The sequence below is a fragment of the Candidatus Filomicrobium marinum genome (assembly GCF_000981545.1).
GTDB lineage: Bacteria > Pseudomonadota > Alphaproteobacteria > Rhizobiales > Hyphomicrobiaceae > Filomicrobium > Filomicrobium insigne.
In genome coordinates this window covers 401,606-627,162 of record NZ_LN829119.1, presented here as the reverse complement: position 1 = coordinate 627,162, position 225,557 = coordinate 401,606, and the positions used below count along the sequence as shown (strand labels likewise).

Annotated in this window: 234 protein-coding genes, 7 tRNA genes and 2 pseudogenes (2 of these 243 running past the window's edge); 108 read left to right on the top strand and 135 right to left on the bottom strand. The window is 56.6% G+C overall.

Translation table 11 applies throughout. The annotated features are described in order from the left end of the window. A protein-coding gene (locus YBN1229_RS03085; RefSeq protein WP_244464996.1) for a sulfatase-like hydrolase/transferase crosses the window boundary here: on the top strand, positions 1-733 show its 3' portion. It extends 1,160 nt beyond the left edge of the window; only the last 733 of its 1,893 coding nucleotides appear in the window; its start codon lies beyond the left edge, outside the window; it ends in the stop codon at positions 731-733. A 62-nt stretch (positions 734-795) separates the two neighbouring features. Here YBN1229_RS03085 and YBN1229_RS03080 read toward each other — a convergent pair whose 3' ends face one another. The 4 genes from YBN1229_RS03080 to YBN1229_RS03065 all read right to left on the bottom strand — a co-directional run bounded on the left by YBN1229_RS03080 (position 796) and on the right by YBN1229_RS03065 (position 12,181). Beyond that, complete coding sequence (locus YBN1229_RS03080; protein ID WP_046476569.1) at positions 796-3,393, bottom strand: DUF7483 domain-containing protein; 2,598 nt, start codon at positions 3,391-3,393, stop codon at positions 796-798. A gap of 2 nt (positions 3,394-3,395) precedes the next feature. Beyond that, the gene (locus tag YBN1229_RS03075; protein ID WP_152024944.1) at positions 3,396-10,385 is read right to left on the bottom strand and encodes a tail fiber domain-containing protein; all 6,990 of its coding nucleotides are present in this window, start codon (positions 10,383-10,385) and stop codon (positions 3,396-3,398) included. Positions 10,386-10,626: 241 nt separating this feature from the next. Beyond that, entirely contained in the window at positions 10,627-11,751 is a 1,125-nt protein-coding gene (locus tag YBN1229_RS03070; RefSeq protein WP_244464995.1) for a PQQ-dependent sugar dehydrogenase, read from the bottom strand. A gap of 19 nt (positions 11,752-11,770) precedes the next feature. Beyond that, the gene (locus YBN1229_RS03065; RefSeq protein WP_244464994.1) at positions 11,771-12,181 is read right to left on the bottom strand and encodes a CBS domain-containing protein; all 411 of its coding nucleotides are present in this window, start codon (positions 12,179-12,181) and stop codon (positions 11,771-11,773) included. Positions 12,182-12,361: 180 nt separating this feature from the next. On the opposite strand from YBN1229_RS03065, the gene YBN1229_RS03060 reads away from it, so the two are divergent. The 15 genes and pseudogenes from YBN1229_RS03060 (at position 12,362) to YBN1229_RS18835 (ending at position 27,634) form a co-directional block, all read left to right on the top strand. Next, positions 12,362-13,285: a diacylglycerol/lipid kinase family protein gene (locus YBN1229_RS03060; protein WP_046476563.1), complete on the top strand. Its 924-nt coding sequence runs from the start codon at positions 12,362-12,364 to the stop codon at positions 13,283-13,285. Further along, positions 13,285-13,584, top strand: coding sequence for an inositol monophosphatase family protein (locus tag YBN1229_RS03055; protein ID WP_046476561.1), 300 nt, complete (start codon positions 13,285-13,287; stop codon positions 13,582-13,584). The genes YBN1229_RS03060 and YBN1229_RS03055 overlap by 1 nt, the downstream gene beginning before the upstream one ends. Positions 13,585-13,733: 149 nt before the next feature. Further along, positions 13,734-14,375, top strand: coding sequence for a UdgX family uracil-DNA binding protein (locus YBN1229_RS03050; RefSeq protein WP_348270696.1), 642 nt, complete (start codon positions 13,734-13,736; stop codon positions 14,373-14,375). Between the two features lie 555 nt (positions 14,376-14,930). Further along, positions 14,931-15,503: an exopolysaccharide biosynthesis protein gene (locus tag YBN1229_RS03045; RefSeq protein WP_052743651.1), complete on the top strand. Its 573-nt coding sequence runs from the start codon at positions 14,931-14,933 to the stop codon at positions 15,501-15,503. A gap of 381 nt (positions 15,504-15,884) precedes the next feature. After that, a complete protein-coding gene (locus YBN1229_RS19320) occupies positions 15,885-16,601 on the top strand; it encodes a cytochrome c oxidase assembly protein (RefSeq protein WP_052743650.1) in 717 nt (238 codons plus the stop codon). Continuing rightward, on the top strand, positions 16,598-17,734 hold the full coding sequence (locus tag YBN1229_RS03035; RefSeq protein ID WP_052743649.1) for a c-type cytochrome: 1,137 nt from the start codon (positions 16,598-16,600) through the stop codon (positions 17,732-17,734). Before YBN1229_RS19320 ends, YBN1229_RS03035 begins: the two co-directional genes overlap by 4 nt. Beyond that, positions 17,731-18,732, top strand: a complete 1,002-nt coding sequence (gene coxB, locus YBN1229_RS03030) for a cytochrome c oxidase subunit II (RefSeq protein WP_046476559.1) — start codon at positions 17,731-17,733, stop codon at positions 18,730-18,732. The genes YBN1229_RS03035 and coxB overlap by 4 nt, the downstream gene beginning before the upstream one ends. Positions 18,733-18,736: 4 nt before the next feature. Continuing rightward, positions 18,737-19,789 carry a sodium:calcium antiporter gene (locus YBN1229_RS03025; protein WP_046476558.1) on the top strand — a complete coding sequence of 351 codons (1,053 nt, stop codon included), beginning with the start codon at positions 18,737-18,739 and terminating at the stop codon, positions 19,787-19,789. An 8-nt stretch (positions 19,790-19,797) separates the two neighbouring features. Further along, positions 19,798-22,335 carry a cytochrome c oxidase subunit I gene (gene ctaD, locus YBN1229_RS03020; protein WP_046476556.1) on the top strand — a complete coding sequence of 846 codons (2,538 nt, stop codon included), beginning with the start codon at positions 19,798-19,800 and terminating at the stop codon, positions 22,333-22,335. Between the two features lie 73 nt (positions 22,336-22,408). Next, on the top strand, positions 22,409-22,774 hold the full coding sequence (locus YBN1229_RS18950; RefSeq protein ID WP_162488585.1) for a hypothetical protein: 366 nt from the start codon (positions 22,409-22,411) through the stop codon (positions 22,772-22,774). Positions 22,775-22,791: 17 nt separating this feature from the next. After that, positions 22,792-23,520, top strand: coding sequence for a ZIP family metal transporter (locus YBN1229_RS03010; RefSeq protein ID WP_197540873.1), 729 nt, complete (start codon positions 22,792-22,794; stop codon positions 23,518-23,520). Between the two features lie 601 nt (positions 23,521-24,121). Next, positions 24,122-25,003 carry an SDR family oxidoreductase gene (locus tag YBN1229_RS03000; protein ID WP_046476550.1) on the top strand — a complete coding sequence of 294 codons (882 nt, stop codon included), beginning with the start codon at positions 24,122-24,124 and terminating at the stop codon, positions 25,001-25,003. A 174-nt stretch (positions 25,004-25,177) separates the two neighbouring features. Continuing rightward, a pseudogene (locus tag YBN1229_RS19100) lies at positions 25,178-25,546 on the top strand (DUF2231 domain-containing protein); the annotation flags it as partial. A gap of 72 nt (positions 25,547-25,618) precedes the next feature. Beyond that, positions 25,619-27,175: a PQQ-dependent sugar dehydrogenase gene (locus tag YBN1229_RS02990; RefSeq protein ID WP_172655253.1), complete on the top strand. Its 1,557-nt coding sequence runs from the start codon at positions 25,619-25,621 to the stop codon at positions 27,173-27,175. 219 nt (positions 27,176-27,394) lie between these two features. Then, on the top strand, positions 27,395-27,634 hold the full coding sequence (locus tag YBN1229_RS18835; protein WP_160298677.1) for a hypothetical protein: 240 nt from the start codon (positions 27,395-27,397) through the stop codon (positions 27,632-27,634). Positions 27,635-28,090: 456 nt separating this feature from the next. Here the strand turns inward: YBN1229_RS18835 and YBN1229_RS02985 are convergent, their stop codons facing one another. The 3 genes from YBN1229_RS02985 to YBN1229_RS18830 all read right to left on the bottom strand — a co-directional run bounded on the left by YBN1229_RS02985 (position 28,091) and on the right by YBN1229_RS18830 (position 30,947). Beyond that, a complete protein-coding gene (locus YBN1229_RS02985; RefSeq protein WP_052743648.1) occupies positions 28,091-29,017 on the bottom strand; it encodes a DUF4142 domain-containing protein in 927 nt (308 codons plus the stop codon). Positions 29,018-29,116: 99 nt separating this feature from the next. Beyond that, on the bottom strand, positions 29,117-29,887 hold the full coding sequence (locus YBN1229_RS02980; RefSeq protein ID WP_244464993.1) for a BON domain-containing protein: 771 nt from the start codon (positions 29,885-29,887) through the stop codon (positions 29,117-29,119). A gap of 349 nt (positions 29,888-30,236) precedes the next feature. Beyond that, positions 30,237-30,947: a Crp/Fnr family transcriptional regulator gene (locus tag YBN1229_RS18830; protein ID WP_046479875.1), complete on the bottom strand. Its 711-nt coding sequence runs from the start codon at positions 30,945-30,947 to the stop codon at positions 30,237-30,239. 472 nt (positions 30,948-31,419) lie between these two features. On the opposite strand from YBN1229_RS18830, the gene YBN1229_RS18825 reads away from it, so the two are divergent. Continuing rightward, positions 31,420-31,653 carry a hypothetical protein gene (locus YBN1229_RS18825; RefSeq protein WP_046476546.1) on the top strand — a complete coding sequence of 78 codons (234 nt, stop codon included), beginning with the start codon at positions 31,420-31,422 and terminating at the stop codon, positions 31,651-31,653. Positions 31,654-31,908: 255 nt separating this feature from the next. Further along, a complete protein-coding gene (locus YBN1229_RS02965; RefSeq protein WP_152024943.1) occupies positions 31,909-33,864 on the top strand; it encodes a sensor histidine kinase in 1,956 nt (651 codons plus the stop codon). 10 nt (positions 33,865-33,874) lie between these two features. Here YBN1229_RS02965 and YBN1229_RS18820 read toward each other — a convergent pair whose 3' ends face one another. The 4 genes from YBN1229_RS18820 to YBN1229_RS02945 form a co-directional block, all read right to left on the bottom strand. After that, on the bottom strand, positions 33,875-34,045 hold the full coding sequence (locus tag YBN1229_RS18820) for a hypothetical protein (protein ID WP_160298676.1): 171 nt from the start codon (positions 34,043-34,045) through the stop codon (positions 33,875-33,877). Between the two features lie 177 nt (positions 34,046-34,222). Further along, complete coding sequence (locus YBN1229_RS02960; protein WP_046476543.1) at positions 34,223-34,780, bottom strand: sigma-70 family RNA polymerase sigma factor; 558 nt, start codon at positions 34,778-34,780, stop codon at positions 34,223-34,225. Between the two features lie 938 nt (positions 34,781-35,718). After that, on the bottom strand, positions 35,719-36,975 hold the full coding sequence (locus YBN1229_RS02950) for a cytochrome P450 (protein ID WP_046476537.1): 1,257 nt from the start codon (positions 36,973-36,975) through the stop codon (positions 35,719-35,721). An 11-nt stretch (positions 36,976-36,986) separates the two neighbouring features. Beyond that, positions 36,987-38,468, bottom strand: a complete 1,482-nt coding sequence (locus tag YBN1229_RS02945; protein ID WP_046476533.1) for an FAD-dependent oxidoreductase — start codon at positions 38,466-38,468, stop codon at positions 36,987-36,989. 154 nt (positions 38,469-38,622) lie between these two features. Between YBN1229_RS02945 and YBN1229_RS02940 the strand changes: the two genes are divergently transcribed. The 6 genes from YBN1229_RS02940 (at position 38,623) to YBN1229_RS02915 (ending at position 44,141) form a co-directional block, all read left to right on the top strand. Continuing rightward, the gene (locus YBN1229_RS02940; RefSeq protein ID WP_046476529.1) at positions 38,623-39,087 is read left to right on the top strand and encodes a hypothetical protein; all 465 of its coding nucleotides are present in this window, start codon (positions 38,623-38,625) and stop codon (positions 39,085-39,087) included. A 124-nt stretch (positions 39,088-39,211) separates the two neighbouring features. Then, positions 39,212-40,387 (top strand): zinc-dependent alcohol dehydrogenase, encoded by a 1,176-nt coding sequence (locus tag YBN1229_RS02935; RefSeq protein WP_046476526.1) that lies wholly within the window; start codon positions 39,212-39,214, stop codon positions 40,385-40,387. A gap of 156 nt (positions 40,388-40,543) precedes the next feature. Then, on the top strand, positions 40,544-41,995 hold the full coding sequence (locus tag YBN1229_RS02930; RefSeq protein WP_076605272.1) for an alpha,alpha-trehalose-phosphate synthase (UDP-forming): 1,452 nt from the start codon (positions 40,544-40,546) through the stop codon (positions 41,993-41,995). Between the two features lie 74 nt (positions 41,996-42,069). Further along, on the top strand, positions 42,070-42,642 hold the full coding sequence (locus tag YBN1229_RS02925) for a BON domain-containing protein (protein ID WP_052743645.1): 573 nt from the start codon (positions 42,070-42,072) through the stop codon (positions 42,640-42,642). An 83-nt stretch (positions 42,643-42,725) separates the two neighbouring features. Continuing rightward, a complete protein-coding gene (locus YBN1229_RS02920) occupies positions 42,726-42,914 on the top strand; it encodes a DUF3008 family protein (RefSeq protein WP_046476523.1) in 189 nt (62 codons plus the stop codon). A gap of 318 nt (positions 42,915-43,232) precedes the next feature. Continuing rightward, positions 43,233-44,141, top strand: coding sequence for a complex I NDUFA9 subunit family protein (locus YBN1229_RS02915; protein WP_046476521.1), 909 nt, complete (start codon positions 43,233-43,235; stop codon positions 44,139-44,141). A gap of 4 nt (positions 44,142-44,145) precedes the next feature. Here YBN1229_RS02915 and YBN1229_RS02910 read toward each other — a convergent pair whose 3' ends face one another. Further along, on the bottom strand, positions 44,146-44,601 hold the full coding sequence (locus tag YBN1229_RS02910) for a host attachment protein (protein WP_076605370.1): 456 nt from the start codon (positions 44,599-44,601) through the stop codon (positions 44,146-44,148). Between the two features lie 21 nt (positions 44,602-44,622). Between YBN1229_RS02910 and YBN1229_RS02905 the strand changes: the two genes are divergently transcribed. From YBN1229_RS02905 to YBN1229_RS02825, 16 genes are all read left to right on the top strand, one after another. Next, positions 44,623-45,369, top strand: a complete 747-nt coding sequence (locus tag YBN1229_RS02905) for a superoxide dismutase family protein (protein WP_152024942.1) — start codon at positions 44,623-44,625, stop codon at positions 45,367-45,369. 409 nt (positions 45,370-45,778) lie between these two features. Then, entirely contained in the window at positions 45,779-46,270 is a 492-nt protein-coding gene (locus tag YBN1229_RS02900) for a ferritin-like domain-containing protein (RefSeq protein WP_046476519.1), read from the top strand. Beyond that, positions 46,267-46,809 (top strand): CinA family protein, encoded by a 543-nt coding sequence (locus tag YBN1229_RS02895; RefSeq protein WP_046476516.1) that lies wholly within the window; start codon positions 46,267-46,269, stop codon positions 46,807-46,809. The genes YBN1229_RS02900 and YBN1229_RS02895 overlap by 4 nt, the downstream gene beginning before the upstream one ends. After that, entirely contained in the window at positions 46,790-47,179 is a 390-nt protein-coding gene (locus tag YBN1229_RS02890) for a DUF6766 family protein (protein WP_052743642.1), read from the top strand. The genes YBN1229_RS02895 and YBN1229_RS02890 overlap by 20 nt, the downstream gene beginning before the upstream one ends. A 585-nt stretch (positions 47,180-47,764) precedes the next feature. Beyond that, positions 47,765-48,001, top strand: coding sequence for a hypothetical protein (locus YBN1229_RS02885; RefSeq protein ID WP_046476515.1), 237 nt, complete (start codon positions 47,765-47,767; stop codon positions 47,999-48,001). Then, on the top strand, positions 48,001-48,183 hold the full coding sequence (locus YBN1229_RS02880; RefSeq protein ID WP_046476513.1) for a hypothetical protein: 183 nt from the start codon (positions 48,001-48,003) through the stop codon (positions 48,181-48,183). Before YBN1229_RS02885 ends, YBN1229_RS02880 begins: the two co-directional genes overlap by 1 nt. After that, a complete protein-coding gene (locus tag YBN1229_RS02875; RefSeq protein ID WP_152024941.1) occupies positions 48,161-48,415 on the top strand; it encodes a hypothetical protein in 255 nt (84 codons plus the stop codon). Before YBN1229_RS02880 ends, YBN1229_RS02875 begins: the two co-directional genes overlap by 23 nt. Continuing rightward, complete coding sequence (locus YBN1229_RS02870; protein WP_046476508.1) at positions 48,408-48,731, top strand: hypothetical protein; 324 nt, start codon at positions 48,408-48,410, stop codon at positions 48,729-48,731. Before YBN1229_RS02875 ends, YBN1229_RS02870 begins: the two co-directional genes overlap by 8 nt. Beyond that, entirely contained in the window at positions 48,728-48,973 is a 246-nt protein-coding gene (locus YBN1229_RS02865; protein WP_046476505.1) for a hypothetical protein, read from the top strand. Before YBN1229_RS02870 ends, YBN1229_RS02865 begins: the two co-directional genes overlap by 4 nt. 4 nt (positions 48,974-48,977) lie before the next feature. After that, positions 48,978-49,199: a hypothetical protein gene (locus YBN1229_RS02860; RefSeq protein ID WP_046476500.1), complete on the top strand. Its 222-nt coding sequence runs from the start codon at positions 48,978-48,980 to the stop codon at positions 49,197-49,199. Between the two features lie 14 nt (positions 49,200-49,213). Continuing rightward, positions 49,214-49,903 (top strand): hypothetical protein, encoded by a 690-nt coding sequence (locus tag YBN1229_RS19025; protein ID WP_052743641.1) that lies wholly within the window; start codon positions 49,214-49,216, stop codon positions 49,901-49,903. A 484-nt stretch (positions 49,904-50,387) separates the two neighbouring features. Then, entirely contained in the window at positions 50,388-51,122 is a 735-nt protein-coding gene (locus YBN1229_RS02845) for a ParA family protein (protein ID WP_046476494.1), read from the top strand. Positions 51,123-51,190: 68 nt separating this feature from the next. Continuing rightward, positions 51,191-51,538: a hypothetical protein gene (locus tag YBN1229_RS02840; protein ID WP_152024940.1), complete on the top strand. Its 348-nt coding sequence runs from the start codon at positions 51,191-51,193 to the stop codon at positions 51,536-51,538. 90 nt (positions 51,539-51,628) lie between these two features. Further along, positions 51,629-52,678 (top strand): replication protein RepA, encoded by a 1,050-nt coding sequence (locus YBN1229_RS02835; RefSeq protein WP_046476488.1) that lies wholly within the window; start codon positions 51,629-51,631, stop codon positions 52,676-52,678. Positions 52,679-53,545: 867 nt separating this feature from the next. After that, positions 53,546-53,965, top strand: coding sequence for a nucleotidyltransferase family protein (locus tag YBN1229_RS02830; RefSeq protein ID WP_244464992.1), 420 nt, complete (start codon positions 53,546-53,548; stop codon positions 53,963-53,965). A 1-nt stretch (position 53,966) separates the two neighbouring features. Continuing rightward, positions 53,967-54,383 carry a HepT-like ribonuclease domain-containing protein gene (locus YBN1229_RS02825; protein WP_052743640.1) on the top strand — a complete coding sequence of 139 codons (417 nt, stop codon included), beginning with the start codon at positions 53,967-53,969 and terminating at the stop codon, positions 54,381-54,383. A gap of 39 nt (positions 54,384-54,422) precedes the next feature. Here YBN1229_RS02825 and YBN1229_RS02820 read toward each other — a convergent pair whose 3' ends face one another. The 7 genes from YBN1229_RS02820 to YBN1229_RS02790 all read right to left on the bottom strand — a co-directional run bounded on the left by YBN1229_RS02820 (position 54,423) and on the right by YBN1229_RS02790 (position 57,854). Further along, on the bottom strand, positions 54,423-55,499 hold the full coding sequence (locus tag YBN1229_RS02820) for a hypothetical protein (RefSeq protein ID WP_046476483.1): 1,077 nt from the start codon (positions 55,497-55,499) through the stop codon (positions 54,423-54,425). Further along, positions 55,492-55,797: a hypothetical protein gene (locus tag YBN1229_RS02815; protein WP_046476480.1), complete on the bottom strand. Its 306-nt coding sequence runs from the start codon at positions 55,795-55,797 to the stop codon at positions 55,492-55,494. The genes YBN1229_RS02820 and YBN1229_RS02815 overlap by 8 nt, the downstream gene beginning before the upstream one ends. 196 nt (positions 55,798-55,993) lie before the next feature. Next, positions 55,994-56,070, bottom strand: a tRNA-Arg gene (locus YBN1229_RS02810). 48 nt (positions 56,071-56,118) lie between these two features. After that, positions 56,119-56,424: an ETC complex I subunit gene (locus YBN1229_RS02805; RefSeq protein ID WP_046479865.1), complete on the bottom strand. Its 306-nt coding sequence runs from the start codon at positions 56,422-56,424 to the stop codon at positions 56,119-56,121. Between the two features lie 106 nt (positions 56,425-56,530). Continuing rightward, a tRNA-Pro gene (locus tag YBN1229_RS02800) sits at positions 56,531-56,607 on the bottom strand. A gap of 115 nt (positions 56,608-56,722) precedes the next feature. After that, positions 56,723-57,286: a DUF192 domain-containing protein gene (locus tag YBN1229_RS02795; protein WP_082100993.1), complete on the bottom strand. Its 564-nt coding sequence runs from the start codon at positions 57,284-57,286 to the stop codon at positions 56,723-56,725. Continuing rightward, on the bottom strand, positions 57,249-57,854 hold the full coding sequence (locus YBN1229_RS02790; RefSeq protein ID WP_046476478.1) for a cold-shock protein: 606 nt from the start codon (positions 57,852-57,854) through the stop codon (positions 57,249-57,251). Before YBN1229_RS02790 ends, YBN1229_RS02795 begins: the two co-directional genes overlap by 38 nt. Before the next feature lie 542 nt (positions 57,855-58,396). Here YBN1229_RS02790 and gloA point away from each other — a divergent pair. The 8 genes from gloA (at position 58,397) to YBN1229_RS02750 (ending at position 64,554) form a co-directional block, all read left to right on the top strand. Further along, positions 58,397-58,837, top strand: a complete 441-nt coding sequence (gene gloA, locus YBN1229_RS02785; RefSeq protein ID WP_046476475.1) for a lactoylglutathione lyase — start codon at positions 58,397-58,399, stop codon at positions 58,835-58,837. Beyond that, positions 58,834-60,129, top strand: coding sequence for a TIGR03862 family flavoprotein (locus YBN1229_RS02780; protein WP_244464990.1), 1,296 nt, complete (start codon positions 58,834-58,836; stop codon positions 60,127-60,129). The genes gloA and YBN1229_RS02780 overlap by 4 nt, the downstream gene beginning before the upstream one ends. A 293-nt stretch (positions 60,130-60,422) precedes the next feature. Further along, positions 60,423-60,512, top strand: coding sequence for a pyrroloquinoline quinone precursor peptide PqqA (gene pqqA, locus YBN1229_RS02775; protein WP_046476472.1), 90 nt, complete (start codon positions 60,423-60,425; stop codon positions 60,510-60,512). A gap of 283 nt (positions 60,513-60,795) precedes the next feature. Beyond that, positions 60,796-61,728 (top strand): pyrroloquinoline quinone biosynthesis protein PqqB, encoded by a 933-nt coding sequence (gene pqqB / locus YBN1229_RS02770; protein ID WP_046476467.1) that lies wholly within the window; start codon positions 60,796-60,798, stop codon positions 61,726-61,728. Further along, positions 61,725-62,495 (top strand): pyrroloquinoline-quinone synthase PqqC, encoded by a 771-nt coding sequence (gene pqqC, locus YBN1229_RS02765; RefSeq protein ID WP_046476464.1) that lies wholly within the window; start codon positions 61,725-61,727, stop codon positions 62,493-62,495. Before pqqB ends, pqqC begins: the two co-directional genes overlap by 4 nt. Then, complete coding sequence (gene pqqD / locus YBN1229_RS18945) at positions 62,488-62,790, top strand: pyrroloquinoline quinone biosynthesis peptide chaperone PqqD (RefSeq protein WP_046476461.1); 303 nt, start codon at positions 62,488-62,490, stop codon at positions 62,788-62,790. The genes pqqC and pqqD overlap by 8 nt, the downstream gene beginning before the upstream one ends. Then, positions 62,787-63,953, top strand: a complete 1,167-nt coding sequence (gene pqqE / locus YBN1229_RS02755; protein WP_046476458.1) for a pyrroloquinoline quinone biosynthesis protein PqqE — start codon at positions 62,787-62,789, stop codon at positions 63,951-63,953. The genes pqqD and pqqE overlap by 4 nt, the downstream gene beginning before the upstream one ends. A gap of 214 nt (positions 63,954-64,167) precedes the next feature. Beyond that, a complete protein-coding gene (locus YBN1229_RS02750; protein WP_046476455.1) occupies positions 64,168-64,554 on the top strand; it encodes a c-type cytochrome in 387 nt (128 codons plus the stop codon). 105 nt (positions 64,555-64,659) lie between these two features. Here the strand turns inward: YBN1229_RS02750 and folK are convergent, their stop codons facing one another. After that, positions 64,660-65,163 (bottom strand): 2-amino-4-hydroxy-6-hydroxymethyldihydropteridine diphosphokinase, encoded by a 504-nt coding sequence (folK, locus tag YBN1229_RS02745; protein ID WP_046476452.1) that lies wholly within the window; start codon positions 65,161-65,163, stop codon positions 64,660-64,662. Between the two features lie 130 nt (positions 65,164-65,293). After that, a complete protein-coding gene (locus YBN1229_RS02740; protein WP_046476450.1) occupies positions 65,294-65,668 on the bottom strand; it encodes a 4a-hydroxytetrahydrobiopterin dehydratase in 375 nt (124 codons plus the stop codon). A 74-nt stretch (positions 65,669-65,742) separates the two neighbouring features. On the opposite strand from YBN1229_RS02740, the gene YBN1229_RS02735 reads away from it, so the two are divergent. The 7 genes from YBN1229_RS02735 to fae all read left to right on the top strand — a co-directional run bounded on the left by YBN1229_RS02735 (position 65,743) and on the right by fae (position 72,299). Then, entirely contained in the window at positions 65,743-66,741 is a 999-nt protein-coding gene (locus YBN1229_RS02735) for a beta-ribofuranosylaminobenzene 5'-phosphate synthase family protein (protein ID WP_082100992.1), read from the top strand. 36 nt (positions 66,742-66,777) lie between these two features. Then, complete coding sequence (locus YBN1229_RS02730) at positions 66,778-67,680, top strand: NAD(P)-dependent methylenetetrahydromethanopterin dehydrogenase (protein WP_046476447.1); 903 nt, start codon at positions 66,778-66,780, stop codon at positions 67,678-67,680. Further along, complete coding sequence (locus tag YBN1229_RS02725; protein WP_052743639.1) at positions 67,677-68,849, top strand: ATP-grasp domain-containing protein; 1,173 nt, start codon at positions 67,677-67,679, stop codon at positions 68,847-68,849. The genes YBN1229_RS02730 and YBN1229_RS02725 overlap by 4 nt, the downstream gene beginning before the upstream one ends. Further along, the gene (gene mch / locus YBN1229_RS02720; protein ID WP_046476445.1) at positions 68,836-69,807 is read left to right on the top strand and encodes a methenyltetrahydromethanopterin cyclohydrolase; all 972 of its coding nucleotides are present in this window, start codon (positions 68,836-68,838) and stop codon (positions 69,805-69,807) included. The genes YBN1229_RS02725 and mch overlap by 14 nt, the downstream gene beginning before the upstream one ends. Further along, entirely contained in the window at positions 69,761-70,723 is a 963-nt protein-coding gene (locus tag YBN1229_RS02715) for an ATP-grasp domain-containing protein (RefSeq protein WP_082100991.1), read from the top strand. The genes mch and YBN1229_RS02715 overlap by 47 nt, the downstream gene beginning before the upstream one ends. Then, positions 70,720-71,586, top strand: a complete 867-nt coding sequence (locus tag YBN1229_RS02710; RefSeq protein WP_046476443.1) for a triphosphoribosyl-dephospho-CoA synthase — start codon at positions 70,720-70,722, stop codon at positions 71,584-71,586. The genes YBN1229_RS02715 and YBN1229_RS02710 overlap by 4 nt, the downstream gene beginning before the upstream one ends. Positions 71,587-71,789: 203 nt before the next feature. Further along, positions 71,790-72,299, top strand: a complete 510-nt coding sequence (gene fae, locus YBN1229_RS02705) for a formaldehyde-activating enzyme (RefSeq protein WP_046476441.1) — start codon at positions 71,790-71,792, stop codon at positions 72,297-72,299. 201 nt (positions 72,300-72,500) lie between these two features. On the opposite strand, the gene YBN1229_RS02700 is transcribed toward fae, so the two are convergent. Continuing rightward, complete coding sequence (locus YBN1229_RS02700) at positions 72,501-73,232, bottom strand: HisA/HisF-related TIM barrel protein (RefSeq protein ID WP_046476439.1); 732 nt, start codon at positions 73,230-73,232, stop codon at positions 72,501-72,503. Positions 73,233-73,291: 59 nt separating this feature from the next. Here YBN1229_RS02700 and YBN1229_RS02695 point away from each other — a divergent pair, with 59 nt between their 5' ends. Next, positions 73,292-74,326 (top strand): hydantoinase/oxoprolinase family protein, encoded by a 1,035-nt coding sequence (locus YBN1229_RS02695; protein WP_046476437.1) that lies wholly within the window; start codon positions 73,292-73,294, stop codon positions 74,324-74,326. Positions 74,327-74,708: 382 nt separating this feature from the next. Here the strand turns inward: YBN1229_RS02695 and YBN1229_RS02690 are convergent, their stop codons facing one another. Genes YBN1229_RS02690 through YBN1229_RS02645 form a run of 10 tightly spaced genes read right to left on the bottom strand, consistent with a single transcriptional unit; the run spans position 74,709 to position 82,114 of the window. Continuing rightward, positions 74,709-75,281 (bottom strand): DUF447 domain-containing protein, encoded by a 573-nt coding sequence (locus YBN1229_RS02690; RefSeq protein ID WP_046476435.1) that lies wholly within the window; start codon positions 75,279-75,281, stop codon positions 74,709-74,711. Then, positions 75,232-76,719, bottom strand: a complete 1,488-nt coding sequence (locus YBN1229_RS02685) for a DUF6513 domain-containing protein (protein ID WP_046476432.1) — start codon at positions 76,717-76,719, stop codon at positions 75,232-75,234. The genes YBN1229_RS02690 and YBN1229_RS02685 overlap by 50 nt, the downstream gene beginning before the upstream one ends. Further along, positions 76,695-77,255, bottom strand: coding sequence for a flavoprotein (locus tag YBN1229_RS02680; RefSeq protein ID WP_046476430.1), 561 nt, complete (start codon positions 77,253-77,255; stop codon positions 76,695-76,697). The genes YBN1229_RS02685 and YBN1229_RS02680 overlap by 25 nt, the downstream gene beginning before the upstream one ends. 10 nt (positions 77,256-77,265) lie before the next feature. Next, entirely contained in the window at positions 77,266-77,889 is a 624-nt protein-coding gene (locus YBN1229_RS02675; protein ID WP_052743638.1) for a hypothetical protein, read from the bottom strand. 12 nt (positions 77,890-77,901) lie between these two features. Further along, positions 77,902-78,318: a dihydroneopterin aldolase gene (locus YBN1229_RS02670; RefSeq protein WP_052743637.1), complete on the bottom strand. Its 417-nt coding sequence runs from the start codon at positions 78,316-78,318 to the stop codon at positions 77,902-77,904. Beyond that, a complete protein-coding gene (locus tag YBN1229_RS02665) occupies positions 78,315-79,106 on the bottom strand; it encodes a (5-formylfuran-3-yl)methyl phosphate synthase (RefSeq protein WP_052743636.1) in 792 nt (263 codons plus the stop codon). Before YBN1229_RS02665 ends, YBN1229_RS02670 begins: the two co-directional genes overlap by 4 nt. Beyond that, entirely contained in the window at positions 79,107-79,835 is a 729-nt protein-coding gene (locus YBN1229_RS02660) for an ABC transporter ATP-binding protein (protein ID WP_046476428.1), read from the bottom strand. Then, complete coding sequence (locus tag YBN1229_RS02655) at positions 79,823-80,629, bottom strand: ABC transporter permease (RefSeq protein ID WP_082100990.1); 807 nt, start codon at positions 80,627-80,629, stop codon at positions 79,823-79,825. Before YBN1229_RS02655 ends, YBN1229_RS02660 begins: the two co-directional genes overlap by 13 nt. After that, positions 80,619-81,596, bottom strand: a complete 978-nt coding sequence (locus YBN1229_RS02650; RefSeq protein ID WP_046476426.1) for an ABC transporter substrate-binding protein — start codon at positions 81,594-81,596, stop codon at positions 80,619-80,621. The genes YBN1229_RS02655 and YBN1229_RS02650 overlap by 11 nt, the downstream gene beginning before the upstream one ends. Next, positions 81,593-82,114, bottom strand: a complete 522-nt coding sequence (locus YBN1229_RS02645) for a DUF3280 domain-containing protein (RefSeq protein ID WP_046476423.1) — start codon at positions 82,112-82,114, stop codon at positions 81,593-81,595. The genes YBN1229_RS02650 and YBN1229_RS02645 overlap by 4 nt, the downstream gene beginning before the upstream one ends. 352 nt (positions 82,115-82,466) lie before the next feature. Between YBN1229_RS02645 and YBN1229_RS02640 the strand changes: the two genes are divergently transcribed. From YBN1229_RS02640 to YBN1229_RS02620, 5 genes are all read left to right on the top strand, one after another. Next, positions 82,467-83,768, top strand: coding sequence for an ABC transporter substrate-binding protein (locus tag YBN1229_RS02640; RefSeq protein ID WP_052743635.1), 1,302 nt, complete (start codon positions 82,467-82,469; stop codon positions 83,766-83,768). A 67-nt stretch (positions 83,769-83,835) separates the two neighbouring features. Beyond that, entirely contained in the window at positions 83,836-84,819 is a 984-nt protein-coding gene (locus YBN1229_RS02635; protein ID WP_046476420.1) for a YVTN family beta-propeller repeat protein, read from the top strand. A 198-nt stretch (positions 84,820-85,017) separates the two neighbouring features. Further along, complete coding sequence (locus tag YBN1229_RS02630; protein WP_046479854.1) at positions 85,018-85,800, top strand: ABC transporter ATP-binding protein; 783 nt, start codon at positions 85,018-85,020, stop codon at positions 85,798-85,800. Positions 85,801-85,847: 47 nt separating this feature from the next. Continuing rightward, entirely contained in the window at positions 85,848-86,738 is an 891-nt protein-coding gene (locus YBN1229_RS02625; protein WP_046479853.1) for an ABC transporter permease, read from the top strand. Positions 86,739-86,824: 86 nt separating this feature from the next. Next, positions 86,825-87,526 (top strand): hypothetical protein, encoded by a 702-nt coding sequence (locus tag YBN1229_RS02620; RefSeq protein WP_052743634.1) that lies wholly within the window; start codon positions 86,825-86,827, stop codon positions 87,524-87,526. 26 nt (positions 87,527-87,552) lie between these two features. Here YBN1229_RS02620 and YBN1229_RS02615 read toward each other — a convergent pair whose 3' ends face one another. From YBN1229_RS02615 to YBN1229_RS02600, 4 genes are all read right to left on the bottom strand, one after another. Further along, complete coding sequence (locus tag YBN1229_RS02615; protein WP_052744089.1) at positions 87,553-88,098, bottom strand: PQQ-dependent catabolism-associated CXXCW motif protein; 546 nt, start codon at positions 88,096-88,098, stop codon at positions 87,553-87,555. Positions 88,099-88,331: 233 nt separating this feature from the next. Further along, positions 88,332-89,192 (bottom strand): substrate-binding domain-containing protein, encoded by an 861-nt coding sequence (locus YBN1229_RS02610; protein WP_046476417.1) that lies wholly within the window; start codon positions 89,190-89,192, stop codon positions 88,332-88,334. Next, complete coding sequence (locus tag YBN1229_RS02605) at positions 89,173-89,745, bottom strand: c-type cytochrome, methanol metabolism-related (RefSeq protein ID WP_244466790.1); 573 nt, start codon at positions 89,743-89,745, stop codon at positions 89,173-89,175. Before YBN1229_RS02605 ends, YBN1229_RS02610 begins: the two co-directional genes overlap by 20 nt. Before the next feature lie 234 nt (positions 89,746-89,979). Beyond that, on the bottom strand, positions 89,980-91,779 hold the full coding sequence (locus YBN1229_RS02600; protein ID WP_046476414.1) for a methanol/ethanol family PQQ-dependent dehydrogenase: 1,800 nt from the start codon (positions 91,777-91,779) through the stop codon (positions 89,980-89,982). 399 nt (positions 91,780-92,178) lie between these two features. On the opposite strand from YBN1229_RS02600, the gene YBN1229_RS02595 reads away from it, so the two are divergent. Both YBN1229_RS02595 and YBN1229_RS02590 read left to right on the top strand, forming a co-directional pair. After that, entirely contained in the window at positions 92,179-93,249 is a 1,071-nt protein-coding gene (locus YBN1229_RS02595) for a quinoprotein relay system zinc metallohydrolase 2 (protein WP_076605367.1), read from the top strand. A gap of 61 nt (positions 93,250-93,310) precedes the next feature. Continuing rightward, on the top strand, positions 93,311-94,129 hold the full coding sequence (locus YBN1229_RS02590) for a quinoprotein dehydrogenase-associated SoxYZ-like carrier (RefSeq protein WP_052743633.1): 819 nt from the start codon (positions 93,311-93,313) through the stop codon (positions 94,127-94,129). Positions 94,130-94,231: 102 nt separating this feature from the next. Here YBN1229_RS02590 and YBN1229_RS02585 read toward each other — a convergent pair whose 3' ends face one another. From YBN1229_RS02585 to YBN1229_RS02570, 4 genes are all read right to left on the bottom strand, one after another. Then, complete coding sequence (locus YBN1229_RS02585) at positions 94,232-94,600, bottom strand: hypothetical protein (RefSeq protein WP_244464988.1); 369 nt, start codon at positions 94,598-94,600, stop codon at positions 94,232-94,234. Next, entirely contained in the window at positions 94,597-95,322 is a 726-nt protein-coding gene (locus YBN1229_RS02580; RefSeq protein ID WP_152024938.1) for a hypothetical protein, read from the bottom strand. Before YBN1229_RS02580 ends, YBN1229_RS02585 begins: the two co-directional genes overlap by 4 nt. A gap of 141 nt (positions 95,323-95,463) precedes the next feature. Beyond that, complete coding sequence (locus YBN1229_RS02575) at positions 95,464-96,408, bottom strand: cytochrome D1 domain-containing protein (protein ID WP_052744088.1); 945 nt, start codon at positions 96,406-96,408, stop codon at positions 95,464-95,466. A gap of 128 nt (positions 96,409-96,536) precedes the next feature. Continuing rightward, a complete protein-coding gene (locus YBN1229_RS02570; protein ID WP_046476402.1) occupies positions 96,537-97,073 on the bottom strand; it encodes an SRPBCC family protein in 537 nt (178 codons plus the stop codon). Positions 97,074-97,484: 411 nt separating this feature from the next. Between YBN1229_RS02570 and fhcD the strand changes: the two genes are divergently transcribed. Further along, positions 97,485-98,384, top strand: coding sequence for a formylmethanofuran--tetrahydromethanopterin N-formyltransferase (fhcD, locus tag YBN1229_RS02565; RefSeq protein ID WP_046476398.1), 900 nt, complete (start codon positions 97,485-97,487; stop codon positions 98,382-98,384). Continuing rightward, positions 98,381-99,193, top strand: a complete 813-nt coding sequence (locus tag YBN1229_RS02560) for a formylmethanofuran dehydrogenase subunit C (RefSeq protein WP_046476394.1) — start codon at positions 98,381-98,383, stop codon at positions 99,191-99,193. The genes fhcD and YBN1229_RS02560 overlap by 4 nt, the downstream gene beginning before the upstream one ends. A 26-nt stretch (positions 99,194-99,219) precedes the next feature. Here YBN1229_RS02560 and YBN1229_RS02555 read toward each other — a convergent pair whose 3' ends face one another. Next, positions 99,220-100,029, bottom strand: coding sequence for a DUF1194 domain-containing protein (locus YBN1229_RS02555; protein ID WP_244464986.1), 810 nt, complete (start codon positions 100,027-100,029; stop codon positions 99,220-99,222). Next, positions 100,026-100,856 (bottom strand): pentapeptide repeat-containing protein, encoded by an 831-nt coding sequence (locus YBN1229_RS02550; RefSeq protein WP_082100982.1) that lies wholly within the window; start codon positions 100,854-100,856, stop codon positions 100,026-100,028. Before YBN1229_RS02550 ends, YBN1229_RS02555 begins: the two co-directional genes overlap by 4 nt. A 199-nt stretch (positions 100,857-101,055) precedes the next feature. Between YBN1229_RS02550 and YBN1229_RS02545 the strand changes: the two genes are divergently transcribed. Continuing rightward, on the top strand, positions 101,056-102,462 hold the full coding sequence (locus YBN1229_RS02545) for a Glu/Leu/Phe/Val family dehydrogenase (protein WP_046476392.1): 1,407 nt from the start codon (positions 101,056-101,058) through the stop codon (positions 102,460-102,462). A gap of 144 nt (positions 102,463-102,606) precedes the next feature. Next, a complete protein-coding gene (locus YBN1229_RS02540) occupies positions 102,607-103,020 on the top strand; it encodes a Fur family transcriptional regulator (RefSeq protein WP_046476389.1) in 414 nt (137 codons plus the stop codon). 28 nt (positions 103,021-103,048) lie between these two features. On the opposite strand, the gene soxA is transcribed toward YBN1229_RS02540, so the two are convergent. The 7 genes from soxA to YBN1229_RS02505 all read right to left on the bottom strand — a co-directional run bounded on the left by soxA (position 103,049) and on the right by YBN1229_RS02505 (position 109,916). Further along, positions 103,049-103,783: a sulfur oxidation c-type cytochrome SoxA gene (gene soxA, locus YBN1229_RS02535; RefSeq protein WP_046479844.1), complete on the bottom strand. Its 735-nt coding sequence runs from the start codon at positions 103,781-103,783 to the stop codon at positions 103,049-103,051. A gap of 50 nt (positions 103,784-103,833) precedes the next feature. Then, positions 103,834-104,160: a thiosulfate oxidation carrier complex protein SoxZ gene (soxZ, locus tag YBN1229_RS02530; RefSeq protein ID WP_046476387.1), complete on the bottom strand. Its 327-nt coding sequence runs from the start codon at positions 104,158-104,160 to the stop codon at positions 103,834-103,836. Between the two features lie 9 nt (positions 104,161-104,169). Continuing rightward, a complete protein-coding gene (locus YBN1229_RS02525) occupies positions 104,170-104,622 on the bottom strand; it encodes a thiosulfate oxidation carrier protein SoxY (RefSeq protein WP_046476386.1) in 453 nt (150 codons plus the stop codon). Then, complete coding sequence (gene soxX / locus YBN1229_RS02520) at positions 104,619-105,077, bottom strand: sulfur oxidation c-type cytochrome SoxX (RefSeq protein ID WP_244464985.1); 459 nt, start codon at positions 105,075-105,077, stop codon at positions 104,619-104,621. The genes YBN1229_RS02525 and soxX overlap by 4 nt, the downstream gene beginning before the upstream one ends. A gap of 10 nt (positions 105,078-105,087) precedes the next feature. After that, on the bottom strand, positions 105,088-107,262 hold the full coding sequence (locus tag YBN1229_RS02515) for a xanthine dehydrogenase family protein molybdopterin-binding subunit (protein WP_046476383.1): 2,175 nt from the start codon (positions 107,260-107,262) through the stop codon (positions 105,088-105,090). Between the two features lie 11 nt (positions 107,263-107,273). Then, positions 107,274-107,729, bottom strand: a complete 456-nt coding sequence (locus YBN1229_RS02510) for a (2Fe-2S)-binding protein (RefSeq protein ID WP_046476382.1) — start codon at positions 107,727-107,729, stop codon at positions 107,274-107,276. A gap of 309 nt (positions 107,730-108,038) precedes the next feature. Then, positions 108,039-109,916, bottom strand: a complete 1,878-nt coding sequence (locus YBN1229_RS02505; protein WP_160298675.1) for an HWE histidine kinase domain-containing protein — start codon at positions 109,914-109,916, stop codon at positions 108,039-108,041. A gap of 266 nt (positions 109,917-110,182) precedes the next feature. On the opposite strand from YBN1229_RS02505, the gene YBN1229_RS02500 reads away from it, so the two are divergent. Then, entirely contained in the window at positions 110,183-110,776 is a 594-nt protein-coding gene (locus YBN1229_RS02500) for a hypothetical protein (protein ID WP_046476380.1), read from the top strand. A 522-nt stretch (positions 110,777-111,298) separates the two neighbouring features. Then, on the top strand, positions 111,299-114,223 hold the full coding sequence (locus tag YBN1229_RS02495; protein WP_046476378.1) for a beta strand repeat-containing protein: 2,925 nt from the start codon (positions 111,299-111,301) through the stop codon (positions 114,221-114,223). 84 nt (positions 114,224-114,307) lie between these two features. Here the strand turns inward: YBN1229_RS02495 and YBN1229_RS02490 are convergent, their stop codons facing one another. Next, positions 114,308-114,616 (bottom strand): DUF3175 domain-containing protein, encoded by a 309-nt coding sequence (locus YBN1229_RS02490; RefSeq protein WP_046476376.1) that lies wholly within the window; start codon positions 114,614-114,616, stop codon positions 114,308-114,310. A gap of 125 nt (positions 114,617-114,741) precedes the next feature. On the opposite strand from YBN1229_RS02490, the gene YBN1229_RS02485 reads away from it, so the two are divergent. Further along, entirely contained in the window at positions 114,742-115,656 is a 915-nt protein-coding gene (locus YBN1229_RS02485; protein WP_152024937.1) for a hypothetical protein, read from the top strand. A 45-nt stretch (positions 115,657-115,701) separates the two neighbouring features. Here the strand turns inward: YBN1229_RS02485 and YBN1229_RS02480 are convergent, their stop codons facing one another. From YBN1229_RS02480 to YBN1229_RS02450, 7 genes are all read right to left on the bottom strand, one after another. After that, positions 115,702-116,271 carry a DUF421 domain-containing protein gene (locus YBN1229_RS02480; RefSeq protein ID WP_052743629.1) on the bottom strand — a complete coding sequence of 190 codons (570 nt, stop codon included), beginning with the start codon at positions 116,269-116,271 and terminating at the stop codon, positions 115,702-115,704. Positions 116,272-116,383: 112 nt separating this feature from the next. Beyond that, entirely contained in the window at positions 116,384-116,824 is a 441-nt protein-coding gene (locus tag YBN1229_RS02475; protein WP_046476373.1) for a cyclic nucleotide-binding domain-containing protein, read from the bottom strand. A gap of 296 nt (positions 116,825-117,120) precedes the next feature. Beyond that, positions 117,121-119,022, bottom strand: coding sequence for a potassium transporter Kup (locus YBN1229_RS02470; protein WP_244464984.1), 1,902 nt, complete (start codon positions 119,020-119,022; stop codon positions 117,121-117,123). A gap of 69 nt (positions 119,023-119,091) precedes the next feature. Then, complete coding sequence (locus YBN1229_RS19315) at positions 119,092-119,265, bottom strand: DUF1345 domain-containing protein (RefSeq protein ID WP_432264126.1); 174 nt, start codon at positions 119,263-119,265, stop codon at positions 119,092-119,094. Further along, entirely contained in the window at positions 119,189-119,599 is a 411-nt protein-coding gene (locus YBN1229_RS02465; RefSeq protein WP_082100974.1) for a DUF1345 domain-containing protein, read from the bottom strand. Before YBN1229_RS02465 ends, YBN1229_RS19315 begins: the two co-directional genes overlap by 77 nt. A gap of 386 nt (positions 119,600-119,985) precedes the next feature. Next, positions 119,986-120,534, bottom strand: a complete 549-nt coding sequence (locus tag YBN1229_RS02455; protein ID WP_046476367.1) for a hypothetical protein — start codon at positions 120,532-120,534, stop codon at positions 119,986-119,988. A gap of 84 nt (positions 120,535-120,618) precedes the next feature. Next, positions 120,619-122,379, bottom strand: coding sequence for a DEAD/DEAH box helicase (locus YBN1229_RS02450; RefSeq protein ID WP_082100972.1), 1,761 nt, complete (start codon positions 122,377-122,379; stop codon positions 120,619-120,621). A gap of 417 nt (positions 122,380-122,796) precedes the next feature. Between YBN1229_RS02450 and YBN1229_RS02445 the strand changes: the two genes are divergently transcribed. Continuing rightward, entirely contained in the window at positions 122,797-124,149 is a 1,353-nt protein-coding gene (locus tag YBN1229_RS02445) for an MFS transporter (RefSeq protein ID WP_046476363.1), read from the top strand. Between the two features lie 233 nt (positions 124,150-124,382). Here YBN1229_RS02445 and YBN1229_RS02440 read toward each other — a convergent pair whose 3' ends face one another. From YBN1229_RS02440 to YBN1229_RS02430, 3 genes are all read right to left on the bottom strand, one after another. Continuing rightward, a complete protein-coding gene (locus YBN1229_RS02440; RefSeq protein WP_046476360.1) occupies positions 124,383-125,240 on the bottom strand; it encodes a universal stress protein in 858 nt (285 codons plus the stop codon). Positions 125,241-125,251: 11 nt separating this feature from the next. Further along, the gene (locus YBN1229_RS02435; protein WP_244466789.1) at positions 125,252-126,742 is read right to left on the bottom strand and encodes a SulP family inorganic anion transporter; all 1,491 of its coding nucleotides are present in this window, start codon (positions 126,740-126,742) and stop codon (positions 125,252-125,254) included. A gap of 459 nt (positions 126,743-127,201) precedes the next feature. Continuing rightward, on the bottom strand, positions 127,202-127,897 hold the full coding sequence (locus tag YBN1229_RS02430; protein ID WP_046476354.1) for a TetR/AcrR family transcriptional regulator: 696 nt from the start codon (positions 127,895-127,897) through the stop codon (positions 127,202-127,204). Positions 127,898-128,592: 695 nt separating this feature from the next. Here YBN1229_RS02430 and ftcD point away from each other — a divergent pair. The 3 genes from ftcD (at position 128,593) to YBN1229_RS02415 (ending at position 132,079) form a co-directional block, all read left to right on the top strand. Further along, on the top strand, positions 128,593-129,534 hold the full coding sequence (ftcD, locus tag YBN1229_RS02425; RefSeq protein WP_046479837.1) for a glutamate formimidoyltransferase: 942 nt from the start codon (positions 128,593-128,595) through the stop codon (positions 129,532-129,534). Between the two features lie 188 nt (positions 129,535-129,722). After that, positions 129,723-131,273 carry an APC family permease gene (locus tag YBN1229_RS02420; RefSeq protein ID WP_046476352.1) on the top strand — a complete coding sequence of 517 codons (1,551 nt, stop codon included), beginning with the start codon at positions 129,723-129,725 and terminating at the stop codon, positions 131,271-131,273. A gap of 182 nt (positions 131,274-131,455) precedes the next feature. Beyond that, positions 131,456-132,079: a cyclodeaminase/cyclohydrolase family protein gene (locus tag YBN1229_RS02415; RefSeq protein WP_046476349.1), complete on the top strand. Its 624-nt coding sequence runs from the start codon at positions 131,456-131,458 to the stop codon at positions 132,077-132,079. A gap of 161 nt (positions 132,080-132,240) precedes the next feature. Here YBN1229_RS02415 and YBN1229_RS02410 read toward each other — a convergent pair whose 3' ends face one another. From YBN1229_RS02410 to YBN1229_RS02380, 7 genes are all read right to left on the bottom strand, one after another. After that, on the bottom strand, positions 132,241-132,513 hold the full coding sequence (locus tag YBN1229_RS02410) for a hypothetical protein (protein WP_046476347.1): 273 nt from the start codon (positions 132,511-132,513) through the stop codon (positions 132,241-132,243). Between the two features lie 89 nt (positions 132,514-132,602). Continuing rightward, positions 132,603-132,677, bottom strand: a tRNA-Glu gene (locus tag YBN1229_RS02405). A gap of 69 nt (positions 132,678-132,746) precedes the next feature. Next, positions 132,747-134,603 (bottom strand): single-stranded-DNA-specific exonuclease RecJ, encoded by a 1,857-nt coding sequence (gene recJ, locus YBN1229_RS02400; RefSeq protein WP_046476344.1) that lies wholly within the window; start codon positions 134,601-134,603, stop codon positions 132,747-132,749. Between the two features lie 104 nt (positions 134,604-134,707). Then, positions 134,708-135,679 carry a class II fructose-bisphosphatase gene (gene glpX / locus YBN1229_RS02395; protein ID WP_046476341.1) on the bottom strand — a complete coding sequence of 324 codons (972 nt, stop codon included), beginning with the start codon at positions 135,677-135,679 and terminating at the stop codon, positions 134,708-134,710. A 48-nt stretch (positions 135,680-135,727) separates the two neighbouring features. Next, positions 135,728-137,053 (bottom strand): homoserine dehydrogenase, encoded by a 1,326-nt coding sequence (locus tag YBN1229_RS02390; protein ID WP_046476339.1) that lies wholly within the window; start codon positions 137,051-137,053, stop codon positions 135,728-135,730. A gap of 16 nt (positions 137,054-137,069) precedes the next feature. Next, complete coding sequence (locus YBN1229_RS02385) at positions 137,070-138,296, bottom strand: LL-diaminopimelate aminotransferase (protein ID WP_170832480.1); 1,227 nt, start codon at positions 138,294-138,296, stop codon at positions 137,070-137,072. A gap of 172 nt (positions 138,297-138,468) precedes the next feature. Next, complete coding sequence (locus tag YBN1229_RS02380) at positions 138,469-138,741, bottom strand: hypothetical protein (RefSeq protein WP_046476336.1); 273 nt, start codon at positions 138,739-138,741, stop codon at positions 138,469-138,471. A gap of 149 nt (positions 138,742-138,890) precedes the next feature. Between YBN1229_RS02380 and YBN1229_RS02375 the strand changes: the two genes are divergently transcribed. Together YBN1229_RS02375 and YBN1229_RS02370 are read left to right on the top strand one after the other, a co-directional pair. Beyond that, on the top strand, positions 138,891-140,708 hold the full coding sequence (locus YBN1229_RS02375; protein WP_046476335.1) for a PHA/PHB synthase family protein: 1,818 nt from the start codon (positions 138,891-138,893) through the stop codon (positions 140,706-140,708). A gap of 39 nt (positions 140,709-140,747) precedes the next feature. Next, a complete protein-coding gene (locus tag YBN1229_RS02370) occupies positions 140,748-141,428 on the top strand; it encodes a glutathione S-transferase family protein (protein WP_046476333.1) in 681 nt (226 codons plus the stop codon). 102 nt (positions 141,429-141,530) lie between these two features. Here the strand turns inward: YBN1229_RS02370 and YBN1229_RS02365 are convergent, their stop codons facing one another. From YBN1229_RS02365 to coaD, 3 genes are all read right to left on the bottom strand, one after another. Next, complete coding sequence (locus YBN1229_RS02365; RefSeq protein ID WP_170832479.1) at positions 141,531-142,007, bottom strand: peptidylprolyl isomerase; 477 nt, start codon at positions 142,005-142,007, stop codon at positions 141,531-141,533. Between the two features lie 139 nt (positions 142,008-142,146). Beyond that, positions 142,147-142,683, bottom strand: coding sequence for a peptidylprolyl isomerase (locus YBN1229_RS02360; protein WP_425284173.1), 537 nt, complete (start codon positions 142,681-142,683; stop codon positions 142,147-142,149). A gap of 137 nt (positions 142,684-142,820) precedes the next feature. Continuing rightward, positions 142,821-143,321: a pantetheine-phosphate adenylyltransferase gene (gene coaD / locus YBN1229_RS02355; RefSeq protein WP_046476328.1), complete on the bottom strand. Its 501-nt coding sequence runs from the start codon at positions 143,319-143,321 to the stop codon at positions 142,821-142,823. Between the two features lie 159 nt (positions 143,322-143,480). Here coaD and YBN1229_RS02350 point away from each other — a divergent pair, with 159 nt between their 5' ends. Next, entirely contained in the window at positions 143,481-144,107 is a 627-nt protein-coding gene (locus YBN1229_RS02350; protein WP_046476326.1) for a thioredoxin family protein, read from the top strand. 26 nt (positions 144,108-144,133) lie between these two features. Here the strand turns inward: YBN1229_RS02350 and gyrA are convergent, their stop codons facing one another. After that, entirely contained in the window at positions 144,134-147,001 is a 2,868-nt protein-coding gene (gene gyrA, locus YBN1229_RS02345) for a DNA gyrase subunit A (RefSeq protein WP_046476324.1), read from the bottom strand. 514 nt (positions 147,002-147,515) lie between these two features. Here gyrA and YBN1229_RS02340 point away from each other — a divergent pair. Further along, the gene (locus YBN1229_RS02340) at positions 147,516-148,217 is read left to right on the top strand and encodes a PRC-barrel domain-containing protein (RefSeq protein ID WP_052743625.1); all 702 of its coding nucleotides are present in this window, start codon (positions 147,516-147,518) and stop codon (positions 148,215-148,217) included. 107 nt (positions 148,218-148,324) lie between these two features. On the opposite strand, the gene YBN1229_RS02335 is transcribed toward YBN1229_RS02340, so the two are convergent. Both YBN1229_RS02335 and YBN1229_RS02330 read right to left on the bottom strand, forming a co-directional pair. Further along, positions 148,325-148,831, bottom strand: coding sequence for a single-stranded DNA-binding protein (locus tag YBN1229_RS02335; protein ID WP_046476322.1), 507 nt, complete (start codon positions 148,829-148,831; stop codon positions 148,325-148,327). 333 nt (positions 148,832-149,164) lie between these two features. Continuing rightward, a complete protein-coding gene (locus YBN1229_RS02330; RefSeq protein ID WP_046476320.1) occupies positions 149,165-151,276 on the bottom strand; it encodes a pentapeptide repeat-containing protein in 2,112 nt (703 codons plus the stop codon). Between the two features lie 410 nt (positions 151,277-151,686). On the opposite strand from YBN1229_RS02330, the gene YBN1229_RS02325 reads away from it, so the two are divergent. Further along, on the top strand, positions 151,687-152,055 hold the full coding sequence (locus tag YBN1229_RS02325) for a YkgJ family cysteine cluster protein (protein WP_046476317.1): 369 nt from the start codon (positions 151,687-151,689) through the stop codon (positions 152,053-152,055). Here YBN1229_RS02325 and YBN1229_RS02320 read toward each other — a convergent pair. Continuing rightward, the gene (locus YBN1229_RS02320) at positions 152,052-153,710 is read right to left on the bottom strand and encodes a bifunctional GNAT family N-acetyltransferase/carbon-nitrogen hydrolase family protein (RefSeq protein ID WP_244466788.1); all 1,659 of its coding nucleotides are present in this window, start codon (positions 153,708-153,710) and stop codon (positions 152,052-152,054) included. The two genes, YBN1229_RS02325 and YBN1229_RS02320, sit on opposite strands and share 4 nt — an antisense overlap. A 312-nt stretch (positions 153,711-154,022) precedes the next feature. Between YBN1229_RS02320 and YBN1229_RS02315 the strand changes: the two genes are divergently transcribed. Next, a complete protein-coding gene (locus YBN1229_RS02315; protein WP_052743624.1) occupies positions 154,023-154,634 on the top strand; it encodes a DUF4846 domain-containing protein in 612 nt (203 codons plus the stop codon). Between the two features lie 6 nt (positions 154,635-154,640). On the opposite strand, the gene YBN1229_RS02310 is transcribed toward YBN1229_RS02315, so the two are convergent. The 3 genes from YBN1229_RS02310 to YBN1229_RS02300 are packed head-to-tail and all read right to left on the bottom strand — an operon-like array spanning position 154,641 to position 156,728. Continuing rightward, positions 154,641-155,750: a pyridoxal phosphate-dependent aminotransferase gene (locus YBN1229_RS02310; RefSeq protein WP_046476314.1), complete on the bottom strand. Its 1,110-nt coding sequence runs from the start codon at positions 155,748-155,750 to the stop codon at positions 154,641-154,643. 51 nt (positions 155,751-155,801) lie between these two features. After that, positions 155,802-156,242 carry a DUF1489 family protein gene (locus tag YBN1229_RS02305; RefSeq protein WP_046476310.1) on the bottom strand — a complete coding sequence of 147 codons (441 nt, stop codon included), beginning with the start codon at positions 156,240-156,242 and terminating at the stop codon, positions 155,802-155,804. Between the two features lie 39 nt (positions 156,243-156,281). Beyond that, entirely contained in the window at positions 156,282-156,728 is a 447-nt protein-coding gene (locus YBN1229_RS02300) for a hypothetical protein (RefSeq protein WP_046479832.1), read from the bottom strand. A 148-nt stretch (positions 156,729-156,876) separates the two neighbouring features. Between YBN1229_RS02300 and YBN1229_RS02295 the strand changes: the two genes are divergently transcribed. Beyond that, positions 156,877-157,305 carry a hypothetical protein gene (locus YBN1229_RS02295; RefSeq protein ID WP_046476307.1) on the top strand — a complete coding sequence of 143 codons (429 nt, stop codon included), beginning with the start codon at positions 156,877-156,879 and terminating at the stop codon, positions 157,303-157,305. 29 nt (positions 157,306-157,334) lie between these two features. On the opposite strand, the gene YBN1229_RS02290 is transcribed toward YBN1229_RS02295, so the two are convergent. After that, positions 157,335-158,138, bottom strand: a complete 804-nt coding sequence (locus YBN1229_RS02290) for a YdcF family protein (protein WP_046476303.1) — start codon at positions 158,136-158,138, stop codon at positions 157,335-157,337. 46 nt (positions 158,139-158,184) lie between these two features. Then, entirely contained in the window at positions 158,185-158,502 is a 318-nt protein-coding gene (locus tag YBN1229_RS02285) for an SH3 domain-containing protein (RefSeq protein ID WP_046476300.1), read from the bottom strand. A gap of 141 nt (positions 158,503-158,643) precedes the next feature. On the opposite strand from YBN1229_RS02285, the gene YBN1229_RS02280 reads away from it, so the two are divergent. The 3 genes from YBN1229_RS02280 (at position 158,644) to YBN1229_RS02270 (ending at position 161,471) form a co-directional block, all read left to right on the top strand. Further along, the gene (locus tag YBN1229_RS02280; protein ID WP_046476297.1) at positions 158,644-159,129 is read left to right on the top strand and encodes a methyltransferase family protein; all 486 of its coding nucleotides are present in this window, start codon (positions 158,644-158,646) and stop codon (positions 159,127-159,129) included. Between the two features lie 18 nt (positions 159,130-159,147). Beyond that, complete coding sequence (locus YBN1229_RS19020) at positions 159,148-159,990, top strand: DUF5655 domain-containing protein (RefSeq protein ID WP_046476295.1); 843 nt, start codon at positions 159,148-159,150, stop codon at positions 159,988-159,990. Between the two features lie 146 nt (positions 159,991-160,136). Next, on the top strand, positions 160,137-161,471 hold the full coding sequence (locus YBN1229_RS02270; RefSeq protein WP_244464980.1) for a hypothetical protein: 1,335 nt from the start codon (positions 160,137-160,139) through the stop codon (positions 161,469-161,471). 18 nt (positions 161,472-161,489) lie between these two features. Here YBN1229_RS02270 and mgtE read toward each other — a convergent pair whose 3' ends face one another. Continuing rightward, entirely contained in the window at positions 161,490-162,863 is a 1,374-nt protein-coding gene (mgtE, locus tag YBN1229_RS02265; protein WP_046476293.1) for a magnesium transporter, read from the bottom strand. A gap of 334 nt (positions 162,864-163,197) precedes the next feature. On the opposite strand from mgtE, the gene YBN1229_RS02260 reads away from it, so the two are divergent. From YBN1229_RS02260 to YBN1229_RS02250, 3 genes are all read left to right on the top strand, one after another. Next, positions 163,198-164,322: a polysaccharide deacetylase family protein gene (locus YBN1229_RS02260; RefSeq protein WP_052743623.1), complete on the top strand. Its 1,125-nt coding sequence runs from the start codon at positions 163,198-163,200 to the stop codon at positions 164,320-164,322. A gap of 219 nt (positions 164,323-164,541) precedes the next feature. Next, positions 164,542-165,642 carry a polysaccharide deacetylase family protein gene (locus YBN1229_RS02255; RefSeq protein WP_052743622.1) on the top strand — a complete coding sequence of 367 codons (1,101 nt, stop codon included), beginning with the start codon at positions 164,542-164,544 and terminating at the stop codon, positions 165,640-165,642. 57 nt (positions 165,643-165,699) lie between these two features. After that, positions 165,700-166,428: a 4'-phosphopantetheinyl transferase family protein gene (locus tag YBN1229_RS02250; RefSeq protein ID WP_046476290.1), complete on the top strand. Its 729-nt coding sequence runs from the start codon at positions 165,700-165,702 to the stop codon at positions 166,426-166,428. A gap of 282 nt (positions 166,429-166,710) precedes the next feature. On the opposite strand, the gene ycaC is transcribed toward YBN1229_RS02250, so the two are convergent. Both ycaC and YBN1229_RS02240 read right to left on the bottom strand, forming a co-directional pair. Beyond that, positions 166,711-167,337, bottom strand: coding sequence for an isochorismate family cysteine hydrolase YcaC (gene ycaC, locus YBN1229_RS02245; protein WP_046476288.1), 627 nt, complete (start codon positions 167,335-167,337; stop codon positions 166,711-166,713). A gap of 101 nt (positions 167,338-167,438) precedes the next feature. Then, the gene (locus YBN1229_RS02240; protein ID WP_046476286.1) at positions 167,439-168,317 is read right to left on the bottom strand and encodes a pirin family protein; all 879 of its coding nucleotides are present in this window, start codon (positions 168,315-168,317) and stop codon (positions 167,439-167,441) included. 122 nt (positions 168,318-168,439) lie between these two features. On the opposite strand from YBN1229_RS02240, the gene YBN1229_RS02235 reads away from it, so the two are divergent. Continuing rightward, entirely contained in the window at positions 168,440-169,360 is a 921-nt protein-coding gene (locus YBN1229_RS02235; RefSeq protein WP_046476284.1) for a LysR substrate-binding domain-containing protein, read from the top strand. Positions 169,361-169,608: 248 nt separating this feature from the next. Here YBN1229_RS02235 and YBN1229_RS02230 read toward each other — a convergent pair. Continuing rightward, positions 169,609-169,693, bottom strand: a tRNA-Leu gene (locus YBN1229_RS02230). Positions 169,694-169,949: 256 nt separating this feature from the next. Here YBN1229_RS02230 and lipB point away from each other — a divergent pair. Then, a complete protein-coding gene (gene lipB, locus YBN1229_RS02225; RefSeq protein ID WP_046476282.1) occupies positions 169,950-170,693 on the top strand; it encodes a lipoyl(octanoyl) transferase LipB in 744 nt (247 codons plus the stop codon). Positions 170,694-170,913: 220 nt separating this feature from the next. Here the strand turns inward: lipB and YBN1229_RS02220 are convergent, their stop codons facing one another. Both YBN1229_RS02220 and YBN1229_RS02215 read right to left on the bottom strand, forming a co-directional pair. After that, positions 170,914-171,255 carry a hypothetical protein gene (locus YBN1229_RS02220; RefSeq protein WP_046476279.1) on the bottom strand — a complete coding sequence of 114 codons (342 nt, stop codon included), beginning with the start codon at positions 171,253-171,255 and terminating at the stop codon, positions 170,914-170,916. Between the two features lie 15 nt (positions 171,256-171,270). Further along, positions 171,271-171,558: a hypothetical protein gene (locus YBN1229_RS02215; RefSeq protein WP_046479828.1), complete on the bottom strand. Its 288-nt coding sequence runs from the start codon at positions 171,556-171,558 to the stop codon at positions 171,271-171,273. 183 nt (positions 171,559-171,741) lie between these two features. Between YBN1229_RS02215 and YBN1229_RS02210 the strand changes: the two genes are divergently transcribed. Further along, complete coding sequence (locus YBN1229_RS02210) at positions 171,742-172,590, top strand: LysR family transcriptional regulator (protein WP_046476276.1); 849 nt, start codon at positions 171,742-171,744, stop codon at positions 172,588-172,590. A 23-nt stretch (positions 172,591-172,613) separates the two neighbouring features. On the opposite strand, the gene YBN1229_RS02205 is transcribed toward YBN1229_RS02210, so the two are convergent. From YBN1229_RS02205 to YBN1229_RS02190, 4 genes are all read right to left on the bottom strand, one after another. Beyond that, positions 172,614-173,123: a gamma-glutamylcyclotransferase family protein gene (locus YBN1229_RS02205; protein WP_052744686.1), complete on the bottom strand. Its 510-nt coding sequence runs from the start codon at positions 173,121-173,123 to the stop codon at positions 172,614-172,616. A 67-nt stretch (positions 173,124-173,190) separates the two neighbouring features. Then, complete coding sequence (locus YBN1229_RS02200) at positions 173,191-175,206, bottom strand: acetyl-CoA carboxylase biotin carboxylase subunit (RefSeq protein ID WP_046476274.1); 2,016 nt, start codon at positions 175,204-175,206, stop codon at positions 173,191-173,193. A gap of 120 nt (positions 175,207-175,326) precedes the next feature. Continuing rightward, the gene (locus YBN1229_RS02195) at positions 175,327-176,682 is read right to left on the bottom strand and encodes a TAXI family TRAP transporter solute-binding subunit (protein ID WP_046476272.1); all 1,356 of its coding nucleotides are present in this window, start codon (positions 176,680-176,682) and stop codon (positions 175,327-175,329) included. A 236-nt stretch (positions 176,683-176,918) separates the two neighbouring features. Continuing rightward, on the bottom strand, positions 176,919-177,920 hold the full coding sequence (locus tag YBN1229_RS02190; protein WP_046476270.1) for a hypothetical protein: 1,002 nt from the start codon (positions 177,918-177,920) through the stop codon (positions 176,919-176,921). 197 nt (positions 177,921-178,117) lie between these two features. Here YBN1229_RS02190 and YBN1229_RS02185 point away from each other — a divergent pair, with 197 nt between their 5' ends. After that, positions 178,118-178,924, top strand: coding sequence for a hypothetical protein (locus YBN1229_RS02185; protein ID WP_046476269.1), 807 nt, complete (start codon positions 178,118-178,120; stop codon positions 178,922-178,924). A gap of 5 nt (positions 178,925-178,929) precedes the next feature. Next, positions 178,930-179,679, top strand: coding sequence for a hypothetical protein (locus tag YBN1229_RS02180; protein WP_152025113.1), 750 nt, complete (start codon positions 178,930-178,932; stop codon positions 179,677-179,679). Between the two features lie 66 nt (positions 179,680-179,745). Here the strand turns inward: YBN1229_RS02180 and YBN1229_RS02175 are convergent, their stop codons facing one another. From YBN1229_RS02175 to YBN1229_RS02140, 8 genes are all read right to left on the bottom strand, one after another. Beyond that, on the bottom strand, positions 179,746-180,090 hold the full coding sequence (locus tag YBN1229_RS02175; RefSeq protein ID WP_046476264.1) for a hypothetical protein: 345 nt from the start codon (positions 180,088-180,090) through the stop codon (positions 179,746-179,748). Between the two features lie 169 nt (positions 180,091-180,259). Further along, on the bottom strand, positions 180,260-181,792 hold the full coding sequence (locus tag YBN1229_RS02170) for an acyl-CoA carboxylase subunit beta (RefSeq protein WP_046476262.1): 1,533 nt from the start codon (positions 181,790-181,792) through the stop codon (positions 180,260-180,262). A 125-nt stretch (positions 181,793-181,917) separates the two neighbouring features. Beyond that, the gene (locus tag YBN1229_RS02165; protein ID WP_046476259.1) at positions 181,918-182,691 is read right to left on the bottom strand and encodes an ATP12 family chaperone protein; all 774 of its coding nucleotides are present in this window, start codon (positions 182,689-182,691) and stop codon (positions 181,918-181,920) included. Continuing rightward, positions 182,688-183,371 (bottom strand): HAD-IA family hydrolase, encoded by a 684-nt coding sequence (locus YBN1229_RS02160; protein WP_046476256.1) that lies wholly within the window; start codon positions 183,369-183,371, stop codon positions 182,688-182,690. The genes YBN1229_RS02165 and YBN1229_RS02160 overlap by 4 nt, the downstream gene beginning before the upstream one ends. 65 nt (positions 183,372-183,436) lie before the next feature. Then, positions 183,437-184,423: an RluA family pseudouridine synthase gene (locus YBN1229_RS02155; RefSeq protein ID WP_046476252.1), complete on the bottom strand. Its 987-nt coding sequence runs from the start codon at positions 184,421-184,423 to the stop codon at positions 183,437-183,439. Continuing rightward, positions 184,420-184,806 (bottom strand): fluoride efflux transporter CrcB, encoded by a 387-nt coding sequence (gene crcB, locus YBN1229_RS02150; RefSeq protein WP_046476248.1) that lies wholly within the window; start codon positions 184,804-184,806, stop codon positions 184,420-184,422. Before crcB ends, YBN1229_RS02155 begins: the two co-directional genes overlap by 4 nt. A gap of 112 nt (positions 184,807-184,918) precedes the next feature. After that, positions 184,919-185,155 carry a hypothetical protein gene (locus YBN1229_RS02145; RefSeq protein ID WP_046476242.1) on the bottom strand — a complete coding sequence of 79 codons (237 nt, stop codon included), beginning with the start codon at positions 185,153-185,155 and terminating at the stop codon, positions 184,919-184,921. Between the two features lie 54 nt (positions 185,156-185,209). Beyond that, the gene (locus YBN1229_RS02140; RefSeq protein WP_052743620.1) at positions 185,210-185,761 is read right to left on the bottom strand and encodes a T6SS effector amidase Tae4 family protein; all 552 of its coding nucleotides are present in this window, start codon (positions 185,759-185,761) and stop codon (positions 185,210-185,212) included. Between the two features lie 235 nt (positions 185,762-185,996). Here YBN1229_RS02140 and YBN1229_RS02135 point away from each other — a divergent pair, with 235 nt between their 5' ends. Further along, the gene (locus YBN1229_RS02135; protein ID WP_046476238.1) at positions 185,997-186,386 is read left to right on the top strand and encodes a hypothetical protein; all 390 of its coding nucleotides are present in this window, start codon (positions 185,997-185,999) and stop codon (positions 186,384-186,386) included. A gap of 10 nt (positions 186,387-186,396) precedes the next feature. Here the strand turns inward: YBN1229_RS02135 and YBN1229_RS02130 are convergent, their stop codons facing one another. The 30 genes and pseudogenes from YBN1229_RS02130 to tuf all read right to left on the bottom strand — a co-directional run bounded on the left by YBN1229_RS02130 (position 186,397) and on the right by tuf (position 205,915). Further along, the gene (locus YBN1229_RS02130) at positions 186,397-187,716 is read right to left on the bottom strand and encodes a replication-associated recombination protein A (protein ID WP_046476233.1); all 1,320 of its coding nucleotides are present in this window, start codon (positions 187,714-187,716) and stop codon (positions 186,397-186,399) included. A gap of 6 nt (positions 187,717-187,722) precedes the next feature. Beyond that, on the bottom strand, positions 187,723-189,189 hold the full coding sequence (locus tag YBN1229_RS02125; RefSeq protein ID WP_052743619.1) for a Do family serine endopeptidase: 1,467 nt from the start codon (positions 189,187-189,189) through the stop codon (positions 187,723-187,725). A gap of 232 nt (positions 189,190-189,421) precedes the next feature. Continuing rightward, the gene (rplQ, locus tag YBN1229_RS02120) at positions 189,422-189,853 is read right to left on the bottom strand and encodes a 50S ribosomal protein L17 (RefSeq protein WP_046476228.1); all 432 of its coding nucleotides are present in this window, start codon (positions 189,851-189,853) and stop codon (positions 189,422-189,424) included. Between the two features lie 144 nt (positions 189,854-189,997). Further along, positions 189,998-191,014 (bottom strand): DNA-directed RNA polymerase subunit alpha, encoded by a 1,017-nt coding sequence (locus YBN1229_RS02115; RefSeq protein ID WP_046479824.1) that lies wholly within the window; start codon positions 191,012-191,014, stop codon positions 189,998-190,000. Positions 191,015-191,166: 152 nt separating this feature from the next. Continuing rightward, entirely contained in the window at positions 191,167-191,562 is a 396-nt protein-coding gene (rpsK, locus tag YBN1229_RS02110; protein WP_046476223.1) for a 30S ribosomal protein S11, read from the bottom strand. Between the two features lie 116 nt (positions 191,563-191,678). Continuing rightward, the gene (gene rpsM, locus YBN1229_RS02105) at positions 191,679-192,047 is read right to left on the bottom strand and encodes a 30S ribosomal protein S13 (protein ID WP_046476218.1); all 369 of its coding nucleotides are present in this window, start codon (positions 192,045-192,047) and stop codon (positions 191,679-191,681) included. A 222-nt stretch (positions 192,048-192,269) separates the two neighbouring features. Next, the gene (locus YBN1229_RS02100) at positions 192,270-192,914 is read right to left on the bottom strand and encodes an adenylate kinase (RefSeq protein ID WP_046476215.1); all 645 of its coding nucleotides are present in this window, start codon (positions 192,912-192,914) and stop codon (positions 192,270-192,272) included. Next, positions 192,911-194,299 carry a preprotein translocase subunit SecY gene (gene secY, locus YBN1229_RS02095; protein ID WP_046476211.1) on the bottom strand — a complete coding sequence of 463 codons (1,389 nt, stop codon included), beginning with the start codon at positions 194,297-194,299 and terminating at the stop codon, positions 192,911-192,913. Before secY ends, YBN1229_RS02100 begins: the two co-directional genes overlap by 4 nt. A gap of 300 nt (positions 194,300-194,599) precedes the next feature. Further along, positions 194,600-195,124 (bottom strand): 50S ribosomal protein L15, encoded by a 525-nt coding sequence (gene rplO / locus YBN1229_RS02090; RefSeq protein WP_046476207.1) that lies wholly within the window; start codon positions 195,122-195,124, stop codon positions 194,600-194,602. A 42-nt stretch (positions 195,125-195,166) separates the two neighbouring features. Then, the gene (rpmD, locus tag YBN1229_RS02085) at positions 195,167-195,361 is read right to left on the bottom strand and encodes a 50S ribosomal protein L30 (RefSeq protein ID WP_046476204.1); all 195 of its coding nucleotides are present in this window, start codon (positions 195,359-195,361) and stop codon (positions 195,167-195,169) included. Between the two features lie 108 nt (positions 195,362-195,469). Continuing rightward, positions 195,470-196,051, bottom strand: a complete 582-nt coding sequence (gene rpsE / locus YBN1229_RS02080) for a 30S ribosomal protein S5 (RefSeq protein ID WP_046476200.1) — start codon at positions 196,049-196,051, stop codon at positions 195,470-195,472. Positions 196,052-196,069: 18 nt separating this feature from the next. Further along, complete coding sequence (gene rplR / locus YBN1229_RS02075) at positions 196,070-196,432, bottom strand: 50S ribosomal protein L18 (protein ID WP_046476196.1); 363 nt, start codon at positions 196,430-196,432, stop codon at positions 196,070-196,072. 11 nt (positions 196,433-196,443) lie between these two features. After that, complete coding sequence (gene rplF / locus YBN1229_RS02070; RefSeq protein ID WP_046476193.1) at positions 196,444-196,983, bottom strand: 50S ribosomal protein L6; 540 nt, start codon at positions 196,981-196,983, stop codon at positions 196,444-196,446. Between the two features lie 42 nt (positions 196,984-197,025). Then, entirely contained in the window at positions 197,026-197,424 is a 399-nt protein-coding gene (rpsH, locus tag YBN1229_RS02065; protein WP_046476189.1) for a 30S ribosomal protein S8, read from the bottom strand. Positions 197,425-197,440: 16 nt separating this feature from the next. Then, positions 197,441-197,746 carry a 30S ribosomal protein S14 gene (rpsN, locus tag YBN1229_RS02060; RefSeq protein ID WP_046476186.1) on the bottom strand — a complete coding sequence of 102 codons (306 nt, stop codon included), beginning with the start codon at positions 197,744-197,746 and terminating at the stop codon, positions 197,441-197,443. Positions 197,747-197,787: 41 nt separating this feature from the next. After that, positions 197,788-198,360 carry a 50S ribosomal protein L5 gene (rplE, locus tag YBN1229_RS02055; RefSeq protein ID WP_046479823.1) on the bottom strand — a complete coding sequence of 191 codons (573 nt, stop codon included), beginning with the start codon at positions 198,358-198,360 and terminating at the stop codon, positions 197,788-197,790. A 66-nt stretch (positions 198,361-198,426) separates the two neighbouring features. After that, on the bottom strand, positions 198,427-198,753 hold the full coding sequence (rplX, locus tag YBN1229_RS02050; RefSeq protein WP_046476182.1) for a 50S ribosomal protein L24: 327 nt from the start codon (positions 198,751-198,753) through the stop codon (positions 198,427-198,429). A gap of 1 nt (position 198,754) precedes the next feature. Beyond that, positions 198,755-199,123 (bottom strand): 50S ribosomal protein L14, encoded by a 369-nt coding sequence (gene rplN / locus YBN1229_RS02045; RefSeq protein WP_046476177.1) that lies wholly within the window; start codon positions 199,121-199,123, stop codon positions 198,755-198,757. Positions 199,124-199,243: 120 nt separating this feature from the next. Continuing rightward, entirely contained in the window at positions 199,244-199,480 is a 237-nt protein-coding gene (rpsQ, locus tag YBN1229_RS02040) for a 30S ribosomal protein S17 (protein WP_046476174.1), read from the bottom strand. 11 nt (positions 199,481-199,491) lie between these two features. Next, entirely contained in the window at positions 199,492-199,701 is a 210-nt protein-coding gene (gene rpmC, locus YBN1229_RS02035; RefSeq protein ID WP_046476170.1) for a 50S ribosomal protein L29, read from the bottom strand. Positions 199,702-199,739: 38 nt separating this feature from the next. Then, positions 199,740-200,150 (bottom strand): 50S ribosomal protein L16, encoded by a 411-nt coding sequence (gene rplP, locus YBN1229_RS02030; protein WP_046476165.1) that lies wholly within the window; start codon positions 200,148-200,150, stop codon positions 199,740-199,742. Between the two features lie 25 nt (positions 200,151-200,175). Then, positions 200,176-200,904, bottom strand: coding sequence for a 30S ribosomal protein S3 (gene rpsC, locus YBN1229_RS02025; protein WP_046476158.1), 729 nt, complete (start codon positions 200,902-200,904; stop codon positions 200,176-200,178). 80 nt (positions 200,905-200,984) lie between these two features. Then, positions 200,985-201,350, bottom strand: a pseudogene (rplV, locus tag YBN1229_RS02020) (50S ribosomal protein L22); the annotation flags it as partial. After that, positions 201,350-201,625, bottom strand: coding sequence for a 30S ribosomal protein S19 (gene rpsS / locus YBN1229_RS02015; RefSeq protein ID WP_046476146.1), 276 nt, complete (start codon positions 201,623-201,625; stop codon positions 201,350-201,352). The pseudogene rplV and the gene rpsS, both read right to left, overlap by 1 nt. A 33-nt stretch (positions 201,626-201,658) precedes the next feature. Then, positions 201,659-202,483, bottom strand: a complete 825-nt coding sequence (gene rplB, locus YBN1229_RS02010; RefSeq protein WP_046476141.1) for a 50S ribosomal protein L2 — start codon at positions 202,481-202,483, stop codon at positions 201,659-201,661. 13 nt (positions 202,484-202,496) lie between these two features. Further along, positions 202,497-202,790, bottom strand: a complete 294-nt coding sequence (locus YBN1229_RS02005; RefSeq protein ID WP_046476138.1) for a 50S ribosomal protein L23 — start codon at positions 202,788-202,790, stop codon at positions 202,497-202,499. Continuing rightward, a complete protein-coding gene (gene rplD, locus YBN1229_RS02000) occupies positions 202,787-203,431 on the bottom strand; it encodes a 50S ribosomal protein L4 (protein WP_046476135.1) in 645 nt (214 codons plus the stop codon). The genes YBN1229_RS02005 and rplD overlap by 4 nt, the downstream gene beginning before the upstream one ends. Then, the gene (gene rplC / locus YBN1229_RS01995; RefSeq protein WP_046476132.1) at positions 203,431-204,144 is read right to left on the bottom strand and encodes a 50S ribosomal protein L3; all 714 of its coding nucleotides are present in this window, start codon (positions 204,142-204,144) and stop codon (positions 203,431-203,433) included. Before rplC ends, rplD begins: the two co-directional genes overlap by 1 nt. Before the next feature lie 91 nt (positions 204,145-204,235). Then, positions 204,236-204,544: a 30S ribosomal protein S10 gene (rpsJ, locus tag YBN1229_RS01990; RefSeq protein ID WP_046476129.1), complete on the bottom strand. Its 309-nt coding sequence runs from the start codon at positions 204,542-204,544 to the stop codon at positions 204,236-204,238. A gap of 180 nt (positions 204,545-204,724) precedes the next feature. After that, entirely contained in the window at positions 204,725-205,915 is a 1,191-nt protein-coding gene (gene tuf / locus YBN1229_RS01985; protein ID WP_046476126.1) for an elongation factor Tu, read from the bottom strand. A 266-nt stretch (positions 205,916-206,181) separates the two neighbouring features. Here tuf and YBN1229_RS18605 point away from each other — a divergent pair, with 266 nt between their 5' ends. Both YBN1229_RS18605 and YBN1229_RS01975 read left to right on the top strand, forming a co-directional pair. Further along, positions 206,182-206,367, top strand: coding sequence for a hypothetical protein (locus YBN1229_RS18605; protein WP_139165295.1), 186 nt, complete (start codon positions 206,182-206,184; stop codon positions 206,365-206,367). A gap of 275 nt (positions 206,368-206,642) precedes the next feature. Further along, the gene (locus YBN1229_RS01975; protein WP_052743618.1) at positions 206,643-207,011 is read left to right on the top strand and encodes a response regulator; all 369 of its coding nucleotides are present in this window, start codon (positions 206,643-206,645) and stop codon (positions 207,009-207,011) included. Positions 207,012-207,082: 71 nt separating this feature from the next. Here the strand turns inward: YBN1229_RS01975 and YBN1229_RS01970 are convergent. Beyond that, positions 207,083-207,156 (bottom strand) — tRNA-Gly (locus tag YBN1229_RS01970). Between the two features lie 404 nt (positions 207,157-207,560). Here YBN1229_RS01970 and YBN1229_RS01965 point away from each other — a divergent pair. Then, positions 207,561-208,682, top strand: coding sequence for a hypothetical protein (locus YBN1229_RS01965; RefSeq protein WP_046476122.1), 1,122 nt, complete (start codon positions 207,561-207,563; stop codon positions 208,680-208,682). A gap of 158 nt (positions 208,683-208,840) precedes the next feature. Here the strand turns inward: YBN1229_RS01965 and YBN1229_RS01960 are convergent. Beyond that, positions 208,841-208,925 (bottom strand) — tRNA-Tyr (locus tag YBN1229_RS01960). A 286-nt stretch (positions 208,926-209,211) separates the two neighbouring features. Here YBN1229_RS01960 and rlmB point away from each other — a divergent pair. Next, the gene (rlmB, locus tag YBN1229_RS01955; protein WP_076605269.1) at positions 209,212-210,006 is read left to right on the top strand and encodes a 23S rRNA (guanosine(2251)-2'-O)-methyltransferase RlmB; all 795 of its coding nucleotides are present in this window, start codon (positions 209,212-209,214) and stop codon (positions 210,004-210,006) included. A 146-nt stretch (positions 210,007-210,152) separates the two neighbouring features. On the opposite strand, the gene YBN1229_RS01950 is transcribed toward rlmB, so the two are convergent. After that, the gene (locus YBN1229_RS01950) at positions 210,153-210,518 is read right to left on the bottom strand and encodes a hypothetical protein (RefSeq protein ID WP_052743617.1); all 366 of its coding nucleotides are present in this window, start codon (positions 210,516-210,518) and stop codon (positions 210,153-210,155) included. Between the two features lie 390 nt (positions 210,519-210,908). On the opposite strand from YBN1229_RS01950, the gene YBN1229_RS01945 reads away from it, so the two are divergent. The 3 genes from YBN1229_RS01945 to YBN1229_RS01935 all read left to right on the top strand — a co-directional run bounded on the left by YBN1229_RS01945 (position 210,909) and on the right by YBN1229_RS01935 (position 212,035). After that, positions 210,909-210,984: transfer RNA gene (locus YBN1229_RS01945), tRNA-Thr, on the top strand. A 130-nt stretch (positions 210,985-211,114) separates the two neighbouring features. Beyond that, complete coding sequence (locus YBN1229_RS01940; RefSeq protein WP_046476118.1) at positions 211,115-211,687, top strand: cysteine hydrolase family protein; 573 nt, start codon at positions 211,115-211,117, stop codon at positions 211,685-211,687. A gap of 102 nt (positions 211,688-211,789) precedes the next feature. Next, entirely contained in the window at positions 211,790-212,035 is a 246-nt protein-coding gene (locus YBN1229_RS01935) for a hypothetical protein (protein ID WP_046476115.1), read from the top strand. A 375-nt stretch (positions 212,036-212,410) separates the two neighbouring features. Here YBN1229_RS01935 and YBN1229_RS01930 read toward each other — a convergent pair whose 3' ends face one another. The 3 genes from YBN1229_RS01930 to YBN1229_RS01920 all read right to left on the bottom strand — a co-directional run bounded on the left by YBN1229_RS01930 (position 212,411) and on the right by YBN1229_RS01920 (position 215,130). Further along, positions 212,411-213,037, bottom strand: coding sequence for a response regulator (locus tag YBN1229_RS01930; protein ID WP_052743616.1), 627 nt, complete (start codon positions 213,035-213,037; stop codon positions 212,411-212,413). Then, positions 213,034-214,404 (bottom strand): ATP-binding protein, encoded by a 1,371-nt coding sequence (locus tag YBN1229_RS01925; protein WP_046476108.1) that lies wholly within the window; start codon positions 214,402-214,404, stop codon positions 213,034-213,036. Before YBN1229_RS01925 ends, YBN1229_RS01930 begins: the two co-directional genes overlap by 4 nt. Positions 214,405-214,515: 111 nt before the next feature. Next, complete coding sequence (locus YBN1229_RS01920) at positions 214,516-215,130, bottom strand: response regulator transcription factor (protein ID WP_046479819.1); 615 nt, start codon at positions 215,128-215,130, stop codon at positions 214,516-214,518. A gap of 209 nt (positions 215,131-215,339) precedes the next feature. Here YBN1229_RS01920 and YBN1229_RS01915 point away from each other — a divergent pair, with 209 nt between their 5' ends. The 5 genes from YBN1229_RS01915 (at position 215,340) to YBN1229_RS01895 (ending at position 222,078) form a co-directional block, all read left to right on the top strand. Next, positions 215,340-216,710 (top strand): histidine kinase, encoded by a 1,371-nt coding sequence (locus tag YBN1229_RS01915; protein WP_052743615.1) that lies wholly within the window; start codon positions 215,340-215,342, stop codon positions 216,708-216,710. 293 nt (positions 216,711-217,003) lie between these two features. Beyond that, positions 217,004-219,436 (top strand): TonB-dependent receptor family protein, encoded by a 2,433-nt coding sequence (locus tag YBN1229_RS01910; RefSeq protein WP_046476104.1) that lies wholly within the window; start codon positions 217,004-217,006, stop codon positions 219,434-219,436. Between the two features lie 235 nt (positions 219,437-219,671). Beyond that, a complete protein-coding gene (locus tag YBN1229_RS01905) occupies positions 219,672-219,881 on the top strand; it encodes a hypothetical protein (protein WP_046476101.1) in 210 nt (69 codons plus the stop codon). 211 nt (positions 219,882-220,092) lie between these two features. Then, positions 220,093-220,611 (top strand): tetratricopeptide repeat protein, encoded by a 519-nt coding sequence (locus YBN1229_RS01900; protein ID WP_052743614.1) that lies wholly within the window; start codon positions 220,093-220,095, stop codon positions 220,609-220,611. Positions 220,612-220,812: 201 nt separating this feature from the next. Further along, positions 220,813-222,078 carry a Glu/Leu/Phe/Val family dehydrogenase gene (locus YBN1229_RS01895; protein WP_046476096.1) on the top strand — a complete coding sequence of 422 codons (1,266 nt, stop codon included), beginning with the start codon at positions 220,813-220,815 and terminating at the stop codon, positions 222,076-222,078. Positions 222,079-222,128: 50 nt separating this feature from the next. On the opposite strand, the gene YBN1229_RS01890 is transcribed toward YBN1229_RS01895, so the two are convergent. Beyond that, the gene (locus tag YBN1229_RS01890; RefSeq protein ID WP_046476091.1) at positions 222,129-222,698 is read right to left on the bottom strand and encodes an NADPH-dependent FMN reductase; all 570 of its coding nucleotides are present in this window, start codon (positions 222,696-222,698) and stop codon (positions 222,129-222,131) included. Positions 222,699-222,814: 116 nt separating this feature from the next. After that, positions 222,815-224,110 carry a hemolysin family protein gene (locus tag YBN1229_RS01885; protein WP_046476088.1) on the bottom strand — a complete coding sequence of 432 codons (1,296 nt, stop codon included), beginning with the start codon at positions 224,108-224,110 and terminating at the stop codon, positions 222,815-222,817. A 239-nt stretch (positions 224,111-224,349) separates the two neighbouring features. Between YBN1229_RS01885 and YBN1229_RS01880 the strand changes: the two genes are divergently transcribed. The 3 genes in view from YBN1229_RS01880 to YBN1229_RS01870 are tightly spaced (at most 59 nt apart) and all read left to right on the top strand, a layout consistent with a single transcriptional unit that may run on beyond the window. Then, positions 224,350-224,697, top strand: coding sequence for an ArsR/SmtB family transcription factor (locus YBN1229_RS01880; protein ID WP_046476084.1), 348 nt, complete (start codon positions 224,350-224,352; stop codon positions 224,695-224,697). 59 nt (positions 224,698-224,756) lie between these two features. Continuing rightward, on the top strand, positions 224,757-225,287 hold the full coding sequence (locus tag YBN1229_RS01875; RefSeq protein WP_046476079.1) for an SRPBCC family protein: 531 nt from the start codon (positions 224,757-224,759) through the stop codon (positions 225,285-225,287). Positions 225,288-225,303: 16 nt separating this feature from the next. Beyond that, positions 225,304-225,557, top strand: the 5' portion of a protein-coding gene (locus tag YBN1229_RS01870; protein ID WP_046476077.1) for an MmcQ/YjbR family DNA-binding protein. Its footprint extends 70 nt past the window's final position; the window shows 254 of its 324 coding nt (coding positions 1-254); the start codon lies at positions 225,304-225,306; its stop codon lies off the right edge, out of view.

Below are 225,557 nucleotides of genomic sequence, written 5' to 3'. Positions count from 1 at the left end.
GCACCAGAAATGGTACATGGCCTATGAGGAAGCACTGAGGGTGCCCCTGGTCATCGCGCAGCCGGGGAATGCCAAGGCGCAGTCGGTTACCATGCCGACGAGCCACATCGACATCGCTCCGACGATTCTCGGGCTCGCGGGTGTCGATGCGGAGGCGGTGCGCAAGGAGATCGCCGGCGGGTTCACCGACCCGCTGCCGCTGGTGGGGCGCGATCTGTCGCCTCTGATCCGGGGTGAGGCGGCGGATGGTTTGAGCGGTCCGGTCTTCTTTATGACGGACGATGATCCGAGCCGCGGGCTCGACCAGAAGAACTTCATCGGGCTTTCATATGATTCCGTCGCGCAGCCCAATCACGTCGAGACGGTAATTACCGAAATCGACGGTGAGGTCTGGAAGTACTCGCGCTATTTCGACCACCCGCGCTACTGGAGCAATCCCGGTACGCCCGGCGAGGATGGCGTGCGCGACGTGGTTCTTACGCTGCACGGGCGCGAGAAGACGGATGATGGTACCCGGCGGCGGCTTTATGAGCAGCGCGTCAAAACAGAACCCGCGCCCAGCGAATATGAGCTGTACAATGTAACGGGCGATCCAATGGAGCTTGAGAACCTAGCCGGGAAGCCCGAGTGGCAAGAGCGCGAGACTCACCTGCGGCAGCTGCTGGTCGAGCAGCGAGAAAATAAACGATTGACGCCTCAGAGCGGTCCGGTGCCGGGCGAAGGTGCGGTCTGAAGTTACAGTTGAGCTGATCAAGTCAGCCTTGAACTTGTAAAGCAGGCGCTTGCCTGCCCGCCCTACCGCGCGTTGGCGTACTTGAACGGTGCCTCGGCGAAGGCCGCGTAGATGTAGGTGGACCCGTTCGCGTTGTGCGCATTGTTCGTGGTGCGCAGCTTGAAGCCGTTCGACAGCAGGTCCATGATCACGCCGCTGTTTTCCGCGTTGGTGACATCCGGCGAGAGACGCGTGTCGATCGGGTTATAAGCAGGCCGGTTCATGTCCACCAGCTGCCAGCTGTTGCCCGATGAGCTGGACTGCTTAAGCAGCACGAATGCCGGGCGAAAGCCGGTGTTGATGAACGGGCCATCGTTGCTGCCGTTGCCCGTGTAGCTACCAAAGCTGGAGAACCCCGGCACCTCGGCCCACGCATAGACGATATAGTTGGTTCCGTTACCGTTCACCTGCGCCTGCCCGGCCCAGCCGTTCTTGCCCACGTAGATGTTGGTGCTGTCCGGCGCGGTGTTGTTCCAGATGGCCGTGCTGGTGCCACAGCCGGAGTTGCTTGAAAGCGTACACTCGTTGGATTCCGGGGTCAGCGCCGAGTGCCACACCTTCCAGTTTTGCCCACTGTTGCGCGCCTTGAGGATGAACATCGCCGGAGCCTTGCCCAACCCGTGTGCCACCGGTTGGCCGTTGCCGTTGTTGCCCGTATAGGTAACAACGTTGAACCCTGGCGTTGTTCCCTTCTTCCAGGCCCAGGCCACATAGTCGGCACTGCTGGTGTTCAGCTTGCCCAGAGAACCGATGGTAAAGCCATTGCTGTTGAAGGCCGTGACTCCCTGTGCCTGCGTCGATTCGGAGCTGGTGCTGTTGGTGGCAAGGTCTTGCTGGACGCCGCGCGCGCTGTCGTACAGGGCATGGTCGGTGGCCGCCGAGCGGCTCTTGATCCAGACAAGATCCGGCTGGAAATCAAGCCCGGTGATGCTTTGGGCGCTGCCGGTGCCGGTGTAGGTGACGGTCTTGAAATAGGCGGTGGGTGTCACGATGGCCGGGGTGGACAGATTGTGGGTGTGCAGCGCCGCAAAGCCCGCGGGCACCGCGCCCACAAACGGCTGTTGGCCGAAGTTCATGATCGCGCGGGTGTTGCGGCCGCTGCTCGCCGACCAGTTGGCCACGTACGGAATGTAGGCGTTCGGCACGGTAGTGATGGTGCCGGTGGGGTTCGCATTGGTTGCGGGATCTCCGCTGTTGCCCCACGTCACGCTGCCGCCGGAGGCCTCCCCCAGCCAGAAATTGCCGGTCGCGGCATCGAACGCGAAGGCCAGCACGTCGCCATCGCCAATGCTGAGGCCGGATGAGGTGCCACCTACCCCATTCGCGTTATACCCGTCGCTTGCCCCCGACGAGTTTGTGTACCACGCGCCGCCAATTCCCGCATCGTAGGGGTTCAGGCCCGCACTGTTCTGCTGGGATGCCCCGACATCGGTCACGCCCACCGACGTGTGCGTGCTCCCGCTGTCGCGCGTGTACTCGAAGTACCATTTGCCGCTCTTCACCGCCATCGTACCCGCGATATACCCCTCGCCGCCTCCGCCGTTGGCCGACCAGTACAGGTTCCCGTCGGAGGCCGTGCCGAGGGTTGTCCCCGCGTTGTGCAGCGGGTTCAGCGTCGCCGTGTTGCCCCAACCTTCGCTGGTGAACGACGTCATGTAGTCGCGCATCGGGTCGTAGTTGGGTCCGGCGGTGGTGGTGACACCGTTCACCGTCCAGTTGTTGCCGTTGCCGGAGCTGTCGGCGCCAAGGTTGGCCGCGTTCTGGAAGTTGATGTGGAAGCCGTTGGTGCCATACGCCCCGCTGTAGGTCTTGGGCACCCATTGCAGCGTGGTGGGGTCAAACTGGCCGAAATCGGTGGCGCTCAAGTTAAGGCCATCCACAAAGTGGATGTTGGCCATGTAGCCATCAAAGCGGAGGCTGCCGGTTTCAATCCCGCGCCCGATGCGGTGCTCCACCGTATGGTTCATCAGCGTGTTCTCGTTCAGCGAGGGCCAGTTGGGTGAGGCGAACGCCTGCAGCACGCCGTTGACCCATATTTTCAGGCGGTCGCTGTCGGTGGCTTGCGTGGTGTCCATCATCAGGACGATGTGGTACCACGCCGACATGTCGCGGAAGACCGCCGCCGTGTAGTTGTTCCGCACCGTGCTGTTCTCTTGGTGAAGCAGCAGCGAATCATCGGCGGCAAAGCGCAGGAACGTGACGTTGGACGCCGAGCTCAGCGAATCGAAAAGGTGCTGGTTGCTGCCCAGCGAGCTGCGTTTCACCCAGACGCTGAAGGTCCATGTGCGGCGGTCGCCGCCGGTGGAGGGCGTGCGGTCCAGATAGATGGTGTCGGCGCTGTTGAAGCGCAGGCTCACGGCATCAATGCATGATGCCAGCGACACCCCCGCCGGGGTGGACGACACGAACGATACCGCGTTGTTGAACCATTCATCGCTGTACTTGGTAGGCACAAAGATGCCCAGCCCGCTGACGATGTTGTTGGTCACCTTGCGGCAGTAGCCGTGCTCGTTGATGGTGGTGGTGGCGCCGTTGGCCACGGTGTAGCCGTCGGCCGCATTGGCGGCGGGCACCGCCAGCAGCAGCGCCCCCAGCAGAAGAACCAGCATCCCCCCGCGCATGGCTACCTCGCCACGCCGGCCGCCTCAAGCTTGCGGATGCGTTGCTCGAGGCCTTCCATGGCCGCTTTCAGTTGGGCGTTTTCGTCTTCAAGCGCCTTGATGGCCTTGTGGTGAACCTTCCAGCCTTCCAGCAGGATCGGCGCCAGCTGGTCGTAATCCACCGCCTTCAGGCCCTCGCCGTTGGTGACGAGATCGGGCACCACCTTCTCGACCTCTTGCGCGATGAGACCGTAGGAGAACTGCTTGCTGGACTTCCAGCGGAAGTGCGTGCCGCGCAGCTTGGTGAGGATATCGGCCGCGTTGGGGATGGTGGTGATGGTGTCCTTCAGGCGTTCATCCGACAAGTGGAGGTACGAGTAGGCCCGCACGTTGCCGGTAACGCTGATGCCGCCGGTGACCGAGACGTTGCCGCCCACGGTCAGCAAGGTGGGCAGGTAGCTGGCGCTTTGGCCGAAGTAGCCCCACGTGGTGCCGCCGGTGGTCAGGCTGACGTAGTTGCCCGCCGTGTTGGCCACCATGGCAAGGGTGCCGCTAGTGATGCGGTCGACATCCACCATGCTTGCTACGTTCGCGCTGCCAATGAAATTGAACGCTTGGCCACTGGCATACAGCTGCTGAATAGACTGGTTCAAGCAATCAAATCCGGTCATTCCTGCGTGCGAGTAATAAGCCCGCGTCGACTTGTTGAAAATCATGGAGATGTAACCACCGGCTCCGCTTTGCGCCATGTGGTAATTCACGTAGTTGCTGTCCGCGATATCGTAGAAGAGCACTCTTCGGTTTGCCCCACTATTACAGACAATCGCGTCCGGCCAGCCATCAACCATGGTGGTGGTGCTCATCACGGTACTTTCCGAGATGTTCACCCATTTGCTAGCACCCGCGTCGTAGCGAAGATAATCGCGTCCAGCGAGGTTCGTGAGGGTGACGTCAGTCAGGCCAGATAGTGCCATCACGCTGGTGGCATCGCTCACCACCCAATTGCTGCCGTCGTAGCGGATCACGTTGCCCTCCACCGCGCCCGCCGTGTTCACGTCCGTGAGGTCGTTGAACGCGCTGACGCCGTTGCCGCCGTCGCCCCCGCCGCCGCTGTTCAGTTTGGTGATCAGCACGTTCATGTAGGTTTCAGGGTAGCCCGCGATGTTGGCCGCAAAGCCGAGGCCGGTGCCACTCTGTCCATTATCGCCGCGCCAACGGATCTCGAACGTCTTGGCGGAATCAAGAACCAACACGCCTCGCAACCCCGCAGTGAGATAGACATTGTTACTGGGGGACGCCAACACCGTCGTTCCGTTCAAAGCCGCCGCAGCATCGGTCACGTTATATAGCAGGGCCTGCGAGGCACCTGTCTTGTAAGCATGGATGACCGCATCTATGAGGTAGGTGCCGGCCGGCAGCGTGAACTGGTTGGACGACAGGGTGACGCCGATGCTGTCGTACAGCTTGGTGTTCAGGTCGCGGGTCAGCCACGTGTTGGCCGGATAGGTGCCTCCGTGGGTGCCGGTGGGTTTTTGGTCGGCAAGGACCGCGAAGAGATCGCTGTTGTCGCCGGTGGTCTGCGACGTCCACGCCACGCCGTTACACACCTGAATGGTGCCCACCGAGTAGCGGATGGCGCCCACAATGCTGTTGCTGCACGCCTGCGGCGTGGTGGCGCTGGAAAGCTGCACATAGGTGCTGGAGATGTTGGTGCTGCTCACCTTGCCCGACATCAGCGTGGGCAGGTAGCTGACCCCGTTGCCAAGGTAGCCCCATGTGGTACCCGCCGTGCTCAGGCTGACCACGCTGGTGGTGCTGTTGGCCACCACCGACAGCGTGCCACTGGTCAGGCGGTCGCCTTCGGCGGAGCTTCCCGCCACGTTGGCGCTGCCGATGAAGTTGAAGGCCTGGCCGGTAGCATACAACGACGATATCGACGTGTTGCAGTCTGTCGTCGTCAGATTTTGATAGGAATTGAACGACCCATCAGGGTTAAAGTATGCGTGGAACAGGTTGTTCGTTGACATCGAGTTGAACGCGTACCCGTATAGGTTAGCGTTACCCGGAGCCCTTGTGAGGTATCCCACACTTAGGCCCCAAACCGGATTAGTTACGTTGCACACGATGGCGTCCGGCCAGCCATCAATCATGGTGGTGGTGCTCATCACGGTGCTCTCCGAGATGTTCACCCACTTGCTGGCGCCTGCGTCGTAGCGGAGGTAATCACGCCCCGCGAGGTTGGTGAGGGTGACGTCGGTGAGGCTCGAGAGGGCCGCTACGCTGGTGGCATCGCTCACCACCCAGCTGGAACCGTTGTAGCGGATGACGTTGCCCGCCACCGCGCCTGCCGTGTTCACGTCGGTCAGGTCGTTCAGCAAGCCCACGCTGCTGGTATTGCTGGGCACCCAGCTGCTGCCATCAAACGCCAGCACCTGACCGGTGGCGACACCGCCCACAGCTACGTCCGACAGGCTCGCCAAGGTCGCCACGCCGGTGGAAAGCTGGCTCTCAAACCCGTTGTATTGGCAGTAAATCACCGCCACGTTCGTGGGACGAGTTTCCGTCGACGTCCGGGCACTGAGAGACAGATCGAAGGCAATGTTGCGGCGCGCACCTGTGCCCGAGCTACCGAAGTTGCCACTTCCGCCATCGACATAGAACGGACCATCAGTGCTAAGGTTCGTTCCTCCGAAAAAGCCCGTGACGTTTTGCAGGGTGTCTTCCTGAATGTTGCCCGGCGCGCGGGTGCCGCTGGGGTCGATGCCTGCGGCGAGCGTATCGATACCACGCAGGAAGCGGCCTCGGGCGGGCGTGTATTCGCTCCACCCGGCCGGGCAAGAAACCGCCTCAAACGCCGCGATGGTGCCGCCCGGAACGCCGATGCCGATGTTGCCCCAGTTATTGCCGTCGCACACCTGCATGGTACCGCTGGTGTAGCGCATGGCGCCGGTGAATCCGCTGTCACAGGCCAGCGGTGTGGTGGCGCTGTTGAGGTGGACATAGGTGGCCGAAATGTTGGTGCTGCTGACCTTGTTGGCGGTCAGCGTCGGCAGGTAGCTGGCGGCGTTGCCGAGGTAACCCCACGTGGTGCCGTTTGTGGTGAGGCTGACGATGCTGGTAGCGCTGTTGGCCACCACCGAAAGGGTTCCGCTGACAAGGCGATCGCCTTCGGCGGTGGCATCTCCTGTGGTGCTGACCACCCAGCTGGCGCCGTCGTATCGAATGACACTCCCCGCTGCTGCGCCGCTTGTGTTCACGTCGGTCAAATCGTTCAGCAGGCTGGCTCCACCGCCACTTCCTCCTCCCTGCGGTGCCAACAATGCCCCGGTAAAGAATGTAAACGACTCCGCTCCAATTACCGTCGTTCCACCTCCGTTATAAGCGGCGACATCCAGATAATCCCCGACCGCCATGTCAACCACCCCAGACACCGGTGAGTTCTTGTTCCCCCCGGCTATCGAACTGCGCATGCGTCCTTCCATGATGGAGCTGCCATTCTTTCTGATGTAAGTGACGCAATAGGAGGTGGAGCCGCCGCACGTCACCGCCGCGGAGACGAAGTATTTTCCGGGCACGCTTGCTGTGAATCTGTTGCCGGAGAAGTTATTGTTCGTGTCAAAACGCTCGGCATGCCAGGTAATGAGGACCATCTGGTCCGCCGTCACCGTTTGATCTACGTTGTGCTTGTGCACGGCCCAGCTGACAGTTTCCGTCGCGCTCGGCCCCATGCTCACCCACGCGGTGGAATTGCAGTATTCAATGGTGCTGCTGGTATCCGAGTAGCGGATCGCACCCTTTCGAGCTGCATCGCACGACGCTCCGTTGCCATAGCCTACCTGGATAAGGCTGCCTGAAATGTTGGTGCTGCTGACCTTGTTGGCGGTCAGCGTCGGCAGGTAGCTGGCGGCGTTGCCGAGGTAGCCCCACGTGGTGCCGTTGGTGCTCAGGCTGACGATGCTGGTAGCGCTGTTGGCCACCACAGCCAGCGTCCCGCTGGTGATGCGATCGCCTTCCACCGGGCTGCCTGCGTCGCCCTCTATCCCGCCGATGAAGTTAAACGCTTTTCCGGCGGCATACATCTGCGCAATCGATTGCCCCACGCAATCCGCCGTCCCGAGGTTGTTCGCGTTGGCAACGGTACGCGTCGCTTTACTGACGCTAACTCGCCATTCACTCGCTGAATTGTTCGTCCACAAGCCGTAGTAAACAGTCGTGGCGTCGTTGTATTTATTGTAGAGAACGTAGTCATCACCATCCTTGTTGCAAATCATCGCATCCGGCCAGCCAGGCAGGATGGTCGTGGTGCTCATCACAGTGCTTTCCGAGATGTTCACCCACTTGCTGGCGATGGCGTCGTAGCGGAGGTAGTCACGCCCCGCGAGGTTGGTGAGGGTGACGTCGCTGAGGCTCGAGAGGGCTGCCACGCTGGTGGCATCGCTTACCACCCAGCTGGAGCCGTTGTAGCGGATGACGTTCCCCGCCACCGCGCCTGCCGTGTTCACGTCGGTCAGGTCGTTCAGCAAGCCCACGCTGCTGGTATTGCTGGGCACCCAGCTGCTGCCATCAAACGCCAGCACCTGACCGTTGGCGACACCTCCCACAGCTACGTCCGACAGGCTCGCCAAAGTCGCCACGCCGGTGGAAAGCTCCGTGTTGTAGCCATTGTATTGGCAGTAGATCACCGCCACGTTCTTGGGACGCGTTTCCGTCGAGGTCCGGGCTTGGAGCGAGGCATCCATCCTCACTCCTATCGGCACACCTGAAGCACCACCGGACGTCCTGGGGATATAATGCGTACGCGCACCACTGACCATCTCAAACACACCATCCGCTGAATCAACGACGTTTTGGATGTCATGGCCACCATTCGCCAGTGTGCCAGTCAGGTTCTGCAGGGTGTCTTCCTGAATGTTGCCCGGCGCGCGGGTACCACTGGGATCGATGCCTGCGGCGAGCGTATCGATACCGCGCAGGAAGCGGCCTCGGGCAGGCGTGTACTCGCTCCACCCGGCCGGGCAGGAGACCGCCTCAAACGCCGCAATGGTGCCGCCCGGAACGCCGATGCCAATGTTGCCCCAGTTGTTGCCGTCGCACACCTGCATGGTGCCGCTGGTGTAGCGCATGGCACCGGTGAATCCGCTGTTACAAGCCAGCGGTGTGGTGGCGCTGTTGAGGTGGACATAGGTGGCCGAGATGTTGGTGCTGCTGACCTTGTTGGCGGTGATGGTCGGCAGGTAGCTGGCGGAATTGCCGAGGTAGCCCCATGTCGTGCCGTTGGTGGTGAGGCTGACGATGCTGGTGGCGCTATTACCAATCACCGCAAGCGTACCGCTGGTGATGCGGTCGCCTTCCACCGGGCTGCCCGCGTCGCCGTCGATTCCGCCGATGAAGTTGAAGGCAAGGCCCCGCGCATAAAGCTGCGAAATAGACCAAGCATTGGTGACGCAGTCAGAACTGCCCTGACTTTGATTGGAGTTATAGGCGCCTGCGGCGTTAAACGATATGTAGCTTCTTGTACCGCCCGCCGCCGAGCGCGGTTGCTCATAGGTTGCATATGTCGTTCCGACTTCATCAAGATACAAGGTTCTCGAGGTCGACGAAGACGTACAAACAATCGCATCCGGCCAGTTGGACAGCATCGTTGTGGTGCTCATCACCTCGCTCTCGGAGATGTTCACCCACTTGCCACCAATGGCGTCGTAGCGGAGATAATCACGCCCAGCGGTGTTGGTCAGTTGCACGTCGGTCAGGCTGGCGATGGTGGTTACGCCCGCACTGGTGCTGGAGGACAGGTTCGTCCAGCTGGTACCGTTGCAGTATTCCATGCTGCCGCTGTTGTAGCGCAGCGCGCCCGGAATGCCGCCCGAACAACTAAGGGCACTGGCTCCCACCTGAATCGCGCCAGTCGCCGAGATGGTGCCCGACACACCGAGAGTGGCTGTGGGAGAGTCTTCGCCGATACCAAAGTTCCTGCCGCTGGTGATCCGCGCGACCTCTCCCCCATAGGTCCAGAAGACAATGTCGCCACCGCCGAATTCCTGAATGACCAGCGAATTGCGGACACCGGCGGGCGTATAGCCCTCACTGGTGCGGTAGATATAAGCGCTGCCGCCCTGCGTACTGAGTTGCAGGCGTGCACTGGCCGCCGTGCCGCTGACCGTGTTGCTCACTAAGATGGCCGCAGCGGTGGTGGGGCCGTTTTCCTCAATGGTCAGGTGCGCGGCGGGCGTACCAGTGCCGATACCCACGAAGTTACTGAAGTACCCCCGCGTGCCGCTGATGGGCCCGGTGGTGCTGACGCCCAGCGCCACCAGCCCGCGCGTGGGGTCAAACCACGCCGTGTCGGCGCCGCCCTGTGTAATGGAGATGTAGCGTGTGTTGGAAATGGCCACCACCTGCGTCTGCGGGGTGGTGCCGCTGGCAATGCGGTCGCCGCTGCCGATGTCGGTGAGGCCCGAGCCATCGCCGGTGAAGGTGCCGTGGATGTTGGTGCCGCTGATGTAGCGGAAGTAACCGTAGGTGCCGCTCACCGTGCCGTCGCGGGTGGCGTCCACCAGCGTCGCGCTCACGTTGGTGGCCGAGACAAGGCTGCTCGACACCGTGTTGGTGAACAGGTTGTTCAGGAAGCTCCACCCCGCGCTGAGGTAGCCCCACGTACCGCCTCCGGTGGTCAGGCTGACCGACCCGGTCGATTCATTGACCACCACCACATGCGTGCCGCTGGTCAGCCTGTCGCCGCTGGCCATGCCGGTGAGGCTGGAGCCATCGCCAATGAATTTGTTGGCCGACACGTTGCCGGTGATGCTGACGTGCCCCGCCGTGGAGAGGCTGGGCGCATAGGTTGGGCAGCCGATGTCGGACGGGCGCGAGCCGTCGCCCACGCAGAGGCGTCCGCTGTTGTTGCCCATGGTGTCGGAGATGACGGCGACGTTGCCCCAGTCTTGCGCGTAGGCGGATGCGGCAGCCAAGCCCGCCAAGGCGCAAAGCACGACACGTCGCAAATCGAGTTTCACGGCGTCACGCTAAAAGATAAAACGGTATACGGGGAGTGAGTTAGATTACTTGATAATCAGTCTTGTGACCTTCCTGCATCTCATCACTGGCAGGCGGCGCACGCATAGAAAAGCCCTCGGCGAACAACACAGGGCATTGAGTAACCATATTAACAAACGGGGGTGACATTGCTGCCTCCCAGTCCATCTCTATCACTGGTGACACCCCAACAGGTCCTTGGGGATGGATACGATCAATGGCCTACGGCGTAGTGCTGGAATCGATCACCAACCGTAGAATCTTGCCTTCTTTCTCGTCGGTAAGAAGATGCACGGCTCCATCCGGCGATTGGCGGACATCGCGGATTCTGACTCCCAACGCAAGCCGCTCCTCCCCAACCACTTCATTACCTTTCAGATTCAAACGAATTAGCGATTCTGATGATAAGCCACCTATGAGGAGGCTACCTTTCCATCCCGGTATCGCGTCAGCCGTGTAAAACGTCATACCCGACGGGGATATCACAGGGGTCCATTGGCGCACTGATCCCGAAAACTCAGGGTGCGTCGGTGGATCGGGAATGGTCGTACCGTCGTAGTTATCGCCCCAGCTTACGATAGGCCAGCCGTAGTTCTTGCCTGCCTCTGGCACGTTTAATTCGTCACCGCCTTCGGGTCCCATCTCATGCACCCAAAGCGCGCCGGTTTCCGGATTTATTGCCGCGCCCTGCACATTCCGATGACCATAGGACCAAATTTCCGGGAGGGCATCCTGCTGACCGACAAATGGGTTATCTTCTGGGACGGTCCCGTCGGAATTGATGCGCACGACCTTGCCAAGGTGAGTCGAAAGCTCCTGCGCTGGATCGAATTTAAAGCGTTCACCAAGCGTAATAAACAGCGTCCTATCGGGAGCAAAGACGAGGCGCGAACCCCAGTGCTTGGACCCACTTACCTTCGGCTTCTGTCTAAAAATCACTTGGAGTTCCCGCAAGCCAAGCTTATCCAGCTTCCCACGGGCGACGGCAGTAGACGCCGCGCCATTTTTGTCCGCCTCCGCATAGGAAAGATAAACAAACCTATTGCGTTGAAACGCTGGATCAAGAGCCACATCAAGCAGCCCTCCCTGTCCGGATGTGAAAACCTCAGGTACCCCCTTGAGAGGTCCAGACAGGTTCCCATCCTGTGTCACGATACGCAATCTCCCCGGCCGCTCGGTGACAAGCAAACGCCCATCGGGCAGATAAGCCACAGACCATGGATGCTCCAATCCAGAGGCAACCGTCTCTACGAGTATAGAGCCGTTGGCTGTGTTCATGCGGTTCCGCGCCTCTGCGGACGATACAAACGGCAATGCCATAGCCATCATAATTGGTACCCAATACATTTCCACTCCATGAGGGATGTCAGCGGCGCGTTTCGCCGTTCGATTCTGAAATTCCCTCTAGCGCTGTTTGACCCGACTGCGGTTCCTTGCGGCCGAAATCTGCGAGTGCCACAAAGCCGACGAGACGCTTGTCGGCATTCAGAACCGGCAGCCTTCTAACTTGATGCCGGGCCATAGACGCAGCAGCTACCTCTGCATCGTCTTCTTCGAAGCAATAATAGACATCATCCGACATAACTTCGCGCACTGTGGTCTCGGCCGGCGCTCGGTCCTCGGCGACCGCCCGCATAGCCGTATCGCGATCAGTTACCATTCCGATCAGCCTATCGTTCTCTCCGACCGGAAGCGCTCCGACATCCTCGGCTCGCATTTTCTTTGCAGCATCAAGAATTGTCGTATTTGGGTGAATGAGAACGACTTGCCTCGTCATTAATTTCTGCACCTGCATGATCACCTCGCAACGGACGTTGAGCTGAAGCCAACTCGAATTTCTGGTGGTGGGCTCAAATATTCCATCCTAACAGGTGCCGCCAAAAATTGTTCCGCTTGATCCCATCCCAAAACACCAAAAAGGGCGGATCGAAAACTAACCGATCGGCGTTCACGTCAAATGCTGATAAACCTCTTTCACAATCCGACTGCAGGGGCGGGAAGCGAGCCGAAAGAGGTGATTGATGCACTTCGCTTGGCTGGATTTGAACCTCGGTACTGTTCGACCAAGAACATTCCCGCGTTCAAGCAGATGCTGAAGGAACCTGCCGATATTGCTGTCATAGCGGGTGGAGATGGAACCGTCTCCAAGGTCCTGAAGCATTTGCCATCCCGAAACGCATTCATTGGAATTATCCCCCTTGGCACTGCAAACAACATTGCGCGTTCGCTAGGAATTCACGGGCCACCTTGGGAAGTCGCCGAAACTTGGAACACCCAATGTTGGCGGTGGTTGGATGTCGGAGTCGTGGATGGCCCTTGGGGATGCAATCGGTTTATCGAAGACTTCGGGATCGGACCGTCCGCGCAGATGCTCCGCAAAGATTCCGGATCCGATACGAATGGTGCGACAAGGCTGATGAAGGGTCGCAAGACATTGTCCGGACTTATACAAAAAGCCCGACCTTTTAAGTTAAAGGGCCGGGTAGACAAGTTCGATTTGCCAACCTCGGTAATCGCGCTCGAAATCCTCAATATCGGTTACAACGGTCCGGGATTGCCCCTGTTGCGTGCGGCGAGCCCCTCAGATGGCTTCCTTGACGTTGTCGCGGTCCTGCCTGAACAGCGCAAACAAGCCGCGCAATGGATACAGCTGCCACGCGACAAGGCAGCCCCGGTGGTAAATTGGAAGGGGCATTCCATCGAGATCCTCCTTTGCGAAGATGTCGGAGTGCGCGTTGACGACGATGAAATTTGCGGACTCGATGAATCGGGCCGATTAACGGCATCTCTTGAGTCAGAGGCGTTCAAGGTGCTTGTTGCTCGTTCAGCATTGGAAACCCCGCAGCCAGAGACGGATCGTGTGCCGGAGAGCGCTGATTAATGATGGACACACATTGCATAAAGCGAATTGAACTGCTTGCCGTCGAATTCGCCAATCTGGCGGGTGCCGAAATAAAATCTTCTCTCGGGACCATGCATGCCGTGCGCTACAAGAGCGGAAAGCCCGAACTTCACCAATGGGGGGACCCTGTTTCAGAGGTCGATGAGAATATCGAAAGCCTCATTCGGCTCCGCCTCGCACAGCAATTTCCTGAACACGACATTATCGGCGAAGAGATAGATGTGCCCACCGGCAAGCGACACGACTTCTCCACCCGCAGTTTTGTTCCCTCCCCCTAATAAGCAATGGGGAGCAAACGGAGGCGGCTCAGTAGCCCTTCGATCGGACGTTTCGAACCGCAGGCCGAGGGGCTACGCTCGATTCATGTGGGAACAAGCTGTCCCCCCACACAGTTCGTAGAATCCCACGCACCAAGCATCAATCGTGTGTGGCGCTGTTAAACGCTTTAGTGAAGCATACGGACTTACAATTGAGAACTGCCGAACAGTTTAGCAAGCTTGCAGCGGCCGAGGCTTGCTGCAGACGATGTAGCCTTTGGAAGGACGCAACGCAGGTCGTTCCCGGGACAGGGGATTCTCACGCAAGACTGATGCTGGTAGGCGAGCAACCTGGAGATAGAGAGGATCTGGACGGCCGGCCGTTTGTAGGACCGGCAGGCCGACTGCTTGACGATGCGCTGTCGGCTGCAGGCCTCTCACGCGATACCGTGGATCTGACGAACAGTGTAAAACATTTCAAGCACGAACAACGAGGAAAGAGACGTCTTCACAAGCGGCCAAATACCTACGAAATTGACCGATGCCGTTGGTGGCTGACTAAAGAGCTAAAACTCGTGCAACCACGTCTTGCGATTGCAATGGGCGCTACAGCGTTCCGGAGCATGGCAGCGCGACCCGGAAAAATCTCTCAGCTTCGTGGCCGTTTGCTCAACGACGTTTGTGAAGTTCCAATATACGTGACGGTGCACCCGTCGTATTTGCTCCGTACTCAGAAGAAACCTGAGCGAGACCGACAGTACATTCGATTTGTGGGAGATCTGCGCTTATGCAAGCAGCTGGCGGGGCTTTAGACATCATCGGCCTTCACGCCTCACCATGGTTTGCTCGATACCGCAAATTCCATGTCGAACGTGACTAAATACAGCGGGGACGACTCCGGCGGCGATTGAAGGAGCAGGTGGCACTCTGGTGGGAAGAAAGGACCTGCGGTACGGTTCAGGCAATAAGCCCGTTGCGTCGCTCGAACGTCTACAGATTTGCGAACTCCTTGCAGTTGCTGCGCAGCGGCCGATTCGGAGGCTTGAATCAATCCTCTAGGCTAGGCGCCCGTCCATAACGGTGGTTTGCGCTGACCCACGGATACGTTGCCGCCGCTCCGAAACGGACAAGCAAGAGACCGTTGAATCTCTTCATGCGTGCCGCGCGCTTAAATCGAGGACCCTTTTTGTCGCTGCGACGTTGAATAGCTGGCGGTTAGACGCAGCGGCGTAGACACAAAATCAGGACCTCTAAAGATGAAGGCTAACCATCAGCAATGCGTAGACAGGAGTTTCGATCCTAAACACCCCCCAATCCGCAATGTTAGCAATTTTCACCTCGGCCCTAGAGACGATAGCCTCGTTTCATTGCTCGATCAGCTTGTCGAACACACAACAGGCGACAAGGTTACGCTTGGGAAGATCCTCGACGTGGTCGCTCACCGGTCATTCGGACCGTTGCTCCTGGTGATCGGACTTATCGCAGTCGGGCCGACGGCAGCGATTCCATTCCTGTCTTACATCGCAGCTTCCATCGTGATTGTGCTTTCCGCACAAATGCTCATCGGCAAAAAGTACCCATGGATACCTCAAGGTCTCGCACAGTTCGAGTTTTCCAGAGCTACGCTTGAGAAGTCCGTAAAGATCATGAGGCCCTATGCCGATCGAATTGACGACTTCGTTGGCGCTCGGCTAACTCTCTTCACAACCGAACCGGCGCGGCGGCTGATCGCTGGCGTTTGTACGCTATTAGCGCTGTGCATATTCCCTCTCGACATGCTGCCATTCACTTCGGGAATCCCGGCATTGGCTATCGCGGTATTCGGGCTCGGACTCACCATGCGCGACGGGCTTGTAATCACGATTGGCCTTGCACTTTCAGCTTCGGCCGCGTGGCTAGTGATCTGGATGGGGCGCAACCTTCTACTGCCGTTTCTTTAGACTAACCGTCTTTTCCGGCTAGAACTCAGACACTCTGCGCGGAACAGCAATCGATCCCATTCGTTGTTGTAAGGTATTCCGTTATTCGCGGATCCTGTTTTGTCGTTTAAGGCAACGGCAGCCCAGTTGGGAGGTGTTCTGTGCCAGAGTGGTTATGGCTATTTGTGGTTGCCGGCGGACCGCTAATTTTGGGTGGGCTAATCGCATGGGGCCTCTTGTCCACATATCACCGGAGACGCAACCCTGCGGCCCAACGCCGGACGGATAGAGCCGCTGAGGAGCTCTACAAAAAAGACCCTGAGTAACCTCCACCATAGTGGTTCAGCGATCGGAACAATATCTCAGATCGCCAGTTCCTCTCCAATCGGACAAGGAACAGGCATGCGATCCGGTAATATCACGAACAGCATTCCGCGCCCCGCCTCGACCAACGAGTCGGGACCAATTATGGCGACAACTTTGCTCTTCGTTGCCGCAGCGGTAACAGCTTTTTCAATGCTTCACTTTTCCGCGCCCCATGCGGGACCAATCTCACACCACATGCTGCTCCACATCCTAGTGATGAATGCTGTCGCACCCTTGATCGCATGGCGATTACGGGTGCCGAGAATCAGAACGCCGCATTCCGGCAAGGTCCTCGTCGCTGCGACGAGCGTTCAAATCATCGCAATTTGGGTTGCTCATATCCCCATCGTCCTAACCGCTACGTTGGATTCGGCCGAACTGCATACGGTATCATTGACTGTGCTTTTTGCAGCGGCAATCTGGTTTTGGCACACGGTCCTTTCTGCGCGCGGAAGCAGGCGCTGGCAGCCTATTGTTGCTCTCCTGATCACCGGCAAACTCTTCTGCCTATTAGGTATCCTCCTCATCTTTGCGCCCAGACCCCTCTACAATTGTCCAGGTGCGACGATCTGTGGTTTAGCGTCGACCCTTCAGGACCAGCAACTCGCGGGGCTATTGATGACCGCTGCATGCCCGCTCACGTATGTTGCGGCGGGAGTGATTATTTCAGCCGTATGGCTGCACGAGTTAAGCGCGTCACCCCAATTGACCAGCCATTGTAATTCTGAGTCTGCCTCGAGTCGTTCGCCATGAGCAGACGGTCGCACACATGGCGCGTCGCGGTCGCCTCAGGTCTCGCGGTCCTCGCTCTTATCGCGTTTGGTATTTTGTTCATCGCAACGACAGGGGTTTACAGCGTCGCGGCCTCGAGCAGTCACTTCGCTATCGTTCGCTGGTTCCTCCAATTCGGAATGACAAATTCCGTTCGGACACACGCCGCTTTCATTGAAGCCCCCAATCTCGAAAACGAAGACCAAATCCAGCTGGGAGCCGCACACTTTCATTCTGTTTGTGCTCCGTGTCACGGCGCGCCAGGCGTTCGCGCAAATCCAGCGAACAAAGACATGTTGCCGTCGCCCCCCGCGCTTAAAAAGCACGTATCCGAGTGGCGCGATCGCGAACTGTTCTGGATTGTCAAGCATGGCATCAAATACACAGGCATGCCCGCGTGGCCCGCCCAGCACCGCGATGACGAGGTATGGGACCTAGTCGCATTCCTTCGGAAGCTGCCAGAGTTGAAGTCGGAAGACTATAGAGCGCTTGCTCTTGGAAACGCGCGAAGGACCAAACAACCCTCTAATCATGCAACAGAGATCGCTTCGGAGAATTGCGCGCGCTGCCATGACGATGCGGCAAGTGCCCCTCCAAACGCAAAGGCGCCACGCCTTGCGGGCCAGTCCCAAGAGTACCTAAGCCGAGCATTGAGCGAATTCGCGCGAGGTGAGCGGGCAAGCGGCTTTATGGAAGTTGTAGCGGCCGACCTCAGCGATGACGAGATTGAAGCCCTTTCAGAATACTACGCGAATATCCGACCCGACAAAAAAACGACGATAGCGGAGCATTTGGAGAGAGGCCGTCAGCTGGCGACGCAGGGTGCACAAGGCCAAGCCATACCTCCTTGCTTGAGCTGTCACGGCACCAGCGCCGCGCCCACGTATCCGCGTCTTGCCGGACAATCCGCCGCCTATATTCTTGGCCAACTCGAACGCTGGAGGCAGGGACTGAGATCCCAAACCGAGCATGGCAGGATGATGGGGCAGATTGCCAAGCGCATGACGCCACAACAGATGCAAGACATCGCAAGTTATTTTGCGAGCCAGGGTAACTTTCAGGCTGCACTTGATGCCGTCAACCCCAGAAGTACCTCTGCGGGAGGCAATCCATGATCACCCGCGTTCGCCTGGCGTTCAATTCATGCATCCTCGCAATAACGTGCGCCACACTCGGCGGCTGCCGGGATGCCCACAGCGTTCTTGCTCCACGCAGCGATCATGCAGAACAAATCGAAATCCTGGCTTGGATCCTATTCATCGGCGGTACGATGATCCTGCTTATCGTTATCGCGATTGCTACTGCTGCGTTGCTCGGACCGATACGTATCCGCCGTGTATTGCAAAGCGAAGCATTCGTATTGCTCAGTGGACTCGCTTTCCCAATTATTGTGCTCACCTGCCTGCTTGCCTACGGGACGGCTGTGACCGGCGCAGGTCCTAGCTCAAACGATTCTGGTCCTCTCGAAGTCACCGTAATTGGAGAACGATGGTGGTGGCGCGTAATCTACCATCAAAAGGAAGGTGGCCCCATCGAGGCGGCCAATGAACTGCGCATACCAACGGGGCGATCAGTCAAAGTCGCTCTGAAATCGGCTGACGTGATCCACAGTTTTTGGGTTCCTGCCCTCGCCGGCAAAGTCGACACGATTCCTGGCAGAACGAATTTCATCACGCTTTCGGCCAACAGCCCCGGGGTGTTTCGTGGCCTATGCGCGGAGTATTGCGGAGGCGCGCATGCCTTAATGGGATTCCACGTTGTTTCACTCGATCCCGATGACTTTAATAAGTGGTTTGCGCGCGAGAGGAGCGAGGCGCAGCTTGCCTCCACACCATCTCAGCTGCGCGGGCAGAACCTATTCCTCTCCAAAGGATGTGGTGCCTGCCATACCGTACGGGGCACGAGAGCTGGAGGAACAATCGGCCCCGACCTTACGCATATCGGAAGTCGGCAATCCATAGCGGCGGCCACCCTCGCCAACAATCCGGGCTCTCTAGTGAACTGGATTCGTGACAATCAGCACATCAAGCCCGGCAACTTGATGCTGAATTTTGAAAGTCTGGCGACGCACGAACTCAACGACATTGCCAGTTATTTGGAGAACTTGGAGTAGCACCATGCCAAGCTTCGAGGACCTTGGTCTTGCGGGAAACGTAGCGGCTTTTCTCGCTGCGGCTTTCGTGGTCTGGCGCGCCGGTTATCGCATGTCCCACTACGCGGATATCATTAGTGTCAAAACCGGCCTCGGTCACGCCCTGCTTGGGCTTTTGCTGCTGGGGGGAGTGACCTCGCTTCCCGAAGTCGCTGTCACCGTGACAGCATCTGCCGGCGGGAACGCTCCGCTCGCCATCAACAATATTCTGGGCGGGGTCGCCATGCAGGTCACGATCCTGGCCATTGCAGACTTCGCGATTGGCCGGCGCGCACTAACATCTGTCGTTCCTGATCCAGTGGTACTGCTACAGGGTGCTCTAAACATAGTGCTTCTCTCGATTGCGGCATGTGCAGCAATCGCTGGAGATATTGTGCTGGGCGGCGTTGGGCTGTTCTCGTGGATCATTCTTGTGATGTTCCTTCTGTCAATTTGGATTCTCACGCAGGCAGAACAACGCAAACCATGGCTGGCAAACCTGCCTACTCATGGTTCACTAAGTGACGCATCGCAAGAATCGGCTCCGCCCAACAAAGGGTACGAGATGCCGTTATCCGCGGTTCTGATAAAGGCGGGAGTTGCGGGTGCCTTAATTCTGGTAGCCGGCTTCGTCGTCGCCCGCACAGCTGAAATTATTGCTGACGAGACAGGGATTGGCCAAAGTTTCGTCGGGGCGGCGCTCGTCGCGATTTCCACATCCTTGCCCGAGATCAGCACGGTTCTCGCCGCCGTACGTGCGAACCTGTTCACCCTTGCGATCTCGGACATACTTGGAACCAACCTGTTTGACGTCGGCTTACTGTTTGTCGTCGATGCCGTTGGGGACTCGTCACCTGCACTCGCCTCGGCCGGAAAATTCGGGGCCGTCGCGGCTGTCCTCGGAATACTTGTGACCGCGCTATTTCTCGTCGGCCTCGCAGAGCGGCGAGATCGAACGATTTTTCGATTGGGCATCGATTCAATTGCCGTTCTCGTCGCGTATGTCGGTGGAATGGCTCTGTTGTTCACGTTGCGTTAGGACTGATTATGAGCGAAGCCATCACAGCACAGGACTCGCTTAGCCCGACTCCCCGTCCCGACGGGGAAGAAGAAGAACTCAAGCGGATCTGGGCAAAACCACGCGGCTTCAGCATCGTGACGGCCGTCAACAATGACGTCATCGGCCTTTTATACATCGGCGCTGCCTTACTATTCTTTCTCCTTGCAGGCGTTCTCGCCCTGCTGATGCGGACGCAGCTCGCGGTTGGAGACAATACGTTCCTGTCGCAAGAACTCTACAATCAGATTTTTACGGTCCACGGAACCACGATGATGTTCCTGTTCGCGGTGCCAGCCGTTGAGGCGCTCGGCGTCATGCTGCTTCCCCAGATGCTTGCAGCCCGCGACCTCCCGTTTCCTCGTTTAAGTGCCTTTGCCGTCTGGGCCTACATTGTTGGCGGCTTAGTATTCTTTTCGACGATCTTTTACGATCTCGCGCCAAGCGGCGGATGGTTCATGTATCCCCCCCTGACGAGTAGTGAGTATTCCCCGGGAAATAACGCTGATTTCTGGCTCCTTGGAATTGGCTTCATAGAAATCTCAGCAATAGCCGGAGCGATTGAAATCGTAGTCGGCACCCTCCGAACCCGGCCGCCCGGAATGTCCCTCGACAAAATGCCGATCTTTGCATGGTCGATGCTCATATTCGCCGGGATGATTATCTTCGCCTTTCCTGCGGTCATCCTGGCGACAATGCTGCTGGAATTCGAACGCGCTTTCGGTTGGCCATTTTTTATCGCGGATAAGGGTGGCGATGCGCTGCTATGGCAACATCTGTTTTGGTTTTTTGGGCATCCAGAGGTCTACATAATATTTCTACCCGCGGCGGGCCTCGTTTCTATGATCGTGCCAACGATGGCCCGAACACCTCTCGTCGGGTACCACCTGATCGTTGTCGCGCTCATCGCAACAGGCTTTTTTAGCTTTGGGCTTTGGGTACACCACATGTTCACGACCGGTATTCCCGCGCTTAGTCTGGCCTTCTTCTCCGCCGCTAGCATGGCCGTTGCTATCCCTTCAGGCATACAGGTGTTCTCGTGGATCGCTACCTTTGCGTCGGCGCCAAATGGCGTGCGCATTACAACAGCAACCTTGTTCGTTCTTGGCTTTCTTTTCATTTTTGTACTGGGAGGCCTGACCGGCGTCATGGTCGCCATGGTGCCGTTCGACTGGCAGGTGCATGACACCTACTTTGTCGTGGCTCATTTTCATTATGTGTTGGTGGGCGGAATGGTCTTCCCGCTGTTCGCGACGTTCTATCACTGGACGCCGATGCTGTCCAAAAATCCGCTATCGGAACGCCTCGGCAGATGGGTATTCTGGCTCATGTTCCTCGGGTTCAATACAGCGTTTTTCCCGATGCACATCTCGGGGCTCTACGGAATGCCGCGGCGCATTTGGACCTATCCAAGCGACATGGGCCTCGATGGTTTGAACCTTGCTTCCACAGTTGGCGCATTTGTGTTTGCCGCAGGCGTCCTGCTTTTCGTCATTGATGTGTTGTTGCGATTTCGACCAGGTGAATCCAAGCAAACCAATCCTTGGGAGGCGGGCACACTTGAATGGCTTCCAACGGATGTCTACTGCACCAGATCAATTCCGCACGTGACGAGTCGTGACCCTCTTTGGGATCAACCAGATCTAGCTAAGGAGGTGACTGAGGGGCGGCATTATCTGCCCAATGCGCCTAGTGGTGGTCGTGAAACCATCGTGACGACTGCGATTGATGCCAAGCCCGACTACATCATTCAGATGCCAGGGCCCGGCTGGGCGCATGTTCTGGCTGCTATCTTCACGGCGGGATTTTTTCTCCTGCTGACGATTAAATTTGTCATCGCCGCGGTACTTTCCGGACTCGCTGCCATCATTGCTTGCTTTGTCTGGGTCTGGGAATTGGATCCTGGGCCAAGCGACAAAATTGATGTCGGGAGGGGGATCAAACTGGACACTTACAGATCGGGACCGTCCTCTCATTCATGGTGGGCGATGATCGTCTTGATGTTGGTTGCCGGCTCTCTCTATCTCTCGTTCCTATTCTCGTATCTCTATCTGTGGACGGTATCTCCGAGTGTTTGGCCATCGAGTACGGATGCTCTTCAGTCGGTAGCTTGGCCAATTGGTTCCGCGGTTCTGTTTCTTGCTGCTTCTGCGTTCATACGGGGCGCGGACTATTCCTTGGCTCTTCCGGGAAGTCAGGATTGGCGCACGCCCCTGTTCCTCTGCTTGGCTGTGGTTTCTCTCGTAGCAGCCGTGGCGTTGGAGGTGTGGGGTCATTGGACCAACGGTCTAAAGCCAACCGAGAGCAGCTATGGGGCGATGGCTTATATGGCCAGCATCCTCACGGGTCAGCTTGCTGTCGCTATAGCACTGATGACCATTTTGACGATCGCACGTCACTTCGCGAAGCGGTTGAACAGATTGAGGCGGGTGACATTCGACAACGTCGCTCTGCTCACCCATTACACCGTGTGCCAAGGTCTATTGGGCCTCCTGGTGATTCACGGCTTTCCGAGGCTCGTCATCTAGCGGGCGAAACTAATAAATTACTCCAATGAATGAATCCGATAAAATAGAACGTGATGCAGAGGAACCGACAATAGTGAACCGGCCCACCGTCGGCATGATTCTTTTTCTACTTTTTGGACCGATCGTTTGGGCGATCCATTTCTCGATAGTGTACAGCAGTCAGTCAACGCTTTGTGCGGCAGCAGACCATCTCGACTTTCATCCCAATTCCGCCATTGCAGCCATCATTTTCATGGTGAGCATTTGCGCGGTAGCCACGCTGGTATGGGCAATTTCCCTTCCCTCGCGCCTCGCAGCAGCATTGGGCGTAGATCTCGCCGCTAGACGAGCGTCGTTTTATTCATCCGTCATGACGCTCCTTGCGTGGTTGTCTGTATTCGGCATCGCGGCGCTCGCATTGTCCGCATTTTTGGTGGATCCCTGCGCCCCGTTGCGGTGAGAAATGGCCAAGCGATCATGACTGATCTCTCGCAAGTCCTGCTTTTCGCAATGTTGCCCGTCATGGGAGTGCTCATCGGCACGACACTCGCAGAGACTTTCCGCGCACCAGGTTGGGTGATTGGTGCGACACTACATGGCGCCGCAGGCGTCGCCATTGCGCTTGTAAGCGTAGATCTGATGCCTCGAATAGTTGATCAGATTGCGATGACCACACTCATTTCGGCTTTCCTCGCCGGCGCGGTCGTATCTGTCATCATTGAGCGCACCTTACGCATTTTTAGAAGCACCGAACGCCAACCAAAGAACCTTCAGGCCTGGATGGTTTATACGGCCATCGCCGCCGACTTGGCGAGCGACGGAGCACTCACAGGGGCCGGCAGTGCAATCGGTCACAATTTGGGCCTGCTCGTCGCGGCCAGTCAGGCAATCGCCAATATTCCTGGTGGGTTCGCGGCGGCATCCAATTTGCGAAACAGAAATGTCCTGCGTCACCATAGGTGGATCGCAGCGGTTGCCATGACCATTCCAGCGATGGCTAGTGCGGCTCTAGCCTATTGGCTATTGGCCGATGCGGATCAGGCCCTAAGGAGTACGACCCTCGCCTTCATCTCTGGGGTCTTATTGCTGGCGACCATTGAGGACGTCGTCCCACAAGGCGACGCACCAAAACCGGCGCGTTGGTTGTCCACCGCTTCGTTTGCATTTGGATTTTCCGGACTGGCCTTGCTTTCAGCCTACGTCTAATTCCGCGGACGAGGCAATCGCATGAATGTGTTGGCACGTTGACTGGTCCAATCACAAAAATCGCGCTTAGTTCTTACGATCGCAAAAATTCGGAACAAACTTCTCTCGCAAAAGTTGAACAACAAACGTTGCCCCCGAATGTCACGAGAGGGCATACAGGTGAGGAGATTGCATGATGTTGCGTTTCGCTAGCACATTGCTCGCTGTCGCCGTTCTAACATCAGGCGCATTAGCGCAGTCCAGCTCGCCGAAGCCCGAAGAGGTTCACCCGCCAACCGGTCGAATTGGATCCGAGGTGCCAAAGATGACAACAGAGGAAGCGGAGACAAAATCTAAACCTCAGAACGGGCAACGCAAAGAGAGTGTGCACCCGCCAACCGGTAGAATTGGAACAGAGGTTCCAAAAATGACGACTGAGGAGGGTGAAACGAAGCCACGGAATTAATGGCCAGCGAAAAAACCGGAATGGCGACATCGCATAACACTGGAAAGTGTGCCGTTGTGGAAGGGAGCTTTGCCGACGAATTTCAGAGGGAACATTTGGCACACTTATTGGTTCGGGACATATCAGAAAACCGGGAATGGATGAGGAGCGCTGACTATGTCCCCAAACGTCGAACCGCATCCCCGACAGCCCATATTCCGCCGATCAGGTGAGGAACCCTCGCTTCCTGGAGACGAAACGAAGCTTGAGCCGAAGCCTGAATGGAGGCCTCGTTACAAGGGCTCTGATCGCTTGAAAGGCAGGGTCGCTCTCATCACTGGCGCCGACAGTGGCATAGGCCGCGCCGTTGCTGTGCTTTTTGCCAGAGAAGGTGCGGACATCGCGTTTGCATACCTTTGCGAAGACGACGACGCAGAGATTACAAAGGACGCCGTTCAAGCCGAAGGCCGCCGAGTTATTTCGTTTGCGGGCGATCTGGGTAATCAGCAGTTCTGTAAGGACGTGGCTGACGCAACAATTTCTCAGTTCGGCAAGATTGATATCTTGGTGAATAACGCGGGGGAACAACATCCCGACAAACACTTGCAAGACATAACCGAACATCAACTTCGAAGGACATTTCAGACAAATGTGTTTGGGATGTTCTTTCTTACGCAGGCGGTGCTGCCCCATATGAAGGCCGGAGGGTCGATCATCAACTGCACGAGCGTGACGATGTATGCAGGCTCGTCGAGCTTACTCGACTACAGTTCGACCAAAGGCGCCATTACGGCGTTCACACGCTCTCTTTCCGAAAACCTTGTCGGCAAAGGCATCCGTGTAAATGGTGTGGCTCCCGGCCCTATTTGGACGCCGCTCAACCCTTCCGGTGGTGCAACGAAAGAGAAGCTGGAGCATTTCGGCGAGAGCACGCCTATGGGACGGCCGGGCCAACCGAACGAAGTTGCTCCGAGCTTCTTGTTCCTAGCATGCGAGGATTCGTCCTACATGTCTGGCCAAGTCCTGCACCCCAATGGCGGAACCATTGTTGGTAGTTGAGCACGTCGTGTCCATCAGATGGTGAGCATGCTTTGCGCCAGAGCTGCGGTGGAACAATCGCTTCGCCCTCTTGTTAGCAAGGTGAGCCTTTTGGCGCCGCTCACAATGCGTTGCATTGCTTGAGGAGACTGACGGGACGAAATCGCAACCCAAGTCTCTCCCAGGAGCTAAATTATGGAGCACCACAATCGCCACAGCGTGTACACGCGTATTATCCCATTTCCGATTGCGTGCTTCATTCTCACGCTTCTAACCGACCTTGCTTATTGGCAAACGTCGAACCTCATGTGGCAAAACTTTTCGTCCTGGCTACTTTTTGCCGGACTCGTTGTTGGCGGCGTAGCGGCACTCCTCGGCTTGGTGGAATTGGCTGTTCGACCTGAGTTACGCGCGCCGGCATCTCGGTGGTGGACGCACGCGAGCGGTGGTTTGCTGGTTCTCGCAGCTGCATTCGTCAATAGTCTTGTACACGCGGGAGATGGCTGGACTGCCGTCGTCCCCTACGGTCTTCTCTTGTCCGCGGTGACCGTCCTTCTTATTGCGTTCTTCATGTGGAAGGATCTGACAGATCCCGTCACAAATTCGCCGGCCCGTCTACCCATGTCGGGTCGCGCGATGACGATTGGTGTTGTCACGGTGCTCACTCTTGGGCTCATTGGCATCGCGATTTCCGGGAGCTTCGATAGCGGCTCAAAGTTTGATGTTGCAGAGCAGATTGGACGCGATCCCAAATTACCCGAACCACAATCTGATCTGATTGCGGACTTGAAGGTCGCTGAGGTCGTGGGATGGGGAAAAGGCGAAACGCCGACCGTCGCCGAGGGCCTGACGATCACGCCCTATGCCAGGGATCTTGCGAACCCGCGGACGGTTCACACTCTGCCTAACGGAGATGTGCTTATCGTGCAGTCGCGCGGTCCAGCCGCGGAGCACGTTGCGCGGCCGAAAGACGTCATTCGCGATTGGGTGATGTCGATGGCTCACGGACCCAGCAATCAGAAGAAAAGCAACCTGATTACGCTGCTGCGCGATACGGATCGCGATGGGAAAGTGGATCAACAATCCGATCTTATAACTGATCTGAACTCACCTTTCGGTGTGGCATGGTCCGAGGGAACGCTCTACGTCGCAGCGACGGATGCCATTCTTGCCTACCCCTATGAACTGGGCGCGACCCAAATTACGGCCGAGCCCACAGTGCTGACACCGCTTCCCGGCGGACCGATCAACCACCACTGGACAAAGGATCTGGCATTGAGTCCGGATGGGCGCTTTCTGTATGCATCCGTCGGCTCCAATTCAAACGTTGCCGAGAATGGGTTAGAGGCTGAAAAAGGTCGTGCCGCAATTTGGCGGGTCGACCGGCAAACGGGTGCCAGCCGCGTTTTCGCATCCGGTCTTCGCAATCCGAACGGTCTAAGCTTTCAACCCGAGACTGGCACATTGTGGACTGTGGTAAACGAACGCGATGAGTTGGGCCCGAACCTCGTCCCCGACTACATGACATCGGTACAGGAGAGTGCGTTCTACGGATGGCCCTGGAGCTACTTTGGCGATCATGTCGACGAGCGAGTCCACCCGCAACGGCCCGACATGGTGAAAAAGGCTCTCAAACCTGACTATGCGCTGTCCAGTCACGTCGCCGCGCTCGGCCTTGCCTTTTCCGCGAACTCAGGCATGCCGGCCCCCTATGCGAACGGCGCCTTCGTCGGATTACATGGCAGTTGGAACCGTCAGTCGTTCAACGGATACAAAGTCGTCTTTATTCCGTTCGAAAACGGCAATCCGGCTGGCAAATTCCAAGACGTGGTGACAGGATTCCTCGATGGAGATCAGGTTCGCGGACGTCCCGTTGGCGTTGGTATAGATGGGACAGGCGCGCTCCTCATTGCAGATGATGCAGGCAATACTGTATGGCGCGTGGCCGCGGCTGATGGGTCCGTGATACCTTCGCCCATCGGTACGGACCAAGTCCGCAGCGACCTCTCCACCCTTGGCGCAATTTCTCCAGAACCGACGTCGGGAAACAGCAATTCGCAAGCTGCAGCTCTCAATAACCGGCAACACAGCGCATCTCCGCCCAAAATGGTCGAGCGCACGTCGCCAACCGATCTTGCGCCGGCGGTCTTACCCGAAGGCTCGCTTCAAGATGAAAAAGACAACACCAAGTGACCCTTTGAATAAAAAAGCGAGGTTAGCAATGAAAGACCATCCAACAGAGCAAAAGAAGAATAACACTTTAGACTACGGTCGAGGCGGGCGAAGCCCTTCGCTCCCGTCGAAAAAGGATGAGCGCAAAGCGGATCCACCGGTGGGTCCTTACAGCAAGCATGACGGCAAAAAGCAGATTTCCCGTCCTTAATAGCCGGAGGCGGTATCTCTAAGGGAAAAATGACAGTCCCCCAACCGATACACTGCCAATTCGAAACCTCACTCAAGCTGGCCGTCGTCAGCATCCGCCACAGCGGCGGCGTAGAACAGCACAATGATCTTTTCCAGACCCTCCTGCGTCAGGCCAATGATTATGACGCGGCTGTCGGCAATGCCCCATTCACGACCCCCTCCGAACTCGAAGCCGAGCAAACGCCACCTTCGCCCCCCAAGCGCAAACGGCGTCTGCGCATAGTCTGACGTCGCCCGCGCCCCATCCGCGAAGATGGAGTTTCACCTCCATGGCGTCCGAACGCCAGACCATCGTCCGGCGCGAACAGTGCGCATGGTGCAACCGTTCCCGCACCCTTCACATATCTGCCGCGTCCCATCCACGGCTCACTCGGAACCTTCGCAGATCCGTCTACACATCAAGGGTGGTAGGGAGTCCAATCCTCCAAGGCCTGCCGAGATCGATCCGCAAGGAGTAACGCATCGCAATTTCAGCCGAAGGGCAGGGGGGCGGCACGTCTCCGCCTGCGGATGCCACGCTGAAGGCGCTGCAGCACATCTGGGCATAACCCTTCCACCTACTGGAAAGCGTTGTCGCACTCAGGCATCCTTCTCCCCACGGGAGCAATTGGGTCGACCATTGTACGGAGGGGGCTCCAGCTAGCTCGAAAGAGCCCCAAGTGGTCCATGCCTGTCTGCCCATGATCAATCAGTTGCAAAATTGGGAGCATCCTCAAGTTCTTGCCGGGACATGCCGTGAAGAACTACGCGATTGGGCTCAGCTGGCTCCTTCTCCCCATCTTCACGCGTTGCATTAATCTGAACTGCGTCCAAGGGCACGGCAACATACTTCTCGCCTAATCCGAGGAACCCACCTACGCTAACGATGATCGCGACCCCTTCGCCCTTCCGGTTCATAAGCACATCGTGCACCTCGCCGATCTCCTCGCCGTTGGCGCCGTAGACGTCCGTATCGGGAAGTTCGGAGGCCATGAAATGATCCGGACCAGCGGTGCTGAGCACCTGCCGCTTGAGTTCGAGGCCTTGTGTCTGTCGCTGTGTCTGTCGCTGAGTTTTTTGACGATCATCGGATTGGCCGGCAATCTTTGGCTCTTGCGTAAGATTTTGCGCGATCTGCAGATGCCTTCTAAGCACCGGCAATGTGCTTTCTACGAAATTGCGCAACTCGTCATTCTCTCCGCTCTGGCTGTACGCTTGGTAGAGTCGAATCGCTTCTTCGTGTGAATCGATCTGTTGGCTCCTAAATAGCTCACCAAATTCCGCGTCCGAGGCAGAGCGGAGCTTCTCGATCATCTTATTGTGTTTAGTATCAAGCTCGGTGGGAATGGTGGCTCCGATGCTTTTCGCCGCGGTGATCAACCGCGCTTCCAGATCCGTGTGGTCTGCGATGTTTTGTTGAACATACGTACTAAACGCTTCGCCCAATGATTTTCGCGATGCCAGATTGCTTGATTGAATTTCGTAGCGATTGCCGACCGCAGCCTCGGTGACAAACTCTTGCGCAGCGCTGCCAGCATCTGATCTTGGTGGCGCCTGCTGTTCAGCTGTAGTCTGTGCGTGGGCTGGCATGGTGAAAACCAATAGTCCCAACGCCAAGCTCGATAGCCTCATCCTTTCCTCCTGTTACTTCGGGCAACCGCGTACAACAATGCTCCCCTGCCGATCACGGAGAGCATAGTGGTGTAGCCATCACTTCAATTCGATACGGCGTTAGTGACGGGTGCTCGCAGTGGCGCCTGCGAGATCCGAACTCGATTGCTGCTCATTTCTGCGAAGATTATTCTGAACATGCTTCACTCCAGAGGCTCTCTCTGAGAGATCTTCCGCATGACGTTTGGCGAACCGATCACGCACAGTGCCTTCGAGGGTGACCTCGCCGCCACTTACGGTTACCTCGATGTCCGAAGCATCAATGTGGGGGTCGTCGCAAAGACGATCACAGACGTCTTCACGGATACGATCATCAGAGCGGGTATAGTTTTTTGGACCCCGTCCCCTGAACCGGTCATCCATTTCGCGACGCCTTTGAGCCTCCTCACTCCCGAACCACGAAGCAACTTCATCGCCAGCTCTCTCAAGAAAGCCACGGTCTTCATTGCGATGACGGAATTCTCCGCGATACCCGCCTGAACCGCCATACGGCGCCCTCCTGGGAGATCGATGTTTGCCGTAGGGGCCGTGCCCAGCGGGCGCGTCAAGGTGATACCTCTCGTTTGACGCTGGGCCGTAATAGCCACCGTAGGAAGAACCGCGTCCGTAACCAAATTCGTCGGAGTAGTCGCCCCTATAGCCACCCATGCCAGCTCGCCGATCCTCGTCCCTCCGCCACTCTTCCATATCTTCGTCGCCGAACCCCCACTGCATTTCATCACTCTCCCGTTCGTCCCAGTCTCGATCGCGGTATTCGGGGAATGGCCCCCTTACGCGCTCGTGTCGGTGGCCGCGACCATACCGCCTGCTATCTTCCCAATCCTTTGGCATCTTGACCTCCTTTGAGCATCGGATTGGCTACCCAACTTTCGTGCAAGCGACATGTTCCAACCGCTCTCAAATAGAAGTGGCGCACAACATCTCGTGCCGGCATAAGTGATCCGACCAGCAGAGCACAGGTTGGAGATCGAAGTAGGACCTTGCATCGGCCCAGGTATGCGCGCCTGCAGGCAATAGCGCGCCCCATGCCAGTTCATCCAATCCTTGCGCCGGGCATACCAAGCCCTTCCAACAGGGCTAAGCTACGCATTTACAAAATCACAAATCAGCGAACAGGGATTGGCGTCGACATTCTTAAACAGCTTCGAACTCATGAGATGCAGCCCTTCTGCAGAAACGTCTATTGGCAAAACAACCGCTCCCACTCGGCCTCAGGTTGGCCATATAGACCGTTTGCGCTCTCCTCCAAACCTTCTCGATCCACGATCTCGATGCATCCTCGCGCGGTCGCAACAATGCCCTTGTCCTCGAAGTGTTGGAGTCCAATCGTCACACCGGCCCGCCTGACACCCAGCATAAGCGCGAGGAACTCGTGCGTTAACATCAGTTCCTGCCCTATGCTCCTATCATGCGCCATCAGCAACCAACGCGCGAGACGCTCTTCCAACTTCCCGTGTGCATTGGCCAGTGCCGTATAAGCCGTTTGCACCCCAAAAACATGAACGTAGCGTAGGAGATGTCGCAGAAGCGTGGGACTCTTTGCTAAAGCCGCTCTGAGATCCTTTGCGTTGACGCATTTCCCCTTCCCCTCGACCTGCATGAATATCTCGTATGGGGAATGGTCCACACCGAGGACCACTGGAAGTCCTACAAAACCCTTCGATCCGACAAGGGCAACCTCCGCATGCCGGCGCTGTCCGCCAATTACGACCACAGACGCCAAGCCGCTTTCCAGGAAGTAGACCGCACCAACCTGCCTGTTGATCGCCTGAAGATTTTGCCGGAAAGATAATGTCTGGTCTTTGAAATCAAGCGCTATTTCGGCGTAGTCCGAATCGGACATTGCTTTCAAAATGTGATTCTGGCGTTCGGGTGAGGAGATTTGTTCCATCAAAGACATCCCAGGCAGGGCCACGGCACCGACGAAATTTAGCGGCGCGTCGGCTATCCCTTTACAAATCGCGACAGCCACTGTGATCAACTGGTTGGGACCGAGCAGCAGGAAAAAGGGAAATCGGTGCTGCGGAAGATTAGAGGGAAGAACTCTCCAGCGATGGCAGAGTTCCCACGTCGCGGCTAAACCCACAATTTTAAATACGAATGGAGTTGGGTACGATATCGAACTGACTTCGCAATAGAATAGAGCAGAGAAAAGGATATACTTGCCTAAGCTGGGAAGCTCACGATGAGCAGCCCGCCATTGGTTATCGGGATAACCAGTATCGCGTGCGGCTCCCTCTCTGCGCACGAAACATCGGGAACACCCAACGCACAAGGCCACGACGAGTATGTTGTTGGCGACAGCATTTGAGGAGGCCTTGGCACACGCTCCAATCGATGCTTGTCGAAAGGAGTACCACAATATGGATTTCCCAGAAGACGCGTATGGTCCGGAAGCCGTCGCCGTTATGGGGCGCGCCTTCGAGCAAGCTTGGCAAGAGCTGAATGCCATTACCATGGACCTGCCATATAGCGCACACGTGGTTCGCAGGCGTATCGCACTTCGCATTCTTGAAGCCGCGCAAGACGGAGAACGTGATCCGCAACGCCTCAAAGAATTGGCGTTGCGCGGCCTCGAGCCGTCACCTGCTGACTAAGCCCAATCCGTTGAGGCCTCTGAGCCCAACACGGAAGGTATGCCCCGCCAGAATCGGACATCCATTATCATGCCCCGTTGATTGGATTCTGTAAGCGGAACCTCTTAGGATTGTGATTGTTTATTGCGATAGTCGTTTGTCCGCTAACGTCCCTAATAATCTACCGAGGTGCTGACCTTGTTGCGCTTGCCGCGGTTCGGCTTTAACAGATCCACAACAATTAGATTTCGAGTCCTCACGCTCGTAGCCTCGATCGTGATTCCTCTCATTGCGTTGTTCACTTGGGTTGCCCTCGAATATGCTGCAGCGAAACGCCAGATTATTGAGGAAAAGCGCGAGAACCTTACCGAGCGCGTAACCGCATCCATAGATCAAGAGGCAACAAGTGTTCTGCGCCTGCTTGAAAGCGTGGCACGCTCAGAAAGTCTAAGCGACGGTGACTTTCAGAACTTTAATATGCAGTCAGCTATCCTCCTCGCACACCCGCAAATAGACCGAGCGTGGGCGTTTACAAGGGATGGCATGGTCGTGGCAGACTCTTCGGACGCAGCCAACAAGCCAGAGCAAATACCGCCGCAGCTGCAGACCAAGATTCTTTCTGGAGCGTTTGCGATCTCTTCCGTCATGGGAGATGGACGTAATGCCTATGCTATTCTCGGAGTTCCCTTTTCATCAAATGGTCAAATCACACACGGAATCGTCGCAAAGATAAACGTTGGCTATTTTAGCCAACTTTTCCGGCAAGCTGGTATGGAGCCTCAGTGGGCCGCCGCTGTCGTAGATCGGAACGGTCAGTTCGTATCGCGGAGCCTGGATTCATCCTACCAGGTAGGACGAATAGCTCGGCCAGAACTCGTGGATGCAGCCCGGAAGCCTGAACCCCGTGGCACTTTTGACAATGTAACATATGAGGGTGTGCACTCCCTCAACTCGTATCAGCGGTCATCGCTGACGGGGTGGACAACTGTTGTCGCAGTTCCCTTCGATGTCATGACCGCACCTTTGCGGCAGACCATTCCCCTGCTGGTCGTTGGTGGAACTACTATACTCGCTGCCACGCTCTTACTGGCAACCTACTTGGCTAGAAAAATCGCACAGCCAGTGCGCAACCTGAAGGACTATGCGCATGCATTGGCTGGCGGAATGCCTGTCGAGATCCGGACGCAACATATTGCGGAACTCGAAGAAGTGCGCGTGGCTCTTGAGAAGGCAATCTCACAAAACGCAAGGCTCTCCGCGCTTGTGGCGTCATCGGGCGATGCGATCATTAGCATCGATCTCGATGGCACGATTAGATCCTGGAACAAGGGCGCAGAAGAACTTTTCGGCTATCGAGAGGACGAAATCTCCGGACAACCAAAGACAGTCATTGTCCCGGAACATCGATCGTCAGAATTTGGAGACTTACGACGTCAAATCCTTTCCGGAGAAAGCGTGCGCGTAGAAACCCAGCGGCGCCACAAGGACGGGACAATCATAGACGTATCTCTCAACTCGGCACCCATACGACGACCTGATGGAACTATATTCGCCATTTCCTCCATCATTCATGACATCAGAGATCGAAAAGCCGCAGAAGAGCATGCCGCGCTCTTAATGCGCGAAATCGCCCACCGTTCAAAGAACCAATTGGCGATTATCCAGTGCATAGCAAATCAAACCGCAAAGCATACTTCGTCTAAGGAAGAGTTCGTCGACGCGTTTGAGCAGCGGCTTTGTGGTTTCGCCGCATCCCACGACCTGTTGACTCACTGGAATTGGATAGACGTTCCCTTAGATCAACTCGTACGTGGGCAGCTGGAAGTATTCGTACAGTGGCCAAGTCCTCAAGTGGATGCCGATGGACCGTCTGTGAAACTGGATGCTGCCAGCGCCCAGGCGCTCGGTTTAGCGCTCCATGAGTTGGCAACAAATTCCACAAAGTATGGCGCACTTTCAATTGGTTCCGGACACATAAAAATCTCCTGGTCCCGCAAAAGCAATGGCCAGTCAGAACCGTTGTTAGATGTGGCCTGGCTAGAAACGGGAGGACCAGAGGTGGTTACGCCAACAAGACGAGGTTTTGGCTCTTTCGTAATTGAGCAAATGGCATCCGCGAGTCTGTCCGGCGAAGCCCGCATCGATTATCGCCCGCAAGGGATTGTCTGGCGGATCAGCTTCCCTTATCCAGGCGTCGGCCAACACCAATCCACGAAAGCCGAAACTGTGTAGGTATCCCCAGCTAGCTATCCCTCGCCATCTTCTTTGCAACCTCTTCCTTAAGCACGTCCTCGTTCATCTGCTTGATGTTCTTTCCCATTGCCGGCTTTTTATCGCTAGGCTGACCAACCTTCTGATCGCTTGAAGTCGACATTTTTTTCGCGATCGTTTCTTTTTTCTGCTGCTTTGTCATGGTAGAAACCTCTCGGTTTTTTATTCATGTACTACGCTAATAAGCTGCCGGGAAAATCGTTCCTATGGGCGATCATTTCGTGAAGCATTTATGGGCTGGAATCGGGAATGCGCCCGTCCGCAAAGTTGCCGCAAGTTCTCAAGCTAGCACTAAGCTGCTTTACGCTGTGACCACCGGTTATTGGGTGCGATACCAGGCAACAAGTCCTACCGGATGTTGCATCGCCTGCTCCACGCAAGCCGTTGACGTCGTCTCACCTATTTCCACCAATAGCCTTTGACGCGCACGATTGAGCCTGCTCTTGATGGTTCCAATAGAGCATCCACAAATGGTCGCTGCCTCATTGTAAGCGACGCCTAGAGCTCCCACGAGAACCAACACCTCACGTTGCTTATCCGGAAGACGCTCCACCGCCTCGATAAGTTCGCGCCCGCGTAGCGACCATTCCTGAGTTGGGTCGATGGCCGAGCCTTCGGAGATGCAAGCGGCAGATCCAGGCGCTTCGCGCCTCTCCATCATATGCCTAGTACAAAATGTATTCCGCATGATCGTGAATAACCACGATTTCATGTTCGTCCCCGGGCGGAATTGGTGAATTTTTGAAAGTGCACGAATAAGGGTTTCCTGCACGAGATCATCAGCATCCGCTGCATCGCGGTAGAAGGATCTAGCGAAGGCACGAAGCGCCGGGATTAGCTCGACGATATCCTCGTTGAGCTGGTTCGATTTCGGCACAGCTGAACTCCTTGACTAAAGCTGTGCCCCCACATGAACGAAACAACGCAAGGTCCCGCAGAATGTTCCTAATTAGCATCCTCAGAGAGAACGATTGGAGTTTGTAGGGTAGAAACAGATCGGAGCTTTGACATGAATGTCAGCACGTCCGGAAGAAGCAGGGATCAAGCCGCGGCGAATCCAATGTTGCGAACCATAAACAGCGAGAGCCCCCGCGTGATTTCTCACCAAGAGCTCTTTAGATCCTAGTTGTCGATTGCTCGATCTTCGGATCTGAACTTTCTACGCCGCCGGTCAGTGAAACGTTCCATGGATCAGGCGGGCGATATTGAAAATAATCTTCTCTACCAAACACCGTCCCGCTGACTTTACGGTGAGCGCCTCAACCAAGCCTTTGCGGAAAGCTCAAGAAAATGGCACGGCCCCTACACAGACCGCGCCAAACACCCCAGCTGCTTTCCCCGGTTCATTGGTTCAGTCCTGCGTCGAACCAGGAGTCTCTTCTTGGACCTTACCGCTTACGCTGCGATTTTCGTCCGGCACATCGTCATCAGCCGCAGCTGGGCCCTTTCGGGGTGCGATACTGCCAGTCGTTGCTGGTGGCTGAGTTGGGGTAGTGTCCATATTCCTATTTTCTTCTCGCGGCGCGACTTCGCGCGCTTGCCCAGGCGCCTCAGTCTGGTTGCGTCCCAATGGCTCTTTGGGAGAGGTCTGTGCCAAACTTGCGCTCGCACCGATTAGGAGGGTAAGGACACTTACTGCTGTTAGTTTGGCCAACTCCATTCGAACAACTCCTTTGGTTGTGGTTATGAGGTTGCCAACCAACGGAATGTTCTCATGTTCCATTGCAGGTTTCACGAAAACGTGACCCGCCACTTTAAATGTGAAATTACGCGTATCCGAAAAAATCAGTCGGCAAGACATTGCCAACAGATAACTTAGATATTGAGCCTGATATTGGATAGAACGACTCCGCTGCGGGGTCTCGCCGGGATTTCGTGGAGTGATAGAGTTAGGTCCTGCTCGGGTAGCTCGTACTGCATATCCTCAACGAGCAGCCGGCACGCTTCGCGCATAATGCCAACGGTTATTTGTTCACCGGGACACCTGTGATCGGTCCGGGAATCACCTCCTCCCTGAGGAATGAAATCATAGCCCTGCGTTCGCCAAGCAAGCCTCCGTGCGGGGTTAAATTGATGGGGTTCAGGGAAGAGACGCCGAAAGTGATTTGTTCCGTAAAGATCCAATATGAACCAATCTCCGCAGTCAAATTCATGTCCACGCCACTCAAAGGATTCAATCGCTCTGCCTCCGATCACTGGAAAGAACGGATATAACCGCCGAACCTCCTCGGCAAAGTGCTCGTAGGCGGCATCGTCCGCAGAATGGAGTTTCTCTTTCCACTTCGGCTGCTGTTCCAGCGCCATCGCCACGAAAATCACGAAGCGGCCGATGGCCACGGTGGCCCGAAGAATGTTTATCAGTTCAACTGCGGCACTGCGCTCAGAAAGAAGACTACCATCCATGTCGCGATAATTGACGACGTAAGCCAGAGGAGAGTCGGTAGCCACTATGGCGGTGCCTTCTCTGATGCTTCTGACCAATCGCTCAAAGTAACGCTCTGTGCTTCTCCTTCGAATGAGCGCAAGGATAACGGCGAAGCCCGCTGAGCCCGAGTTTTCAATCATCGAGGAAAATTCGTTGGCGAGTTCCGCATACGGCTTGCTTGCGGGAATCTGCATCCAACGGCAAATCGTTTTCGTAAGGATTACATTAGCTTGGTCGAACAAAACGATACTGGGCCTGCTCGACCACTCTTTGGCAGCATTTCGCCACTCCCCGCGAAACAACTCTGTAATCTGCTGTTCGGCGTCGGCTCCCATTAAAAGTCGAACAAACATTGCCTTTCGATGCCGATGGGCTGCTCCGTCCAACTGCTGTACGCTTCCGAGGTCTTGTAACAACCGCATCGTGGTAGGTGGCATTGCGCCACGCCGCGTGAAACGCCCACCCTCGTAGAACAGTTGCGCCGCATCCTCGCCGCGCGCGCAGACGACTTTTTGCAACATAAGACGCGCCAAGAAGGCATCACTGTTCAATCGATCGCAACGTCGGGAAACGAATTCATAGCCATCGTGCAGGAAAGCGATCGTATGATCGAAACCCTTGAGCCGTGGAAGAGATCCGCTGCGCATTTCTGGACGTCTCACAGATCCACATCAACCTTCGGCAGCGGCGCACGCGCTGGCCCATGTATCACCGAGCCGTCCGCCGCGAATATGGAGCCATGACAGGGACAATCCCACGTGTGATCGGCATTGTTCCAAGTGACCGGGCATCCCTTATGGGTGCAGGCCGCAGACAATGTATGCAACGTACCGTTCAAGTCTCTCCGTACCGCAATATCATGGTCGCCGACGCATAACACGCCTCCTTCACCGCGACCGATCTGGTCCACCCTGCTTACAGTGGATTGGCTCTTTCCGCTCTCATGAAAATCATTTGGGAAGGGCCGGAGAGGATCATAAAGGGACAGCCAGCTGTTTGGACGTCCTGCAATGCAATCTGCGATCATCATGCCAACGGCGGTGCCGTTGCTGATCCCCCAGCCATTGAAACCCGTGGCAATGTAAAATCCTGACGCGTTTTCGTGGTCCGGCTGCCCGGCATATGGAATCCGGTCCGCAGTATCGTAGTCTTCGTTGCACCAATGCCATAGGCCATCTCCGACCGGGAGATTCCTACGCACCCAATCTTCGAGCTCCGCAAAAATAGCAGCGACGTCACCGTCCTGACCCGTACTAAATCGCGGGCCAAGCGCCAACAGAAAGTAACCTGTCCTGTCGCGACCAATCCGCAATGAATGGCTCGGCTCTTCAACACTGATGAACATATCCTTGATCGGCGGCGGGTCTTCGATCCGAAAGGTCATCGCGGCGTGGCTTCGTGGTTGAGTGCGGTTCGCCATACCCACCGGGCTCTTAATTGGAATATTCGTAGCAACGACGATATTGCGAGCCTGAACTTTGCCGCTGTCAGTTACCACGCACCAACAGCCCTCATTTTCAATCTGCCTAACGCGGCTATTCTCGTAAATGCGGCCGCCCAAAGCCTTCACCGCTCGCGCAAGCCCATCGAGGTAACGTGCGGGGTTAAACTGTGCTTGGTTTGGAAAGCGAAGCGCACCAGCCGTCCTGAAAGGTAGGGGCGCCCATTCGACTACATCCGCTGTGATGCCAAATTTCTGCGCCGCAGCTGCTTCTTGTTCGAGGTGGGCCCGTACCGACCGATTGAGTGTATAGGCATAAGCGGTCTTTGCCTCCAGTTCGCAAGCAATCTCATGTTCCGCAATCCAGCTTTTTATCGCCTCTACGCCGGCTAGGTTTGCAACCGCATATTCGCGCGCACGTTCCAATCCCAAATTCTCAATCAGTTCGTTATAGATCAACCGGTGCTGCGTCGTGATTTTCGCTGAAGAGCGTCCTGTCACCTGTTTCCCAACCTCTAGAGCTTCGACCACTACGACCTGCCTACCTGCTTCCAGAAGTTTTAGTGCACTCGTAAGGCCGACAATGCCGGCCCCCACGATGACTGTCTCAACTTCGATCACTTCGTGGAGTGGAGCGTAGGACGCCGACTCGAGCTGTTCCGTCCAGCAGCAACCAGACTTGCCAGAAAATCTTCCCATTGTACGCGCTCACCAATCGCTTCAACCTTCGGCGCAACGCCTCAGCGGTAGCGCGGTTCCTAGAAGCAGCAATGGACGGGAACTGCGAGCGATCGGAACCCTGGCAGCAAGTTCGCATTAGACCTGCATTTAGCGAGCGCTCTAGGAAAATACCATGACGTCGCAAAATCAGCTCATAAAATGGACCGCCGCCATGTCGGCGATTTTGATTATACTTGGGACGGCCGTCTTCCTTTATTTTCCGGACTGGTATCGCGCCGACGAAAAGCGAGTTTTATTGTGTGGGAAAACAATCGAAGACCAAAGCGAGCCCATCCTCAAATTGGAAGGTGAGGAATGCGAGGCGATTATCCAAAACGTCGATATGTACGAGAATTTACCGAGGGAACAGGATGTTACCGCCTTCGATGAGCAGCGGCTGCGGGTCGAGATCGGCAAAGCCCCGCCCGTTGGTACCCGCTTGGAGTTGCTACCAAAGGCTGTCACAACGCAGTTCCCAGACTTGACAAGGTATCGATATTTTATCTCCGGTGACAATGTTGCGCTCGTAGATCCGGCCAAGGCGAGAATTGTCGCATTTGTCGGAGTGCAGGAGAGCCATCGCCAAAAAGGCGAATAGCCTTGCAGCTTGGATTACACATGGTCTTGCCCCCAGTTAACGACCGTACCGATGGAACAACTCTGGCGTGGAGATTGTTGCGCACCATAAGGCTGCTCGACCTGGAGTTTTTGCGGGAGGCTCAATGAAGGCCCTATGTTGGCACGGCAAATACGATGTGCGCTATGAAACGGTGCCCGATCCAGTAATTTCCGATGATCGCGATGCCATCATAAGAGTAACGAGTTGCGCGATCTGTGGCTCCGATCTGCATCTGTTCAACGGAATCATGCCTGGCATGCATGAAGGTGACATCCTCGGCCATGAAACAATGGGTGAGGTCGTTGAGGTCGGCAGAGGCAACAAAAGGCTTAAGGTCGGAGATAGGGTCGTTGTCCCCTTCACTATCGCTTGCGGTGAATGCTTCTTTTGCCGTCGGGGCTATTATTCGGGTTGCGAGAATTCAAATCCCAACAAAGATAAAGTGAAAAAGCTCTGGGGCAACTCGCCAGCGGGCCTGTTCGGCTACTCACACCTGCTCGGCGGATACGCCGGTGGGCAAGCCGAATTCCTCCGTGTTCCCTATGCAGACATCGGCCCGATTAAAGTGCCGGACGGACTCAGTGACGAAAAGGTCCTATTCCTTTCTGACATCTTTCCCACTGGATACATGGCTGCAGAATTCTGCGACATCCATCAAGGTGACACCGTAGCCGTCTGGGGATGTGGGCCGGTGGGCCAATTTGCAATTCGCAGTTGCTTTTTGCTCGGCGCAGAACGAGTGATCGCTATAGACACAGTCCCTGAACGACTCGCATTGGCGCGCACCACAGGAGCGCAGACGGTCGATTTCATGCAGGAGGACGTCTACGATGTCATACAAGACATGACGCGCGGACGCGGGGCCGACGCTTGCATCGACGCGGTCGGGACGGAACCCCATTCGACGGCCAGCATCGACTCGATTGTGGATCGCCTAAAGGTAGCGACCTTCATGGGAACAGACCAGCCCCATGTTTTACGTCAGGCAATCGAATGCTGTCGCAATTTTGGAGTTGTATCAATCGTCGGCGTGTACGGTGGATACCTTGATAAAATACCTTTCGGCTCCGCCATCAACCGTGGCCTGACGATTCGGATGGCACAGACTCCAGTACAACATTATCTCCCTAAGCTGTTGCGACTAATCGAAGAAGGCAAAATTGATCCATCGTTTGTAATTACCCATAGCGTCCCACTTTCTCAAGGATCAGAGCTCTACAAAACTTTTCGGGACAAAGAGGATGGATGCATAAAGGTTGTGCTACAGCCTCACGCATAGAACACCTCCGCCTCGGAGAACGGCTCTATTTTCTCACCCCAAATTGCTGACAGGCAAGAACGTCTTCATTTGCGTTGTCAAATCACCACGTTGTCGGGAACAATTGGAGGACGTACCCGGTTTCCGTTCTAAACAAAGGTCGGAGACCACCGCGCGATGAGCAGACTTGTTGTAGTTTCGAACCGCGTGGGAGACGTTGACAATTCGACCCAAACTGGAGGCCTCGCCGTTGCAATTGCAGATGCCTTGCGCACATACGGAGGCCTATGGTTTGGCTGCTTCGAAAGCTCTGAAAAGTCCGGTTGTACTCTACAAACCGCTTTAGGCAGCAACGGAGTGCAGTACGCAAGCACACCGGTCTTTTCTACCGAATATCAGCGTTATTATGCCGGCTATGCGAACAGTGTCCTTTGGCCACTCTTTCACTACAGGACCGACCTCATAGATTATCGCGAGGGCGATTTCCGAGCATATATGAGCGTCAACCGGCAGCTCGCCAATCAACTCTATCCTCGCTTACGTGCAGACGACATCGTATGGGTCCACGATTATCATCTTATCCCGTTTGCACGGTTTCTACGACGGGCTGGCGCACGAAATGCGCGTGTAGGGTTCTTCCTCCATATACCCTTTCCACCTCCCGACCTGCTCGCGGCATCACCAAATCATGCCTCCATCGTGGATTCACTGCTCGACTACGATCTGATCGGCTTTCAAACGTCTACCGACTTATCTAATTTCCAACGATATTTGGACGAGTACGCAATTGCTGTCGTGTCTGCCGATGGCACAATTCGAAGTGACCAACGAACTTCGCGAAGCGGCCGCTTCCCCATATCGATTGACGTCGATAGCTTTACAAAAATGGCGGAAGCGGCTCCGGAAGATGTTCGGCTAGAAGGAATGCGGCGACATATCCTCAAACGCAAACAGATAATAGGTGTCGACCGGCTCGATTATTCAAAAGGTATTCCCGCACGCTTCGAAGCATTCGAAAAGTTGATCTCCGGGAACCCATCTCTCGAAAAATCCGTCTCGCTTCTTCAGATTTCGCCACCGACACGAGAAGGCATCAAACCTTACGAGGAAATTAGGAAGACCGCTGAAGGAATGGCCAGTTCGATAAACGGAAGGCTCGCCGATTTTAACTGGACACCCATTAGATATATCCATCGCACTGTCGCGCGCGACAAGCTAGCTGCAATACTCCGCCATAGTGACGTCGGGCTTGTTACGCCATTGCGCGATGGAATGAATCTCGTAGCGAAAGAGTATGTGGCGGCTCAAGATTCGGATCACCCCGGCGTACTCATTCTATCTCAATTCGCGGGCGCAGCGGAAGAGCTAACGGAAGCTCTCATTGTCAATCCGCATGACACCGACGAGATGGCTCGCTGTCTATTACAAGCACTTACGATGCCGCTTCAGGAAAGGCGAACACGTCATCACCTTCTACTCCAACGCATTCGATCATCTAACGTCCAAAATTGGGCGAATAATTTTTTGACCGTGCTGCTGACGGACGCAAGAAGCGATGACGTATCCATACCGTCGACAGAGATGCGTCAAGCTCATCAAGCACTCCTCCCTAGTGAATTTTCGAATTGATAAAGAGAGGTTGAACAAAACTGGCTTTTGCCAGTTAGGGACCCACGACAGCAATTTTCGAGGAGCAATTTATAATGGCACGTGAACTGTCATCGCGTGGGCAATTCGGCAAGCTTGATGGCCCTAGTCGTCGACAAACATACGACTGGAAACCGGTGAACCGGGACGACTATATTAATTACGGAAGCGGCCGATACGGCGCCGCTGTACCGCCGTATGCCGACTATTACAGCTGGCCACGAGGCGAGGCTTCCCGCAACAATGTCCCCGTTCGGGCATATGATGAAGATCAGATCGGGCACCAGGAATCGAGGGATGTTGCGCCGTGGATCGGCAATGAAGAGAACGCACCGAGGCAGAGCGGACATCGCGGCAAGGGCCCTAAGAGCTATCTGCGATCCGATCAAAGGATCATGGAGGACGTCTGCGATAGGCTCACCGAAGACGGCCAGCTAGATGCAAGCGAAATTTCCGTCTCGGTCCAAAACGGAGAAGTCACATTATCGGGAACAGTCTCTAGCCGCTTTGAAAAACGGCGAGCTGAGGATTGTTCCGACTCCGTTACCGGAGTTCAGCATACCCAGAACAATTTGCGTCTACCCGAACTAGCTCTTGGTGGAGGGCCCGGGGCTCAGGGTGGGATGTAGCCCAACAACAGTCCTCGTCCAGCAAGTTCCTCTTCAACATGCTCGAGGACTTTCCTGAATCACTTTGACTCTGAGAGGTTCCAATGCCGGCAAAATCAAAGTCTCAGCAGATGGCAGCGGGTGCCGCCCTGGCCGCCAAAAGGGGAGAGAAGAAGAAGAGTGAGTTGCAAGGCGCATCCAAAGAGATGGAAAAATCAATGACTCAAACCGAACTCAAAGAACTCGCCACCGGCAAGCGGAAGGGAAAGCCGGAACATTCGTCAAAGGACTGACGACAACCAAACGATTTCAGCCAGAGAACCGTCGACTCTGCAAGTTCCGCCATCCCCAGGGTATGATATGTCGTCACCCTGCAAGTGCATAAGCCACCGGCAAGTTTGGTTACGCTGTGTTTCGCATTTTCGAATTCTCCAATGGAACGGTGGGAACATAAGACCTTTATAGGTTGTTCGGACAGCAAGGCTGCTGCGTGACTCGATCGTCGACAGATTTGCGAACTCCTTGCTGTTGCCGAGCTCCGCGGCAGCCGATCGGAGACCTCAAGCAAGCCTGTCGTTTCACTGCGGAAATCGCTCAACGAACTTTGCTAAATGACAAATCACGTTGTTGTTTTTGGAGGGTCCGGTTTTTTAGGACGGCGGGTGGTTCGCCGACTGCAAGAGTCTGGCATAAGCGTGCGCGTAGCATCAAGGCATCCCGATAGAAGCCGCGCGATATTCGACGCAAACGCCACCAAATTGCAATTTGTCCGAGCCGATGTTCAGGATGATGGAGAAGTACGAGCCGCTCTAGCCGGATGCGACGGCGCAGTAAACGCCATTAGCCTATACGCCGAACAAGGATCAACAACGTTCGAGAGCATACACGTTCAAGCAGCCCGTCGCATTGCGCAACTCGCGCGCGAAACCGGCATGCAGCGGTTTGTTCACATATCGGGTATCGGTTCCGACCCCAATTCTTCCTCAAAGTACATCAGCGCTCGCGGTCAGGGAGAACTGGTCGTAAAGGCAGCGTTCCCAAATGCCAAGCGGCTCCGTCCCGCTGTCATGTTTGGGCCAGACGATCGGTTTCTCAAGCCCCTCAGTGTGTTGATAAGTCGGTTACCGATATTTCCGATGTTTGGTAAAGGAGAGACACGATTGCAACCAGCATTTGTTGGGGACGTTGCTCACGCGATCGCCGATTTGATGCAAGCGCCCGATACGAAAGCTAATGCGGTCGAGTGTGCCGGTCCCGACATTTACGCCTACAAGGAATTATTGGAGATCGTGGCAGACGCAATGCGCAAACGCGTACAGTTTGTTCCGATGCCGTTCGCCGCCTGGTATGCATTGGCTCGTATTTCGAGTTGGCTCCCTAACCCGCAGGTTACACGCACTCAGGTTGAGCTGATGGAGATTGACAACGTCGCCTCATCAAAAACGCCAGGATTTTCTGAACTCGGCATCCGTCCCACATCTGTCAAGGACGTTTTGCCGAAAATCATTTGCGGGAGCTAACCCCTCAGCTCCCTTGCTCAAGAATATCGGAAAGCCGCTTACAAAGCTCTCTCTTCGGCAGCTTTGTAAGATCCAAAGCGACCTCATGTACCACCTTGTACTCCAGATCCTTTGGGAGTTTCGCCCGTAGGTCACCCAGGAACGCGGGCGGGGCTATGAGCACCAATCGATCAAACCGTCGTGCGACCATCGCGTCTCTCAAAGCATCGATCACGGTGCCCGCAAACTCCCGCTTGAGGTGACGACGCGAGTCCGTCGGTTCTTCTTTTGCATGCCTTCCAGATCCGACAGACTCGAACGTGCGTCCAGGCTTGTCCTCAAGCAATTCTCTTGTCATCGGCAGTTCTGTAGAAAGCGACAAATCCTCGATCTCAGCGACGGCGTCACGGTCGCCTGCGTTTTCAAACACTAGGGCCCGGCTCGCATCCGCGATCAATAACCAGGTTCGCGTTCTATTCATTACCATAGCGGCTCACCAGTCATGAAGTCGCGCCTTCGATTCTCTTCGAAATATCGAGGGAGAATGTACCGCATATGTCGAGAGTTTCTTTGCGAAGTTCCCGGAAGAACCCAAGTTCCACTTGTCCAAGAACTCCGCTCAAAAGTTTGGAACACCTGCCCGCGTGAGATGTTGGGCCAACATACCTGTTTTCGAGACGGCCAGGAAGGATACGCCATGCGTGGTTCAACTATTAGCTTTTTGGGCATCTGTGGGATGGTTCTGGCGTGTGTTTCAGCACATGCTGAAACAATAGACGCAGCAAGTGCTGAGCTTCAAAATGTCGATGGCCAAGTCGTCGGCATAGTCGCGCTACGACAAACAGACACCGGGGGAGTGTGGCTCAACGCGAGCTTTTCCAACCTTCCGTTCGGGACGCACGCGTTTCACATTCACGAAGCGGGCGAATGCGAAGGTGATTTCAAGAGCGCAGGCGGACATTACGCGCCTGCCGGAAATAACCACGGGGTGCTGCAGAAAGATGGCCCGCACGCCGGCGATCTGCCCAACATTCATGTGCCCGCGGATGGAAGATTGAATGTGGAAGTCTTTGCTCCAAATATCGATCTGGCAAGGAACGCAAAAAATACCCTCTTTGATGAGGATGGTTCTGCGTTAGTCGTTCACGCAGGTGTTGACGACTACAAATCGCAACCGTCGGGCGACGCGGGTGCTCGTATTGCTTGTGGTGTCGTCACAAACAAGATTATCGATAGTTCGCAGCGCTAATCCATGAGCAACTTGGAGGCAATATCGCGAGCTTCTTAAACCTTGTCGCACTGAAACGGCCGGTTCCGCAATTAGGTTGCCAGCCCAAGACAAGACGGATTGATGGCACTGCTTGACAAGCTTGTTGGACACAGGCGGCAACATTCAAGTTGGGAAAGCTCTGCGCATTGCTCGTCTGGACCGACCTTACTCTAGTTACCATTTTTAGTTGGCTGTTGGTCAGCCCCAAAACGAGGCTCGATGCCGCGTGCTACGTCCGAGTATCTTCGCTTTCTCGCCGGAGAAAATTTTGAAATTCTAGATACTCGAAACACTCATCGCGAAAACCGGAGTTGTGTGAGTGGAACCCGGAACTCCCGCATTCGCACCGCGTTGCATATGGCATCCACAACGTGCAGGAGTGCAATCCATGTCCGTCAAAACAATGGAAGACCTCTTTGTCGACACTCTGAAGGACATCTACTACGCCGAAAAGCAAATCCTAAAGGCTTTACCGGGTATGGTCAAAAAGGCCAATTCCGCAAAACTTCAGGACGCACTCGAAACCCACCGCAAAGAAACCCAAGGTCAGATCGAGAGGCTTGAACAGGTCTTCAAAATCTTTGACGTCGAGCCACGCGGCAAAAAATGCGAGGCCATAGAAGGCATCATCGCGGAAGCCAAAGAGCATATGGACGAGATAGAGGATTCCGATGTGCTCGATGCGGGCATGATCGGGTCGGCTCAGGCTGTCGAGCATTACGAAATCACTCGTTACGGCACACTGATCGCTTGGGCGCAACAGCTTGGAAAGCCCGATGCGGCCGAACTTCTGGAAGTCAATCTGGAAGAGGAAAAAAACGCAGACATGTTGCTGTCTAAATTAGCGCGAGGCTCGATCAATAAAGCGGCTGCGGAATGAAGAAGCGTGTGCCGGAGCTTCCGGCACTTGCGGCCGACTTGCTGGCCGCTGCCAAGCGTGCCGGGCTTACCATTGCGACCGCGGAATCGTGTACCGCGGGAACACTAGCAGCTGTGCTGGCCGACGCTCCAGGCGGAGGTGAGCAATTTCATGGTGGGTTTGTCACTTATACGAAGCAAAGCAAGATCGAGATCTTAGGCGTTGAAACAGATCTGATCCGAAAACATTCGGCAGTAAGTCAACCTGTCGCCGAAGCCATGGCCAAAGCATGCCTCGCGCGATCGTCAGCCAGCCTTGCGATTGCCGTCACCGGCGTGGCGGGTCCCGAACCGGATGAAGACAACAATCCAGTTGGCGAAATTCACGTCGCGATTGCCCATCGTCACAGCGGCACATGGCACAGGAAATACGAATTTCAAAAACGCCAACGGTCCGCCATGCGTGAAGCGATTTTGAGGGCTGCCCTCATTTTCGCCCAACAGCGTTGTGAGTCGGTCCAGCTTACAAACGAGGTCAAACATGAAACACCAGCTTCTTAAATGGTGGCGGGACTACAACCTCAGCATCGTGCTCGCTACTTGCTTTCTGGTAAGTTGGATTTTTCAGGCTTGGACTGGATGGCGAGAATTTTCGGCTGATCAATCCTCGCATCAGCAAGCGGCGAGCATTTTTGGCCAGGAGGGTTACATATGGACATTCCTTGCCGCGACTTTCGAAAACTGGCAATCCGAGTTTCTGCAGCTCCTCGCCATGGTAGTTTTGACGTCGTTTCTGATCCACCGCGGCAGCGCAGAATCCCGAGATAGCGATGACCGATTGGAAGCAAAAATAGATCGCATCGAGCGGACACTAGCTCAGCTTTCCAAGGCCCCCAGTTCTGACCGTGAGGACGTCCGTATTCCGGAGTGATGATTAGATCTTTGAGAGAAGACAACCGCAAAACCCAGTTAGGCCGCAATCGCCTTAACCAGTGCGTCTTCTTCAGCCGGTTTCACCTTTGCTCAAGAGCAAACAACGCCAGGAACACGACTAGCGAATAACAAATTTGGCATCGAAGGTGGATCAATTTACTTTTGGCACGCCATCCCAACTTCCTCCGGCAATTTTCCTTGTACAGCCAAAGGACTTGAGCCCGCCTTCACCGCCGGGGCAGCGATTGGCAGGAGTTTATACTCCCACTTTTGCCGGAAACTACGGCCCGTCCTGTCAAAAGCCCCGTCCCCCTAAGCCTCGCAAACCTCTGCCGTACCGGTCCGATGCCTTCGACCCCATTGCCCTGTCGTTGCGTTTCGATGCCTGGCACACCATGCGTCCTTCCATGTCGGGGGTTATCGCCCACGGGCCGTCGTCCGGAAGGGGTATCCCCAGCTTCCTTGCGTGCAGCCGGGTAACGCCCCTCCCCTTCCCGCCACCGTCATTCCCGATGTGCGCTTGCGACCCCGACAGGCCGCAATGGATGCAGCCTCTCGAAACAAACCAACGAAAGTAACCGCAATGGCTCAATCCAAAGGCAGCAAACCCACCCACGGCGTCTTCCACGTCCGCGAAGGCAAGAAAGGCGGCAAGGGCTTCTGGACCCGCATCGGCGCCGCATGGATGCACGATGACAGCAAAGGCCTGAACATCATGTTCGACCTGTTCCCCGTCGGCGACGGCAAGATCGTGGTCCGCGTCGAGGAACCGAAGTCCAACGGTGACACCGCCACCGAAGGCGAAGGGGAGCAGGCCTAATGCTCCTCTCGCCACGCGACCGCGCGGCGCTGCAAACCCTCTTCCCCGAGCTTCCTGTTCGGGGACTGAGCGGGGCGGCCCTCGACCGCGCCATCGACACCTGGTTCGCCAATGACCACTACAGCAACAATCCCGCCTACGATTACGAAGACGAAACCGATGCCCACGACCCCGCCTGTTAAACGCAAACGCTACATGATCTCGATGCTGGACATGTCCACCTACCGGCAATCCTTCATCGCCGAAAGCCACGAACACGCCCTTGCCTTGGCCGATGTCGATCAAGAGCGCCACGGCCTCGACAACTGGAGCGAAGTATCCAGTTCAACCGAGTTCGAGGTCATCGGGGAAGAGCCAATCTCAGGCATCTCCAACCGCCAGTCCCCTCCCAACGGAGGGCACAACGATGCCTAGCTGTATCTGCCAAAACTGCGGTGCCCCCTTCCACTGGATCTGGGAGGACGCATTCGACAAGTTCGGATTCGGCGACGGCGATGGTCAAGTTGAAACCGCAACAGTGGTCGATGTGCTCGAACAGGCCGGTTATGTTGTAAAACATGACTTCTGGAGCCTGCACAATGACGTCATATCTTCCATCAAGAAGGACGGCATCGAGCAGATTCCGGAAAACACCGACATCGGATACGATAACCCGCGAGCATACCTGCCCGCCGCTATCGTCACACTTCTCGATGAAAAGTTGCCGGCAGCTGAAGGGGTACGCCTATGAGCAAGCCCCTCAAGCTTTACACCGTGACCTTCCACGACACCTTACGTGTCCAGGTGGAGGCATACGCGACAAACCCAGAAGCAGCACGGTCCTTCGCCATCAAACAATGGTCCGACGCCCTATGGGAGCGCGCGGACCCCACCTTAGAAGACACCACCTGCATCATCCTCGAAAGCTTCTCCCGCAACTACTTTGAGATCACCGAGGACGACGCCCCTACCCTATCAACCAACGAAAGCTAACCATGTGATCCTCGACGCCAATCGGTTCACCGTCACCATCAGCCGGGAAACCCACCAACGGCTGGTGGCCCTGCCCTTCACGCGTGACGCCATGAGCCATGCGGTGCCCAACGACGACGGAACCATCACGTTCCCCGTGCCTCCGCATATCCGCGACGCGCTCCACCGGCTCCACCCTGACCCCGACATGGCCATCCAGATCCTGCTTGGCCTCAAGACCCACTAATGAATGCAAGATCCATGACCACTCTCCTTTTCAACCCGCATAAGCAAACGGATGCTTACAAGGGTGCGCGGCCCTTCCCCGCTTCCGGACAATTCCATCCAAACCGTGCCGCCTATGAATTCTATCCCACGCCGCCCGAAGCCACCCGCGCCCTTCTGGCAGCCGAACGCTTCGACGGGTCGGTTTGGGAACCTGCATGCGGGCAAGGCCATATCGCCAAGGTCCTCGAATCCAACAACCACCACGTCGTGGCCACGGACCTTGTGGACTACGGTTTCGGCCAGCCGGGCCGCGACTTCCTCCTTGAGCGGGAGTCGCTGGCCCGCAACATCATCACCAATCCGCCCTACGGCCGTGGCCTCGCCGATGCGTTCTGCCGACACGCCATCGAATTGACGGCCGACACAGGCGGCAAGGTCGCCATGCTTGTCGCCGTGCAAAGCCTCTGTCACCCCGCACGCACCCCCTTCTTCAAGAAGCACCCGCCCGCAATCATCTACGCCGTGGATGACTGCACCTGCTACCCCTATGGAGATCCGACGAAGGCCACCCGCAGCCTCCTAAAGCAACGTTATTGCTGGTTGGTTTGGCACGCCAATTACAACGGACCCACGCTCTTCAAATGGCTTGCAACCGCACCGTTCAAAACCCGTAATGCCGCGCCCCCAGTAACTGTCGCGCCAATGCTCAAACTTGCGGCGTGATGCGTTCCTCGCGCCCGCTGCGCTTCACACATCTCCGTTGTTTCAACTCATTATCTTACGAACGTCCGTTCTCCCGTTGGGGCGTTCTTCCCTTCGTCCGTTGATTCCTTCGGACGTTCGTCCGTTCGCCCGTTCTTGCGTGCGGACGTTGTTCCGTTGCTGCGTTCGCCCGTTCGGACGTTCTTTCCTTCGGACGTTCGTCCGTTGTTTACAACGTGCGTTCTTGCGTTCGGACGTTCGTCCGTTGGCCCGTTCGTCACCTTTCCGAAGCTTTCCGCCATCTCGGGAGCGTTCGTCCGTTCGGACGTTGTTTACATCGCCCGTTGTTACGTTCGTCAGTTCGTCCGTTCGCTTTATGCCAATCCACCGCCAAAGCACCTAGATTCCTAGATGCTCCGTGGGCGTTCGCCCGTTCGTCCGTTCGGGCGTTCGCCACCAGAAATGTCACACCCCCATCATCCAACTGCACAGCAAAAGGGCGGCCATGCTTGACGGTCATTATCCGTATACGCATCGTAGCGCCATGACCAACACGGCCGCCAACTTCATCTCCTTCGCATCCCCCAAGGGCGGCGTCGGCAAATCCACCTCGTGCCTCGCCATCGCCGGAGCATTGCTCGCTGCAGGACACAAGGTCCGCATCATCGACTTCGACCAGACCGAAACGATCTGGCGCTGGTATACGACCAGCCCCTTCGCACAAACCATCCCCAACCTCACGGTAGAGAAGGGGCCCACCGATGACATCGGTCCATTCGTCAGCCACCTTTACCAAACCGCCACCGACTACGTGCTGCTCGACCTTGCAGGCGCCCTCTCCGAAATCGTCCTCATGATCGCCGCCTTTGCAAACCTGACCATCACCCCCGCCAAGGTCAGTGAACCCGACATCATCGAAGCTAATAAAATGGCTCACAACCTCCATGCCGTCGCCAAACGTATCGGCAAACCGATCAACCACCGCATCCTGCTCAACGAAGTACCGAGCAGTATCTCCAATGACGAACTCGATCTCATCCAACAGATCGACGAGAGCAACCTTCAACGGTTCAAAACCCTGATCCGTCGCCGCGCCGCCTACAGCAAATCGTTCTCGCGCGGCACGCTGCCCCACATGTCCGACACCCCCGACAAGAAGGCCCTCGCAGAAATCGACGCCCTCATGGATGAGATCACTGCTTTCTTCGCACAGCCCATCCAACAGAAAGCCGCAGCATGAATACCCCCGCAGCCAAACTCCAACCCAAGCGCATGGCCCTTGGCATCCCTCCCGAACTCCAGGCAACCATGGACGCTGTCAAGGAAGTCGCCACCGCGCAGAACATCCCCACACAGCGGTTCCCGAGCCACGCTTCCAACAAGGTGACCGAACTGCAGCCCACCGCATCCGAACACCACTCGGGAAATCTCCCCCGCACTTCCCAACCCGCCACCCAAGAACGAAAGGCGAGGGGCCCAAGGCCTGCGCCGGTCAAGCGCTATTCCGTCGACCTGCCACTCTATCTAATCGCCGAAATCCGCGAGAAAGCGCACCGCAGGAATTGCAACAAACGCACCCTCATCCTGAATGCCTTCAAGGACGCCGGCTTCACCATCAAGGATATCGACATTCAAGAGAGCAAAACCGATGAATAAGCATCGGGCGAACGCAACAACCTGCGAACGTAACAACGTCCGTTCGCACGTTCACACGCCCCGAACCGATGCCCGAACACCGGGGGCGTCATGACCAACGTCCAGCCCATGCTCGTCGATACGCAGGTCCGCGATCCCGACCTGCTGCAGCGCCTCGACCAAGCCGGAACGTTCATGCGAGAAATCGTCTACAAGCAATGCGTCGAAGAGCAGGCCCGGCGCGATGCCCTGTCCGCCATGCCCGCCATGAAACGCCGCCGCATCTCCACGCGGCGCAATCTCGAGGAGAACGGTGCAGCGTCCCGCGATAACCTATCTCACATCCACAGCGTCCTCGCCCTCTGTTCGCTGCCCTACCAGCAGCAGCCCATAAGTGTGCGCGAGTGGAACCGCAGCCAAGGCCGCATGAAGCTTTCCATCACGGCCGGCAAGCTCACTGATCCAACCAACGGCGACTGGGTGGACATGCCTCTGCCCTACGGCTCGCGCGCACGTCTGCTCCTGCTTCACGTCTGCAGCGAAGCCATCCGGAAGAATTCACCAAACATCGAAATCGAGGATTCCCTGTCAGCTTTCATCCGCGCCATGGGCTACCCAGTCACCGGCGGAAAGCACGGAACCCTCACCACCTTCAAGCAACAGATCAACGCCCTTGCAGCCTGCTCGATGCGCATCGGCTTGTGGGACGGCAACAACGGGTCCCGCACCATCAACACGCAGCCCTTCACATCGCTCTCCATGGAGATGTTCACGGCGGCCCCCAACCAGCGCGTGCTGTGGCCCTCGAAGTTGTCTCTCAGCCGTGAGTTCTTCGACACCCTTGCGGCGCACGCGTTGCCCATCAACATCCATGCCGCGCGCGCCTTCGCCAACAGTCCCCGCAAGCTCGACCTGCTGTTCTGGCTCGGCTACCGCCTGCACAGCCTCAAAAGCAAGGTTTCCATCCCCTGGGACAAACTTTCCGAGCAATGGGGCAGCAACTACAGCCGCTTCAACAACTTCAAGCGCGACTTTGCCAAGGAGATCGCCGAGATCAAGGAAGTGTTCCCCAAATTGCCCGTCGTCCTTACCGAAGCCGGATGCACAATCTCACCCGGCTCGCCGGAAGCCATTGCCCTTCCGCGCAAGCCCTTGAAGTAAAGGGACGCGGGGACGTAGGTTCGGTAGCAAATCCCCATCCTATGGGGCATCGTTGCGTCCTACGTAAGTTCGGTAGCAAAACGCGGTTTAACCCTTTGCATTCATGAGCAATCCGGTGTGCCGTTATGCATCACCTCATCGTCCGAATTTCCTGACGTCGCGTCGTGCCATCGCCTAGCCGTTGTCAGCTTCCGTCCAACATTACCGGATCGCGGCCGATTGCCTGCCTGTTTCACGCCTCGGGTGGAACGTAGGTTCGGTAGCAAGCAATACCTCTGATTGTTGCCTTCCATTGGCGGAATTCAGCCAAGGCGCAACGTAGGATCGGTAGCAAGCATGGGGGAGGGGAGGAACGTAGGATCGGTAGCAAGACACCCTGTTATGAACCTACGTAGGTTCGGTAGTGCCCGCCTCCTCAAAACATGAGGCCCAGCGCCGCATTCAAAGCCGCCGACGTAGGATCGGTAGCGGCACCACGTAGGATCGGTAGCGGCACCACGTAGGATCGGTAGCAGGCCTGCGTGCGTTCGGTAGCAATACCAACGTAGGTTCGGTAGCAGCATTCACGTAGGATCGGTAGTCGCTCTATATAGAACAGAACATCTCAGAACACCGTCCGAACATTTTCCGGAACATTCTTCCAGAACCTTTTCCAGAATTCAGAACAGGCGCTGCGCGGCTTTTCATGGAAAAGGGAAGGGGACATTCGCCACACCCCCATCCTCCCATGCCATCCACTTCGGCATATTCACTAGACAGCCAATCAGAGCTCACTCATGCTGCCCCCATGGAAAATCTTGAGAGCCCACTCAGCTGTCATCGTATTGCCGTCAGCACGTTGTCCCAAGCCGCCTAACGGAACCAAGAATGAGCGAAAATGATCGCATCGCCGCGCTCGACCAAGCAGGCGTGCCACAAAAAGGCGTACACAGAGGAGCAATCGAAGACGTCGGTCTTGCAAGGGACCAAAACGGCACTCATAATAATCCCATGAAGAAAGCGGACGCCATCAGCCGGTTACACCGAAACGCCCAGCGCTTACGAAGCATGGGCGCGGCGTCGTTGTACCTGTTTGGTTCAACCGCGCGCGACAAGGCCCGCTCCGACAGCGACATCGACATCTTCATCGAGCCCGTGAAAAACAGGCCATTCAGCCTCGTCGACCTCATTCGGATGCGCGACTTCCTGCGGCGCAGCCTTGGAAGCGACGTCGACCTGACAACGCGCCGTAGCCTGCATCCCGCGCTACGCAAGGACATTCATCGCTCAGCGGTGAAAGTCTTCTGACATGGCGCGTAGCGTCGATCATCTCCTCAAGGACATCCTTGAGGAAATCGCGTTCATCAAGAAGGCCACAAGCAAGCTTACCCTAAATTCGTACGCCGCCGATGACTTGACGCGGCGCGCGGTGGAACGGGCGATACTCACAATCTCGGAAGCTGTTCGAGGTATTCCGGCCAAGGATCTAAACAGCCAGCCGAGCATTCCCTGGGTCGAGATCAAAGGCATCGGAAACATACTGCGACACGAATACCATAAAGTGGCCAACGAGGTGATCTGGGACACCCTGAAGAAGGACTTTCCCCCGCTCGGGAAAGCCATCAGAGCAATCATCAAAGCAAAGAAAAGCGAGAAACTCAAAGCACCTAGGAAGCCGGCTAATAGGGCCACTTCAACGAAGCGAAAGCCGAAAGCGAAGAAGTAATTTTGCAGCCGGTAAAACCCGGCAAGCCGAGCCTAAGCCCTAGGCCACGACTTTTCCAAATGCCACGTCCCGGAACTCGAGGTTCGACCCGCTCTGTTCCATCGGGATCCCGACCTCATGGGCCAGCGCCATCAGCTGCTCAACAAACACGCCCTCGCGCATCGCCACGAAATTGTGGTCGCGGCACCAGGCCTCATAATCGTTGAACACCACATTGGCCGTCAGGCGTCCGCCGCGCACCGCCTCCAACCGTTCATCAGCCCAAACCGCTACGTCACCTAGCGTCGTCATCCTGCGCCCAACATCCCTGTCACGGTGCCGCCACGGCGTCGTCACCGTGTAAAGCCCCAACCCACTCCCCAGCTCAAGCAATAATCCAAGCCCAAGCAGCAGCCCCGTCCGGATGTCGGCCTGCTCCACGGGAGCATCGAACCAGCGGAACACCCGGTCAAGGACATCCAGCTGCGGGTCCGCGCTTTGCACAGAGGAGTCCAGCCCTCCTAGCGCCGCCTGCACCTCTCTAAGCCTTCCCCACGAAGCTTCTGCTTCCCGGGCCTGTTCCAGCGTCACCTGCATCCGCGCAATCTTCGCGCAGGCCACCCGCGTGGCGATCATGTTCTTCCGGCAGCGGTCCGAATGCACCGCCACGGTCCGCTTCCCCCGGCCGTAGGGTTGCGCGTACGCCGCCTCAATCGCGTTTTCGACCTCCTGATGGGTTCCGACCTGCCCGATAGCTTCCAACCGCCCTTGAAGGCGTTTCTGTTCCGCCTGGAGGTTGTTGCGCCGGTCAATGACGCTCTGATTGTTCCCCGCGTTCCCAAGGCGGTGTTCGGCGGCAAGTCCGATCCCCGCATAAAAGGAACTCACGCTGGCCACCACAAGGAATACCCCCGCGCCCAAGGCTGCCAGCCAATCACGCTTGCCAACGGCCAAGGCCAAGCAGAACGGCATCAGGGCCTTCACGATGTCCGCGAGCCCCAAGCCGAAGCCGTAAAGGTGCCGTTCCACCTCATCCTGGCCGCCGAGGCGAATACCGAAGCGGTAGTTGAGCACCGCCGACACCGCCACCAGGCCAAGGCTCCCCACGACGCCCGCGAAAATCAGGACATCAATCACCAGCGCCTTCGCGCCAGCAGCCGTGGGCCGAGGCCACGATCGCTTCCCAGGTATCGACGCTGAAGCGCAACTTAAGCTCCGCGATCCTCTTGGCCGCGCCCTCTGCAATTTGTCCCTCACAGAATTTGTTGGTTGAACCACCCTCCGCCAACTTGATCACCGCCAGCTGCAGCAGCAGCTCATCCGGGACACGCAGTTGCAGGCGCTTCGATTTGCCCCGTTCCGAGACGACCGGAGGGGCGCGCTGTTCAACGCTGGCCCTCAGGGCCGCGAAGCGTTCTCTAAGTGTTCTGGCCATGCTCTACCTCCAAAGGGAGAACACAACATCAGACACAACACGCTTGCAACGCAGGCAGGCCGTAACCTACATTTCGACTGCAAACCACGGTAAGAGTACGGATTGTTACGGAAGGAAGGCGCATGGCCCTGGTAGCCCATTGGTAGCCCGAGCCCAGCGCCGACAAAATTGGTCACCAAATTAGCCAATGAAATCATGGCGATCCCGGCAGGATTCGAACCTGCGACCTACTGCTTAGAAGGCAGTTGCTCTATCCAGCTGAGCTACGGGACCACAATTGACCGACGGCACATGACTACCACAGCTGACGTAGAGGACGCATTAATGCGTCCAGGAACCGATCCGGCCGAACTTGAAATTATCGGCATACGACTTGCGCACAGGCTTGCGGTCCTTCGGCTCAATAAGCCGATAAGCCAGCCCGTGGCGCTCAGCATAGGCGATCGCATCTTCCTTGCTGGCAAACTCCAACCGGACTTGAGAATGCATGTCAGCCGAAGATGTCCACCCCATCAGAGGTTCCACCTCACGCGGAGACTCTGGCTCGTATTCAACGACCCATTCCATCGTCCGCGCGCGGCCCGATTGCATAGCCGTCTTGGCAGGCTTGTAGATGCGCACAACCATGCTGATTTCCCGCAAATGAAGCGAAAACACGTCCGTTCATCGAATAGCCGCAGCCACCCGGACGCGCAACCCACATGAGGTAATTTCTAGGTATTTGAAAAGGAAATGGTCGGGGCACGGGGATTCGAACTCCGGACCCCCTGCTCCCAAAGCAGGTGCTCTACCAGGCTGAGCTATGCCCCGACATGCCAAGTTCGTAACTGGCTGACTGTCTGTGCCGCCTCTTGCCGCTCAGGTCAAGCGTGCAGAACAACTGAGCCTCATAAATCTGATGTGACACGGTGGCCCAAGACGCTGATTAACGCGATGAAGCGGTTCCAAAATGGGCGTGTCGCACAAGATCACCCGCCTTGATTCCCAATCGCGAGGCTTCGCCCCCACCAATCTCTAGAACGCCTGTCGCATCCCCGTGCGAACTAACGATATCGTCCGACATCGGCTCCGTATAAGCCGCGATGCGATGAACGCGCCCATCCGCTCGAATAAAGACCATATCGAGAGATATGTATGTGTTGCGCATCCACATCTGAATTTCAGTGGGCTCTTCATAGGGAAAGAGCATCCCTGTCCCAACAGGGAGCTCGGTCCGGTACATTAGCCCCCGCGACTTCTCTTGCGGCAACCGAGCAACCTCCACCTCGAAGGTATGAGTTTTTTCTCCACTTTGAATCGTCAGCGTCTCGCGTGGCATTTGTCCGTCTGCGATGCTCTCCGTCATCCCAAAGAAGCCACAGGCCGCCAAAATGACAACCGACAACGACAACAGGGCCGCGAAGTTCGCAGCCCTGCCTGAGAGTGTACGGTAAAATGTCAAATCGCTGGCTTTAATGCTGGACCGGAAAGCCCATCGTTTGCTGGCCATCCGGCTTGAGTTCCGCCGCCATGCAGCCCTTCTCACCATAGCCATAACGAACCTGTACCACTTGCCCTGGACGCAGCTCAGTAAAACCGAACCGACGCAGCGTCTCCATGTGGCAGAAGATATCAGGCGTGCCCTCGCCACGCGTTAAAAAGCCAAATCCGCGTACGCGATTAAACCACTTGCAGATCGCCCTCTCCCAATCGCTCTCTGGCGTCACGATAACGTGCGTGCGCTGCGGAAGCTGGGATGGGTGAATCGCCGTACTTTCGTCCATGGACAGAATGCGGAAAGCCTGCATGCCCTTGGGCCGCTTCATAACCTGGCAATGAACCCGAGCCCCTTCGTAAGCGGTCTGAAAACCGCCGGCTCGCAAACACGTAACGTGCAACAGCACGTCCCCCAGCCCATTATCCGGTACAATGAACCCGTAACCCTTGGACGCATCGAACCACTTTATTGAGCCAGCAACTTCGAACACCTCCAGACCGGCTTCTTCCAGGGCTTCCACGCTCTCATACGTGATAAAGTCCTCAGAAAACGGACCGGAAGGTCGCTTTGAATCGCTCATAGTGTACCCCCGCTGCCATGTGACATGGCCTACGATAATGCTAACATTTAACTAGACCGCGGAGGCCGTATCGTCGGGCTGCCCTCTGCCCTCAAACCAGTGATCCGCGGTTGAGCGGAACATACCATCTCCGAACGCCAAAGGTAGTCCCCTGGCAAGCCGTCATCCCCAGCAAACAGGGGAGCACCCCCCTAATTTGCCTCAACTTTTTATGGTTAAATATCTGTCAGCAAAGAGCCTTTCGGCTGTCACGATTCTTCAACAAAATAAGTTTTGCACGATCTTTTCTGGGGCGGTTTGGTAATCAAATTTCGACGAAATTGTGCCCGCGGGCGCAGCGAATCGGTCGCGATGATTCGCCTGAGCCCTAAGATTCTGCCCAAACGAAGCTTCTTGCCTGGCATTTCTTGCCCGGACCTTGCGCATCCTTGAAACTCCGCCCCTGTCCCAACCGGACAGCACATGCGATAACCGTTTACAAGCGGGTCGCGCCCGGCAGCGGCTACGGATTTCGCGCGATCAGAACCTGACAAGGAGACATCATGCGCTATCTGCATACGATGGTCCGGATTTCCGACATCGACGAGAGCCTCAACTTCTACTGCAAGATACTCGGCATGCGAGAAATGCACCGCATGGAGAATGAGGCGGGCCGGTTCACGTTGATCTTCCTCGCAGCTCCCGAAGATCGCCAACGTGCAGCCGCCGAAAAAGCCCCCGTCCTGGAGCTCACATATAACTGGGATCCAGAACCCTACGGCGAAGGCCGCAACTTCGGACATCTCGCGTTCGAGGTTGATGACATCTATGCCACGTGCCAACACATTGCCGACGCTGGCGTCACAATAAACCGTCCCCCGCGCGATGGACGCATGGCTTTCGTCCGCTCGCCTGACAACGTCTCGATTGAGTTCTTGCAAAAAGGCGATGCACTGCCCCAGCAAGAGCCTTGGGCCTCCATGCCAAACACCGGTCACTGGTGAGCGAAAAGAACGGCGAGCTCACGCCGGCACACTCCAGCAAGCAAACCGAGAACTCTCATGTCGCGCCGACAATTATAATTGTCGGCGCCGGTCCGGCTGGCCTGATGGCTGCTGAAACGGTCGCATCCGCAGGTCTCAGAACCCATATCTTCGACCATATGGCAGCACCCGGCCGCAAGTTCCTAATGGCTGGGCGGGGCGGACTTAACCTGACGCACTCCGAGCCATTGCCGGACTTTCTGAACCGGTATGGCCCTGCAAACACGCCGCTTTCCGACATTGTCGAAAGCTTCCCCCCCGAAGCCCTGCGCGCATGGGCCGAAGATCTCGGCCAGCCGACGTTTGTCGGCACAAGCGGAAGAGTTTTCCCGCAAACCTTGAAGGCTTCCCCATTATTGCGGGCTTGGCTTCAGCGGCTGACGGACCTTGGTGTTGAACTCAATTTGCGCCACCGCTGGCTCGGATGGGACGATACAGGGCACCAAATATTTGCACGTCCCGACGCCGACAATTTACTTATCAGAGCCGACGCCACGATCCTCGCCCTGGGCGGCGCCAGTTGGCCACGCCTAGGTTCCGATGGCACGTGGACCGAAACGCTCGCACACGCAGGGATCGGCATCACCCCCATTGGCCCATTCAACGCTGGTGTCTGCATCGCCTGGTCCAAGCATCTCATTGACGGCTTCGCGGGGCAGCCGCTCAAACGCATTGCGCTAAACTACGCAGGTCGGACAGTACGCGGCGAAGCAGTCATCACGCGCACCGGCCTCGAAGGGGGATGCGTATATGCGCTCAATGAGCTGATCCGAGACGAACTTAACGCGCACCACGCCCCGATAGTCCTGGATCTCGATCTTCGTCCCGATCTTGACCTTCAACAGCTGACCGAACGACTGAGTACGTCTCGCAGCCGGCAATCCATGGCAACATTCCTGCGTCGCAAGACCGGCCTGACCACCGCAGCCGTAGCGTTGGCTCGGGAGCCGGATGGCAGATTACCGGAGGACCCGCAAGAACTCGCGGCACACTTAAAAAAAATCAAGCTTGAAGTCACGGAGCTGTCTCCGTTGGGTCGCGCCATTTCAACAAGCGGCGGCGTGGCCTGGGACGCTATCGATGAGAACATGATGCTGCGCGATCGGCCTGGCGTCTTTTGTGCCGGCGAGATGCTGGACTGGCACGCACCAACGGGCGGCTATCTTCTCCAGGGCGTGTTTGCCACCGCGGTCAAAGCTGCCCGCGGCGCTCTCAACTGGCTCGGACACCCGCATCCCGCAAAAATAAAATGAAATAACATTACACATGCTTTTATTTCCCAGAGCTACCAAAATAACCCGGATCACAAGAGGAACATTTAGAAATGTTAGATCATAACACCTGACATGTTATTCTGTTACGGTTATAGAGTATCGGAATTGCTTGCGTTCCGCCCCATCTGATCGTGACAATAAGAAGAAATACTTAGAATTGGGCGATAATCGCGCGTTTTGCTCTTGAAATAGTCGCTTCCCGATGTTTATTGGTAGTCAGGCGCCAACGGAGCGCGCCAAGAAATTTGGCACTCAAACTAACGGAGGAAATCATGAAGGTTTGGAACAAGCCCCAGGTTCGCGAGCAGGAAGTTGGTCTCGAAGTAACGAGCTACCTGCCGGCAGAGATCGACGTCATCTAATGACGTTCTGATTTGCCCGACATGCATGTCATGTAGGCACGGCGGTCGAGGCATCGGCCGCCGTTTCTTTTTTCTACCCCTGCAAACAGGCAGAGCTTCAGCGTTACGGCGCAACGGCATACAGCTGCGGCTGTGGTCACTGAATAGATAATTAGGTCAGCGCCCTGTAGGCCGCTTAACGCACCATGCTTCTATTAGGAAAGCAGCTCGCGACGTTCCGCCTTCCCTGATCCGCTATGGAACGGGAACTGTGATTGCGGGGAAACTGACTATGAGTTCACACATGATCATAAAGGTGTTGGGGTCAGCCGCCGGCGGCGGTTTTCCGCAATGGAATTGCAACTGCTCAAATTGCGCCAGCGCCCGCGCCGGTGAGCCGGGGTTCTCCCCCCGCACCCAATCGTCACTGGCCGTAAGTGCGAATGGTACGGACTGGCTTTTGCTCAACGCCTCTCCAGATCTGCGCCAGCAAATCAATGAAACTCCGGAACTTGGCGCCGTCCGCAGCGGCAGCCTGCGCAATACACCGATTAAAGCTGTCGTCGTCACAAACGCCGACGTCGACCATATCGCTGGCCTCATCAATCTGCGCGAACAACAACCGTTGGCCCTTTATGGCTCGCACCGGGTGCTCTCGACGCTCGCGGCCAACAGCATTTTCAATGTCCTCTCGAAGGACTTCGTTACCCGCTCCGACCTTCCTTCTGACGAGCGGGTTGCGGTAAAGGGGGCGGACTGCGATCTCGGCCTCACCGTCGAAGCCTTCGATGTACCCGGCAAGGTCGCACTCTTTTTAGAGGATGAAAGCCGCGGGCCAGATTTCGGCACCCAAAAGGGCGACACCATCGGCCTTGAAATAACAGAAACCGCTACCGGCAAGAGATTTCTCTATATTCCAGGCTGCGCCACCATCGACGCGGCTCTCGCAAAACGCCTCGAGGGCGCACCGTTGGTCTTCTTCGACGGCACGCTATTCGACGACGAGGAAATGATCCGCCAAAAGCTGTCGCAAAAAACCGGCAAGCGCATGGGCCACATCTCAATATCCGGCCCGGAAGGTTCCATATCATCTTTCAAGAACTTGAATGTTGATCGGAAGATATTCATCCACATCAACAACTCGAACCCCATCCTCAACGATAATTCCGAAGAGCGGCAGGCAGCCGAAGCAGCCGGATGGGAGGTAAGCCATGACGGCATGGAGGTACGACTATGAGTGAGCGGCGTTTTTCCGAGGCTCCAGTTACGGACCTCATGACGATTGATGAATTCGATGCCGCAATCCGAGCGGTTGGTGCTGAGCGGTATCACGACAAGCACCCGTTTCATCAATTGCTACACGGCGGCCACCTCAGCAAGGGCCAGGTGCAAGCATGGGCACTGAATCGCTACTGCTATCAATCAGCCGTTCCGCGTAAGGATGCAGCCTTGATCTCACGCGTCCATGATCGCGAACTACGCCGCGAGTGGCTGCACCGCATCCATGACCACGATGGCCTCGGCGATGAACCGGGCGGCATCGAGCGCTGGCTCGTTCTAACAGACGGCTTGGGTCTTGATCGTGAATACGTAACGAGCATGCAGGGCGCCTTGCCCGCGACACGCTTTGCCGTTGAAGCTTATGTCCAGTTTGTCCGCGAGCAACCCCTTGTCGTCGCCGTCGCCTCATCGCTGACTGAGCTGTTTGCTCCTAAAATTCATAAGGAGCGTATTGCCGGAATGCTCGAGAACTACGATTTCATTGACGACAATGTCATGGCGTACTTCAAGCGCCGCCTTAATCAAGCACCGCGCGATGCGGACTTCGCACTCGACTACATCAAGCGCAACGCCAAAACCCGCCCTGAACAGGATGCTTGCGTCGAAGCCGTGCGCTTCAAATGTAACGTACTGTGGGTCCAGCTGGACGCCTTGCATCATGCCTACGTTGAGCCGGGCAACATCCCACCCGGAGCTTTCCGTCCAGGAGAAGCAAATGACTGAGGCTGCACAACCCTCACGCCTCGTTGTTACACAAGACAGCCGACTGCGGCTGCCCCGGCATATTAAGCTGCGTCACGACCAGGGACGCGGCAAGTGGCTCATACTTGCACCCGAACGGGTTTTTGAACCCGATGAGATCTCCGTCGAGGTCCTCAAGCTGTGCGATGGCGAACGCTCCGTAAGCGAGATCGCACAAAAATTGGCAGCGGACTATCAGGCCCCAGTCGATGTCATCCTTACCGATGTTATTGCCATGCTGCAGGACCTGGCTGACAAAGGAGTTTTAAAATCATGAATGAAATGGCGCCAGGAACCGTTGCCGAAGCGACGCCCGTCAATGAAAGTACGAACTGCGCGCGCGCCCCGATCGGTCTATTAGCCGAGTTAACTCACCGTTGCCCGCTGCAGTGTCCATATTGCTCCAACCCGGTCGAGCTTGAACGCGCCAATACCGAGCTTTCGACAGAGGACTGGCAAAACGTGATGCGTCAAGCCGCTGAGCTTGGCGTTCTTCAAATCCACTTGTCGGGTGGCGAACCAACCGCACGCCGTGACCTCGAAGATATCGTCGCGACCGCTGCAGAAGTCGGCCTCTATACAAACCTGATTACAGCTGGGGTTTTGCTGACGAAAGAGCGGCTGCAGAAACTTCGAGACCTGGGACTGGACCACGTTCAGCTCTCGATTCAGGACGTCGATCCAGAAAACGCGAACCGCATCGCAGCCTACAAAGGCGGCGCGGAAAAGAAGCACGAAGTCGCCAAGTGGGTCCGCGAGCTAGATATGCCGTTGACCATCAACGCTCCCCTTCACCGTCAGAACATCGACAGCTTACCGCGCATCATCGACTATGCCGTCGAAGTCGGCGCTGGCAGGTTGGAAGTTGCCCATATTCAATACTACGCCTGGGCGCTGAAGAACCGCGCCGCGTTGATGCCGACCCGCGAAGCTTTCATGAAGACGGCCCAGATCGTCGATGAGGCAAAGGAGCGCCTGAAGGGCATTCTCGTCATCGACTTCGTCGTCCCCGATTACTACGCAAAATATCCTAAGCCCTGCATGGGCGGTTGGGGGCGTGGCATCATGAACGTTACACCATCAGGACGCGTCTTACCCTGCCACGCAGCGGAATCACTTCCCGGTTTAGAATTCGACAATGTTCGCGACAGACCGCTCGCCGACATCTGGCTGCAAGGTCAAGCATTCCAAAAATTCCGCGGCACGGACTGGATGAAAGAACCATGCCGCTCCTGCCCGCGTAAGGAAATCGACTTCGGCGGCTGCCGTTGCCAAGCCTTCGCGCTCACCGGCGATCCAGCTAACACCGATCCGGCATGTTCACTCTCACCACTTCACAAAGAGTGGGCAGAAGTGGCAACGCAAGAATCTCACGTTGAGCCACCCGAGTTCATCTATCGCCGCATGGGTAAACCCACGACCGAGCCCACACGCGGCTAATATGCGGTTTACTGTCATTCCTGGCGCTGCACACTGAAGCAACTTGCAGTTTTGCTGCAACGCCGAAGAAAACGCTCTCCCTCACGCACGTCGCAACGTCACTCATGCGCCATGTTCACGCACCGTTCAAAAAGCGCTTGCCACTATGTTGATACACGGTATCGATAACCGTCCGAGCGGCATCAGAATAACCGACCAAGGGAGAACCACTTCAATGCTTAGCAGAATACTTGCACTGGCTCTTGTCGTCGCGCTACCAACCGTGGCCGCAGCTCAAGATGCCGAGGAAGGCAAGAACGTCTTCAAGAAGTGCCGCGCGTGCCACACAATTGGTGAGAAGGCCGTTAACCGCGTTGGCCCAGAACTCAATGGTGTCGTCGGCCGCAAAGCAGGCTCCATCGAAGGCTTCAACTATTCCGCCGCGATGAAGGATTCCGGCATCACTTGGGACGAAGCATCTCTGAGTGAATTCCTGGCGAAGCCCAAAGATAAGGTTCCCGGAACCAAGATGGTGTTCGCGGGTCTCAAGGACGACACCGATCGTGCAAACCTGATTGCATATCTCAAGTCGTTCAACGCGGATGGTTCTGAAGCGAAGTAAGCTTCAGCTTACGAACCCCATACAGATTGCAACGCCATGCTCGCAAAATCGGGCGTGGCGTTTTCTAATTGGAAGACACTGCGCAGAAGAATTGTCCTCTTGCCTTCAAGCGAGCGGCGTCACACCCTCCGCATCGATGTCATGCAGCCATTCCTCAATAGTGCGCCCATTAAGTTCCATGTCTGCAGCGACGTCTGCTAACGGCGCCAGCACGAACGCACGCTGGGTGATATGCGGATGCGGCAACACAAGTTCTTTGTCGGACATCTCGACACCGCGATAGACAAGAACATCGAGATCGATGACACGCGGACCCCATTTTTCGGAGCGTTCGCGCCCCATCTGAGTTTCGACCTCAAGACACCGCCGCAAAAGACCGTGAGGAGAAAGTTCCGTCGTCACACTGACACATGCATTGACGAACCAATCTTGGTCGGTCTTCCCCCACGGCGGAGTACGATAATTGCGCGAGCGCTTAACAAGTTGCACATCACCACTTTTAGCGATGAGACTAAGAGCACGCTCAATATTGCCGACCTTGTCGCCGATGTTCGAACCTAACGCGACAATGGCGTCAAAAGCCGGCGCGTGCCCATCATCCCTATTCATGGCAACTCCGTTACCGGATCAAAAGAATGCGTTAAAACGCACGTGGGCCCAACGCGGATATCCCGTAGTCAGCCGCACGTCTAACGCGTCACTCTTGTGTGAAATACAAACCAGAAGTCGAACACCCGCGTTAGTCATACTTAATGTATGCAAATCGCAGATCGCCCGTCGGCGTGCCTTCAAGGGCGCCGCCTTCCTTAGCTGGTTGCCACTCGACGACGTCTTCGATCTTGCGAGCAAGTTCAAGATCTTTCATCGTAATGCCCTTAGCCGTATGGGTTTGCAGACGCACCTCGACCCAAGCATAAGAGGCGGTTATATCAGGGTGGTGCCAGGCAGCTTCCGCCAGGTGACCGACGGTATTAATGACCATCAAAGTCCCCTTCCAGCTCGCCGTCTTATAAGTGCGGCGAATCCAACCACCTTCGAGTTTCCACTTCGCAAGATTGGCGCCGAGCCACTCGACAACCTCGGTGTCTTCCATCGCCTGTTCACGCGCGTTCATGTTGCCCTCTCTCGGCCTTTCGTGGACATTGTAAAAGACGCATCAATCTAATGCGAGCTATGGACCACAGACACATGTCTGCAATCGCTGAAGGCAGCAAGTCAATCGCAAAGACCCTGAAATCTCGGGTCGATAGCGTACACATCGTCGCCCCGGCCCGGCTGCACCTGGGTTTTCTCGATCTGAACGGAGGACTAGGTCGCCAGTTCGGCTCGATCGGACTTGCCCTCGACACTCCCGTAACGGAATTGACATTGCGGCGTGCCAACTACGACGCAGCCGAAGGCGTTGAACAGCACCGCAGCGCGCGCGCTCTCAAGCACTTTAAGGCCGCGCTCAATATTGACGGTAACTATCATCTGGATGTCGCCCGCGCCATCCCAGCGCACGCCGGTCTCGGCTCAGGCACACAGCTGGCGCTCGCTATTGGCGTCGCTCTCAAAACACTAGAGCAACAGCACATAACTGCCGTCGAATTAGCCGAAGTAATCGGGCGAGGCGCACGCTCCGCAATCGGAATGGCAGCTTTCGAGTCGGGCGGATTCGTTGTAGATGGCGGGCGTGGGCGGTCTTCTACTCCACCGCCAGTGGTATTCCGTGGAGATTTTCCCGCTGACTGGCGCATTATGCTCGTCAAGGACCCCGAGCGAGCAGGCGTCCACGGCGATACAGAAACAGAGGCTTTCGCCAATCTCGATGGCATGACGCCCGAAGAAAGTGGCGCGCTCTGCCGGCTGATGATGATGCAGCTTCTGCCTGCTTTAATCGAACAAGACATCGCAAATTTTGGTAGTGCGCTCAGTAAGATACAGGAAGTTGTCGGTCGCCAGTTTGCCGTCGCTCAGGGGGGGATATGGGCGAGCCCAGCCGTCGAAAGCATCGTCAAGAAAATGGCTGATCTCGGTGCGGTTGGAATAGGCCAGAGTTCATGGGGCCCGACAGGGTTTGCATTCGTCCCGTCTCAGGCTGTGGCGGATAGTCTCTATCAATCTTTAATCGATGACGCTAAACGGCTGGATCTGGAGATCGACATCGTCCGTGGGCGGAACCACGGTGCGTCGATCCAGTTCTAAGTCTCAAACGCCACTTGAAACCAAGAGGACCGTCCCGTGAGCGAGCCGACCCCGATTCTGCATATGTTTGCGCCGCAAAAGCACATGAGCCCTTTTGATGTGAATATGGCCGCCGATGCTGGTTATAAGGTCATCACCCCTTATTTGAATGTCACGTTGGAAGAGGTTACGGGCCTCGTTCAGGACGCCATTTTCTCCCGTCCGCCCGCGTCCGGTGTGCGCACGGGCGTATTCATCGGCGGCAAGGACGCACTCCTCGCCCTCGACATGCTCAAGGCTACCAAGGAAGCGATGGTTCCGCCGTTCGAGCTGTCGGCCTTCGCCGATCCAGCCGGCTCCTTCACGACCGCAGCAGCGATGGTCGCGTGCGTTGAAAAGGTCATGAAGGACAAGTTCCAACGCGACTGGAAGGGCACCAAGGTCGCCATCTTCGGTGCCACCGGCGTCGTGGGCTTCGCATCTGCGGTAATCGCAGCTCTCGAAGGCGCGGACGTGAAGATGGTCGCTCACCGCGGCATCGATCGCGTTATTGCCACGTCTAACGCTGCCAAGGAACGCTTCGGCGTTGACCTCGAACCCGTGCCGGGCGAGACACCCGACCAAAAGGCATCCATTGTCGCTGAAGCTGAAATTGTATTCGCCGCCGCCGCCGCTGGTGTTCAGGTGCTCGGCAACAGCGAACTAAAGAATGCCCGCAAGTTGCTTGTAACAGCGGACGTCAACGCAGTGCCGCCCCCCGGCATTGAAGGGATGGAGCTGTTCATGAATGGTGAGCTCCTACCAGGCTGCTCAACGACCCTCGGGGTTGGCCCCCTGGCCATCGGCGACATTAAGTACAAAACCGAGTCCGGCCTCTTTAAGCGCATGATCAGCTCCGACAAGCCCTTGCTGTTGGATTTCCGCGACGCCTTCGCGCTCGCACGCACGTTGGTCGGTTGACCACCGAAACGATCCTGATTGTCGCCTTGTCTGGGCGGATGCTCGCTGCGTCCGCCCAGCGAGCTGGTTATTGCCCGCTCGTCGTTGACTGCTTCGCGGACGACGATACCCTCGCACTATCCGGTGCCGTCGAAAAGCTGCCTTCAGCCTTCACGTGTGGTTTCGATGAGCGAAGCCTAAGTGACGCACTGCATGCCATAATGAGCAAGGCAGGCGTCGGCCCAACAAGCAATCCGCTCATCGTCCTGGGCGCAGGTTTCGAATGCGAGCCGGAGGTTATTGCAGCGCTCTCTCGCGAATTCCGTCTCTGCGCCTGCGATGCAAGTGTCGTCAGCCGCAGCAAAGACCCAGCCGTTCTATTTCCGCTCCTGCGCGACCTCGGCATCGTGCATCCAGAAACGCGACTTGATCCACCGGCCGCAGCCACAGAGCCGTGGCTGTCAAAGCGTATCGGTGGAAGTGGAGGAACTCATATCTTCCGCTATGATGCTCGGCGGAAAGTTCGCCCCAATCGCTACTACCAACGCGAAGTTTCCGGCGAGTTGATCTCGGCGACCTCACTCATCGGCAGCGATGGGCAAGCCTTCGCCTTCACGCGTTCGTGGCTAAGCCCCTCTGATCGCCATCCCTTCCGCTTCGGCGGCATCACCGGCCATGTCGAACTCGACGAGGATATCGAGGCACGTATTGTGGACGCTTGCGTCAGCCTCGCCCCCGCGCTTGCATTAAAGGGATTGGTCTCATTTGACTTCATTGTCGTCGGCGACGAACCCCATCTCATCGAAGTAAATCCACGTCCCGGCGCGTCGCTCGATATCCTCGACGATGCCTCTGGTACTTTGTTCAAAGCTCACCTCGCAGCCTTTACGGAAAACGAAGCCGTTGAGCTTCTGTCACGCGAATGGCGCCCCCACCCTCAAGCTGCAGCTTATGTCTACGCAGATCGTGGAGAGCTAACCGTTCCTGACGTTGCTTGGCCGGAATGGGTGAGTGACCGCCCGCCTCCCGGACGGGTCATCCCGCCACACGCTCCGGTCGTCACCGTCCGCACCCTCGCCGAAGATCCAGATACCGCAGAACAAGTTTGTCGCGTTCGCACCCGCGAAATCGCGGACGTGCTATATCAATCCTCCGAAAACCAAGGGAAACGCCCAGATGAATGCAAGTAACGCGGCAGCAGTCAGCGTAAATGCCAACGGAGTGCAGATTGCTGACGACATCGTAAGGCGCGCTGCGGCTTTGCGTGCGCAAGTACGAATTGGCGAGATCGGCGAACGCCTGATCGACTGTGGTGCGGAAACGATTGGCAGCTTGGAACTAGGCCGCTTGCTCGGCGAAATCTGCATGGGTGGTCTTGGCACCGTAACCCTCACCGGATCCTCGCCTTTGCCGAAATGGCCGCTTGGTGTCGTCGTCCACGCGTCCAATCCAGTCGTCTCTTGCCTCGCAAGCCAATACGCTGGCTGGACGATTCAGGACGAAGTAACGGGATTTTTCGCGCTCGGTTCCGGTCCAGCGCGCGCACTTTCACGCGTTGAGAAACTCTTCGAGGAATTGAACTACGCGGATAACCATCCGCGTGCATGTCTCGTCATCGAAGGCGACAAGGCGCCCCCCCCAACCGTTGCCAAACTCGTAGCCGACGCGTGCAAGATCTTACCATCAAACCTAACGATCTTATACGCGCCGACGAGTTCACTCGCAGGCTCCGTGCAGATCGCCGCTCGTGTCCTGGAAGTCGCGCTCCATAAGGCGCACGAGTTGCACTTCCCGCTGGACGATATCCTCGACGGCTATGGTGCGACGCCAATTGCCCCTCCATCACCTGATTTCATCAAGGCCATGGGGCGCACCAACGACGCCATCATTTATGGCGGCCATATCCAGCTCTTCGTGCGGGGCACCGACGAAGACGCCGAACAGCTCGCCAACGCATTGCCCTCGAGCCAATCGCGCTCTTACGGAAAGCCGTTCGCGGAAACCTTTGCCGAGGTGGGTGGAGATTTCTACAAAATAGACCCGCTCCTATTCAGCCCAGCGCTGGTTACCGTCTCAAACGTTCAAACAGGCCGTTCGTTCAATGCTGGAAAGCTCGCCTCCGATATCGTCGACGCCAGCTTCGCCTGACGCGCCGCCGGTTTCCGAAAACGCACCTGATGTCGTCATCTTCGTCGAAGAGAACGGAGGTGATTGGCATGCGGGACGCTTGGCACGTGCACTCGAGTTACGCGGCGCACGAACTGTCACGACAACGTTACGCCGTTGTGCGTTCGATACGGTGTCCTCCACGGGCCTGCGCATTCCAGGCTTTGACGGCACTTTACCCAAGGGTGCATTCGTCAGGGCCATCTCAACGGGCAGCCTTGAAGAGATAACGTTCCGCCTCGGCATCCTGCATGCCCTGCGCGAAAGCGGCGTGAGAGTTTGGAACGACGCCCGCGCGATAGAACGATCCGTAGATAAATCGACGACCACCTTTTTCTTCCAGCGCGCCGGGCTTCCTATCCCGACGACGCGTACGTTCGAAGCCATTCAGCGTGAGCGCTATTGTCACGGGCTCGCACCGCCACTGGTGTCAAAACCGCTTTTTGGTTCGCAGGGCAATGGCGTCCGTCGCCTCGAAAGCTGGTCGGACCTGCCTGACGCCGCAACGGTCAATGGCGTTTACCATCTACAGGAATACCTCCCGCCACACAGGCCAGACAGCTTCGAAGATTGGCGTCTCTTTGTCTCTGGCGGACGCTTGGTAGCGGGCATGACTCGGCGCAGCACTCAATGGGTAACGAACGTACACCAAGGTGCCGAACCTACTGCGCTAAAGCCAGATGTCAGGACCGCTGAACTCGCGATCGCAGCTGCCGCCGCAGTCGGTGCGGACTACGCCGGTGTAGACATCATGCGGACTGAGAACGACAAGCTCTTCCTCCTTGAGATCAATTCCAATCCAGCATGGAAAGGCTTGCAAGGCGTGACTGATGTCGACGTCGCCCAATGCCTCGCGGATGATTTCCTCGCCGCCGTCATGCCGACGCTCATCAAATGACGCGGCTGCTTGCAGCACACGACGTCGCACAGGCGTTCGTGGCCGCATGCCGTCTCGAATTATCCGCATTGAAACCCGGAAACGTGCATGTCCACGCAAGTGGGCATGGCATGCAACCAAGTGATTTCGAGCGAGCCGCGGAAGCTGCAGCGCCCCATATAACGACGCCTGGCCTGCCTGTGGGCACGCGAATTCGCCGCGCTGTCGAAGCGAGTTTCTCGACTGTGGGGTGCAATACCAATCTGGGCATTGTCCTGCTTTGTGCCCCGCTCGCCTACACGACCAGTGAACCCGTCGACGGCGAAGCTCTCCGCGATCGTCTTGCGAATGTACTCGCAGACTTGAGTCAGAATGACGCCGCTGAGACCTTCAAAGCCATCGCACGTGCGAACCCGGGCGGCCTTGGCCATTCCGAACAGGCCGACGTAACGGCCCCCGCCGAGATAACCCTATTGCAAGCGATGAAAATCGCCGCCGACCGCGATCGCATCGCCCGTGCCTACGTGACGGCATACGCTGATATATTTGAAATCGGTCTACCGCTTTACGAGACCGCGTTGCGTTTTGCCGAAACGCCTGAACTCGCAGTAACCACGCTGCACATGCACTATCTATCGCGATTTCCAGACACGCATATCGCGCGTAAATTTGGCCCTGAAACGGCACTTCACGTACAAAATGCTGCACGTGCGCTGGCACCCAGCTGGCAGCCTGTCGCACGCACAATGTCCCTGCCGGATTTGCTGAACTTCGACGCCCAGCTGAAGGCCGAGGGCATTAATCCGGGAACAACTGCAGATTTCGTGGTTGCGACAATCTTTACCGAGAAACTCCTTGCCCTCCTTGCATCACCAAGCAGGTAGGAAGAGGCTTGTCTTTCGGCGACTCTCTGCGGTATCTACGGGCGGGGCTCAGGCGCGCCGCTATCCGGCCAACCGGTTCGAGGATCTAGTGTCCTCGTTCGCTGCATCAGGGATGGCTCAGCTCGGCTGAGGCCAACAACGCTCGGTCGGACCAAGCGTCCACCGGGATTTTCTTGTTTCCAGCTTTGGGAGGAATTCCAGCTATGGCCAAAATCGACAAGGTTCTGGTTGGCGAGTCGCTCGTCGGTGACGGTAACGAAGTCGCGCACATCGATCTACTCATCGGTCCTCGCGGCTCAGCTGCCGAAGCGGCTTTCTGCAACAGCCTCACGAACAACAAGGACGGCTTCACGTCGCTGCTCGCAGTGATCGCGCCGAACCTGCCCTGCAAGCCCAACACCGTTATGTTCAACAAGGTCACCATCAAGGACGCCCGTCAGGCCGTTCAGATGTTCGGCCCTGCTCAGCACGGCGTTGCTAAGGCTGTTCAGGACTGCGTTGCCGAAGGCACGATCCCCGCTGACCAAGCCGACGATCTCTACATCTGCGTTGGCGTGTTCATTCACTGGGAAGCTGCCGACGACGCCAAGATCCAGGATTACAACTATCGCGCCACGAAGGAAGCGATCGAGCGCGCCGTTGCCGGCAAGCCGACCGCTGCTGAAGTCACGGCTCAGCGTGACAGCGCAGTACACCCCTTCGGCGCCAATTGAAGCGGAAACCATCCTGGGCAGGACGATAAAGCCCCTCCCATGAAGGGGGGTCTGCTTCAGCGATTGGGCAAGCTGCTTTCAGGCCGTTGGAACGGCTGAGAAGAGATTGCTGGCAGGTGGGAATGCCCACGAGGCATTTCCACGTCCTACACTAAAATGATGCCTTAGCCGGCGGCTCCTACCCCCAAATGGAGTCGCCGGTTATTTCATTTCTGAAGGCTCGGAAGTTTTCAGAATGCGCTCAAGGTCACTGCGGCTGATCACACCGTCATGCAGCGCAGATGCGACCAACGCCCCGCTGGCAAGCCCTTCAAGATCGTAAAGGTCTTGGGCATGACGAACCCCGCCTGCGGCATAAACTCTCCGGCTCCCCGCAATTGTTTTGATCTGACGAAGCCGGGCCACATCCGGCCCTAACCCGCTTCCAACCCGCGCTAACGTCATCACAATGACGTCATCCGGCCAAAGCCATGAATCTTGAAAAATCTCTGAGGGTCCCAATGGCGTATCGCCCCGCCAGTCCAACGACAGGACAAACCCATCTCGCGGCAATTGCGAACGTATCCGCTCCAGCGCCGAGACATTTGCCAACGTTTCAGAACCGATGACAGGCCAGATGCCCCGGTCGGCGCTATAAGTCCCCAAGGCTTCTACCGTTGTCGAGCCGTCATCGACAAACAACGTGATATCCGGCAAGGCCTCCCGCAGCGCAAACACGGTATCCATATTTCGCCCACGCCCTTCGATCCCGTCGAGATCCGCGATATACAGCCAGCGTAATTCGCTCGTGAGCCCCAGCAGGCCGCGCGCCAAGTCGAGGGGCTCGCTCGTCCGCGCGAGCGGCGTTTCAATTGGTTGATATCTGCTGCGGTCCCCACCAGCCGCACGTACGACACACCCATTGCGAATGTCGATCACCGGAATAACGCGCATCGCGTTCCTTTCTCATGCGCTGCTAGATTGGGCGCTCTAATCTACCGAAGGAGAAACGAATGACCATCGTTGCGGGGCTCGATGTTGGTGGCGCCCACCTCAAGGTAAGCCTCGTCGAGGACGCGACGCCCATCGCCGCACGGCAATACCTGTGCCCTTTATGGCAGGGCCTTGACCATCTCGATACTGCCCTTCGCGAAGCTGAAGAACTGACAGGCCGCGCCGACGCTTTCGCAATCACCATGACAGGCGAACTCTCCGATCTTTTCGAAACCCGCGAGCAAGGCGTTCAAACCCTGGTGGATCGCCTGACAGAAAAGTTTGGCACCGCAGCACGTTTCTGGGGAGGCCAAAAGTTCTTTGACACAGCGAACGATGCAAAGACCAATTTCTTCGACGTCGCATCCACCAACTTCCTCGCGACAGCAACACTCGCAGGTCAACGTCTTGCGGCGACGGGGCAGTCCGCAAACGCCCTCCTGATCGATATGGGCTCGACGACGACCGATCTCATTCCAATCGTCGCTGGCGCACCAACCCCACGCGGTCTGACCGACCCGGATCGCTTAACGTCGGGCGAACTCGTCTACACTGGCCTGACGCGCACCTCAGTCATGGCTGTTTGCACGCGTGCACCATTTGCCGGGCGATGGCAGTCTCTCGCACGCGAATACCTCGCCACGATGGCTGATGTCCGCCGCGTATTGGGGTGCCTGCCAGACGGCCTCGACGTTCACGCCACAGCCGACGGACGTGGAAAGTCGCAAGCCGAAAGCGTGGCCCGCTTCGCTCGCATGTTCTGTCGCGAGCCCGCCGACGCCGACTTGGCGACGTGGCAACAGGCGGCCCAGCATGTGGTCGAGTTGCAGCTCCGATCAATTCAAGAGGGGTGCGCGCAGGTTCTCTCCGGAGTGCCTCGCGCCGACATCATCGTAGCAACGGGATTAGACACTTCGGTAGCCACCGAGATATCCCGCAGGCTTCAACGTCCCTGCCAAACATTTTCGCAGTTAGTCGGAACACCAGCCAACTTACAAGCTGCCGTTGATTGCAACGCACCAGCCGTCGCCGTTGCTTTGCTACGGGGGGAGTAAGTGCTTACGACGCTCGCCCGCCGCGGCCGCGGACCTATACGCGTTACCACACAGGGAAAGGCGGATGAGCCATCTCTCCTAGGGAGGCGAGCGGAACCTTCACAACACTCTCAACCGTCATCCCGGTGCTTGCCACCGGGATCCAATCCTGAGCAATGACCGGGTATGCCGCGCAGCATCGGCGATTGGAGAAACCCAAACAAAAAATACCCCGTCATACCGGGGCTTGTCCCCGGTATCCAAGGCTCCACGATTCCGTCGAACAGCAGTGAGAGAACGCCCTTGCAACGCGCGAGACGTCATCCCGAACTCGGGCGAGGCCAGTTGGAGCAGAGCATGTTTAAGGGTCCGCAGAGCGAGCTACTCGCCTCCAAGCAAGCCCTCACGCCGCGCCGCGTTCCGCACGCCAAGCATCGACCTTCTCCATCAGCCACCCCCAGGCTTCCTCTTCACGTGGGCCAGCGGTCTTGGAAATGGCGATCTGGAGATAAGCGAGCTCGTTTTCAATCTTATCTGCGGGCAACATCTTGAGCCGGGAGACAAGAACTGCGCATTCAATCACGGCCGCCTGGGCTCGGTTGAACCCTCCCCAGGGACCATGCTGTGCGCGATCAAGCACATTGCAGTAAAACCGTGGACGCAACGCGTCTTCCTCGACCCTGTCGACCTTCAATTCCCAGTGTGACAGTGCCGCGCGCAGCACCGCGCCATCCACTTTGTCCGCACGCCGCACTTGCCAGTTACGTCGTCCAGTCAAACATCCCGCGAAGATGCGCACGTCATCAACGTGATTGACGACGGCAACGGGGTTCTCTCGAAGATTGTCTAGTGTCCGTGACGGGGCAAAGGGAGCGATGATCCACTGCTCGCCATCCGCAATCACTCCAAGCGGCGCAATGTGGATGTCACCGGCCAGGCTCCGCGTCGTCACGATCGCCTCTACGATCAGCGGCATCGAGCGTCTCCTCCGAATTATTGCCAGCTTCGGAAACCGGCTTCTGCTTTTTAGACGCCAAGGTTGCACCCTCCGGCGCGTGGTGTGTCAAGTCTTCTGCTTTAGCATCCGCCGCCACACCCCAGCGCAGGGGTTGATCTTGCACATAGCGCTTACCGAGTTGCCATGCGATTTCCGCCTTCGCCAGCTCATAGCCGAGATAAAACGCATGGGCCCCGTCATCTTTGACATTGAGCTTGGGGAACAACTCAAAGGGATCGATAGCAACATGATGTCCGTCACGATTGAAGATGTGGACCCCATCGGCACTGGCTTCGATCCGGAAATTGCGGTCACGAAGGCTCTTCGCAAGCTCCTCAATCTCACCCGGGGTATAGGGAAATGGCCGCAACTCGTGCAACGATAGCAATCCGGCGTCATACCCCTTCGGAAGGCTCTGATCCTTATGCGCCCGGTACATCAACCGTCGTGATGCATCATGCTCTTGCACCGTACGCCGCGTATGCGGTGAAACCTGCACGACAAGCACATTCGTGATCGCCAACTCCGAGCAAATCCCAACGAGAAGCGCCGTCAGTCCCTGGCTATCAACGTCCGTCAATTCCGTTAGATTGCCGGTTCCCATAAGCATCGGCGCATCAGGCCGCTGCCGACGCAGCTCCGCGTAGCGTTCGAGTGAAGTCGTGAACCCGAAGTTTATCGGGTCGAGGATGGGGTCAGCCATGTAGGTAAGCCCCATCTCCTCGGCCTTATCGATCGCCCGAATGAGAGAAGGCAGATCACCGTGCGGCTTCGGAACAAGCACCGGAACAGCAGACGTCCCGGCAATCACGTCCAACGTAGTTTCATCGAGGCTGAGCACAAAATCCGCCCCGGCTTGCGCGCCCCGGCGGAGTTCGTCGAAATCACCAGAATCGACACTGACCTTGAAGCCCTCTGAAGCCAATGCACGAACCGTATCTTCCAGATGCGGAAAAGGCGTGTCGGGCTGACAACCAATATCTATGATATCGGCACCCGCCGCAGCGTGAACGCGCGCCCGCGCCACAATCTGATCGACGCTAAGCATCGGCGCTTCGATAATCTCGGCAAAAATCTTGAGATCGTGCTGGCTGAGATCTGGAGGCTTACCACCCCTCCCGAAGAAGGCGGGCAGATCAATCACTTCATCGGGGCCGCGTTGAAAGGGAATGCCGTAGTGCGCCGAAAGGCTCTCAAGGTCCATGCGTGAGCGTCCAGGCACAATAACCCGGTCTGCCGCCAGCGGCTCCTTCAGACGGTTCTTGATAATCTTTTCCGTCATCAGGGCCGCAACCTTGATGCCGATATTGATCACCCGCCAATGGCCGTCCGCATGCGCAAGCGCCAGATCGTCAACGGTTTCCCGAAGCCGATCTTCAGCGAGATGCCCGGTTAGGAAGACAAGCTTTTCAGACATATTAGCCGCTCGTCGACAGCCTGTTCGAGTTCAGCCAAACTTTCGACGACGACAGTGTCATCAAAGGTCTTCAGCTTAGCGGTATTTTCCAGATCAATGCGCCGCGGATAGACCTTCACCATCCCTTTCGGAGCTTCCGTGTCGAGTTCCGGCGCGGTGTCACAGGCAAAGACAATCGCCGGAACACGGCACTTGCCTGCCTGAGCGAAAACATTCGTCGCCAGGTTATCAGAGATGCCATAGACGCACTTGGCCACAGTGTTGGACGTCGCAGGCGCCACGATCAGCGTGTGGTAGACACCGTAATAGAAATTACCCACGGGAGCAGCACTCGCCGTCCGATCTTTGAAGATCCGTGTGCCTTCGGGCAAATTCAGTTGCTGCTTGTACATGCTGAGCACTTCTTCCGCAGCCTGCGACAGGAAAACGTCAAGGTTCGGGAGACGTGTCATAATATCGAGACTTTCCTTGAAGAAATGTCCCGACCCGGTGAGGGCCCATGCGAAACGCGGTGTCTTGATTTCTGTTCGTGTCATGAAAAGCCCCCTAACACGGCGCCGGCGGCACGTCGACTTGCATGCTCACACCCAGAATTTCGCAAAGACGCGTCTCCTCGTCGGCAGCGATCACTTCAAAATCGAGACCTGCATTCTCTATAATCCGCGCAGCGATAGGATCGATAATCCTCTCCTCGGCAAGAGCATGAACTGAGGACAGCTCCCCACCCGAGCGAGACTTAAGGAAAATGACCTTCAAGCGGCCAAGACGCTCAGCCAGCCGTGCCGCGATGGCATCCGACGTCGTATCCCAGGTTGCCGGTAGCGCAGCATCGTTTTCGCAGTCATTCAGCGGCAGCCACACAAGCTTTTCACCACTGGGCACCTTGTCTGCGATCTCTGCGAGGTTCTCGCTCGTATCCAATGCTGGCGCCAACGCCGCAAACATCAAACCCGTTTGATGCATGCCGAGGATCGCCATCCGATGCGCCGCGAGGTCATCAAAACCAAACATCGTTTGCGCCTGCCTCACGGCGTCAGCAAAGACGCCGCCGCCAGGAACCACGGCAACACCTCTCGGGGAGCGCGCCACAATAGCCAGAACGCGCTCCAAGACGTCAGCTGACCGCGCCAGACTGCCACCGATTTTGACGACGATAGGTTCTTGGCTCACCCGCGAACTACTCTAACAGGATGATCCCCGCGGACGTACGATTTCAACGCCGACGGCTGCCGGACCACGCTCCAACTTCTCGATGCGCACGCGCACGGACACAATACGGCGATCCTCAAGAATACGCGCCGCTATACGTTCAGCGATAGTCTCAACGAGATTAATGTGGCCTTCTGCCATAACGGATTTAACAGCGTTGGTTAAATCATCATACGAAGGCACTTCCGCGATTTCGTCGGTTCGTGAGCCAACGTCCGGAGATACCGCCGCAACAATCGAAAACCCGACCTTCTGCGTGATACCTTTTTCCTCGGCATAGACGCCAAGCTCACAATCCAGCACAAGATCTCGCACGAATATGCGGTCGCACTGAACGGGATCCGTTTCACTCATCTGCATAATCGTAGCCGCCCCGGTCGTCTTGTTCATGAGGCGCGTTCCTCGCGTGCCAATTCTTCAGCCTTACTCATCATAAGATCAGTCTCGATTTTTTCCGCTTTAACAATGGCATCACGTATTTCCACCACTGCCCGCAAGTCCAATGAGCCCGTGCGCGCATTCTCGCAACACAAAGCCCCACGAAAACCAATGAGATCCGGAGCCAGCCGGACTAAAGCCGGGATATGCCGCGTACGAAGGCTCCCTGCAAGTCCACAAAACATCTCATGTGCGCGCGCAATCTCAACAAAGTGCTCCAATTGATCGACGGCGAGAACATCAGGCAGCGCCCCATCAGACTTATTTGCGGTATCAAGAACGACGCCTGCGAAACCGGCCGCAGCCATCTCTGCCACAAGCTCAAAATCCGGAGAGGCATCCGCAAATAGAACGCCTACGATCTGAGCTTTGCCGGTTTCGCCCCGCAGCCGTCCAAGCGCACGCACGACCTCTGCTGCATCCCCACCGGGCAGAAACCCAGTCTTCACGTAGTCCACGCCAGTCGCTGCAGCCTGCAACGTGGCCTCGACGATTGGACCAACTTCGCAAGGGTGGTCTCCGATAGTGGCGCTAACCGGCACCCGGCCACCAACGGTCTCAACAATTGCGCGCGCGGCTTCAGGTGTCACCGCCCCGAGAGCACCCCGTGACGGGTCCTTGCAGTCGATAACGTCGACACCACCCTCCAGGCAGAGGGTCGCTTCGCGTGCGTCAACAACACTTGCAAGCATCGAGACGCGGCCGCAGTCAGCCGCCCGCTTCGGAGGAATTATTTGCATTTAGGCATCCTGGAACACGCGCACGCGCTCAGCCAGTATGGAATCTCGATCACGGCGCTCGGACACTGTCAAATTAACAGGGATATCCTGCACCACGGTCGCCGGGCGGCCGTCAACCCGGATTAAGCGCGTACCCAACATCACCGCTTCAAAGCGATCATGGGTCACGAACAGAACCGTGGTCGGCCGCCGCGACCATAGCTCGATCAGAAGCTGGCGCAAGGCTTCTGCCGTGGGATCGTCAAGCGAAACGAACGGTTCGTCCATCAAGAGCAGAGCGGGCTCCAGCACAAACGCCCGCGCCAAAGCAGCGCGTCGCTGCATCCCTACTGAAAGCCGCTCGGGGTAAGCTGTGGCCGCATCGCTCAATCCGACCCTGTCGATAAGCTCAGTCACCCGCTGGTCATGGCTCTCACCGTCTGGAAGAACAAGGCGGATATTTTCCTCCACGGTGCGCCACGGCAGAAGGCGCGGCGTTTGGAACATATAAGACAGCCGCAGGTCACCTTCTTGGGTATTCACCGAACCCGTGAAGTCCTTATCCAAGCCCGCGATAATATTGAGCAACGTGGACTTGCCACACCCTGATGGCCCTGTAATCGAGACAAAAGACCCACGTGCGATGCTCAACTTGATATTACGCAGAACGGGTAACCGTGCGCGTTGTCCGACCGCGGGAAAATCCTTCTCGACAATGTTGACTTCTAGCGGACGATCTACCGGCGCCATTGATTGACCCTCGCCTCGATCGGCTGCAGCACCCCAATTTCAATAATCTGCACGACAATAATGAACGCTATCGCGTAGGCGAGGATCATCGACACATCAAACAGCTGGAAAGCAATATTGAGCTGATGACCAACACCGTTCGGGCGTCCGAGAAGTTCAACGACAAGCACGATCTTCCACACGAGCGCTAGGCCGCCTCGTGCTGCGGCAGCAAAAAACGGCGCGAGCTGCGGCAATGTCACGTGACGCAGCGTCTTCCACCAGCCGAAACGATAAATCTCTGCCATCTCTTCAAGATCTCGCGACAGGGAGCGCGCTCCCTCCCGCACCGTTACGGCGACGTTCGGAATCTTGTTGATCGTAACGGCAAGAATGGCCGCAACCTCCGTCAGTCCAAACCAGACGTAACAAAGGATGATGGTCACCAACGCCGGCAGGTTTAGGAAAAAGATCAACCACGTATCGAAAAACCTATCGGCACGTTTTGTCCGCCCAAGCGCGATGCCAATCGAACATCCGATAAACATGGCAAGCACGAACGATACGGCGACGCGCGCCAGCGTTACACCGACGTGGTAGGCCAGCTCTCCGCTGGCCAGTTCCCGCACAAGCGTATGCGCGACATCTAGCGGGCCTGGAAAGACTCGACTGTTCGCAAAAGCGGCCGCCACAAACCAGACCGCCAACAGAACCAAGAACGAGCCAAGCGACCACCCAAAGCGCCCAGACAACACCGAACCGACGATACCGCGGCCCACACGTCCAGCTTTTGTAGTTCCAGCGTCAAGCACCATAGAACAGCTTCGCGTCGAATTTCGTATCGCTTCCTACAAGCGTACCTTCACCGTATTCAAGAAGCAATTTCAGCAGCTTATCAGCAGATCTCGTTGCTTCTGGAGACCATGGCTGCGGGATGCCGTCTCGATAAGATTTGCGCAGAGCTTCAAACTCACCCTGGCTTGAAACACGCATCAAAGGCTTAAGCGGCTCCCAATCCTCATCGGAGGTCGCAAGAATGCGATTTCCTTCCTCGACGACCTTGAGGAAGGCTGCGAGTTCAGCATCCTTTCCAGCAGTGGTCTCCTCGCTCCATACGAAACCGACAAGTGGTGGCGGCGGATCAATACCGAGCCCGCGCAGGATGTCTGCCATCGTGATGAGTTCTTTATACCCCTCACCTTCGAGGCGCGCCGAGAACGTCCAGAAGTTTAAGGCCGCGTCCACCCGGCCCTGACGCATTTGTTCAGTAATCAGAGGGGGGGCTCCAAAGACCGGCTCTGCAAACTGCGCAATATCTTCGCCCAACGTTTTGTGAGAATAAGCACGCAACAAAATCCAGCTCTTGTCGATCGCCGTGCCAGCAACACCCAACCGCTTGCCCTTGAGATCTGCAATCGACTTGATGCCGCTATCGGCACCTACCATTAAGGCCCCCAACGCCGAGGAGTAGGGCGCAAATTTGAGCGGCGCGCCCCCAGAGCGCTGCCGCATCGCCCATGGCCAATCACTGACGACGACGTCCGTTTCACCCGAGAGCAAGGCAATGCGAGCGGCACCAGTCCCCGCAAGGTCCAGCACCGACATTTCTAGGCCATTCGCTTTGTCGAGACCACGGCGCTTGATTGTCTCCAACAGCCAGCTCAGCGAACCAAATTTCAGGGATCCAATTTTCAATCGACCGGATGCCGCAGCCGGAAGCGCAGGCACACCGACAACGGTCACCGCCGCAGCCCCTATCATCAGCTGTCTTCGATCAATCATTTCTGCGGCTCCTGATCTGACAGTCGATTTTTCACCAGCCACCGGACAGCGCGGAGCCAGCCCTTGTCGTCATTTTCGTGAATACTGACCGCCATCGAGTTCCGCAAAGTCCCGTCGTCGACATTGCGGACGAAAATGCTCACATTCAGCAACACAGCGGTCGCCTCGTGCACCACACCCAGCACCGACAATTCTGCACCAGCCTTCTTTGCAACCTCGACTTCGCAGCCATCGCATCTATTGAAAGGTGTCTGTTCCTCGATATCGCTATTCACAGAGCTAAGGTCCAGAGGTTCATACTTACCCGTTTCCTTCAGCAAACGCTTGAGTTCGTCCGTAATGAGCTCAAGCCGTGCCCGCTCCGCCTCGTTGGGTACCGGGGGCAAGCCAACGCCGCCCATCTGTTGTTCGATGACCATTTCAAAGGGGAAGATCGCGGTTTTGGTCGCGCCGGATGCAAAACTTGCCTGCGCAAACCCAATGAGCATTAGATAAATTGCAACCGTACGCAGGATCATTTCCTTACCCCTCGGGACGCATCGTTCACTGACTATTCTTTACCAAGCGCCTCTGGTAAATAAACTGCACAATGTTTGCTCGCAGATCTGGGTACGCATGCACACCCCACCCGCCTACCACAACCCTCACATATGCGTGAACGCTGTATTTTCGTCGCCTTGCCTTAGATGGAAGCGTAACTATGTTACGAAAAGCCGTATCCTCGATAGGCTAAGCTTATCGAGCCGCTAAAGAAAAATACGATTGGCTGGAGAGGTGCAAGAACGAGCTCAAGCAGCTACGCTCTTCCGGCATGCGTTGCGAACACCCTAAAATGATCGCGACAAGAAAAGAATTTCGGGAGGATTTCTCATGAGCAATTTGCTTAATCGCAACATTGTAACAGGCCGACGGAAATCCTTACCCATTTTCCTTTGTGCGGTTGCCGTTGCGATTATGAGCTCAACGTTCAATTCAAAACCTGTATTCTCTCAAGAAGCACCTACACAAAATCAGAATAAATCCGACTCTAAACAAGATGGCGTAATCGAAATTCCGATTGCCTATCTCAGCGAAAAGCGGGATCGGCTCCCACCGCTATCACTGCTGGATTTCCGACCCGATGATGACGGGATAGCCGGAGCCCAGCTGGCCGTTGACGACAACAACACAACCGGCCGTTTCCTCAAGCAGAGTTTTCGCGTGGAAGAGAGTCCCGCAACCACGCGGGATGAGCTGATCAAGATTGCTACGCAGAAAGCCGAGCAGGGTCTCGGCTTCTTCGTCGTCGATGTCACACCAGACACCCTGCTGGCGCTCTCAGATGCGTTGAAAGATTACAACGCGGTCATCTTCAACGCGGGCGCGACTGATGATCGGTTGCGCCAGGAGGACTGCCGCCTCAACGTCAAACATACAGCACCTTCGCGGGCCATGCTGACGGACGCGCTCATTCAATACTTAGCGTGGAAACGCTGGCGTAATCTCGTTTTGATTTCCGGACCACAGCCCAACGACCAGTTGTTCGCCGCTTCAATTCGTCATTCTGCCAAACGCTTCGGTCTCAAAATTCTCGAAGACCGAACGTTCAAGTATGAAGCCGGGAGTCGCCGCGCCGACGGCGGCTACGAACAGGTTCAGCAACAGATCCCTTCCTTCACACAGGATCTTCCCGACTACGACGTCCTTATCGTTGCTGATGAGAGCAAACAGTTTGGGGACTATTTCCCATATCGAACCTGGATCGCCCGCCCCGTAGCAGGAACACAAGGTCTCTATCCGACCTCTTGGCATCCCGCGTCGGAACTTTGGGGCGCAACGCAATTTCAAAATCGCTTCCAGCGTAAGTCAGGTCGCGTTATGCGCCCGCTAGATTACGCCGCCTGGATGGCCGTACGGTCCATCGGCGAAGCCGCCACGCGCACAAACACCGGCGACCCCAAAACATTGATTGGCTACATGCTTTCTGACCGGTTCGAACTCGCGGCATTCAAGGGCCAAAAGCTCACTTACCGCCCTTGGAACGCTCAGCTACGGCAACCGTTATTCGTCGCCACGGATAAAATTCATGTATCCGTATCCCCGCAGCCCGGGTTTCTCCATCAGGTGACAGAACTCGACACGCTCGGCATCGATCGTCCGGAAACAAAGTGTACGGCATTCACCAACCGCTGAATCGTGGAAGCAGCCATGTCCACGTCAACAAGCCAAAACTGAAATCAGGAAACGACAGGAATCGTCAGTGAGACAGCATAGATCCATCATCGCAAGCCTCACGGTGCTCGCCGCTTTGGTCTTGGCACCTTTCCCTGCCGCCGCCTACAAAGTGTTTGTCAGCAACGAAAAGGACAACACGGTCTCCGTAATAGACAGCGAAACGTTAAAAGTGATCCATGAGATCAAGGTCGGTCAGCGTCCCCGCGGCATCATACTCGCGAAGAACGATACGTGGCTTCTGATCTGCACAAGTGATGACCATCGCATCGAGGTCTATGACGCCAACACCTACGAGTTCATCAAAAACCTTCCGTCCGGTCCGGACCCCGAGTTGTTCGATTTGCATCCATCCGGCAACCCGCTCTACATCGCCAACGAGGACGATAACCTCGTCACCGTGGTCGACATCGATACCGATAAAATTCTTGCCGAGATCCCCGTAGGCGTGGAACCGGAAGGCATGGCCGTGAGCCCCGATGGCAAGATCGTCGTGAATACGTCAGAAACGACCAACATGGCGCATTTCATCGACACCAAGACGCATGAAATCGTCGCCAATATCCTCGTCGACAATCGGCCTCGGGTCGCGCAGTTCACTTCTGACGGCAAGCAACTTTGGGTTTCCGCAGAAATCGGCGGCACCGTAACGGTTATCGACCCTGCGAAAAAAGAAGCCGTCCACAAGATCACTTTCGAGATACCTGGAATTAATGACGACGCGATTCAACCTGTTGGAATTCGCTTCACAAAAGACGGAAAACTGGCATTTGTCGCATTGGGTCCATCCAATCGCGTCGCCGTCATCAATGCCCAAACCTACGAAGTCGAAAAATATTTGCTCGTTGGCCAGCGCGTCTGGAACCTCGCTCTTACTCCGGATGAAAAACTTTTGTTCACGACCAATGGCACGTCAAACGATGTGTCGGTTATCGACGTGCAAAAGCTTCGCGTGATTAAATCGATAACGGTCGGGCGTTATCCGTGGGGCGTCGTAGTAGCCAATCATTGATGTTAGAAATTTCCCCCTCATCATTTTCGAAAGGGGGAAATTTCCCAAAAGGAATTGGACAAAACGGAAAAGTCTGCGTCTAGAACTCACCGGGTTTGAATTGCCGAACCGTAAAGACGTGAGTACAGGGAGCAAAGACTCCCAGTTATGCCGACAGTCACCGAGGAATAGTGATGATCAACAATGCTGCGCCGCAAAATGGTTGACGCTCTGACATCCCAGAAAGGATCTTTCAGCACAGGCGAGGCGCTGCGCGTGCGCAACGTATCGCATAGTTTCGGCGATACGCGTGCACTCAACGACGTCTCCCTAGACGTTGCGCCAGGAAGCTTCACGATCCTGCTCGGCCTCAATGGCGCCGGCAAATCGACGCTGTTTTCCCTGATCACCCGCCTTTACGACAACACGTCGGGAGAGATCCACATTCTAGGAAATGATGTCCGGCGGCGGCCCAGCGCGGCTTTGCAGCGTCTCGGCGTCGTCTTTCAGAGCCGCACTCTCGATTCCGACCTGACCCTCTTACAGAACCTGACTTACCACGCTGCGTTACATGGTTTTGGCCGGCGCGAAAGCAAACGACGCGCTCATGAGGCTTTGAAAACGGTAGGTCTCGATGAACGCGCCAAGGAAAAGGTGCGCAACCTTTCCGGCGGTCAAGCCCGCCGTGTCGAAATTGCACGCTCCATGCTGCATGATCCGGGCCTTCTGCTACTAGACGAGCCCACAGTCGGTCTGGATATTGACTCCCGCCAGAGCGTGATCAGCATCGTACGCCGCCTAGTCAATGAACACGGCATCGGCGTGCTCTGGGCCACGCACCTCATTGATGAGATCGACAAGACCGACAAAATTATAGTTATGCACAAAGGCCGGGTTCTCTACTCCGGCTCGGTTCCCGGCCTCCTTGAGGCAGGTCAGGCGAACGATCCGGCATCCGCATTCCGGAACCTAACCGAAACAACGCGTGCGGAGGCGGCATGAGCATAGACACCATGGCCGAGACCTCAGCATCGGTCCCGCATAAACCAATGCCATCACATCTCACATTCAGCGGATTTTTCGCTTGCTTCCGTGGGATCGTCTGGCGGGAAGTTCTCCGCTTCCTCCACCAACGCGAGCGATTTCTTTCCGCTTTGGTTCGCCCGCTCGTTTGGCTCTTCATCTTCGCTGCTGGCTTTCGCCAGGTACTCGGCGTCTCGATTATCCCGCCCTATCAGACGTACGTACTCTACGAGACGTATGTTGCGCCAGGACTGCTTGGGATGATTTTGTTGTTCAATGCTATGCAGTCATCTCTGTCGATGGTCTACGACCGCGAGACAGGCGCGATGCGCACCCTTCTCGTAAGCCCATACCCGCGTTGGTTCCTGCTTTTCTCTAAGCTGATCGGCGGCGTTTCCGTCGCCCTGCTGCAGGTCTATACCTTCCTCGCAATCGCCTATTTTTGGGAGATTCAACCGGATGCCGCAGCACTACCAATCGGCTTCACGATCGGCGGCCAATTCGTCGGCTTCGAGATACCCGCTCCCTACAATGGATACATCACAGTCCTCCCAGCCATCATTTTGTCTGGACTGATGCTCGGAGCCTTCGGACTGTTCCTGTCGTCGGTCATACGTCAGCTTGAAAACTTCGCAGGCGTGATGAACTTCGTCATCTTCCCGATGTTCTTCGCCTCATCCGCACTCTATCCGCTGTGGCGCATCCGAGAATCGAGCCCGCTGCTTTACGAGATCTGCCGCTTCAACCCCTTCACCCATGCAGTCGAGCTCATCCGCTTCGCCTTCTACGGCCAATTGGATCCAACGTCGTTTTACGTCGTCGCCGGCTGCACCATCCTCTTCCTTGCCTGCGCGATCTATGCCTACAATCCGTCCAAGGGATTGATTGCGCGACGGGGACCAGGAGCCCGCAGCTAAACGCCAGAGAAATGAAACCAATGCTCCGAACCTCAAATATCGTCCTCCCGAAGCCTCACCGTGCTACGAAGTGCACGAGCGTTCGAATGGCAGCGGTCATCGCCACGTTTTTAGCAACAACCGGCATAATGGCAGCCGCGACTGCGTGGGCGGGCCCTCCCGGCCAGATGCAAGATGGAAGCCCAACGCCCGCGAGGCAGACAGAAGTGCCCGCCGCAAACACAAAAACGCCCGAGCCGGGCTCTGACTGGCCGTGTGTCCAACGTAAGATCGATACCCTGACATCAGCTCAAATATGGGACGGCCCCCCGGTTGAGGAGATCAAGAACTGGCGCGACGACAAAGAGATCGCTGAGCTCGTATCCTACGTGATTAGCCGGCGTATCGAGATGGACGCGGTCGAAGAAGCAATCAAAAACTATGCCGAGAAGGTCCCCGAAGCCGAACGGGATAAGAAGTTGACACTGTTGTTCGCCGGGGTGCTTCACGAAACGAACGTCGTCCGCAGTTCAGTCGTGAATGGTATCGAGACATTTCAACGGCGCCAGCGCGCACGCGCCAAACGGCTTGAGGAACAAGGCAAGGAACTCGCCGCACTCCATGATCGCGCAGCAAAAGGCGAAAAGATTTCACAGGAAATCGACACGCTGCAAAATCACTACGATTGGAATGCACGGGTCTTTAAAGAGCGACAGGACAACCTGCCTCTTGCTTGTGAAATTCCCGTACTAATTGAACAGCGCGCCTTCGCAGTTGCCCGCGCCATTCGCAGTCACATGAACGAGTAGTCTTTTGCTGCACTGGGCGACAGAGCTTATGACACCGGCTTGATCTGAGCCACGGGAAGGCCCAGTTCTTTCCAACCATCCGTACCATCGGGAAACCAGATCACGTTGCGGTAACCCCACGAGAGGGCCCGTCGCGCGGCATTCCACGACATCCAGCAATCACGGAGACAGAAGAAAACAACCGGGCGCGAGCGGTCTCCCTCAGTAAGGCGCTCCAGCCCCGCGCGGAAATAGCCCTCGTACTCAGGCGACAGCACACCGTAACCGACATTGGCAAGCCAATGCGCGCCCGCGATACTCTCATGCGACGGTGTCCGCCAGATCGTGCCTTCTGGAAGATTAGGCGGCTTGGGAGGTTGCGGATAAACGTCAATGAATACTGCCGCCTTGGCGTTCCAAAGGTCTTCCGCAGCACCGACATCAACAACCTGAGCCCCCTTCAACGTCGCCGGCACCGGAGCCCGATAGTTGTCTGTGCGATAAGTGTCAGGCTCCGTGACCAGTGGCTCAACGCTTTTGCCACCGGCCGCAAAGACGTCCGATACACCGGACAATACAAAAAGCCCGATCACCTGAACCAAAAGCACATAGCGAACGAGAAGAAAAAACGATCTCGCACCACAACCGCTTCCCACCAAACCCACGATATGTGCCACCACTTCAACCTACCTCGCCGTACCAAAGTGCGGCGCCATCAAAGTCATCAAAACAGCCGCCGCGTAAACGCGAAAAAGGCGACAAGCCATCGTGCGCTTGTCGCCTTCCGCAATTCTCATCGTCCCGAGTCCCACCACGGTAAAGTTCTTTATTTACGGGCCTTGGTGATCAACTGATCTTGCTCGTCGATAATAGGAACGCCGTAGTCTAGAAGCACCTGATCGATATCACCTTGCCGCTTCGCAATGATCTCGTTCAACTCATGCTTCCAGGTATCTTCGCCCTGTCGCACACCCATCGTGATCCGATACGTCATGCGCGGACTGTTGCCCTCTTTCAGGAGCGGAACGACTTCCAGTTCTTCGCCACCACGCTTTGAGAAATAACCCGCATTAGGCCCCCACAGCACACCGGCAGCAATTTCACCGGAGCGAATATCGGCGACCATCAATTCCGATGGAGACATGTAACGCCGATCAACGAACAACTGATACGGCTTCACGTTGCCCATCATGCCAAGACGGCTGATGATCGTTGCCGGTGGGCTACCAGCCACAACACCCAATCGCTTGCCCAGCAGCCGGGGGTCAGACAACGTGCTGATCCCATCAAGCCCTTGGCCTTTCCGGAATACCAGCGCATACGCTGAGCGATAGTAATGGTTCGTATTGAGAACCATTTCATCACCCTGCGCGTAGCCCATCACGACGTCACAAGCTTTCGCGAACAGCGTACGCCGGATGAAGCCCGTAGACTGCGGGAACCACGTATACTCCACCGGAATTCCAAGCTCCGCCGCAACAATGTCAGCGATCTTATTTTCGAAACCAGGATTTTTAGGATCCTGGTTTGAGAACGGCATGTTCGCGGGGTCGGCGCAGACACGCAAGACTTGGCGGTTGACCAGATCAACGCGCTCGCCCTCTGCTGCCTCGGCGGCTGCGCCGCCGAGGAGAATTACGCCAAGCGCAACAATCAGACCAATGGAACTAGCCCGCAAGGCAAGCATTTTCCGCGTCGCCAAGTTCTTGCGGCTTGTCTTCCTTACCCGCCGGCCGACCGCGAGGAATGACACCATCTGCGCGCCCTTTCAAATAAGTATAGATACCGTCAATATAGCACATGACGTTCTTATTATCGCCGAGTGCGGGCATCACGCTTTCTCCGCCGCCGGGCGTATGGACAGTCCGACCACTCGCAACAACACCGAGGAAGTCGAAGTAATCCATCGTCTTGAGCGAATCCATTAGTGCCGGCGCGTAGGTCGAGCCGACGCCTTCAGGTCCATGGCAGACGTGACACTCGGAATGGTAGCGCTGAAAGCCGCGATAGGTGAGAAAGTCCATCTTACCGTCCTTATCGATACGATAAGTCGGCGCGCCCGATGGCAGCATCCATTTACCGCCTTCGAAAGTGGCCCCTTCTCCGGCCATCCGGTAGCCTTCGGCATCAACGTAAGGTCCGCTCTGCTTGGCATCTTCAGCGCTCACGGATGAGAACCCGAAGCTCGCAACTCCAGCTGCCAAAGCGATAACTGCGAAGCCAGTCCATATGCTCTTCACGAATTTCCCTTTCTTCTCCACGTCCGTACCTAGCCTGTGTATCGCCAAGGCTATGCGAAAGACTGTGTGCCCGGTGGCCATCTGAATGACAAGCCTGACCGCATATAAAACTTTCGTTAGCAGAAGTACTCGGAGCGCGCGTTTGGGTTCCGCGACATCACGACCTAATCCGCCTCACCAAAAAAGGCCGGCGCGAGAGGTTCTCGCGCCGGCCCTAAGCCGATCAGGCCTCGCTTATGGCAGCGAGAAGACCGTGAGCGTGCCACCGAGAGCGGTGTAGTTGCTCAGGCCGGCATAGCCACCAACGGCACCCAGACCATCGGTCGGGTTCGTCAGACCAGCAGCCAGACCGATACCGGCCCAACCACCAATACCCGACAAGATGCCAACGTACTGCTTACCCTTGTGAGAGTAGGTCATAACGTTGCCAATGATGCCGGAAGGCGTACGGAACTTGAACAGTTCCTTGCCGTCCTTCTCGTCGACGGCCTTCAGGTAACCTTCAAGGGTACCGTAGAAGACAACGCCGCCGGCCGTGGCAAGAGCGCCAGACCAGACCGAGAATGGCTCAGGTTGCGACCATACGATCTCACCCTTGCCCGCGTCCCAAGCGATAAAGTTACCCATACCGCCGTGGCTGTTCGGAGCCGGATACATCGACAGCGTCGCGCCAACATAGGGCTGACCAGCCGTGTACGAAACACGGAATGGTTCGTAGTCCATGCAGACGTGGTTCGTCGGCACATAGAACAGACCCGTACGTGGCGAGAAGGTTGCTGGCTGCATATCCTTCGAGCCGAGAGCAGCCGGGCAAACGCCCTTCGTGTTCACGTCTTCGCCGTTCTTAGCGGTCGAGTACTTGTCGACAACATACGGACGACCATAGTTGGGCTTAGACTTGTCGAACTCGACGCCCGTCGTCCAGTTGACGGCTGGGTCAAACTTCTCAGCGACAAGCAGTTCGCCCGTGCCACGATCAAGGGTGTAACCCAGGCCGTTACGGTCGAAGTGCACGAGCACTTTGCGCTTTTCGCCCTTCACGTCGATGTCAGCGAGAATCATCTCGTTGATACCGTCGTAGTCCCACTCGTCGAACGGGGTCATCTGATAGGCCCACTTCGCAACACCCGTGTCAGGGTTACGAGCGAAGATGGTCATTGACCACTTGTTGTCGCCCGGACGCTGTGCAGGGTTCCACGTCGAGGGGTTACCCGAACCGTAGTAGATCAGGTCGAGATCAGGATCGTAAGAATACCAACCCCAAGTCGTGCCGCCGCCGATCTTCCACTGATCGCCTTGCCAGGTCTTCAGAGAAGAGTCCTTGCCGACAGGCTTGCCAAGCGACATCGTCTTCTGCGGATCGAACAGGATTTGATCGTCCGGTCCCGAAGAGTAAGCACGCCATACCCGCTTGCCGGTTTTGATGTCGTAGGCCGTAACGTGACCTGCAACACCGAATTCACCGCCGGAAATACCGACAACGAGCTTGTCCTTCACCGGAAGAACGGTCGCCGTGTTGGTTTCACCCTTCTTCGGGTCACCATTCACAGCTTTCCAGACTTCCTTGCCGGTCTTGGCGTCGAGCGCCACAACCGTCGTGTCGGCCTGATGCAAGAAGATCATGCCGTCTGCATAGGCGAGACCGCGGTTAACCGTGTCACAGCACATGACCGGAATAACGGACGGGTCCTGCTTCGGCTTGTAGGTCCAGATGATCTTGCCAGGCTCGTTCAGGTCGAGGGCAAAGACGTTGTTGGGAAACGGCGTATGAAGCCACATGGTGTCGCCAATAACGAGCGGCGAACCTTCGTGACCGCGCAGAACACCCGTAGAGAACGTCCATGCGACCTTAAGGTCTTTAACGTTGTCACGGTTGATCTGGTCCAGCTTCGAATAGCGCTGGTTGGTATAGTCACCGGTCTGAATGGCCCAGTTGTTAGGATCAGCCGTCAGCTTCGTAACGCTGTCGTTCGCCAGGGCTGGCGACGCGAAAATCGTCACGAGCAATGCACCGGTAAGTGCACTTTTGCGCATTGCGCTTCCTCCTTGTGAGATCTTGCCACGCTTGCAAGCGGCAGCAGCGTCAGCGTGTCACAACCCGGATTGACGAAATGCCGGCTTTTCCCGGTCTTGGCCGTCAAGGTTTTCGAATGAGTTGGGACTTTTTTTCCCGACCCTGAAAACGTCTGCTACCGTGTGTGGCATCTATGCACTTTTTGTCGCACTCCGCAAGACCATCCGTAAAGACAAAATCCGGGGTCGCAAAAGGTCAGCAAAACTGACCTAATTAATTGAATTATAGCAATCATTTGCCGCGTTCGACGATGCAAACACATGAATAACCGACAGCCGTTTTTTACGCGTGATGAACGTCGGAGATGCTGGTCGGACCGTTCACGGATAGATGAAACCGATAAGAACATCGGTGCGGGAATGACTAAATATATGGACGGCAACAATGGCCGGGAAACTCTGCAAAAAGCGCTGACAATGACGAGCAATCTAAGGCCGAGACGACCGCGAAGGTCGGTATGCGGTGGAAATATCTCGCGCCGTGACGTCCTGTGCGCGACCGTATGCCTGGGACTGATCTCGCCACTATTAGCGATGTCTTGGCAAAACGCACACGCGGCGTCAGAGGCCATAAAGCCACTCGGGGTGTCCGAAATCGCACCGGGCCTTTTCGTCCATCAGGGACGACATGAACTGACCAGTGCGAACAACCTCGGCGGAATTTCAAACGCAGCATTCATTATCGGCGAGGAGGCAGTCGCGGTCATCGATACGGGTGGCAGCTATCGTTTCGGTCAATCACTTCGCGCTGCGATCAAAGAAAAAACAGATCGGCCGATCCGCTACGTGATCAATACCCACATGCATCCCGATCATGTGCTCGGAAACGCGGCCTTCAAGACTGACAATCCAGAATTCGTTGCGCATTACAAAATGAGCCGGGCCCTCGCAGCACGCGCGGAGAACTATCTCGCGGCGGCGAAGAACCTATTGGGAGACGCAGCCTTCGAAGGCACGGAAGTCATCCTGCCCACACGCAGTATTGAGTCGCTTGAAACAATCGACCTGGGCGGCCGTCAGTTAAGCCTTGATCCCCAGCCAACGGCCCATACCGATAACGATTTGTTGATCCTGGACGAGCGGACACAAACGCTTCTGCTGGGGGATTTGCTGTTCGTCGAACACATTCCAGCCCTCGACGGCTCGATCCTGGGATGGCTGCAGGTCATCGAAAAACTGCGCAAGGTAGGCGCCGCCCGCGCTGTTCCTGGACACGGTCCCGCGTCCGTGTCTTGGCCCGACTCAATAGCGCCCGAGGAGCGTTACCTGCAAAAGGTCGTAACGGATATCCGGGAGATAATCGCAAGCGGAGGCACTCTTGCTTCCGCCACGAAGACTGCCGGCTTCAGCGAAAAAGATGCATGGCAACAGTTTGACGACTATCATGCCCGTAACGTTTCAGCCGCGTTCGCCGAATTAGAGTGGGAATAGCGCAGGCACTCAAAAACCACCGTGCACGCGCAATAAATAGAATCCTATGGAGGAATTTGAGATGTGGCTTACCAAGGGACTGCACCTCGGGGTGGTTACGGCGCTAGCCCTGTCCTTTACGGTCTTATCTCCGGCAGTCAGAGCCGACGATGAGAACCTGTGGCCGAGCATTAAGAAGGAACTGTACGGCAGCGACCGTTCCATCTCTGAAGAAGACGGAACCGTCAAACTCGACGCGCCTTATCGGGCAGAAGACGCCGCCATCGTCCCTTTGACCATCACGATGCCGGCAACGATCGCGCCAGATGTGAAGTCGTTGACCCTTGTCATCGACAAGAACCCAGCTCCGGTCGTCGCGAGTTTCAAGTTTGGTGAAGGCGCAGGACTGGGAGAACGCAAGATCTCCACGCGCGTCCGCGTCGACATGTACTCGAATGTACGCGCCATCATCGAAACGCAGGATGGCAAACTTCACATGACGACGAAGTTCGTGAAGGCGGCAGGCGGTTGCTCGGCGCCAGCACTCAAAGACATGGATGCCGCACTCGCCAACATCGGCAAAATGAAGTTACGCAGCTTCAAGCCGGACGACACCACCAAGCTTGCCCGCGAAGCTCAGGTCATGGTGCGCCATCCCAACTACTCCGGAATGCAAATGAACCAGCTGACCGGACTCTATATTCCAGCCAAGTACCTCGACCACATGGTTGTACGTAAGGGCGACAAACTGATCTTCGAGATGGAGGGGGGGATTTCCCTGTCGGAAAACCCCAACATCCGCTTCACCTATGCAGCCAGCGCAGACGGGCCGTTGTCCGTCACCGCACGAGATACCGACGGCAAGGTTTTCACAACCCAGACAGAAGCAAAGGGCTCTTGATACGCCCCGACGTCAACATTAGTTACAAGAAAGCCGGCAGGATTTTTTTCCTGCCGGCTTTCTTGTTAAAACACCGGAATGATCAGGTGCGGTAGCGAGCGATTAGAAGCAACGCAACTCAGCTTCAACCTGCGCGCGCTTCATATTGTTCACCTTCTCGACCAGAGGCTTGTAGGACAGAAACATCGAGACGTTCTCGCCACCCTTCTGGCGAACCGACATCACCGTCTCCGCTTCCTCGTAGTCTTTGTAGGGAAGCAATTCCGCGATCGTGTCGATCGAGCACGAACACTTCATTAGGTTCTCTCGCGTCTGCCCGTTCACCTGCATGCAGGCAAACACGTAGTCTGCTCGCGTCGACGTCGGATAATCATTCTCAGGAAGAGAGACAGCCCCAACGTGGCTCGCCAAACCAATAGATACGAGGGCACACATCCCTGCGCCCACTAAAAGCTTGTGAAATTTAATCATTTTTCGACTCCCACTCCATCAAGCACTATTCGCTCATTGAGCTTCGGAGCGCCGGGTTGCGGACTTTCGAAATGAGACTTCAGCTCTACAAGGTAGCCGGGCACCTCGTCGCTCACAAAGACATCGAAACGCGCCTTCTCATAGCCCGACATTTTCTCTTTGCTCGGGTCGTTGGCGTACGGAGTCACCCAGACATGGTGACCGTCGACAGTCTTCCCATTGTATTGAAGCTTCGCAGGTTCGATTTTAGCTGTGGTCCGCAGCGCGAGGCGAAAGCGGTTCTTGAGATAGCCTTTGCTTCCACCACCCAAAAGGGCAAAGTTCGAAACAGCCCGATCTAAATAGAAAACCAGAACGGGGTTTGCCGTCATTCCCGACAAATGCCGGACATCACGGCCCCGGTCGCCCGAAAATATCTGCACGTCCACATCACGCTTACCATCCTCGCTGGCCTTCGCGACATCGACTTTAATTTCATCCGTGAAATTTGGCCCAAGCAGTTTGGGCGCCGACGCGTCTCGAGAGAAATTGTATTTCAACGTTTCTCCGGCAGAAACGAGATTGAGCTGAGGCGTGTCAAACAGGATGTCGCGAACGCCTTCTTTATCCTCGGCGGCGACCGCTTGCGACGGGGCAAAACCATTGGCAACGCCCAACATGAGCATCGCACCGGCAGCCGCACAAAGCACCGCACCGCGAACATACATGTGTCGTGTCGTCATTTGTCCTCCCGAGACATCTGCACCTTCGCCATATTTAAAGAAGGTTGCATCAATCGACTTTCACTGTTTTGCGAGGATCACATCGTCAATACAAGAAGTATTTGGTTCTGCGTAATTACAGTTAAAGCCCACATTAGCGCTTTAACGTAGAAACAGCCCAAAAGCGCGGGGGCCGTCATTGACCTCAACCGTTTTCGTTACCTCAAGCGTAACGGCATCGATACGCTCAAGCGTATTCGCTTCCCAGCAGGCAACATAAACGTGGCGGCCATCACGGTCCGTTGCGATGCCCTCGGGGTATTCTCCAACTGCAATCGTCTTGATGACCTTGAAGGATTGAAGATCAACAACGCTGACCGTTCCGCCATACTGGTCGGTAACAAAAGCGCGCCCCTTGGCAAGAGCAACATCGTAAGGACGCTGTCCGACAGGAACGGTAGCGATAACCTTACGCGACGTTAGATCAACGACGCTCAGATCGTTGCTTTTGACGTTGGCCGTATACGCACGTTCACCGGATGCGTCGATGGTAATCCCGAACGGCCGCTGTCCTACTTTGACGGCGGCAACTCTCTTGAGTGTCTGCGCATCGATGATTGACACTTCATCGCTGTCTCGGTCGGCACTGACGATATAACCGCCATCCGGTGTAACCGCGACCCCCGAAGGGGACTCCCCGGTTTCAACCGTACCGACCACATCAAAGGTTGCCGGATCAACGACCGTAAGTTGATGATCATACCAGTCCGCGACAATGATACGTCCATCGACGGGATGCACCGCAATGCCGAGCGGGCCATCTCCCAACTTCACGCGCCGTGTAACCGCACGCTTGTCCGCGTCGATCACGACGAGCTCTTTAGCTTCAGGGGTCGTAATATAAACCCACCGCCCATCCGGCGACATTGCTATGCCGGCAGGCTTACCGGAAACTTCGATCTCAGCGACACTCTTAAACGTCGCCAAGTCGACAACCGCAACTTTGTCAGCGACCTGAGCGGTAACGAAAGCCTCACGGCTTGCCTCAGCGGTCCCACCATCAGCGGCAGCCGCTTGGCCGAGCAAGCCCTGGGCGAGGATCAGCATCCCGCCCAGTGCGAGTGTCCCGACCAAGCCCGCGCACAACAGCCGCTGCGTCACAGAAAATCGCAGCAAAGCCGTCGCGTACCGGCAAACGCGGTGTTGTGTACGCTCAAACATATACTTGCAGCGCTTTAACCGCCCGCCTCAAGAAGCTTCTTCAGGTTGTCGAGACCACCCCGGTAGACCCCTTTTACTGCCTTGACCGCAGCCTCGTCGTTGAGCTCCGGCGGCGGGTCATTGTTCATGTAGCCACGATAGAACGCACCCTTCCACGTAACGACTGACTTCCCGCCATCTGCCTCTTCGACACTCAGCCAGGAAGAATAATTGTTCACCGGCAGAACCTTCACGTCGACGTCAGTGATTTGGTACTTGAGCGACTTCTTGTCGGCATCATAGTTCAGAAGGCTTTCATGGATGAGCCCGCCGCCGTCCAAAGTGAGTGTACGCTTTGCGCCCTCCGCGTTTCCGCCCTCGCCTTCGGTCTTTGTGACTGCCGGATGCCAGCTCATGTCCTGAAAGTTCCCGATGACGGCCCAAACTTTGTCCGCCGGCGCATTGATTTCTACGGTCTCGGTAACTTTCTGCCGCGTCGGGCCGTGGGCAGCCGCCGGAAGTGCAAGCACGGCGGGCGTCAGCGCCAGCAGCAAAGCAAGACATCGCAGCATTCGTATCCTCCGTTGTAATCACATCTGGAATTTAAACAAAATTAGCATTGTGCTTGATAACGCTGCGGGACATTAACGGCACTGAGAGTGCGGTGCAAACCCACCTGCGAACCCGGCCTCCAATTTAGTTGGCCGTTATTCCGTCCTGAGGTTGTGCTTCGGGAGTGACCGTGCTTTTGTCTGCGCCGATCCGCGTATAGAGATCGCCAATACCATGCTGACAAGACATGCTCCTTAACCTAGTGAGGGTGACAAGTCCGGCTTGGTGTGACTGTCAACATTGCTGACGGCGGGGGACTTGCGATCCCGGCCAACCTACGCCATGCCAAATCGTCAGAGGCTCTTAATGCGCAAACTAAGTCGATTTGAGGTAGTGCCTTGTCCGCGGTGAACTCGAAAGATTCGCAGCCCATGAACATTAACGGAATCGCCATCGACGATACGTTCGCCGAGGCCTTCGGCATGAGCGCCACCGGCATCATCATTACCGCCGATACAATGAAGTGGGCGCGCCAAGCAGCCATCACAATGACGGGCTTCGGCACGTCCGTCATCGGCTGCGGTGCAGAATGCGGCATCGATTATGAAGTCCCGGCCGAAGAAACACCGGACGGGCGCCCCGGCGTACGCGTTCTTGTCTTCGGCTTCGCGCCGGAAAGTATTGAGGGCCAGCTGAAGAACCGAGTCGGCCAATGCGTCCTGACGAGTCCGGGCTCCGCCTGCTTCAACGGCCTTGAGGCAGTGCGACGCATCCCGTTGAGTTCGGGACCACGATTCTTCGGCGATGGTTGGCAAACCGCGCGGAAACTTGGCGACCGCCGTTTCTGGCGCGTGCCGGTCATGGATGGCGAATTCATTATCGAAGATACGACAGGCGTCACGACGGACGCCGTCGGTGGCGGCAACCTACTCGTCATCGGTCGCGACCGGCCTGGCGTGCTCAGGACGTGCGAAGCAGCGATCGAAGCGATGAATGATGTCCGGGACGTCATCATGCCGTTTCCTGGCGGGATCGTCCGCTCCGGCTCCAAGGTCGGCTCCAAGTATAAAGGCGCTGTGGCCTCTACCAACGATGCGTTCTGTCCAACGCTCCGCGGCGCCACCAACTCACAACTTGGTCCAGAAGACCGTGCCGTCCTCGAAATCGTTATCGACGGACTAACATCTGAGTCTGTGGCCGAAGCGATGAAAGTCGGCCTGAAAGCGGTGCTCGAAACCGGCCCAGAAAACCAAGTTACCCGTGTCAGCGCCGGAAACTACGGCGGCAACCTTGGTCAACACCACTATCACCTGAAGGACTGTCTGCCATGAGTGCGCTGAAGCTTCAGCTGACCATATCGCCAACCGGCCGTCTGAATCTGTCCGGCATTACGCCAGCAAAACTCGCCGGACTCTCAGCTACGGAAGTGTCGCGGCTTCATATCGAGGCTGGCCCAGAGAAGCTAAGTCTTGGCGAATGCTTCAAAGTGGAAGGCGCAGGCACGGATACGCTTATCATCGAAGGCGCAACCCCGCGTTGCGACTTCATCGGCGCCGAAAACGAGGATGGCACCATCATCGTTGAAGGCGATGTCGGATTTTATGCCGGACGCCAGATGCGCGGCGGACGCCTTGAGATTCGCGGCAACGCAGGCGCATTTCTCGCTTCGAGCCTCGCTGATGGCCTCATCATCGTCAACGGTTCGGTGGGCGACAATCTCGGCGCACCGCTTCGCGGAGAACGCGACGGCATGAGCGGCGGTATTGTTGTTGTCAAAGGTCAGATAGGAAATTCGGCTGGAGCCCGCATGCGGCGCGGCACTATTGTCGCGTCAGGTAAGATCGGGAGTGCTGCGGGCGAACGCATGATGGGCGGCACAGTGTGGTCCGCATCAGGCTTTGGAACCGACGCGGGTGTTCAGATGCGTCGCGGCACATTGATCGCCCCAAGCGTTGATCAGATGCGACCAACGTTTGTTGATTGCGGCCTGCACGAACTTGGCATCCTCAACATTACGAACCGCTATCTGCGGGAAAAGCTGGGAGATCTGGCGCCTTCCCCGATCACTGGATCGGTTCGTCGTTTTGCAGGCGATATGGCCAGCATCGGACGCGGCGAAATTCTTTTGACGGCAAGCTGACGCAACGGGAGTGCATGCAGCTCCCGTCAACGCGCGATATCCCGCCTTCCGCGCGACGCAAGCGACAGCGGAGGGCGATGAGAATTCTCGATTCCGCTGATCTCAACGATGAATTTCTGCCGGATCGCACGGCCAAAATCCTCAAAGCCGTCAGCCGGGAGAATAAAGGACCCCGGCCCAGCTTTCACATTGTCACGATACCAGTCTTCCAACGTCACGGCTTCGCTGCCCTCCAGGATGGGCAAACCATTGATCGTCGTGCCGAAACTCGCGATCTCGTCTCGCACTGCCGTGACAGGCTCACGCGCATTACAATTATCTGCCCCATCCCCCGAGACATCGACCACCGTTCGCAGGGCATTCACGGGCACTTGCGGCAGGATTTTATCGTTGAGGAAGCGCAACATAGTTCCCAGACAAGTAAACTCGCCCGTGAAACGGGGAAGCTGACGGACCTTCTGCGCAACGGCCTTAGCGTCCTCCTCGCTGCCGATCCGCATCCAGGGCATGGCGACGTTGGGGCGATCAGACCAAGTCACCAACGTCACTAGGATGCTGCTACGGGGACCGTTGAGAATTGTGCGAATAACCCCGGCATCTTCGAGCGCGGCAGCAATACCTTCCATCTGGAGACGATAACGGTGATCGTCGACGGAATTGGAAACATCGACAGAAATGACAAGAGCAGTATCAACGCCATCCGCATACGGCTGCGCGTCCGCAGGACTTTTGACAATCCCTACCGATAGAATGACGGTAAAAAAAATGGCGACGACCCTCCGCAGAAGATGCCCCACAACGGATGGTATCGCCCCGGGCAATGACTGGTGTCTCACGGCGTTTCCTTTTTGACTGACTGGGCGCCTTTGACACCCTTCGCAGTTTGCAGCCCACGGACGCCCTCGAAATTTGCTTCCGTGAGATTAGCTCCAGTAAAATCAACTCCCGCTAGGTTTGCCCCGGTGAAATCCGCACCCGTTAGATCAGCACCATGAAAATCCGCATCGCGCGCGTCAACTCCGCGAAACTTTGCAAAGGCAAGGTTGGAGCCTGACAAGTTTACCCCTTTAAGAACTGCACCTGAAAAATCCGCTCCCGGCAGCTGGCTGCTCGCCTTGGTCGAGATCGTTCCACTGCGCAGGTCGAGCGGTGAAAAATCAGCTTCTGTCAAATCGGCGCTACGGAAATCCGCACCGTCCAGCCGCGCATGCACACGGAGACGCACTAAGCGTGCGCGCCTGAAACGTGCGACATCGTCAGTATCAAAAGTATCGTTCGCGAACGTCGTCGGACGCAATAGCGTCGCATCCGTCAAATTCGCATCTGAAAAATCCGTCCGGATAATCGTAGCACGATCAAGCCGCGTTTCAGATAGGTCGGCCCCCACAAGCTTGGCATCCGTAAGATCTGCACCATACAGATCAGCGCCGGTCAGGAGCGCAGCCTTGAAATCAAGATGCGAAAGATCAGTCAGCGTGAGGTTTCTATCTGAGAAATCAACCCGTTGGCCAGGCTTCGCCTCAAAGAGCTTCTGAGCCACCTGACGCGCGCTGAAATCAGCCGCGTGAACTCCCTCCTGCAAGCCAACAATCCCAGCGACAAGGAAGAAAATGGCGAGCAGCTGAAAGCCCCAACGGCCACCGAGAGCCAATAACGATCTCACATCGCCTCCGCATTACCGCTCCAGGACCCGACGTCTCCTCGACTCAACAGATCAAAAAAGCGGGAACCATGTCCACGCAACCAGATTAGCCTCTAACGATCTGCTTTTGAAACTGACATCCGCGTGCGGTACCCACACATAGCCAACCACAACGCGGTACGAGCCAGCTCCGCGCGAGGCAAGGAGGGATCCAACTGCCATGGCCGGCAACCAGTTCCTCGACGACGTCAACCGCCAATTTAACGAAGCCGCGCAGCACGTGCCTATGGAAGATGGCCTTGCGGAAAAAATTCGCGTCTGTAACGCGACCTATGTGACACGCTTCGGCGTTCGGCTTCGCGGCCGCATGGAAACCTTTATCGGCTGGCGCGCGGTTCACAGTACGCACGTCACCCCAGCCAAAGGCGGCATCCGTTATGCCCTCAGCGTCGATCAACAGGACGTGGAAGCCCTCGCCGCATTAATGACCTACAAATGCGCGCTCACGGGCCTCCCCTTCGGCGGCTCAAAGGGTGGTCTGCTCATCGATCCCAGCCAATGGGAACGCGAAGAACTGGAGAAGATCACGCGCCGCTTCACCCAAGAGCTTGTGCGCCACAACTTCCTAAGCCCCAGCCAAAATGTACCAGCGCCCGATGTCGGTACCAACGAGCTGACTATGGTTTGGATGGCCGATGAATACCGACGGTGGGCCCCAAACGACATAAACGCATTTGCTTGCGTTACGGGCAAACCTCTCGCCGCTGGCGGCATAGAAGGTCGGATAGAAGCAACGGGCCGCGGGGTTCAGTACGCCATACGCGCGTTCTTCCGAAGCCCTAGAGACGTTGCCTGGACAAAACTGACGCCGGAACTGCGCGACAAATCCATTATCATTCAAGGCTTGGGCAACGTGGGCTACCACGCCGCCAAATTTCTCAGCGAAGAAGACGGCTGCCGTATCATAGCGATCATCGAACGGGACGGCGCACTTCTCAACTCGCAGGGGCTACCCGTCGAAGCCGTGAAACAGCACATGGGGCAGACAGGCGGCGTCAAGGGCTTCCCCGGCGCGGAATATATCTCAGACGGCTCTCGGGCACTCGAACACGACTGCGACATTCTCATTCCCGCCGCCACGGAACGGGTAATTGACGAATACAACGCACTTCGCATCCAGGCAAAACTGATTGTTGAAGCCGCCAACGGCCCCGTCACCTTCGAGGCGGACAGCATTCTGAGAAACCGCGGCATCGTCATCCTGCCCGACCTTTTCGTGAATTCAGGGGGTGTAATCGTCAGTTACTTTGAATGGGTCAGAAATCTTACGCATATGCCCTTCGGCCTGATGGAACGACGCCACGACGAGGTTAGCAACCGCCTCTTGGCCAGTTCATTGGAAACAATGACAGGCGCCAAATTTCCAAGTGATATTGCCCGGCCATTCCTGGACGGAGCCCGGGAAATCGATCTGGTGCGCAGCGGGCTCGATGAGATAATGCAGTCCACCTATCGACAGCTTTCCGATCTTTGCCATTCAGGGAAAGATGTCTGCGACATGCGCCGTGCCGCCTATATCATCGCGACAAAGCACACCGCCGAAGCCTACCGGGCCATTGGCATCTAAGCTTGGCAATCACTTCAAAGTTGCATCGCCTGACATTAGCTGTATGGCGCCAGCCTCTCCCAGCACATCCACCTTGCCGAGCGGCCCCCAAGGTGGGACAATTACATCGATAAGTTCGAAGAAACTGTGAGGCCGCTCGCGTCGATGTCCACCAAATCCGCCAAACGCCGCCCCGCCGCCGAACAAGATAAGATGCTGCTTGAGGCTTTGCGTGAAGCACCCGGCCCCGTGAGCGCGTATGACATCATCGAAATGTTGCGCCCCGAAGCCGTTCTCGCACCACAAACCGTATACCGATCGCTAGAGCGCTTGATCGATGAAGGCCGAGCCCATCGCTTGGAAAGCCTGAACGCCTACGTCTCGTGCAGCCACCCTGAGCACCATGAAGCAACTGCGTTTGCGATCTGTCAAAACTGCCGTCAGGTCATTGAGTTCGATGACGCGGGCGTAACCGCGCAATTGAAAAGCTGGGCCAGAAAGAACGGCTTTGACATATCGCAAATGACGCTTGAACTACGGGGAACCTGCGCAGCCTGCCGTACAGCAAACGTGGGCTGATTTTTCAATCATCTATCCTTTGAATCTGCTATCGGCGTACGGCGGGCGCCTCAACCGGCACGTCCTCAGCCCGTTTGGCAAGATAAAGCTCGAGGCTCAGATATTCCGGCGATCCAGAATCGAATTGTCGCGCGCGCACACCCAATGAACAGGCCCGGAGCCGTCGGTGAAGTGAGCCAAGTGTCTGCCACTCCAATCGATAGGCCGGCCAACCGCTGCCCACACCATCACTGATTGTATCGCCCCGCAATCGCCGTCCGGCATTCGCCTCGTGACATTGGGCACAGGACAAGTTGAGCTGCCCGACCCGCGTGTAGAAACGCTTGCGCCCAGCCTCGTAAAAAGGTGCGGCGGGGCCATCAATATGAACCTTCACCCGCTCGCCCCGTGATTGATGCGCGACGTAAGCCGTCAACGCCAGAAGCTCGTCTGTTTCATAGGCCAACGCCGCCGCACCCTGATGGCGCGTACGACAGGTATTGATGCGTTTTTCCAAATTGAAGAGCTCGCCGCTCTCGGCATCGACAGCCGGATACCGCGCGGCAACGCCCTTCATCGTTACGTCCGCAGCATCATGACAGGACGCGCAGGATTTTTGCGCGCGACCGACCGGTTGCCTCCACAAGCTCTCGCCATCGCTGACCCAGAGCATTCCTGGATTTGCAATGTCATCCGCCTGAAGAGCCAGCAGATTTTTCGACATATAGAAGCTGCCCGGCCGCACCGGCCGATCAGCAGCCAGCACCGGCAGCAGGACCCCCATGAGACCAGCCACCCCGCAGAACCCGGACACAAGGAAGCGGGAACACTGCATTACGTCACCGTCAGCATCCGGCTCTCACGGAAAATCTGTCCCGTATCGTCCCTCCAGGTAAACACCAATTCGCCCGTTTCGATCGCGACCGTCGAGAAACCAATGAAGGGGTTGGCAGCCACACCAGGCTGCAATTTCCATCGCATCACTTCGACGCCACCGTAAGTGACGGTCATATCCGTCACGATGTTTCGCGGGATCTTCTTGCCCACATTATCAACGCGATAGCCGGTCTCCATTGGATGGCGCAGGATCGCCTTGATATCGACGATCTCGCCCTTCTTTGCCTCGTCGGGCATGGAAATGCGAACTGGTGCGCGTGCCATAGGCGTTCCTCAACCACCATCAATGCAAGCCGCGATCGTAACGATCACCTTCTTGCTGTCTTTCCAAAAACTGCCATCACTCATCTCCGCCACTGCCGCCACCACCTGCGATCCCGCAAGGCGTATACTCGTCGAGACTTTCGGACGTCCCGCGCGGGGACCAAGATGGAAACTGCTGATCAAAGCAATTGGATTTCTCGGTGACAGAATATGGATTGCCCGCACATGATCTGCTTCCGTCATCGGGCTATCAACGGCGACGGTCGTGTAAACGGACAGACCATTTTCCGCGATGCCCGGGATCGTCAAAGTCACCCGCCCCGCTTTGACCTCCGCCCCGTTCGTCAGAGACTGAAGCGCCTCGTCGAATAAAACCTCCGTCGCCCCAACCGGCAAAGGCGCGATTGCCAAACTGACGAGCCCCGCGCCACCTCCGATCAGCAGATGTCTACGCGTCGTCATTGTTGTCCCTTAAGGCTCACGAGGTACGCGGTCACGTCTTCAATTTCCTGCGCTTCCAGTGCGGGCTTACCCTGATACTCCGGAGCTACTTCGCGCAATCCATCCACCTTATAGTAGGCAGGCATCAAGCTCTTTGGATTGAGCCGCAGCGGATCAATCAAACGCAACCGTATCTGCCCCTCGCTCAATCTCTTTCCGACGTCTCCCAGGGCAGGTCCGAGATCGCCTTGGAATGGTTCATTCGCAACTGGAAACGTATGACAAATCAGACAGTTTCCACGCCTGCGATCAAACACGATTACCTTTCCGCGTTGCCGATCGCCAACGCGCCCGCCCAGCGCCATAGGCACCGCATCACCCACAATCTCATAAGAGACGACCTCATGACCAAAAACCGGCGTAGCGGCCACAAGCGCAGCCGCCAGCCATAGGCTTGTCAGACGAGACTTCACCACCGCACACGGCCTAAGCCTTCGCAAGGCTATGATGCTTTAGCGGCAGCGTGCGAATCCGTTTTCCGGTTGCCGCAAAGATCGCATTGAGGACCGCTGGTGCGGCAACGGCGATCGTCGGTTCGCCCACGCCCCCCCAGAACCCGCCCGAAGGCATCACGACGGTTTCAACCTCCGGCATCTCGGAAATCGTCATCACTCGATAGGTATCAAAGTTCTGCTGCTCTACGCGCCCGCCCTTCACCGTGCATTCGCCGTAGAGCATGGCTGACAGACCGTAGACGAACGAACCTTCCACCTGTGCCTCAATCTGCTGCGGATTAACGGCATGGCCGCTATCCGTCGCCGCCACAATCCGATGGATCTTGACCTTGCCATCATCGCTGACCGAGACCTCAGCGCACGCAGCAATATGGCTGGCAAACGCCGTGCACTGGGCAAGACCGCGGTACACACCTTCCGGAGCCGGCTTACCCCAGCCCGCGCCTTCGGCCGCTGCTTTTAGAACAGCCGCGTTCTTGGGATAATCACCCATCAGTTTGAGCCGGAATTCTAGCGGGTCTTGGCCTGTCGCGTGCGCCACCTCATCCAGGAAACATTCCATATAAATGGCGTTCTGATTGGCATTGACCCCTCGCCAGAAACCCGGCGGAACGGGCGGATTGCGCATCGCGTGATCGACCAGCAAGTTCGGGAATGAATAGCTGATCGAATGCTCCCCACCTGGCAGCAGCGTCTGGAACGTCACCATATCGGCACCGTTCTTCATGCGTTGCGGCATCACGCTGGCCAAAATCGACTGGCCGGCGATCCGCACTCTCAATCCCGTGACGTCGCCATTCTCATCAAGCGCGGCCGTCAATTTGCACTGGGTGTAAGGATGATACATGCCATGCGCCATGTCCTCCTCACGCGTCCAGATCAGCTTGACCGGCGTACCCGGAAACTCCATGGCTATCATCACGGCCTGCCGGACGTAGTCATGAAACGCACCACGGCGACCAAACCCGCCGCCAAGGTGGATCTTATAAACGTCGCACTGCGCAGGCGAGAGCCCCGCAGCTTCCGCACATGCCGCGAGCGCAGCTTCACCGTTCTGCGTCGGACACCAGACTTCGCAACGCTCCTCTGTCCACTTGGCAGTAGCGTTCATAGGCTCCATCGTCGCATGGTGCTGAAACGGATACGTATAAGTCGCTTCAACTGTCTTGGCGGCTCCTTTGAGAGCCCCGTCAATGTCGCCGGCTTCGTTGCCGACAAAGGCATCCTTCGCATCAAGGCCCTCGGCAACGAACTCACGGATCGTCTCGCTGGTGACGCCTTTATTTTCACCCTCATCCCAGACAATGGGCAGGGCCTGCAGGGCGGAATTTGCCTGCCACCACGTCTCGGCAACAACGGCCACGGCATCCTCGCCCACCGCGACGACACCCCTCACACCCGGCATCGATTTAACTTTGCTGTCGTCAAAGGAAGCAAGCTTGCCGCCAAATACCGGGCAAGCCTTGATGCTCGCGTTCAACATACCAGGCAGCTTCAGATCAACGCCGTAAATCTGTTTCCCGGTGAGCTTGTCCGCGGTATCGAGGCGCTTCACGGGCTTACCCGCCAGCTTCCAGTCTTTCGGATCTTTGAGCTGAACTTCTTTCGGAGGTTCAAGCTTTGATGCTGCCACGGCGACCTTGCCGTAAGTGGTTGAACGGTTTGAGGCCTTGTGCGTGATCACGCTGTTGACCGCTGTGCAGTCGCTCGCGGAAACACCCCAGTCCTTGGCGGCCGCGGCGATCAGCATTTCACGCGCCGCCGCGCCACCTTGGCGGACGTAGTCATGGGACTCGCGGATACCGCGGCTGCCCCCCGTTGAGAAACTTTGCCAGATACGGCCCCGCTCAAGATTTGTCGCCGGACTTGGATATTCCGTCGTCACCTTCGACCAGTCGCACTCAAGCTCTTCGGCAACCAGCTGAGCCAAACCCGTCAACGTGCCTTGGCCCATTTCCGAACGCGCAATACGAATAATCACTTGGTCGTCCGGCTTGACCACAACCCAGGCGTTGATCTCGTCGATCGCTGCCTTCGCCTCAGCCGCCTCCCGTCCAAACGGAATCGAAAAGCCCAGTGTCAGGCCTGCGACAGCACCCGCGCCAGCAACGAAGCCGCGCCGCGTAATATCGAGAGATACGGTCATCGTCGCGCTCCTTAGGCTTTGGCTGCTGCAGCAAGATGAATGCCTTTGCGAACGCGCCTATAGGTGCCGCACCGGCAGATGTTCGTTATCTCAGCATCGATTTCTTCATCTGATGGTTTGGGGTTTTTCTCGAGGAGAGCCGCAACGGCCATGATCATGCCAGCCTGGCAATACCCACACTGCGGAACGTCGAGTTGTAGCCAAGCTTGTTGGACAGGATGTGATCCATCTGCCGAAAGCCCCTCGATCGTCACAATCGTGTCGCTCTCAGAAATGCTCTCCAACGGTAGCACGCAGGAACGCTGCGCCTCACCATTGATATGCACCGTGCAAGCCCCGCATTGCGCTATGCCGCAGCCGAATTTGGTGCCGGTCAACCCCAACTGTTCACGCAGAACCCACAAGAGAGGTGTCGCGGGGTCCGCCGCGACGTCCAAAACACTGCCGTTGACATTGATCTTTGCCATATCGTTTTTTCCCTTCGAAGGGCATCGCGATACGCGGCCATCAACCTCTAAGCAGCCCCAGAGATTTTGCCTCCGCACATCGGCAACCAATGCGACGCCATTGTCTGATAGGCGCAAAGCGCCGGTGGCTTGCTCGCAATAATGCAGCGATGGCGAAGCTGCGCAATCGTCAGGGCGCGACCATCGCAAACCTGTGATGATAAAGGATGAAATTGTTATCCGCAGAGCACAATATAAGACCGGCACGCGCTCGGATATTCCGAGTTCAGATATGCTCGGTTGTGAAATTTTCCGAGATTGCGCCCGGGGTCAAGCAGGCCTTTCGGTGCCTTCTGCAAGCCTCTCTCGAAGGCTCTCAACAGCTCCAATCAGCTGACGGCTGTTAAACGGCTTAGACACCAGCAAGGCCTCCTGAAATCCGGCAGGCAGACCCTCACGGCCATACCCTGATACAAACGCGAACGGGATACCGCGCGCTTTCAAGGTTTGAGCCAACTCATCAACACGCGTCCCCGCAAGATTTGCGTCCATGAGCGCAATGTCAAAAGTCTCATTTTGAATCAGCCGCATAGCCTGTTCGGCATTGGCTGCCGGACCCAAGACAGAACAACCAGCCTCCTTGAGGCAGTCTTCAATATCGATCGCTACGAGCGGCTCGTCTTCCACCACCAGAACACGCGTTCCGGCCATGTCACTTACCTCACTCTGTCCGACGGCAACCGCCGCGATACTTCTGCTGAAACCATTATCAATTTCCACGTCCTTCCTAGCCGGAACCGATAAACCTGTCAGGGGTAGGCTTATCCTGCAACCGAAGCCTTCGGCTTCGAACCGCAATTCGGCCATGCCGCCATAAGCAGCCAGACCACTTTCAATAAGTGTGGATCCAAATCCCCGAGTAGCCGGCGTAACGACTGGCGGGCCACCGGACTCCTGCCAATCTAGAATGAGTATCGGACTAGCGTCGCCGTCAACACGCCATGTCAGATCCAGACGGCCTTCTGACACCGATAATGCACCGTATCTGCGCGCATTAGCAGCTAATTCATGGAGAAGAAGAGCCAGATGCAAAGCCGGCTGCGCCGCCAGCGTCACGCTTGGACCGGAGGTGTCCACGCGCGCTCTGTCGGCTTCATGCAGGATCACCTGACCACCTATCAGCCGACCCAACTCCGCTCCCCGCCACGTTTCCTGCGTTAGAATCGTATGCGTGTTCGCGAGCGACTGAACTCTACCGCTGAATTTTTCCACGAAATCCGCAGGAGACGTCGCGCTTTTAAATGATTGCCCCGCAATCGATTGCACCGTGGCCAAAGTGTTCTTCACGCGGTGATTGAGCTCATCGATTAGAAAACTCTGAGCTTCTTGAGCCTTTTTTCTCTCAGTAATATCGACGAGCACGTTCACGCCACCCGTCAAACGTCCGACAGCATCAAAAATCGGCGTCGTATACGCGAGAATAGGCACCTGCTCGCCATCAGGCCTCTCGATAATCACCTCAGCCTCCGTCAATGGCCGCTTCTCATGAAGCGCCACAGCCATTGGGTATTCGTCATGCGACATGGCGGAGCCGTCGGGACTAAAAAGCTTCGATGAGCAGCACCATTGATCTTCGCCCAATCGCGGCTCACGTCCGACCATCTGAACGGAAGCCTTATTATAAAATGTCAGCTTGCCATCTGTGTCGGTCGTATAAACTGCCGCCGGAAGCGCATCGAACACAGCGTGTAATTTCTTCTCGCTAAGCTCAACTCGCTCCAAGGCACGCTTAAGTTCGCTAATATCCTGAAAGCTGTTGATCGCACCTTCGAGATTGCCGTCGTCGTCAAACACGGGCTCGATATTGGCGAGAACCGTAATCCTCGTACCGTCCGGCCGCTCTATCTCGACGGTCTTATCTCTGACGCCGACCCCCGTACGCAGAACCTCCGCCATCGGCGTGTCCTCAGGCGTCATACGGCTACCATCCTCGGTACGGAAGAGCCGGTAGGAGCCGGAGAACCGTTCAGAAGGATCTTTTAATGCGGGCTTGCGCCCCCACAACCGAGCCGCGTGAGCGTTAAACTGCAGAACGCAGCCATCTTTGTCACAGACATAAATACCGATAGGTAGCAGATCCAGCCAAGAACCTGCCGCGAACATTTCCAACACGGAAGTTCGCCATCTCGTCCGGTCCGCCGTCTTCATCGATTTTGCAGATCCCGAGCCCATTACCTAGCGCACACCCCCAATTCGACATGGCATAATGCACACGATGCACCAATGGTTCCACCAGGGGCAAAAATAACTGGTCAGGTTGTCTCAGAAATTGAACAAACCCTTTAACTACGCCCCAAAAAAGTCAAACCGCCTCCGTTTGACACACGATTAGGCCGCGTATCAATTTCGAAAGGTCAGAGACGAGGCTTGGAGCACATGCATCAGCATGGGCAGCAGAAACGAGAAGGTAATTCATGAGGTGTGAACGAGCAGCAGCACGGGTCCTCGCACCTCTTATCCTTATTGTGTGTGCTGTGTCCGGCGGTGGTTTCGCAAACGCTGAAAGGAAATCGGTTCCGCCGGAGGCGACGGCCACCGGCCAAGACTCGATGCCGAATGCCTATTTGCTCAATCTGCTGATCCGAACAACGCTCATTGCGCTCAATCAAGCGAATCAAACCGGCAATTACTCGGTCCTACGGGACCTCGCGGCACCCTCATTCCAGCGCGCAAATACCTCAGCCCAGCTTGCCGAAATTTTTGCGGCATTGCGCAAACGCAATCTCGACCTGTCACCAATCCTATTCTTGGAACCCAAGCTAATCCGGCAGCCCAAAATCGACGAAGCTGGAATGCTGCGGCTCTCGGGATTTATGCCCTCCGAACCAGAACGTGTGCTCTTTGATATGCTTTTTCAGCGGCTCGACAACCGTTGGCAGCTCTTCGGGATATCCGTAGACGTTCGGCCACCGGACGCACCCAAGGCTGCAGATGCCGTAGCCGCACCGCCGCAAGGCAAGACATCGCCGCCCCCCAAAAACATCAAGAATCCCAAAGAGAAAAAATAGCTCGCAGTTGATTGGCAATCCCCTGAACCACCGCTGGACTGGCTCCAACAACGCGTTCATTCTCGCATCAAAACTTTACATCATTGCGTTGCCCGCAAAACACACATCAACATCAGACATGACAACACTCCCACTTTCCTCTTGCTGGAAATAGGGGTTTTGGCTGTAGTGCGCACATGTCTGCGGAGGGTAATCGCGTGTTTAAAATCGACAGACGTTATTTATTTTCGACGCTGAAGAATAATTCGGAAAAACGGGATTTAAAGACTTCCCGAAAGAAGGCGTCAGACAAGTGAAGCAACATTGCTTCCTTCTTCTTATTTTCAGATGTAACGAGCAAATGCTCGGTATTGTCTAGGTACGTTCCCATTTTGAACGGCCGCGACAAATAAATTCAATGCGGGGGCACTTGAGGGAAATTCGGTACGTGGCTGATGCTGCGTCCGATTACTCTCGATTGCGGTAAATTTTAACGTGCTTTGTGCGCGCGGTTAGTGCTGGCGTTTTACCGGGTGTCGAACCATGACAATTGACAAAAATCAGACATTTAATTCTGCGCTTTTTAACGGCGCACATTTTCAAAGCAAATCCAAACACAAGCCCTGGCGGGGGCGCCTACTTTCCTCGGCAAGCATCTTGGCACTGGGCTTAGCTGCTATTGCCGCATCAAATACGGCTCAAGCAGCAAGCTGCCCCGGCGGCTCCAACAGCATCAATGGAGCCGGATCTGGAATACTTAATGGCGGCCTCTTACCAGCCACTCTGAATTGTCAAGGTAACGTAATAAATGGCGACGGGACGGCCTCAGGCAATGGCACTGGCGCGGGCGGCCAAGCAACAATTTTGAACAATTTCTTTTTTGGTGATGGCTCCGGCAGCTTAAACGGTGCAGCCCTGGTAGGAGGTTTCGCCGACATTCAGAATAACTTCGTTGTCGGCAATGGCTCCCTGAGCGGAAACGGGACGGGCAACGCCACGCTACACAACAACGTAATCTTTGGCGACGGCTCCGGCAGCCTTAACGGTGTCGGGGGGACCGTCGTTGTCAGCGATAACTTTATCGTTGGCACTGGATCCGGAAGCGGCAACGCCGGCAATGTCACCAACAATACGATATTTGGTGATCTGTCGGGTTCTGCCAACGGCAACAACTTCGCCAACAACACCATTATCGGGAACGCGTCGGGGAGCGGAAACGGAGCCGACTTCGACAACAATACAATCATCGGCAACGGATCCGGCAACCTTGGCGGGGACGGCGTCAACAACAACACCGTCATCGGCGATTTGTCGGGCAACGGCTACGGCGATGGCGCAAGCTACAACAACGTTGTCGGCAACCTGTCGGGGAATGGCGTCAGCGGTTCGAGCAACAACGCTTTCGGCAATGCTTCCGGCAACCTCGTCGAAGGAAACTTCAATTCCGCGCTTGGAACGCTCTCCGGGAATGACGTTTCCGGCGATGGGAATACCGCGATCGGCTTCGGCTCAGGAAATTTCGTCGGAAGCAGCAACAACATCGCAATGGGCGTGCTGTCCGGCAACGTAATTAGTGGGGACAACAATATAGCCTTCGGCACTCTTTCCGGAAACTTTGTGACCGGAAACAACAATCAGGCGGCGGGCCTGATTGTCGGGAATTTTGTCGAGGGCGAAAATAACCAAGCGAGCGGAACTGCGTCGGGCAACGGCGTGACGGGCAATAACAACCAAGCCAACGGAACCTTGTCGGGCAACGACGTAACCGGCAATAGCAATCTGGCTTCGGGCACAGGAACGGGGAACGCCGTCGAAGGCCTCGGCAACCAAGCTGCCGGCATAGCGTCTGGCAACTTTGTTGCCGGCGTAGGGAACCAAGCCGCAGGAATCCTGTCAGGAAATGGTGTCGAGGGTGTTGGCAATCAGGCCAGCGGCATTGCCGCTGGAAACATTGTCCAGGGCGATAACAACCAGACGAGCGGTACGCTGACAGGCAACGGCGTCTTTGGTAACGACAATCAGTCGAGCGGCTTTGCGTCAGGCAACGGCGTGATCGGCAGCAACAACCAGGCCAGCGGCCAGGGCGTTGGAAATCTTGTCTTCGGCGAAGGCAACCAAGCAAGCGGAACCGGATCCGGCAACCTTGTCGTCGGCGATGATAACCAGGCTAGTGGCGCACTGTCCGGCAATGCGGTCTTCGGAGACGCCAACCAAGCAAGCGGTTTCGGATCTGGAAACCTCATCGCCGGAATCGGCAACCAAGCGCGAGGAATTCTCTCTGGAAACGCCGTTTTCGGTGACGGCAACCAAGCCAGCGGGACAGCCTCGGGTAACGTCGTTATCGGTGATGGTAACCAGGCAAACGGAACAGAATCAGGCAACGTGGTCATTGGCAACGATAACCAGGCCAGTGGCAACGGCTCCGGAAACGTCGTCGTGGGAGATGGCAACCAAGCCAGTGGAACCGACACAGGCAATCTGGTCATCGGCAATGACAACCAAGCCAGCGGCGCTTTCTCAGGTAATGGCGTACTTGGCATAGCCAATCAGGCCGATGGCCTTGCTGTCGGCAATCTCGTTGCCGGTGTAGGTCACCAAGCAAGCGGCGTGCTCTCAGGCAACGGCGTCGTTGGCATCAATCATCAAGCCAGCGGACTTGCGGTCGGCAACGGAGTGAGCGGCTTCAACAATCAGTCAAGCGGGTTTGCATCAGGCAATTTCGTCTCCGGAGCAAACAATCAGGCCAGTGGTGCTCTGTCCGGCAACAACGTCACGGGTGACAACAACATCGCCTTTGGCACGAATTCCGGAAACAACATTGCCGCCTCCAATACAATTGCCATGGGGACCAACGCTCAGGCCGAGGGAAATTCCTCGATTGCTATTGGCAATGGTGCGTTCGCGGCCGGACCGGGCGACACAGCCGTCGGCCAAAACGCCAATGTCCAAGCGAATAACTCCAACGCGTTTGGCAATGGAGCAACGGTCAACGCCGGCCACGTCAACTCTACGGCTGTCGGCACGGGTGCGAGCACGACGAATAACAACCAGATGATGTTTGGTACGTCGAGCCAAACCTACACGACGCCAGGCATCACCTCGAACCTGAGCAAAAACCGGCAGTCCGGCCCGCTCGAAGTCGTGACGTCTGACGCGGCCGGTAATCTCGCGACCGATGGTGGCAGCATCTTCAAACGCCTCGATGAGACGGAAGCCGGTATCGCGATGGCAATTGCGATGGAAAATCCTGATCTCGTGTCCGGCGAAAACATTGGCGTCGCGATGAGCGCGGGCTTCTATGAGGGTGCAGAAGCGTTGGCTTTAAGCGCAATGGGCGTGGTTGGGTACGGTGTGTTCACCCCTGATGATCGCGTTGCTATCTTCGGTGGCGTCGGTGTCGGCTTTGAAAACGGACGCGGCGACCACGTCGTCGGTGGTCGCGTCGGCGCGCAGGTCACATGGAAGTAACAGCACGGATCAACGAACAATTAGCGCCCTGATACAATAAGCGTGGCTCGCCGAGGCGAGCCACTTTTCTCATAAAACGGCAACTCAAGCGCGGCCGAAAACCTTGCGCAATTCGCCTTTAGCGGCTTCAAGGGTCTGCCTACGCTCAGCACTCAGCGATTTCCCTGCGCGATTAATCTCAAACGTGAGCATCGACATAGCCGACTGATATGCAGTGCCCTTGCGGCGCGTGCTATTTTCAGCCGAACGCATGAGTGATAGCGCGATCTCGTGCGGATCACGTTTGGTAAACACGCCTTCTTCCAGATCGAGCGCATTGCTTGAGTGTGTGACCTCAGCAGACCATCGCTTCGCCGAACCAGCTGAACTGCCGCTCTTGTGGGTTCGCGGCATGGCTTCTCTCTCCTTGCCTCGCCCGTCTCAGCCACTTTGGATTGACTAATCCACCTAGGAGCAAAGCGTTCCTCACAAAACGCCCGCCGCATTCTGACCTTTAGTCGCGTGATAAGCTTGGTCAGATGCGCAATACCCTACGAGCCATGGGCTACCACGGCCGCTTCCTAGGCCAGAAGGCGCTCGGGCAAACCAATTGCGCTGAAGAACTTGCGCAAGGGGTGTTTGAGGCCAAGTCGTTGATCTTTTGCCTCACGAACGGGCGCACCGGAACGCGGTCACTTACGTCACTGTTTGACTGCGTCCCCCACGTGCATGCCGCTCACGAAGAAAAGCCCTCATTTCACCTGCTGATGCGATGGGTTCAAAGGAACCCCGCACTTGCGCGCGATTTCTGGTTATTTGCCAAAATACCGGCGATTAGCGACCACCCGCAGCCCGTCCACGTGGACACAAGTCACGTTTTCGGAAAAGGCTTCCTGGAACCGTTGCTCGACCTCGGGGCGAGGCCCAAGCTGATCATCCTAACGCGCAACACGCGCCTCATCGCCAAATCCATGCTGGCGCTCAACGATATTCCCGGCCGCACCAAGCGCGCGCTCAAGTGGTACCTTTCACCAAGCGACCCTGTCTTTCACAGGCTGCCCGAACCCGACAGCTTTTCCGACTACCAGCTTTGCTATTGGCACGCCCTAGAGACCGAAGCGCGGCAAGCTCATTATCGGCGTCTCTGCCAATCTCACGGCCTTACATGTGTGGATGCCGACACAGCGACACTTAACAATCTAGATTGCTTCGAACGTCTGTGCGCGAACCTCGGTATCGAACTCGATGAGCAAGCACGCGAGAACCTCAAAAGCCACGTCGGCCGCACTCTCAATTCCCGAACCAATGAGAAGAAACAACGCCCCATCCTGCTCCCCTCTAACTTCGACGAAGCCGAAGAGGAAGTCCGGCAGAACATCATGACCGAGCAACCGCTAATGATGCGGAAATCGACATCAGGCAGCTATCTCGCAACCGCCTTGAAAAACCTATGAGGTCTGGACCCAAACGCCCTGCCAGCAACCATACACGGCCACAGACTACGCCTGCTTCGGAATAGGAACAATATACTCGCCTTCGTATCCTGCTCCTTCGGAGTACAGAAAGACACTAAGCTTGCCGGACGGCTCAAAGTAGGCGCATTCGACGGCACCAATGTTTCGCACGCCCTTCGTGCGAAGCATGGAGGTTAGCTCGCGCCTCGTTAGGCTCCCTGAACCCAGCGCTTCCTCGACGACGCGACCGCCGGAAACAACGAGAAGGGGCGTCCCCTCAAGATAAGCTTCGGCGCACGCATGACGCGCCAAAATCCACTGGGTAGCGCGGTGCAATACGATCACGACAGAGATGACCAAAAGCCCGTGAAGAAGCGGAACGTTTGGATAAAACATCGGGTCGCCCGCCGCCGACCCTACGGCAATCACCAAGACGAATTCGAAAGGACCGATCTGTCCGACACTTCCTTGCCCGACGAGCCGTGTCAAAACGATCGTATAGGCATACATCACCATGGTCCTGAGAATGATTTCGATCAGGAAGAGTGCGCTGCCGAGATCACCCTCTCCCAAAAACATCCGAAAAAAATCTAGCGGTGTAAATGGCTCAGACATGCGGATCTCCGAGTTTCACAGCAACCGGCAACGATCATAGTGAGCAATGAACGTCGATGACCAAGTTCTGGATGCACGAAGACTGTCTGAGCCACTCCCGTTTGCGACTATCTCAACGCGTCTCGATAAAACTGTTCGCGATCATCGAGCACAACCGGGTCATGATCATGAACCCGGATTTTGGATCTTCATCGCGCAAGAGTTCCATCACTTGGTCACCGTTGATAGACAGAAGCGTCGAAGGTTCGAGACACTTGGCAGTCCCAAGCCGCTTGGGGTGCTCTGGGATCAATGCAGCCCACCCGAAAATCATGTGCCGCTTCATGACGCTTTCGACGTTGGCATGGCCCACGTTCGCGCCCATCGCAAAGCTCACAAGCCCACGAACTAAAACAAACATATCAAGAGCCTGTCCGCCGGAATCATAGACGACGTCCCCCGCCTTACATTCCTTTAGGATCGCAATCTCGCCAATACGCGCGAGCGTCGCCGGAGCCGTTCCGGCAAACAGGTTAGTCTCATTGAGAATTCGGCTGATTTCTTCTGTCTTCATTGCTTATCTCCTCCAGCGTGATCTCCGTCACGCTAGAGCAAGCCTCGCAGCATTAGGTCGCGCCTTCCAATAAAGTGTATCTATGCAAACGCCGCACTCTCAGGTTGACCTTAAAGGTGAGGCGCTGCCGAAGCTTTACGCGAACGTCTCGTCCAGCCGATCATAGACCACGCCGTTTGAGAGCGGCAGATCGCTGAGCTGACAATACATGTCTCCCCACTCCCCCGACCCGGGAGAGCCGTGCCGTAACCAACCGGAAAACGGAATGCGGAAGGGCGTCGAACTAGCGCAATCATTCAGATCTCAAGTTGTATGCCGAGCTCGATAACCTGATCGGGAGGCAGATTATAAAAATCCGCGGCCGTCTGCGCATTGTGGCTCATCAGTGAGAACAACTTCTTCATCCACATCGGCATGCCCGCCACCTTCTCCGCTGGCACAAGAGTGACCCGGCCAAGGAAAAAGACGGCATCTTCAACATCGATATTGTAGCCAGCCTCTTGAGCCAGACGGAGCGCGACGGGCACATGCGGCGTTTGCATGAATCCGTAGTGCACGAGGACGCGATAAAAACCGGGCGCTATTTCTCGCATCGTGAGCCGCTGAGCTGCGGGGACACGCGGCAAATCCGTGGTCAACACCGTAACGATCAATACGTTTTCCCGAAGCACTCCGGTTCGGTCAGCAAGCCGCCGCAAGAGATAGGGTGTATCGACCTGCAACGGGCTCAAGAAAACAGCGGTGCCGGGTATCCGGTGCAGCCCCTGCTTATCCGCTCGCGCAACAAAATCCTTGATGGGCTCTTCATCTACACCGAGGCGAGTGAAGAGATGTTGTCGCCCCCTGCGCCAGGACACCATCACGACAAACAATGCTGCCGCGATCGCCAAAGGCAACCAGCCGCCCTGCTCAACTTTCAAAAGGTTCGCACCAAAGAAGACGAGATCGACCACCATAAAAAATGCTGTCACGGCAAACGCAACCGGTGCCTGAATCCGCCAGCAGTCGCGCATGACGAAGAACAGCAGGATGGTCGTAATGACCATGGTGGTCGACACCGCGATCCCGTAAGCAGCAGCGAGGTGCGAAGAGGAGCCGAAACCTATGGCGAGCAGCACCGTAGCAACTCCCAACACTCCGTTGACCAACGGAACATAGATCTGCCCGGACTCGCTGGATGAGGTGTGCACGATGCGGATGCGCGGCATGAATCCCAATTGCACGGCCTGACTGGTGAGAGAAAACACTCCCGAAATCATTGCTTGCGAGGCGACGATCGTGGCCAATGTGGCCAGTCCGATAAGTGGATAGAGCCCCCAAGTAGGGGCTAGAGCATAGAATGGATCGGGGGCACGCCCCGGGTCGGCAAGAACGGCAGCACCCTGCCCGAAGTAGTTCAGCAGCAAGCAAGGCCCTGCAATCGCAAACCATGCCAAGCGGATGGGACGGGCCCCGAAATGCCCCATATCTGCGTAAAGAGCTTCGGCCCCAGTCACGACGAGAAAAACCGCTCCTAAGACGATAAAACCAATGACGCCGTTGGTGAAGAGAAACGCAAGTGCGTAGCGTGGATCAAGCGCTGCAAGAACATGCGGGGTCTGCACGATACTGGTCACGCCCAGGATCGCGATCATGACAAACCACACGAACATGATCGGGGCGAACCAGGACGCGAGCCGATATGTTCCGCGCTTTTGAAGGGCAAACAGCAAAACGAGAATGACCACCGAGGTGGGCAGCACCATGAACTCAAGACCATGGCCAGTCGTCGCCAATCCTTCCACGGCACTTAAGACAGAGATGGCCGGTGTGATCGCGCCGTCGCCGTATAAGAGTGCAGCGCCAAGAATGCCCAGCGCGACAATAAGCAATCCGATACGATCTTTCTCCGGCCTGGAATGCATTAGCAGCGCGACCAATGCGAGGATCCCACCTTCGCCATGGTTATCGGCCCTGAGAATAATGATCAGGTACTTAAGAGAAACGATAAGGGTCAACGCCCAGAAAATCAGTGAAAGCAATCCAAGAATGGTCGCTTCTCCGGGTGGCGATTCCTTCAATGCCTCGCGAAAAGCGTAGAGTGGGCTCGTGCCGATATCACCGTAAACGATACCAATCGCCCCAAAGCCCAACTGCCACGACCGAAGGTCTCGATCCGTACGCTGCGAGGCAGAAATCCGCGCCGATAAACTCGTCACCTAATCACCTTCGTATCCGCCTCCCGGACCAGAGGGATATAGGAACTCTCGTTGACCCTGCGAGCCCCCTTACAAAAAACTCCCAGCGATGTTCACGCCAAGAGCGATAAGAATGGCATTGAAGAAGAAAGAAATAACCCCATGGATAAGAACCACACGGCGTATTTCACGGTTTGTCGTGGCCACATCCGCGACTTTGCACGTCATTCCAATAACAAAGGAAAAAATAAGCAAAATCAGCATAGCGTGGGGGATCGTCATGGGGAAATCCCAATCCAGCTTTGCCACCTTTCCCGTGTGCGCTGTAATACATATGGGCATAGTGCACCGCATATACGGTCTGCACCAACAGCCACGAGAGACAAATCGTTAAGGCCGCTAGTCCCAAGTAGAGCCTGCGCATTAGGGGCTCCAACGATGCCGCAGTACCAATTACAATCACAATGGCGAGGAGGCTGGCGCACGCCGCTGCGACGAGTAACATCGTTACTCCCCAGAAACTCTCATCTTCCATCCCCGCCCGGGCACGAATATCCTGCTCGGTGGCGGTTGCCATCTTCCCCCAGACGAGTCCCAATTAAACAACAACACCCGCATCCCAGCCGATAACGACTCGAGCCGCGAAATTCGTTTGTGCCGAAACAAGAGAACCTGTTGCGACTGCGACCAGAACCAAAATCAGGAGCGCGCCCAATGTCGGGAGGGGCGCGTCAAACCGAGCCGCATGTCCTTAACCTTCACGCGAACGCCGCAACAAGGTTCAGAATGACATACCAAACGACCGGCAGCCCATGAAAATCACCGTCACCGATAACCTGGCGGCAATACGAGCTCAGCGTTGCCGGAGATACTGACTGTAAGGCACCCTCATCATTAGAAAATACCCGGCAGGTACCGTACAGGCTTGTCGAGGGCGACGAGCCAAGCGGCAGCGCCTTAGCGCAACCCTGCATAAGCTACTCTTCAAGCGTCAAAAGCCTTTACCTCTACACACGCCTGCCCCAGGCGACGATAGAGATCCCTACGGCGCCCCAAAGGCCACCATTCATAAAGAAAAATTTCCATTGGCTTCCAGTTTGCCACCCACCCCAGAATGACAAGCCCTTCGCCAAAAAAACGGCTGATACTTCCCGGCCCAACAATTTCCGGAATTGCTTGCGCGGCCACAGTACATGTGGCCAACACAGCCATTCCGATAAGGAGAGACTTACGGCCGACTTTAAAAAGTTCTTTAAGTTCGCCCTCAACGACATCCGCGCGATAATTGAAGTAGCTGCGCAATGCCGCCTCTAGTTGTTGGGCGTATTTATTCCCGAGCTCATGCTTCGGTGCATGCACGATGATCGTAAAAGCTCGCCGCCGGGGAAATTCTCGTGCCCAGCCAACAATGTACTCTTCCGCGTGTGGATCAAGGTCACGGTCGCGGAAGGGTAGAGGGTCAAGCGTGTCAAAAAGCTGCGAAATCTCGTTGACCCGCACCTCGATCACACCCACTGGATGTACATGGGCCATTTACAGACCTCACCGAAATAACGCATCACGCCAATAGGCGTTCTGAGGTCCTAACGCCTAAGAAGATCGGTAAGCACAACACACTTAAGCCTTCGCGCCAGAAGCAGCGCCACGGTGTTTTTTCTTCGCGCCGCGATCTGCCGGTTTAGATGAGCGAGGACGTGCTCCAAAACCTTCCCGCTCGACACGAGTAATAGCGCCTTTCTTCGACTTATTGACACGCACCGTATCGGCGAACTTGTCTGCAATCCGAGCAGTAATCTCAAAACGCGTATCACGATCAAAAATTTTGATCGATCCAATCTCGGACTTACTGATGCCGCCAGCTTCACAAATCAATGGAATAAGCCATTTCGGATCGGCATTCCGCTCGCGTCCGATGTTTAGCCGGAACCAAATCATATCGCGCGATCCTGAATTGGGGCCACGTGATGGTCGCTTGCCATTATCAGGCGCGGCCGTGGCATCACCATTGGACCAACCAGCTCTCCGTCCATCCCCATTGCTCCGGCGATCCGATCGGGGAGGTGGACCTGCATCTGGCAGCAAATCTTCCGGCGCAGGCAAGCGGGCTAGATGGAGCCGTATAAGAGCAAGAGCAATCTCGTCCGCGGAACGCGACGCCTGTAGATTGCGTACGATCGCGACTTCATCCTCACGCACTACGTCCGCAAAAATTGGATCCGCGAGGAACCTCTCCTGGTCACGTGCTCTGATCTCGTCAGGTGTAGGCGCGGGCAACCACGCAACGTCCAGCTTCGCCCCGCTAAGCAACACCTGCGCTTTGCGTCGTCGATTAAATGGCACGAGCAAAATGCAGAGCCCCTTCCGCCCGGCACGCCCCGTACGTCCTGAACGGTGTAGCAAGGTCTCTGCGTCATGCGGAAGCTCAGCATGAATCACGAGGGAAAGGTCCGGGAGATCGAGCCCGCGAGCGGCAACATCGGTCGCAACGAGAACCCGCGCCCGGCCATCGCGTAACGCTTGCAGCGCTTGGCTGCGCTCGCCCTGGCTCAGCTCACCCGACAAGGCAACAGCAGAAAAGCCGCGCTCCAAAAGTCGCGCATGCAGCCGCTTCACAGCTTCACGAGTTGCACAAAAGACAATTGCGGCGCGCACTTCATGCAAGCGCAAGACATTGACCACGGCATTTTCAACATCCGTCGGCGCCACGCGGATAGCCTGGTAGGCGATATCGGCATGCTGTACGTCGCGCCGCTGCGTTTCGATCCTGACGGCATCCTTCTGATAACGCCGCGCCAACGCTGCGATCTCGCGCGGCATCGTTGCAGAGAAGAGCAGTGTGCGACGGCTCTCAGGCGTTGCGTCCAGAATGAACTCCAGATCTTCACGGAAGCCAAGATCGAGCATCTCATCAGCTTCATCGAGCACAGCCACCTTGAGCTGTCCGAGATCAAGGCGGCCGCGCTCCAAATGATCGCGCAAGCGCCCAGGCGTACCGACGACGATATGAGAACCCCCAGCAAGCTGACGCGCTTCAGAACGTGCGTCCATACCTCCGACGCACGCTAGCACGCGTGCACCCGTCTCAGCGTACAGCCAGCTCAGCTCTCTCTGCACTTGCAAAGCCAGTTCCCGCGTCGGGGCAATGATCAATGCCGAGGGCTGGCTTGCACGTCCGAACCGCTCCTGTGATCCCAGCAACGTCGAAGCCATCGCCAGCCCGAAGGCGACGGTCTTGCCCGATCCGGTCTGCGCGGACACCAGCAAGTCTCGCTCCGACGCATTTGCGTCCAAAACCGCGAGTTGCACATCAGTTGGAACAGAATAGCCACGGGTGGCGAGCGCTCCTGAGAGCGCCGTATGGGTCGACGGAAATGTCATGATCTAAGTTGTATCTCGTGAGGCGCAGCACTTCGATCCTCTGTAGGAACAGGAGGGTATATAAGCTGCGGAGGGTTTAGCCTGGATGCATAGCCACTTTTCTTCGGATCCGCTAGCATCAACTGGCCATGTTGCCCATCACAGGCAGGCGTCAGTAAACTTTTCTCTACCCCCGTGGAATATAAGCAACCATCTTGGCGGTCCGCCGCAATGTCGCATCAGCATCGGTTTCAGTGACAATACAGCACATTGAGCCGCTCATATGCCCAATATGGCGATCGAATAACGAACCCTCGGCCACCCCACCGTCAACGATGTTCGAATTCCGCGAATTCGTTGTGGCGCGAGAATCTAGCTTGGTGTAGCTACGCCTAATTCTTGCCGCGCCCCGTCATTCGCTTCGGAGCTCTTTCCTTAATGACCGTAACAACTCCCGCCGCCCTTTCTGGCGTCGCTCCAGCAAACCCGCGCTCTCGCGTCATCGTCGCCAGCCTGGTCGGCACGACCATTGAATTTTACGATTTCTACGTCTATGCGACGGCGGCCGTTCTAGTTTTCCCGCACCTGTTCTTCCCGCCAGGGAATGAAACAACCGCTCTGTTGGCATCCTTCGCCATCTTCGGAGCAGCGATGATCGCCCGGCCGCTCGGCGCCATTTTCTTCGGCCATCTCGGCGATAAGCGCGGACGCAAGAACACGCTCGTTGGTGCACTCCTTACGATGGGCATCGCAACGTTTCTGATCGGGCTACTGCCAACATATGAAACGGCCGGTTGGCTCGCCCCAGCTCTGCTGGTCGTAATGCGTCTTGCTCAAGGTTTTGCCCTTGGCGGTGAATGGAGCGGCGCGGCGCTCGTCGCAACGGAAAACGCACCACCAAAGAAACGCGCAATATACGGAACGTTCCCGCAACTCGGAGCCCCGATCGGTTTCATTATCGCCAACGGGCTGTTCCTCCTCATTGCTGCGGCGCTGCCATCCGACGACCCATCGAAGCCTTCCGCCGCGTTTCTCGAATGGGGCTGGCGCATTCCCTTCCTCTTCTCTGCGGTAATGGTCATAGTTGGCCTTTGGGTTCGTCTAAGCCTCGTTGAGAGCACCGCTTTCGAGAAAACTGTACGCACCGGCAACGTTCAAAAAATCCCTCTCGCTACGGTCTTCCGCACCCACTGGAAGGAACTCGTCCTCGGCACATTCTACATGCTCGCGACCTACGTCCTCTTCTATCTTATGACGACGTTTTCGCTGAGCTACGGGCGCGCTGCGACGAACGCCCCACTTCCGGGTCTCGGCTACGACTACACAACCTTTGTTCTGATGATGATCATTGGCGTGGTGTTCTTCGGCATCTTCACGCTCATCTCTGGTCCGTTCGCCGATAAATTGGGTCGCCGCAAAACGCTTATATGGGTCACACTCGCCATCATCGTGTTTGGTCTCGTCTGGACGCCGATGCTCGCTGCCGGCACTGTCGGCGTCATGGCCTGGCTCATCCTCGGCTTCACGTTGATGGGTATGACATTCGGACCGATGGGCGCTCTTTTACCAGAGCTCTTTCCTGCAAACATTCGCTACACAGGCTCTGGCATTTCCTACAATGTCTCATCGATTTTAGGAGCGGCCGTGGCCCCGTTCATCGCGGTTGCCCTTTGGAGCACAGGAGGCGGGAGCCCGTTCTGGGTCGGCATCTATCTGTCCGCGATGGCAGGCCTGACCTTGATCTCTTTGCTGCTCGGGAAAGAGACAAAAGATATCGACATCGAAAAATAAGCGACGTTTTTGGGGGAGTGGCAAAGGTAGCCCTCCCGACCATGCCGAAGCGCAGCCTTTAGCCAACCGGTTAAAGCTTCCGGTGTGGTAGACAAGTGGATCGCGATCCGCCGTGTCGGCCGCCACGACGCGGGCGAAAAACAAGGTATGCGTCCCCACGACGGTCCATTGCCGAGATTCAACGAGATCCCTCGCCGGCGCGGCTCCAGCAAATGGGTTCGGCCATTCGGACCCTATCGAAACAGCACCACGGGAATGGCACAGGAACGGATCATTTCTGTCGTCGTACTGCCAATGATGAAGCTCCGTATGCGCGAATGACCGTAAGCGCCCATCACGAGTAGATCGATCTGACGGTTCTGAACCGACGCAGCGATTGTCGTTTCAGGCTGTCCAGGTTCGATACTTGCTTCCACTGAGTACCCGGAGTTGCCCAACAGGGTCGCAGCCTGATCCAGCCGCTTTGCACCTTCATCCGTAGGAAGCCCCGCGAATAATAAGTGCATCTCCAGGCCTTGGAACTGCGAGCGAGCACGCGCGAGATAATCGATAGCCTTACTCACGCTTGGGCCACCGTCGAACGCGATGAGGATGCGCTGGATCGGCCTGAATTCCCGCGAAGCAACGAGCACCGGACGGTGGCTCGTGCGAACGACGCGCTCAAGATTTGAGCCCAGGTGCAGCTTGGCAAAGTCCGCTGCTTCCCCCCGCTTTCCGATCACAACCAGATCGGCACTTTCCTCGAACTCTTGTACCGTCTCGACCAGATCACCAATACGAAGCTTCGTTGAAACATCAGAAAGACCGTCCGCTTCCAAACGCCGTTTGGCTTGTTCGAGGATCAGTCGCCCTTTCTTTTGCGCGAGTTTAGCTCTCTGTTCGTCGAGGCTCGAAAGCTCTGCAAGAAGTAGGTCCCGTGCGTCTGGATCGAGCGCGCCCGTAAGATCTCCGTTGTGACTGGAAACTTCGCGGCGTCCTAGGACGTGGATAACATCGACAGATGCCGACATGCGTTCCGCCAACCATACCGCATGGTCGCAGACACTCTGCGCATAGATCGATGCGTCGACAAAGGCGACAATCTTGGCCATCGAGCGTTCTCCTAATGCCCCATGAGGCGCTCGAAGGCGCCGGGCTTATCGTGGATTGCAAGCTTATCGACAATCGTCTCGCTAGCTTCGTTAAGCCCGACAATGTCAACCGTCGCCCCCTCTCGGCGAAGCTTCAAGACCACCATGTCGAGCGCCATGACGCTGGAAATATCCCAGATGTGCGCGCGGCTGACATCGATCGTAACTCTCTCCAAGGCTTCCTTGAAATCGAAGGCGGCCATGAAATCCTCGCCGGACGCAAAAAACAGCTGTCCTTCGACAAAGTAGGTTCTGTGTGTCTCATCCGTCGAGAGCTTGGAGGTAACCCGAAAAATCTGCGCAACCTTCCAGGCAAAGAAAAGCCCTGAAAGCAACACGCCAGCAAGCACCCCAATCGCAAGATTATGAGTGAGCACGACACCCACCACAGTCGCGAGCATGACAATGCTGGAACTGCGTGGATGATCTTTGAGATTTTTGATCGACGTCCAGCTGAAAGTCCCGATGGAAACCATGATCATAATCGCCACGAGCGCGGCCATCGGGATTTGCTTCACCCAATCTCCAAGCACGACAATTAGGAACAATAAAAAGACTCCAGCCAGAAACGACGATAGGCGCCCCCGGCCACCCGACTTCACGTTGATGACGGACTGCCCAATCATCGCGCACCCCGCCATGCCCCCGATGAAGCCCGTCGCCATATTTGCCAGGCCCTGTCCCACGCACTCACGGTTCTTGTCGCTGGGCGTGTCGGTTAGCTCATCGACAATCTGTGCCGTCATCAAGGATTCCAAAAGGCCGACGATTGCGACAGCCAGGGAATATGGGAAAATTATTGAAAGCGTCGTGAAGTTCAGCGGAACGTCAGGAAGCAGGAAGACGGGAAGGGTTGATGGCAGCTCGCCCATATCGCCGACCGTTCTGACGTCTAGCCCCAATGCAATGGCGAGTGTCGTCAACACGATGATGCAGATTAGCGGGGACGGCACCGCCTTGGTGAGCCGCGGGACAAGATAGATGATGGCAAGCCCGCCAGCGACCAGAACATAGGTCAGCCAAGGCACGCCGATCAGTTCGGGCAGCTGGGCCATGAAAATGAGAATCGCCAAGGCGTTCACAAAGCCCGTCATTACGGAACGCGAGACGAACCGCATGACGTAACCCAGTTTGAGGAAACCGGCCGCAATCTGCAGAAGCCCGGCGAGAACAGTCGCCGCCAGCAGATATTGGAGCCCATGCTCCTTAACGAGCGTCACCATCAGCACGGCCGTGGCAGCCGTGGCAGCTGAAATCATGCCGGGGCGTCCACCCGCAATTGCGGTGATCACGGCAATCGAGAACGATGCATACAGACCGATCTTGGGATCGACGCCCGCGATTATCGAGAACGCAATGGCTTCCGGTATCAACGCAAGGGCTACAACGAGCCCTGCGAGCGTATCCCCGCGGATGTTTCCAAACCAGTCGAGCTTCAAATTGGATAGTAGATTGGCCTTCAAGACGCGCTCCTGTGTCCGCTCACCTTGCGAAAGGGGCAGCATCAGATCGAATTGTTGAGGAGGGGCGTGAAAAAATGCGGGCCCAGACAATCTTAAATCCCGCGCCACCGTCAGGGCGGATTGATCCGTGGGGAGTGCGCTGAGTTTCCGATCAGTAACACGTCACTTCCAAGCTTTGCTGCGCCGCAGCATTATCGCTTACACAGTCCATCCGGGTGAGGCAAGAGTTTGCACGCTGAGTGCGACATCCCTGCAGCTACCCTGTCGCGCCGGTGAACTCACCCAGCCCCAGCCAAGCAGAGGTGCCACCCACCCAGCGCTCGCCAAATAACTGTTAGTTCCAGAGACCCTTTCCGAAGCCGTACGAGATACTTTCAGGGCATCTCGCGTAAGGCACAGTCCCTGACGCGATACCCACCTCCAACAACCGCAGGGCGCTCACCTCTAGAAAGCCCCTCCTCAGTTCGTCCCACTGTTCGCAGTATGAGCGATGCTAGCCTTTCGCTTGGCCGGAGGCTTCGCAGTCCGGCAACCCAAATGCAGCCAGAGGGCGCGCTTAAACTCTTCCACCGTTTTCAACATATCGAAATCCCGGAGAATCAAAGAACGCGCCAACACACCATCGAGAAAGGCTGAAATCATCGTTGCGATAACGAAGGGCTCAACATCGCGGAAAACACCAGACTCGATTCCGTCGCGAATGATTTCCTGAAGTATCTCGTTTTCGTGGCGGTAGAAGCGCTTTATGGAGCGTCGCGCTTCAGCAAACTCAGGACCGCTGCAGTCCAAGCTGATCTTCACCATATTGCGGAGACGGCGATTGAGCGTGACATGCACGTCGAACCAAGCATTGATCGCAGAGACAGCGTTGTCGTGCTTTTCATTGTCCACGTGATCGCCAAATAGCCGAAACGCTTCATCGATCGCACTATCGATAGCTGCGTTGAACAGGGCCATTTTATCCTTGTAGTGGTAGTAGATCATCGCGCTATTCAGGTCTGCTGCGTTGCCGATATCCTTGATGGTCACCGACGAGAAATGCCTCTCTGCGAACAGATCAAGCGCTATGCGAGCCAGGTCGTCAGCTCCGGGGCCAGCTGTACTTGCTTTGCGCCGGCCGAGTTTCGGATCTTTGGCCTTCTTGGTTCGCGACATGCTCAATAATTCCGATGATGGATTAATTAATTAGCGCAGCAGCATAACTTCCGCGCGTCAGGTCTGTTTTCGGAATGAAGGCCAGCTGTGCAACGGAGACAAGATGCGGAGGTTCTCGTTCGCCGCGAGCATTCCTTCTCCACACCGCACAAGCGGGCGTTCTCTGCTCAAAGGTATATCGACTTCTTACCCGTCAGGCCAGCCGCTTCGATGGCCAGAACTCAGCAACATTCGCCGCAGATCAAGGGCTGGCACTGCGAACCACTCCTTTCATCCGGGCAGCCACGACCGGTTTTTTACTCAATGCCGTTTGCCGACATTCGCGTGTTGGAAGGATACAGGCATGCTCCAACACGCTCATTAGTTTTTGGATCAATCCAACGATCAAGAAAAGCTTCACCGCGCCGAGAATAGGGCGGTGGCATGCCAAGCGTCGCAACATTGCTGCGCACACTATTATTGCTGCAGCACAATATAACTAATCGCTTGATTAATTTACGCACAGAGTTACCGTTGACCTGGGACGCGATGATTATCCAATCGGAAGGACCGGCTTTTCCGCTGGTTGGTCGGACCGGCCGATAAGGAGGTGGGGAGCTTCAAGACGGGAGCATTTCACAAATAAGAACATCGAGAATGCATGCGATCCCAGAACCGTGTGTCCGCAGCCGAGGATGCCAGCTCAAGAGGTAATTATGGCGAAATACATCTTATCGGATCCAAACTTTAGCGACGGAACGCGAAAGGAAGTGATCGAGCAGATCGTCAATCCATTCCGCGACCGAAAAGGGCTCAAGCTAATCGGATATGAACCCGATCCTGATTTCGACCGTCTGCCCGTCGAAATCCTGGGGCGACCCGAGGCAGTCCGAGAAGCACTTCTGGAATCAGCTGCAAAGGCCTACGAGCTGATCGATATGGAAAAGCAGCATGGTCGCCATCCGCGCATTGGCGCCGTGGATACCATAGAAATCTATCCGGCCAAGGACATCAGCATCGAGGAATGCATCGAGTTCGCAGAGGATCTTGGGAAAGAACTGTTCCAACGCCACGGCGTACCAATCTTTTTTACAGGTAGAAACGCGCGACGCCCCGACCGTGAAGGGCTGACAGCAATCCGCAAAGGAAATTACGAGGGACTAAGAGACGTAATCGAGAAGGACCCTGAGCGCGCACCCGACCTTGGGCCGGCAAAAATGCATCCAACGGCAGGTGCTACAATCGTCGGCGCACTCGACGAGCACGACGCGTATTTCAACGTCGTCCTCGATACGACCGACCTAGCCATCGCCAAAAAGCTGGCGAGCTACGTACGCGGTAAAACCGGCGGCTTTACAAACATCCAGGGCGTGATTGGCCTGCCAAACACGCATAGACGCACCGGAAAACCGGTCACGATCGTTTCCTGTGAGGTGAGCAACCCCCGAAAAACACCGCTACATCGCATTTATAACTTACTCAAGGCAGAGGCCGCACGCTACGGCGTCAATGTCCTTGGGGGGCAAGTCTGCGGAACAATCGCTGCCGAAGTTTTGGTCCAGACAGCCGAATGGTACCTGCAGCTAGAGGGAATCAACGGACCTTGGGATTATCAAAGTCAGATTCTCGAGAACCACCTGCTCGAGCTCGAAGGCTAAATCATGATTTCATAATATCAATCGATCTGGATAATTAGGACCGGATTGCACAATTCAATAATCCCGAAAAGGGAAACGCAATCCGGCCTTAATTCCATTTATCGGGTTCTCGGGAGGAACCGACAATGGAGTATAGCAAGGCACAGTCAATTAATGCACCACCAACTGCTCATGTAGGCAGCTCCTGCATGGTAAGGGCCGTCAACTGGTGGCAGGTCGTTTTCATCGCGGCAGGTTCACCGGCACTGGTAATGTTCAGCCTAGGAGGTATTTCGGCCGTAACCGGCACGGTATCTCCCCTGGTGTGGTTCGTCTCAGTCATGATCGGTTTCGTCGCAATCTTCAGCTACGCTGAAATTGCGGGCATGCATCCCAATAAATCTGGAGGCACAGCCGTATATGGCGCCACGGCGTGGGTTCGACACTCTCGCATAATCGCCCCAATGTCCGTATGGTCGAACTGGCTCGCCTGGAGCCCCATCCTTGCGATCGGCTCAGGACTGGGTTCTGGGTACCTGTTATCAATATTCCTGCCACCAGATCATGCGCTCAATACCTGGCAGGTCACACTGTTGGATCTCGGCTTTCTAAAACAAGGCCTCACAATTCGAATAAACACGCAATTCATCGTCGGAACAATTTTGATGGTGACAGTGTGGAGCATCCAACACAGTGGAATTGCGAGAACGGCTCGAGTTCAAATCATACTGACGCTTGGCGGGATTATCCCCCTTCTTTTCGTAACATTAATCCCCTTCTTTACCGGCCGTATTGAAATGGCGAATTTTTCGCCCTTCGTACCCCTCAATGGTGAGTGGAATCTCGAAGGGTGGCGCCTCTTCATAGGCGGTCTCTTCCTCGCTGCATGGGCCGCATACGCAGCCGAAAATGCAGTCTGCTACATGAGCGAAATGACCGATCCGGCCCGTGATGGCGCAAAGGCAATCATTTGGTCAGGAGTCGTAGGGGTCATTCTATACACTCTGGTTCCATTTGTTTTCCAAGGTGTGCTCGGTACGGAGTACATGAGGTCTCCGGGGATTGAATCCGGTGAGGGCGTCGGTGTCGCTCTAGCAAGCATGGTTGGCGCGGGTGATTTCTTCGCCAAGCTCTTAGTGGTGATGCTCACCTTCACACTATTCCTCGCGATTATGACAGCCATGGCCGGATCATCGCGGACCCTGTACCAGGGTGCGCATGATGGATGGATGCCGAAATTTCTCGATCAGCTAAATGAGAACGGCGTACCCACCCGGGCCATGTGGACAGACTTAGCGTTCAACGCACTGCTTCTACTGATGTCAGACTACATGTTCGTTATGGCAGTCTCAGCAGTGAACTATGTGCTGTTTCATTACCTGAACCTGAATGCGGGCTGGATTCATCGGCTTGATAATCCAAACGCTAAACGCCCCTACAGGGCACCAAACTGGCTACTTACGTTTGGAACAATTTTGGCATACGTCAATGCGTTCCTCATCGGCGTAGGTGCCAACCTATGGGGCAATCACATCCTGTTCCTCGGATTGGCCGCAGCGTTTATTTCTACCCCGCTATTTTGGTACCGACACTATGTTGTCGATAAAGGTCAGTTTCCACCGGGCATGCTGAATGATCTTATTCCCGAGGGTGAGACAGAACTGCCGCCAACGAGAGCCGGAATACTTCCCTACCTCGCATTGGCTGGGGGACTCGTCTCGATGCTCGCTGGCTACATCATCTTCTGGGTGATGTTCTAAGAGAAGCAGGGCGCGGTTTCATACGGCATTCCCTTGTGTTGCAAGTCACAAAGGCCGCGCCCTGAAACACAACCATCAACACGTAATTATACGATCAATTACTGATCTGAACCGAGATGGTACAGGGCAGCAAGGTCAGCGTCGCACCAAGAATTATCCAACTACGAAAGTGAGAGATTTCAATGCTTACAACGATGTCGCTCGAAGAGTTCGGCGCAGTTCTCGCATCTGATGCACCAGCTCCAGGCGGTGGGAGTGTCGCCGCCCTTTCGGGAGCTGTTGGAGCAGGGCTCATAGCGATGGTGTGCAGGCTCAGTATCGGAAAAAAGGGGTGTGAAGCTTTTACAGAGGAACTGACCAAAACAGTACCGAAAGCCGATGCACTCGCCGCAGGACTTTTACGACGCGTCGATCTCGATACAGAAGCATTCAATTCGGTTATGGCTGCCTTCAAGCTTCCTAAGCAAACCGACGAAGAGAAAGCCAAAAGAACAGCTGCGATCCAGGACGGGTACAAAGAAGCGGTTCAGTCACCAATAGCCATCGCCAGCGAATGCGTCGCGGTCCTGGAACTCAGCCGAAATCTCCTCGGAAAGTCCAACCCCAACGCACTAAGCGATCTCGGAGTGGCCTCTCAACAAGCCTATGCCGGTCTGGAGGGCGCCATAATGAACGTCAAAATCAACCTGCCATCAATCAAGGACGAGAACTTCAAATCAGAGATTTCGACCGAACTGGTCCAGCTACTCAAGCAAGGCCGGGAAGCCAAAGAACAAGTCTACCAGTTTGTATCCGACAACCTCTAATCTTTGGCCCGTGGCGCTCTCGACTTCACGTTAGGGGACTTGAGCGCCACCGAGACTCATATGCAGTCGACGGCCTTCACCCACGCTTGTTCATCCAGCAAGCTCTGAGCAACCATCGCAGCAGCAGCGTTCTGTTCAACGATCGCGCGGGTCTCTTTGACCTACAGCTTGAGAGCTTCTGTGCTAGTCCTCAGCTCCGCGCCCCGAACGCTAAGCTGCTGGCGTTGGAGAAAGACCGCGATGACCAACCAAAGGAACGCGAAAGGCGCAGCAATGCCCGCCAAGAAGCCGCCCATCTCGTTGGCTGTAAGCCCGGAGAGCTTTGAACTGACGTCAGCGTAGTAAAGGAGCCAAGCTAACCAGTGCAGTGTCAGCGCGAATGCCAACTTGAGCGGTGTCAACAGCCACACTAGGACCTTGCGGAACCGTCGCATGCCCCTCAAAAAATCTTTGGGTCGAGGCGGGTGTCAATAGGGGTGTTTTAGGCCAGAACCGGAGAAAAAATCAATAAAATCAACAGAACTGGCGCTCCCTACGGGAGTCGAACCCGTCTTTCCAGATTGAAAATCTGGCGTCCTAACCGATAGACGAAGGGAGCGCGTCCGCGAACGTATATTGACGTTTGCCTCGGCATGCAAGTCGGAGTTTACAGCCTGCGACGCTTCGTTCAGCTTTGTTTGCGCGGGTCCGCCGCATCTTCAATCATCAACTCAATCCGATTGCGCCCGCCCCACGTATCACGCCGCAAATGCCCGCTGACGTGAATAGGAAACCCGCCATTAGCTTCGAGCAATAAATCGCCCAGCGGCTGCCCAACGGCGCGAAAAGCGATGCAATCGAGCCTAGATCCATCTCCCGCTTCGATGATCGCGCGAACATGTGCATCACCAACCACCTTGGCAAACTTCACGCGATGCGCAGGAAAGGCAAAGCGGGGTTGCGGATTCCCCTGACCATACGGCCCAGCGCGCTCGATCAACGCCAAAATCTGATCGTTGGCCGATTGCGGCGTCAACGCCCCATCATGGTCGAGACCTGCCGTTTCACGCGCCTGCTTCGCACCTTTCGCCAACTCATCCATGAAAAAGGTACGGAGAGCTTCAAGATTATCCTGTGCGACGGTTAATCCTGCCGCCATGGCATGGCCGCCGCCTTTCAGCAGTAAACCGGAAGCCGTTGCAGCACGCACCGCCCGGCCAATGTCAACACCAGCGACGGAACGCAGCGACCCTGTGCCCGTCACCGCTCCGTCCCCGCCATCGCGCGTCCAGGAGATGACACACGATGGCCGATGGAAGCGCTCAGTCAACCGGCTCGCAACCAATCCAACGATACCTTTATGCCAATTTTCCGCTCCCAGAACGATCACTGGCAGATCGGGCTGCTCTTCAACACAGCGCTCAGCCTCAGCCATAGCCTCCTGAAGTGTTTCGGTCTCAATGGCCTTCCGCTCGCGATTAAGACGGTCAAGCGTTTCCGCGATACGCTGCGCCTCAGCACCATCGTCCAGGCTCAACAACCGCGCGCCCAGAGCCGAGTCGCCGATGCGGCCCCCCGCATTAATGCGGGGACCGAGAATATAACCCAGATGATACGGCGTCGGAGCCTGATCGAGCCCGGCAGCATCGAATAACGCCCGAAGCCCAAGGTTCCGCCGCTGGCGCATGACCTGCAAACCTTTGGTCACATAAGCGCGGTTAAGCCCAACCAACGGGACCACGTCACACACCGTGGCCAACGCCACCAGATCTAGAAGTTCCAGCAAAGCTGGCTCAGTAGTGCCCTGCGCATAATGACCGCGACGACGGAGCTCGCGCGTGACCGCCACCAGAACAAGAAACACAACGCCAGCGGCACACAAGTGCCCCTGACCGCAAACATCATCTTGACGGTTAGGGTTCACGACAGCGACGACATCCGGGAGCGTCTCGTCAGACTGGTGGTGATCGATCACCAACACATCCGCGCCGAGCTTTGTCGCGTGCGCCAGAGGCTCAAAACTGGTCGTTCCGCAATCGACCGTCACGATCAATTGCGCGCCGTCCTTGATCAGCCCTTCAATGGCTTGAACGTTGGGCCCGTATCCCTCAAACAGCCGATCGGGAATATAAATCCGAGCCGATAGACCATGGCTCTTGAAATATCGGGCCATGAGCGCCGACGAGCAGGCCCCATCGACGTCGTAGTCGCCAAAGATTGCAACGCGCTCGCCTTTGACGATCGCCTCCGCAATCCGGGCCGCGGTGCGATCCATATCGCGCAGAACGCTCGGATCGGGCATCAATGCTTTTAAAGACGGATCCAGAAAGGTCTCGACGTCATCGAGGGCAACGCCCCGGGCCGCGAGGACACGCCCCAGTAGGTCGGGTAATCCGTGACGCTGGCTGATCGCAGCAGCCAACGCATGCCCCTGTCCCGTTAACCGCTCACGCCACGTAAACCCACGCGCCGAAGCCGTCACACCCAGGAAAGCTTCTGATTCCCCCGCATCCGCAAGGATCGCCCGCTTGCTCGCAATACCCATGGCTCTTACCCCTCAATTTCGGCTCTACGCCGATTCGAGCATATCCCGCGAGCCCGGGGACTATCTTGCCTGGGGGAAACTACAACTAAGCGGAAAAGACGCGGCTACGCCAAAGGGATCGTGGCTCGGATGCGTCGCGTCACACGCGAGCCAGAGTGCATGATCAGCGTATGTGTATGCGCGACTCCGTTTGAAAACCGCACGCCGTCAAGCAGCGAGCCGCCCGTCACACCTGTCGCGGCAAAGATCACGTCCTTAGACGCCAGTTCGGACAACGAAAACTTGTGATTGATGTCCTTGATGCCCATCGATTCCGCACGGGCACGCTCAGCATCGTCAGCCGGCAAAAGGCGGCCCTGGATCTGACCACCGCTGGAGCGTAGCGCCGCTGCCGCGAGCACACCCTCAGGAGCCCCTCCGGAGCCGAGGTAGATATCGATGCCGGTTTCTCCTGGCTCTGTCGCCCAGATCACGCCGGCGATGTCTCCGTCGGGGATGAGTTGTACACTCGCTCCAGCTGCACGAACCGCAGCGATCAGATCCCGATGGCGATCACGATCCAGAATGCAGGCCGTAATTTCGGTGATGGGAACCCCCTTGGCCTTAGCAAGGTTTGAGAGGTTCTCCGCCGGGGTTGCGTCAAGATCCACGACCCCTTCCGGATACCCTGGACCGATCGCGATCTTGTCCATGTACATGTCCGGAGCATGCAGGAGGCCACCTGCCTCCGAGATCGCCAGAACCGCCAGAGCATTCGGCATTGCCTTCGCGCAGATTGTCGTGCCTTCGAGCGGATCGACGGCGATATCGACCGCCGGTCCATTCCCGGTACCGACCTTCTCGCCGATGTACAGCATCGGCGCCTCATCCATCTCGCCTTCGCCGATCACTACCGTGCCGGCAATATCGATATCCGCCAAGGCCTGACGCATCGCATCGACAGCGACACCGTCGGCCCCCTTTTTGTCGCCGCGCCCACGCAAACGTGCCGCGGCAATTGCCGCCTGCTCCGTCACGTGTGCAACGTCGATGATAAGACCCCGGCTTAATCCCTTGCCGGCCGCTGTCCCTGCCATGGTATTCCTCGATTTCAGCGCGATCGGGCGTTTTGCAACGGCCCCAGCTCAAAGCTTCTCAATGCGGATCATCTGCGGCGGTTCCGTCGCCTTGCCATCTTTCTCAATGGCTTCAAGCGCGGCGCGCATCGCATTTTCCGTGGTGTCGTGCGTAATCAATGTTACCTGAGCCGGTCGTCCGGGCACGCCTGCTTTCCCGCTACCGGGCAGCACATGCCGCTCCCTCCGCTGCACCACGCTTTCCAGGGAAACATTCTCATCGCCCATACGCTTTGCGATAACGGCCATCGTTCCCGGCGCGTCGACGACCGTCAGGCGCACGTAGTAGGCACCCTGATGTTCACCAAGACGCGCACGTTGATGCGGTTTCAGATCACGCGTAGACACGATGAACGGAGCAATCACCAGCCCGCGCGCGATGTCTATGATATCACTCGCGACCGCTGCTGCCGTCGGGTGCGCACCGGCACCAGCGCCAACAAGCAGCATGCTTCCAGTGAAATCACCATCGATCGCAACACAGTTGGTAACCCCGGATACCTCTGCGATCGCCGAATGCTTCGGCACCATCGTGGGATGCACCCGTGCCTCGATGCCACTGGCCGTACGCATCGCGACACCCAGGAGCTTGATGCGATAGCCAAGATCGTCGGCGGACTCGATATCGGCCTGCGTGATCTTCTCGATCCCTTCGACGTGGATCTGATCAAAGGCGACCTCAGTTCCGAACGCGAGGCTCGTCAGCAATGACAGCTTGTGTGCCGTATCAAACCCGCCGATGTCGAACGTCGGGTCCGCTTCCGCATACCCCTTTTCCTGGGCTTCCTTCAGCACGTCGGCAAACGACCGCCCCTCTTCCTCCATCGTGGTGAGGATATAGTTGCACGTGCCGTTTAGAATGCCATAGATGCGCTCGATGCTGTTAGGCAGCAGAGACTCGCGCAGCGATTTGATGACGGGGATCCCCCCCGCAACAGCCGCCTCAAAGTTGAGCGCAACGCCGTTGGATTCGGCGAGAGCAGCCAAAGCCACGCCATGCTTCGCTAAGAGCGCCTTGTTGGCGGTAACAACATGCTTGCCGGCCTTAAGCGCAGCCTCAACCGCCTCCTTAGGTACGCCCTCGTCACCGCCCATCAGCTCGACGAAAACGTCGATGTCAGGATCGGTCGCCAGCGCCACTGGATCATCAAACCAGCGGAACTCATGTATATCGCAGCCACGCCCCTTGCCGCGTGACCGTGCACTGACAGCCACAATGCGGATAGGACGCGACAAGGCCGCGGCAAGGCGAGCCCCGTGGGCTTCAAGGAGCCGCACGAGGCCTGCACCGACGGTGCCAAGCCCGGCGATGCCCAGTTTCAAAGGCTCTGTCATGATGGTGGATTGAAACCTAACGCGTCGCTTTCTGTGGAATAGGAATGACGTTATGCATCGTTTCCTGCGCTTGGGCGAAGAACTTTTTCAAGCTGCGTGCCGCCTGCCGGATGCGATGTTCGTTCTCGACCAGCGCAATACGTACATAACCTTCGCCGTATTCGCCAAATCCGAGCCCCGGCGAAACGGCCACGTCAGCCTTTTCGATCAGCAGCTTGGAGAAATCCACGGAACTCAGCTGCTGGAACGGCTCAGGGATAGGAGCCCAGCAAAACATGGTCGCGGGCGGCGGCGGCACGTCCCAGCCGGCCCGAGCGAAGCTCTCGACCAGACAATCGCGGCGTCGCTTGTATGTCTCGCGAATTTCGGAGACGCACTCCTGCGGTCCATTCAATGCAGCCGCAGCCGCCACTTGGATCGGCGTGAACGCACCGTAGTCGAGATAGGATTTGACCCGGGCGAGAGCACCGATGAGCCGCTCGTTGCCAACGGCAAAGCCCATACGCCAACCGGGCATATTGTAGGTCTTTGAGAGCGACGTGAATTCGACCGCGATATCCTTGGCGCCGGGCACCTGCAAAACAGACGGCGGGGGGTTATCGTCAAAATAGACTTCCGAATAAGCCAGGTCCGACAAAATGATAAGATCGAGCTTACGGGCAAGAGCCACAGCTTCCTTATAGAAATCCAAGTCGGCCACCATTGCCGTTGGATTCGAAGGGAAGCAAAGGACCAACGCGAGCGGACGCGGCACGGAATGCTTGCAGGCACGCTCGACAGCGCGCAGGAAATCCTCACCCGTGCCAGCGGGCACATGGCGGATTGCGGCGCCAGAAATGATGAATCCGAATTCGTGGATCGGATAGGTCGGGTTTGGAACGAGGATGACGTCACCCGGGGCCGTGATAGCTTGCGCCATGTTGGCGAAGCCTTCCTTCGATCCGAGCGTTGCGACGATTTCCGTTTCCGGATCAAGCTTCACCCCGAAGCGGCGCGCATAATAAGCCGCCTGAGCCCGCCGCAATCCTGGAATACCTTTTGACGCTGAATAGCGGTTGGTCCGCGGTTTGCTCACCGTTTCGACCAGCTTGTCGACAATGTGCTGCGGCGTCGGCAAATCCGGATTGCCCATGCCCAGATCGACGATATCGGCACCGGCGGCCCGCGCGTTGGCCTTCAGACGATTGACTTCAGCAAACACGTAGGGCGGCAAGCGCTTGATGCGATGAAATTCCTCGATCACCGGTTATGTCTTTCGTTTTGGCGCTCCCTTTCGGGCAGAGCGCTCGGGTCGCGTGATAAATTTGCAGCAAGTCTATACGTAGCACACCTTTATGCGCCACTGTCGTCTGCAATGGACGCACTTTTTTGACGATGCACCAGCGGCACGATAGGACAAAAATCAGAAAAGCGGCTTAGCGTGCCTTTTCGATGGCATCGATCGCCTGAGTCTCGTGCTTAACACTCAGCTCGGTCATCTCCTTGATGGCCGCTTTTTGTTGTTCTGTGCTGAGCATATCTGAAGGCAGCCTGGCAAGGTCAGGAAGCGGCGTCAAAGACGCATGGCCACAACCGCCCGCAGCCGCAGCCACCATAATAATGGCAGCAGCACCCAGCCACTTTGGCGCAAGACCAATTCTGGCAAGAACGTGAGCCAATTGTCCCCCGATATCCCCCAGACTCGACACAGGCAACGCGTTGCGATTCAAGCCTATTCAACTATATGATGTTCACAACTTGTACGCAAATGCCGCATACGCTCCGGCAACCCAAAAAATCTCAAGAGCATCCTCAAAAACACACCTAACAAAGAAGTCTTCGAAAGCAATCGGAAGCCATGAAAAAACCGCCTGCCGCGCCGAACGGTGACGTTTCCGCCTACACCATCGAAGACCCTGAGGAATTCGCCCGCAACATGCTCCAGATGCTGGAGCAGGGCGGACGCGTGCTCTCACAATACCTTGATCGCGCGGACTCAAAGCCCGGCCCATACTCCACAGCGTCAGAAATCGTCGAGGCCGGTAAGACGGTTAACGAGGTTTTTGCCCTGTGGGCGTCGGACCCAGCCAAACTCGCCGAGGCCCAGACTGAGCTGTTCCGATCCTATGCCGTGATCTGGAACAACGCTCTCCGTCGTATGCTGGGTGACAACGAGGTTGAGCCTTACGTCGAGCCCGAGAAGGGCGACAACCGCTTCGCGGACCCCGATTGGTCTGAAAACCCATACTTCGATTTCTGGAAGCAATCCTACCTCATCACTTCAAAATGGGCGGAAGACCTTCTTGCGGGCACACAGGGTTTGGATGAACGAGAACGCCAGAGAGCGGAGTACCATTTCCGCCAGCTGATCAGCGCGATGTCACCGTCGAACTTCCCGATGACCAATCCGGAGGTCGTCCGGGAAACCTTTTCCAGCAATGCCAAAAACCTCGTCCGTGGCATGGACAATCTGTTCCATGACATGGAGCGATCGGGAGACCTGCTGAAAATAAGCCAGACGGACCTTGCCGCCTTCGAAGTCGGACGCAATTTGGCAACGACACCCGGCAAGGTCGTTTTCCAGAACGACATCATGCAGCTCCTGCAATACGCTCCGTCCACGCCGCAGGTGCGCCAGATCCCTCTGCTCGTCGTTCCACCCTGGATCAACAAATTTTATATTCTCGACCTCACGCCCGCGAAAAGCTTCATAAAATTCGCAGTTGACCAGGGCTTCACCGTCTTCGTTATCTCCTGGGTCAATCCCGACCGCAGCCTCGCTGAAAAAGACTTCCAGGACTATATGCACGAAGGTGTGCTGACGGCCGCGGATGTCATTCGCCGAGAAACGGGCGAAGAACGCATCAACGGTCTCGGTTACTGCGTCGGCGGCACGTTGCTCGCAACAACGCTCGCCTACTTGAGCACCCGCGGAGAAGACATTTTCGCGTCCGCGACATTCCTCACAACGCAGGTCGATTTTACAAAGGCTGGCGACCTCTTGTTGTTTATCGACGACGCACAGCTCAAGAGCCTTGAAGAGATGATGGCTGAGCGCGGCTATCTCGATGGTTCGCGCATGGCCAACGTCTTCAACATGATGCGTCCCAAAGACCTCGTATGGCCTTACGTCGTAAACAACTACCTGCTCGGTAAGCAGCCGTTCCCCTTTGACCTCCTGTACTGGAACCAGGATTCCACGCGGATGCCAGCAGCGAACCATCGCTTCTATCTGCGCGAGTTCTACCATCAAAACCGCTTGGCCCGCGGCGAGATGGAAATCTCCGGCACACAGGTCTGCCTCAGCGATATACGCATTCCGGTTTTCGATCTGGGTACGAAGGAGGACCACATCGCTCCGGCCCAGTCCGTCTTTATCGGCGCGAAGCTTCTTGGTGGCCCGGTAGAGTTCGTCCTTGCCGGGTCCGGTCACATTGCCGGCGTGGTCAACCCACCCGAGAAGGTTAAATACCAATATTGGACCTCAAAACGGCCAACGGATGAGACGTTGGATGAATGGGTCTCCTCCGCCACGGAACACACCGGTTCTTGGTGGCCGTACTGGACTGAGTGGCTGACGCGTCATTCCGGTGAAGAAGTCCCAGCGCGGGAACCCGGTGCGAACCTCGGCGCAATAGAAGATGCGCCCGGCTCATACGTTAAAGTACGCGCCTAACCGGCTGCATCGCTTCTGATCCGGCCGGAAAGGGTTTTCATGACGGAGGTTGATCCGCCCATCGAGATATACTGGGTCAGCGGCAGTCCATTCGGCTGGCGCGTCCTGCTTATGGCGGAATTCAAAAGCGTCCCCTACCTCTCCCATCGGATCGATACGGCAAGCGGAAAGCAGAAGTCCGCAGCGTACCTAGCGCTCAACCCGCGCGGAAAGGTGCCAGCCCTCGTACACGGGAACGTCATCATTGGGGAATCCCTAGCGATGATGACGTACCTGGAGCGGCTCTTCCCCGAACCGCCGATGTTCGGAGCGACAGCAGTGGAAGCCGCTCACATCATGCAAATCTGTTCCGAATTCGTGTGCTACCTCGAACCGGTCATCAATCGCCTGAGCACAGCCATAAGCCGCAATAAGTCCCTGTCAGCAGCCGCCCTCACCGCGCGCCACGGAACGCTGCACACAGAGTTCGAGCGGTTGAATGAACTGCTGCAGAAGAGCCAATGGCTAACGGGCAACTCCCTTTCAGCGGCCGACCTAACCGTTTACCCGCATTGCAAATTTCTTCTTCGCCTCGCAGCGCGTCCGGCAGCCGTGCCACTCAATCTAGGCCTAAGCGATTTTGCCGATCTCTATCCCGATCTCACCACCTGGATGCAGCGCTTCGAGGCCCTGCCCGGATATGACAAGGCATATCCTCCGCATTGGCGAGAAACAGGCTAAGAGCCCCGTGCTCCCTCAAACGGCAATGGCACCGCTTCACCTCAAAACGAAGCGAAGCAAGTGCCATTGAAATACGTATCAAACGTAGTGTGATCGACGCTCTTAAGCGACGTCAGCCGCAACGCGGACGGAAACCATCCGATCGGGATCACGGACCGGCTCACCACGCTTGATCTGATCGACGTTCTCCATGCCCTCGATCACCTTGCCCCAAACGGTGTACTGGCCGTCGAGGAAACGAGCATCGTCGAAGCAGATGAAGAACTGCGAGTTTGCCGAGTTCGGTGGCGTTGCACGTGCCATAGAGCAGATTCCGCGCACGTGCGGCTCCGAGTTAAACTCCGCCGGCAGGTTGCCATAGCTCGACCCACCGGTTCCGGTCCCGTTCGGGCAGCCCGTCTGTGCCATGAAGCCTTCGATGACGCGGTGGAAAGCAATGCCGTCATAAAATCCTTCGCGCGCGAGGGTCTTGATGCGCTCAACATGCTGAGGCGCCAGATCAGGACGCAATTCGATAACGACCTTACCCTTCGTGGTCTCGATGATAAGCGTATTCTCAGGATCTTTGATTTCGGCCATGGAGCCTCTCCTTGTTATGTTTTTTCGCGGCATTCTTTATGTGCGCGCGTGTTACGCGCAGAATGCCGCCGCGTCATGCCTCTATGGCTCAGAATCGCGAACGTGGGCGCCAATGCCGCACGCGCCACACGGGTGACCGCTATTTTTGATCAGCGGCCACGTACACTTTCACCATCTTGTCGGGGTTGTCGACGGAACCGGAGCTGCCTGCTCCCTTCTTGATCGCATCAACGTGCGTCATACCGTCAACCACTTTGCCCCAAACCGTGTACTGGCCGTTTAGATGCGGCGTCCGCGTGAAGGTAATGAAGAACTGGCTATTGGCCGAATTCGGATCGGACGTGCGCGCCGCCCCAACCGTGCCGCGCTCAAACGGCGTATTTGTGAATTCGGCCGGCAGGTCAGGATACTTCGAGCCACCAGAGCCGGTACCAGTCGGATCGCCTGTCTGCGCCATAAAGCCTGGGATCACACGGTGCCAAACGATCCCATTGTAAAAACCTTCACGCGCAAGCTGCTTAACGCGGGCCACATGCTCCGGTGCCAAATCCGGCCGCATGGCGATGACGACTTTGCCCGAAGCAAGTTCGATCACCAGCGTATTTTCAGGATCTGCTGCGGGCGCTTGGGCGAAAGCAGGGAGAGCCGCCACGAAAGCGACCACGATAAAACTCAGCAAACTGCGCAACACGAGGAGCTCCTATGATTTCTTCATCTCTGGCGATGCTTCGGCACGTGGGACACGAGCCGCGGCGGCGCAGAGAACCTGCGCGTTATGGCCGTAATCAGGCATACAGGCAACTGCGCCTACAATCACGAACCGGCGAACCGTGCCTGGAGACGCCGTTCAACCTCCGGCGAAACGAAGGAACTTACGTCTCCACCCATCGTCGCGACCTGCCGCACGAGATTGGCTGCGATATGCCGTACAGCTGGGGAAGCAGCAACGAACACGGTTTGAATATCCGGAGCCATAGCCCCATTCATACCCGCCATCTGCATTTCGTAATCGAAGTCTGTCCCGTCTCGAAGACCTCGAAAGAAAACTGTCGCCCCCTCGGCGCGTGCCGCTTCAACCGCCAGACTGTCGAAGGTAATGATGTCGATAGCCGCGCCCGTCTTATCGGCGATGATGAGCGTTTCCTCACGGAGCATTTCGACACGTTCCGCCGTAGAAAACATTGGCGTCTTGCTCGCATGCACGCCAATGCCAATAACGAGCCTATCAACAAGTTCCGCCGCGCGTGCCACCACGTCCGTATGGCCGAGGGTGACGGGATCGAAGCTTCCGGAGTAAAAACCTATACGGGTCATAGCTACCTTGCCGTTTGTGCGGATACCTCTTCATTACCCGTGGTAACCCCGGTTCAACAACCGCTTTCAAGCTATAGGAACCTCTCCATAGACGAAATAATGGGTATCCCGAACAGCGGCCAAGGGGCCGCCCAAGATCCGAATTAAGGAGAACACGCCATGGCGATTACCCGCCGCCACGCCCTGCTAGCGCCCGTTGGCTTGATCACCTTGGCAGCATCGAACACGCATGCACACGCGGAAAATTCCGAGGCCCCCATCAATGAGGACGGCTTGCACGCGCAGCCGTGGTTCCATCAGTCTTTCCTGGATCTCAAGGAAGACGCGGCAGAAGCTGCAGCAGCTGGCAAAAACCTCGTGATCTTCTGGGAACAGAGAGGCTGCCCATACTGCGCCGAGATGCACCGCGTAAATCTCTCGAAACCGGAGATAGCCGACTACATTCAGAAGAACTTCCTGGCGCTGCAGCTCAATCTCTACGGTTCGCGCACCGTCACAGATTTTGATGGCACTGAGCTGGAGGAGCGCCAACTCGCGCAACGCTGGCGCATCAACTTCACGCCTGCGTTGAACTTCTTTCCCACAGACGTCGCCGCGCTGAACGGCAAGGTCGGAAGCGACGCAGAAGCATGGAGACTTCTAGGGTACTGGAAGCCCTTTCATTTCCACGCCACCTTCGTCTACGTCAAATCTGGCGCCTACCGCACAGAACCAACTTTTCAACGCTGGCTTGCCGACTACCGCGCGAAACTGCGCGCAGAAGGCAAGAACGTAGATCTCTGGTAACACGGCCACGGAATACGGAGAGCAGGTCAGCTCTCCGTTTCACCACCGGCACCATCGCCATCACTGGCGACATCAGTGGGCCCAGCCTCTTCGATGGGACCAGCCTCTCCGACAACTACATCATCAGACGGAGGCACATCTTCGTCCCCATCCCCGTTGTCACCATTGGCGACCTCCGGGATGCGCTCGACAGAAACCACTTTCTCATCAGCATCCGTGCGGAAAATGCGAACGCCTTGTGTGTTTCGTCCAGCAATCCGAACCTGGTCAACGAGCGTCCGGATCAATTGCCCGGCGTCCGTCACAAGAATGATCTGATCGGAATTCTCAACGGGGAATGATGCACAGAGCGGCCCGTTGCGCTCATTGACGACCATAGCCACGATGCCTTTGCCGCCGCGACCCGACGTCCGATACTCATAGGACGAGGAACGCTTGCCGTACCCACGTTCGGATAGCGTAAGAACAAACTGTTCTGTCGCCGCCATCTCTTCAAACCGCTGAGCCGATAGCTCCTCAGTTTCCAACGTCTCCGCGCCCTCTTCCGCTGCAACATTCGCCGCCTGCTCTTCAGCTTCTTCGGCGTCGGCATCTCCGGCACGGCGATGCGCGGCAGCGAGCTTAAGATAGGCCGCGCGCTCCGCAGGCGTGGCATCCATCGGGGCTAAAATCGCCATCGAAATCACCCGGTCCTCTGCATCGAGCCGGATACCGCGAACGCCCACCGCATCCCGGCCTTTAAAGACGCGCACGCCTTCAACGGGGAAACGGATGCACTGCCCGCCCGCTGTCGTCAGCAGCACGTTGTCCGTTGGCGAACAAATCCCGACGTGGACGATCTGGTCGCCCTCCTCAAGCTTCATCGCGATCTTGCCGTTACGATTGATGTTCTCGAAATCGGCGAGTTCGTTACGCCGCACGTTGCCGCTGCGCGTCGCAAACATCAGCTGCAGCGATCCCCACGTTTCAGGATCCTCCGGCAACGGCAAAATTGACGTAATCCATTCGCCCTGCTCCAGAGGCAGAAGATTTACGAGCGCTTTGCCGATGGACTGCGGCGTACCAACAGGCAACCGCCAGACTTTCATTCGGTAGCACATGCCGCGCGAAGAGAAGAACAGCACCGGCGTATGTGTTGACGCCATAAAGAGCTGCGTAACGAAATCCTCGTCCTTCGTCGAAAGCCCCGAGCGCCCTTTGCCCCCACGGCGCTGCGCACGATACGTCGTGAGCGGCACACGCTTGATGTAGCCTTTGTGCGTAACGGTAACGACGACGTCTTCGCGCTGAATGAGGTCTTCATCGTCGACCTCACCCTCAATGTCGACGATCTCGGTTCGGCGCGGAACCGCAAACTGATCCCGGATGTCTGAGAGTTCACCCTTGATGATCTCAACAATACGCACGCGCGACGACAGGATCTCAAGATACTCCTTGATTTCCTCGCCGATCTTTTTGAGTTCGTCGCCAATCTCATCGCGACCGAGAGCCGTCAGGCGCGCAAGCCGCAATTCGAGAATCGCCTTCGCCTGTTCTTCTGACAGCTTGTAGGTGCCATCAGCTTGAACACGGTGGCGAGGATCAGCGATCAACTCAACCAGCGGCGCCACATCCCGCGCCGGCCAATCGCGCGTCATAAGTTCTTCTTTAGCGACGGCCGGTGAGGCCGCGCGCCGGATCAGATTGATGACCTCATCAATATTGGCCACAGCGATAGCCAAACCGACAAGAACGTGCGCACGATCACGCGCCTTGTTGAGCAAGAACTTCGTGCGCCGCGTAACGACTTCCTCGCGGAACGCCGTGAACGCCTCGATCATGTCCTTGAGGTTAAGCTGCTCGGGGCGACCGCCGTTGATCGCCAGCATGTTGGCACCGAACGACGTCTGCAAATCCGAATAGCGCCAGAGCTGATTGAGCACGACATCGGCCACCGCGTCGCGCTTCAGTTCAATGACGATCCGCATGCCTTCGCGGTTGGTTTCGTCCCAGATATCAGAGATACCCTCGACGCGCTTCTCGCGAACCGCGTCTGCGATCTTCTCGATCAGAACGCGTTTGTTGACCTGATAGGGAATGGCCGTAACGATCAAGGCTTGGCGATCTTTGCGGATCTCCTCGACCTCAACACGCGCGCGCATGATGATCGAACCGCGGCCCTTGTGATAGGCAGACGTGATACCTCCACGGCCAAGGATCAGACCGCCCGTCGGAAAATCCGGGCCTTTCACGATCTGGCACAGCTCATCGATCGTTATGGCCGGCGTATCGAGATGGGCGAGGCAAGCCTCGATGACTTCTCCGAGATTGTGGGGTGGGATATTCGTCGCCATACCGACAGCAATGCCGCCGGCGCCATTGACGAGCAGGTTCGGGAACTTCGCGGGAAGCACCGTCGGTTCGTCTTCAGAACCGTCGTAGTTCTCCTGGAATTCGACCGTGTCCTTATCGAGGTCGTCGAGAAGGAATTGGGCGACCTTCTCGAGACGGCACTCCGTATAGCGCATCGCAGCCGGCGGATCACCGTCGATCGAGCCGAAGTTACCTTGGCCGTCGATGAGCGGCAGGCTCATCGAAAAGTCCTGCGCCAAACGCACAAGCGCGTCATAAATCGCGCTGTCGCCATGTGGGTGATAATTACCCATCACTTCGCCGACGACCTTCGCCGACTTACGATAGGACTTGTTCCATTCAAGGCCCATCTCGTGCATGCCGTAAAGGATACGGCGATGAACGGGCTTGAGCCCATCGCGCACGTCCGGCAGCGCGCGGGAGACGATAACGCTCATCGCGTACTCAAGGTACGAGCGCTTCATTTCCTCTACGATAGTAATCGGCCGAATATCGCGCGGACCGTCAGGCCCTTGATTCGGGATGTCGCTGTTGTCCGCCACTTAGGGATCCGTTGAGTGAACAGTTGAGTTTTGTTCAGAGAACACGCGGTGCTCGTTAGCAACGACTCGCGCGTCATAAAATTTGCGTATCGCTTAGATACCCTACTCTACCACAATAGAGCAATGTGGCCTGCAAGCACATGCCCACACGCTGTTTTTTTCCACATCCACAGAGGTTTAGGTTGTCTCTCGATTATCGGGAAGCGAACGGTATTGATGTGTACTCAGATGACTTGGTGCCGTCACAGTGTCCTTTTAGAGCATTTCGCCGACAAGCGGTCATCTGATCGTCTTTAACTCGCACAGCTAAGAGCAAGAATTCCCGATAGATCCTGCTTCCAAGCCCGCGCGGAACCGATTAACCTGAGCATGAAACAGATGTTATTCACAGCACTTCAGTGCAATTCTGTAGCTGGACCGACAAGCCGTACTTTCAGCGTGCTGGTCTAGTAGCATTTCACTACCATATCGCGAAACGATGTCCGTGCCTCCGTTTGACAAGGAAAATCCCCGTATGAATGCCCTGAAGACGACCGTTGCCGCTCTCGCCATCTTTGCATTCGTCATACCCGCGTTGGCTCAGGACAAACCTGCAGTCGCGCTTCCGCCAAATACGTTTATTGAAGCTCAGCCGGAAGCCCACTATTTGGCCAAGGATGTTTTGATCGGCGCAGTCGTCCAGAACACCGAAGGCAAGATCATCGGCGATATCGAAGACATTATCCTGAACGACTGGAATCGCGTGCACGGCGTTGTCATTGGCACCGGCGGCTTCCTCGGCATCGCCGGCAAACGCATCGGTGTACGTCTAAGCGCCTTAGAGTTCCGTGAGACCGATGGAAAGCGCGTTATCGTGCTTCCCAACGTATCCAAGGAAATGCTTACCGCCGTCGCACCATTTGTACGTGCTGAGCCGCAGAAATCTCTTCTTCAGCGCGCAATGGAGAAAGCCCGCGAGCTGACGGATAAGAGCACAGAAGCCGCGAAGGAAGCTTACGAAAAGGCTAAAGAAGAAGCGGGACCCGCTTACGAAAAGGCCAAAGAGACAGCAACTAAGGCCTATGACAAGGCTAAAGAAGCCGCAGCCGAAGTCTATGAGAAGGCTAAAGAAGCCGCAGAGACCAACAAGCAGTCTCCTGAAAAACCAGCAGGAGAAGCCCCGGCCGCGGCTCCCCCTGCTCAACCACCGGCAGAAAAAGCCCCCGAGACGAAGTAGTTCGGACGGCAGGCCTAACGGCATTCCCCTTCAAGCAAAGAGCGCACTCCTTACCGAAGGAGTGCGCTCTAAATATATGTTCCGTCAGAGGAAGGACAGAGTATCTTCTAGAACGGAATCTCATCGTCGAGCGTCTTATCGAAGCCGCCAGATGATCCACCGCCGCTGCCACCGCGCGGCTCGTCATATCCCCCACGGCCGCCACCTGGATCACCGTAGTCGGACTGGCCACCTTCCTGCATACCGCTGCTGGCACCGCCACTCCGCCCGTCCAGCATTGTGAGATTGCCGTTAAAGCCCTGAAGCACGACTTCGGTCGAATAGCGATCGGCTCCGGACTGATCCTGCCACTTTCGTGTCTGCAGCTGACCCTCGATATAAACCTTCGTCCCTTTTCGCAGGTACTGCTCGGCGATCCGGCACAGGCCTTCGTTGAATATAACAACCGAATGCCATTCGGTTTTCTCACGCCGCTCGCCGGAATTCTTATCGCGCCAGGTTTCAGTCGTCGCAACACGCAGGTTAGCGATAGGTCTGCCATCCTGCGTCCGGCGGATTTCCGGATCGCGCCCGAGATTTCCGACGAGGATCACCTTGTTCACTGAACCAGCCATAATAGGCTCCTTATGCTTTTCAACTCTGCCGCTCAGCAGCGCTTACGTAGGCCGTAATAGCCGGTCGACGCCAACTGCCACGCGAACAGAGCCTGTGTAGATCGCTCCCCTCAGTATTCTGGGAGAACGACAAAATTGGCGAGTCATCGAGGCCACCCTAGCGCCCATTCCAACACTCGCATCACCGGTCGACAGCCTTTTCAACAACAAGCTGCGCGCGGCTCCATCAGAATGTGAATCGTTTGTTCTCTTTATGTTCCAATATAATATGGAGCGGTTAAGCGCGCAACCGCCACCACTCGGCATCGCGCGTCCCACCAGATAGCCCGCGTTTCATCGTCCCATGGCCCGATCCGCAGCCACGGTGAGGTCGCGGAATACATCCTCAGGAACACCTTTCGACGCTGCACAATCTCCACGATTCAGCCGGTCATAAATAGCGACCATGTCCCCTCGAAACTGCGGGGCAATGGCACGAATCACGACGCCAGTCGCCACGGAACCGTTGGACCAGCGTGTTCGACAAACAATGCTATTGAGATGTGATGTAACCTGCGACTTGTAGTTATCAGCCGCGAGCGTGGGCTCCACGCCGATAGATGCGGTTGACACCGGCCGAGGTTGCGGGACGGAGCCGACTGCTGTGGACCGAACCAAGCTATCCCATTGCCGGCGTTCCGATGAATTTGCCCAAGCCTTCGTCGCGGTCTCGTCCATCAAGGGCGCGACCAATCCTTGCACCTGCTCGCGAAGCCGACGGCTATCGATATCCTCGACCGCTCTGTGAAGGGCTTGCTGATCCTCCTCGGCAAGCGGACGCACGGCTACGTCGCTTAAATCCACGAGTTGGCTCTTGTTAGCCTCGGGAGGCTTCGCCATCCAAACAGTGCTACCGTTGAAATCCGCAGCCGCAACGTTTGCGCGCGAGAAGTCGGCACCCTCCAGCTTAACCTTGTAGAGGCTGGCCGCTTCGAGATCCGCACCTTGCAGCATAGCCCCCTGCATATTCGCGAAATCGAGGATCGCGGCCTGCATCGACGCACTACGGAAATCCGCGCCGATCAGACGCGCACCTTTCAGGTTAACCCCTTGGAGTGAGGCCAATCCGAAGTTAGCGCCATCAGCCATCACCTCACCAACCATAGAAGCCTTCTCGAGCCGCGCCTGCGCAAAGTCCGCGCCTGTGAGTACCGCTTCCACCAGTTCAGCGCTAACGAGCGTTGTTTCTTCAAATTTTGCCCCACGCCCATCGATGCCCTGCATCAAGGCGCCGCTCATATTAGCTTGCGTAAAGTCCGTGTTGATGGCCTTCACGCATTTGGCTTGCCCGCGATTGCCTCTCAAACGCAGTTCATTGATTTCGGCGCACTGGAGCCAAGCGTTACGCAAATCCGCACCGTAAAAACTGGCGTGAGAAAGATCCGCTCCGGTAAAATCGGCCTGATGCAGATCGGACCGGTCAAAACGCGCGTAACGAAGGTCACGGCCACGAAGCGTGATCGTCCGTTCACCCGGCGTGACGTCCTTGTCGCTTACCAGGTCGGAATCCGTGACAACAAGATTACGGCGAAAGACACCGAATAGCGCCCCGTCCTGATCGACGCTGAGGAATGGCGCCATGAACCCGCTGTAGTACCTTGGGTGTCGCCCATCACGATCCGGCGCCATCTTATAAAAGAGCGGGCGGCTCACTCGATCAAGAAACTCCCCCGGGATCGTTGCAACCAGGAAAGAAAATAGCGTCACACCGCTGATCACCACTGCCGTAACGACAAAAGTCATTGGATGCGCCACGGTATTGCGCCAGAACGCACGGAAGAATGACGTTTCCGCCCGCATCAGAAAGACGCCGATGAGTACGAGCATAGTCACATCAACAACCAACGCGATCCGGTGTGTCCATGTGATGAGCTCGCTGTGATAGGGCAGGAACACGACCTGAACGTAGATGATGAGCACGACGGGAAGGATGCACAGCGTCAACCAGCTCATGCCATGCAGGAAGGCGCTCATCACGATGCTACGGTGGGGTCCGGCGATCGCCTGAACGAAGAAGAAGTTGTGCAATTCCAAGCGCAACGGATGTGTCCGCCGGTCGCTGGTCTCCAGAAGTCGAATGGCGTGGTCAAACTCCAACGTCTTCCGCGCTAGTAGGGAGAGCTGCGAGACAACGCCAAGGTGAAAGAGAACCAGTATGACTGGCGCGAACTGAAAGAACTGCGCAATCGGAATATCGACACTGAAGATCGGTAGCGATACCGGCGTCTCAAGCAGCAAATTCGTGTGCGTGACCCCTGCAACGGCAATCGTGAGGTAGGTCATGATGCCAAGAAATATCAACCACGCCACATGCGCCGTATCGCTGGACCGATTAACAGCATCAAGAAGACTATAGGGATTAACTGGCGTCTCGCCGTCAGGCGTCGCGCTACTCAAATCTGACATCAAGCAAAAACCCCCAATGGCCGTCGCAGCCGCTAAACAGGCTGAAAATCACGTCCACCCTACAGACGCGTCTAGCCGCCGCCACCTCAGGTGTAACCAGACGCTAGCGGAGCCAGACCTTAACGGAGAAAGTGTGACGGGTGGAACACGTCGCTGCGGAAATTCCAAATGCGACACACCCAGTGTTGCACTGCGAACGCAGTGCACAACCTTAAGCCACTGCGACGGCGGCGCTGCCCAATTGGCCGCACCATTCCCGGCACGAAGGACCAAAACCTCCGCTTTAACGTCACCCCTACATAAGTTATGCCAATACCTTAGAACTCGGCGCGCCCCCGGCACCGCTGTTGAGGACCGGAAACACCCGTCGAGCTACCCAAAGCGTTCAAGATTTTGGTCCGATACCCCGCATGTCCAATCAATACGATTGCCGCAAATGTCCTGGCTATTGTTGCTCGTACCCCCTCATCGCACTTGAAAAACGTGACGTCGTACGCCTCGGCAAGCACCATGGCTTGACCTTTGAGGAAGCGCGCAAGGCGTTCACGGAGGAGGCATACGGCCGCAAGTACGCGATGCGCCGCAAGAAGGACGTCCATTACGGCAAGATCTGCCAGTTCTTCGACACCAAGGCGCGGTGTTGCACCGTCTACAAAGCACGCCCCAAGGTATGCCGGGACTACCCCAATACCAAGCGCTGCGGCTACTACGACTTCTTGCAGTTCGAACGTCGCGCTCAGGACGACCCGGAATTCGTCGCCCTAACCGATCACAGCTAGGGCTTTGGAGGAGTAACGGGAGGCCCTGATACCTTCTCCTGCCGGCCCCTCTTTGGCGCACGCCGCCGATCGCCGTCTGTCCACGCGACGCGATAAAGATCGAACCGCCGGTTTTGCAAATTTCGCACCGTGCCGGCGCTTCGGGCCGCGCGCAGATCCGAAATCGACAGATCCGCAAATGCAATCGTTTCCGTGTTGGCAGCGGTATCGGCTGCAATGCCATCGCGGGCAAACGCAAAATCACACGGCGTTAGGATGCAGCTTTCGGCGTAATGAATGTCCATGTTCTCGACATTCGGCAGATTGCCGACCACGCCCGACATCACCACGTAGCATTGGTTCTCGATCGCGCGGGCATGGCAACAATAGCGGACCCTGAGATAGGCGCGCCGCTCATCAGTACAGAACGGCACGAACAGGATCATCGCACCCTGATCGGCAAGATGCCGGGCAACCTCGGGAAATTCACTGTCATAACAAATCATGATCCCGATCGGCCCACAGTCGCTGTTGATGACCTCCGCCCGGTTTCCGCCGCGGATATTCCACCAGTAGCTTTCACTTGGCGTCGGATGAATCTTGTCGCGTTGATGAACCGAACCATCTCGCAGAAACACATAACAAACGTTGCGGATCTCGCCGTCGCTGTCGACGATCGGGTGCGTTCCACCAATGATATTGACGTTGTAACTGACCGCAAACGCGCTCATGAACTCAAGAAACCAATCGGTGTAGTCGGCAATGCGCTCAACACCTTCTTTGGGCTGTAACGGCTTAGGCTCTAACGACAGTAGCTGCAGCGTCACATTTTCGGGAAACACGACAAAATCAGCTCGATAATCCGCGGCGACGTCCACGAAATACTCGATCTGCTTTTTAAATTCCTCGCGATCAATCAACCCGCGCATCTGCAATTGCACTGTCGCAACCCGCACAGTTTCGCTGGGCGCCAGCCGGTCACTTTGCCCCTTGCCCTCTGGCTCATCCGGATACCGCGGATTGCGCCAAACCATGTGCGTTGCATAGCCCGCCGACTGCACGTCCTCAGGATCGTAGTCTTCCAGCACACCAATCACTTCAAAGCCGTTGGCGATCTGGAAGCCTATGGTCGTGTCACGGATCTCCCGGTTGCGCACCGCCTCCACATAGTCGTGTGGATCGGGGTATTGGCGGCGGCGACGCCCATAGCCAGGCATTCTGCCACCGAAAATGATGCCCTTTAGACGCCATTCCTCGCACAAATTCTGACGAGCGGCGTAGAGCCTCCGGCCAATCCGCAACCGGCGAAATTCCGGATCGACACTGATCTCCATCCCATAAAGATAGTCACCATCGGCATCGTGGCGTGACGCGTAGCCATTGCCCGTTATCTCGCGCCAGGTATGTGGCTTGAGCCCGACATCCGCTGAGATGATGAACGTCGCACAGTGACCGACAATCCGCCCATCATACTCGGCAACGAACTGCCCCTCGGGGAAGTTGTTGATCTGCCCCTTGACCATCCGTGCCGTCAGTGACGGGTCCGGCGCATAAACACGGCGCCCCAATTCGACGATCTGAGGCACATCGTCAGTTTTTGCCCGCCGCACGATCAATTTCGGCTTTGCAGCGACGGCACGCTCAACGTCATCCGATGTAGGTGCTTTTCTCGCCAAACTATGTTCTCCACCTTCAGCAAATACATAAAGTTCACTGCGCGAGCCGCGGAACCCAAGAGTCACGTGTGCCCCCGCCATTATCATGCCGGTTTGTTCGCGTCTTCCTCACGGAATGAACCGCATACCGCGCATTTCGTTCACTCTTGCCGGTCTTCTCTTTGCCGTTATGGCAAATGGGCTGGCACAGGCTCATGCTGACACGGCGCACCCCTGGCCAACCAACGAGGTCACGGAGACGCTTCAGCAGCGCATTGCTCCACCGCCAGGTTTTCGCCGCGTCCCGCTTCCTGAAAACTCCTTGGAAGCCCTGTGCTGCTCTATACGGGCGCACACAAATGGCGCCAGGACGTGCACGCGGCCGTTATCGACATCGATGTCGGAAAGCGCGACCTTCAGCAATGCGCGGATGCGATTATGCGTCTGCGTGCCGAATGGCTTTGGGCCACCGGACAAAAGGGGGACATTGCATTTAACTACACAGGTGGCGGTCGTGTTCCCTTTAGTCGCTGGGCCAAAGGCGAACGGCCATCTGAAAGCGGCAAGTCCTGGCGGCGCAAAGCAAAGGCGGACTCGAGCTACGCATCCTTTCGGCGCTACATGATTCAAGTCTTCGCCTACGCAGGAACCTATTCGCTTGAGCGCGAACTCAAAGCCGTGCCGCGCTCTGAGATCGACGTCGGCGACGTCTTCATCAAAGGCGGCTTTCCCGGCCATGCCGTGCTTGTCGCAGACATGGTCGAGAACGAAGCAACCGGAGAGAAGCGTTTCCTGCTGATCCAAAGCTATATGCCGGCCCAGGATATGCATGTGCTGGTTAATCCAGCGGACACCTCATCCCCTTGGTACACAGCGAACGTCAAAGGCCCACTCAAAACCCCGGAGTGGACCTTCCCGGAAGGGAGCTTGCACCGTTGGCCCTGAGCCAGTTCACCCCTGGGCCGCGCGCAGAGCCTCCGGCAAGACCTCCGCAAACACGTCGAGATCGTCAGGTGTGCCCACCGTCACGCGAATGCACCTATTGAGCGGCGCCACGCCGGGCATCCGCACAAAAACATCGCGGGCTATGATTTCGTCGAGAACGCGCGTGGCGTAGGTCCCATCGCGACCACAGTCCATCGTCACGAAATTCGTTGCAGAAGGCAAAGGCGCGAGCCCATTCTCCCTGGCAATCTGCGCGAGCCGGTCGCGGCCCGCTGCAATCCGCCCAACGGTCTCGGCCAGGTAATCCTGGTCCGCAAGAGCTGCCAGCGCACCAATCTGTCCCGAACGCGACATGCCGTAGTGATTGCGGATCTTGTCGAATATGGAAATCAAACCGGCCTCACCCAGCGCATAACCGACACGGGCCCCGGCGAGCCCATAGGCCTTTGAAAATGTGCGGAAACGCAGAACCCGTGGGTTCGAAATATCAATGTCTGGCACGGCAGCAGGCGGCGCGGTATCGCAATACGCTTCGTCAAGACAGAAGAGTACGGTCGGAGGCAGAGCCGAAATCATGCCCTCAATTTCAAACGCCGACCACCAGGAGCCCATCGGATTGTTGGGATTTGAAACGTAAAGGATCTTGGCGTTCTCAGCTCGTCCGGCATCCAGCACCGCGCCAAGATCTTCCTTGTCGTCTCGAAACGGCACCTTCACCAAGCGCCCACCGCCAACCGCAACATGATAGTTGAAGGTTGGGTAGGCGCCATCCGAAGTGACGACCACCTCACCCGGCGCAACCGCCACCTTCACGGCAAGCCCCAAGAGCCCGTCGATCCCTTCGCCGACCGCGACATTCTCTATGCTCACGCCGTGATGCTTGGCGATCGCCGCCCGCAATTCAAAGTTCTCCGGGTCGCCATACATGAAGGCACTCGCGGCAGCAGCTTCCATCGCCGCTATCGACTTTGGCGAGGGGCCGAACACGCTTTCATTGGCCCCAAGGCGCGCTCGGAATGGACGGCCGCGCATCCGTTGCAAGGCCTCCGGTCCGACAAAGGGGACAGTCGCGGGGAGCGCACGCACAAGATCAGTGAGGAAAGGATAGGTCGGCATACGTGGTAGGCTCGCGTTGTCTGAATATGACGCCGCTACGTATCACTTAAGCTAGATGAGACATAGTTCCGCAAGTTCACGCCGCATTTTGGCAGACATCTCCGCTGCTCCAGCGCCTTCGGCACCCGACAAATCGACTGGTGCATCAGCCGCCGACAAATACCTCCAGCCCTGAAAAGCCCGGCGCGGAACCGGGCGCACGGGTACGATCTGCTGATCCAGAATGAGATGACAGCATCTGGAGCCGTCAGCCTTCGCACCCTCTTCCAGAGCAATCAGTTTTTGCCGCGCCTGTATAAGCCCCTTGATCACCCAATAGAGCGAACCACCGTCGAGCAGTTCGTCTCCCCGCTTGGGCGTCTGGAATGTTGTATGAAATATCCGAGGCGTTTCACCCGCAGCGGCCATCTCTGCCATCCGCCCGCTCTGCCAAGCTACCAAATCCTCAATCGAGGCGGCACCGACACAGAGTTTTACGAGATGAAGCGCCATTCCCTGAACCTTGATCGTATTGAGCCTTTTGCGGCCCCCTCAATCCTTTGCGCGACAGATTCCTGTATACTGCGAGAACAAAGGCTGACCGAGAACCCCCAAGTGACGGGAATGCACAGCCGGGTGCTCTCCATCATGGTTCTTGTCATCGTAGATGGTTGTCAGGTTGAGAAAGCCCTCCGGAACCACCTCTAGAAAATGATTTGCATTGATAGCCCGCACGATCCTTAGGGTTCCAGATGCTTCGCTGCCTGAAGTGCGCAAATGCGCATTCTGGGCATCAAGATCAACATCTGTGATCTCGAATGAAAGCGGCGATGCCGTCGCCGACGTAAACTTGCCCGCCTCAAAGCTTCCACGTGTGCCGGCATCGAACTTACACGTAAAATTCTTCGGCCACACATCATCAGACTGCGCCGCCGCCACCGCACCAAAAAACATCAAGCCGACCACGAAGGCCGACAAAAACTGCGCTACCTTGCTCATGAAGTGCCCTTTCAGCATTTCCCACGCCAACTCTACAATACCCCACAAGCGCGCGACACGCCCGGCGATCACAAATTTGCAGGTTGCCTCACAACTGGCCGTTTATTGTGGCTTGTATAGAATGACCGCAACAAATCAGAGCAGAAAAATGCTGCGCACTCGTATCTTCCGTCCACTGGCTCTCATCTTTTCGCCTGTTCTCATATGCGGCACACAGCTGTCTCCCGCCACTGCCGACCCCGCCAGCAAAAACATCTTGACGAAGGAAGAGGCGGCCTACGGCTGCCGGAAAATAAATGGCCGGATGCAGCTGCTCATTCTGCAGATCCGCGATTATCCCGACCGCGCCCAGGGCTCGCAAATCGCACGGGGAATTCAGGGGATAACTGTGCCGCTCTTCGGCGGAACCCAAAGAGGGCTCGATCCCGACGCACAGTATCAACGCGACGTCCGCAAACTGGAGGCGTTCAACGCCCGCCTCGCCAAATTGAAATGCCCGACATTCGATCTTCAAGCCGAACTGAGCGCACGCGACGTCAAGCACACGCCCAAGCCACAACAGCCAAAAGCTAAGTAACGCGTGGCAGCAGCAAGGCAGGTGTGCCCCTACGGTGCGGGCAGAAGCGCGCTTGAGCGGCCGCTCAGCCAATAAGCAACAAGCCCGATCCACTCACGCGTCGCCAGATCGAGCCGCTGCAATCCTGCGGGAATGGTTTCGAAGAGACGCCAAAGGTCACGCCGATCACGCGTTCTGAAATCCACGGGTGCAGCGATCACATCAAAGCCTGCCTGACGAAAAACGCCAATGCTGCGCGGCATATGGTACGCCGACGTCACAAGCACCCACGTCTCACTCTGAGAAGGTCTGACTAATTCCCGCGTGTTGAGGGCATTCTGCCACGTGTTCCGCGCATCCGGTTCCAGAACAATTCGCTGATCTTCAATTCCGACGTCCTTCAGGAATGTTCCTACAGGGCCGGCCGCCCCTTCTCCGCCAGCAAGAAGGCCTGCAACTCCTCCGCTAAAAACAACGCGCGCCGTTGGCCATCTTTTGGCAAGGCGCACGCCTTCCGTCAGGCGCTCCGCCGCCTCGTTGAGCGCAAGCCCGCCGCGACCAGCGCTTACCCAACCGTCCTCGAAACCGCCAAGAATGATGATCCCCGCAACCTCTGCGCCGGGAGACGGCAGACTCTGGCCGGCAAAGCGCTCTTCAAGCGGCAGGACAAGATAGTTCCCGACAGGGAGAAAGCCTGCCGCAACAAGGGCTGCGAGCCCGAGGCCCGCGAGCCACAAACCAAGCCGTCGCCGCCAAGTGAAAGCAATCAGACAAAGCCCGACCGCGATAAGGATAACAAACAAGGATGAGGGCTGCGCGAAGAGCCAGAACACCTTGGAGGCGTAGTAGAACATGCCGCGACCGAGCTAACGGGGCCAGAGTAGATAGCCCAGTGGCAACCTACTGTGACAACCGTGCAGGACAAGGGGTCATCTCAATGAACTTCTTATCGACGTAGCCTTCCAGGCCATCTTCCGTCGTCACACCGCACCAGAAACCGCGCCATGTGCACCAGCGTTTCCGCTTAACAAGGATATCGTCACGGTGAGCGACCCCGATAACCTCACCAGTTGAGAATGCTGTGCGGCGCAGATTCAGAGAATCCGCGAGCACCTTGAAACACCCATGCTCCGGACGCGCATGCGTCTCTGCTGTCGCAGTCCCGGCAAACCCGCACAGCGCTAATGCCGCGACGCTCAACCGCAAACTTAAAAACATGAGACCACCTCTCTCGCCTATGCTTTGTCAGCTATCGGGGTTATCGCGCTAAACCCGGCGAAACGATGTCGTCTGATGGCACACACCTCGCCACTAGCGTAGTGTCGTCACCACATACGACCTTGAAAGGGCATTCGCACAATGTCAGACAACGCGCAGCCATCAGCCGATAGGCCATCGTCGATCCCTTGGCCGCCGATCCTGTTGATCGGCGCATTGCTTGGCGGATACCTCATGGAAAAATTCGTCCCGTTGGGTTGGCCGGGACTGGATGACTGGCCTGCACGTGCCGTCGGCCTATCCATCGGCGCGGTAGGCATGGCTTTGACCATTTGGGCAGCCCACACCCTGCACAAGCACGGGACAACCGTTCTGCCACACAAACAGACCTCGGCACTCGTGACGGACGGACCATTCGCGTACTTTCGCAATCCAATCTATCTGGGCGAAGTCATGATCCTGTTTGGATTGGCGGAGCTAACCAAGAACATCTGGTTCGTGGTAGTTGCTCTGGTCTTTGCCGTGCTCATAACGTGGCTGGCCATTTTACCCGAAGAACGTCATCTCCTGGCTCGCTTTGGGCCAGCGTATCGTGAGTACATGGCAAAAGCCCGCCGCTGGATTTGAAACACTCGAGCCGCATGCATGAGTACTGACTACGAAGATAAGGAACGCGAGTTCCTCGAATATCTCAAAGCCGACACCGGGCGTGACTTGGCCGAATGGATGCACGCCATTCGCGAAGCCGACCTGGCCCATCGCAACGAGATCATCGACTGGCTCCGGCAGCAGGGCTTCATCTTTTCCTGGGCGTCTTGGCTTGAGCGCATCCATCACAACGGAGGGCGCCCCATCTATCTCGATGCAACCCCGCCGAGCCTGACTGCACCGCCAAGGTCAACTTCAGACGCCCCTGCCACGACCGCACCGCCGCCGCCCAAAGCGGACAAGCCAAAGACGCCTGCACCGAAAGCCCCATTCCGTCCGGTGCTCGTCTACACGGCGGCATCAAAACCGGCCCAAACCGAGATGGCACCAACGCCAACCGAACCACCGGTGCCGACACCCAGCGCACCTCGCCCCACACCACCGCCGCAAGCCCCCGCTCCCGCAGGTTCGCTGAACCCGATTTCCGACATAACGGCACTGATTGGAAAGGCGAAGGCCTACGCGCCACTTGCCAGTTTCGTCTTACGCACCCTGAGGGAGGCGTTACCGGACGCATCCATTCAAGTTACCGGCAACCACATTTCCTGCGGCGCACCAGAAACGTTCGCAATCTTGGTTCCCAGCGCCAAGGACATAAAGCTTGGATTAGCACTCGCCGAAGCGCCTTTTGAGCGCAATGTCGTCAGGGCGAAATTTTCAAATCTCTCTCCTGGTCCGCCGAAATCCATTACGCACATGCTTGTCCTCACAGATGCGCGCCAAATAGATTCAGGATTGTTGGATCTGCTACGCTCAGCAAACGCTAGCGTAAATCGTTAAATTCCATTGCGATCAACATCACAGCCAACCGCCGCCTCGCTATTTTTTCTTTCGTTTCACCCCGGTGATTGTGATCCGTCTGCGCAATAACCATCTAATTGCCAGAATTTTTGGGGCCTTGTGTTTGCTAGGTTGGAGGTCACACCATGGCACGAAGCATCCGCGCACCAAGGCCCACTTTTGCAACGCCCATCCTAGCGATGCTGGCGGTCGCACTATTCCCATGCCCGAACACCGCCATGGCACAAGCAGCATCGCGCGACGGCATCGCCGAACTGATCGCGCGCGATAATCCCCCGAAAGGGAAAAAGGACGCCGAACTCGCTCAGAACAGCGCCAGCCAGAATCCGGAACCGGTCCCAGATCCAAGAGAGAACGACAAAAGCTTCCAGCAGGCGCGCGATCTCATGCGCGCCATCGATTCCATCCTGCGCGACACGGCCGAACAACGCTCCGACGCCCGCAAGCTTCCGGGAAAAGACGAATTTATTGTCCCTCCGCTTTGGACAGAAACACGCGAGGACCGCGAACGGCAAATTCGCAACCTTATGGATTCAGCGCTCGCGATCGTAACGGATGTCCCGGTGGTCGACGTGCAAAAACGCGTCGAGCAGCTTCGGCGGAACATCGCCGAACTGGAGGACCGGATCGTTTCCCTCAAGGAAAGGCAGCTGACCGCACCTAAGGATGGCGTCCTGCCCGGCGTCTTGAGCGAAACCGTGGACAGCCTGGCCGATGAAATAAAAACCACCGAAGCCCGCATCGAAAAGAACAAAGCCGAGATCACTGCGGCAAAAGTAGAGATCCACCAAGCCCTGAAGGCTTCCGGCATCGAACTCGGTGAGGATCAGATTGACCTGCTGCTCGACAGCGTCCTCTCGGGCGACCTCGTGCGTCTCGTGGCAATCTTCAACGCGGCCAAGATCATCGACGGCCAGTTGGCGAAAATGCTCACCGCCTCCGGCGACAACATGAACGCCGCGCGCAAATATTTCGCAATGCACGCCGCATTGTTCGCCATGCTCGTTCACGCACAGGATTCAACGATCGACCGCATCGACAACACTTATATGCCGAAGCTAGACGCCATCATTAAAGACATCGCAGCGGCCAAGCGAAAAACGCGCGAACTTATGAAGGCCGACAATCGGCCCGACCAGGAACGCGCGCTGCGCGCAAACAGGGAAAGCCAACGTATCGCTGAGGAGGCAGCAACCGCTTACAGAAGCTACCTCCAACAGCAGCGCGAACAGATCGCGCGCGCCCGAAGTCGGGCAACACACGACCTCAGGATCGCGGACAATACCTTCGAGACCGTCGAAGCAAGCTTCCAATTGCGCTCATTGATGCGCGACTCGGCGGCATCCTTCGAAGCCATCCAGAAGCTGGAAGCCCCCACATTCGACCAGATCTTCAAGAACGAGGAACTCCGCCGCGAATTTGAAAACCTGACGCGTAAGCTGGATTCACCGACGAGCTGAGCGAAGAAGGAACCTTCTTCAGGATAGCCACAACGAGGCAAGCCCGAGAAACGCGAAAAAGCCGACGACGTCGGTCAAGGTCGTCACGAAAACGCCCGAAGACGGTGCGGGATCGAATTTCAGCCAGCTCAAAGTAAGCGGGATAAGTATGCCCGCAAGAGCCGCAACCAACAGATTTACGATCATTGCCGCTGCGATCACTCCGCCCAAAAGGCCGGACCCAAACCAAAGAAACGCAACCAACGCCATAATCGAAGACAGCACGAGACCGTTAACCACCCCGACCAAAGCTTCACGGGTGATAACTCTGGGCGCATTAACACGCCCAAGTTTGTTGGTCGCCAATGCCCGAACTGTAACCGTCATCGTTTGGGTGCCAGCGTTGCCGCCCATTGCTGAGACGACCGGCATCATCACCGCCAGCGCCACCATCTGCTCAATCGTGGCGTCGAAATTCTGAATGACCAAAGGCGACAACATCGCGGTACCAAGATTGACCATCAGCCAGGGTATCCGCGAACGCACGGTAGATAGCACACTGTCCGCGATCGATTCATCGCCGACGCCACCCAGCGCGTGCATGTCATCTTCAGCCTCTTCCTGGATAACGTCAACGACGTCGTCGATGGTCACAACACCGACCAGCCGTTCATTCTCGTCAATGACAGGAGCCGACATAAGGTCGTAGCGGGCGAACTGGCGCGCAACCTCCTCCTGATCTTCTGTAGCCAGTACGACATGCCGGTCGGGATTCATGATTTCTTCGACCAACACCTGGCGCTTCGTTCGCAACAGACGGGAGAGCTCCACGGACCCAAGAACGCGAAATGCCGGATCGACGACGAAGATCTCCGAAAATGTGTCGGGCAGATCGTCGGTTTCACGCATATAGTCGATGACCCGACCTACACTCCAGAACGGGGCGACCGCCACGAAATCGGACTGCATCAAGCGCCCGGCGGTCTCTTCCTCATATTCGAAGTTGCGTTCAAGAGCGGATCGGTCGTCAAAGGACAGCTGATCGAAAATTTCCTGCCGATCGCTCTCCTCAAGCGATTCAATCAGATAGGCTGCGTCGTCTGTATCGAGTTCTGTAACGGCCTTAGCCAACAGCGTGTTCGGAAGCGCTTCGGAAAGTTGGTCACGCACGGCCTCGTCGAGCTGTGAGAAAACCTCATAATCAAGGTCGTTGCCCAGGGTCTCGATAAGTTGCACACGCTCATCGTCAGCGAGCAACTCAATGACGTCGGCCAAGTCGGGAGTCCGAAGGCCCGATGCCAAGACTTTGACTTGTTCTGTATCTCCCGCATCGAGGGCTGCCGATAATTTATCGACAAAATCCGCGATGGGATCCGCCTTCGGTGCGGCGGCAACAGTTTCGCTCTCGTCCATGATCCGCTCCGCTTTACCGCCTGAGGCATGCACGTGTGTTACGTCAGAAGTTTTATGGTGAGATCGAGAAGTGTGGCTGGCGCATAACACAACCGCACGCTGAGGGCACCATGATGCCGCACTGCAACACTCACAATCTCTCTGCGCTCTACCGAGTTTCCTGGATTCAGTAAATTACCGTTTCAGATCATCATCTCACGCTATGCATGAGTTGGAACTGCGACGCTGACGCCCTGTGGCGACTCGGCGGCAGGAGTTTTATGGTGGCGGCGGCACCTGCAATCGCCTGTCATCGACGATGAGAGACGAGCAGGGGGATGGAGGACGAATATCCATGCGTTCGATCATGATCGCCACGTTGTGCCTGTTCGCAGCGGCGGTGTCGGCACCCAGTGCAATAGCTGAGCTGAGCAAAGCTGAACGAGCCCCCGCTTGCGCCGACCGGCCCCATGCCCTCGGTGTTTCTCGGATTGTCGAGATCGATACCAGCACCGCAGGCCGTTTCGGCAACATGCAGTACAAGGATATCGACTTCCTAAAGCCCGGAGAGGTCGTCTTGACCTTCGACGATGGCCCCCTGCGTCGATATACTTTGAAGGTTTTGAACGCGCTTGAAGCACACTGCACCAAAGCGACGTTCTTCATGGTCGGCCGTATGGCTGTCCATGACCCAGCCATGGTCAAGGAGATAGATCGGCGCGGACATACGGTTGGGACGCATACGTGGTCCCATCGGAACCTTGGCGCTCTAAGTCTCTCCAGCGGAGAAAAGGAAGTCGAACTCGGCGTCAGTGCTGTCTCAGCGGCTCTTGGCAAGCCGGTCGCACCATTCTTCCGTTTCCCGTACCTGAGCGACCCACGCCGCATGATTGATCATCTGCAATCACGCCATCAGGGAATTTTCTCGATCGACGTTGATTCGCATGATTACCGAACACGCTCGGGTCAGACGGTTGTCAGCCGGATAATGGCAGGGCTTGAAAAGCAGGGGAAAGGCATCCTGCTCTTCCACGACATTCAACGTTCAACCGGTGGTGGCATCTCTGACCTTCTCGACCAACTGAAAGAGCGTGGCTACAAAGTCGTCCACATCGTGCCGAAAGCTCCGATTGAAACCCTTCCCAAATACGATGAACTGGCAGCCAAAGAGCTAGGCAAATACGCGAAATCGGCAGCTTCGCGTCCTCTCTCACAGCGTTCAGTCGTCTGGCCGATCTCCACAGGTGACGATATGCCGGCCGTTGAACCTCTGGTGATAACGCCGCGACATCCGTTGAACGCACCTCTTCCCGAGCAACGAGGGGACGTTCCGCCAGGATTCAAGATCAAGGATGAGCCGGAAGCCACCCAAACGATCTATGAAGAACCTTCATCACAAACAAACGAACGTAAAACCTCTCGTAACATCGACTCATCCACCCCCGAGCCATCATGGCAAGACCGCGTGTTTGCTCAATAATTTCTCTATTTGAGGCCCTGTAACACAGGCGTGAATATTGGATTTAAACAAGTCTCTAACGTTTCATTGTAAACTGGTTCGGTCCGTCCAATCGATCTAAAGGGCTGTGCCCATTAGCTTGAACGGCCACGGCTTTGTCGCAATCATCGAGCTTGTGAACGCGAAGCCAATCGGCCAGCGTGGCATGAGCGCCATAGCATTCCGACGACCGAGACTTTCATGCGTTTGCTAAGATGCCATTTGTACGCACTATATGCCGGCCTGGCGGTGCTCCCCGCACTGACTTCACAGGCGCGCGCGAATACCTGCGAGAACAATCCAGACGCTATCGGTGTGGAGCGTATCGTCGAGATCGACACAAGCACCGGCCCGCTATTTGGGGCGATCTCTAAGCAACCTAAAGAAGCGAAGTTCCTCAAACCTAAGGAAGTCGTCCTGACGTTTGACGATGGCCCAAGCCCATGGGTCACCCCTTCGATATTGAAGACGTTGGCCGACCACTGCACGCTCGCGACATTTTTCTCGGTCGGCAAGATGGCCGTCGCCTATCCTGACATTGTTCGGGACGTGCTGGAGCAGGGACACACGGTCGGTGCCCACACGTGGTCCCATCCCTTCAATCTGCCGCGTTTGAAGGCGGAAAAGGCGCACGCCGAGATCGAAGATGGGTTTGCCGCGATCGCCACAGCAGCCGGACGCGACATTGCCCCCTTCTTCCGCTTTACCGGACTGCGCGATTCCAAACCGCTGCTCGAATATCTGCAAAAACGCGGCATAGCGAGCTTTACCGTCGATGTTGTTTCCGACGATAGCTTCATCAAAAACTGGAAGGAGCTAGTCGAGGTTACGCTACGTCGCGTGGAACATTCCAATGGCGGTATTATCCTCTTCCACGACATCAAGGCGTCAACTGCCAAGGCACTTCCGGATATCATGGCCGGACTAAAAAAGCGCGGCTTTAAGGTCGTTCACATGCGGCCCCGGCATCCACTCGAAATGGCCTCCCTGAACACCTCGAAGTTCGCGGCAAAAGTATCCGGCAATTTATCCGAAACAAACCGCCACCCGCGCCTTATGTCGTTTTATGGAGCCGTCGCTGCGCTCCGTGAAACAAACGGAGACGAACCACTGCCTGAACCGCCTTACCAAGGGCCTCCCATCACGGTCATCACACCAGGAACGGTCCCGCAAAGCACGCCCGTGCGTGCGCTATCCACCGAACGCCCCAAGCCCGCGAAGAATGCCACAACTCAATCCACAACGCCGGGGCTCGTAAACCGACCGGATCGCAATCCGCTTTATCGGAACGTCGCGCCATGACGGAACCACGGCACCGCCGGGTTACTCTCCGTACGGCATGAGACAGAGCCACACAAAATGCCCAGCGCTCACCAAGCGGACGATAGCTTCATTGATCTTTGGCTGTTCTCCCGCGACATCCCTGATCAAAACGAGCATTCACAACTCGCAGCCCACCTTTCGACCGAAGAGCTTGAGCGAAGCGCGCGGTTCCTCGATCCGCAGGATCGCCATCGCTATGTCGTCAGCCGTGGCCGCCTACGCGAAATCCTAAGCGGCTACGCGTCAATCTCGCCCCAGCAAATCCAATTTCGCTACGGAGAGCATGGCAAGCCGTACTTGAGGGATCCCGCATCAATCTCGTTCAATCTTAGCCACTCTAGACACCTCGCAGCTATCGCTGTCTCAACGCAGTTCGACGTTGGTGTCGATATCGAGCGCGTGCGCGCGGTCCGTCCCAACTTACCTGAACGCTATTTCTCAGCGCCTGAGATCGCAGGATTAGCCGAGTTGGAAGAAGATGCTTGGCAGGATGCTTTCTTTCGCTGCTGGACGCGAAAGGAAGCGTTTATCAAGGCGCTCGGCGAAGGAATGCGTCAGCCCTTGAAAAGCTTCAGTGTAACATTCCGGGAAAACGAACCCGCTGGCCTGACCTGGATGGCTGATGACGCAGAGGCTCCGGATAAATGGGCTTTCATCGACTTAGCCCCGGCTCCTGGCTTTGCCGGCGCCATCGCCCTAAAAACAAATGGCGCCCCCGCCCCACGTCTGCGGATCATAACTGAACAACAAGCTGTCAGCCGCTAGCGAACAATAAGGACGACAACCTGTCTGATATGACCGACCACTGCTCTGAAACGATCAACGCCAAGCTCTAGCGCGATGGTAGTGCAGGCCGATGGGTGTCGCCGTTCACGCAACCATGTCTCGCCGACGTTCGGCAACGCGCCGGTGACCGCCGCCTCACCGAATTGGCTCCACGAAGACCGCAGGATCGTCTGCGACGGCCTACAAGCAGACATACTGCTTGTAGGCCGATGACACTCGATAGTGCCGTTACCCAGAGTTTAGCAGCGGTGCTCTCCCGGTCTATTTACTCTCTTTCACCGCGGTATAGGTCGTGATGAGGTTACGGTAATCAGGAATGTGGTTCGAGAACAACGTGCCAAGCCCCTCGACATCGTTGCGCCAGTCGCGATGCAACTCGCAGGCGACGCCGAACCAAGTCATGAGCTGCGCACCGGCCGCTGACATGCGGTCCCAAGCCGAGTGGCGTGTGATCTCGTTGAAGGTGCCCGAGGCGTCGGTGACGACGAACACCTCGTAGCCTTCCTCAAGCGCCGACAAGGCCGGAAACGCAACGCACACTTCCGTCACCACGCCGGCGATGATCAGCTGGTTCTTGCCCGTCGCCTTCACCTCCTTAACGAAGTCCTCGTTGTCCCAGGCATTGATCTGGCCGGGACGTGGGATGAACGGGGCCTTCGGAAACTTCTCCTTGAGCTCCGGCACTAACGCGCCGTTAGGGCCGTCCTCGAAGCTTGTCGTCAGGATAGTCGGCAGCTTGAAGTAGGCGGCGACGTCAGCGAGCGCCAGCACATTGTTCTTGAACTTGTCAGGCTCGATGTCACGCACGAGCGAGAGCAGCCCGGCCTGATGATCGACCATCAGTACGGCGGCGTTGCTCTTGTCGAGGCGAATATAGGGCTTGGTCATGATGGGCGTTTCCTTGGACTTAGGGGGGGATGGTTGGCGTTCGGGGCCGCGACCGGCGCCGTAAAATAGCGGCTCCGGCCATCAAGCCGGAGCCGCCTCGGTCATGCCGTCTCGGCGTTGCGGATCTCGCCGAACTTGCCGCTCTGGAAATCGAGCATAGCTTGCTTGATCTCGCCGACCGTGTTCATGACGAACGGGCCCTGTGCGGCCACGGGCTCTTTGATCGGCTCGCCGGTGAGTACCAACAGCTTGGCGTCACCGTTTGCTTCGATAGTAATGCCGCCACCATCGCGACCAAGGATCACCGTCTGCGCTTCGCGCACGATTTCGCGGCCATCGACCTCCACAATGCCGGAAAGCACGAGGACGGAAAGCGTGTGACCCTCGGGGACATCGAGCGTCACCGTCTTGTCGCGGGCGAGACGCACATCCCAGATGTTGATTGGTGTGAACGTGCGCGCCGGACCCTTCGCGTTAGCGAAGTTGCCCGCGATGACTCTCAGCTTGCCGGCGTCGTTCGGCAGATCGACCACCGGAATGTCGGCATCGAGGAGATTCTGGTATCCAGGCTTTGCCGTCTTGTTCTTGGCCGGCAGGTTTACCCAGAGCTGTACCATCTCGAAGTTGCCGCCCTTCTTCGCAAAGGCCGGCGAATGGTACTCCTCGTGTAGGATGCCCGAAGCTGCCGTCATCCACTGCACGTCGCCGGGACCGATGACCCCGCCCGCACCTGTGGAGTCGCGGTGCTCGACTTCGCCCTCATAGACGATTGTGACCGTCTCAAAGCCCTTATGCGGGTGCTGGCCGACGCCGCGCCGCTCGGTGGTTGGCGCAAACGTCGTTGGCCCTGCGTAGTCGAGCAGGATGAATGGGCTGATGTGGGTGCCTTGCGCACCATGCGAGAGCATGGACCGGACGGGGAAGCCGTCGCCGACCCAATGCTGGCGCGGGGCGCTGTAAATTCCGAGGATCTGCCGCATGGTCTGCCTCCTTTCAGGGGTAAGCAAAGGTTTGACCTGTTTGAAAGGAAGATACTTGGGAACAGTCAGAAGAGAAGTCGTCGGATCTTGACCGGTCTGTCCTAAATTTAGGACAGTGACTTATGCAGGACCTCAACGACCTCTATTACTTCGTCCAGGTGGTGGACCATAGCGGCTACGCCAGCGCAGCCCGTGCGCTCGGAATACCCAGGTCCAAGCTCAGCCGCCGCATCATGGAGCTCGAGCAGCGTCTCGGCGTACGTCTTCTGCAGCGCTCCACCCGCAAGCTCACCGTCACCGAGATCGGCCAGGAGTATTACCGGCATTGCGTCGCCATGCTGGTCGAGGCGGAAGCCGCCCAGGAGGCGATCGAGCGCTCGCGTTCAGGGCCACAAGGGCTGATCCGCGTCAGCGCGCCTCCTGCCCTCGTCTGCTTCGAAGTTGGCCCGATGATCGCCCGCTACATGGCGGCAAACCCGCGCGTTGCCATCGAGCTGGAATCTACATCGCGCCGCGTGGATGTGATCGGTGAGGGCATCGATATCGCATTGCGTGTGCGCTTTCCTCCGCTCGAGCCCTCCGATCTCGTCATGCGAAACCTCGGCGAGAGCCCGCAACGCATAGTGGCCAGTCCTGAGCTGATGAGAGGATTTTCGCTGCCGCTGGTACCGACTGATCTTAGCGCCCAGCCGAGCCTCGACCTTGGGCCGATGCTGCCAAAGCACGTTTGGGAGCTACATGGCGCCGACGGCGCATCGGTGCGCGTCACGCATAAGCCACGTCTCGTCACCGACGACATGGCGCAGTTGCTTCATGCTGCCCTGGAAGGTGTTGGCGTCGTCAAGCTGCCGACCATGGTGGTCGACACGCATATTGCATCGGACAGGCTCGTCGATGTCATGCCGGGATGGATGCCGCGAGGTGGAATTGTGCACGCCGTATTCCCGTCGCGGCGTGGCCTGCTGCCCTCCGTGCGCAGCTTCATCGACTTCCTGGCGGCCGAGTACGAATGTGTCTGCAAGGCTCAGCAAAAAAACAGCTAGGGGTCATTCGTTGCCGTTAGCGGTTGCCCGAGGCGGTGCTTGGCTTCGAAAAGCATGCCACATACCGCCTAGCTTATCCGGCCCCTGTCATAACCTGATGTCGGCCGTTGGAACTTTCATCGCAGAGAACTGGGGAGGCGCATGCACCCGTACCCCTCGATAGAAAGCACATGGGTAGCAAGCGCAAAGACGCTCTTCCAGGCCACCGTTCAGGGCTTTGCAGGCGATGTAATATGGCAAGTAAGAAATGGTGCGGTCGAGAGGACTCGAACCTCCACGGAGTTACCCACTACCACCTCAAGGTAGCGCGTCTACCAATTCCGCCACGACCGCATCAGGATGCCCAACAACGCCAAAACTTTGCGTTGTAGCGCACATCCACCGACGGCCCACAAACGTGACCATCGAGGCTGATGCTGCTAACAGATACCCTGCATTAGCGCAAGTCCTTGCGACACAGAGAAGGGCGTTCGCCGCCAAAATTGCTGGTGCGGCAGACAGCCGCTCACCACATCTACCGCAAACAAACGCAGTTGTGCCTGATGGAGAGGACACTCCGAAGCCCCACCACTCCCAGAAAGTCTAACGCATGCCCATTACCCAAATCTCCGACAAGGAACCAATCCCAGCTATCGAATGGGCCGTAAGCAGTGCTCCAATCGACTACCCACGCGCGGTCGCTTTCATGGAACAACGCGCAGCTGAGATCCGTGCTGGCACGGCCCGCGAGCTTATCTGGCTCTGCGAGCACCCGCCCCTCTATACCGCAGGCACAAGCGCCCAGCCGCAGGACTTGCTGGAACCTGCGAGGTTTCCCGTCCACACAACAGGCCGTGGCGGCCAGTACACCTATCACGGACCTGGTCAGCGGGTCGTCTATGTCATGCTCGATGTGCGACGGCATTTTGGGGACGTCAGGTCGTTCGTAACCTTCCTTGAGACATGGACCATCGACACTCTCGATAGCTTCGGTGTGAAGGGAGAAACCCGAAAAGATCGCGTCGGTGCGTGGGTCAAACGGCCGGACAAGGGAGACAACGTAGAAGACAAGATCGCCGCGATAGGCGTCCGCCTTCGCCGCTGGGTCAGCTTCCACGGCCTCGCGATCAACGTGAACCCCGACCTCACGCACTTCTCTGGCATCGTCCCCTGTGGCATCCGCGAGCACGGCGTCACGAGCTTCTCGGACTTGAACGTTAACGCGAGCATGGCCGACGTGGATGCCGCATTGCGCACGAAATTCCAGGCACGCTTTCACAGCGTGCGCGAAACCGCCGATCCGTTTGCCAATTCAGTATCTAGGGAAACCGGTGCCGCCCTCGCTGCGACTTAAGCTGCAAGCGAAGGCGGTACCAGAATGATATGTTCAGCAAGTAGGCCCGGAGGTCTACTCGGACAACAAATGAGCTGCACGGCGTTCAAATGCAGGGAACGTCGCGCAATACGGACAGAGAACGTCCACCCTAGTGGAGCGAACGAGAGAAGGGCCTGTCCGCCGCAAACCGCCATGACGCATCATCTATCGACGACGAAAGCCTAGCGGATACAAAACGTCATTTGGTTGGGGGTTCACTTTCCCCATCTTCATTACGGCGCTTCTCAGCACCGTCGTAAAACAAAACCGAATCTTCAATCGACACGATCTCGGTGCCCTCGACCAGAATGTACTGACCGTCTTCCACACCTTCGAGCCGAAGAATACACCCCTTCAAACAGACCCCATCGATCCGTTCCCCGGGCTTCAGCGAGATTTGGTTTTGTTGGTTGTCCTCGATAATGGTGATCTGGCGATCTTCGGCATCATTGTTTGTAACGCTGGAAGCAAGAGCCCCAACGCTTGGCAAACCAGCCATCATCAATGCGATGGCTCCAGCAAAACGCGCCATCCACACCATAATGCGAGACCCCGTTTACGCTGCCGACTTCTTCGCAGCAGCCTTCTTAGCGGCCGGCTTCTTCGCCGCAGGCTTCTTCGCAGCGGCCTTCTTCTTCACAGCGACCTTCTTCACAGCAACCTTTTTAGCAGCCGGCTTCTTGGCCGCCGTCTTCTTGGCTGCAGGCTTCTTAGCAGCAACGGCCTTCTTAGCAGCAGCGGCCTTCTTCTTAACGGGCACCTTCTTCGCAACTGCCTTCTTGACGGCAGTCTTCTTGGCTGCGGGCTTCTTCGCAGCAGCCTTCTTGACGGTCTTTGTTTTCATCTCTCAGGTTCCTTAGACTTGAGGGGAGCGACTCGAATAGGCTCCAACCACTCCCGTTTTCGCCACAACGGTTTTCACTGTGGTTACAAACGTCCGTACCCTCAAACGGAAAATTCCGGTTGCGGCTATCGGAAATTCCGATAGGTATGCCTGAGGAGAAGTTACTGCGTATCAATATTTACCATGGACGTCACACTCGCACGCACCTTTCTCACCGTCGCTGAGACCGGCAGTTTCATCGATGCTGCGCGCAATATGAACGTCACTCAGTCCACGGTTTCCGCTCGCATCAAAAGCCTGGAAGACCTTCTAGGACAACCACTTTTTTCCCGCTCACATACAGGCGCCGATCTCACAGTCGCTGGAGAACAGTTTCGCAAACACGCGCTCGCGCTCGTTCGAGTTTGGCAACATGCGCAGCTTGAAATCGGCATGTCGTCGCAACATCGAGACCATCTCGCATTCGGCGCGCCAATGAGTTTCTGGGATAGTTTTCTGTTGAAATGGGTATCTTGGTTACGCCAATCGATGCCCGATATTGCGGTTTCAGCAAGCGCTGGACGTGCTCAACTCCTCACGCAGCGACTCGTTGAAGGCACGTTGGACCTCGCGATCATGTATCGTCCGATCCAACCACCCGGCCTTCTGATCGAACATCTGTTCGACGAAGAGATCGTACTTGTGACCTCCACGCCGGTACGTACTCGGCGCAGCTCAAGCGATTATCTCTTCATCGATTGGGGAAGCGATTTCCAACAGGATCATGCCGCGGCATACCCCGAGCTCACCACCGCTGGCCTTCACCTTGACATCGGATCGGCCGGGATCAACTACATCCTCACCAATCCGGCAACCGGCTACTTCCCGCGACGGCTTGTGGCACGGCACCTCTCGAGTGGCCGTCTCAGACAACCGAGCCGCGCACGCAAATTCGTTTACCCTGTCTACATGGTATATCCGGAAGCACGAGATGAGGAAGCTTACGAGCCCATCCTCGCTGGCCTGCGTAAAGCGGCAGCGCGCCTCTCCTAACGTCTTGTAACGTTGGCTTTTGCCTAAGTTTTGCGCAGTCCGCGTCGCCGGATACGTCGGCCGACATAGATGCGACGCGCCGCACCAATGCTCCTTAGGGAGCGCCACGATTCAAGTTCGGCAATCACCTCATCAGGAAATCCGAACGCACGTGCGCCGACAAGAATGGCACTTTCCATGTAGGCTGGCTTCGGGACACCATCTGCTCGGTGTGTGCTGGCGTAGGTGAACGAGGAACGCTCAACCCCGCTGGCGAGCCGCACGCGCACACGCTTGCGGAGGTAGTGTCCGTGCGCAACGCCCTCCCATTGGTCGAGCAAATGGAGATGCCAAGGTTCAACACGCCACAACACGCCGTAAACGCGGTTGTCGTGAGCGGGCATGATGTTCGCCGCCCCACGGGTCGTAATCTGAAACCGCCAGTTATCCAGCGTCGCCATACCGACCGGACGTGCACCAGGGCAACGTCGCGCCATCTGCCGCGGGGACATGTTTGACCCGTAAGCGAAGTAGAGCGGCCCGAGGAGACTCATTTATCCGCGATCGTAATTGTGGCGCAGTCGTAGTCGGGCACCCGCTCTGCCTTTCGAAGCCCTAAGCTCAAGCGAATTCCATGATGACTTCATCGACCGCCAAGCTATCTCCGGGCTGAGCGTTGACCTTCGTCACCGTTCCATCGCGTTCGGCTCGCAAGATATTTTCCATCTTCATGGCCTCAACGATGGCGAGAGCATCACCGGCTTTGACCTCATCGCCAACCGAAACGTTAATCGCTTTCACCAACCCAGGCATTGGGCACAACAACAGCTTTGAGGTGTCAGGAGCAACCTTCTCAGGCATCAACGCCGCGAGTGCCGCCTCGCGGTGCGTGAAGACCTTTACCGGCATACGAATACCGCGATAGGCGAGATCGTAGCCATTAAGGATCGGGCGCACCTGAACGGAAACATCCGCATTCCTGACTACACCGGACCAGACGGCATCACCCGGCCACCACTTGGAGGCCAACTCGAGCGTATCGTTCTGACCGTCCTCACCCGCCATCACAACGGTGACAGGTCCACCCAGCGTCCCCTCCACCAGAAGTTCAACGCTTGTATCCCCCAACACCACAACGCGTTCATTGCTGAACCGCACGGGCGTACCGTCCATCTGATGGGTGATCTCGCGACGACGAACGTTGTTGATGTGATCAATCGCCCCGGCAACAGCAGCCAAAACCTTTAACTCCTCACCCTCAGGCGGCCGCGGCTCAAATCCGTTCGGATACTCTTCTTGGATAAACCCCGTGGAGAGCTCCCCAGAACGCCACCGTGGATGCTGCATAAGAGCACTGAGGAACGGAATGTTGTGCTGAATACCGTCGATATAGAAGGCATCGAGCGCATCAGACTGCGTGTTGATCGCAGCTTCACGCGTGGGCGCGTGGGTCACGAGCTTCGCAATCATCGGGTCGTAGAACATTGAGATTTCGCCGCCCTCGTAGACGCCCGTATCGTTGCGGATCGTGAGACCTTCAGCTGAACCCTCGTTGGGCGGACGGTACTTGACGAGGCGACCAATGGACGGAAGGAAGTTGCGGAACGGATCCTCTGCGTAAATGCGGCTCTCGACAGCCCAACCGTTGAGCTTTACATCCGCCTGCTTGCGATCGAGCTTCTCGCCCGAAGCTACACGGATCATCTGTTCAACAAGATCGATCCCCGTAACCAATTCCGTCACGGGGTGCTCAACCTGCAGCCGCGTATTCATCTCAAGGAAATAGAAGCTCTTGTCCTGACCGGCGACAAATTCAACAGTGCCGGCTGAATCGTAATTTACAGCCTTGGCGAGTGCGACAGCCTGCGCCCCCATCTCGTTCCGGGTCTTCTCATCAAGCAACGGAGACGGCGCTTCCTCGACCACCTTTTGATTGCGCCGCTGAATGGAGCATTCGCGCTCACCCAGATGGATGACATTCCCGTGCTTATCACCCAGAATCTGAATTTCGATATGCCGCGGGTTCTCGATGAACTTCTCAATGAAGACCCGGTCATCACCAAACGAAGATTTTGCTTCCGAACGCGCCAGCGCAAAGCCTTCTTTGCACTCCTTGGCATCCCATGCGATGCGCATACCCTTGCCGCCGCCGCCAGCCGACGCCTTAATCATCACCGGATAGCCGATCTCACCAGCGATCTTCACCGCATCCTTGGCATCGGCAATCTCACCCAGATAACCGGGAACGGTAGAAACCTTTGCCTTTGCAGCCGCTTTCTTCGACTCGATCTTGTCGCCCATCGCCGCAATCGCGTGAGGATTAGGACCGATAAAAACGATGCCATGCTCGGCAAGAGCCTTCGGAAACGCTTCGCGTTCGGATAAGAAGCCGTACCCTGGATGAACGGCCTCGGCGCCTGTTGCTTTACAGGCCTCGATGATCTTCTCCATGATAAGATAAGACTGCGCGGCGGGAGCTGGTCCGATATGAACGGCCTCATCGGCCATCTGTACATGCAGCGCGCTCTGGTCAGCATCCGAATAGACCGCAACCGTCGCGATGCCCATGCGCCGGGCCGTCTTGATAACCCGGCAAGCAATCTCCCCACGATTAGCGATCAGTATTTTTTTAAACATTGGCGGCCTTGTCTCAGATGATCCAGAATTTGGTTAGCCGCGTTTTAGTCGCTGCCCGCCCCGAGGTAAACTACCGTGATAGCGTCATCATTACCCATGAAAACGGTGGTGTGCGGCGTACTAACGCTGTTTCGCCATATCTGCAGCCGCCACACGACGCGAAACAGGTGTAGCGCCGGGCGCAGAACTACGCTCAAGCATCCTCACGCGTACCAGATCAACAGCACTTCTCAGCTCATAAAGCTTGTCCGAATAGTGCAATGGTACTGGAATATTAGCCACCGCAGTCTCGATCCGCTCGATTTCATCCATAAGCTCGCTCGGAGCGGAAACTTCATTCAGCTTGGTTTCAAGTAACTTGAGTTCGCGATACCAATAAAGAATCCGCCGTCGGATACGCCATTGGTAAAGCCACGGGGCGACCTTGAACAATGGCAGTAAGATTGTCGCAATCGGAACAATCATAACGATCATGCGTTCGATGAAGTTGGCGAGCCAGAATGGCAGATAGCGCTGAAGAAACGGCGCACCACGCTTGTAAAGCCGCTCAGCATCCGCCGCCATCGGGAGTTCGGGGTCATGGGCCTTGGGAAACTCCTCAACCCGCTGGAACATACCGCCGCCGCTATGGACCTCCTGCGCCGCCTGCACCATCAGCCCGATGATCGCCGGGTGGAGATCCTTGTGGGCCACAAGAGCGGCCTGTGCGGCGATCAAAGTCACATCACCGTCGGGGATCTGCCTTGGCAAATCGATAACCCCAGAGGGCAATGTGACGCGAGACAGATAAGGCATGAGACGGGTGTAGGCGTCGGCATTAGCAAAACTCATCAGCCGAATTCCAGGCTCCCGCAGCAACTCGCGCACGAGCTTCGATTCCGCCGCGAGCACCAAAAATACCGCATCGACGTTATCTGATCTCAGTGCCTCAGCTGCAGCATCCCCGCTGAGAGACGAAAATGTAGTGTTCTGCTCGTTGAGACCGTTGGCCGTTAGCAGATCGCTCACCAGTGCTCGCGTTCCGCTGCCGGGTGCTCCGATGGCGAGACGTCTTCCGGATAACTGTACGAGGCGGTCGACCTCTACACTCCCCTTATAGAAAACCCAAAGAGGCTCTAAGAAAACGCGCCCCAAAGAGACAAGCTCCGGCGCGTTTTGCTGATCAGCAATGCCACCCTGCATGAGCGCGAGATCGACATCCGATCCTGGCGCCTGAAGGCGTTGAAGATTCTCGATGGATCCTGCCGAACTGAGCACTTCGAGAGATACACCTGAGTCGGCGAGTATCCTTTTGTATTTCTGCGCAAACGCGTAATACCCGCCGCTTTCGCTGCCCGTCGTCATCTTGACGCTCGCAGGAGGCGCCGGTTCCACAAACTGGTAGGCGAACCAAAACGCGAACGCCACGAGCAATATCGCGGGGCCGGCAATCAAAAGGGATTCGCGAAACTGCGAAGTCTGCACCTTGCGTCGCATGCGCAGCAAAACTCCTTGCTTACCGCTCTTGCAAAGAGCGAGGTTTGCCACGGAAAAGCGAAGTACATCAATGCTTGATGCACATATATATCGGGAGATGCCCCGTTGACGGGATTTTCGGACTTGCAGTTCTTGCTCGGCCGCGATGACGAACAGGTCTACCCACGCAACTAATCGGGTAAATGGGCGATCGGCGCGAAAAGCTCAGAAAATTCAGAATATGAAAAAGTAAGCCATCAAGCGGCAGTGTGTACCCGCTCAAGGACCTCTTGCAGCTCGGGCTCGACGGTAACAGGCACCTTTGCGAGATAATCAACCAGGGCAATCTCGTTCATCGTAAGAGCATCACTCCGGCCCAACCATTCAGTTAGCCAACTTGCGTCATCAGACGTGACGTCTTCACCCGTGATGATATTGCGGTATTCCCGCTCCAGCCGGCTCAAAGCTTGCTCCACTGGAGTTTGTACGCGATAGGCTTCAACCACGCCATCTAGACCGCTTTTCACAATCGCATTCACAATCGCTTCGGGGGTCGTTTCGCTGCGTTCATCATGCCACGCCTCCGAACGCAGAGCCTCCTCGCGTGTAGGCACGCCGTAACCCGAAGCAGCCAGCATCACGTTAGTGACCGCTTTTACAAAAAGCTCGGTCCAAGCTGTGTTGATGCGTGTCTTGTCGAGCGCAGCATTGATGTCGAAAAGAATTTCAACTTCGCTCCGCGTCAAGGCCATACTGCCGTCGCCGCCAAAAGCATAAATCATGCGGCGCATGATCTCGATTTCTTCGTCAAACAATAGGCCCAACGCGCGCGGCTGGCCGGGGCGTAGCGGTCCATCACCGGCAACGACAGCCCGTCGAACTTGGCTAAGGCCGAATGCAATAAGACTGCGAGGTGCCCAGCGCGCGCTCTCAAGCACGTCAATCAGCAGATCAAGTTCCGTGCGCGTCTCTACCCAGCCACTACGGGCAGCCTGATCGATAAGCCACTGTGCATTCTCTTCGGTGAGATAACCCTGTGGTTCAACCGTATGCACCACATAATCAGACACGATACCAATGAACCAGTCCGACCATCCCGCATCTTTGACTAAGCATTGCACGTGAAGGGTAAACAGCGCCTGCACATCATCAGGGGTGAGTTGGCGAGCGTCGATCGCACTAAGCTTCGCGATATCCGTTTCTCTGAGGCTACCGCGTGCAAGAATTTCCCCGAACGAAACCGAACCGAAAGCGCCCATGGACCCCTCACCAAGCTTGCCGATGGCATGACGTCCCTGAGTTAAGGATCGGATGCTTACGAATCCCCTAACGCGAAGCTGGGTCGCAGGGCGATCGGGGGGCCTTAGCCATATACATAACTTGCCAAACCCCGCGTTGACGGCGAATGTGCCCCGCGCGGGAACTATAGGGTAATCAGCAGGAAAGCACACCGCATATGCCAACAGCCGGATGGCAGGAGGATTTCGCCAAGGCTCAGGCGGAGCAATTCGTCAACATCGTATGCATGAAATGGGGGGACCGTTACGGCCCGGAATGGGTCAATCGCCTCTACGGCATGGTGTCGCGGTCAACGTCCTGGAAATTCCGTTTTGTCTGTTTCACCGACGATCCCAAAGGCATTCGGCCCGAAGTCGAGTGTCAGCCTCTACCCAGTGTGGATTTTGACAAGAGCCTCGGCAAATATTGGCCCAAACTAGGCCTCATGGCACCGGAGCTCGGTGGCTTGCAAGGAATGACGCTGTTCCTTGATCTCGATATCGTGATTATTGAAAATATCGACGACCTGCTCATCTATCCGGGGCGTTTTTGCATCATCCGCGAATGGAAAGATCCCCACCTCGGATACGGCAACAGCTCGGTTGTGCGCTACTTCATCGGTCGCGAGAGTGCCGTACTTGAGCGTTTCTACGCGACACCAGAGCGGGAAATCGTCGAAACTTACGCTTCTAAGGAGCAGAACTTTCTCACGAAAGCCGTCGACGAGGTCACTTTTTGGCCGCAGGAATGGTGCGTACCTTTTTCGCGCGACTGCCTTCCGCGCAACCGGATCCTGCGCTTCTTTGCGACGCCGAAGAAACCTCAACAGGCCAAAATCCTGGTGTTCTATGGCTCCATCACCCCTGCGAGCGCACTAAGGGGAGAGCATGAGAGCAATAAGCGCGTCGGAACCGGGTTTAGTTTCCGCCCCACCCGCAGGAGATTCCTGCCGGCCTCATGGATAGGGGATTATTGGTACGAATGATCCCAATGACTTATCAGCGTAACGCCATCTTAGGCGTTGTACAGACATTCAGCGATCTGCCTAACACCTTGCCAACCGAGGTCACGTCTCTACATGGCGGCCAGCGTTATGTCGTGTGCGCATTTTATACACCAAGCTATCTCGAGAATGTTTTGCGGTTAAAAGCCTCGCTCGAGAGGTTGGGCCTGAACTACCACCTCAAATGCGTTGAATACAAAGGCTCCTGGGAAGCCACCACACGCTTGAAGCCCTCATTCGTGGTAGATTGCCTGAACAAGTTTCCCGATCATGACGTGCTCTACCTCGACGCAGATGCCGTCGTGAACGAAAAACCAGTATTCTTCGACACGGTAACGACGGACGTGGCGCTCTTATTCGCTCCGACGAAGAGAGCACGGAAACCGCTCCTCAGTCTTGCCGCTGGAACGCTCTACATACGCAACACGCTGGGCGGCCGAAAATTCGCTGAGCACTGGCGCAACCAAGAAAGTCGTAGCGGTCTTCTGACGCTTGACGAAGACATGATCTACATGGCTTTCCCGAACTTTGAGGGCATAACCTTCACCGCGCTGCCGCGCGCGTATTCGAAGATTTTCGACAGCGAGGGACCTGACGCAGTCATCGAGCACTTCCAGGCAAGCCGCACGCAATTCAAACTCAGTCGACTCCTGCGCAAAGGAGAACGCGCCGTGGTCATAGCGAGCGCGGTGCTTGTGCTCGCTATCATCGCCATCATCTGGCGACAAGTACTGTAACTAAGACGTGCGTGCCGGCGGGAAGGGGGGCAATCCCGCCGGCACCAATCTCCCTCCCAAACGCCTTTAGCGACCAACACGCGGCAGTGAGCTCCAGCGCTTGTGACTGTCCCGTTTCTCAGACTTGATGTTGGTCCGCGCGGTCCGAAGCTTGGAGTTCAGAATACGCCTCTCCGCAGCCGAAAGCCTTCCATCGGCGAGAAAACGACCACGAAGGCGGGCGATCTGGCGCTGTTCGCTGCGCAGTTTGATGCCTTCAGTCCACGTAATCTTACCTGACTTGCGGCCAGCTTCGATTGCAGCAGCTTGACGGTCTAGACGATGGCTCGTCCGGTCAGCGGCGCTCGCACTCGTCGCAAGGCCACCAATCACCCCAGCAGCTACCAAAATTGCAGTCGTAATCTTCAACATCCCATCATCTCCGTTTTATCCCTCGGTCAGTCGGGCCTAAGCTCGCCGCACCGTTCGATGATGGGATGTTGAACCACCTCCTTTGAACCGCCCCTGAACTCGACTGTCAGCGACCGTTCATTTTGCGGTCAGCCGAAAAACCGGCTGATTCTACGGTCAGGCGAGAGCCTTAGAGCGGGATATTATCGTGCTTCTTCCAGGGATTCTCGAGCGTCTTATTTCGCAGCATGTTAAGCGCCCGGCAAATCCGCTGTCGTGTGCTCGAGGGCTTGATCACCTCATCGATATAACCACGCTCGGCAGCCACGAATGGATTTGCAAACCGCTTTTCGTAGTCGGCAATCCGCGCAGCGATCTTCTCCGCATTCCCCAATTCAGAGCGATACAGAATTTCGGCAGCGCCTTTCGCGCCCATCACGGCAATCTCGGCCGTTGGCCACGCATAGTTCACATCACCACGAATGTGCTTCGAGCTCATAACATCGTAAGCGCCGCCGTAGGCCTTGCGCGTGATCACGGTAATCTTCGGAACTGTAGCTTCTGCATAGGCAAACAGAAGCTTCGCGCCGTGTTTGATAAGTCCGCCATACTCCTGAGCGGTACCGGGCAGGAAGCCCGGCACATCGACGAACGTAACAATCGGAATATCGAAGCAATCGCAGAAACGCACAAAGCGCGCAGCCTTGCGAGAAGCATCCGAGTCGAGCACGCCAGCCAGAACCATAGGCTGGTTCGCGACGATGCCAACAGTCCGCCCCTCCATGCGCGCGAAGCCAGTCACGATGTTCTTGGCAAATGCTTCTTGGATCTCAAAGAAATCGCCTTCATCAGCGACCTTCGTGATCAGTTCCTTGATGTCGTAAGGAACATTCGGATTGTCGGGAACAAGCGTATCCAGTGAGGGATCAAGCCGCCCAGCCGGATCCAATGTCGGCAGCTCGGGAACCCCATCCATGTTGTTAGCTGGCAGGAAGTCCAGCAAACGGCGCATCTGCAGAAGCGCCTCAACGTCATTGTCATAGGCCCGATCGGCGATGGAAGACTTCGACGTATGTACTTTCGCGCCACCCAATTCTTCCGCGGTAACCGTCTCATTGGTGACGGTCTTCACCACGTCAGGCCCGGTGACGAACATGTAGCTCGTATCCCGGACCATGAAGATGAAATCAGTCATAGCCGGCGAGTAGACATCGCCCCCCGCACACGGCCCCATGATCACGGAAATCTGCGGGATCACACCAGATGCCAGCACGTTGCGCGTGAACACCTCACCGTAACCACCCAGCGCATCGACGCCTTCTTGAATACGTGCACCACCGGCGTCGAATAACCCGATGATCGGCGCGCGATTCTTCAGCGCCATATCCTGGATCTTGGTGATCTTGCGGGCATGCGTTTCCGATAAAGACCCACCGAAGACAGTGAAATCCTTCGCAAAAACATAAACAACGCGACCATTGATCGTCCCCCAGCCGGTGACAACGCCATCACCCGGGAACTTCGTTGCCTCCATGCCGAAATCGCTACAGCGATGTTCGACGAACATATCAAACTCTTCAAAGGAGCCGTCATCCAGCAGAAGCTCAATGCGCTCACGCGCGGTCAGCTTCCCGCGGCCATGCTGTGCATCGATACGCTTTTGACCACCACCAAGCCGCGCAACCGCGCGTCGCTTCTCGAGCTCCTCGATGACTGCTTTCATGAACGGACCTTTATTGTAACGATTGTTGTAGTTGCAGAAAATGCACAGAGCATCGGCTCAGATACCATGCACCGCAGCAGACGCAAGCGTAACCAGCATAGGCATCCCGCTCCCCGTCAACGAAATTATCCGCTATCGTTGACAAAACCGACAAGCCTGCTGGCCGCTTGGAACTCAGCCCAACGCCGTGCGCGGCGCGCTGACGCATCGCTATCTGCACCCCATTGAGAGATCTGAAAATCCTCATCCACGTGCGCGGCCGCCCACGCTTCTTCCGCTGTTAACAAGCCTTTAGCGTGCGCCAACGCTATCAACGCCGATCCCGTCAACGTCGTCATCACGTGCAGACCAGCGAGCGAAAGCGGATCATAGTCAGAAATAACAGCCGCCACGGCCTCGAGAGCATCGTTCGGCTGAGCGACTGGCATTACGCCCTCGGCGAGCACAAAGCGCGCACCCAAATCCTGATGCGCCCATGTTAATAGGGGTCCCCAGGCACGTGCCTGTAGTGTCACAAGTTCGTTTGGATGCGCCGCCCGATAACAGATCAAATCCGACCCTGCGAATGCTGCGATATCCGCCGCAACGGCAGCCTCCTGCCCCGTGACAGCATCAAGTGCCGTATTCACGAGTTTTGTCATCGGCATGGTTTCAGGATCTATCAGATCCCCCTGCGTGCGCCACTCGTCCGCCATGGCTTCAGCCAACGGCGCATGCGCAACGGCAAGTGGCGCCCTCTTCGGCGTTTTTACAGGCCGGCCGTCGAGCGCGATCTGATAACCATCGCCGTCGCGGATAACCTCCACGTCCTTATAAAAGCGGCGAGGGAGCTTTGCGCCAAGCGGCTCACGACCCGGCGTCTTATTCTCAGGCGGCTTGTCTGGCCGCTCCTCGGTCATGCTGCTGCCTCGTTATCGCGGAATACACGTTCAATCGCTGTCTCCAAGCCGTGAGCGTGCGCGACCACAAGATCCGCCCCTGATGCGATCAACGCCTCCTTGGGATGATAGCCCCACTCCACGCCGATCGCCCCAACGTTCGCACCGAGCGCCATTTCAATGTCGAACGTCGTGTCTCCGATCATAACGGTTTCATCAGGCCCGCTATCGGCTTCGGACATAGCCTTGAAGATCATGGAAGGATGGGGCTTCGACGGATGATCGTCCGCGGTTTGAATAGTCATGAAGAGATCCGTCAAACCTTCACGCTCAAATAGCGCTGCAACGCCGCGTCGCGATTTGCCGGTCGCGACGCCAAGCACGACATCTTCGCGAACAGCGAGTGTCTCAATGACACCGCGCATCCCATCAAACATAGGCTCGCTGTGATTAGGATCGCGACGCAGCTCTTGAAAGGACGTCTTATAGGTCTCGGCCAAACCAGCAATTTGCTCCACCCCAGCCTCAGGCGGCAGCAGCCGTTGAATGGCTTCGGCAAGCGATAAGCCAACTACGGACAGCACACTCTCGCGATGCGGTGCGACAAGGCCATGGGTGTAGAATGCGCGGCCCATAGCCGAAACGATAGCATGCTGACTGTCGACGATCGTTCCGTCGCAATCGAAGATTACCAATTTCATGCTTCAATCACTTTCGTTGCCAATGATGCCGCTCGGTTGGCATCGTCGAGATGCGTAACAACAAATCACCGCTCGAACTGCCGTACATCGAGTCCAAGGAGTTCCCAGCTCCGCAGCATATGATCCGGCAGAGGCGCGGTGACATCGATCTTGGTCTTCTCAAACGGGTGCGGGAGCACCAGTCTGCGCGCGTGCAAGTGCAGCTTATTCTCGATGTTCTCGGCGGGCAGGTTCTTGTCGCCGTCGTATTTGTTATCGCCAACGATCGGATGACCGATAAGGGCCATGTGTGCACGCAGCTGATGCTGACGGCCTGTGACCGGCTTCAGTGAAACCCAGGCAGCTTTTTGCCCTACCCGATCAATAACGGAATAATGCGTTGTGGCATGCATGGCCACATCCTGTTCGCCAGGCCGTGCCTTGCGCACCTTGTCACCGTCGGGGCCCGAAGCCTTGACCAGCGCTGCTTCAACCTTACCCTGCACGGGCTTGGGAACGCCATTTACGAGCGCCCAGTATGTTTTCGCTGCGGAACGCGTTTGAAAAATGCGACCCAGCTTGGCTGCTGCGTCCCGATGCTTCGCAATCAGCAACACCCCCGTCGTATCGCGGTCGAGACGATGCACCAATCGGGGCCGGTCTCCGAACCGATCCACCATGCCGGCGAGAAGACCATCAATGTGTCGCTTCGTTCCCGTCCCACCCTGGACGGCAAGCCCGAACGGCTTGTTGAGCAAGACCACGTGATCATCCTCGAACAGAATCATCCCCTCAATGAGATCGCGATCAGCCTTTGACAGCCCAGGTGGCGGCTTCACGGATGGCTTGGCGCGCGGAGGTTGACGGACCGCCTTTGGTACCCTGACACGTTCCCCCGCTTCAAGCCGTGCATTCGCCAGAACACGGCGGCTGTCCACGCGCACCTGCCCGGACCGCAACAGCTTCTGAAGGTAGCCGTAGGTCACATCCGGAAAGTGGATCTTGAACCAGCGGTCGAGCCGCAACCCAACTTCGTCCGGGGTCACGGGGATGCTTTCAACGGGGTCGCTCATGTCAAAACCTGGCGGGCAAGTGCGAGCCCAGCATACAAAGCTAAAATCGATAAGCCCACGGAACTGGCAACGTAAACGCCCGCAAGCAAGCTTTCCTTCCGGCTCATCAGCGTTACGAAATCGAGAGAGAACGCGGAAAACGTCGTGAAACCACCGAGGACACCGGTGGCAAACAACGTGCGCAATTCCAGCGATGCCTGAAATTTGAGCGCCAAGGATTCTATGAGCACCCCCATCAGGAATGAACCCACAACGTTGACGCAGAGTGTGGCCCACGGAAACATCGCGTTAATACCGACGAAGCGGGTTACACCCACGCCAACAAGGTATCTGGCCCCTGCGCCAAAGGCTCCGCCGGCGCAGGCATATAACAACAGTTTCATCGCAAATTTCCCAGGCCGGTAACGGCAGAATTACCCACAGGCCTATAGCATTGACCGCCCCGGGATACCCAGGCCTGTCGGCAAAAAGAATAAACCTGGGGTGAGAAGCGCGTTAAGCCGGTTCGTCGCGGCCTTCAATTTTGGCCCCCACGACCCACCCAATCGCAAAGCCGATCAGCAACGCGATGAAGTTGCCCCCCATAAAGAGGGCATCGTGTGCGTTGGATACCTGATCCGGGCTCTCGAAGGCAAATTTACCGACAACCCAGGAAGCAATGGGGGAGCTAATTGTCATGGTTGCCGCAAATGCCGCGGCGCCACCGAAAATAATCGCCAACAGATACCGCATTACAGCCTCCCCTGCATTGTTTTGGCAGAACGGATATCCATCATTGCCGCACCGCTACTTCACTTCCCAGAACCAGATTTGACCTGCATCTGCGTAATTCGAGTAGTAACCGAGCCAGGAAAACCATTCCATCAGCCATTTAGCGCTCGAACGATAGCCGTTCCAAACGTCGATATGGTCGCCGGTCGGACGGCCCGGTGCATCCGACGAGCGGTGCCAATAATCCTGGATGAAGATAACGCCAGTACGCCCAAAAAGCGTCGGATAAAACTGCGCAGCATCGGCTCCGACGATCTTCTGGACGGGTGCAAAACCCGGCAGATTCGCGGAATTGATAGCGTGGGCAAGCTGACTGGCGTTGATATAGTGCATCTCTTCGCGCGGGTGCGCATTGCAAGTCGTCACACGTCCAAGTTGGTCCGGTGTAACACCGGCACGCTTCAACGCAACGCTCATGCGGATCGCACATTGATTTGCGTAAACCGGAAAACCCGGAAGAATTGTCTTGCCCTCAAGATTGACGAGCTGCTTATCGGCAATACAGGGCGCCGTAATGCTCTCGTTAAACGGATGCCCGCGCCACAGATTTTTGAACTCGACCGTCAACGCACCACTCCGTTCTCAATCCAAGCTGCCGATAATCTGCACCATGTCACAAAGGACAAAAACGCGCCTGCAGCATGGCAATATTGCAAGCTTTCCGTGAACGTCCAAAGACGAACGCAAAAGCCAATCTGAAAAGCGGCCTCTCAAAACACCCGGATCGGACTATACTGCCCCTTTCGTTCCGACGAAAGCATCTGATCGGCAACGCTTTTCCCACCAGCCAGGGAGTCTCGGAATGGCTCGAACAGGAACGAAGTCTGCGATCGTCTGCCTCACGCTTTTTGTTGGAGCCGCCAACGCCACAGCGGACATGGACATCGTATCCAAAGCTCGGATGGCAGCCGTCGAAGGCGACCACGTAACCTGCGCAAAGCTGGCGGATGAAGCCCGAAAACGCCCCGGCGCCGATGGACGAATTCACCATCTCTACGCCACGTGTCAGGCGTTCGCTGCCGATATCAAACGCTCAAAGCTCTCAAAAGAGGAATACGTTGCGGAAATTCAAAAAGCTATCGATGCATATCAGCTTCTGCTGCGCACCCCCGGCCTTCTTCCCCACATCGAAGAGCGCGCATCCGTAGAATTTGTGATTGAGCAATTGCAGAAGCGGATCAACGCGCCGTAGTTAGGAAGCCTCAAGAACTGCCGCCACGTTTCTTCCGAAGACCTTCCCAATAGGAGAGCCGCTTACGCAGATCACGCTCAAACCCACGCTCGGGCGGATCATAAAATTTCGGCCGTTGCCCCATCTCATCGGGAAAGTAATTCTGTCCGGAAAAGCCATCAGGTGCATCGTGGTCGTACTCATAACCTGAGCCGTAACCTTCGTCCTCCATTAGCTTCGTAGGAGCATTGAGGATGACCTTTGGCGGACTGAGCGAACCATGCGCCTTAGCCGCCCGCATCGCCGCCTTGTAGGCCACGTAGGCACCATTGGACTTCGGTGCAGTCGCCAAATAAATCGTCGCCTGCGCCAATGCGAGTTCACCTTCCGGAGAACCAAGAAAATCAAAGGTGTCCTTCGCTGCGATAGCTTGAACCACCGCCTGGGGATCGGCCAATCCAATGTCTTCAACGGCCATACGCACAAGCCGGCGGGCGATGAACAACCGATCCTCGCCGCCATCCAACATCCGGCATAGCCAATAAAGCGCGGCATCAGGGTCGGAGCCGCGAACGGACTTATGCAAAGCCGATATCAGGTTGTAATGACCATCCCGCCCCTTGTCGTAGAGCGGCGCGCGACGCTGCACGAGACGAACGAGCCCCTCGCGATCAACATCTTCTTGCCCCTCGGCGACAGAAGCAAAAACCTCCTCGGCCAGATTGATGATGCTTCGCCCGTCACCATCAGCCATAGCGCGCAGAGCTTCCCGACCCGACTCCGCAAGCGGCAGACGCCGCCCGACCTCAGCCTCCGCCCGCTGTAAAAGCGCCTCCAAAGCCTCATCAGAAAGCCGTTCGAACACCAAAACAACCGCACGTGACAGGACAGCGGCATTCAGTTCGAAGGAAGGGTTTTCCGTCGTGGCACCAACAAGCGTGATTGTCCCATCCTCCATATGTGGGAGGAAAGAGTCCTGCTGTGCCCGGTTGAAACGGTGGATCTCGTCGATGAACAGCAACGTCCCTTGACCGGCTGCCCGCCGCGCCTTCGCGCGATCGAAAGCCTTGCGCAGGTCCTGCACGCCGGAAAAAATCGCTGAAAGCTGCTCGAACTCAAGCTTCGTTTCATTGGCCAGCAAGCGCGCAACCGTAGTCTTCCCACAGCCGGGCGGTCCCCACAGGATCATGCTGGATATACGCCCAGAGCGCAGCATGCGCGTCAGCGTCCCGTCCGGTCCGACGAGTTGATCCTGTCCGATAACTTCATCGAGTTTCTTGGGCCGCAACCGATCGGCAAGCGGACGCGGCGCTCCACTCTCTAGCCCCGCCGCTTCAAAAAGGTTCGTCACGATCCGTTACCCCGGCACCCGAAGCTCAAGTTGTCGTCCGCCACGCTTGATCGACATCTGCCACTCGACGGGTCGCTGCGCCAAAGCTGCATCCAGATCCTTCAGATTATGCACGGGCGTGCCCCCCACATCGAGGATCACATCACCCCGCCGGAACCCCAACCTTGCGGAAATTGACATACGTGCAATCCCAACAACCACCACCCCATCGGCATCGTCGAGATGCAGCTCATCTCCAATCGCTGGACCGATATTCGCGACCCGAGCCCCATCCAACGGATGCTCGCCGGAAAGATTGCGGAAATCACTCGCCTTCGGCTCCGGGATAGAGACCAGATCGACCGAGACGGTCTTAGGCTCGCCCTTTCGCATGACCGTCAAGGTGACCGAGTTGCCCACGCCTTTCGTCGTCAGGCGGTAATTGACGCTTCGGGCATCCCCGACCTGAAAACCATCAACGCTGGTGATGACATCACCAGGTTCCAAACCCGCTTGGGCAGCCGGGCCATCGTTATAGATACGCATCACGACCGCACCCGAAATACGGCTCAGATCAAGGGCCGACGCAATCTCACGAGACATATCTTCAAGACGCGCACCGATCCATGGACGTTCGATTTTGCGGCCCTTTACAGCGCTATCGACGTAAAGCCGCACAAGGTTTGAAGGGATAGCAAACCCAATCCCATCAGACCCGCCAGACCGCGTAAAGATCGCGGTGTTGATGCCAACCAAACGGCCGGACATATCGACAAGAGCGCCGCCTGAGTTCCCTGGATTAATAGCGGCATCCGTCTGAATGAAGACGGCATCAGAAGCCATCTGCGATCGAGACAAGGCAGACACGATACCGCTGGTCACGGTCTGCCCGATACCAAAGGGGTTTCCGATTGCCAGAACGAGATCACCGACCTCCACCGCATCGGAATCCTCAAACTGCATGTAAGGAAAATCAGTCTCATCGCTTTCGATCTTCAAGACGGTGATATCGGTCTTGTCGTCCTGCATTAGAACCCGCGCATCAAATTCGCGCTGATCGCTCAATGCGACGCGGATTTCTGTCTCACCGCGCGCTTTGACAACATGTGTATTCGTTACGATTACGCCATCCGGACTTACGATGACGCCGGAGCCCAACGAAGACTGCATCCGTTCGCGTGAAGGTCCTGCGTCATCGCCAAAAAACCTCCGGAACAATGGATGCCCCGCGAACGGCGATGAAAACGACCGAACACGCGTCGAAACATAGACGTTGACCACGGCAGGCGTCGCTGTCTTCACGATTGGCGCGTAGGAATACTTCACGGCTTCCCGAGACGGTGGAACCACGCGCTCCTGCGGCTCGGACTGCACCACGGAACGATTCTGAGCCCCAAGCGGTGTAGAACCTGGCCGCCAATCAAAAGCGCCGGCAACCGCCAGAAGCCCTCCAAGGAGGGCTACGCTCACAAATAGGATTGCAAATCGTCTCATAGCGTTTTGCCTGTCGGTCTCGCGATCATCCGTTAAAAGACACAAACCATCATCGCTGTTTGCACCATAGATAGGCTACCAAGTCATCCACCGGAAGCATCGCGGCATTCTGCCCGGTAGCGTCAGTTTCCAATCGCTAAACACAAACGCCCCGAGCTGTGAGCTCGGGGCGTTCGCAATATCGAGGCTGGAAGGAATCTGCGGCACTCTCGACGGTGTCGCCCCACCAGTTTTAAGCGTTCGCTTCGGCCTGCTCTTCGAGCATTGCCTCGTGGCGTTCGCGATCTTCGCGGCCTTTGACCGACTCATCGCGATCGACGAGTTCAATCACGGCCCGCGGCGCGCTGTCCCCGTAACGGAACCCAGCCTTAAGAACGCGCGTATAGCCACCATTACGGTCCTTGTAACGGTCTGCCAGGACATCGAACAGCTTCTTGACCATATCGTCGTCACGCAGACGCGACGCGGCGATGCGGCGCGAGTTTAAATCACCGCGCTTAGCGAGCGTGATGTACTTGTCCATCACCCGCTTCAGGTCTTTAGCCTTCGGCAGCGTCGTGATGATCTGCTCGTGCTTGATGAGAGCTGCGGCCATGTTGGAGAACATTGCCTGACGATGACCGCTATCGCGCGAAAAACGGCGGCCAAGCTTCTTGTGTCGCATCGTGTATTTTCCCTTACGTTGGTTGCGTCGAGAACGGGTTGATCCCGTCGTGACTTGGGAGGTTCTGCGGCCTCGCCTTGTTGGAGTATTTGTCGGTGGGTGACCCGCGTCAGCGACACGGATCACCCCCCACAAAGCAGTGACTTAGTATTGATCCTCGAAGCGCTTTGCCAGCTCGTCGATGTTATCCGGCGGCCAGTTCGGCACTTCCATACCGAGATGCAGGCCCATGGAGGCCAGCACTTCTTTGATCTCGTTGAGCGACTTGCGGCCGAAGTTCGGCGTGCGCAGCATTTCCGCTTCAGTCTTCTGAATGAGATCGCCGATGTAGACGATGTTGTCGTTCTTCAAGCAGTTGGCAGAACGCACGCTGAGCTCCAGCTCGTCCACCTTCTTGAGAAGCGCCGCATTGAACGACAGCTCCGGATGACGCTGCTCTTCCTGTGGCTTCTTCGGCTCTTCGAAGTTGATGAAGACAGCCAACTGATCCTGCAGGATGCGCGCGGCAAGTGCGACCGCATCTTCTGGAGAAATCGAGCCATCGGTCTCAACCGTCATCGTCAACTTATCGTAGTCGAGGATCTGGCCTTCGCGGGTATGCTCGACTTTGTAAGAGACCTTCTTCACCGGGCTGTAGAGGCTGTCGACCGGGATCAGACCGATCGGCGCGTCTTCCGGCCGATTGCGCTCAGCCGCGACGTAGCCCTTGCCGATGTCAGCCGTTAGCTCCATGCGCACCGAAGCGCCTTGGTCAAGGTGGCAGATAATATGTTCGGGGTTGAGGATCTCGACCTCAGAGCTGACCTCGATATCACCAGCGCGTGCCGGGCCTGGGCCGTCCTTCTTCAAAACCATCCGCTTTGGACCCTCAGAGTGGACCTTCAGCGAGATTTCCTTGATGTTCAGAATGATATTCGTCACGTCCTCACGAACGCCGGGGATCGACGAGAACTCGTGCAGCACGCCGTCGATCTGCACAGTCCGGATGGCTGCACCCTGCAGCGAGGACAACAGCACGCGCCGTAGCGCGTTGCCCAGCGTCATGCCGAAGCCGCGCTCCAAAGGTTCGGCAACGATCGTCGCAACACGCGTGCGATCACGTCCGGCGACAACATCGAGCTTTGCGGGCTTGATTAAGTTTTGCCAATTCTTCTGCAACAATTGGGTGGTCACGATCAGCCTCGTTCGGTTAGTTCGGAAGATCGCCTGGCGACGGGCAGCTTCCGGTATCAAAATCATTTATCCGGCCGCGCACGCGACCCGCGAGCCGCGCCGCACCCAGATGAAAAAAGGCTGGCACGCTCCAAGGCGCGTTAAACGCGGCGACGCTTCCGCGGCCGGCAGCCGTTGTGCGGAATTGGTGTCACGTCACGGATCGCCGTGATCTGGAAACCAACCGACTGCAACGCACGCAGCGCCGATTCACGACCCGAACCCGGACCGCAAACTTCAACCTCAAGCGTCTTCATTCCATGATCCTGAGCCTTGCGGCCAGCATCTTCAGCAGCCATCTGGGCGGCAAACGGCGTAGATTTACGCGAGCCTTTGAAACCCATCATGCCCGAAGACGACCAGGAAATCGTGTTGCCCTGAGCGTCCGTGATGGTGATCATCGTATTGTTGAACGATGCGTTGACGTGTGCCACGCCCGACGAGATGTTCTTTTTCTCGCGGCGGCGCACTTTGCCGCGCTGCTGCTCTTTCGCCATTTGGTTTTAAGTCTCCGTTCCCGCGCGCGGCGGTCCTATGCGATGCGTAGTCTGAGGCACAAGAAGACACCGGATAAAGCATGGCCCAAAGGCCGCGTCCGGCATCTTAAAGCGCGTTACTTCTTCTTGCCTGCGATCGGCTTGGCCGGCCCCTTACGGGTGCGCGCGTTGGTGTGCGTCCGCTGGCCGTTCACGGGTAGACCGCGACGGTGGCGCAGACCGCGATAGCAACCGAGATCCATCAGGCGCTTGATATTCATTGCGACTTCACGACGCAGATCACCTTCGACGATGAAGTCGCGGTCAATCGTCTCGCGGATCTGAAGTACTTCCGCGTCAGTCAGCTGATTCACCCGCCGTTCGGCCGGGATACCAACCTTCGTGCAGATGTCGCTCGCCATCTTCGGGCCGATACCGTGAATATACTGAAGTGCGATAAGCACACGTTTCTGCGTTGGGATATTCACGCCAGCGATACGTGCCACGTCTGTCTCCTAGAACCATCGATGAGCGGAAACCAAGCAAACCAGCCACCAAGGCTGGGCACGATCCCGCTGATTTTGTTATCAAAAAACGCAACCACCTGCCCTGCGGCACCCTCTCCGCCGGACAAGTTACGGCTCGTTGCGTCAGAAAATCGCGTTGTTGTAGCTGAGCATGCCCGGTTCGTCAATATTTGCCCTTGACAAGCCTGGACACCCGCAACGCTACCCCAACACCTCGTCGATCTGCCGAGTGACCTCTTCGATCGGCGCCATTCCATCCACACTGTGAAGCTTACCCTTCGCGAAATAGAAGCCGATAAGCGGCGCCGTCTCACGATAATAAGCCATTAACCGGTTGCGCACGGTTTCAGCGTTGTCGTCCGCACGGCGTGTGAATTCCGTACTTCCACAAACGTCACAAACGCCCTCAACCTTGGGCTTCTTGTTCCGATCATGATATCCAGCGCCGCACTTCGCACAGGTGTAACGCCCGGATACCCGGTCCACCAGCACCTCGTCGTCTACTTTGATCTCGATGACCACGTCGAGAGACTTGCCCTTCTGTGCGAGCAATTCTTCGAGCGCAGCCGCCTGCTTTAACGTACGCGGAAAGCCGTCAAGGATAAAACCGTCCTTGCAATCCGGCTGATCAATCCGCTCAGCAATAATGCCAATCACGATATCGTCGGATACGAGCTGCCCCGCGTCCATAACCGCCTTGGCTTTCTTGCCGATGTCAGTACCTGCCTTCACGGCCGCCCGCAGCATGTCACCCGTCGAAAGCTGAACAAGCCCACGCTTAGAGACTAACTCCTGCGCTTGGGTCCCTTTGCCCGCGCCCGGCGGTCCCAGCAGGATCAGATTCATCGCCGCCCCCCCCTGCGCGTTGTCGGCGACGCACCTTTGAGTTTCGCCTTTTTTATCAAGCCTTCGTATTGGTGCGCCAGCAGATGGCTCTGGATTTGCGCAACCGTGTCCATAGTCACGCTCACCGCAATCAGCAACGACGTACCACCAAGAACCGCAGCGAAGGTCTGCGGAACGGCCGCATACGAAATCATGATCTCAGGCAACAAACAAACGGCAGCGAGGTAAAGGGCACCAACAACCGTAATGCGTGTCAGAACGTAGTCGATATATTCCGCCGTCTTGGCGCCAGGCCGGATGCCGGGAATATAGCCACCGTACTTACGCAGGTTGTCGGCCGTTTCCTGCGGATTGAACACGACCGCAGTGTAGAAGAACGCGAAGAAAATAATGAGCGCGGCATAGATCAACGTATGCAGCGGTTGGCCGTAGCCCAACGCTGACACGATAACGCGCAGCCATTCAGAACCTTCGCCACCCTGACCCGTGGTGAACTGAGCCGCCGTGATCGGCAACAAAAGTAGCGACGAGGCAAAAATCGGCGGAATAACACCGGCAGAGTTTAATTTCAGCGGCAGGTGCGAGGAATTGCCCTGCATCATTTTGTTGCCCACTTGGCGCTTCGGATACTGGATCAAAAGCCGCCGCTGAGCACGCTCAACGAACACGATCGCCAGCACAACAAATGCCATCAACAACAACAGTACAAACAGCATGAAGAGCGAAAGCGAGCCAGTACGCGAAAGCTCAAAAAGCCCCGCCAGCGCCGACGGCATACCCGCGACGATGCCAGCGAAAATGATCAACGAAATACCGTTGCCGATCCCACGTTGCGTAACCTGTTCGCCGAGCCACATCAGGAACATTGTGCCGCCGACAAGCGTAATGACGGTCGTCACCCTGAAGAACCAACCTGGATCAGTCACAACTGACCCAGCAGCCGATGAGGTACCCTCAAGTCCCACAGCAATTCCGTAGGCCTGGAAGGTTGCCAAAATCAGCGTCAGATAACGCGTGTATTGGTTGATCTGCTTACGGCCCTGCTCGCCCTCTTTCTTCAGCGCTTCCAGCTTTGGGTTCACGCTGGTCATCAGCTGCATAATGATCGAGGCGGAGATGTACGGCATAATATTGAGCGCGAAAATCGCCATGCGCTCCACCGCACCACCCGCAAACGTATTGAACAGCCCCAGAATGCCGCCGGAGGCCTGATTGAACGTTTCGGCGAAAGCGACAGGGTTGATACCCGGAATAGGAATGAACGTTCCGAAGCGATAGACGATCAGCGCTCCCAACGTGAACCAGATGCGGTTCTTGAGATCTGTCGCCTTCGAAAAGGCCGAAAGGTTGATGTTGGAGGCAAGCTGCTCCGCAGCGGATACCATAGCTGATGTGTCTCCCGACCCGGGCGCAGCTCCCGATCCTGCGACGAATGCTTCGCCGTGCGAGACTGCACCGCTTTCATTGAGCGTTAGAGCGCGACTCTCCACGGCGACGACGCGGAGACCGGGTCCAAATGTCCCCGGCGAACGGCCCCAAAAGTAGTCGCCTCCTCAACGCAGCTCGCGCCCCGAAGGACGCGCGCTCTATGATCTGGCCATTCCCCAGCTCCATGACAACCTTTTCAAAGTCGCCATATAACGAACAGAGGTGGCATTCCCTCCTTCAGGCAGAGCGCGCTGCAATCAGCCCTTTGCCTTCTTCTTAGCTGCAGACTTTTCGGCCTTCTCGACGTCTGCAGCCAGGATTTTCTTTTCGATCAGCGTAATGCTACCACCAGCCTTCTCGACGGCAGCCTTGGCAGATGCTGTCGCGTGATCGACCGTCAGCTTTACAGCCGCAGTCAGTTCCCCACTGCCGAGCAGACGAACACCGTCTTTAGGACGACGCAGAACGCCGGCTGCAACCAACGCAGAGACGTCAATCGTCTGAGCTTTGTCGAGCTTGCCCGCATCAATAGCGGTCTGCAGCGCTCCGAGGCTCACCTCGTTGAAATCCTTACGGCGCCACTTGCTGAAGCCGCGCTTCGGCAAACGCCGGTAAAGCGGCATCTGACCGCCTTCAAAGCCACCGATCGCAACACCCGTACGGGAATGCTGACCCTTGTGGCCGCGTCCACCCATCTTGCCGACGCCGGAACCGATGCCGCGGCCGACGCGCACGCGCGTTTTACGCGCGCCAGGATTATCTTTGATCTCGTTAAGCCGCATGAGTCTACAAAGCCTCTTCGTCAATTCTTTCAGTGGGGCGCCTTAGGCCTTCTCGTCAACGATACGCACCAAGTGGCGTACGCTGTTGATCATGCCACGCACAGACGGCGTATCTTCAAGAGTTCTACGGCGGTGCAGCTTATTGAGGCCAAGCCCCTTGAGCGTCTTCGTCTGCACTTCGGGGCGGCGGATTGCACTGCGCACCTGTTCGACCGTGATCGTTTTCTTCTCAGCCATTTCGTTTCAACCTCAGCGGTCCAACCGGGACGACAGTATGCCCGTTGATTCAACCTAGTGGATGAACGGTAGCGCGAACCGCCAGGCCGCGCCTTCGCTCTAAATAACTTAGCCTTCTACCGCTGCTTCCGAAGCGGACGAACCGTCGCGGCGGCGGGCCACGATATCCGAAACCTTGAGGCCACGACGTGCGGCCACGGTCCGGGGATTTTCCTGATGCTTCAGGGCATCGAAGGTTGCACGAATAACGTTGTAAGGGTTCGTTGAACCCAACGACTTCGCAACAACGTCCTGCACGCCAAGCATTTCGAACACAGCGCGCATTGCACCACCGGCGATGATACCCGTGCCCGGAGGCGCCGAGCGTAGCACAACCTTACCGGAGCCGTGACGGCCTTGGCTGTCGTGGTGCAACGTGCGTGCATCACGCAGCGGGATGCGGACCAACGAGCGCTTCGCCGATTCCGTAGCCTTACGGATGGCTTCAGGCACTTCGCGAGCCTTGCCGTGGCCATAGCCAACGCGACCTTTCACGTCGCCGACAACAACCAGCGCTGCAAAACCGAAACGCTTACCGCCTTTGACAACCTTGGCCACACGGTTGATGTGAACCAGCTTGTCTGAAAATTCGCTGTCGCGCTCTTCGCGATCGCGGTCCCGGCCGCGGCGGCCTTCAGGAGAACGTGCCACAGTCGTGGTCCTTTCGTTTTAGAAGCTCAGGCCGCCATCACGCGCGGCGTCCGCGAGCGCCTTGACGCGCCCATGAAACAGATACCCACCACGGTCGAAGACAACCTCTTTGACACCAGCAGCAACGGCGCGCTCGGCGACGAGCTTGCCGACAGCCGCTGCTGCGTCCTTGTCTGCACCGGTCTTGATGTTCCCTCGGAGCGCATCGTCCAGCGTCGAAGCCGCGGCAAGCGTACGCCCAGCCGCATCGTCGATAATCTGTGCGTAGATGTTCTTCGACGACCGAAAGACCGACAATCGCGGACGACCGGAGGTACGCGCCTTCAGGGTGCGGCGTACACGCGTCCGACGCTTTTCGAATTTCTTGCTCAGCGACGCCATCGTTCCTGTCCTTATTTCTTCTTACCTTCCTTGCGGAAGATGTATTCGCCCCGATAACGCACACCCTTACCTTGATAAGGCTCCGGCGGACGATAGCGACGGATCTCGGCAGCCACCTGCCCGACGAGCTGCTTGTCAATGCCGCTGACCGTCACGATTTCCTGCTTGGCACCTGCCACCGCGACCTGCACGCCGGCTGGGATCTTGTGCACCACTTCGTGGCTGAAGCCGACGTTGAGTTGCAGATCCTTGCCCTTCATGGCTGCACGGTAGCCGACGCCCTGGATTTCCAGAACTTTCTCGTAGCCTTCCGTAACCCCCGTCATGAGGCTGGCAATCCGCGTACGCGACATGCCCCACATAGAGCGAGCGCGTTTGCTATTGTCCTTCGGCGTAACGACGAAGCCGGCATCAGTCTTCTCGACCGTAACCTCGTCAGGAACGGTGAACGCCAATTCGCCCTTAGAGCCTTTGACCTTGACCGTCCGCCCGTCGAGCGCTGCGGTCACGCCAGACGGCACAGGAACAGGCTTCTTTCCGATGCGAGACATGGGTTTGACCTTTTCACCCCGGCAACCACCGGGTCTTTCCAATTAGAATACGTTGCAGAGAATTTCGCCGCCGACGTTCTCTTCACGAGCCCGCACGTCCGACATCACACCCTTGGGAGTGGACAGGATCGAGACACCGAGCCCGTTCGCCACCGTCGGGATATCCCTGACTTGTGAGTACACACGACGGCCTGGCTTAGAAACGCGCTTAATAGTGCGAATCGCCGGCTGGCCATTGAAGTACTTCAATTCGATTTCAAATTCGGGCGTTACACCCTTCTGTTCCACCCGCGTATAACCGCGGATAAATCCTTCCGACGCCAATACGTCGAGCACCCAGCCGCGCAGGTTAGAAGCCGGCGTAGAAACAGTCGGGCGCCGCCGCATCTGAGCGTTACGAATACGGGTCAGCATATCGCCTAGCGGATCGTTCATAGACATCCTGTTTCGGCCCTCCTTACCAGCTCGACTTGACCATGCCGGGGATCTGACCCTGGCTCGCCAATTCACGCAGCTGATTACGGCACATCTTGAGCTTGCGGTAATAGGCCCGCGGACGCCCGGTAATCTCACAACGATTCCGAATACGCGTTGGTGATGCATTCCGAGGCAGTTCTGCCAGTTTGAGACGTGCTGCAAACCGCTCTTCAGCGCCAAGCGTCATGTCTTTCGCGGAAGCCTTCAAGCGCTTACGCTTTTCTGCGTACTGCGCAGCCAGCTTGCGGCGCTTTTCGTTGTGTTGGATCTTGCCGGTCTTTGCCATTCATATCCTCCAAAGGCCTTTCGGGGTGCGCCCGAGGTCCTCTAGCTACGGAAAGGGAAATTGAATTCACGCAGAAGCTCGCGAGCTTCCTCGTCGTTCTTCGCGGAAGTACATACGATCACGTCCATGCCCCAGATCTGATCGACCTTATCGTAGTCGATTTCCGGAAACACGATGTGCTCTTTGAGACCGCAGGCATAGTTGCCACGGCCATCGAAGCTCTTCGGATTGAGACCTCTGAAGTCCTTGATCCGCGGCATTGCGATCGTCACAAACCGATCGAGGAACTCGTACATCCGATCGCCACGGAGCGTGACTTTCGTACCGAGAGCCATACCTTCGCGGACCTTAAACGTCGCGATCGACTTGCGAGCGATCGTGGTCACAGGCTTTTGACCAGCGATCATCGCCAAATCGGAAGAGGCGTTTTCCACCTTCTTACGATCAGCAACGGCTTCGCCGATGCCCATGTTCAACACAATCTTCTCGAGCTTCGGAATCATCATCGGGTTCGCGTAGCCAAACTTCTCCTTCAGCTTCGCGCGCACCACTTCTTCATAATGCTTCTTCAGCCGCGGCTTGTAATCAGCCGGGCGCGGGCTAGCCGGCGCCATATTGGCTGCCGGAGCGGCTTTTGCAGCCTTTCGGCCCTTCTTGGCTTTGTCGTTATCGGCCATGACTTACTTCTTCTCCGGAATTACTTCGCCAGAGCGCTTAGCGATACGCACTTTCGTGCCGTCCTCAAGCACCTTGGTTCCAACCCGCGTCGGCTTCCCGTCACGCGGATCTTCCAAAGCGAGATTCGACAGGTGGATCGCCGCTTCCTTGGAGATGATGCCGCCCTCCTCCTGCGCCGTCTGACGCTGGTGACGGCGCACCATGTTCACTCCGCGCACAAGCGCACGATCTTCATTCGGCCGAACCTCGATCACTTCGCCATGCTTGCCCTTATCGCGGCCAGCAAGCACGATCACGTGGTCACCCTTTTTGATCTTCGCCAACGCCATTTCAAATCACCTCCGGCGCGAGCGACACAATCTTCATGTGATTTTTCGCTCTTAATTCACGCGTAACCGGTCCGAAAATACGGGTACCAACAGGCTCACCCTGCTGATTGATCAACACTGCGGCGTTGCGATCAAAACGGATCAAGGAACCGTCGGCGCGACGAACACCCTTAGCGGTGCGCACAACAACAGCCTTCATCACCTGGCCCTTCTTGACGCGACCTTTGGGGATCGCCTCCTTTACGGACACAACGATGATATCGCCGACCGTTGCGTATTTCCGCTTCGAGCCGCCAAGCACCTTGATGCACTGCACCCGGCGCGCGCCCGAATTGTCGGCGACGTCGAGATTCGTCTCCATCTGGATCATCGCACTTGCTCCTTATCCACCCCGCCCGCTCGCGGCCTTAGAAAATCTTCAATGGCGCGGCGCGGCGCGCACTTCCTTCAATCGCTTCCGGGACCCGCGTCAAATGGCGAGCCCCTTCGCCTAACCTTGCTGTACGAGCACCGACCATCTCTTGTTTTTCGAGATCGGTGCTGTCTCTACGATCTGCACGCGATCTCCAATCTTGAATTGATTGGCCTCGTCATGCGCATGGTACTTCTTCGTCCGGCGAACCGTCTTCTTGAACAGCGGGTGCGTATAGCGGCGCTCGACCTCAACAACCACGGTCTTGTCGTTCTTGTCCGACACCACGACGCCGTGCAGGATTCGCTTAGGCATTTCTTATCTCCTCAGGCGTCTTTACCAGCGCCGGCCGCACGCTTCTCGGTCGCGATCGTCATGACACGCGCGATGTCGCGACGCACTTCCTTAAAGCGCGACGTATTCTCGAGCTGTCCCGAAGCCCTCTGAAAGCGCAGGTTGAACTGCTCCTTCTTGAGCTTGACCAATTGGTCGTCGAGCTGATCGAGCGACATATCCCTGAACTCGGCGGCTTTCATCGTTTCGTCCTCAAGTAATCTCTTTCGTCCCGGCGGGCTTAGCCAATCCGCGACACGACACGCGTCTTAATCGGCAGCTTCTGGGCTCCAAGCTCGAGTGCCTCTCGGGCGATATCGTCCGGCACACCATCAAGCTCGAACATGATCCGACCCGGCTTCACGCGAGCCGCCCAATATTCCAGAGAACCCTTACCCGAACCCATTCGGACTTCGGCAGGTTTTGACGTCACCGGCAGATCTGGAAACACACGGATCCAAACGCGGCCAGCACGCTTCATGTGACGCGTAATTGCCCGTCGTGCGGCCTCAATCTGGCGTGCCGTGATCCGCTCCGGCTCCATCGCCTTCAAGCCGTGCGAGCCGAAGTTCAACGTCGTGCCACCTTTGGCAACGCCGTGAATACGTCCCTTGAACTGCTTGCGGTACTTCGTGCGCTTAGGTTGCAGCATGACCAGTCCTCAAAATATCCCGTTCTTAAGCGTCTGCGCCGCGATCACCGCGCTCACGACGCTGACGGCCGCCACCGCCACCTTCCTGCATATCGACCGCGCGACGCTCAGCAGCCATCGGATCGTGCTCAATGATTTCGCCCTTGAACACCCAAACCTTGATACCGATGATGCCATAAGCGGTCTGCGCTTCGCCGTATCCGAAATCGATGTCGGCGCGCAGCGTGTGCAGCGGCACGCGCCCCTCGCGATACCATTCGGTACGTGCGATTTCCGCGCCACCCAGACGGCCGGCGACGTTGATACGGATACCGAGACCGCCCATCCGCAGCGCAGACTGCACCGCCCGCTTCATCGCACGGCGGAACGCCACACGGCGCTCTAGCTGCTGCGCAATGTTCTCAGCAATCAACGTCGCATCGATCTCAGGCTTGCGCACTTCGAGGACGTTGAGATGGACCTCACTGGTGGTCAGGCGCGAAAGCTCACCACGCAGCTTGTCGATGTCAGACCCCTTCTTGCCGATTAGCACACCCGGACGCGCCGTATGCACTGTAACGCGGCACTTCTTGTGTGGGCGTTCGATCACGACCTTAGAGATACCAGCCTGGCGCTGCTGCTTCATGATGTGCTCGCGGATAGCCATATCCTCGTGCAGCAACCTTCCATACTCAGCGCCGCCGGCAAACCAACGGCTGTCCCAGGTGCGATTAATGCCGACGCGCAGGCCGATCGGATTGACCTTCTGACCCATTATTCGGCCTCCTTGGCCTGTACGGCGTCCGCAGCCTTGGACCGCTTACGCCCCTTGGACTTCTTTTCTTCGTCTTCAGCCACTTCGCGCACCACCACGGTGATCTGCGAAAACGGCTTATGCACCATCGATGCGCGACCACGACCGCGGGCATGGAAGCGCTTCATGACAAGGTTCTTGCCAACGTAGGCTTCCGCCACCACGAGCTGATCGATGCTCAGCTGATGGTTGTTTTCAGCGTTAGCAACCGCGCTCATAACGCACTTGCGTACGTCCTGAGCGATGCGCTTGCGAGAGAACTCGAGGTCAGCCAACGCGGCGTCGACCTTCTTGCCACGGATAAGTCCCGCGACGAGGTTAAGCTTCTGCGGCGAAACTCTTAAGTTGCGCGCAACCGCCTTCGCCTCATTCTCTGGCAGGCTGCGCTCTCGGCTAGGCTTACCCATTATCGTCTCGCCTTCTTGTCTCCGCCGTGCCCCGGGAAGTTACGCGTGGGCGCGAACTCGCCGAACTTGTGACCGATCATGTCCTCGGTCACGTTCACGGGAATATGCTTCTGCCCGTTGTAGACGCCGAAGGTCAGGCCGACGAACTGCGGCAGGATCGTCGAACGACGGGTCCAGATCTTGATGATCTCATTGCGCCCCGAGGAGCGCACCTTATCGGCCTTCTTCAGAAGGTATCCGTCAATAAACGGACCTTTCCAGACTGAGCGTGCCACCGCGTCTATCTCCTTCGTGCGCCGCTGCGGCGCTTACTTCTTCTTCAGGTGACGGCTGCGGACAATGAATTTGTCCGTTGCCTTGTTCTTACGCGTCTTCGCACCCTTCGTAGGCTTGCCCCAAGGCGTAGCCCAGTGCTTGCCGCCGTTCGTACGACCACCGTTTGGGTGATCGATCGGGTTCATGGTGATACCGCGAACCGTTGGGCGCGTGCCCTTCCAGCGCGTGCGGCCCGCTTTACCGTCTACAGTGTTAGCGTGATCCGAGTTCGAAACCGCACCAACGCTCGCCATGCAGTCAGCATGAACGCGGCGTGTTTCGCCCGAGTTGAGCTTTAAGATAGCCCAACCGGAGTCGCGACCGACCAACTGAACGAAAGCGCCAGCCGAACGAGCGATCTGACCGCCATGGCCAGGCTTCAGTTCGACGTTGTGCACGATCGTCCCAATCGGCATGCCCGACAATGGCATCGCATTGCCCGGCTTAACGTCAGCCGTCTCAGCCGCCACAACCGTGTCGCCAGCATTCAGACGCTGCGGCGCCAGGATGTAGCTCAGTTCACCGTCCTCATACTTGATGAGCGCGATAAACGCCGTGCGGTTCGGATCGTACTCCAGCCGCTCGACAACGGCCGGCACGTTGAATTTGCGCCGCTTGAAGTCAATCTTGCGGTAGGTCTGCTTGTGACCGCCGCCGATGTGACGGGTCGTAATACGCCCGTGCGTGTTACGACCGCCGGTCTTCTTCTTGCCCTCGGTCAGCATCTTGACCGGAGCACCCTTCCAAAGGTTGCTGCGGCTTACGATAACGAGCTGACGCAAACCGGGCGAAGTCGGTCGGAATGTCTTAAGTGCCATGGTCCCGATCTCCTTAAAGCCCGGTCGTCACGTCGATGGACTGGCCGTCCTCAAGCGTAACGATGGCCTTCTTGGTATCGCTGAGAACTCCTGTCCGGCCGCGAAAGACTTTCTTTTTGCCTTTGCGCACGAACGTGTTCACAGCTTTCACTTTTACGCCGAAGAGCGTTTCAACGGCAGCTTTGATGTCAGGCTTGTTCGCGGTCTTAGCGACGTTGAAGACAACCTGATTGGCTTCCGAAAGGAGCGTCGCCTTCTCGGTGATGACCGGCGACAGAATGATGTCGTAGGCCTTGAGCTTCATCATTGGCTCGTCTCCCCGGACGCCTTGCCATTGAATCGCTCTTCCAGAGCTTCAACGGCGGCCTTGGTCAGGACTAGTTTCTTGCGCCGCAAGATGTCGTAAACGTTGATCCCCTGCACCGGCAGTACGTCGATGTTGGGAATGTTACGTGCAGCACGCGCAAACGCGGCATCGACCACAGCGCCGTCGATGATGAGCGCATTTGCCCAGTCCAACTTCGCCAACTGCGCCTTGAGCACGCCCGTCTTGCCGTCGCTTTGAGCCTTGTCGAGAACTATGATCTCGCCAGCCTTCGCTTTAGCAGACAGCGCATGACGCAGCGCCAGCGCGCGAACCTTCTTCGGCAACGCAATCGCATGACTACGTGGCTTCGGTCCGAACGCCTTACCACCGCCGCGCCACTGCGGGACGGCCTTATCACCGTGACGGGCACCACCGGTACCCTTCTGGCGGTACACCTTCTTGCCCGTAACGTTCACTTCCGAACGATCCTGAGCATGATGCGTGCCAGCCATACGCTTCAGCAACTGATAGCGGACCATGCGCTGCAACAGATCCTGACGCGGCTCGAGGCCGTAGATCTGTTCTGCGAGTTCGACGGTACCGGCGCTGGCCGCGTCGAGAGTCGTCACATCGGCTTTCATCACTGATGCTCCTTCCCAGCTGCGGCTTCACCATTGTCGCGCGCCTTGAACGCGCCAGGCTTCGGCGCATCCTTTGGCAGCTGCTTCTTCACGGCATCACGGATCAAAACCCAGCCACCCTTGTGACCCGGAACCGCGCCGCGGACCATTACAAGGCCGCGATCGATATCAGTGCGCACGACAACCAAGTTTTGCGTCGTCACACGCTCGGACCCGAGGTGCCCGGCCATCTTCTTGCCCTTGAACACCTTACCAGGATCCTGGCGTTGACCGGTCGAACCATGGCTACGATGCGTGATCGAGACGCCGTGCGAAGCCCGGAGGCCGCCGAAGTTCCAGCGCTTCATCGCGCCCTGGAAACCCTTACCGATTGAGGTGCCCGTAATGTCGACGAACTGCCCTGGAACGAAGTGATCAGCGGTGATTTCCGCGCCGACTTCGATGAGGTTGTCAGGAGACACACGAAACTCAGCCATCTTGCGCTTAGGCTCAACCTTAGCGACAGCGAAATTGCCCCGCTCGGCTTTCGTCACGCGCGATGGTTTGCGCGTACCAGCTCCCAGTTGAAGAGCCGTGTATCCATTCTTGTCGTCAGTACGGTGCGCGAGCACTTGGCAGTTTTCGAGCCGCAACACCGTGACAGGGATATGCTCCCCGTTGTCGGTGAAGATGCGGGTCATTCCCACCTTCTGTGCGATCACTCCGGAACGCATGTCAGCATTCCTTCCCTAATTGCTTAACGGTCTTACAAGAGGATTTGTATTGCCCCTGCAGAGGACCACCTCGAACTTCGCGAAAGTCGTCTTACAACTTGATCTCGACGTCGACGCCGGCGGCCAAGTCGAGCTTCATGAGAGCGTCCACCGTCTGTGGCGTCGGATCTACGATATCCAGCAGACGCTTATGCGTACGCATCTCGAACTGCTCCCGGCTCTTCTTATCGATGTGCGGAGACCGGTTCACTGTGAAGCGCTCAATCCGCGTGGGTAACGGGATGGGCCCGCGCACCTCAGCGCCTGTGCGTTTCGCGGTGTTCACGATCTCTCGCGTCGAAGCATCCAATATTCGATGATCGAACGCTTTGAGCCGGATGCGAATATTCTGGCCGTTCATGTTTCTTGCCTATCCACCGATGGCCGGATTTGCCCTTGCCGACAGCGAGAAATCCACTGTCTTGGCTATTGAGACTGGCTTCCGGACGCGATGTCCCTCTCTTCACTAAATCCAAAAACACCCGGCCCACTGGCCCCATTTTGGCGGCCTGTTAAGGGGCCACCAAAACGGATGCGATCATTATTCGACGATCGCGGCAACAACACCCGCGCCGACCGTACGGCCGCCTTCACGGATCGCGAAGCGAAGCTTCTCTTCCATCGCGATCGGAGTGATCAGCTCAACGTCCATCGACACGTTGTCGCCAGGCATAACCATTTCCGTGCCTTCTGGAAGCGTGACGACACCCGTCACGTCCGTCGTACGGAAGTAAAACTGAGGACGATAGTTCGTGAAGAACGGCGTGTGACGGCCGCCTTCTTCCTTCGTCAGGATGTATGCCTCAGCCTTGAACTTCTTGTGTGGCTTGATCGAGCCCGGCTTGCAAAGAACCTGCCCGCGCTCAACGTCCTCACGACCGATACCACGAAGAAGAGCGCCAACGTTGTCGCCAGCCTCGCCCTGATCCAGAAGCTTCCGGAACATTTCAACGCCCGTGACAGTCGTCTTCGTCGTATCACGGATGCCGACGATCTCGACTTCCTCACCGACCTTAACAATGCCACGCTCAATACGGCCCGTAACAACCGTACCGCGGCCAGAAATCGAGAATACGTCTTCGATCGGCATCAGGAACGGCTGATCCTTCGGACGGTCCGGCGTCGGGATGTATTCATCAACCGTCTGCATCAGAGCCAGGATCGCGTCGTGGCCGAGCTTCGCATCACCGTCTTCCAGAGCAACCAGAGCCGAGCCCTTCGTGATCGGGATGTCGTCGCCAGGGAACTCGTAAGACGACAGAAGCTCGCGCACTTCCATCTCAACGAGCTCAAGAAGCTCTTCATCGTCGACCATGTCGCACTTGTTCAGGAACACGACAAGGGCAGGAACGCCGACCTGACGGGCCAGAAGGATGTGCTCGCGCGTCTGTGGCATCGGGCCGTCAGCAGCCGAAACGACCAGAATCGCGCCGTCCATCTGCGCCGCACCCGTGATCATGTTCTTCACGTAGTCCGCGTGACCTGGGCAATCAACGTGCGCGTAGTGACGGTTCGCCGTCTCATACTCAACGTGCGACGTCGAAATCGTGATGCCCCGAGCCTTCTCTTCCGGTGCACGGTCAATCTGGTCGTAAGCTGAAAACGTTGCCCCACCCGTCTCAGCCAATACCTTCGTGATCGCTGCCGTCAGAGACGTCTTTCCGTGGTCAACGTGACCGATCGTGCCGATGTTTACGTGCGGCTTCGTCCGCTCGAATTTCGCCTTGGCCATTGCTCGTCCTTGACAGTGTTTGACACCTTCTGGGTCACCGGGCCGCAAAGCCGCGTATCGGCACCCATACGCCTGAGCCCGATCCTCTAAGGGCTTGAGCCTTATTGTTCAAGGCCCAATCTTTGATCTGTGCCCCTGTTCGTCGAACATATTGGCCAACTTTCGCTGATGCGCTTCATCGCGACATTCCCGCCCCGTGCGGAACAGATCCCCCGTAGATGCGTTTGAATCACATTCCTTGAGCCAAAAAGCGAGAGGAGGATGAAATGTCACCTGAAATCAAAAATACCCACTTCCCTCGAGAAAATCGCAACAGCGTGCTCGACAGACCAGAAAATATCCAGGGAATTCCTGGGTCCCAGCATCCCCATCTTCCCGAGCAGGCGGAACATTGCCTGAGCGTCCTTCAGGGGCCGCAATGCATCCAAGGTGAAAAGCACGGTAAAAAGTAAAAAGGCTTTGACCTATGCAAGGGACCTCGACAGACAAACGCACATCCCAATCACCTGACGGGCCCAAAACCTATTCCGCCGAAAAGGCTCGTCAGGGCACTATTATTTTGCGCCATCGCTGGAGCCGATGGCTCTTCATTCTGGGGTTGGTCGCAGCCGTAGTTCTAGCGTTTTTCACAATTCCGCAAATGCCCTCCTGAATTTATCAGTGAAGAGATTGCTTTGCGCCATTCCGGCACCGCCATCTACGCGACCCCTCTCGAGAGTTTCGACCTATGAGCCGCTCCAACCTCGAAGGCTACTCAATCTTACTGGTGGAAGACGAGCCATTGATCGCGATGGATATTGCTGATGAGCTCGAAGGGCACGGCGCACGGGTTCACAACGTCCCCAGCGTTGACGAAGCTCTCACAATCCTGGCTTCCGCCGCTGTGTCCGCCGCCGTACTCGACTACCGCTTGGCCGATGGCACCGCCGATGAACTCTGCCAGCGACTTACCGATATGGGCATCCCGTTTGTCATATACAGTGGCTACACGGAGGTCGAAGGCGTTTGCGGCAAATGGGGTGTCATCCGCAAGCCTGCCGCTCCAAACGCGCTTGTCGGGATGGTCATCGCGCGCCTACAGATCTCGTCCAAGTAATAGAAATGGCCGGAGTATCGGCGATCCGCTCCGTCTCCGTTAAATGCAATACCGAATGTGTCAGATGAAATTGGAGCGGGTGAGGGGAATCGAACCCCCGTATTCAGCTTGGAAGGCTGCTGCTCTACCATTGAGCTACACCCGCACCCATGGCATCCGGGCTTTTTACCGATTTTTGACGGCAACGCAAACGGACATTTGCGGAACAGGCTAATCCGCCGCGCACAACCCGCAGCATCAGCTAGACTACAGAAGCGCTCGTAAAATGAACCGATAAAAACCCGCATTTTAGTTCAGGTAGCCCCTACCGTGCAGGACCGCACCGAAGCAACACACTGATAAGCTCCAACTAGAGATTTTTAACCAACCAAGTAGGAGGGACCGCGCGAACCTACAAGCAGCGCGCACAGTGTATCGCTTGACAGCAGCGCGAGGAACCCAAGCTGTCCGAGCAGATTACAGACGCATGTTACCGAGCAAAGCCACCAATCGGGGGCCTGCAATCCAATTTTAATTGCCCCGTTCATGGCATAACAGGAGCCATTATCGATGCTTTACGTAGATATCCCGACGCTCCCGGAACTCAAGGCGCTAATTTCCACCCGTGCGGATACGTGCGTCTCTATCTACGTATCCACCACACCACACACGCAGCAGGTTTCAGCCAGCCGGATAGCCTATGGCAATCTGGTCAAGACTGCGATGGAGCAGCTGGAAAGCATAGGATTTGATAAGCATCGCCGCCGCCGTCTCGAAGCGGAGCTTGCAGCGTTAACAGATGATGACGATTTTTGGAAACTGCAGGCCCATAGCTTAGCCGTCCTTGCCACCCCCGACAGCATCCGCACATTTAGATTGGCCACGGCGGTAACAGATACGACCCAAGTCGCAGATCGCTTCTATCTGAAGCCTCTCCTTCGAGCCATCGCCTTCCCTCAAACGGCATTCATTTTAACTTTGTCGGAAAATGCAGTCCGCTTGATCGAGATATTTGCGGACTTACCGCCATCCCCGGTACGCGTCCCCGAGCTGCCCAAAAGTGCCGCCGATGCAGTGGGGCGCGCATCCATAAATAACCTTACGCAGAACACACGCATAGCCAACGCCGAAGGTCAAACCGTGTTGCTCCGACAATACGCGCGGAAAGTAGACGCTGCACTTCGTGGCGTTCTGGCGGGACGAGATACCCCCCTGATCCTTGCATCCACAGATCCGCTGGCCCCGATTTTCCGAAATCTGAACAGCTACCCGGCTCTATTGAGCGAGGGCATATCGGAAAGTCCAGACCGCCTCTCTGAAGCTGAACTCGCGAGCGCGGCACGCCCGATACTTGACCGTTACTACAAGGCGCAGATTGACGAAGCGCGCACATTGTTTGAGGCCCGCTCCAACGACCGCCGCGCAACGACCAACATTGGCGAGGTGGCACGCGCAGCCACCAACGGCGCGGTTGAATTTTTGATGGTGGATATCGATCACGTCGAGCCGGGAACAGTCAACGACACCGATGGCGCCGTGACATTCGCCACCAGCCCCGACGCCGCCAACTACGATATCGCGGACGAGATCGCCGGCAGAGCAATAATGACAGGCGCCCGGTTTCTCGGGGTCCGTCAGACAGACATTCCCGGCAACGCTCAGGTGGCTGCGATTCTGCGATATCCCATTTGAACAAGAACGAGGCCCTGCCAACCGCAAAGCGTTCGCGGCAATCCGAGAGTCTGATTTGATAGAGGTAAGGTTTGGCCTATGAGGGTTAAGCCATGCCACGGCCCGAAAGCGAGGCGGTCCGGCGTTAGCACACCGCCAAAAGGTGCGTGAGCCTGAAATGGTGGAGGGGGTTGGATTCGAACCAACGTAGGCGTAGCCAACGGATTTACAGTCCGTCCCCTTTAGCCACTCGGGCACCCCTCCACATCTCGCAACCTGACTCGGTCCTTTCGAACCGGTCAATGTTCATTTGACGCCACTTATATCATTGAGCCGAAGGCAAAAATCAACATCAGCCTGTCAAATGAAATCGCCCCGCGGATGGCCAGCGGGGCAACCCCTCGTTTATGCGAAAATGAACTCCGCATGTCAATTCCCAAATGCCTGCGGCGCAATGAGCGCCCCGCATCAACGCGGGTGCGGCCCGCCTCCGGCCATGGTATCTGCGTAGCTCCCGAACCGTCTCTCTAACCTCGGCTCCCTGATCATCGTGACAAAATTTCCAAAACCCAACTCCAAGCGTCGCCCCGGCGCGCGCCCAGCGCACGCGCCGAAGGTCACACCAGACGACGTCACGCTGTTTGGCATCCATGCTGTTGAGGCCGCCCTTGCGAACCCGCAACGCCAGCTCATCAAACTGCTGGCGACAGAGAATGCAGCCCACCGTTTGGCAACGAGTATCCAGCCCCGCGGGATCACGCCTGAAATCGTGACGCCCCGCCGTCTCGATCAGCTTCTCGGTGCCGATACGGTCCATCAGGGCATAGCCCTCACGACCGACTATCTGCCAGAGCCCGTGCTCGAAACGCTTTTAGAGAACGCCGCTGACGGACAACCCCTTATCATTCTTGATCAGGTCACCGACCCGCACAACGTCGGCGCGATCCTTCGCTCAGCCGCAGTATTTGGCTGCGCGGGGCTCATCATGACACGCCGCCACAGCCCACCGCTCAATGGCACGCTGGCGAAATCTGCCTCCGGCGCTTTGGAGCTGGTGCCTGTGCACCTGACACAAAATCTTGCACGCTTGCTAACCCAGCTGAAAGAAAACGGGATAACGGTCATCGGCCTCGATGGCGCAGCGCAAGAGGTGCTGGACGACGCAAGCCTTTCTGGCCCCCTTGCGATAATCCTCGGCGCAGAGGGCAAAGGGCTGCGCGCGTTAACGGCGGAAACCTGCGATCACCTTTATCGCATCGAGGCACCCGGAGCTCTGGCAAGCCTCAACGTTTCTAATGCCGCGGCTGTGGCCCTGCATTTGGTTGCCATGCGCCGACGCGGCTAAACAAAAGCACATTTCCCCAAACAGAAAAGGCGTCCGGACCCAAAACCCGAACGCCTCATTTTGATAGATCGCTTTCCGCACGGCGGCTCATATCGGAAGCCTTACGGTGCCGATATACCCTGGAAGCTACGCAGCGCGTTTTAAGCTCACCTCCAGCGGCGACGATCCCAGCCCCAACCGCGGTCACGGCGGTATGCGCGGCGATAATCGCGCGGATAACCCCACGAGCTATAATAGGGCGGAACCCGATACCAACGGCGGCGCTCGCGCATTTCATACGCTGGACGCCAATAACCAGCGTCGTAGTAGGGATAGTAGTTACGGGGGCGATAATAGTAGGAATAGGGGTCTACATAGATCCGATCCCTACGGTAACGCGGGCGCTCAAACCGGTCATCAACGATCGGCCGCTCATAACCGCCACGCCACTCGCCGCCAGCACTGGCCGGCGTGATATGACCCGCTGCCGCAAAGAGCGCAGCCAAGGCCAATGCAAAAACTCCGATACGCATCGTCTTACTCCAGGGTACGGACAATTTCTTCTAGCTCAGCAGGCAACATGACGCAAAACAGTAAAGTTACATCTAAGCAAAACGAGTTTATACGATTTAATCGCGCCACACTTGGTTTGCCGATCCCAAGTCGAGACCAGAGTTAACTCGTTAGTTCTTCGTCCGAATGGCACATGAGCCCTGGATAACCTCTCTGATCTCCGGCCACGCAGAGTTGCAGAAGCAGCAATCCCGCAGCCGGCGCAACAAATCGGCGCAAAACCTCCACATATTTAAAGCTGTACTTTGAAAATAGACCTCTGGTCCTGCCTCGCGCGAAGCGCTATAAGTCGCCGCGACATGACATGCCGCGCCGGCGACCTGATGTGCTATCGGGCCCAGCGGCAATCAGCCGGCTTAGCTCAGTTGGTAGAGCACCTGATTTGTAATCAGGGGGTCGGGGGTTCAAGTCCCTCAGCCGGCACCAGCAAGACCGCTAGGGTGTGACGGCGGGCTCAAATGCCGCCACGGAGCCTCACTAGGTCCCCTCCACCAACATTAGCCATCGCCGCTTAGTGCAACGAAACGTCAGCAAACTGCAGTAAGGAACACCGAAGATGGGAAAGCGCGCACTGGTCGTTGTCGATATTCAAAACGACTACTTCCCGAATGGTAAGTGGCCGCTCGTCGGGATCGAAGGCGCAGCCGACAACGCAGCCCGCGTCATCGAAGCAACACGCCGAACTGGAGATTTGCTCGTTCATATCCGCCACGAGTTCCCCATCCCCAATGCCCCCTTCTTCGAGGCAGGCTCGGAAGGTGCGCAAATTCACCCGAAGGCGCAGAACCAGGCCGGTGAGCCTCTGGTTCTCAAAAACAACGTCAACGCATTCCGGGAAACCGAACTCAAGGACCTCCTGGACCGCAACGGAATTGAGGACGTCCTCATCGTCGGCAATATGAGCCACATGTGCGTGGACGCCGCGACACGGGCAGCTTCGGACTTTGGCTACAACGTCACCGTGATCCACGACGCATGCGCAAGCCGTGACCTGGAATTCAACGGTGTTCAGGTTCCCGCGGCACAGGCTCACGCAGCCTTCATGGCCGCCCTCGCTTTCGCCTACGCCAAGGTGATATCGACCGAAGAATATCTCAACGCCGTCGCCAACGAGGCACCCGCAGCTTAAGCTTCAATAGAAAGCTCAGGGCAATCGGTATCGAAGCGCATCTTCTAGGTGTTGGCTTCGATACCGCATCCTTTTGGCAGGATATAAAGCAAGAACTGATCCGTGCCTCGAATACCAGCCACCAACAAACAGGCGCACCGCCTGGCTTTACCTGTCGGCGCTCTGATATCGTTTCTGGTCGTTATTTTCCTGATACGCGCCGCATATCAATATTTTGCGGAAGTCCCCACAGCGCATGGGCTCACCGATGCCGCCTATGTCGCTCTCCTGCGTCTCGGCTTTGTGGCCGCCGCAATCCTTTGCTATCTGCTCTTGCTCAGACTCCGCACCGCTCTCGGCAAACGCTGAGACGTGCCTCGCTACCGATGCGCGCGACGACGATGAACGAACATTGAGAGAAAATCGAAAACGAGGCGCACGCTGTTGAAGCGTGGAGACGCGCCTCGCCCCCTCGGCATCGAGGAAAACCTAAGCCGCACCCGCGGCGCAAATTCAAAAATTGGTACGTACTGAACGCACACATCCCCCGACTCGCGACACGAGGAAGCAGATCACGAGCCGGGGACGAACGCCTTGCGTGGCCCGACAAGTATCCTGAACACGAAACGGTTTTTCTATGGGAAGATCTCCCGAAAGCATCGGGCGTTTACTCCCAAACCTCCCGATGCTCCGGTGAAAAATGGATATACGCGCGGAAGAGCTGCCCGTTCGCGGACACCAAACCTACTTGCTCAAAAATTCAATCGACGTGCGAATGAGATCGGCTGTGCGCTCCAAGCCAAGCTTGCTCTTCATCATGCTGCACGAGTTGGCGATCGTCTTGTAGGAAACACCCAGCGCCTCCGCGATCTCCGTCATACTCTTGCCTTCACCTAGCAGACGCAGGATCTCAACTTCCCGGGTCGTGAGCTGCTGGAGAGGGTCATCGCCGGAGTACTGAGCAATGGCCAACTGCGACGCCAGCTCTCGCTCGATATAATGGCCGCCTTCCGAGACCTTCTTGATCGCCGCAAGCAATTCATCAGCCGCAGCGCTCTTACTAACATAGCCTTTGGCGCCAAGCCGTAGGGCACGCGCTGCATAAATCGGCTCCGCATGCATACTGAAAACGATCACCCGAGCCTTAGGGTCTCTCAGAAGTAGTCTGCGAAGCAGCTCAAGTCCGCCAATGCCCTTCATATTGAGATCGAGCAAGATAAGATCCGGTGGGTCCTTTCCGACGAGCGCCAGGGCCTCAGCGCCAGAACTCGCCTCGGTCAAAATAGCTTCGCGCGCACCTGAAATCAGTCGGCGAACACCTTCCCGCACGACAATATGGTCATCAACGAGTAGGACCTTTAAGGGCTTCATGATGCGCTGTTCTCCAGGGCTTCGGGCGATAGCGATATTGCGCTCGTCTCATCCTCAATCGGGAACCAGGCCGACACGCTGACGCCCGAACCATCTGTCCGATTACTGACTTCCAGTTTGCCGTTGTGATGCGAGACCCGCTCCTTCATACCCAGGATTCCAAACCCATTTGACCCTGTCGAGTAATCTGGCAATCCACGGCCATCATCGGACACCAGGACGCGTACACCATGCCCCTCGTCCACGACGCTAATTTCCACGCGGCTCGGCTTTCCGTGACGGATCGCATTACTCAAAGACTCTTGCACAACCCGGTATATTGTCCCGTCGAGTTGCTCGCCGAAACTCGTATCCTCGATTTCAAGCTCAAGAACGATATCGGGGTGACGCCCGCGCCAGAAGTTGAGCAAGTGATCCAAGGCATGCGCCAACCCCAGATCCAATAGAAAAGCTGGTCTCAAGCGCGCAAGCATACTCTTCACATGCCCCTGCATATGGCCAACCGCCTCGCGCATACTTTGAACGCGCACGGGAATATCCTCATAACGCTGCTCATCGAGAAGAGTACCGATGGATGCTGCATCCACATCAACCGCGAATAGGAACGGTCCTATCTCGTCGTGCAGATCTCTCGCAACATCCGCGCGTTCTTCCTCCTGCACGCTCAAGAGCTGATCCTGTAGCCGGCGATTGACCGCTTCAGCCTCTGACAGTCGTTCGACCATCTGATTGAAGCCGCGGTAAACCTGCACGAATTCAACGGGCCCCCGCTCGTCCAATCGTTCAACCTTGGACTGGCTCCCAATGCGCTTAAGTGCGTCGGCCATTCGGCCCAACGGCCGCAACGCTCGCCCTACGATGAGGGAAATAAGAGTGACGATGCTCCCACATAAGACAAAAATGATCCAAAGCGTGTTGGCGGTATCTTCCCAAACTTCACCGACTTCGTTGCGCGGATCCGTTTCCAGAACCAACGTCCCATGACCGTCGAATGCCGACGGCAAACTCACAGTCACCGCCCGTGGTTTTCCAGCCAGCAAATTAAAAAACCATTCCGGAGGCGGATCATCTGAAACCGCCACCTCAGAGGCCATGAGCAGCTTACCCAGACTGTCCCACACGCTGGCCCGAACGTGACGATCGCCATCGAAATCCGCAACAAGCAACGCGAGCCGTCTTTGCGGATTAGTGATTTCCTCGACATCGTCGACAGCGTTTGTGGCAATCCGCGCGCCGACTGCCAGAGCCGCACGCGTCTCCGTTTCAATCTTATCGACAGCATGCAGATAGAGCATGACACTAGCGAGCAGGAAGGTCACGACGACCGCAAGCGCAATCGAAATAATAAGTTCCAGTTTCAGCGACATACGGCCATACTCCTACTCACGGAGTCACGTTCCGTTGGGGCTTAAGAGCAGCGCAACTGAAATCCCCAGCCAACGTTGACGTCACCTAGGCAAACGATCCGCAGTGAGAGATCAAATGATCTTCTGCTCGACGGCGATGCGCACAAGCTCCATCGACGTCCGCGCATTGAGCTTTTCGCGTAGAGCCGCGCAATCGTTCGTAACGGTTTTATAGGAGACCGCCGTCGCCTCTGCGATCTCAGACATGCTGCGACCCTTGGCCAGCAATCGCAACACATCCAGCTCGCGTTCCGATATATCCAGCATTTCCCCTTTGCCCACACTAACCAGAGCCAACTTCTGGGCAACATCATCGGGCAGCCAAATCTCACCGCGCACAATGGTCCGGATAGCCTTCGCCATCAGTGAGGGGTCGTCGTTCTTACTAAAGAAGCCCTTGGCGCCCATCTCAACAGCTTTAGCCGCCAGGATGGGCGCATCACTCATGGTGAAGATAAGGATTTTGGCCGAGGCATCCATTTCCTTGATCTGGCGGGAGACGTCGAATCCAGATCGATCCGGCAAATTGATATCGATAACGACACAATCCGGATTCTCGCGAGAGAACACGGCAAGACCGTCCGCGCCACTCCGGGCATCGACGATCTCGATATCTCCCTCAACCGACAACGAAGCCCTGAAGCCCGCGATGACGATCGGGTGATCTTCAATAATAAGAACCTTCACGGTATTTGCACCTCGATGAAAACAACCCAGCATGCAGAGCGGGCGAAAGGCATGATACCCGTACACGGCTTCCATCGTGTCCAGTGCTTTTGCCCCGAATGCTGTCAGTTCAATTCCTTGGTGCCACGCAAATGCCCTCCTAACGTCAACTCGGCAAGCCGCGCAAGTGCTTTCTCACCAACCCATTAACGATCACGAGACCATAGACGATGTCGATCCAGATCCGCCTGAACGCTGTCATCGCGGCCCTCCTGATCTTCTGCCTCGCGGGATTGGTTGTCACCAAACTGATCCAGGCGCGCCCCCGAATTCTCACTGAAACCACGAACATGCTGTCCTTCACCAAGGACTATATCGAGACCGCCCGCACCGGCATTCTGGCATCGCCCGACCCCAGCACACGCATGCGCGAACTTGCCACCCGGTTAGAGGACGCACGCCACATCGAAGTGGCGCTTCTCCCGCCAGGAGAAGCAAAAATAAACGTACCCCAGACACCGCAACCTACGACACTGCAATGGCTGGAAAGCATGACCATCGGCGACGTCGATCCTCAAATGATCGCGATCCCATTTAAACGTGGGATGGAAGATTTTGGCAGCATCGCAATTGCCACCAGCCCATTTAACAAACTGCGCGAACTCAGCGTGGCAATCGAGGACATTATCGTAACCGGCCTGCTGCTGGCTCTCGCAGCTTTTGGCCTGACCAGTTGGGTGATCTGGCGGGCGCTCCGTCCCGTTCACGAACTGTGCGACGCTATCGCCTTGATGGAGGCCGGCCACTATGACATTGACCTAACCGTCTCTGGGACCCCGGAAATCACCGCCATATCGCGCAGTGTCGAGAGCTTGGCTTCCGCCCTCCGGAAGGCGCAACGCGAAAACGCAAACCTCTCCATAAGACTAATCCAGTTGCAGGATGACGAACGGCGCGCGATTGCACGCGAATTACACGATGAACTCGGCCCCCATCTCTACGCAGCGCGCGTGCGCGGTACGGCGATGAAATCCGAACTGGCCAAAGCAGAACCCGACATATCGTCCACCGCACAGATGGCCGAAAAATTATTGGAAGAAATAAATACGCTCCAGCTTGTAAATCGCCGCGTGTTGCATCAACTAGCCCCGGCTGCACTACGCGAACTTGGCTTGACTGAAGCCCTCCAGGATTTGGCTGACCGCTGGCGCGAAGAACACTCCACAATCAATCTTACGCTATCTGTCGGATTGCCTACCGATATGTCACTCGACGAAACGACGGAGCTGACCATCTACCGCATCGTGCAAGAGTGCCTGACAAATGCCTATCGTCATGCGCATGCTAGCAATATCGCCGTGGAAATCATGACAGAACCGTTTGGAAACAACGGACCTGCTCAATTGAAATCGGAAAAGGTAATCCGTGCCACGGTTATCGACGATGGCAAAGGCATGAGCAACGAAATCGATTTCGGCTACGGGCTTCGAGGAATGCAAGAACGGATCACCGCATTGGGCGGGAAAATTATAATTGGAAAATCCTCCATCGGGGGCACTGAACTTTTAGCGATTCTTCCGCTCCCGAATTCCCTGGGATAAACAGGCAATACGCACCAGCTTACAAAGCTAATCCGCGTCAGATTCTCCCAAAAAACGTGTTACCACTGCTGCGTTGCAAATAAAGCACAGCTTAAATCGCCCGTCACTCGGGCGTTTGGGAACTTTTGCCAACACGCGTTGCAATCGTTGGAATTTAACTCCCCCGCATAATCGGCTCCGACTGATCACTGTTTGGCACCGTCAATTGCCTGACGCGCCTGGAAACGCCGCCGAAGCAGCGCGAGACAATCGCCCAGGTGATGCGAAAGCAAATAAGCTTTTGGGGGAGGAGTATGAAGAATAGTAATGTTGGGATAATCGGACTTTCATTGGTCCTGATGTCCACTCCGGCGCTCGCACAACAAGGCGAACCGGCCGCCGGAGCACCGACGGCGGCCGATATTCCGCCAGTAGATGTTATTCAGGTCCAGCCGAAAGCTGCACCCAAAGCGCAACCGAAGGCCGCCGCGAAAAAGCAGGCGCCGCAACAAATCGTTTCACCCGAACCTGTTCCGTATCAGCCCGAAGTTGTCGATGATGCCCCTGTTGGTCACATTGATCCTGCAACGGGACGCCAGATCAGCAACGCGCCAACTTTAAACCCGATTGATCCGGCCTCAGGCATCTTGCCCGCTGATTTGCTTGACTACATTGGCGCCGCCAGCCGTGTAACGTCTGCTCAAATCGACGAACAGCGTCCGAAGGACAATCACGAAATTCTGGCGCGGGTACCCGGCGTCATGGTCGTGAACGATGATGGCATGTCACGGCATTCCAATATTGGTGTACGCGGCTCTCCGGTACGCCGCTCTCGTAAAGTTCTTATCCTTGAAGACGGACAGTCGATCAATTTCAGCTCGTACCTCGATCCCTCAACCCACTACACACCCCCAACAGACCGCATCGAAGCCGTTGAGGTCGTACGCGGGTACAATATTCCGTTCGCGCCTTTAACGAACCACGGCATTATCAACTTCCAGAACCTCAGCCCGTTCGGCCCAGAAGAGACTGTTATATCGGCGTCGATCGGTACCACGGATGGCGTGAAACGGGATTGGAACAACACGCGGCACGTCCACACACGTCAACATGCCGGGAATGTCGGCGCAGTCTTTTCGTATTCCGGCTCTGAAGCCGGCGGCGCTTGGGACAACGAAGTCCTCCGCTACAACGACTTTTACGGCGCCCTCGGTTGGAAAGGTATCAACCAGGATCTCACAGTTTCAGGCGTCTATTTCCGCCAGCGCGATAACTACGACGAAGACAATTTCGAAGGCGACGACAGCCTGGGCATCTCGGCCGAACAACAGTTCTTCAATAACGGCCGCTGGAAATCAGGAAATCCGCTGATCGCGGATGGTCTGACCGACTTGAACACCTACAATGCCGACTATTTCCGCCTGCAAGTCGCACACAATTGGTACGTCGACTCCAACACCACCGTGTCGACGCGCATCTACGGCAGCGACCACGAGCGGAACCGCTTTTCAGTGCGCGACCCTGCACCAAACTTCCACATGCGCGGTCGCAACCGAAAGTACACGATCTACGGTGCCGACAGCCGCGTGGAATTCGCCAACCTGCCGCTATTTGGCGACCGGACGCAAGATGTCCAAGCCGGTATCAGCTACGAACATCATTCCTTCCGGAACTGCACAAGCTTCGGAAAGCTCAATGAAGTTTTGGACAGCGGAAACACCGGCAATTGTTTTGCCGAAGACGGTGTGAATGGCTACGTCGATGACGGCGCCCTGGAGAAATTTGAGACAGGTGCCTTCACTGCATTCCTCCAGTCATCAATGCACTTGACCAAGACGTTCTCCGTCACGCCCGGCGTCCGCTTTGTATCTTATGACGTCAAGCGGAACGGTGTTTACGCCGGCCCTAATCCTATCCATGTAGGAGATGTGCCTTATCCAGCGGACACAGAAGCCGGTGAACTCGTCGGCAAAGAAGAATCATCCTTCAATCACGTTCTACCCGGCGTCGCTCTGTCGTGGCGCGGCATTTACAATACCAACGTCTACGGCAGCTACCATCGCGGCTTCACGCCTTCCGTAGCACGCGGTGAATTTTTCCCGCTGCCGGAAGAAGTCGGCGACAACTTCCAGGTTGGCGTTCGCACAACAGCGTTCAAAGGGCTTACGCTGGATCTCGCCTACTTCTTCAGCCGCATTGACGATTACCAGATCAAAGAGGCCTTCACGGCACCATCTGGCGCCAACATCTTCGGCACAGTCGACCAAGCTGAAATCAACGGCTTCGAGATCTACTCACGACTCGATAGCCAGCCATATATTGGTGGACGTTTGAACTTCTTTGGCGAGGCCACATACACCTTCGCCGACTCGGTCATCACTGAGAGCAACGTCCCCGCCGAAGTCGGCAAATACCTGCCGGAAGTCCCACGTCACTTTGCAAATCTCACACTCGGTGTGGAGCAACGCGGCCTTTGGGACGCCAGCGTATCGTGGACGTATCGGGGTGACTTCTACACCGACACAATCAACACCCCCTACGGTGGTGACGATGAAGGTGGACAGGGTCTTGTCCCCGACGTTTGGCTGCTCTCGGCACGTGCGAACTACACTGTGCCGGGTACGAACACGACGCTTTTCGTCTCCGGACAGAATCTGACGAACGAGTTCTACATCGCCGACAGAGCAGATGGCATGAAACCCGGCATAGGCCGAACCCTGTGGGCTGGCTTTAAGCAGAAGTTCTGATTGAGTAACGTCTTCAGCACGTAGATCAATCTGGGCCGCCTCTCTCCGTCTCGGAGGCGGCCCTTTTTATTGCCCGCTAGAACCTTTGCGAAAGCGAGCCTTCACCATGCTGAGCAAGACAGTTACGTTGTCCGTACAGGAGCGCCACAAGACACAATTTTCTCGCTATAATGACTAAGCAAGCACAAGTTTGCGCAAAGCCTTTACGTGCCTCGCTCAGCTCAAGAGAAATCGAATGCTCAATTGGCTAATCCGTATCGTGATGGGGATTTCCGGAGTCATTGCCGGCTGGTTCGTCGCACAGGATTCAGCCAACTTTGGCGTCGTTCAGATGGCGATATCGCTACTGCTTGTTATCGGCTGTGTCCTGCTCGCCGTCTTCTGGCCGAATATCATCGCCGTATTCAAGAGCAGCACCGAACCCGACGACTCGCCCAATCGCTGACGGCAAAATAATGCATGCTCAGCATTGCAGCATATGAAGCTTTGCACGATCTTTCGCGACCGCCCCCTTGCAGCGCCGCAATAAGCCCCCTCATATTAAGAAATGTAAGCCGACCGGGCAGCAGCTTGCTCTGGTGTAAAGTTTGCTTGATCAGTTGCTGTTCCGAAGGCTTGCGGCGAACGCGCTTCGCGCACAACTCACGAGGTCGAGCATGGCCATTGCCGCAATACTCGCCACGATCCTCACCGCCGCTTTGACAGCCTTTAATGCCGCTGCCGCCGACCCGCTCGCCGAGTGTAATGATAGTCCGAACCCCGCAACGCAGATCCGCGGCTGCACGCAATACATAAACGAAGGCAAACCCGACAAACACAATCTCTCGATCGCTTACGTCAATCGCGCCATTGCTTACAGCATGCTAGGCAAGAATGGCGAGGCGCTGAAAGACTTTTCGTCTGCCATCGAGGTCGATCCAAACAATCCACTTGCCTACTACAACCGTGGCAACCTTTACCTCGATACAGGACATCATGATCTCGCGATTAACGACTTCACATGCGCTCTGGCAATTGATCCCATGTTCTCCCTCGCATATTACAATCGAGGTTTAGCGTACGAGCGTCTGCAAAAGCTGCATGAAGCCAAGGCGGATTTCGCACAGGTGCTCGCTCTGGATCCCTCACACGCCGATGCCAAGGAGCACCTTGATAGGCTTCGCCTAATAAACTAGTGGTCTTCTCGGATAAGCACGAACATTTCCGCCGAGAATCAAAGCTTAGACGAGCGTGATCTCGGCTGGCGATTCGCCGCAGAGCCTCTAGCATTTTGTTGAATGACGCTGATCGGCATGCCAAAAGATTGGGCATTTGTTCATCAATGTGGCATTGCCACCGATCTAACGACCTTCCTCAACACGCATTAAGGAAACAAGATGTCCGTCGATAATCTTCTCGACCGCGCGCTCGTACGCTTGGACGAAGCCGCCAGCCACCTCAAAATCGACCCGGACGTCATCGAACTTCTGAAATACCCGCGCGAAACAACAAAGGCGCGCTTGATGATCCGTATGGATGACGGATCGCGGAAATCGTTTCTGGCGTGGCGCTGTCGCTATGACGACACTCGCGGCCCGACAAAAGGTGGGATCCGTTTCCATCCTGATGCAAACGCAGACGAAGCAGAAACTCTCGCGTTCTGGATGACATTCAAATGCGCGGTAATGAACCTGCCTTATGGTGGAGGCAAAGGCGCCGTCCAAGTTGATCCGCGCAAACTTTCGAAGGCGGAACTCGAGCGTCTTTCGCGCGCCTACATCCGGGCATTCGGCCGCATCATCGGGCCAAATAGGGATATCCCGGCCCCAGACGTCTATACCAACTCCATGATCATGGGGTGGATGGCAGATGAATACGCACACATTGTTGGCGAAGCCGTTCCCGACGTTATTACCGGAAAGCCAGTGACCCTAGGAGGCTCTCTCGGCCGCGACGACGCGACTGCGCGCGGCGGATACTATCTTATCCGTCACCTCGCCCCAGAACTGGGACTGAACGGCACCATGAGAGTCGCCGTGCAAGGTTTCGGAAATGCTGGCCAGCATATCGCCTCTCTCCTAGCTGCCGACGGCCACAAGATTGTAGCCGTTTCCGACTCTGGCGGAGCAATCAAGGCATCCGACGGGCTCAATCTGGACGTCCTTCGAGAAGCGAAGGCAGCCGGAAAATCCGTAACCGATACCGCCGGGGACTTTGGTCATGTCCGCTGCGAAGACGACGAAGTCATCGGAGCACCTTGCGATTTGCTCGTGCCCGCCGCACTCGAAGACATGATCCATGAAAAGAACGCATCAAGCGTCAACGCCCGCGTCATCCTTGAACTCGCAAACGGCCCAATAACATCCGAGGCAGACAAACTCCTCGCCGCCAAGAACGTTATCGTCCTGCCGGACATTCTCGCGAACGCAGGCGGTGTCACCGTCTCGTATTTTGAGTGGGTCCAGAACCGCCAGGGCTTCTACTGGTCGCTGGTTGAGATTCACGAACGCCTCCGGGCCATTATGGAACGCGAAGGCCGGGAAATCTGGAATGTGGCGCAGCAGAATAAATCAACGGTACGCGCTGCGGCCTACATCCAGGCTCTAAAACGTTTGGCCGAAGCTATCGAGGCCCACGGCACTCAAACCTATTTTGCAAGCTGACGATGATGAAAAGCGGGCCCAGCCCGCTTTTTTTTGTCAAGCATTCACGCTCACCCTCCGCGAGCACGCTTCAACAATTGCGCCCACCATAAGAGCTGATCAAGCATCTCCTTGGCCCCGCTCTGCAGGAACTCAAAGCTCCCCAGAGACTTGCCCTCTTTCGTAACGGCCGAATAAACCGTCCACTGAATATGGACAGCGTTTCGGATCGGCACCATCTGCAGCTCGATCGAGACTAAGCGCAACTGTTCGACGGCGCGCGCACCACCCACGCCCCCATACGCAACAAATCCGACAGGCTTCTTTGCCCATTCATTGAACGCATAATCAAATGCGTTCTTCACCGCGCCAGTAGGCCCGTGATTATATTCTGCCGTGACAACAACAAAGCCATCGCACTCAGCAAGCCTCCTTTGCCATCGCAGCGCGACTTCATTTTTCGATGGTTCATATGCGGGCGAACTCGCTTCATCAAAGAACGGCATTGGATAGTCGCGCAGATCCAAAATTTCGACGTCCATATCACCGCGACCAGAGGCCACTTCTTCGATCCATTTTGCCGGATGGTCAGCAAAACGGCCCGGACGCGTACTACTGATAATGATGCCGATCCTAACCATGACCGCTGCCTCTGGGTGTGAACTGGCCTATGCTCAAACGCAGCGTTGTTTGAAATCCGCTGCCGCAAAACCAACGCAACCACATCGTCAGCGTTCCACCGATAAGAGCGGAGGTTTTAGGTCACCGCCCTGCGTCCGAGGCGCGGCCGATCGACAAGCACCTTATCAATACGGCGACCATCCATGTCGACGATCTCAAATCGCCAGCCCAAAATATCTGCGCTTTCCCCGACCGTTGGCAGGTGTCGCATGCTGGCAAGAACAAAACCGGCAACGGTCTGATAATCTCGCTTTTCAGGAAGCCGGATGTCGAGGATCTCGGCCATTTCGTCGGCAGGCATCGCTCCCGATACAAGCCATGAACCATCTTCCCGCGCGACAGCTGCGGGTTCGCCTTCCTCCTCGCTACGGAAAACGCCCGCTATCGCCTCGAGTATGTCAGCAGGAGTCGCAAGCCCTTCGAAGTTTCCATACTCGTCGTGAATAAGGACCATCGGCACTTCGCCGTCTCGCAACGTGGCAAGTGCATCAAGTGCGCTGGTCGTCTCGGGAATGACAGGCGCTCTACGGAGCAGGGCTTTCAAATTCAACGGTTCTTGTTCGAGCATCGCCGCCAGAAGCTCTCGCGTCTGCACAACACCAATGGTCGCGTCGATAGATCCTTCACCCACCGGAAGCCTGGAATGTTTCGTTGCTAAAACGTCGGCTTTGACCTCCTCGACATCGTCCGTGATATCGATCCAGTCCACATCGGTCCGAGGCGTCATGATCCCGACGACATTTCGGTCGGCCAAACGAAGCACGCCGGAGATCATCTGCCGTTCGCCGGTTTCAAGAACGCCTGCACTTTCTGCTTCCGCGATCAATAGCTTGATCTCGTCTTCAGTCACCTGCCTTGCAGTATCCGTGTGTGCGCCAAACAAGCGAAACACAACCTGCGTAGAGGCGTCCAATACCCACACCACCGGCGCCGCAAAACGAGACAGCGCAATCATGCTAGGCGCCACAATGCAAGCGATACCTTCGGGATTGCGCAAGGCAAGGTTCTTGGGAACGAGCTCACCGATGACGATTGAAAGATAGGTGACGATGACAACCACAGCCCCAAAGCCGATCAATTCGGCAAGCCTGTGTGAGAAGCCCATCTCCAACAGATCGCGCGCGAGACTGCTCCCAAGCGTCGCGCCAGAGAAAACACCATTCAAAATGCCGATGAGCGTAATCCCGATCTGAACGGTCGAAAGAAATCGTCCAGGCTCTGAAGCGAGAGCTAACGCGCTTTTAGCCCCGCTGCGTCCCTGTTCCGCCAAAGACGCGAGGCGCGCCCGGCGGGCCGACACGACCGCCAACTCAGATAACGCAAACAAGCCATTAATCAGAATAAGCCCGACGACAACGATGATTTCAGTCACAAGCAAATTCCTGAATTAGCCGCTGGAATTTCCCTTCCAAGCTTAGGCAAAACCGGACTTGCATATGGAAATACCGGCTTTCCAACAGCACATAGCACGACATCGCATATCTGCCCGCGCAATCCCTCTCCGCTAAAGAGGCGGACCACTGCGAACGCGCGTTAGCAGACGCATTTGACACCATTCCTAAACCGCGTTACCGAACCAATAGGTTACTTAACCAAAGAGTTAAAATGAGAATGGATACCGACGAACTTAGCGCAACTTTTGCCGCGCTCTCAGACCCCACCCGCCGCGCCATCCTCGCGCGCCTTGCAATGGGCGAAACCTCAGTAAGCGAACTCGCTGAACCTTTCGACATGAGCCTACCAGCCGTCTCGAAGCACCTAAAGGTTCTGGAGCGTGCCGGATTGATCGCTCGAAGCCGCAAAGCCCAATCTCGTCCCTGCCGGATTGAACCAAACGCACTCAAAGAAATCGATGAATGGCTGAATCTCTATCGAGGTTTTTGGGAACAAAGCCTCGATTGCCTCGACACCTATTTAAAAGAGTTGCAAGCAGCAGAAAAACCGCGTGACGAAGCATAGGCCCACAGGAAAACGCATCGTTAGCTTCATATGTTGCAGCCACTTCACTGGAAACAAAGATGTTGAAAAAAATCGCGATCGCCCTCGCAGCTGTCATCCTCGTGCCGATCGCGACGATCCTTCTCATCGCCATGAGCAAGCCAAACACATTTTACGTGGAGCGTTCGGCACGCATTCAGGCTACGCCGGAAAAGATCTTTCCCATGATCAATAATCTACAGCGCTTCACCACGTGGTCACCGTTCGAAATCAAAGACATGCAGCGGACGTTCAGCGGCCCCGAAAGTGGCGAAGGGGCCACTTATGATTGGGAAGGCGAAGAAGCTGGAAAAGGCCGTTTAGAAATCACTGAATCGTCTCCGCCAGACAAAGTCGTGATGAGCCTGAGCTTTGTCAGACCTTTCGAAACACGGAACGAAGTTGAATTCACATTGAAGCCTGAAGGCGACGCGACCCTCGTAACCTGGAGCATGCGCGGACCAATGGTTCTGGCCTCAAAGGTCGTTAGCGTGTTCATCGACATAAACGAGATGATTGGCAACGACTATGAAAGAGGTCTACAGAACCTGAAAAAGCTCTCTGAGACCTGACACCGGAGCATGGATCATGGCGAAAGCGGAAGATGTGCACCGGATCGCACTAGCGCTGGAAGGAACCACCGCGTCCCCCCATTTTGACCGCACGGCATTCAAGGTTTTCCGAAACTACGCAACGCTTGCCGCCGATGGGCTCACGATAAATCTCAAATTTACACCCGACGAACAGGAGCTCACCTGCTTGGTTCATCACGAAGCGTTTAGCCCAGTCCCCAACGCGTGGGGACAACAAGGCTGGACCACAGCAAACCTGGCGAGACTTTC

What these genes read in the sequence shown, in the direction of transcription:
- YBN1229_RS03080 (WP_046476569.1), bottom strand. Translation starts at nt 3,393, where the DNA reads ATGCGCGGGGGGATGCTGGTTCTTCTGCTGGGGGCGCTGCTGCTGGCG.
- YBN1229_RS03070 (WP_244464995.1), bottom strand. Translation starts at nt 11,751, where the DNA reads ATGTATTGGGTACCAATTATGATGGCTATGGCATTGCCGTTTGTATCG.
- YBN1229_RS03065 (WP_244464994.1), bottom strand. Translation starts at nt 12,181, where the DNA reads ATGACGAGGCAAGTCGTTCTCATTCACCCAAATACGACAATTCTTGAT.
- YBN1229_RS03060 (WP_046476563.1), top strand. Translation starts at nt 12,362, where the DNA reads ATGCTGATAAACCTCTTTCACAATCCGACTGCAGGGGCGGGAAGCGAG.
- YBN1229_RS03055 (WP_046476561.1), top strand. Translation starts at nt 13,285, where the DNA reads ATGATGGACACACATTGCATAAAGCGAATTGAACTGCTTGCCGTCGAA.
- YBN1229_RS19320 (WP_052743650.1), top strand. Translation starts at nt 15,885, where the DNA reads ATGCGATCCGGTAATATCACGAACAGCATTCCGCGCCCCGCCTCGACC.
- YBN1229_RS03035 (WP_052743649.1), top strand. Translation starts at nt 16,598, where the DNA reads ATGAGCAGACGGTCGCACACATGGCGCGTCGCGGTCGCCTCAGGTCTC.
- coxB (WP_046476559.1), top strand. Translation starts at nt 17,731, where the DNA reads ATGATCACCCGCGTTCGCCTGGCGTTCAATTCATGCATCCTCGCAATA.
- YBN1229_RS03025 (WP_046476558.1), top strand. Translation starts at nt 18,737, where the DNA reads ATGCCAAGCTTCGAGGACCTTGGTCTTGCGGGAAACGTAGCGGCTTTT.
- ctaD (WP_046476556.1), top strand. Translation starts at nt 19,798, where the DNA reads ATGAGCGAAGCCATCACAGCACAGGACTCGCTTAGCCCGACTCCCCGT.
- YBN1229_RS03010 (WP_197540873.1), top strand. Translation starts at nt 22,792, where the DNA reads ATGACTGATCTCTCGCAAGTCCTGCTTTTCGCAATGTTGCCCGTCATG.
- YBN1229_RS03000 (WP_046476550.1), top strand. Translation starts at nt 24,122, where the DNA reads ATGTCCCCAAACGTCGAACCGCATCCCCGACAGCCCATATTCCGCCGA.
- YBN1229_RS02990 (WP_172655253.1), top strand. Translation starts at nt 25,619, where the DNA reads ATGACGATTGGTGTTGTCACGGTGCTCACTCTTGGGCTCATTGGCATC.
- YBN1229_RS18835 (WP_160298677.1), top strand. Translation starts at nt 27,395, where the DNA reads ATGACAGTCCCCCAACCGATACACTGCCAATTCGAAACCTCACTCAAG.
- YBN1229_RS02985 (WP_052743648.1), bottom strand. Translation starts at nt 29,017, where the DNA reads ATGAGGCTATCGAGCTTGGCGTTGGGACTATTGGTTTTCACCATGCCA.
- YBN1229_RS02980 (WP_244464993.1), bottom strand. Translation starts at nt 29,887, where the DNA reads ATGCCAAAGGATTGGGAAGATAGCAGGCGGTATGGTCGCGGCCACCGA.
- YBN1229_RS18830 (WP_046479875.1), bottom strand. Translation starts at nt 30,947, where the DNA reads ATGGAACAAATCTCCTCACCCGAACGCCAGAATCACATTTTGAAAGCA.
- YBN1229_RS18825 (WP_046476546.1), top strand. Translation starts at nt 31,420, where the DNA reads ATGGATTTCCCAGAAGACGCGTATGGTCCGGAAGCCGTCGCCGTTATG.
- YBN1229_RS18820 (WP_160298676.1), bottom strand. Translation starts at nt 34,045, where the DNA reads ATGACAAAGCAGCAGAAAAAAGAAACGATCGCGAAAAAAATGTCGACT.
- YBN1229_RS02950 (WP_046476537.1), bottom strand. Translation starts at nt 36,975, where the DNA reads ATGCGCAGCGGATCTCTTCCACGGCTCAAGGGTTTCGATCATACGATC.
- YBN1229_RS02945 (WP_046476533.1), bottom strand. Translation starts at nt 38,468, where the DNA reads ATGGGAAGATTTTCTGGCAAGTCTGGTTGCTGCTGGACGGAACAGCTC.
- YBN1229_RS02940 (WP_046476529.1), top strand. Translation starts at nt 38,623, where the DNA reads ATGACGTCGCAAAATCAGCTCATAAAATGGACCGCCGCCATGTCGGCG.
- YBN1229_RS02935 (WP_046476526.1), top strand. Translation starts at nt 39,212, where the DNA reads ATGAAGGCCCTATGTTGGCACGGCAAATACGATGTGCGCTATGAAACG.
- YBN1229_RS02930 (WP_076605272.1), top strand. Translation starts at nt 40,544, where the DNA reads ATGAGCAGACTTGTTGTAGTTTCGAACCGCGTGGGAGACGTTGACAAT.
- YBN1229_RS02925 (WP_052743645.1), top strand. Translation starts at nt 42,070, where the DNA reads ATGGCACGTGAACTGTCATCGCGTGGGCAATTCGGCAAGCTTGATGGC.
- YBN1229_RS02920 (WP_046476523.1), top strand. Translation starts at nt 42,726, where the DNA reads ATGCCGGCAAAATCAAAGTCTCAGCAGATGGCAGCGGGTGCCGCCCTG.
- YBN1229_RS02915 (WP_046476521.1), top strand. Translation starts at nt 43,233, where the DNA reads ATGACAAATCACGTTGTTGTTTTTGGAGGGTCCGGTTTTTTAGGACGG.
- YBN1229_RS02910 (WP_076605370.1), bottom strand. Translation starts at nt 44,601, where the DNA reads ATGAATAGAACGCGAACCTGGTTATTGATCGCGGATGCGAGCCGGGCC.
- YBN1229_RS02905 (WP_152024942.1), top strand. Translation starts at nt 44,623, where the DNA reads ATGAAGTCGCGCCTTCGATTCTCTTCGAAATATCGAGGGAGAATGTAC.
- YBN1229_RS02900 (WP_046476519.1), top strand. Translation starts at nt 45,779, where the DNA reads ATGTCCGTCAAAACAATGGAAGACCTCTTTGTCGACACTCTGAAGGAC.
- YBN1229_RS02895 (WP_046476516.1), top strand. Translation starts at nt 46,267, where the DNA reads ATGAAGAAGCGTGTGCCGGAGCTTCCGGCACTTGCGGCCGACTTGCTG.
- YBN1229_RS02890 (WP_052743642.1), top strand. Translation starts at nt 46,790, where the DNA reads ATGAAACACCAGCTTCTTAAATGGTGGCGGGACTACAACCTCAGCATC.
- YBN1229_RS02885 (WP_046476515.1), top strand. Translation starts at nt 47,765, where the DNA reads ATGGCTCAATCCAAAGGCAGCAAACCCACCCACGGCGTCTTCCACGTC.
- YBN1229_RS02880 (WP_046476513.1), top strand. Translation starts at nt 48,001, where the DNA reads ATGCTCCTCTCGCCACGCGACCGCGCGGCGCTGCAAACCCTCTTCCCC.
- YBN1229_RS02875 (WP_152024941.1), top strand. Translation starts at nt 48,161, where the DNA reads ATGCCCACGACCCCGCCTGTTAAACGCAAACGCTACATGATCTCGATG.
- YBN1229_RS02870 (WP_046476508.1), top strand. Translation starts at nt 48,408, where the DNA reads ATGCCTAGCTGTATCTGCCAAAACTGCGGTGCCCCCTTCCACTGGATC.
- YBN1229_RS02865 (WP_046476505.1), top strand. Translation starts at nt 48,728, where the DNA reads ATGAGCAAGCCCCTCAAGCTTTACACCGTGACCTTCCACGACACCTTA.
- YBN1229_RS19025 (WP_052743641.1), top strand. Translation starts at nt 49,214, where the DNA reads ATGACCACTCTCCTTTTCAACCCGCATAAGCAAACGGATGCTTACAAG.
- YBN1229_RS02845 (WP_046476494.1), top strand. Translation starts at nt 50,388, where the DNA reads ATGCTTGACGGTCATTATCCGTATACGCATCGTAGCGCCATGACCAAC.
- YBN1229_RS02840 (WP_152024940.1), top strand. Translation starts at nt 51,191, where the DNA reads ATGGACGCTGTCAAGGAAGTCGCCACCGCGCAGAACATCCCCACACAG.
- YBN1229_RS02835 (WP_046476488.1), top strand. Translation starts at nt 51,629, where the DNA reads ATGACCAACGTCCAGCCCATGCTCGTCGATACGCAGGTCCGCGATCCC.
- YBN1229_RS02830 (WP_244464992.1), top strand. Translation starts at nt 53,546, where the DNA reads ATGAGCGAAAATGATCGCATCGCCGCGCTCGACCAAGCAGGCGTGCCA.
- YBN1229_RS02825 (WP_052743640.1), top strand. Translation starts at nt 53,967, where the DNA reads ATGGCGCGTAGCGTCGATCATCTCCTCAAGGACATCCTTGAGGAAATC.
- YBN1229_RS02815 (WP_046476480.1), bottom strand. Translation starts at nt 55,797, where the DNA reads ATGGCCAGAACACTTAGAGAACGCTTCGCGGCCCTGAGGGCCAGCGTT.
- YBN1229_RS02805 (WP_046479865.1), bottom strand. Translation starts at nt 56,424, where the DNA reads ATGGTTGTGCGCATCTACAAGCCTGCCAAGACGGCTATGCAATCGGGC.
- YBN1229_RS02795 (WP_082100993.1), bottom strand. Translation starts at nt 57,286, where the DNA reads ATGGCCAGCAAACGATGGGCTTTCCGGTCCAGCATTAAAGCCAGCGAT.
- YBN1229_RS02790 (WP_046476478.1), bottom strand. Translation starts at nt 57,854, where the DNA reads ATGAGCGATTCAAAGCGACCTTCCGGTCCGTTTTCTGAGGACTTTATC.
- gloA (WP_046476475.1), top strand. Translation starts at nt 58,397, where the DNA reads ATGCGCTATCTGCATACGATGGTCCGGATTTCCGACATCGACGAGAGC.
- pqqA (WP_046476472.1), top strand. Translation starts at nt 60,423, where the DNA reads ATGAAGGTTTGGAACAAGCCCCAGGTTCGCGAGCAGGAAGTTGGTCTC.
- pqqB (WP_046476467.1), top strand. Translation starts at nt 60,796, where the DNA reads ATGATCATAAAGGTGTTGGGGTCAGCCGCCGGCGGCGGTTTTCCGCAA.
- pqqC (WP_046476464.1), top strand. Translation starts at nt 61,725, where the DNA reads ATGAGTGAGCGGCGTTTTTCCGAGGCTCCAGTTACGGACCTCATGACG.
- pqqD (WP_046476461.1), top strand. Translation starts at nt 62,488, where the DNA reads ATGACTGAGGCTGCACAACCCTCACGCCTCGTTGTTACACAAGACAGC.
- pqqE (WP_046476458.1), top strand. Translation starts at nt 62,787, where the DNA reads ATGAATGAAATGGCGCCAGGAACCGTTGCCGAAGCGACGCCCGTCAAT.
- YBN1229_RS02750 (WP_046476455.1), top strand. Translation starts at nt 64,168, where the DNA reads ATGCTTAGCAGAATACTTGCACTGGCTCTTGTCGTCGCGCTACCAACC.
- folK (WP_046476452.1), bottom strand. Translation starts at nt 65,163, where the DNA reads ATGAATAGGGATGATGGGCACGCGCCGGCTTTTGACGCCATTGTCGCG.
- YBN1229_RS02740 (WP_046476450.1), bottom strand. Translation starts at nt 65,668, where the DNA reads ATGAACGCGCGTGAACAGGCGATGGAAGACACCGAGGTTGTCGAGTGG.
- YBN1229_RS02735 (WP_082100992.1), top strand. Translation starts at nt 65,743, where the DNA reads ATGTCTGCAATCGCTGAAGGCAGCAAGTCAATCGCAAAGACCCTGAAA.
- mch (WP_046476445.1), top strand. Translation starts at nt 68,836, where the DNA reads ATGAATGCAAGTAACGCGGCAGCAGTCAGCGTAAATGCCAACGGAGTG.
- YBN1229_RS02715 (WP_082100991.1), top strand. Translation starts at nt 69,761, where the DNA reads ATGCTGGAAAGCTCGCCTCCGATATCGTCGACGCCAGCTTCGCCTGAC.
- YBN1229_RS02710 (WP_046476443.1), top strand. Translation starts at nt 70,720, where the DNA reads ATGACGCGGCTGCTTGCAGCACACGACGTCGCACAGGCGTTCGTGGCC.
- fae (WP_046476441.1), top strand. Translation starts at nt 71,790, where the DNA reads ATGGCCAAAATCGACAAGGTTCTGGTTGGCGAGTCGCTCGTCGGTGAC.
- YBN1229_RS02700 (WP_046476439.1), bottom strand. Translation starts at nt 73,232, where the DNA reads ATGCGCGTTATTCCGGTGATCGACATTCGCAATGGGTGTGTCGTACGT.
- YBN1229_RS02695 (WP_046476437.1), top strand. Translation starts at nt 73,292, where the DNA reads ATGACCATCGTTGCGGGGCTCGATGTTGGTGGCGCCCACCTCAAGGTA.
- YBN1229_RS02690 (WP_046476435.1), bottom strand. Translation starts at nt 75,281, where the DNA reads ATGCCGCTGATCGTAGAGGCGATCGTGACGACGCGGAGCCTGGCCGGT.
- YBN1229_RS02685 (WP_046476432.1), bottom strand. Translation starts at nt 76,719, where the DNA reads ATGTCTGAAAAGCTTGTCTTCCTAACCGGGCATCTCGCTGAAGATCGG.
- YBN1229_RS02680 (WP_046476430.1), bottom strand. Translation starts at nt 77,255, where the DNA reads ATGACACGAACAGAAATCAAGACACCGCGTTTCGCATGGGCCCTCACC.
- YBN1229_RS02670 (WP_052743637.1), bottom strand. Translation starts at nt 78,318, where the DNA reads ATGAACAAGACGACCGGGGCGGCTACGATTATGCAGATGAGTGAAACG.
- YBN1229_RS02665 (WP_052743636.1), bottom strand. Translation starts at nt 79,106, where the DNA reads ATGCAAATAATTCCTCCGAAGCGGGCGGCTGACTGCGGCCGCGTCTCG.
- YBN1229_RS02660 (WP_046476428.1), bottom strand. Translation starts at nt 79,835, where the DNA reads ATGGCGCCGGTAGATCGTCCGCTAGAAGTCAACATTGTCGAGAAGGAT.
- YBN1229_RS02655 (WP_082100990.1), bottom strand. Translation starts at nt 80,629, where the DNA reads ATGGTGCTTGACGCTGGAACTACAAAAGCTGGACGTGTGGGCCGCGGT.
- YBN1229_RS02650 (WP_046476426.1), bottom strand. Translation starts at nt 81,596, where the DNA reads ATGATTGATCGAAGACAGCTGATGATAGGGGCTGCGGCGGTGACCGTT.
- YBN1229_RS02645 (WP_046476423.1), bottom strand. Translation starts at nt 82,114, where the DNA reads ATGATCCTGCGTACGGTTGCAATTTATCTAATGCTCATTGGGTTTGCG.
- YBN1229_RS02640 (WP_052743635.1), top strand. Translation starts at nt 82,467, where the DNA reads ATGAGCAATTTGCTTAATCGCAACATTGTAACAGGCCGACGGAAATCC.
- YBN1229_RS02630 (WP_046479854.1), top strand. Translation starts at nt 85,018, where the DNA reads ATGGTTGACGCTCTGACATCCCAGAAAGGATCTTTCAGCACAGGCGAG.
- YBN1229_RS02625 (WP_046479853.1), top strand. Translation starts at nt 85,848, where the DNA reads ATGCCATCACATCTCACATTCAGCGGATTTTTCGCTTGCTTCCGTGGG.
- YBN1229_RS02620 (WP_052743634.1), top strand. Translation starts at nt 86,825, where the DNA reads ATGGCAGCGGTCATCGCCACGTTTTTAGCAACAACCGGCATAATGGCA.
- YBN1229_RS02610 (WP_046476417.1), bottom strand. Translation starts at nt 89,192, where the DNA reads ATGCTTGCCTTGCGGGCTAGTTCCATTGGTCTGATTGTTGCGCTTGGC.
- YBN1229_RS02600 (WP_046476414.1), bottom strand. Translation starts at nt 91,779, where the DNA reads ATGCGCAAAAGTGCACTTACCGGTGCATTGCTCGTGACGATTTTCGCG.
- YBN1229_RS02595 (WP_076605367.1), top strand. Translation starts at nt 92,179, where the DNA reads ATGACTAAATATATGGACGGCAACAATGGCCGGGAAACTCTGCAAAAA.
- YBN1229_RS02590 (WP_052743633.1), top strand. Translation starts at nt 93,311, where the DNA reads ATGTGGCTTACCAAGGGACTGCACCTCGGGGTGGTTACGGCGCTAGCC.
- YBN1229_RS02585 (WP_244464988.1), bottom strand. Translation starts at nt 94,600, where the DNA reads ATGATTAAATTTCACAAGCTTTTAGTGGGCGCAGGGATGTGTGCCCTC.
- YBN1229_RS02580 (WP_152024938.1), bottom strand. Translation starts at nt 95,322, where the DNA reads ATGACGACACGACACATGTATGTTCGCGGTGCGGTGCTTTGTGCGGCT.
- YBN1229_RS02575 (WP_052744088.1), bottom strand. Translation starts at nt 96,408, where the DNA reads ATGCTGATCCTCGCCCAGGGCTTGCTCGGCCAAGCGGCTGCCGCTGAT.
- YBN1229_RS02570 (WP_046476402.1), bottom strand. Translation starts at nt 97,073, where the DNA reads ATGCTGCGATGTCTTGCTTTGCTGCTGGCGCTGACGCCCGCCGTGCTT.
- fhcD (WP_046476398.1), top strand. Translation starts at nt 97,485, where the DNA reads ATGAACATTAACGGAATCGCCATCGACGATACGTTCGCCGAGGCCTTC.
- YBN1229_RS02560 (WP_046476394.1), top strand. Translation starts at nt 98,381, where the DNA reads ATGAGTGCGCTGAAGCTTCAGCTGACCATATCGCCAACCGGCCGTCTG.
- YBN1229_RS02545 (WP_046476392.1), top strand. Translation starts at nt 101,056, where the DNA reads ATGGCCGGCAACCAGTTCCTCGACGACGTCAACCGCCAATTTAACGAA.
- YBN1229_RS02540 (WP_046476389.1), top strand. Translation starts at nt 102,607, where the DNA reads ATGTCCACCAAATCCGCCAAACGCCGCCCCGCCGCCGAACAAGATAAG.
- soxA (WP_046479844.1), bottom strand. Translation starts at nt 103,783, where the DNA reads ATGGGGGTCCTGCTGCCGGTGCTGGCTGCTGATCGGCCGGTGCGGCCG.
- soxZ (WP_046476387.1), bottom strand. Translation starts at nt 104,160, where the DNA reads ATGGCACGCGCACCAGTTCGCATTTCCATGCCCGACGAGGCAAAGAAG.
- YBN1229_RS02525 (WP_046476386.1), bottom strand. Translation starts at nt 104,622, where the DNA reads ATGACGACGCGTAGACATCTGCTGATCGGAGGTGGCGCGGGGCTCGTC.
- YBN1229_RS02515 (WP_046476383.1), bottom strand. Translation starts at nt 107,262, where the DNA reads ATGACCGTATCTCTCGATATTACGCGGCGCGGCTTCGTTGCTGGCGCG.
- YBN1229_RS02510 (WP_046476382.1), bottom strand. Translation starts at nt 107,729, where the DNA reads ATGGCAAAGATCAATGTCAACGGCAGTGTTTTGGACGTCGCGGCGGAC.
- YBN1229_RS02505 (WP_160298675.1), bottom strand. Translation starts at nt 109,916, where the DNA reads ATGAAGACGGCGGACCGGACGAGATGGCGAACTTCCGTGTTGGAAATG.
- YBN1229_RS02500 (WP_046476380.1), top strand. Translation starts at nt 110,183, where the DNA reads ATGAGGTGTGAACGAGCAGCAGCACGGGTCCTCGCACCTCTTATCCTT.
- YBN1229_RS02495 (WP_046476378.1), top strand. Translation starts at nt 111,299, where the DNA reads ATGACAATTGACAAAAATCAGACATTTAATTCTGCGCTTTTTAACGGC.
- YBN1229_RS02490 (WP_046476376.1), bottom strand. Translation starts at nt 114,616, where the DNA reads ATGCCGCGAACCCACAAGAGCGGCAGTTCAGCTGGTTCGGCGAAGCGA.
- YBN1229_RS02485 (WP_152024937.1), top strand. Translation starts at nt 114,742, where the DNA reads ATGCGCAATACCCTACGAGCCATGGGCTACCACGGCCGCTTCCTAGGC.
- YBN1229_RS02480 (WP_052743629.1), bottom strand. Translation starts at nt 116,271, where the DNA reads ATGTCTGAGCCATTTACACCGCTAGATTTTTTTCGGATGTTTTTGGGA.
- YBN1229_RS02475 (WP_046476373.1), bottom strand. Translation starts at nt 116,824, where the DNA reads ATGAAGACAGAAGAAATCAGCCGAATTCTCAATGAGACTAACCTGTTT.
- YBN1229_RS19315 (WP_432264126.1), bottom strand. Translation starts at nt 119,265, where the DNA reads ATGCTGATTTTGCTTATTTTTTCCTTTGTTATTGGAATGACGTGCAAA.
- YBN1229_RS02455 (WP_046476367.1), bottom strand. Translation starts at nt 120,534, where the DNA reads ATGGCCCATGTACATCCAGTGGGTGTGATCGAGGTGCGGGTCAACGAG.
- YBN1229_RS02450 (WP_082100972.1), bottom strand. Translation starts at nt 122,379, where the DNA reads ATGACATTTCCGTCGACCCATACGGCGCTCTCAGGAGCGCTCGCCACC.
- YBN1229_RS02445 (WP_046476363.1), top strand. Translation starts at nt 122,797, where the DNA reads ATGACCGTAACAACTCCCGCCGCCCTTTCTGGCGTCGCTCCAGCAAAC.
- YBN1229_RS02440 (WP_046476360.1), bottom strand. Translation starts at nt 125,240, where the DNA reads ATGGCCAAGATTGTCGCCTTTGTCGACGCATCGATCTATGCGCAGAGT.
- YBN1229_RS02430 (WP_046476354.1), bottom strand. Translation starts at nt 127,897, where the DNA reads ATGTCGCGAACCAAGAAGGCCAAAGATCCGAAACTCGGCCGGCGCAAA.
- ftcD (WP_046479837.1), top strand. Translation starts at nt 128,593, where the DNA reads ATGGCGAAATACATCTTATCGGATCCAAACTTTAGCGACGGAACGCGA.
- YBN1229_RS02420 (WP_046476352.1), top strand. Translation starts at nt 129,723, where the DNA reads ATGGTAAGGGCCGTCAACTGGTGGCAGGTCGTTTTCATCGCGGCAGGT.
- YBN1229_RS02415 (WP_046476349.1), top strand. Translation starts at nt 131,456, where the DNA reads ATGCTTACAACGATGTCGCTCGAAGAGTTCGGCGCAGTTCTCGCATCT.
- YBN1229_RS02410 (WP_046476347.1), bottom strand. Translation starts at nt 132,513, where the DNA reads ATGCGACGGTTCCGCAAGGTCCTAGTGTGGCTGTTGACACCGCTCAAG.
- recJ (WP_046476344.1), bottom strand. Translation starts at nt 134,603, where the DNA reads ATGGGTATTGCGAGCAAGCGGGCGATCCTTGCGGATGCGGGGGAATCA.
- glpX (WP_046476341.1), bottom strand. Translation starts at nt 135,679, where the DNA reads ATGGCAGGGACAGCGGCCGGCAAGGGATTAAGCCGGGGTCTTATCATC.
- YBN1229_RS02390 (WP_046476339.1), bottom strand. Translation starts at nt 137,053, where the DNA reads ATGACAGAGCCTTTGAAACTGGGCATCGCCGGGCTTGGCACCGTCGGT.
- YBN1229_RS02375 (WP_046476335.1), top strand. Translation starts at nt 138,891, where the DNA reads ATGAAAAAACCGCCTGCCGCGCCGAACGGTGACGTTTCCGCCTACACC.
- YBN1229_RS02370 (WP_046476333.1), top strand. Translation starts at nt 140,748, where the DNA reads ATGACGGAGGTTGATCCGCCCATCGAGATATACTGGGTCAGCGGCAGT.
- YBN1229_RS02365 (WP_170832479.1), bottom strand. Translation starts at nt 142,007, where the DNA reads ATGGCCGAAATCAAAGATCCTGAGAATACGCTTATCATCGAGACCACG.
- coaD (WP_046476328.1), bottom strand. Translation starts at nt 143,321, where the DNA reads ATGACCCGTATAGGTTTTTACTCCGGAAGCTTCGATCCCGTCACCCTC.
- YBN1229_RS02350 (WP_046476326.1), top strand. Translation starts at nt 143,481, where the DNA reads ATGGCGATTACCCGCCGCCACGCCCTGCTAGCGCCCGTTGGCTTGATC.
- YBN1229_RS02340 (WP_052743625.1), top strand. Translation starts at nt 147,516, where the DNA reads ATGAATGCCCTGAAGACGACCGTTGCCGCTCTCGCCATCTTTGCATTC.
- YBN1229_RS02335 (WP_046476322.1), bottom strand. Translation starts at nt 148,831, where the DNA reads ATGGCTGGTTCAGTGAACAAGGTGATCCTCGTCGGAAATCTCGGGCGC.
- YBN1229_RS02330 (WP_046476320.1), bottom strand. Translation starts at nt 151,276, where the DNA reads ATGTCAGATTTGAGTAGCGCGACGCCTGACGGCGAGACGCCAGTTAAT.
- YBN1229_RS02325 (WP_046476317.1), top strand. Translation starts at nt 151,687, where the DNA reads ATGTCCAATCAATACGATTGCCGCAAATGTCCTGGCTATTGTTGCTCG.
- YBN1229_RS02310 (WP_046476314.1), bottom strand. Translation starts at nt 155,750, where the DNA reads ATGCCGACCTATCCTTTCCTCACTGATCTTGTGCGTGCGCTCCCCGCG.
- YBN1229_RS02305 (WP_046476310.1), bottom strand. Translation starts at nt 156,242, where the DNA reads ATGGCGCTTCATCTCGTAAAACTCTGTGTCGGTGCCGCCTCGATTGAG.
- YBN1229_RS02300 (WP_046479832.1), bottom strand. Translation starts at nt 156,728, where the DNA reads ATGAGCAAGGTAGCGCAGTTTTTGTCGGCCTTCGTGGTCGGCTTGATG.
- YBN1229_RS02295 (WP_046476307.1), top strand. Translation starts at nt 156,877, where the DNA reads ATGCTGCGCACTCGTATCTTCCGTCCACTGGCTCTCATCTTTTCGCCT.
- YBN1229_RS02290 (WP_046476303.1), bottom strand. Translation starts at nt 158,138, where the DNA reads ATGTTCTACTACGCCTCCAAGGTGTTCTGGCTCTTCGCGCAGCCCTCA.
- YBN1229_RS02285 (WP_046476300.1), bottom strand. Translation starts at nt 158,502, where the DNA reads ATGTTTTTAAGTTTGCGGTTGAGCGTCGCGGCATTAGCGCTGTGCGGG.
- YBN1229_RS02280 (WP_046476297.1), top strand. Translation starts at nt 158,644, where the DNA reads ATGTCAGACAACGCGCAGCCATCAGCCGATAGGCCATCGTCGATCCCT.
- YBN1229_RS19020 (WP_046476295.1), top strand. Translation starts at nt 159,148, where the DNA reads ATGAGTACTGACTACGAAGATAAGGAACGCGAGTTCCTCGAATATCTC.
- YBN1229_RS02270 (WP_244464980.1), top strand. Translation starts at nt 160,137, where the DNA reads ATGGCACGAAGCATCCGCGCACCAAGGCCCACTTTTGCAACGCCCATC.
- mgtE (WP_046476293.1), bottom strand. Translation starts at nt 162,863, where the DNA reads ATGGACGAGAGCGAAACTGTTGCCGCCGCACCGAAGGCGGATCCCATC.
- YBN1229_RS02260 (WP_052743623.1), top strand. Translation starts at nt 163,198, where the DNA reads ATGCGTTCGATCATGATCGCCACGTTGTGCCTGTTCGCAGCGGCGGTG.
- YBN1229_RS02255 (WP_052743622.1), top strand. Translation starts at nt 164,542, where the DNA reads ATGCGTTTGCTAAGATGCCATTTGTACGCACTATATGCCGGCCTGGCG.
- YBN1229_RS02250 (WP_046476290.1), top strand. Translation starts at nt 165,700, where the DNA reads ATGCCCAGCGCTCACCAAGCGGACGATAGCTTCATTGATCTTTGGCTG.
- ycaC (WP_046476288.1), bottom strand. Translation starts at nt 167,337, where the DNA reads ATGACCAAGCCCTATATTCGCCTCGACAAGAGCAACGCCGCCGTACTG.
- YBN1229_RS02240 (WP_046476286.1), bottom strand. Translation starts at nt 168,317, where the DNA reads ATGCGGCAGATCCTCGGAATTTACAGCGCCCCGCGCCAGCATTGGGTC.
- YBN1229_RS02235 (WP_046476284.1), top strand. Translation starts at nt 168,440, where the DNA reads ATGCAGGACCTCAACGACCTCTATTACTTCGTCCAGGTGGTGGACCAT.
- lipB (WP_046476282.1), top strand. Translation starts at nt 169,950, where the DNA reads ATGCCCATTACCCAAATCTCCGACAAGGAACCAATCCCAGCTATCGAA.
- YBN1229_RS02220 (WP_046476279.1), bottom strand. Translation starts at nt 171,255, where the DNA reads ATGGTGTGGATGGCGCGTTTTGCTGGAGCCATCGCATTGATGATGGCT.
- YBN1229_RS02215 (WP_046479828.1), bottom strand. Translation starts at nt 171,558, where the DNA reads ATGAAAACAAAGACCGTCAAGAAGGCTGCTGCGAAGAAGCCCGCAGCC.
- YBN1229_RS02210 (WP_046476276.1), top strand. Translation starts at nt 171,742, where the DNA reads ATGGACGTCACACTCGCACGCACCTTTCTCACCGTCGCTGAGACCGGC.
- YBN1229_RS02205 (WP_052744686.1), bottom strand. Translation starts at nt 173,123, where the DNA reads ATGAGTCTCCTCGGGCCGCTCTACTTCGCTTACGGGTCAAACATGTCC.
- YBN1229_RS02200 (WP_046476274.1), bottom strand. Translation starts at nt 175,206, where the DNA reads ATGTTTAAAAAAATACTGATCGCTAATCGTGGGGAGATTGCTTGCCGG.
- YBN1229_RS02195 (WP_046476272.1), bottom strand. Translation starts at nt 176,682, where the DNA reads ATGCGACGCAAGGTGCAGACTTCGCAGTTTCGCGAATCCCTTTTGATT.
- YBN1229_RS02190 (WP_046476270.1), bottom strand. Translation starts at nt 177,920, where the DNA reads ATGGGCGCTTTCGGTTCGGTTTCGTTCGGGGAAATTCTTGCACGCGGT.
- YBN1229_RS02185 (WP_046476269.1), top strand. Translation starts at nt 178,118, where the DNA reads ATGCCAACAGCCGGATGGCAGGAGGATTTCGCCAAGGCTCAGGCGGAG.
- YBN1229_RS02180 (WP_152025113.1), top strand. Translation starts at nt 178,930, where the DNA reads ATGACTTATCAGCGTAACGCCATCTTAGGCGTTGTACAGACATTCAGC.
- YBN1229_RS02175 (WP_046476264.1), bottom strand. Translation starts at nt 180,090, where the DNA reads ATGTTGAAGATTACGACTGCAATTTTGGTAGCTGCTGGGGTGATTGGT.
- YBN1229_RS02170 (WP_046476262.1), bottom strand. Translation starts at nt 181,792, where the DNA reads ATGAAAGCAGTCATCGAGGAGCTCGAGAAGCGACGCGCGGTTGCGCGG.
- YBN1229_RS02165 (WP_046476259.1), bottom strand. Translation starts at nt 182,691, where the DNA reads ATGACCGAGGAGCGGCCAGACAAGCCGCCTGAGAATAAGACGCCGGGT.
- YBN1229_RS02160 (WP_046476256.1), bottom strand. Translation starts at nt 183,371, where the DNA reads ATGAAATTGGTAATCTTCGATTGCGACGGAACGATCGTCGACAGTCAG.
- YBN1229_RS02155 (WP_046476252.1), bottom strand. Translation starts at nt 184,423, where the DNA reads ATGAGCGACCCCGTTGAAAGCATCCCCGTGACCCCGGACGAAGTTGGG.
- crcB (WP_046476248.1), bottom strand. Translation starts at nt 184,806, where the DNA reads ATGAAACTGTTGTTATATGCCTGCGCCGGCGGAGCCTTTGGCGCAGGG.
- YBN1229_RS02145 (WP_046476242.1), bottom strand. Translation starts at nt 185,155, where the DNA reads ATGCGGTATCTGTTGGCGATTATTTTCGGTGGCGCCGCGGCATTTGCG.
- YBN1229_RS02135 (WP_046476238.1), top strand. Translation starts at nt 185,997, where the DNA reads ATGGCTCGAACAGGAACGAAGTCTGCGATCGTCTGCCTCACGCTTTTT.
- YBN1229_RS02125 (WP_052743619.1), bottom strand. Translation starts at nt 189,189, where the DNA reads ATGAGACGATTTGCAATCCTATTTGTGAGCGTAGCCCTCCTTGGAGGG.
- rplQ (WP_046476228.1), bottom strand. Translation starts at nt 189,853, where the DNA reads ATGCGACACAAGAAGCTTGGCCGCCGTTTTTCGCGCGATAGCGGTCAT.
- rpsK (WP_046476223.1), bottom strand. Translation starts at nt 191,562, where the DNA reads ATGGCGAAAGAGCAGCAGCGCGGCAAAGTGCGCCGCCGCGAGAAAAAG.
- YBN1229_RS02100 (WP_046476215.1), bottom strand. Translation starts at nt 192,914, where the DNA reads ATGAATCTGATCCTGCTGGGACCGCCGGGCGCGGGCAAAGGGACCCAA.
- secY (WP_046476211.1), bottom strand. Translation starts at nt 194,299, where the DNA reads ATGGTATCCGCTGCGGAGCAGCTTGCCTCCAACATCAACCTTTCGGCC.
- rplO (WP_046476207.1), bottom strand. Translation starts at nt 195,124, where the DNA reads ATGCGGCTTAACGAGATCAAAGATAATCCTGGCGCGCGTAAAACGCGC.
- rpmD (WP_046476204.1), bottom strand. Translation starts at nt 195,361, where the DNA reads ATGGCTGAGAAGAAAACGATCACGGTCGAACAGGTGCGCAGTGCAATC.
- rplR (WP_046476196.1), bottom strand. Translation starts at nt 196,432, where the DNA reads ATGGCGTCGCTGAGCAAGAAATTCGAAAAGCGTCGGACGCGTGTACGC.
- rplF (WP_046476193.1), bottom strand. Translation starts at nt 196,983, where the DNA reads ATGTCTCGCATCGGAAAGAAGCCTGTTCCTGTGCCGTCTGGCGTGACC.
- rpsH (WP_046476189.1), bottom strand. Translation starts at nt 197,424, where the DNA reads ATGTCTATGAACGATCCGCTAGGCGATATGCTGACCCGTATTCGTAAC.
- rpsN (WP_046476186.1), bottom strand. Translation starts at nt 197,746, where the DNA reads ATGGCAAAGACCGGCAAGATCCAACACAACGAAAAGCGCCGCAAGCTG.
- rplE (WP_046479823.1), bottom strand. Translation starts at nt 198,360, where the DNA reads ATGGCGCCGGCTAGCCCGCGCCCGGCTGATTACAAGCCGCGGCTGAAG.
- rplX (WP_046476182.1), bottom strand. Translation starts at nt 198,753, where the DNA reads ATGGCGTTGGCGAAGATCAAAAAGGGTGACCACGTGATCGTGCTTGCT.
- rplN (WP_046476177.1), bottom strand. Translation starts at nt 199,123, where the DNA reads ATGATCCAGATGGAGACGAATCTCGACGTCGCCGACAATTCGGGCGCG.
- rpsQ (WP_046476174.1), bottom strand. Translation starts at nt 199,480, where the DNA reads ATGCCTAAGCGAATCCTGCACGGCGTCGTGGTGTCGGACAAGAACGAC.
- rpmC (WP_046476170.1), bottom strand. Translation starts at nt 199,701, where the DNA reads ATGAAAGCCGCCGAGTTCAGGGATATGTCGCTCGATCAGCTCGACGAC.
- rplP (WP_046476165.1), bottom strand. Translation starts at nt 200,150, where the DNA reads ATGCTGCAACCTAAGCGCACGAAGTACCGCAAGCAGTTCAAGGGACGT.
- rpsC (WP_046476158.1), bottom strand. Translation starts at nt 200,904, where the DNA reads ATGGGTCAGAAGGTCAATCCGATCGGCCTGCGCGTCGGCATTAATCGC.
- rplB (WP_046476141.1), bottom strand. Translation starts at nt 202,483, where the DNA reads ATGGCACTTAAGACATTCCGACCGACTTCGCCCGGTTTGCGTCAGCTC.
- YBN1229_RS02005 (WP_046476138.1), bottom strand. Translation starts at nt 202,790, where the DNA reads ATGATGAAGCTCAAGGCCTACGACATCATTCTGTCGCCGGTCATCACC.
- rplD (WP_046476135.1), bottom strand. Translation starts at nt 203,431, where the DNA reads ATGAAAGCCGATGTGACGACTCTCGACGCGGCCAGCGCCGGTACCGTC.
- rplC (WP_046476132.1), bottom strand. Translation starts at nt 204,144, where the DNA reads ATGCGTTCCGGAGTGATCGCACAGAAGGTGGGAATGACCCGCATCTTC.
- rpsJ (WP_046476129.1), bottom strand. Translation starts at nt 204,544, where the DNA reads ATGAACGGCCAGAATATTCGCATCCGGCTCAAAGCGTTCGATCATCGA.
- tuf (WP_046476126.1), bottom strand. Translation starts at nt 205,915, where the DNA reads ATGGCCAAGGCGAAATTCGAGCGGACGAAGCCGCACGTAAACATCGGC.
- YBN1229_RS18605 (WP_139165295.1), top strand. Translation starts at nt 206,182, where the DNA reads ATGTCACCTGAAATCAAAAATACCCACTTCCCTCGAGAAAATCGCAAC.
- YBN1229_RS01975 (WP_052743618.1), top strand. Translation starts at nt 206,643, where the DNA reads ATGAGCCGCTCCAACCTCGAAGGCTACTCAATCTTACTGGTGGAAGAC.
- YBN1229_RS01965 (WP_046476122.1), top strand. Translation starts at nt 207,561, where the DNA reads ATGCTTTACGTAGATATCCCGACGCTCCCGGAACTCAAGGCGCTAATT.
- YBN1229_RS01950 (WP_052743617.1), bottom strand. Translation starts at nt 210,518, where the DNA reads ATGCGTATCGGAGTTTTTGCATTGGCCTTGGCTGCGCTCTTTGCGGCA.
- YBN1229_RS01940 (WP_046476118.1), top strand. Translation starts at nt 211,115, where the DNA reads ATGGGAAAGCGCGCACTGGTCGTTGTCGATATTCAAAACGACTACTTC.
- YBN1229_RS01930 (WP_052743616.1), bottom strand. Translation starts at nt 213,037, where the DNA reads ATGAAGCCCTTAAAGGTCCTACTCGTTGATGACCATATTGTCGTGCGG.
- YBN1229_RS01925 (WP_046476108.1), bottom strand. Translation starts at nt 214,404, where the DNA reads ATGTCGCTGAAACTGGAACTTATTATTTCGATTGCGCTTGCGGTCGTC.
- YBN1229_RS01915 (WP_052743615.1), top strand. Translation starts at nt 215,340, where the DNA reads ATGTCGATCCAGATCCGCCTGAACGCTGTCATCGCGGCCCTCCTGATC.
- YBN1229_RS01910 (WP_046476104.1), top strand. Translation starts at nt 217,004, where the DNA reads ATGAAGAATAGTAATGTTGGGATAATCGGACTTTCATTGGTCCTGATG.
- YBN1229_RS01905 (WP_046476101.1), top strand. Translation starts at nt 219,672, where the DNA reads ATGCTCAATTGGCTAATCCGTATCGTGATGGGGATTTCCGGAGTCATT.
- YBN1229_RS01900 (WP_052743614.1), top strand. Translation starts at nt 220,093, where the DNA reads ATGGCCATTGCCGCAATACTCGCCACGATCCTCACCGCCGCTTTGACA.
- YBN1229_RS01895 (WP_046476096.1), top strand. Translation starts at nt 220,813, where the DNA reads ATGTCCGTCGATAATCTTCTCGACCGCGCGCTCGTACGCTTGGACGAA.
- YBN1229_RS01890 (WP_046476091.1), bottom strand. Translation starts at nt 222,698, where the DNA reads ATGGTTAGGATCGGCATCATTATCAGTAGTACGCGTCCGGGCCGTTTT.
- YBN1229_RS01880 (WP_046476084.1), top strand. Translation starts at nt 224,350, where the DNA reads ATGGATACCGACGAACTTAGCGCAACTTTTGCCGCGCTCTCAGACCCC.
- YBN1229_RS01875 (WP_046476079.1), top strand. Translation starts at nt 224,757, where the DNA reads ATGTTGAAAAAAATCGCGATCGCCCTCGCAGCTGTCATCCTCGTGCCG.